The sequence below is a fragment of the Enterobacter sp. ECC-175 genome, from assembly GCF_043968675.1.
Classification (GTDB): domain Bacteria; phylum Pseudomonadota; class Gammaproteobacteria; order Enterobacterales; family Enterobacteriaceae; genus Enterobacter.
Window position 1 is genome coordinate 568,346 of the sequence record NZ_CP143776.1, and the last position, 230,686, is coordinate 799,031.

The 230,686-nt window shown below is 56.6% G+C and carries 195 protein-coding genes, 5 tRNA genes, 2 other RNA genes and 2 pseudogenes (2 of these 204 cut by a window edge); 91 read left to right on the forward strand and 113 right to left on the reverse strand.

Features of this window, described 5'->3' with window-relative positions:
- Positions 1-1,226 carry the 5' portion of a glutamate--ammonia ligase gene (gene glnA, locus V1599_RS02820; RefSeq protein WP_112012689.1) on the reverse strand. Its footprint begins 184 nt before the window's first position, so only the first 1,226 of its 1,410 coding nucleotides appear in the window; it begins with the start codon at positions 1,224-1,226; its stop codon lies beyond the left edge, outside the window.
- A 376-nt stretch (positions 1,227-1,602) separates the two neighbouring features.
- Here glnA and typA point away from each other — a divergent pair, with 376 nt between their 5' ends.
- Positions 1,603-3,426, forward strand: a complete 1,824-nt coding sequence (gene typA, locus V1599_RS02825) for a ribosome-dependent GTPase TypA (RefSeq protein WP_395300994.1) — start codon at positions 1,603-1,605, stop codon at positions 3,424-3,426.
- A gap of 79 nt (positions 3,427-3,505) precedes the next feature.
- On the opposite strand, the gene ompL is transcribed toward typA, so the two are convergent.
- The 7 genes from ompL to yihU form a co-directional block, all read right to left on the reverse strand.
- Positions 3,506-4,192: a porin OmpL gene (gene ompL / locus V1599_RS02830; RefSeq protein ID WP_395300995.1), complete on the reverse strand. Its 687-nt coding sequence runs from the start codon at positions 4,190-4,192 to the stop codon at positions 3,506-3,508.
- A 74-nt stretch (positions 4,193-4,266) separates the two neighbouring features.
- Positions 4,267-5,691 (reverse strand): MFS transporter, encoded by a 1,425-nt coding sequence (locus V1599_RS02835; RefSeq protein WP_395300996.1) that lies wholly within the window; start codon positions 5,689-5,691, stop codon positions 4,267-4,269.
- A 43-nt stretch (positions 5,692-5,734) separates the two neighbouring features.
- On the reverse strand, positions 5,735-7,117 hold the full coding sequence (locus tag V1599_RS02840) for an MFS transporter (protein WP_112012697.1): 1,383 nt from the start codon (positions 7,115-7,117) through the stop codon (positions 5,735-5,737).
- A 45-nt stretch (positions 7,118-7,162) separates the two neighbouring features.
- A complete protein-coding gene (locus V1599_RS02845) occupies positions 7,163-9,187 on the reverse strand; it encodes an alpha-glucosidase (RefSeq protein ID WP_395300997.1) in 2,025 nt (674 codons plus the stop codon).
- A 16-nt stretch (positions 9,188-9,203) separates the two neighbouring features.
- Positions 9,204-10,445: a sulfoquinovose isomerase gene (gene yihS, locus V1599_RS02850; protein ID WP_395300998.1), complete on the reverse strand. Its 1,242-nt coding sequence runs from the start codon at positions 10,443-10,445 to the stop codon at positions 9,204-9,206.
- A gap of 14 nt (positions 10,446-10,459) precedes the next feature.
- A complete protein-coding gene (gene yihT, locus V1599_RS02855; protein ID WP_395300999.1) occupies positions 10,460-11,335 on the reverse strand; it encodes a sulfofructosephosphate aldolase in 876 nt (291 codons plus the stop codon).
- An 18-nt stretch (positions 11,336-11,353) separates the two neighbouring features.
- Positions 11,354-12,244 carry a sulfolactaldehyde 3-reductase gene (gene yihU / locus V1599_RS02860; protein ID WP_395301000.1) on the reverse strand — a complete coding sequence of 297 codons (891 nt, stop codon included), beginning with the start codon at positions 12,242-12,244 and terminating at the stop codon, positions 11,354-11,356.
- 155 nt (positions 12,245-12,399) lie between these two features.
- On the opposite strand from yihU, the gene V1599_RS02865 reads away from it, so the two are divergent.
- From V1599_RS02865 to fabY, 6 genes are all read left to right on the forward strand, one after another.
- Positions 12,400-13,296 carry a sugar kinase gene (locus tag V1599_RS02865; RefSeq protein ID WP_297119848.1) on the forward strand — a complete coding sequence of 299 codons (897 nt, stop codon included), beginning with the start codon at positions 12,400-12,402 and terminating at the stop codon, positions 13,294-13,296.
- A gap of 34 nt (positions 13,297-13,330) precedes the next feature.
- The gene (locus tag V1599_RS02870) at positions 13,331-14,131 is read left to right on the forward strand and encodes a DeoR/GlpR family DNA-binding transcription regulator (protein WP_112012706.1); all 801 of its coding nucleotides are present in this window, start codon (positions 13,331-13,333) and stop codon (positions 14,129-14,131) included.
- 118 nt (positions 14,132-14,249) lie between these two features.
- A complete protein-coding gene (yihX, locus tag V1599_RS02875) occupies positions 14,250-14,849 on the forward strand; it encodes a glucose-1-phosphatase (RefSeq protein WP_112012708.1) in 600 nt (199 codons plus the stop codon).
- Positions 14,843-15,724 (forward strand): virulence factor BrkB family protein, encoded by an 882-nt coding sequence (locus V1599_RS02880; protein ID WP_395301001.1) that lies wholly within the window; start codon positions 14,843-14,845, stop codon positions 15,722-15,724. Before yihX ends, V1599_RS02880 begins: the two co-directional genes overlap by 7 nt.
- Positions 15,721-16,158, forward strand: coding sequence for a D-aminoacyl-tRNA deacylase (gene dtd, locus V1599_RS02885; RefSeq protein ID WP_297119858.1), 438 nt, complete (start codon positions 15,721-15,723; stop codon positions 16,156-16,158). The genes V1599_RS02880 and dtd overlap by 4 nt, the downstream gene beginning before the upstream one ends.
- Positions 16,159-16,202: 44 nt before the next feature.
- A complete protein-coding gene (fabY, locus tag V1599_RS02890; protein WP_395301002.1) occupies positions 16,203-17,144 on the forward strand; it encodes a fatty acid biosynthesis protein FabY in 942 nt (313 codons plus the stop codon).
- An 11-nt stretch (positions 17,145-17,155) separates the two neighbouring features.
- Here the strand turns inward: fabY and V1599_RS02895 are convergent, their stop codons facing one another.
- Positions 17,156-18,073, reverse strand: coding sequence for an alpha/beta hydrolase (locus V1599_RS02895; RefSeq protein WP_297119863.1), 918 nt, complete (start codon positions 18,071-18,073; stop codon positions 17,156-17,158).
- Positions 18,074-18,448: 375 nt separating this feature from the next.
- Here V1599_RS02895 and V1599_RS02900 point away from each other — a divergent pair, with 375 nt between their 5' ends.
- A complete protein-coding gene (locus V1599_RS02900) occupies positions 18,449-18,904 on the forward strand; it encodes a SymE family type I addiction module toxin (protein ID WP_297119866.1) in 456 nt (151 codons plus the stop codon).
- A 44-nt stretch (positions 18,905-18,948) separates the two neighbouring features.
- Here V1599_RS02900 and V1599_RS02905 read toward each other — a convergent pair whose 3' ends face one another.
- From V1599_RS02905 to fdnG, 11 genes and pseudogenes are all read right to left on the reverse strand, one after another.
- Positions 18,949-19,458 carry a hypothetical protein gene (locus V1599_RS02905; RefSeq protein WP_181573265.1) on the reverse strand — a complete coding sequence of 170 codons (510 nt, stop codon included), beginning with the start codon at positions 19,456-19,458 and terminating at the stop codon, positions 18,949-18,951.
- 225 nt (positions 19,459-19,683) lie between these two features.
- On the reverse strand, positions 19,684-20,190 hold the full coding sequence (locus V1599_RS02910; RefSeq protein WP_258458749.1) for a DUF2569 domain-containing protein: 507 nt from the start codon (positions 20,188-20,190) through the stop codon (positions 19,684-19,686).
- A gap of 74 nt (positions 20,191-20,264) precedes the next feature.
- The gene (locus V1599_RS02915) at positions 20,265-20,537 is read right to left on the reverse strand and encodes a hypothetical protein (RefSeq protein ID WP_112012717.1); all 273 of its coding nucleotides are present in this window, start codon (positions 20,535-20,537) and stop codon (positions 20,265-20,267) included.
- Positions 20,534-21,190 (reverse strand): annotated as a pseudogene (locus V1599_RS02920) (VENN motif pre-toxin domain-containing protein); the annotation flags it as partial. The pseudogene V1599_RS02920 and the gene V1599_RS02915, both read right to left, overlap by 4 nt.
- A 417-nt stretch (positions 21,191-21,607) precedes the next feature.
- Entirely contained in the window at positions 21,608-22,924 is a 1,317-nt protein-coding gene (locus tag V1599_RS02925) for a VENN motif pre-toxin domain-containing protein (protein WP_181573266.1), read from the reverse strand.
- A gap of 441 nt (positions 22,925-23,365) precedes the next feature.
- Positions 23,366-31,540: pseudogene (locus V1599_RS02930) on the reverse strand (hemagglutinin repeat-containing protein).
- Positions 31,541-31,610: 70 nt separating this feature from the next.
- Positions 31,611-33,296 (reverse strand): ShlB/FhaC/HecB family hemolysin secretion/activation protein, encoded by a 1,686-nt coding sequence (locus V1599_RS02935; protein WP_395301003.1) that lies wholly within the window; start codon positions 33,294-33,296, stop codon positions 31,611-31,613.
- Positions 33,297-33,470: 174 nt separating this feature from the next.
- Complete coding sequence (fdhE, locus tag V1599_RS02940; RefSeq protein WP_112012726.1) at positions 33,471-34,400, reverse strand: formate dehydrogenase accessory protein FdhE; 930 nt, start codon at positions 34,398-34,400, stop codon at positions 33,471-33,473.
- The gene (gene fdoI, locus V1599_RS02945; RefSeq protein WP_003861958.1) at positions 34,397-35,032 is read right to left on the reverse strand and encodes a formate dehydrogenase cytochrome b556 subunit; all 636 of its coding nucleotides are present in this window, start codon (positions 35,030-35,032) and stop codon (positions 34,397-34,399) included. Before fdoI ends, fdhE begins: the two co-directional genes overlap by 4 nt.
- Positions 35,029-35,931, reverse strand: coding sequence for a formate dehydrogenase subunit beta (gene fdxH / locus V1599_RS02950; RefSeq protein WP_008501831.1), 903 nt, complete (start codon positions 35,929-35,931; stop codon positions 35,029-35,031). The genes fdoI and fdxH overlap by 4 nt, the downstream gene beginning before the upstream one ends.
- A gap of 12 nt (positions 35,932-35,943) precedes the next feature.
- On the reverse strand, positions 35,944-38,994 hold the full coding sequence (gene fdnG, locus V1599_RS02955) for a formate dehydrogenase-N subunit alpha (protein WP_297119885.1): 3,051 nt from the start codon (positions 38,992-38,994) through the stop codon (positions 35,944-35,946).
- Positions 38,995-39,375: 381 nt separating this feature from the next.
- Here fdnG and fdhD point away from each other — a divergent pair, with 381 nt between their 5' ends.
- Complete coding sequence (gene fdhD, locus V1599_RS02960; RefSeq protein ID WP_395301004.1) at positions 39,376-40,212, forward strand: formate dehydrogenase accessory sulfurtransferase FdhD; 837 nt, start codon at positions 39,376-39,378, stop codon at positions 40,210-40,212.
- A gap of 114 nt (positions 40,213-40,326) precedes the next feature.
- Positions 40,327-40,539, forward strand: coding sequence for a DUF1471 domain-containing protein (locus tag V1599_RS02965; protein ID WP_015569916.1), 213 nt, complete (start codon positions 40,327-40,329; stop codon positions 40,537-40,539).
- Positions 40,540-40,579: 40 nt separating this feature from the next.
- On the opposite strand, the gene V1599_RS02970 is transcribed toward V1599_RS02965, so the two are convergent.
- Complete coding sequence (locus V1599_RS02970; RefSeq protein ID WP_112012732.1) at positions 40,580-40,903, reverse strand: AzlD domain-containing protein; 324 nt, start codon at positions 40,901-40,903, stop codon at positions 40,580-40,582.
- A complete protein-coding gene (locus V1599_RS02975) occupies positions 40,903-41,562 on the reverse strand; it encodes an AzlC family ABC transporter permease (RefSeq protein ID WP_112012734.1) in 660 nt (219 codons plus the stop codon). The genes V1599_RS02970 and V1599_RS02975 overlap by 1 nt, the downstream gene beginning before the upstream one ends.
- Positions 41,563-41,664: 102 nt before the next feature.
- On the opposite strand from V1599_RS02975, the gene V1599_RS02980 reads away from it, so the two are divergent.
- Positions 41,665-42,213, forward strand: coding sequence for a helix-turn-helix domain-containing protein (locus V1599_RS02980; protein ID WP_112012736.1), 549 nt, complete (start codon positions 41,665-41,667; stop codon positions 42,211-42,213).
- Positions 42,214-42,295: 82 nt separating this feature from the next.
- On the opposite strand, the gene V1599_RS02985 is transcribed toward V1599_RS02980, so the two are convergent.
- The 8 genes from V1599_RS02985 to rhaB all read right to left on the reverse strand — a co-directional run bounded on the left by V1599_RS02985 (position 42,296) and on the right by rhaB (position 49,090).
- Positions 42,296-42,787, reverse strand: coding sequence for a type VI secretion system tube protein TssD (locus tag V1599_RS02985; RefSeq protein ID WP_112012737.1), 492 nt, complete (start codon positions 42,785-42,787; stop codon positions 42,296-42,298).
- A gap of 1 nt (position 42,788) precedes the next feature.
- Complete coding sequence (locus V1599_RS02990) at positions 42,789-43,061, reverse strand: hypothetical protein (protein WP_395301005.1); 273 nt, start codon at positions 43,059-43,061, stop codon at positions 42,789-42,791.
- Entirely contained in the window at positions 43,036-43,557 is a 522-nt protein-coding gene (locus V1599_RS02995) for a DUF2778 domain-containing protein (protein ID WP_395301006.1), read from the reverse strand. The genes V1599_RS02990 and V1599_RS02995 overlap by 26 nt, the downstream gene beginning before the upstream one ends.
- 349 nt (positions 43,558-43,906) lie before the next feature.
- A complete protein-coding gene (rhaM, locus tag V1599_RS03000) occupies positions 43,907-44,221 on the reverse strand; it encodes an L-rhamnose mutarotase (protein ID WP_395301007.1) in 315 nt (104 codons plus the stop codon).
- Positions 44,218-45,366 carry a lactaldehyde reductase gene (fucO, locus tag V1599_RS03005; protein ID WP_297119903.1) on the reverse strand — a complete coding sequence of 383 codons (1,149 nt, stop codon included), beginning with the start codon at positions 45,364-45,366 and terminating at the stop codon, positions 44,218-44,220. The genes rhaM and fucO overlap by 4 nt, the downstream gene beginning before the upstream one ends.
- A 47-nt stretch (positions 45,367-45,413) precedes the next feature.
- Positions 45,414-46,244 (reverse strand): rhamnulose-1-phosphate aldolase, encoded by an 831-nt coding sequence (gene rhaD, locus V1599_RS03010; protein WP_297120217.1) that lies wholly within the window; start codon positions 46,242-46,244, stop codon positions 45,414-45,416.
- A gap of 120 nt (positions 46,245-46,364) precedes the next feature.
- Positions 46,365-47,624, reverse strand: coding sequence for an L-rhamnose isomerase (rhaA, locus tag V1599_RS03015; protein ID WP_112012747.1), 1,260 nt, complete (start codon positions 47,622-47,624; stop codon positions 46,365-46,367).
- Positions 47,621-49,090, reverse strand: coding sequence for a rhamnulokinase (gene rhaB / locus V1599_RS03020; RefSeq protein WP_395301008.1), 1,470 nt, complete (start codon positions 49,088-49,090; stop codon positions 47,621-47,623). Before rhaB ends, rhaA begins: the two co-directional genes overlap by 4 nt.
- Positions 49,091-49,391: 301 nt before the next feature.
- On the opposite strand from rhaB, the gene rhaS reads away from it, so the two are divergent.
- Together rhaS and rhaR are read left to right on the forward strand one after the other, a co-directional pair.
- Positions 49,392-50,228: an HTH-type transcriptional activator RhaS gene (gene rhaS / locus V1599_RS03025; protein ID WP_297119909.1), complete on the forward strand. Its 837-nt coding sequence runs from the start codon at positions 49,392-49,394 to the stop codon at positions 50,226-50,228.
- Between the two features lie 73 nt (positions 50,229-50,301).
- Complete coding sequence (gene rhaR, locus V1599_RS03030) at positions 50,302-51,150, forward strand: HTH-type transcriptional activator RhaR (RefSeq protein ID WP_297119912.1); 849 nt, start codon at positions 50,302-50,304, stop codon at positions 51,148-51,150.
- Here rhaR and rhaT read toward each other — a convergent pair whose 3' ends face one another.
- Positions 51,151-52,185 carry an L-rhamnose/proton symporter RhaT gene (rhaT, locus tag V1599_RS03035; protein ID WP_112012752.1) on the reverse strand — a complete coding sequence of 345 codons (1,035 nt, stop codon included), beginning with the start codon at positions 52,183-52,185 and terminating at the stop codon, positions 51,151-51,153.
- A 289-nt stretch (positions 52,186-52,474) separates the two neighbouring features.
- On the opposite strand from rhaT, the gene sodA reads away from it, so the two are divergent.
- Both sodA and yiiM read left to right on the forward strand, forming a co-directional pair.
- Positions 52,475-53,095 carry a superoxide dismutase [Mn] gene (gene sodA, locus V1599_RS03040; protein ID WP_003861999.1) on the forward strand — a complete coding sequence of 207 codons (621 nt, stop codon included), beginning with the start codon at positions 52,475-52,477 and terminating at the stop codon, positions 53,093-53,095.
- A gap of 66 nt (positions 53,096-53,161) precedes the next feature.
- The gene (gene yiiM / locus V1599_RS03045) at positions 53,162-53,836 is read left to right on the forward strand and encodes a 6-hydroxyaminopurine reductase (RefSeq protein WP_395301009.1); all 675 of its coding nucleotides are present in this window, start codon (positions 53,162-53,164) and stop codon (positions 53,834-53,836) included.
- Between the two features lie 57 nt (positions 53,837-53,893).
- Here the strand turns inward: yiiM and cpxA are convergent, their stop codons facing one another.
- Positions 53,894-55,267, reverse strand: coding sequence for an envelope stress sensor histidine kinase CpxA (cpxA, locus tag V1599_RS03050; RefSeq protein WP_112012757.1), 1,374 nt, complete (start codon positions 55,265-55,267; stop codon positions 53,894-53,896).
- Positions 55,264-55,962, reverse strand: coding sequence for an envelope stress response regulator transcription factor CpxR (gene cpxR, locus V1599_RS03055; protein WP_112012759.1), 699 nt, complete (start codon positions 55,960-55,962; stop codon positions 55,264-55,266). The genes cpxA and cpxR overlap by 4 nt, the downstream gene beginning before the upstream one ends.
- A gap of 150 nt (positions 55,963-56,112) precedes the next feature.
- On the opposite strand from cpxR, the gene cpxP reads away from it, so the two are divergent.
- From cpxP to V1599_RS03085, 6 genes are all read left to right on the forward strand, one after another.
- A complete protein-coding gene (gene cpxP, locus V1599_RS03060) occupies positions 56,113-56,619 on the forward strand; it encodes a cell-envelope stress modulator CpxP (protein ID WP_112012761.1) in 507 nt (168 codons plus the stop codon).
- A 153-nt stretch (positions 56,620-56,772) separates the two neighbouring features.
- Positions 56,773-57,666, forward strand: coding sequence for a CDF family cation-efflux transporter FieF (gene fieF, locus V1599_RS03065; protein ID WP_112012763.1), 894 nt, complete (start codon positions 56,773-56,775; stop codon positions 57,664-57,666).
- Positions 57,667-57,840: 174 nt separating this feature from the next.
- Positions 57,841-58,803 (forward strand): 6-phosphofructokinase, encoded by a 963-nt coding sequence (gene pfkA, locus V1599_RS03070; RefSeq protein ID WP_112012764.1) that lies wholly within the window; start codon positions 57,841-57,843, stop codon positions 58,801-58,803.
- A gap of 230 nt (positions 58,804-59,033) precedes the next feature.
- A complete protein-coding gene (locus V1599_RS03075; RefSeq protein ID WP_395301010.1) occupies positions 59,034-60,023 on the forward strand; it encodes a sulfate ABC transporter substrate-binding protein in 990 nt (329 codons plus the stop codon).
- A gap of 110 nt (positions 60,024-60,133) precedes the next feature.
- Complete coding sequence (locus V1599_RS03080; protein WP_395301011.1) at positions 60,134-60,880, forward strand: CDP-diacylglycerol diphosphatase; 747 nt, start codon at positions 60,134-60,136, stop codon at positions 60,878-60,880.
- Between the two features lie 73 nt (positions 60,881-60,953).
- Positions 60,954-62,258 carry an SLC13 family permease gene (locus V1599_RS03085; RefSeq protein ID WP_395301012.1) on the forward strand — a complete coding sequence of 435 codons (1,305 nt, stop codon included), beginning with the start codon at positions 60,954-60,956 and terminating at the stop codon, positions 62,256-62,258.
- Between the two features lie 101 nt (positions 62,259-62,359).
- Here the strand turns inward: V1599_RS03085 and tpiA are convergent, their stop codons facing one another.
- Complete coding sequence (gene tpiA, locus V1599_RS03090) at positions 62,360-63,127, reverse strand: triose-phosphate isomerase (protein ID WP_006808674.1); 768 nt, start codon at positions 63,125-63,127, stop codon at positions 62,360-62,362.
- A gap of 111 nt (positions 63,128-63,238) precedes the next feature.
- Complete coding sequence (locus V1599_RS03095; protein ID WP_112012770.1) at positions 63,239-63,835, reverse strand: DUF1454 family protein; 597 nt, start codon at positions 63,833-63,835, stop codon at positions 63,239-63,241.
- Positions 63,836-63,947: 112 nt separating this feature from the next.
- Here V1599_RS03095 and V1599_RS03100 point away from each other — a divergent pair, with 112 nt between their 5' ends.
- On the forward strand, positions 63,948-64,367 hold the full coding sequence (locus tag V1599_RS03100; RefSeq protein WP_395301013.1) for a DUF805 domain-containing protein: 420 nt from the start codon (positions 63,948-63,950) through the stop codon (positions 64,365-64,367).
- Here V1599_RS03100 and fpr read toward each other — a convergent pair whose 3' ends face one another.
- The 4 genes from fpr to V1599_RS03120 form a co-directional block, all read right to left on the reverse strand.
- Positions 64,368-65,114 carry a ferredoxin--NADP(+) reductase gene (gene fpr, locus V1599_RS03105; protein WP_112012773.1) on the reverse strand — a complete coding sequence of 249 codons (747 nt, stop codon included), beginning with the start codon at positions 65,112-65,114 and terminating at the stop codon, positions 64,368-64,370. It lies immediately after the preceding gene.
- Between the two features lie 96 nt (positions 65,115-65,210).
- Positions 65,211-66,221, reverse strand: a complete 1,011-nt coding sequence (gene glpX / locus V1599_RS03110) for a class II fructose-bisphosphatase (protein WP_112012775.1) — start codon at positions 66,219-66,221, stop codon at positions 65,211-65,213.
- A 169-nt stretch (positions 66,222-66,390) separates the two neighbouring features.
- Complete coding sequence (gene glpK, locus V1599_RS03115) at positions 66,391-67,899, reverse strand: glycerol kinase GlpK (protein ID WP_395301014.1); 1,509 nt, start codon at positions 67,897-67,899, stop codon at positions 66,391-66,393.
- 21 nt (positions 67,900-67,920) lie between these two features.
- A complete protein-coding gene (locus V1599_RS03120) occupies positions 67,921-68,766 on the reverse strand; it encodes an MIP/aquaporin family protein (RefSeq protein ID WP_112011858.1) in 846 nt (281 codons plus the stop codon).
- A 400-nt stretch (positions 68,767-69,166) separates the two neighbouring features.
- On the opposite strand from V1599_RS03120, the gene zapB reads away from it, so the two are divergent.
- On the forward strand, positions 69,167-69,406 hold the full coding sequence (zapB, locus tag V1599_RS03125) for a septal ring assembly protein ZapB (protein WP_010436935.1): 240 nt from the start codon (positions 69,167-69,169) through the stop codon (positions 69,404-69,406).
- Between the two features lie 92 nt (positions 69,407-69,498).
- Here the strand turns inward: zapB and rraA are convergent, their stop codons facing one another.
- The 7 genes from rraA to priA form a co-directional block, all read right to left on the reverse strand.
- The gene (gene rraA / locus V1599_RS03130; RefSeq protein WP_042718157.1) at positions 69,499-69,984 is read right to left on the reverse strand and encodes a ribonuclease E activity regulator RraA; all 486 of its coding nucleotides are present in this window, start codon (positions 69,982-69,984) and stop codon (positions 69,499-69,501) included.
- Between the two features lie 92 nt (positions 69,985-70,076).
- A complete protein-coding gene (menA, locus tag V1599_RS03135) occupies positions 70,077-70,997 on the reverse strand; it encodes a 1,4-dihydroxy-2-naphthoate polyprenyltransferase (protein ID WP_112011859.1) in 921 nt (306 codons plus the stop codon).
- 69 nt (positions 70,998-71,066) lie between these two features.
- Entirely contained in the window at positions 71,067-72,401 is a 1,335-nt protein-coding gene (gene hslU / locus V1599_RS03140) for an HslU--HslV peptidase ATPase subunit (RefSeq protein ID WP_112011860.1), read from the reverse strand.
- Positions 72,402-72,410: 9 nt separating this feature from the next.
- Entirely contained in the window at positions 72,411-72,941 is a 531-nt protein-coding gene (hslV, locus tag V1599_RS03145) for an ATP-dependent protease subunit HslV (protein WP_003862036.1), read from the reverse strand.
- Positions 72,942-73,035: 94 nt separating this feature from the next.
- Positions 73,036-74,034 carry a cell division protein FtsN gene (gene ftsN, locus V1599_RS03150; RefSeq protein ID WP_297119950.1) on the reverse strand — a complete coding sequence of 333 codons (999 nt, stop codon included), beginning with the start codon at positions 74,032-74,034 and terminating at the stop codon, positions 73,036-73,038.
- 92 nt (positions 74,035-74,126) lie between these two features.
- Entirely contained in the window at positions 74,127-75,152 is a 1,026-nt protein-coding gene (cytR, locus tag V1599_RS03155; protein ID WP_395301015.1) for a DNA-binding transcriptional regulator CytR, read from the reverse strand.
- Between the two features lie 119 nt (positions 75,153-75,271).
- Positions 75,272-77,467: a primosomal protein N' gene (priA, locus tag V1599_RS03160; protein ID WP_112011863.1), complete on the reverse strand. Its 2,196-nt coding sequence runs from the start codon at positions 77,465-77,467 to the stop codon at positions 75,272-75,274.
- Positions 77,468-77,667: 200 nt separating this feature from the next.
- Here priA and rpmE point away from each other — a divergent pair, with 200 nt between their 5' ends.
- Positions 77,668-77,880: a 50S ribosomal protein L31 gene (gene rpmE / locus V1599_RS03165; protein ID WP_003862040.1), complete on the forward strand. Its 213-nt coding sequence runs from the start codon at positions 77,668-77,670 to the stop codon at positions 77,878-77,880.
- 339 nt (positions 77,881-78,219) lie between these two features.
- Positions 78,220-78,900, forward strand: a complete 681-nt coding sequence (locus V1599_RS03170) for an oligogalacturonate-specific porin KdgM family protein (RefSeq protein WP_112011864.1) — start codon at positions 78,220-78,222, stop codon at positions 78,898-78,900.
- A 44-nt stretch (positions 78,901-78,944) separates the two neighbouring features.
- Here V1599_RS03170 and metJ read toward each other — a convergent pair whose 3' ends face one another.
- The gene (gene metJ / locus V1599_RS03175) at positions 78,945-79,262 is read right to left on the reverse strand and encodes a met regulon transcriptional regulator MetJ (protein ID WP_007369220.1); all 318 of its coding nucleotides are present in this window, start codon (positions 79,260-79,262) and stop codon (positions 78,945-78,947) included.
- 275 nt (positions 79,263-79,537) lie between these two features.
- On the opposite strand from metJ, the gene metB reads away from it, so the two are divergent.
- From metB to katG, 4 genes are all read left to right on the forward strand, one after another.
- Positions 79,538-80,698: a cystathionine gamma-synthase gene (gene metB / locus V1599_RS03180; protein WP_395301016.1), complete on the forward strand. Its 1,161-nt coding sequence runs from the start codon at positions 79,538-79,540 to the stop codon at positions 80,696-80,698.
- Between the two features lie 2 nt (positions 80,699-80,700).
- A complete protein-coding gene (locus V1599_RS03185; protein ID WP_112011866.1) occupies positions 80,701-83,133 on the forward strand; it encodes a bifunctional aspartate kinase/homoserine dehydrogenase II in 2,433 nt (810 codons plus the stop codon).
- A 271-nt stretch (positions 83,134-83,404) separates the two neighbouring features.
- Positions 83,405-84,295: a methylenetetrahydrofolate reductase gene (metF, locus tag V1599_RS03190; protein ID WP_112011867.1), complete on the forward strand. Its 891-nt coding sequence runs from the start codon at positions 83,405-83,407 to the stop codon at positions 84,293-84,295.
- A 208-nt stretch (positions 84,296-84,503) separates the two neighbouring features.
- Complete coding sequence (gene katG, locus V1599_RS03195; RefSeq protein WP_112011868.1) at positions 84,504-86,684, forward strand: catalase/peroxidase HPI; 2,181 nt, start codon at positions 84,504-84,506, stop codon at positions 86,682-86,684.
- A 92-nt stretch (positions 86,685-86,776) separates the two neighbouring features.
- On the opposite strand, the gene V1599_RS03200 is transcribed toward katG, so the two are convergent.
- From V1599_RS03200 to ptsP, 3 genes are read right to left on the reverse strand one after another with little or no spacing between them, the layout of a single operon-like run.
- Positions 86,777-87,880, reverse strand: a complete 1,104-nt coding sequence (locus V1599_RS03200; protein WP_395301017.1) for a glycerol dehydrogenase — start codon at positions 87,878-87,880, stop codon at positions 86,777-86,779.
- Positions 87,881-87,892: 12 nt separating this feature from the next.
- The gene (gene fsa, locus V1599_RS03205; protein ID WP_112011870.1) at positions 87,893-88,555 is read right to left on the reverse strand and encodes a fructose-6-phosphate aldolase; all 663 of its coding nucleotides are present in this window, start codon (positions 88,553-88,555) and stop codon (positions 87,893-87,895) included.
- Positions 88,556-88,568: 13 nt separating this feature from the next.
- Complete coding sequence (ptsP, locus tag V1599_RS03210) at positions 88,569-91,070, reverse strand: phosphoenolpyruvate--protein phosphotransferase (protein WP_395301018.1); 2,502 nt, start codon at positions 91,068-91,070, stop codon at positions 88,569-88,571.
- 301 nt (positions 91,071-91,371) lie between these two features.
- Here ptsP and V1599_RS03215 point away from each other — a divergent pair, with 301 nt between their 5' ends.
- From V1599_RS03215 to V1599_RS03235, 5 genes are read left to right on the forward strand one after another with little or no spacing between them, the layout of a single operon-like run.
- On the forward strand, positions 91,372-92,451 hold the full coding sequence (locus V1599_RS03215; protein WP_395301019.1) for a PTS fructose transporter subunit EIIC: 1,080 nt from the start codon (positions 91,372-91,374) through the stop codon (positions 92,449-92,451).
- A gap of 14 nt (positions 92,452-92,465) precedes the next feature.
- A complete protein-coding gene (locus V1599_RS03220) occupies positions 92,466-92,786 on the forward strand; it encodes a PTS fructose-like transporter subunit IIB (protein WP_112011873.1) in 321 nt (106 codons plus the stop codon).
- A gap of 52 nt (positions 92,787-92,838) precedes the next feature.
- Positions 92,839-95,133 carry a formate C-acetyltransferase gene (locus V1599_RS03225; protein WP_395301020.1) on the forward strand — a complete coding sequence of 765 codons (2,295 nt, stop codon included), beginning with the start codon at positions 92,839-92,841 and terminating at the stop codon, positions 95,131-95,133.
- Entirely contained in the window at positions 95,099-95,974 is an 876-nt protein-coding gene (locus tag V1599_RS03230) for a [formate-C-acetyltransferase]-activating enzyme (RefSeq protein ID WP_297119987.1), read from the forward strand. The genes V1599_RS03225 and V1599_RS03230 overlap by 35 nt, the downstream gene beginning before the upstream one ends.
- A gap of 14 nt (positions 95,975-95,988) precedes the next feature.
- The gene (locus tag V1599_RS03235) at positions 95,989-96,333 is read left to right on the forward strand and encodes a PTS fructose-like transporter subunit IIB (protein ID WP_112011965.1); all 345 of its coding nucleotides are present in this window, start codon (positions 95,989-95,991) and stop codon (positions 96,331-96,333) included.
- On the opposite strand, the gene V1599_RS03240 is transcribed toward V1599_RS03235, so the two are convergent.
- The 4 genes from V1599_RS03240 to V1599_RS03255 form a co-directional block, all read right to left on the reverse strand.
- Positions 96,320-97,168, reverse strand: a complete 849-nt coding sequence (locus V1599_RS03240; protein WP_112011876.1) for an AraC family transcriptional regulator — start codon at positions 97,166-97,168, stop codon at positions 96,320-96,322. The two genes, V1599_RS03235 and V1599_RS03240, sit on opposite strands and share 14 nt — an antisense overlap.
- 94 nt (positions 97,169-97,262) lie before the next feature.
- Positions 97,263-99,914, reverse strand: coding sequence for a phosphoenolpyruvate carboxylase (gene ppc / locus V1599_RS03245; protein WP_112011877.1), 2,652 nt, complete (start codon positions 99,912-99,914; stop codon positions 97,263-97,265).
- 264 nt (positions 99,915-100,178) lie between these two features.
- Positions 100,179-101,879, reverse strand: a complete 1,701-nt coding sequence (locus tag V1599_RS03250) for an AsmA family protein (protein ID WP_112011878.1) — start codon at positions 101,877-101,879, stop codon at positions 100,179-100,181.
- A 119-nt stretch (positions 101,880-101,998) separates the two neighbouring features.
- The gene (locus V1599_RS03255; RefSeq protein ID WP_112011879.1) at positions 101,999-103,390 is read right to left on the reverse strand and encodes an NCS2 family protein; all 1,392 of its coding nucleotides are present in this window, start codon (positions 103,388-103,390) and stop codon (positions 101,999-102,001) included.
- A 224-nt stretch (positions 103,391-103,614) separates the two neighbouring features.
- On the opposite strand from V1599_RS03255, the gene gltS reads away from it, so the two are divergent.
- On the forward strand, positions 103,615-104,817 hold the full coding sequence (gene gltS / locus V1599_RS03260) for a sodium/glutamate symporter (RefSeq protein ID WP_112011880.1): 1,203 nt from the start codon (positions 103,615-103,617) through the stop codon (positions 104,815-104,817).
- 3 nt (positions 104,818-104,820) lie between these two features.
- Here the strand turns inward: gltS and recG are convergent, their stop codons facing one another.
- Genes recG through gmk form a run of 5 tightly spaced genes read right to left on the reverse strand, consistent with a single transcriptional unit; the run spans position 104,821 to position 110,687 of the window.
- Positions 104,821-106,902, reverse strand: a complete 2,082-nt coding sequence (gene recG / locus V1599_RS03265; RefSeq protein ID WP_112011881.1) for an ATP-dependent DNA helicase RecG — start codon at positions 106,900-106,902, stop codon at positions 104,821-104,823.
- 3 nt (positions 106,903-106,905) lie between these two features.
- Positions 106,906-107,595 carry a tRNA (guanosine(18)-2'-O)-methyltransferase TrmH gene (trmH, locus tag V1599_RS03270; protein ID WP_112011882.1) on the reverse strand — a complete coding sequence of 230 codons (690 nt, stop codon included), beginning with the start codon at positions 107,593-107,595 and terminating at the stop codon, positions 106,906-106,908.
- Positions 107,596-107,599: 4 nt separating this feature from the next.
- Positions 107,600-109,714, reverse strand: coding sequence for a bifunctional GTP diphosphokinase/guanosine-3',5'-bis pyrophosphate 3'-pyrophosphohydrolase (gene spoT, locus V1599_RS03275; RefSeq protein ID WP_112011883.1), 2,115 nt, complete (start codon positions 109,712-109,714; stop codon positions 107,600-107,602).
- A 19-nt stretch (positions 109,715-109,733) separates the two neighbouring features.
- Positions 109,734-110,009, reverse strand: a complete 276-nt coding sequence (rpoZ, locus tag V1599_RS03280; RefSeq protein WP_000135058.1) for a DNA-directed RNA polymerase subunit omega — start codon at positions 110,007-110,009, stop codon at positions 109,734-109,736.
- 54 nt (positions 110,010-110,063) lie between these two features.
- Positions 110,064-110,687, reverse strand: coding sequence for a guanylate kinase (gene gmk, locus V1599_RS03285; protein WP_028017843.1), 624 nt, complete (start codon positions 110,685-110,687; stop codon positions 110,064-110,066).
- A gap of 251 nt (positions 110,688-110,938) precedes the next feature.
- Here gmk and ligB point away from each other — a divergent pair, with 251 nt between their 5' ends.
- Entirely contained in the window at positions 110,939-112,609 is a 1,671-nt protein-coding gene (gene ligB / locus V1599_RS03290; protein WP_395301021.1) for an NAD-dependent DNA ligase LigB, read from the forward strand.
- A 2-nt stretch (positions 112,610-112,611) separates the two neighbouring features.
- Here ligB and V1599_RS03295 read toward each other — a convergent pair whose 3' ends face one another.
- Together V1599_RS03295 and V1599_RS03300 are read right to left on the reverse strand one after the other, a co-directional pair.
- A complete protein-coding gene (locus V1599_RS03295) occupies positions 112,612-113,229 on the reverse strand; it encodes a trimeric intracellular cation channel family protein (protein WP_112011885.1) in 618 nt (205 codons plus the stop codon).
- 204 nt (positions 113,230-113,433) lie between these two features.
- A complete protein-coding gene (locus V1599_RS03300; RefSeq protein WP_112011886.1) occupies positions 113,434-114,297 on the reverse strand; it encodes a YicC/YloC family endoribonuclease in 864 nt (287 codons plus the stop codon).
- 124 nt (positions 114,298-114,421) lie between these two features.
- Between V1599_RS03300 and rph the strand changes: the two genes are divergently transcribed.
- Positions 114,422-115,138, forward strand: a complete 717-nt coding sequence (gene rph / locus V1599_RS03305; protein ID WP_112011887.1) for a ribonuclease PH — start codon at positions 114,422-114,424, stop codon at positions 115,136-115,138.
- 67 nt (positions 115,139-115,205) lie between these two features.
- On the forward strand, positions 115,206-115,847 hold the full coding sequence (gene pyrE, locus V1599_RS03310) for an orotate phosphoribosyltransferase (RefSeq protein WP_112011888.1): 642 nt from the start codon (positions 115,206-115,208) through the stop codon (positions 115,845-115,847).
- A gap of 83 nt (positions 115,848-115,930) precedes the next feature.
- On the opposite strand, the gene slmA is transcribed toward pyrE, so the two are convergent.
- The 3 genes from slmA to coaBC form a co-directional block, all read right to left on the reverse strand.
- Positions 115,931-116,527 (reverse strand): nucleoid occlusion factor SlmA, encoded by a 597-nt coding sequence (gene slmA, locus V1599_RS03315; protein ID WP_112011889.1) that lies wholly within the window; start codon positions 116,525-116,527, stop codon positions 115,931-115,933.
- A gap of 119 nt (positions 116,528-116,646) precedes the next feature.
- Positions 116,647-117,105, reverse strand: coding sequence for a dUTP diphosphatase (gene dut / locus V1599_RS03320; protein ID WP_146745779.1), 459 nt, complete (start codon positions 117,103-117,105; stop codon positions 116,647-116,649).
- Entirely contained in the window at positions 117,083-118,294 is a 1,212-nt protein-coding gene (gene coaBC, locus V1599_RS03325) for a bifunctional phosphopantothenoylcysteine decarboxylase/phosphopantothenate--cysteine ligase CoaBC (protein ID WP_181573243.1), read from the reverse strand. Before coaBC ends, dut begins: the two co-directional genes overlap by 23 nt.
- 175 nt (positions 118,295-118,469) lie before the next feature.
- Between coaBC and radC the strand changes: the two genes are divergently transcribed.
- The 4 genes from radC to mutM all read left to right on the forward strand — a co-directional run bounded on the left by radC (position 118,470) and on the right by mutM (position 120,661).
- Positions 118,470-119,135 (forward strand): DNA repair protein RadC, encoded by a 666-nt coding sequence (gene radC, locus V1599_RS03330; RefSeq protein WP_112011892.1) that lies wholly within the window; start codon positions 118,470-118,472, stop codon positions 119,133-119,135.
- A gap of 217 nt (positions 119,136-119,352) precedes the next feature.
- Positions 119,353-119,589: a 50S ribosomal protein L28 gene (gene rpmB, locus V1599_RS03335; protein WP_013511031.1), complete on the forward strand. Its 237-nt coding sequence runs from the start codon at positions 119,353-119,355 to the stop codon at positions 119,587-119,589.
- Positions 119,590-119,611: 22 nt separating this feature from the next.
- Complete coding sequence (rpmG, locus tag V1599_RS03340; RefSeq protein WP_003024094.1) at positions 119,612-119,779, forward strand: 50S ribosomal protein L33; 168 nt, start codon at positions 119,612-119,614, stop codon at positions 119,777-119,779.
- Between the two features lie 72 nt (positions 119,780-119,851).
- Positions 119,852-120,661 (forward strand): bifunctional DNA-formamidopyrimidine glycosylase/DNA-(apurinic or apyrimidinic site) lyase, encoded by an 810-nt coding sequence (gene mutM / locus V1599_RS03345; RefSeq protein WP_112011893.1) that lies wholly within the window; start codon positions 119,852-119,854, stop codon positions 120,659-120,661.
- A gap of 42 nt (positions 120,662-120,703) precedes the next feature.
- On the opposite strand, the gene coaD is transcribed toward mutM, so the two are convergent.
- The 8 genes from coaD to rfaQ form a co-directional block, all read right to left on the reverse strand.
- On the reverse strand, positions 120,704-121,183 hold the full coding sequence (gene coaD, locus V1599_RS03350) for a pantetheine-phosphate adenylyltransferase (RefSeq protein ID WP_112011894.1): 480 nt from the start codon (positions 121,181-121,183) through the stop codon (positions 120,704-120,706).
- A 3-nt stretch (positions 121,184-121,186) separates the two neighbouring features.
- A complete protein-coding gene (locus V1599_RS03355) occupies positions 121,187-121,957 on the reverse strand; it encodes a glycosyltransferase family 2 protein (protein WP_112011895.1) in 771 nt (256 codons plus the stop codon).
- Positions 121,957-123,231: a lipid IV(A) 3-deoxy-D-manno-octulosonic acid transferase gene (gene waaA / locus V1599_RS03360; protein WP_112011896.1), complete on the reverse strand. Its 1,275-nt coding sequence runs from the start codon at positions 123,229-123,231 to the stop codon at positions 121,957-121,959. The genes V1599_RS03355 and waaA overlap by 1 nt, the downstream gene beginning before the upstream one ends.
- Positions 123,232-123,325: 94 nt before the next feature.
- Complete coding sequence (locus V1599_RS03365) at positions 123,326-124,417, reverse strand: glycosyltransferase family 9 protein (protein ID WP_112011897.1); 1,092 nt, start codon at positions 124,415-124,417, stop codon at positions 123,326-123,328.
- 39 nt (positions 124,418-124,456) lie between these two features.
- Positions 124,457-125,443 (reverse strand): glycosyltransferase, encoded by a 987-nt coding sequence (locus tag V1599_RS03370; RefSeq protein ID WP_112011898.1) that lies wholly within the window; start codon positions 125,441-125,443, stop codon positions 124,457-124,459.
- A 34-nt stretch (positions 125,444-125,477) separates the two neighbouring features.
- Positions 125,478-126,569, reverse strand: a complete 1,092-nt coding sequence (locus V1599_RS03375; RefSeq protein ID WP_112011899.1) for a glycosyltransferase — start codon at positions 126,567-126,569, stop codon at positions 125,478-125,480.
- Positions 126,566-127,699: a glycosyltransferase family 4 protein gene (locus tag V1599_RS03380; RefSeq protein ID WP_112011900.1), complete on the reverse strand. Its 1,134-nt coding sequence runs from the start codon at positions 127,697-127,699 to the stop codon at positions 126,566-126,568. Before V1599_RS03380 ends, V1599_RS03375 begins: the two co-directional genes overlap by 4 nt.
- Entirely contained in the window at positions 127,692-128,768 is a 1,077-nt protein-coding gene (rfaQ, locus tag V1599_RS03385) for a putative lipopolysaccharide heptosyltransferase III (RefSeq protein WP_395301022.1), read from the reverse strand. The genes V1599_RS03380 and rfaQ overlap by 8 nt, the downstream gene beginning before the upstream one ends.
- 111 nt (positions 128,769-128,879) lie before the next feature.
- Between rfaQ and V1599_RS03390 the strand changes: the two genes are divergently transcribed.
- Positions 128,880-129,839 carry a polysaccharide deacetylase family protein gene (locus V1599_RS03390; RefSeq protein WP_112011902.1) on the forward strand — a complete coding sequence of 320 codons (960 nt, stop codon included), beginning with the start codon at positions 128,880-128,882 and terminating at the stop codon, positions 129,837-129,839.
- Between the two features lie 3 nt (positions 129,840-129,842).
- On the opposite strand, the gene V1599_RS03395 is transcribed toward V1599_RS03390, so the two are convergent.
- From V1599_RS03395 to rfaD, 6 genes are read right to left on the reverse strand one after another with little or no spacing between them, the layout of a single operon-like run.
- Positions 129,843-130,937: a glycosyltransferase gene (locus tag V1599_RS03395; protein WP_112011903.1), complete on the reverse strand. Its 1,095-nt coding sequence runs from the start codon at positions 130,935-130,937 to the stop codon at positions 129,843-129,845.
- Positions 130,938-130,995: 58 nt separating this feature from the next.
- A complete protein-coding gene (locus tag V1599_RS03400) occupies positions 130,996-132,261 on the reverse strand; it encodes an O-antigen ligase (RefSeq protein WP_112011904.1) in 1,266 nt (421 codons plus the stop codon).
- Complete coding sequence (locus V1599_RS03405) at positions 132,242-133,417, reverse strand: glycosyltransferase (protein WP_112011905.1); 1,176 nt, start codon at positions 133,415-133,417, stop codon at positions 132,242-132,244. Before V1599_RS03405 ends, V1599_RS03400 begins: the two co-directional genes overlap by 20 nt.
- Positions 133,417-134,385, reverse strand: coding sequence for a lipopolysaccharide heptosyltransferase RfaC (rfaC, locus tag V1599_RS03410; RefSeq protein ID WP_112011906.1), 969 nt, complete (start codon positions 134,383-134,385; stop codon positions 133,417-133,419). Before rfaC ends, V1599_RS03405 begins: the two co-directional genes overlap by 1 nt.
- Before the next feature lie 3 nt (positions 134,386-134,388).
- The gene (gene rfaF / locus V1599_RS03415) at positions 134,389-135,435 is read right to left on the reverse strand and encodes an ADP-heptose--LPS heptosyltransferase RfaF (protein WP_112011907.1); all 1,047 of its coding nucleotides are present in this window, start codon (positions 135,433-135,435) and stop codon (positions 134,389-134,391) included.
- Positions 135,436-135,437: 2 nt separating this feature from the next.
- Positions 135,438-136,370: an ADP-glyceromanno-heptose 6-epimerase gene (rfaD, locus tag V1599_RS03420; protein WP_395301023.1), complete on the reverse strand. Its 933-nt coding sequence runs from the start codon at positions 136,368-136,370 to the stop codon at positions 135,438-135,440.
- Positions 136,371-136,578: 208 nt separating this feature from the next.
- Here rfaD and kbl point away from each other — a divergent pair, with 208 nt between their 5' ends.
- Entirely contained in the window at positions 136,579-137,775 is a 1,197-nt protein-coding gene (gene kbl / locus V1599_RS03425) for a glycine C-acetyltransferase (protein WP_112011908.1), read from the forward strand.
- A 9-nt stretch (positions 137,776-137,784) separates the two neighbouring features.
- On the forward strand, positions 137,785-138,810 hold the full coding sequence (tdh, locus tag V1599_RS03430; protein ID WP_395301024.1) for an L-threonine 3-dehydrogenase: 1,026 nt from the start codon (positions 137,785-137,787) through the stop codon (positions 138,808-138,810).
- A 41-nt stretch (positions 138,811-138,851) separates the two neighbouring features.
- Here tdh and V1599_RS03435 read toward each other — a convergent pair whose 3' ends face one another.
- The 3 genes from V1599_RS03435 to gpmM are packed head-to-tail and all read right to left on the reverse strand — an operon-like array spanning position 138,852 to position 142,637.
- The gene (locus tag V1599_RS03435; RefSeq protein ID WP_112011910.1) at positions 138,852-139,796 is read right to left on the reverse strand and encodes a divergent polysaccharide deacetylase family protein; all 945 of its coding nucleotides are present in this window, start codon (positions 139,794-139,796) and stop codon (positions 138,852-138,854) included.
- 3 nt (positions 139,797-139,799) lie between these two features.
- Positions 139,800-141,059 (reverse strand): murein hydrolase activator EnvC, encoded by a 1,260-nt coding sequence (gene envC / locus V1599_RS03440; RefSeq protein ID WP_258458741.1) that lies wholly within the window; start codon positions 141,057-141,059, stop codon positions 139,800-139,802.
- Between the two features lie 33 nt (positions 141,060-141,092).
- Positions 141,093-142,637 carry a 2,3-bisphosphoglycerate-independent phosphoglycerate mutase gene (gpmM, locus tag V1599_RS03445; RefSeq protein ID WP_112011912.1) on the reverse strand — a complete coding sequence of 515 codons (1,545 nt, stop codon included), beginning with the start codon at positions 142,635-142,637 and terminating at the stop codon, positions 141,093-141,095.
- Positions 142,638-142,887: 250 nt separating this feature from the next.
- Here gpmM and V1599_RS03450 point away from each other — a divergent pair, with 250 nt between their 5' ends.
- From V1599_RS03450 to cysE, 5 genes are all read left to right on the forward strand, one after another.
- Entirely contained in the window at positions 142,888-143,319 is a 432-nt protein-coding gene (locus V1599_RS03450; RefSeq protein ID WP_112011913.1) for a rhodanese-like domain-containing protein, read from the forward strand.
- An 11-nt stretch (positions 143,320-143,330) separates the two neighbouring features.
- Positions 143,331-143,582, forward strand: coding sequence for a glutaredoxin 3 (gene grxC, locus V1599_RS03455; RefSeq protein ID WP_080329847.1), 252 nt, complete (start codon positions 143,331-143,333; stop codon positions 143,580-143,582).
- A gap of 32 nt (positions 143,583-143,614) precedes the next feature.
- Positions 143,615-144,082: a protein-export chaperone SecB gene (gene secB / locus V1599_RS03460; RefSeq protein WP_112011914.1), complete on the forward strand. Its 468-nt coding sequence runs from the start codon at positions 143,615-143,617 to the stop codon at positions 144,080-144,082.
- Positions 144,082-145,101 (forward strand): NAD(P)H-dependent glycerol-3-phosphate dehydrogenase, encoded by a 1,020-nt coding sequence (gene gpsA, locus V1599_RS03465; RefSeq protein ID WP_112011915.1) that lies wholly within the window; start codon positions 144,082-144,084, stop codon positions 145,099-145,101. Before secB ends, gpsA begins: the two co-directional genes overlap by 1 nt.
- A gap of 78 nt (positions 145,102-145,179) precedes the next feature.
- Positions 145,180-146,001 carry a serine O-acetyltransferase gene (gene cysE / locus V1599_RS03470; RefSeq protein ID WP_008502718.1) on the forward strand — a complete coding sequence of 274 codons (822 nt, stop codon included), beginning with the start codon at positions 145,180-145,182 and terminating at the stop codon, positions 145,999-146,001.
- A gap of 33 nt (positions 146,002-146,034) precedes the next feature.
- Here the strand turns inward: cysE and trmL are convergent, their stop codons facing one another.
- The 10 genes from trmL to V1599_RS03520 form a co-directional block, all read right to left on the reverse strand.
- Positions 146,035-146,505: a tRNA (uridine(34)/cytosine(34)/5-carboxymethylaminomethyluridine(34)-2'-O)-methyltransferase TrmL gene (gene trmL / locus V1599_RS03475; protein WP_112011916.1), complete on the reverse strand. Its 471-nt coding sequence runs from the start codon at positions 146,503-146,505 to the stop codon at positions 146,035-146,037.
- A gap of 45 nt (positions 146,506-146,550) precedes the next feature.
- Positions 146,551-147,891 (reverse strand): MFS transporter, encoded by a 1,341-nt coding sequence (locus V1599_RS03480; protein WP_395301025.1) that lies wholly within the window; start codon positions 147,889-147,891, stop codon positions 146,551-146,553.
- A 175-nt stretch (positions 147,892-148,066) separates the two neighbouring features.
- Positions 148,067-149,254 (reverse strand): FMN-dependent L-lactate dehydrogenase LldD, encoded by a 1,188-nt coding sequence (lldD, locus tag V1599_RS03485; RefSeq protein WP_395301026.1) that lies wholly within the window; start codon positions 149,252-149,254, stop codon positions 148,067-148,069.
- Positions 149,251-150,024 (reverse strand): transcriptional regulator LldR, encoded by a 774-nt coding sequence (gene lldR / locus V1599_RS03490; protein WP_112011919.1) that lies wholly within the window; start codon positions 150,022-150,024, stop codon positions 149,251-149,253. The genes lldD and lldR overlap by 4 nt, the downstream gene beginning before the upstream one ends.
- Positions 150,021-151,676, reverse strand: coding sequence for an L-lactate permease (gene lldP / locus V1599_RS03495; protein WP_112011920.1), 1,656 nt, complete (start codon positions 151,674-151,676; stop codon positions 150,021-150,023). The genes lldR and lldP overlap by 4 nt, the downstream gene beginning before the upstream one ends.
- A gap of 277 nt (positions 151,677-151,953) precedes the next feature.
- Positions 151,954-157,521: a DUF3320 domain-containing protein gene (locus tag V1599_RS03500; RefSeq protein WP_395301027.1), complete on the reverse strand. Its 5,568-nt coding sequence runs from the start codon at positions 157,519-157,521 to the stop codon at positions 151,954-151,956.
- Between the two features lie 246 nt (positions 157,522-157,767).
- On the reverse strand, positions 157,768-158,130 hold the full coding sequence (locus V1599_RS03505; RefSeq protein WP_112011922.1) for a YibL family ribosome-associated protein: 363 nt from the start codon (positions 158,128-158,130) through the stop codon (positions 157,768-157,770).
- 57 nt (positions 158,131-158,187) lie between these two features.
- A complete protein-coding gene (mtlR, locus tag V1599_RS03510) occupies positions 158,188-158,778 on the reverse strand; it encodes a mannitol operon repressor MtlR (protein ID WP_112011923.1) in 591 nt (196 codons plus the stop codon).
- A complete protein-coding gene (gene mtlD / locus V1599_RS03515) occupies positions 158,775-159,923 on the reverse strand; it encodes a mannitol-1-phosphate 5-dehydrogenase (protein WP_395301028.1) in 1,149 nt (382 codons plus the stop codon). The genes mtlR and mtlD overlap by 4 nt, the downstream gene beginning before the upstream one ends.
- A 102-nt stretch (positions 159,924-160,025) precedes the next feature.
- Positions 160,026-161,933, reverse strand: a complete 1,908-nt coding sequence (locus tag V1599_RS03520; RefSeq protein WP_395301029.1) for a PTS mannitol transporter subunit IICBA — start codon at positions 161,931-161,933, stop codon at positions 160,026-160,028.
- Between the two features lie 456 nt (positions 161,934-162,389).
- Between V1599_RS03520 and V1599_RS03525 the strand changes: the two genes are divergently transcribed.
- The 4 genes from V1599_RS03525 (at position 162,390) to V1599_RS03540 (ending at position 168,015) form a co-directional block, all read left to right on the forward strand.
- Positions 162,390-162,998 (forward strand): glutathione S-transferase, encoded by a 609-nt coding sequence (locus V1599_RS03525; protein ID WP_395301030.1) that lies wholly within the window; start codon positions 162,390-162,392, stop codon positions 162,996-162,998.
- A gap of 102 nt (positions 162,999-163,100) precedes the next feature.
- Complete coding sequence (selA, locus tag V1599_RS03530; protein WP_395301031.1) at positions 163,101-164,486, forward strand: L-seryl-tRNA(Sec) selenium transferase; 1,386 nt, start codon at positions 163,101-163,103, stop codon at positions 164,484-164,486.
- A complete protein-coding gene (selB, locus tag V1599_RS03535) occupies positions 164,483-166,321 on the forward strand; it encodes a selenocysteine-specific translation elongation factor (RefSeq protein WP_395301032.1) in 1,839 nt (612 codons plus the stop codon). Before selA ends, selB begins: the two co-directional genes overlap by 4 nt.
- Before the next feature lie 155 nt (positions 166,322-166,476).
- The gene (locus V1599_RS03540; protein WP_112011928.1) at positions 166,477-168,015 is read left to right on the forward strand and encodes an aldehyde dehydrogenase family protein; all 1,539 of its coding nucleotides are present in this window, start codon (positions 166,477-166,479) and stop codon (positions 168,013-168,015) included.
- On the opposite strand, the gene V1599_RS03545 is transcribed toward V1599_RS03540, so the two are convergent.
- Positions 168,012-168,977: a LysR family transcriptional regulator gene (locus tag V1599_RS03545; protein ID WP_395301033.1), complete on the reverse strand. Its 966-nt coding sequence runs from the start codon at positions 168,975-168,977 to the stop codon at positions 168,012-168,014. The two genes, V1599_RS03540 and V1599_RS03545, sit on opposite strands and share 4 nt — an antisense overlap.
- Before the next feature lie 117 nt (positions 168,978-169,094).
- Here V1599_RS03545 and V1599_RS03550 point away from each other — a divergent pair, with 117 nt between their 5' ends.
- The gene (locus V1599_RS03550; RefSeq protein ID WP_297120152.1) at positions 169,095-169,835 is read left to right on the forward strand and encodes a MipA/OmpV family protein; all 741 of its coding nucleotides are present in this window, start codon (positions 169,095-169,097) and stop codon (positions 169,833-169,835) included.
- Positions 169,836-169,943: 108 nt separating this feature from the next.
- Positions 169,944-170,414 (forward strand): 4Fe-4S dicluster domain-containing protein, encoded by a 471-nt coding sequence (locus V1599_RS03555; RefSeq protein ID WP_297120154.1) that lies wholly within the window; start codon positions 169,944-169,946, stop codon positions 170,412-170,414.
- A 3-nt stretch (positions 170,415-170,417) separates the two neighbouring features.
- Here V1599_RS03555 and avtA read toward each other — a convergent pair whose 3' ends face one another.
- Complete coding sequence (gene avtA, locus V1599_RS03560) at positions 170,418-171,674, reverse strand: valine--pyruvate transaminase (protein WP_297120156.1); 1,257 nt, start codon at positions 171,672-171,674, stop codon at positions 170,418-170,420.
- 243 nt (positions 171,675-171,917) lie between these two features.
- Positions 171,918-173,948 (reverse strand): alpha-amylase, encoded by a 2,031-nt coding sequence (locus V1599_RS03565; RefSeq protein WP_395301034.1) that lies wholly within the window; start codon positions 173,946-173,948, stop codon positions 171,918-171,920.
- A gap of 314 nt (positions 173,949-174,262) precedes the next feature.
- On the opposite strand from V1599_RS03565, the gene V1599_RS03570 reads away from it, so the two are divergent.
- On the forward strand, positions 174,263-175,090 hold the full coding sequence (locus V1599_RS03570) for a protein bax (RefSeq protein ID WP_112011934.1): 828 nt from the start codon (positions 174,263-174,265) through the stop codon (positions 175,088-175,090).
- 43 nt (positions 175,091-175,133) lie between these two features.
- On the opposite strand, the gene xylR is transcribed toward V1599_RS03570, so the two are convergent.
- The 4 genes from xylR to xylF all read right to left on the reverse strand — a co-directional run bounded on the left by xylR (position 175,134) and on the right by xylF (position 180,109).
- Positions 175,134-176,312 (reverse strand): D-xylose utilization transcriptional activator XylR, encoded by a 1,179-nt coding sequence (gene xylR, locus V1599_RS03575; protein WP_112011935.1) that lies wholly within the window; start codon positions 176,310-176,312, stop codon positions 175,134-175,136.
- A gap of 31 nt (positions 176,313-176,343) precedes the next feature.
- Positions 176,344-177,525 carry a xylose ABC transporter permease XylH gene (gene xylH / locus V1599_RS03580; protein ID WP_395301035.1) on the reverse strand — a complete coding sequence of 394 codons (1,182 nt, stop codon included), beginning with the start codon at positions 177,523-177,525 and terminating at the stop codon, positions 176,344-176,346.
- Positions 177,503-179,044 (reverse strand): xylose ABC transporter ATP-binding protein, encoded by a 1,542-nt coding sequence (locus tag V1599_RS03585; RefSeq protein WP_395301036.1) that lies wholly within the window; start codon positions 179,042-179,044, stop codon positions 177,503-177,505. The genes xylH and V1599_RS03585 overlap by 23 nt, the downstream gene beginning before the upstream one ends.
- A 72-nt stretch (positions 179,045-179,116) precedes the next feature.
- Positions 179,117-180,109, reverse strand: coding sequence for a D-xylose ABC transporter substrate-binding protein (gene xylF / locus V1599_RS03590; RefSeq protein ID WP_112011938.1), 993 nt, complete (start codon positions 180,107-180,109; stop codon positions 179,117-179,119).
- A gap of 371 nt (positions 180,110-180,480) precedes the next feature.
- Here xylF and xylA point away from each other — a divergent pair, with 371 nt between their 5' ends.
- Positions 180,481-181,803 (forward strand): xylose isomerase, encoded by a 1,323-nt coding sequence (gene xylA / locus V1599_RS03595; protein ID WP_112011967.1) that lies wholly within the window; start codon positions 180,481-180,483, stop codon positions 181,801-181,803.
- A gap of 60 nt (positions 181,804-181,863) precedes the next feature.
- On the forward strand, positions 181,864-183,318 hold the full coding sequence (gene xylB / locus V1599_RS03600) for a xylulokinase (protein ID WP_395301037.1): 1,455 nt from the start codon (positions 181,864-181,866) through the stop codon (positions 183,316-183,318).
- Between the two features lie 54 nt (positions 183,319-183,372).
- On the opposite strand, the gene V1599_RS03605 is transcribed toward xylB, so the two are convergent.
- Positions 183,373-184,368 (reverse strand): acyltransferase, encoded by a 996-nt coding sequence (locus V1599_RS03605; protein ID WP_395301038.1) that lies wholly within the window; start codon positions 184,366-184,368, stop codon positions 183,373-183,375.
- A gap of 202 nt (positions 184,369-184,570) precedes the next feature.
- On the opposite strand from V1599_RS03605, the gene V1599_RS03610 reads away from it, so the two are divergent.
- From V1599_RS03610 to V1599_RS03625, 4 genes are all read left to right on the forward strand, one after another.
- Positions 184,571-184,858 carry a YsaB family lipoprotein gene (locus V1599_RS03610; protein WP_395301555.1) on the forward strand — a complete coding sequence of 96 codons (288 nt, stop codon included), beginning with the start codon at positions 184,571-184,573 and terminating at the stop codon, positions 184,856-184,858.
- Between the two features lie 161 nt (positions 184,859-185,019).
- A complete protein-coding gene (gene glyQ / locus V1599_RS03615) occupies positions 185,020-185,931 on the forward strand; it encodes a glycine--tRNA ligase subunit alpha (RefSeq protein WP_003860141.1) in 912 nt (303 codons plus the stop codon).
- Between the two features lie 9 nt (positions 185,932-185,940).
- The gene (gene glyS / locus V1599_RS03620; protein ID WP_395301039.1) at positions 185,941-188,010 is read left to right on the forward strand and encodes a glycine--tRNA ligase subunit beta; all 2,070 of its coding nucleotides are present in this window, start codon (positions 185,941-185,943) and stop codon (positions 188,008-188,010) included.
- 252 nt (positions 188,011-188,262) lie between these two features.
- Positions 188,263-189,882, forward strand: coding sequence for an ABC-F family ATP-binding cassette domain-containing protein (locus V1599_RS03625; protein ID WP_395301040.1), 1,620 nt, complete (start codon positions 188,263-188,265; stop codon positions 189,880-189,882).
- A gap of 41 nt (positions 189,883-189,923) precedes the next feature.
- Here the strand turns inward: V1599_RS03625 and V1599_RS03630 are convergent, their stop codons facing one another.
- Entirely contained in the window at positions 189,924-190,211 is a 288-nt protein-coding gene (locus tag V1599_RS03630) for an HTH-type transcriptional regulator (protein ID WP_112011944.1), read from the reverse strand.
- A gap of 332 nt (positions 190,212-190,543) precedes the next feature.
- Between V1599_RS03630 and V1599_RS03635 the strand changes: the two genes are divergently transcribed.
- Positions 190,544-191,254: a DUF3053 domain-containing protein gene (locus tag V1599_RS03635; RefSeq protein WP_112011945.1), complete on the forward strand. Its 711-nt coding sequence runs from the start codon at positions 190,544-190,546 to the stop codon at positions 191,252-191,254.
- Between the two features lie 245 nt (positions 191,255-191,499).
- Positions 191,500-191,712 carry an RNA chaperone/antiterminator CspA gene (gene cspA / locus V1599_RS03640; RefSeq protein WP_003860775.1) on the forward strand — a complete coding sequence of 71 codons (213 nt, stop codon included), beginning with the start codon at positions 191,500-191,502 and terminating at the stop codon, positions 191,710-191,712.
- A gap of 58 nt (positions 191,713-191,770) precedes the next feature.
- Here cspA and ghrB read toward each other — a convergent pair whose 3' ends face one another.
- The 6 genes from ghrB to V1599_RS03670 form a co-directional block, all read right to left on the reverse strand.
- Positions 191,771-192,745 (reverse strand): glyoxylate/hydroxypyruvate reductase GhrB, encoded by a 975-nt coding sequence (gene ghrB, locus V1599_RS03645; protein ID WP_395301041.1) that lies wholly within the window; start codon positions 192,743-192,745, stop codon positions 191,771-191,773.
- A gap of 26 nt (positions 192,746-192,771) precedes the next feature.
- Entirely contained in the window at positions 192,772-194,052 is a 1,281-nt protein-coding gene (locus tag V1599_RS03650; RefSeq protein WP_112011947.1) for an MFS transporter, read from the reverse strand.
- Between the two features lie 170 nt (positions 194,053-194,222).
- Positions 194,223-195,161: a sugar kinase gene (locus tag V1599_RS03655; RefSeq protein WP_395301042.1), complete on the reverse strand. Its 939-nt coding sequence runs from the start codon at positions 195,159-195,161 to the stop codon at positions 194,223-194,225.
- A gap of 3 nt (positions 195,162-195,164) precedes the next feature.
- Positions 195,165-195,914 carry a sugar phosphate isomerase/epimerase gene (locus V1599_RS03660; RefSeq protein WP_112011949.1) on the reverse strand — a complete coding sequence of 250 codons (750 nt, stop codon included), beginning with the start codon at positions 195,912-195,914 and terminating at the stop codon, positions 195,165-195,167.
- Between the two features lie 103 nt (positions 195,915-196,017).
- Positions 196,018-197,034, reverse strand: coding sequence for a LacI family DNA-binding transcriptional regulator (locus V1599_RS03665; RefSeq protein ID WP_395301043.1), 1,017 nt, complete (start codon positions 197,032-197,034; stop codon positions 196,018-196,020).
- A gap of 186 nt (positions 197,035-197,220) precedes the next feature.
- Complete coding sequence (locus tag V1599_RS03670; RefSeq protein WP_112011951.1) at positions 197,221-197,883, reverse strand: OmpA family lipoprotein; 663 nt, start codon at positions 197,881-197,883, stop codon at positions 197,221-197,223.
- A gap of 212 nt (positions 197,884-198,095) precedes the next feature.
- Here V1599_RS03670 and V1599_RS03675 point away from each other — a divergent pair, with 212 nt between their 5' ends.
- Complete coding sequence (locus tag V1599_RS03675) at positions 198,096-200,375, forward strand: molybdopterin guanine dinucleotide-containing S/N-oxide reductase (RefSeq protein ID WP_395301556.1); 2,280 nt, start codon at positions 198,096-198,098, stop codon at positions 200,373-200,375.
- Here the strand turns inward: V1599_RS03675 and V1599_RS03680 are convergent.
- Positions 200,338-200,784, reverse strand: a complete 447-nt coding sequence (locus V1599_RS03680; RefSeq protein WP_112011953.1) for an N-acetyltransferase — start codon at positions 200,782-200,784, stop codon at positions 200,338-200,340. The genes V1599_RS03675 and V1599_RS03680 overlap by 38 nt on opposite strands.
- On the reverse strand, positions 200,762-201,343 hold the full coding sequence (tag, locus tag V1599_RS03685) for a DNA-3-methyladenine glycosylase I (RefSeq protein WP_297120199.1): 582 nt from the start codon (positions 201,341-201,343) through the stop codon (positions 200,762-200,764). The genes V1599_RS03680 and tag overlap by 23 nt, the downstream gene beginning before the upstream one ends.
- Before the next feature lie 160 nt (positions 201,344-201,503).
- On the opposite strand from tag, the gene V1599_RS03690 reads away from it, so the two are divergent.
- From V1599_RS03690 to dppF, 11 genes are all read left to right on the forward strand, one after another.
- Positions 201,504-202,208: an autotransporter domain-containing protein gene (locus tag V1599_RS03690; protein WP_297120201.1), complete on the forward strand. Its 705-nt coding sequence runs from the start codon at positions 201,504-201,506 to the stop codon at positions 202,206-202,208.
- Positions 202,209-202,447: 239 nt separating this feature from the next.
- On the forward strand, positions 202,448-203,650 hold the full coding sequence (locus V1599_RS03695) for an MFS transporter (RefSeq protein ID WP_395301044.1): 1,203 nt from the start codon (positions 202,448-202,450) through the stop codon (positions 203,648-203,650).
- Positions 203,651-203,911: 261 nt separating this feature from the next.
- Positions 203,912-205,603 carry a kdo(2)-lipid A phosphoethanolamine 7''-transferase gene (eptB, locus tag V1599_RS03700; protein WP_395301045.1) on the forward strand — a complete coding sequence of 564 codons (1,692 nt, stop codon included), beginning with the start codon at positions 203,912-203,914 and terminating at the stop codon, positions 205,601-205,603.
- Between the two features lie 89 nt (positions 205,604-205,692).
- A tRNA-Pro gene (locus tag V1599_RS03705) sits at positions 205,693-205,769 on the forward strand.
- A 32-nt stretch (positions 205,770-205,801) separates the two neighbouring features.
- Positions 205,802-205,934, forward strand: a non-coding RNA gene (locus V1599_RS03710) — RtT sRNA.
- A 32-nt stretch (positions 205,935-205,966) separates the two neighbouring features.
- A non-coding RNA gene (locus V1599_RS03715) (RtT sRNA) lies at positions 205,967-206,099 on the forward strand.
- Between the two features lie 620 nt (positions 206,100-206,719).
- Positions 206,720-208,327 carry a dipeptide ABC transporter periplasmic-binding protein DppA gene (gene dppA, locus V1599_RS03720; RefSeq protein ID WP_112011959.1) on the forward strand — a complete coding sequence of 536 codons (1,608 nt, stop codon included), beginning with the start codon at positions 206,720-206,722 and terminating at the stop codon, positions 208,325-208,327.
- Between the two features lie 159 nt (positions 208,328-208,486).
- Positions 208,487-209,506, forward strand: a complete 1,020-nt coding sequence (dppB, locus tag V1599_RS03725) for a dipeptide ABC transporter permease DppB (protein ID WP_112011960.1) — start codon at positions 208,487-208,489, stop codon at positions 209,504-209,506.
- Between the two features lie 9 nt (positions 209,507-209,515).
- The gene (gene dppC, locus V1599_RS03730) at positions 209,516-210,418 is read left to right on the forward strand and encodes a dipeptide ABC transporter permease DppC (protein ID WP_112011961.1); all 903 of its coding nucleotides are present in this window, start codon (positions 209,516-209,518) and stop codon (positions 210,416-210,418) included.
- A gap of 10 nt (positions 210,419-210,428) precedes the next feature.
- Positions 210,429-211,412 (forward strand): dipeptide ABC transporter ATP-binding protein, encoded by a 984-nt coding sequence (dppD, locus tag V1599_RS03735; RefSeq protein WP_112011962.1) that lies wholly within the window; start codon positions 210,429-210,431, stop codon positions 211,410-211,412.
- A complete protein-coding gene (dppF, locus tag V1599_RS03740) occupies positions 211,409-212,407 on the forward strand; it encodes a dipeptide ABC transporter ATP-binding subunit DppF (RefSeq protein ID WP_297120211.1) in 999 nt (332 codons plus the stop codon). The genes dppD and dppF overlap by 4 nt, the downstream gene beginning before the upstream one ends.
- A 43-nt stretch (positions 212,408-212,450) precedes the next feature.
- Here dppF and coaA read toward each other — a convergent pair whose 3' ends face one another.
- Positions 212,451-213,401 carry a type I pantothenate kinase gene (coaA, locus tag V1599_RS03745; protein ID WP_112011964.1) on the reverse strand — a complete coding sequence of 317 codons (951 nt, stop codon included), beginning with the start codon at positions 213,399-213,401 and terminating at the stop codon, positions 212,451-212,453.
- Positions 213,402-213,717: 316 nt separating this feature from the next.
- Between coaA and V1599_RS03750 the strand changes: the two genes are divergently transcribed.
- From V1599_RS03750 to rpoC, 13 genes are all read left to right on the forward strand, one after another.
- Positions 213,718-213,793: transfer RNA gene (locus V1599_RS03750), tRNA-Thr, on the forward strand.
- 8 nt (positions 213,794-213,801) lie between these two features.
- A tRNA-Tyr gene (locus V1599_RS03755) sits at positions 213,802-213,886 on the forward strand.
- A 117-nt stretch (positions 213,887-214,003) separates the two neighbouring features.
- Positions 214,004-214,078: transfer RNA gene (locus V1599_RS03760), tRNA-Gly, on the forward strand.
- 6 nt (positions 214,079-214,084) lie between these two features.
- A tRNA-Thr gene (locus V1599_RS03765) sits at positions 214,085-214,160 on the forward strand.
- 117 nt (positions 214,161-214,277) lie between these two features.
- On the forward strand, positions 214,278-215,462 hold the full coding sequence (gene tuf, locus V1599_RS03770; RefSeq protein ID WP_153689292.1) for an elongation factor Tu: 1,185 nt from the start codon (positions 214,278-214,280) through the stop codon (positions 215,460-215,462).
- 229 nt (positions 215,463-215,691) lie between these two features.
- The gene (gene secE, locus V1599_RS03775; RefSeq protein WP_003862342.1) at positions 215,692-216,075 is read left to right on the forward strand and encodes a preprotein translocase subunit SecE; all 384 of its coding nucleotides are present in this window, start codon (positions 215,692-215,694) and stop codon (positions 216,073-216,075) included.
- A gap of 1 nt (position 216,076) precedes the next feature.
- On the forward strand, positions 216,077-216,622 hold the full coding sequence (gene nusG, locus V1599_RS03780) for a transcription termination/antitermination protein NusG (RefSeq protein ID WP_106996043.1): 546 nt from the start codon (positions 216,077-216,079) through the stop codon (positions 216,620-216,622).
- A 156-nt stretch (positions 216,623-216,778) separates the two neighbouring features.
- The gene (rplK, locus tag V1599_RS03785; protein ID WP_008503452.1) at positions 216,779-217,207 is read left to right on the forward strand and encodes a 50S ribosomal protein L11; all 429 of its coding nucleotides are present in this window, start codon (positions 216,779-216,781) and stop codon (positions 217,205-217,207) included.
- Between the two features lie 3 nt (positions 217,208-217,210).
- Complete coding sequence (gene rplA, locus V1599_RS03790; RefSeq protein ID WP_006810530.1) at positions 217,211-217,915, forward strand: 50S ribosomal protein L1; 705 nt, start codon at positions 217,211-217,213, stop codon at positions 217,913-217,915.
- Between the two features lie 291 nt (positions 217,916-218,206).
- Positions 218,207-218,704 (forward strand): 50S ribosomal protein L10, encoded by a 498-nt coding sequence (gene rplJ, locus V1599_RS03795; RefSeq protein WP_112013161.1) that lies wholly within the window; start codon positions 218,207-218,209, stop codon positions 218,702-218,704.
- Positions 218,705-218,770: 66 nt separating this feature from the next.
- Positions 218,771-219,136 (forward strand): 50S ribosomal protein L7/L12, encoded by a 366-nt coding sequence (gene rplL, locus V1599_RS03800; protein WP_002445276.1) that lies wholly within the window; start codon positions 218,771-218,773, stop codon positions 219,134-219,136.
- Between the two features lie 319 nt (positions 219,137-219,455).
- Entirely contained in the window at positions 219,456-223,484 is a 4,029-nt protein-coding gene (gene rpoB / locus V1599_RS03805) for a DNA-directed RNA polymerase subunit beta (protein WP_112013162.1), read from the forward strand.
- Positions 223,485-223,560: 76 nt separating this feature from the next.
- Entirely contained in the window at positions 223,561-227,784 is a 4,224-nt protein-coding gene (rpoC, locus tag V1599_RS03810) for a DNA-directed RNA polymerase subunit beta' (protein WP_112013163.1), read from the forward strand.
- An 88-nt stretch (positions 227,785-227,872) separates the two neighbouring features.
- On the opposite strand, the gene V1599_RS03815 is transcribed toward rpoC, so the two are convergent.
- Both V1599_RS03815 and V1599_RS03820 read right to left on the reverse strand, forming a co-directional pair.
- Complete coding sequence (locus tag V1599_RS03815; RefSeq protein ID WP_112013164.1) at positions 227,873-228,190, reverse strand: PTS lactose/cellobiose transporter subunit IIA; 318 nt, start codon at positions 228,188-228,190, stop codon at positions 227,873-227,875.
- Complete coding sequence (locus tag V1599_RS03820; protein ID WP_010425948.1) at positions 228,190-228,498, reverse strand: PTS sugar transporter subunit IIB; 309 nt, start codon at positions 228,496-228,498, stop codon at positions 228,190-228,192. Before V1599_RS03820 ends, V1599_RS03815 begins: the two co-directional genes overlap by 1 nt.
- Here V1599_RS03820 and V1599_RS03825 point away from each other — a divergent pair.
- On the forward strand, positions 228,452-228,700 hold the full coding sequence (locus V1599_RS03825) for a hypothetical protein (protein WP_181573268.1): 249 nt from the start codon (positions 228,452-228,454) through the stop codon (positions 228,698-228,700). The genes V1599_RS03820 and V1599_RS03825 overlap by 47 nt on opposite strands.
- Here V1599_RS03825 and V1599_RS03830 read toward each other — a convergent pair.
- Together V1599_RS03830 and thiH are read right to left on the reverse strand one after the other, a co-directional pair.
- Positions 228,680-230,221: a diguanylate cyclase domain-containing protein gene (locus V1599_RS03830; RefSeq protein WP_395301046.1), complete on the reverse strand. Its 1,542-nt coding sequence runs from the start codon at positions 230,219-230,221 to the stop codon at positions 228,680-228,682. The genes V1599_RS03825 and V1599_RS03830 overlap by 21 nt on opposite strands.
- 333 nt (positions 230,222-230,554) lie before the next feature.
- On the reverse strand, positions 230,555-230,686 hold the final stretch of the coding sequence (gene thiH / locus V1599_RS03835; RefSeq protein WP_112013166.1) for a 2-iminoacetate synthase ThiH. It continues 1,002 nt past the right edge of the window; the window shows 132 of its 1,134 coding nt (coding positions 1,003-1,134); the start codon falls outside the window, past its right edge; it ends in the stop codon at positions 230,555-230,557.

Sequence of the window (230,686 nt, forward strand, 5' to 3'; positions counted from 1 at the left end):
GGGATCTCTTTCGCTTCTTCTGGCGGCAGGTCATACAGGTTTTTATCCATGGCTTCGCCTGGGTGGATCTTGTTCTTGATACCGTCCAGGCCGGCCATCAGCAGCGCGGCGAAGCACAGGTATGGGTTAGCAGCCGGGTCCGGGAAGCGCACTTCGATACGACGCGCTTTCGGAGAGGCAACCACCGGGATACGGATAGAAGCGGAACGGTTACGGGCAGAGTAGGCCAGCATGACCGGCGCTTCGTAGCCTGGGACCAGACGCTTATAGGAGTTGGTGGTTGGGTTCGCCAGGGCGTTGATCGCTTTCGCGTGCTTAATCACGCCGCCGATGTAGTGCAGCGCCTGCTCGGACAGACCGGCATACTTGTCGCCAGAGAACAGGTTGGTACCGTTCTTGGACAGGGACATGTGGCAGTGCATACCGGAACCGTTGTCGCCAAACATTGGTTTTGGCATGAAGGTCGCGGTTTTACCGAAACGGTGCGCCACGTTGTGCACAACGTATTTGTAGATCTGAATCTCATCCGCTTTCTTGGTCATGGTGTTGAAGCGGGTTGCGATTTCGTTCTGACCAGCGGTCGCCACTTCGTGGTGATGCGCTTCAACGACCAGGCCCATCTCTTCCATGATCAGACACATGGTGGAACGGATGTCCTGTGAAGAATCGACCGGAGGAACCGGGAAGTAACCGCCTTTCACGCCAGGACGGTGACCTTTGTTACCACCTTCGTATTTGGTGGAGGAGTTCCATGCGCCTTCGATGTCATCGATAGCCACGTGGGAACCGGAAATCGTCGCGCCGAAGCGGATGTCGTCAAACAGGAAGAATTCTGGCTCTGGCCCGAACAGCACGGTGTCCGCGATGCCGGTAGAACGCAGGTACTCTTCAGCGCGTTTCGCGATGGAGCGCGGGTCGCGGTCGTAGCCCTGCAGCGTGCCTGGCTCGAGGATATCGCAGCGGATGATCAGCGTAGACTCTTCGAAGAACGGGTCAATGAGCGCGGTAGAGGCATCTGGCATCAGAACCATGTCGGATTCGTTAATGCCTTTCCAGCCGCCGATGGAGGAGCCGTCAAACATTTTGCCTTCTTCAAAGAATTCGGCGTTCACCTGATGAGCAGGAATTGTGACGTGCTGTTCTTTACCTTTGGTATCGGTGAAGCGCAGATCAACAAACTTCACTTCATGTTCGTTCAGCATCGTCAAAACGTGTTCAGCGGACATACTTACTCTCCAGATTGGTCATTGTCGTCGTGGTAACGAGGTCTTCAAATCGGCCGTGCTGCCATTTTTTTACTGTATTTCTGTAAAGCGAAAACTGTGCCAACTTTTAAAACACCCCAAAAAGGCGTTATCATGCGCACCATAGTGCAAAAGTGCTGCACTACAATGGATTTGTTGCACCAGTATAGTGCTTCAATGTGAACATTGAGCACCATATTGGTGCAATTTACGTTAAAGTGCCCTTTTACCGCTCCGTGAAAGCGATCACAAAGCATCTCTGCAATACTTGTTTGCGGGGGATGTTTGTGATCCTGTTTTGTAGTGCGATTAATCCGTGTACAATAACGCGCTATTTCTAAATGCCTGAGGCAAAGTTGTGATCGAAAAATTGCGTAACATCGCCATCATCGCGCACGTCGACCATGGTAAAACTACCCTGGTTGATAAGCTGCTGCAGCAGTCCGGTACGTTTGATGCTCGTGCCGAAACTCAAGAACGCGTGATGGACTCCAACGATTTGGAGAAAGAGCGTGGGATTACCATCCTCGCCAAAAACACCGCCATCAAATGGAATGACTACCGTATCAACATCGTTGATACCCCAGGCCACGCCGACTTCGGTGGTGAAGTTGAACGTGTAATGTCCATGGTAGACTCCGTTCTGCTGGTCGTTGACGCAATGGATGGCCCAATGCCGCAGACGCGCTTTGTGACCAAAAAGGCGTTTGCCCATGGTCTGAAGCCAATTGTTGTTATCAACAAAGTTGACCGTCCTGGCGCGCGTCCTGACTGGGTTGTTGATCAGGTATTCGACCTGTTCGTTAACCTCGACGCGACCGACGAGCAGCTGGACTTCCCTATCGTTTACGCTTCTGCGCTGAACGGTATTGCCGGTCTGGACCACGAAGATATGGCGGAAGACATGACCCCGCTGTATCAGACGATTGTTGACCGTGTACCGGCTCCAAACGTCGATCTCGACGGCACCCTGCAGATGCAGATCTCTCAGCTGGACTACAACAACTACGTTGGCGTCATCGGCATTGGTCGTATCAAGCGCGGTAAAGTTAAGCCTAACCAGCAGGTTACTATCATCGATAGCGAAGGCAAAACCCGTAACGGTAAAGTCGGTAAAGTTCTGACTCACCTGGGTCTTGAGCGTATCGATAGCGACATCGCTGAAGCAGGCGACATCATTGCCATCACCGGTCTGGGTGAGCTGAACATCTCCGACACCATCTGCGACCCGCAGAACGTCGAAGCGCTGCCGGCCCTGTCCGTTGATGAACCAACCGTATCCATGTTCTTCAACGTCAACACCTCTCCGTTCTGCGGTAAAGAAGGTAAGTTCGTTACCTCTCGTCAGATCCTTGACCGCCTGAACAAAGAGCTGGTGCACAACGTTGCGCTGCGCGTTGAAGAAACCCCAGATGCGGACGCCTTCCGCGTTTCCGGTCGTGGTGAGCTGCACCTGTCAGTTCTGATCGAAAACATGCGTCGTGAAGGTTTCGAGATGGCGGTTTCCCGTCCGAAAGTTATCTTCCGCGAAATCGACGGCCGTAAACAAGAGCCGTTCGAAAACGTGACGCTGGACGTTGAAGAGCAGCATCAGGGTTCTGTGATGCAGGCTCTGGGCGAGCGTAAAGGCGACCTGAAAAACATGAATCCAGACGGCAAAGGCCGCGTACGTCTCGACTACGTGATCCCAAGCCGCGGTCTGATCGGCTTCCGTTCAGAGTTCATGACCATGACCTCTGGTACCGGTCTGCTGTACTCCACCTTCAGCCACTACGACGACGTTCGTCCTGGCGACGTGGGCCAGCGTAACAACGGCGTTCTGATCTCCAACGGTCAGGGTAAAGCGGTTGCGTTTGCACTGTTCAGCCTGCAGGACCGCGGTAAGCTGTTCCTGGGTCACGGTGCAGAAGTGTACGAAGGCCAGATCATCGGTATTCACAGCCGTTCTAACGACCTGACCGTAAACTGCCTGACCGGTAAGAAACTGACCAACATGCGTGCGTCCGGTACGGACGAAGCAACGGTTCTGGTTCCACCGATCAAGATGACCCTGGAGCAAGCTCTGGAATTCATCGATGACGACGAACTGGTAGAAGTGACTCCACAGTCAATTCGTATCCGTAAACGTCACCTGACCGAAAACGATCGTAAACGCGCCATGCGCGGTGCGAAAGAAGAGTAAGACGGTCAATCCGTAGGCCGGGTAAGCGCTTGCGCCACCCGGCAGGTAAAAAGCCGCTGATCGCTCAGCGGCTTTTTTATTAGAACGAATACCGTAACCCCAAGCGAATACGGTACTGCTCGCGGTTGTAGTCATTCCATCTGTCCAGCCACTGCAGTTCGAGGTACGGCAGCCAATTTTTGTCGAACTTATAGCTGAACTTATTGGTGATTTCCCAGTGGTGGTCTTTGCCATTTTTACTGTGGTAATCATTCGCGCGCTGGAAAAAGTGTGGTTCAAACGTGTAGAAAAACGCATCCGTCACTTTGAAGTTCCAGTAGTTGGCAAATTCGTGCGTGTCGTTCTTATCCATCTGCCCGTTATAGTCCGGCGTATCGTAATTGTTATGGTTATAGCGATAGCGAAACGTCAGGTTAAACCAGTCGATAAATTTATAGTTAGTATCCAGGTAAACGGCCCCGCCGGAGCCCGCGCTGCTGTCGTTAATTAACCCACCGGGCTGGAACGTCAGTTTGTCAGTGGGCTTAAAGAGCGGATACCACCCCTCAATTTCGTTATAGCTGTGCTTTAGCTCATCCCATTTCCCAACGTTATAGGCGTTGGTGAACATCAGCCCCGCGCCCATATCGAAGTTATAGCCCGCGCGAAGGATCACTTCGTGCAGCTCAGAGGCCGTGTTGTAGGCTTCACGGGTTTCCACGTACGCACCGGCAAATGCGGTGCAGGACACAGACGACACGATAAGTGTAGTAATGATTCTTTTCATAATTTGTCCATGTATCAGGTACAGAAGGGCCGCCCTTCCTGTAGACAGGAAGGGAGAAGTGGCCAGATTTATAGTTATAAAGTGACTGCTGACGCTTTATTGTGGGTCGTTATCTCAGGGGTATTTGCGGATTCTCTTTTCCGTTGTCCAATCTCCTCGATAATAAAGGCGAAGCGCGCTTCGTTGAGTTTATAAAAGAGTCCCATCGTGATGGCGGCAATAATGGCCAGGCCGCACGGCCAGAGGAAAATAAGCTGGCGCAAGCCCAGCAGCGTGCTGGCGCTCTGTACCGCGTGGGGAATATAGCCTATCTGGGTCAGCATAATTCCCGGCAGGAATCCGGCGAGCGCGGCGGAGATTTTGCGCGAGAAGGTATAGCCGGTATACACCGATCCTTCGGCGCGGATGCCCGTTTTCCACTCGCCGTAGTCGACGGTATCCGGCACCAGCGCCCAGTTGAGGCTATTCACAAACGCCGTGCCAAAGAAGGCCATGCAGGAAAAGAGCACGAACAGCAGGGAGCTGGTTCCCCAAAAGAAGTTCAGCACGTCGCCTACCGCCCACAGCGCCAGCCCGCCCAGATAAACTGGCTTCTTGCCAAAGCGCTTCACCGCGCCCGGCACCAGAAACACGCCTACCAGAATGCAGCCCATGCTGAAAAAGCCCATCCACGACAGCAGGTGCAGGTCGTTGAGCACGTACTGGGTGTAATAGACCTGAATCGCCAGCTTGATGTTAAACGCGGCGAGGGTACAGAGGTTAGCGATGCACAGCACCAGCAGCGGCGGATTGCGGAAAATCGCGCAGAAGGATTTCAGGATGCCGGGCTTGTGGTGATCGGGCGTGACCTCAACGTAGCGCTCCTTCACGCCGCTGTAGCACCACCACATGCAGAACAGTCCGCCCGTGACGAAAATCAGCGCGGCCACCAGATAGCCGAGAGAAGGCTGGTGGACGAACAGCGCCTGAATGGGCATAAAGCCAACGGTGCAGAGCAACAGCCCCACCGTTGCACCGCCCTGACGCCACGCCGCCAGCTGCGCGCGCTCGTTGGGGTTTTTGGTGATAGCGGGCACCATCGCGCCATACGCGCAGTTCATCAGGCTATAGCACAGCCCGAACAGCATAAAGAGCGCGGTGGCAAGCGCGGTTTTTACCGTCAGGCTAAAGTCGTTGGCCATAAACTGCGCCGTCGCGACCAGCGCGACCGGAACGGAGGCGTAAAGAATAAACGGCCTGAATTTTCCCCTCGCACCGATGTTGCGCCGGGAGTCCAGCAGCACGCCGGTCAGCATGTCGGTAAACGCGGTAAAGAATTTCGCGACCAGGAAAATAATGCCGCCATAGAACGCGGGCATGCCCAGCTCGTCCGTGTAAAACTTCAGCAGATACAGCGTGCCAATACACAGCATCAGGTTCGAGCCAAAATCGCCCATCCCGTAGGCGCACTTCTCGCGCAGGCTCAACTTCAGGGTTAACGGATCAGTATTGTGTGTCATGGTCGATCCCCGGAGCGCCCCGAAGAGCGCTCGCTCAAATCATTCAGGCCGTACGTTTGCGCAGCTCAATCTCTTCGACGATGCGCACATACATCTTCTCGTTGAGGTTGTAGAAGCAGCCCATCGCCACGATGGTGATGACCGCCAGCAGGCTCGGATAGATAAATATCAGCTGCCGCAGCCCCTCAACCGTGCCGGCGGATTGCACCACGTTGGGCACATAGCCGATCTGCGTCAGCATAATGCCGGGGAAGAAGCCCGCCAGCGCCTGCGACACCTTGCGAAAGAAGGTGAATCCGGTATAGACCGTTCCCTCGGAGCGCACGCCGGTGCGCCACTCGCCATACTCCACGGTATCGGAGACCAGCGCCCAGTTCAGGCTGTTTACAAACGCGGAACCGAAGAACGCCAGGCAGGAGAACGCCACGAAGCTCACCGAGCCGCCGCCGAAGAAATAGTTAAGCAAATCGCCCGCCACCCAAATGGCCAGGCCGCTGATGTAGACTTTCTTCTTGCCGAAGCGCCGCACCGCCCCCGGCATCATAAAGACGCCGATAAAAATGCAGCCCATGCTGAAGAAGCCCATATACGACAGCAGGATCGGATCGTTCAGCACGTACTGCGTGTAGTAAACCTGAATGGCGAGCTTGACGTTAAACGCGCCCAGCGTGCACAGGTTAGCGATGCAGAGGATAAACAGCGGGCGGTTCCCGGCGATGGCGCGAAACGACTGCAGCAGCCCCGGCTTTTGCGCCGGATTAGCGGGCTGCGCCTCAACGTAACGCTCGGTCACCCCTTTGTAGCACCACCACATAAAGAACAGCCCGAACAGCGAAAACAGAGTCGCGGCAAAGATATAGCCAAGCTGGTCGTTGCCCTCAATCAGGTTCATCACCGGCACAAAGCCGACGGTGCACAGCAGCAGGCCGAGCGTGGCCCCGCCCTGGCGCCAGGCGGCCAGCGAGGCGCGCTCGTCCGGGTTTTTAGTAATCGCGGGCACCATCGCGCCGTAAGAGCAATTCATCATGCTGAAGAACAGGCCGTACAGCATAAACAGCACGGTTGCCATCACCGTTTTGCCGGTCACTTCGAACGGCGTGCCGACGAAGTTGGCAATCGCCAGCAGGGTCACCGGGAACGCCGCGTACAGCACGAACGGCCGGAACTTCCCTTTCGGGCCAATCTTGCGCCGGGAGTCGAGCATGATCCCGGTGCCCATATCGGTGAAGGCGGTAAAGAACTTGGCAATCAGGAAGATGATCCCGCCGTAGGTGCCCGGCAGCCCCAGCACGTCGGTATAAAATTTCAGCAGGTACAGGGTGCCGATATCCAGCAGGATATTAGAGCCGAGGTCGCCCATCCCGTAGGCGAGTTTTTCTTTAAACGGCAGGCGCAGGGTTGCCGGATCGGAAGTATGTTGACTCATTATTGTTCTCCGTCTGCCCGCAGGTTTCCCCGCGGGCGAGCCTTATCAGATATGACGTAAGGTGCTAAACAGATCTGCCCATTCGCTGTGCTGGCGGTAAAACACCGGCGGCTTGCCGAGCGGAGCATCAACGGTCACGTCGCCGCCCTGGCAGCACTCCCCGGTCCACGCATTCACCCAGCTGTCCTGCGGCAGATAGAGCGTCCAGTCCGTGCGGCCCTCTTCGTGAACGGGTGCCACCAGCAGATCGCGGCCAAACAGGTACTGATATTTCAGCGTGTAGGCGCGCGCGTCGTCCTCGTAGTGCAGGAACAGCGGGCGCATCACCGGCAGGCCGCTTTTGGCGTTCTGCGCGACGGCGGCTTTGATATACGGCTTCAGCGTGGTGAACACGGTGGTCATGCGCGCGAAGTGGGCGATGGTTTCCGCGTCGCCGTCGAACTGCCAGTTATCGCCAGGGCGATTGCCTTCGTGCGTGCGCATCATTGGCGTGAAGGCGCTGAAATCGCACCAGCGCAGCAGCAGCTCTTTGCTGCGCTTCATTTCGAACAGGGTGGTATAACCGCCGATGTCGCTGTGGTGTAGGCCGTGGCCGGTCATCGCCAGAGACAGCGCCGCGGGTATGACCGAGGCCGGGCCGTCGTCCAGGCTCCAGTCGACGTTCTGATCCCCCGCCCACATCATCACGGAATGCTTCTGGCTGCCGGTGTAGCCCGCGCGCATAAAGAACAGGATCTCGCCGAGCTTGCCGGTCTCCTCCAGCGCCTCGTAGTTACACTTCGCCCACAGGGCTGGCCACGCGTTGTGCATGATCTCCGCGCTGACGCCGTTGTGCAGGAAGGTATCGGTCGGCAGATATTCACCGAAGTCGGCCATCCATCCGCCGCAGCCCAGTTCGATCAGGTTCTTTTTGATGACCTCTTTGTACCAGTCGTAGGCTTCAGGGTTGGTCAGGTCTATAACGCCCGCGTAAAACTCGCCGAACTCGACGTGGTAGTCCTTGCCGTCGGCGTTTTTGGTCAGATAGCCGCGCTTCGCCGCCTCTTCGCAGAGATCTTTATCGCTGGCGACGTACGGGTTGATGTAGGAGAGGAACTGCACGCCCTCCTGCTTCCACTGCTGAATACGCTCATCAAGCTGCGGATACAGCTCGCTGTTCCACTTCCAGTTCCACATCACGCGCTTGCCGAAGGAGGTCATGCGGATGCCGGACCAGTCCTGCGCCCAGATGCCGTTCACCTTCACGCCGCCTTTGCGCATAACGTCGAGCTTCTGCTGACAGACCTCGGTGCCGCCCTGAATACCCAGCGTCACGCCGTCGTAAACCCAGTCAGGCAGCTCAGGCTGGCGCCCCAGCAGTCCGGTGAGTTTTTCCAACAGATCGATGTACGTTTCCGCACATTCGAAGCGCAGCGTGGCGTTATCTTCCCAGAACGCCAGCTCGTGGAAGTCCGGCGCGCTGAAATCGAAGTTCATGTAGCAGCTGTTGTCCACGTGGCAGTAGTACTTCTGCGTGCTCACGAAGGTGGGCTGTGGGAAGAAAGTCCAGTAGTAATCGCCGCCCGCGTTCTCCTTGCAGTCGGCTTGCCAGGTGACGTAGGTTTGCTTGTTGCGGCCCACGCCCTGCTCGCTGGTCCACAGCGGGAATGGCTTGCCGCGCAGATCGAAATAAGAGAACTGCTCGCCGCAGCCGTAAATGTGATCTTCAGGCTGGGCCGCCAGCCGCAGCCAGATGCGGTTATGGCGGGTGGCATCGTTTTTAAGCTTCAGCTCCAGGCGGCCTTCCGCATCCACGCCCACCAGCAGCGTGGCGCTGACCGCATCGCCGCGGGTAAAGCGGATCGCCCAGCCCGCGCTTTGCTGCGTGACGGTCGCGTCCGTCAGCGCGATCTTTTCGTTCAGTTTGTCCTTGATGCTGAAATTGCCGCGAAACATCTCAATATCCGCCTCACCTGCGCCGATCCACAGGCAGGGCGCATCCGCGGTGTGGGACAAAATCAGGCGGTTCTCCCAGCTGAGGGTGAAACCATTTTCATTATTTTCCAGATTTATATTGTGTAGGGTACGCATAAAAACTCCGTCTTTATTATTTGGCCAGGCTATCCAGTAATCCGGCGGCGACGGCAGGGGCTAAGCCCGGTGCCAGCGGCAGGCGGGGGATCACCAGGCAGTGCAGCAGATGGTAAATATCCTGCTTGCCGTCCCAGACTTTGGTGGTCACTTCGTTATTGGTATCCAGCTCCTGCCACCAGGAACCGTTCTCGTAGTCCATCAGGTACTTGATGCAGTAATCCCACCACGTCTGATACCAGGCTTCGTACTGCGCCTCGCCGGTGACGGTGTAGAGCGCGTAAGCCGTGCCCATCGCCTCAACGATCGGCCAGCGCACGCGTTCGCGGACGATAGGCTTGCCGTCCCAGCCCACGGAGTAGACGAAACCATCGGCCCCGTCCGGTGCCCAGGCGTCGCGGATGGTGGCGTGGAACAGCCCTTTGGCATCTTCCAGCAGCCACTCCGGCGGCGTTTCAAAGCGGGCTTCCAGCGCGGCGCGCAGGTGCAGCATCAGGCGGCCCCACTCGATCCAGTGGCCCGGCGTGCCGCCGTAGGCGCGGAAGCGGTGGGCAGGATTGTCGATGTTGTAATCGCGGATCGGGTTCCAGTCAGTGTCGAAATGCTCGTTAACGCGGTACTCCCCCTTGCGCGCCACGTCGTGAATAATCACCGAGGCGATGCGCAGGGCGCGGTCGAGCCACTTGCGGTCGTGCGTGACGTCATAGACGATCAGGAAGGCTTCCACGGCATGCATGTTGGCGTTGCCGCCGCGGTAATCCTCGGTTTTGCTGAAGGCCTCGTCCCAGGATTCGAGGCACATTTGTTCCTCTTCGCTCCAGAAATAGCGCTCGATCACCGCAATCGCCTCGTCCAGCAGCTGGCGCGCCTGCGGGTGGCCGGTGGTCACGGCGCTCGCCGCGCCCAGCAGCACGAAGAAGTGCTGATAGCCCTGCTTGGAGGCGTCAATCACCCCTTCATCGTTCACGCAGGCGTACCAGCCGCCGTGCCGCTTGTCGCGCAGCGGGCCGTTGAGGGCGTTAATGCCGTGCTCAACCAGGGCGTACGCGCCGGGACGGCCCATGTTTGCCGCCACCGCGTACACGTGCAGCATGCGGGCGGTGATCCACAGGTGCGTGCCCATGTCGCTGCGCACCTGCCCGTTATTGCCCAGCCAGCCAAAGCCGGTCGGTACGGCGGCGTTTTTGCCGAAGTCGAAAATGCGGTCAGTCTCGTGTTCGAGCCAGCGGTTGTGGCTCAGCGTGTTAAACCATTTCATGTTCAGATCCTTTCTTAACGGCGAGCCATCATTTCGTCGACGATCTCACCCAAACGCTGCAGTTTCGGCACGGAGACGTCGCGCAGCATCATGTCGGTATCCGGCAGGCCCACCACGGACGACCATACGGCGCGACCGGCTAAAAAGCCTGACGCGCCCGCCTGCATCGCAACCTGCACCGCGCGCGGGAAGAGCTTGTCGTCCACGCCGGAGGAGAGGATCACCCACGGCATGTTAATTTCCGCGTTCAGCTTCTGCGAGGCGGCCAGCAGCGCCTGCTGCGTACCTTTGCCATAGAGCGGCATCTCCACTTTGTAGAGGTCCGCGCCGCTGTCGCCTAGCTCTTTTGCCGCGTCGATAATCGCCTGCTCGCGGTCAAAGGCGGCACCGCGACGCGGCGGGCGTACCACCGGCTCAATGATGCTAAGCAGCCCGTTGCTGTGGCACAGCGTATTGAACGCCTTCACCATCTCCAGGCGCTGCTGCGGATCTTCGTCGCTGCGCCACAGCACCAGCAGCTTCAGCGCCTTGCCGCCGTCGCGTTTGACCGCCTGCGCGTCGATGTTCTTGTCAATCACCACGCTGTCGACTGGAATGCCGTTCCCCGGGATAAACTCGTCGGCCGCGACAATCATCGCGCAGCTGTTGGCAACGGCCTGCTGTTCCACAATCTGGCGGTAGCAGAACTGCTGGTCAACGAGGATCGCAGAGGCGTACGGAGACAAAATTTTCGCCGCGCTGACCTTAAAATCCGTCAGGTGCTGGTCGGTTACCGGCACCGGCGCGCCCGCAGCGGCAAACATCAGGCGCATTGCTTCGCGCTGGTCCACGGCCAGCATCGCAAAACCGCCGGAAGGTCGGGTGATATCTTTCAGGGTGTACATCGTCATTCCTCAGTCCTTTTCGTATCAGTGTGATTTTTTCAGCCCGGCGGATGCGCGAACCTGTTCAAGAATGGCCGTCCAGTCTTCGCGACCGCGCCCGGCGGCGCGCGCCTGGTTGTAAACTTCGCGGGAAGCTGCGCCCAGCGGCATCGGAACGTGGAGCTGGTTAGCCACGTCGAGCGCAATGCCCAGATCCTTATGCGCAAGGTCGATCATGAAGGCGGGTGAGAGATCCCCTTTCAGCACCTTGTTCGGCCACGAGGTCGTGAAGTGGCCTTTGCCCGCGGGCGTGCCGCTCATCACCTTCAGCGCCACGTCGAAGGAGAGGCCGAGCGCTTCGCACAGCACGGCGGCTTCGGCGGAAAGCGCATTCAGGGCAATGCTCATATAGTTATTGATAAGCTTCACGCGGATGCCCATGCCCGGCCCGCCGGCGTTAATCAGCTCGTTGCCCATCGCCATGAGCACCGGCGTGGCGCGCTCAACCTGCTGGGCCGTGCCGCCCGCCAGCAGAAGCAGGGTTCCGGCGATGGCGTGATCGGACGTACGCCCGACAGGCACGTCCATCAGGCTGAAGCCTTGCTCTGCCATGTCGCGGATCAGCGCGTCGGTTTGCAGCGGATGAATGGTGGACATATCTATCACCAGCGCGTCGCGGGATAGCCCTTCGCACACGCCGTGCTCGCCGAACAGCACGCTGCGCACCAGGTCACCGTTTGGCAGCATGGTGATGACAAATTCGGCCTTCGCTGCGGCCTGCGCGGGCGTTGTCGCCGCCTGCGCGCCGCACTCCACGAGCGCCTGAACGGCCTGCGGGTTCACGTCAAAAACCTGAAGCCGGTGGCCGTGCTTCAACAGATTCTTCGCCATTGGCGCGCCCATCTGCCCTAAACCGATAAATGCGATTACTGACATGCTTCTCTCCTGTCACATCGTGTCAATTTCTGCGCGTTTTTGTTGTCTGTTTTTGATCGTATTTGTAATTTATAGTCAAAAAATAGACATGGGTCACTTTTTAAACATTTGGTGAAATTAAAATGAGCACATCAGAAAACGCAGAAGGAATCACCATGACTCGCATCGTTTGTGTCGGCATTACCGTGCTGGATCGCATCTGGTATCTCGATGATTTACCAAAGGAAGGTGGAAAATATGTCGCAAAAGAGTATACGGAGGTGGGCGGCGGCCCGGCGGCAACTGCGGCGGTGGCGGCGGCTAAACTGGGCGCAAGCGTGGATTTTATTGGCCGCGTGGGGGACGATGACACCGGCAGAAGGCTGCTCGCGGAGCTGGAATCCCTGGGGGTGAACACCCGCTATACGCGCGTAGTTAAGGGTGCCCGCTCGTCGCAATCGGCAGTGCTGGTGGACGCAGGCGGAGAACGAGTGATTGCCAACTACCCCAGTCCCGATCTGCCCGCCGGGGCAGACTGGCTGCATGAAATCGACTTCTCCCAGTGGGATATTGTTCTGGCAGACGTGCGCTGGCATGACGGGGCAAAACAGGCATTTACCCTGGCCCGCCAGCAGGGCGTACCGACGTTGCTTGATGCGGATGTCACCCCGCAGGATATCGCTGAACTGATCGCCTTAAGCGACCACGCGGCCTTCTCCGCGCCGGGGCTACGGCGCCTTACGCAGCTGGATGAAACAGAAGAGGCGCTGAAAAGAGCACAAACGCTCACAAATGGACATGTGTATGTCACGCAGGGACGAGACGGGTGCTTCTGGCTTGAAAACGGCGCGGTGTGTCATCAGCCCGGTTTTGAGGTCGACGTCGTTGATACTACCGGTGCGGGCGATGTTTTCCACGGCGCGCTGGCGGTCAGTCTGGGGCAGCAAACGCCCGCCGCCGACGCCGTGCGCTTTGCCAGCGCCGTTGCCGCCCTGAAATGCACAAGGCCCGGCGGACGCGCGGGGATACCTGACTGTGATCAAACCCGCTCTTTTTTGTCACTTTTTGTATAAAATGCGGGGCGTGATGGTTTTCAGAGGACAGCCCATGAGCCTTACCGAACTGACCGGTAACCCGCGTCACGATCAGCTGCTGACGCTGATTGCCGATCGTGGCTATATGAATATTGATGAACTGGCGCAGCTGCTGGACGTGTCGACGCAGACGGTGCGCCGGGATATTCGCAAGCTGAGCGAGCAGGGGCTGATCACGCGTCATCACGGCGGCGCGGGCAGGGCATCCAGCGTGGTGAACACGGCATTTGAGCAGCGTGAGGTTTCACTGACCGAAGAGAAGCGGGCGATTGCCGAAGCGATTGCGGATTATATTCCCGATGGCTCAACCATTTTTATCACTATCGGGACGACCGTGGAGCACGTGGCCCGGGCGCTGCTGAACCACAACCATCTGCGCATCATCACCAACAGCCTGCGGGTGGCGCATATTCTTTATAAAAATCCGCGTTTCGAAGTGATGGTGCCCGGCGGCACGCTGCGCGCGCATAACGGCGGGATTATCGGCCCGGCGGCGACGGCCTTTGTGTCCGGCTTCCGGGCGGACTACCTCGTGACCAGCGTCGGGGCGATTGAACACGACGGCGCGATGATGGAATTTGACGTTAACGAAGCCAGCGTGGTGAAAACCATGATCGCCCACTCGCGCCACATTTTACTGGCGGCCGATCATACGAAATACCATGCCTCCGCGGCGGTTGAAATTGGTAACGTGGCGCAGGCCACCGCGCTCTTCACCGATGAACTGCCGGGCTCGGCGCTGCAAAATCACCTCAAATCCAGCAAGGTCGAAGTGGTTGAAGTCCATTCCGGAGAAGAACAGCAGGCGGGTTGACCTACCTTTGGCCCGTTTTTTTCAGTCGGGCCTTTCCTTTCTTTAAGCTGAATCTGGCGCATAGCCAAACCTTCTCTTTCCCGCTACAGTTAATTTTCCACGGCGAAAGGAGATAAACATGCTTTATATCTTTGACTTAGGAAATGTCATCGTCGACATCGATTTTAACCGGGTACTGGGCGCATGGAGCGATTTTAGCCGTGTTCCGCTGGCGACGTTAAAACAGAATTTCGCAATGAGTGACACCTTCCATCAGCACGAACGCGGTGAAATTAGCGATGAAGCGTTTGCAGAACGCTTCTGCCAGGAAATGGGGCTCTCGTTAAGCTACGAGCAGTTTTCCCACGGCTGGCAGGCGGTATTTGTCGCGATCCGCCCGGAAGTCATCGACATTATGCAGAAACTGCGCGAACAGGGGCATCGGGTTGTGGTGCTGTCGAATACCAACCGCCTGCATACGACGTTTTGGCCTGACGAGTATCCCGAAGTCCGGGCGGCGGCGGATAAGATCTACCTCTCTCAGGAGATGGGGATGCGTAAACCCGAAGCGCGGATTTATCAGGCCGTACTCCAGGCTGAAGGATTTAGCGCGGCCGATGCGGTCTTTTTCGACGATAACGCCGATAATATAGAGGGAGCTAACCAGTTGGGTATCACGTCAATTCTGGTGACCGGGAAAGAGACGATACCGAACTACTTTGCGAAGCAGCTATGCTAAAAACCGTTCATCAAAAAGCCACGCACCACACTCGACCGCTGCGTGCGTGGCTGAAACTCCTCTGGCACCGCATTGACGAAGACAACATGACCACGCTGGCGGGGAACCTCGCCTACGTGTCGCTGCTTTCGCTGGTGCCGCTGGTGGCCGTTATCTTTGCGCTGTTTTCCGCCTTCCCGATGTTTGCGGACGTGAGCGTGCAGCTTCGCCACTTTGTTTTCGCGAATTTCATCCCCGCGACCGGCGACATCATCCAGAACTACATTGAGCAGTTTGTGGCTAACTCCAGCAAGATGACGGCGGTAGGTGCGTGCGGGCTTATCGTCACGGCGCTGCTGCTGATGTACGCCATTGATAGCGCGCTCAACGCCATCTGGCGAAGTAAAAAAGCGCGGCCCAAGGTTTATTCGTTCGCCGTCTACTGGATGATTTTAACGCTCGGCCCGCTGCTGGCCGGGGCAAGCCTCGCCATCAGCTCGTACCTTCTTTCGCTGCGCTGGGCGAGCGATCTGAATACCGTGATCGACAACGTTCTGCGCATCTTCCCGCTGATTTTGTCGTGGCTCTCTTTCTGGCTGCTGTACAGCGTGGTGCCAACCACGCGCGTGCCCAACCGCGATGCTGTGGTAGGGGCGCTGGTCGCGGCGCTTCTCTTTGAGCTGGGTAAAAAAGGTTTTGCCCTCTACATCACTATGTTCCCGTCCTACCAGCTGATTTACGGCGTGCTGGCGGTGATCCCCATTTTGTTTGTCTGGGTTTACTGGACGTGGTGTATCGTCTTGCTTGGTGCAGAGATTACTGTCACTCTCGGCGTATACCGTGAACTCAAAAAAGCAGCAGAAGCTGAAAAACGACAAGAAGCAGACCAACCATGATTGCATTGATTCAGCGCGTAACCCGTGCCAGCGTCACCGTGGAGGGCGAGGTGACGGGTGAAATTGGCCCAGGACTTTTGGTGTTGTTAGGTGTCGAAAAGGATGATGACGAACAAAAGGCGAACCGCCTGTGCGAGCGCGTGCTGGGCTACCGCATCTTTAGCGATGCGGAAGGCAAGATGAACCTCAACGTGCAGCAGGCGGGCGGCAGCGTGCTGGTGGTGTCCCAGTTTACGCTGGCGGCGGATACCGAGCGCGGCATGCGCCCGAGTTTCTCCAAAGGCGCCGCGCCGGATCGCGCAGAAGTGCTTTACGAATACTTTGTTGAGCGCTGCCGCCAACAGGACATGAACACGCAAACCGGACGATTCGCTGCGGATATGCAGGTATCGCTGGTGAACGATGGCCCCGTGACGTTCTGGCTCCAGGTATGAGCCAGCTGGCGGCGTGGCCGCGGGTAACAAGAGAGAGTACAGCTATGTATCACCTTCGAGTACCGCAAACGGAAGAAGAGTTAGAAGCGTATTACCAGTTCCGCTGGGAAATGCTGCGTAAGCCGCTCCACCAGCCGAAAGGATCGGAACGCGACGCCTGGGACGCCATGGCGCACCACCAGATGGTGGTGGATGAAGAGGGCAACCTCGTCGCCGTCGGGCGTCTGTATATCAACGGCGATAATGAAGCCTCGATTCGCTTCATGGCGGTGGATCCGTCCGTTCAGGATAAAGGGCTGGGGACGCTGATCGCCATGACGCTCGAGTCCGTCGCCCGGCAGGAGGGCGTTAAGCGCGTCACCTGTAGCGCCCGCGAAGACGCGATGGATTTTTTTGCCAAGCTGGGCTTCGTGAACCAGGGCGAAATCACCACGCCGCAAACCACGCCGATTCGTCACTTTTTGATGATCAAACCGATCGCCACCCTGGACGACATTCTTCACCGCGCCGACTGGTGCGGGCAGCTGCAGCAGGCCTGGTACCAGCACATTCCGCTGAGCGAAAAAATGGGCGTGCGCATCCAGCAGTACACCGGGCAAAAGTTCATTACCACCATGCCGGAAGTCGGCAATCAGAACCCGCACCACACGCTGTTTGCCGGTAGCCTGTTCTCGCTGGCGACCCTCACCGGCTGGGGTCTGATCTGGCTGATGCTGCGCGAACGCCACCTTGGCGGCACCATCATCCTGGCGGATGCCCACATTCGCTACAGTGCGCCTATCAGCGGCAAGCCCAGCGCGGTGGCCGATCTCGGCGCGCTCGGCGGCGACCTTGACCGTCTGGCCCGCGGCCGCAAGGCACGCGTGCAGATGCAGGTTGAGCTGTTCGGCGATGAAACGCCGGGCGCGGTGTTTGAAGGCACCTACATCGTCCTTCCCGCGAAGCCGTTTGGCGCGTTTGAGGAAGGGGGGAATGAGGAGGAGTAATCTCCTCACTGTTATCGCCGGGCGAGGTTAATCCGCCAGGCGATATCGTGCATAAGGTCACGTGCTGAGGGGCTAATTCCCCCAAGCTGGAAGAAGCCGTGGATGACTCCCAGCCATCGCTGGGCGGTACATGTTACGCATTGCTCCGTCAGGTGCTGATGGAGCGCTTCGCCTTCATCGCAAAGCGGATCATACTCAGCGGTAATAATATGCACAGGCGGTAGGCCGTGAAAATCATCGCGCCACAGGGGGCTGGCTTCCGGATGACGATGGTCTATCTTCGCAAGATACATCTCATAACCACTGAGCAGCGTATCACGGGTAATTACGTAATCTTTTCCATTCAGGGAATAACTTTCAAAACTCGCAGTGGCGTCGAGCATAGGATAGATAAGAATAAGTTGCGCAGGTTGCCAGAGCGCTTTTGCTTTGAGCCGCAGCGACGTTACCAGCGCCAGATGTCCCCCCGCACTGTCTCCGCAGAGCGTAATTTGATTTTTATCCACGCCTAGCTGGTCTGCATATTGCCAGACAAGATCTGCACCTTTCTCTGCATCATCGTGAGCGGCGGGGAAAGTATGTTCGGGCGCAAGCCTGTACTGAATTGCTATAACACGGCAATTGCCGAAGCGCGCCAGCTGACGAAGTTGATTATCGTGCGTTTCAAAACCGCCGCTGACAAAGCAGCCGCCATGATAGTAGATGACAGCCGGTAGTGCCGTCGGGGCATTCAGAGGTGAAAAAACCTTAACGGTAAGATCTTCCAGTTTTAGCGTTTCCACTTTTACCCGCTGCTCGGTTTCTCCGGCAAGCACCGTACTGGCAACATATCCCTCCCGGCGAGCATCAATGCTCATGAAGCGTGAAGAGGGCCGACCAGCAGCGATGAAATCCTCAACAAGGTTATAAATCCCTTTTTCCAGTGTCATAGTTTTGTTCTCATGCCTGTATAGATACACAGGTTTATAACGCTCTTTGTGGCAGATGAAAAGTGAGGGTGAGGATAAGGATTCAAAACTGGAAAGCGGCTCGCAAAATTTCATTCCCTGAAAATATTTACCGAGATTATTTAAAATGAGCTGATACAGCCTCTTGTATTATTTCTACGAGCCGCCTCGCATTTATTAAACGTTTCCCGTAATGCAGTGCTGTATCTTTATCCATAGAGGTATAATGGGCGCAGGAAAAATCAGCAATACAGACTGTGAATAATATGTAGTGACAGTGAAATGGTATGAACGCGGTATAAAGGTGCGCTAACACCGATATACCGCTAACCACAAACAACTAATGAGGAGTTGATTATGGCTGCGAAGGATTCTATGCCAGAGCGGGCTATTGCCCAAACAGAAATTGCAGTATTTGAGTGTGATAACGATATTCGCGAGCCGGTGCACAAAAAAGATGCCCGTCGCCTCCATGGTAAGCGGACTGATGCCGCCTCTTTACATCCCAGAGCTGAAACGCCGCAGGACAGTTCGGCCTGTTGTGAACTCTATTCCCGGATGGACAGAAACTACCTTCCCCTTAGCGGGCAGTGGTTGTCGAACGCAGGATTCATTGATGGCATGCCGGTGAAAATCCGTGTAATGAAGGATTGTATCGTGATCACACCACAACATACACGCGAGCTATGGGGTTGCCTGGAAGGTATGAGTATGGTGTATATAAATAAACAAAAAGTGGCGGACTGGTTGAAGGCATTTCCCGGGGCGTTGAATGATTTGGGGGATGTGCCGGTGATCAAGCGCGGTAATTGACACTTAAAAGAGAGATCCCGGCTCAGTGGCCGGGATTTGATGTGCTATCTTTTTTTTCTATGACTGTACCGTCGATAATGAATCCATCCACAACTAGACCCTGCAAGAAGTCCACAAAAGATACCTGATTTTATTGCTTTCATAAAATTAATATTTGAGAAGCTAAATTTTCCTGAATAAAATAACTCAGACCTAATTTGGACGAGTATAAACCATAATGAGAAAACGAGCATTAGAGTGAAAATGAGATACAAGAAAGTAAGTAGAACCTTAAAAATATTATTCCTCATTCCCCCCCCCTCCGCGTACTTTTTAACCCACTTACCTGCCTGATCATTCGAAAATTCATATGTGCCAGAGCCAAATATAATTCCAGTTGTGCCCGGTAAGGGATCTATTGGTAAAGGTTTTGATACTCCCATCCCAACATCAGTCCAGATCCAGTCTTTCCACGGTTTCATTGGATTAAAGACTTTATCAAATCGTCCCTGAATTAACTTTCCGACACCATAGCCTAACCCTGATGCCGCTCCGCTGATTACCCCACCTTTCATCGGGTCATCTCCTGCTTCAGGTCATAACGGCCATACCATAGCGCTTCCCATTACAGCAACGGCTGTTTCACACGAAACTGGGGTACTGCCGCTACAGGCTTCCTTAATCGCAGCCTGTTGTTCTTCCTGCCATTTCTCTACTGTTCCCGGTTTGTTCGCTTCAGCTGCTGCCAGCACATGCACCAGCGAGTTATTCTCAACAACAAAGTCATTAATCAGACATAGCTACCGACAAAAAACAATATTAATTCTTTTGGAATAAATAAAATAAGGTATCCATATAACAACACCAAATATTCCACTCACTAGTAATCTGATATTTCCTGAATCCAGCTGTACATCAAAAAGAATAGCCGGTAATACAGTAAGATAGAGAGCAACAATCAGTCCTGTTGCATAATAAGTGATCATGGCTTTTCGAGTTCCAATCTTGCGTCTAAAAAACAACCACGTTGCATAAAGGGAAACAATGAATCCACATATCAGAAACGCAAATGCCCCCATAGCGTAATAAGATAAAAAGCCAGTTCTATGGAAATAATTGAATGCGGTCATGGTGAAGCTGTAAAAATCAATAGCACTACCAATAACACCCAGGAGGAGCCCCAGAGCAGGAAGATATAATAGTCCATTAATTTTACTTAACTCCTCGTTTTCACAAACATCACACAATCCAGACTCTTTGTTTGCTTCTAAACCTTTACATTTTATACATTCCATTTTTTGTTCCATCTTTCATTCATGGTGTGACGATCATGTTTGGTTTTCTAAACACCCCACCACATAGATGGGGATTATTACTAATTTCAATCAGGATCTGAAGGTGGGGGAGATTTTCGGGCTTTGCGTTCGTCCAGCCAGGCAAAAAACCATGTTCTTGAACCCGCAGCAAGCCCAACGATTCCGCTAATCACAAGTAAATCAGTAACATTTTTTTTAGTAAAAACAAAACCGCTTTCATACCAAATTCTAATCGCACAATCAGCAATAAAAGCAAACACTAAAAATGCCACGAAATAATACGCAGTACTTCCCAGAAACATCCATAAAGACGGTTTTGTCATTTTCTTAATCTTCATTCCTTCTTCCCTGCATCTTTCACTTTGTTGCTGATAAATTCACCGCCAAAAGCACCAAAAATATCGTTAACTTCGCTTGAGAATGGACCAAATTTTCCAAATGTACCACCTGACCATGCACTGAGTCCGGCTCCCGCGATAGCTGCGCCATTTGGTCCATCTGTAAATACTGCCCCGCCCATTGCAATACCCGTATTTGCCCATATACCGCGGCCCGGAGCAAGTGTCCCCATAGTGAATGAGGTGGCACTTCCCAGGTAATCCCACGATTTACCTTCATTTCCCGGCTTGCTCAGATCATAGTATTGATAGCCACCGTTAGCTGTCAGACCAAGAACTCCACCACCAATAACCTTACCCGCCGTTGCTGCCGGACCCAGATACCAAGCCCCGGCAATCATCACACCATCCTGATAACCTTCCACAATAGCCTTCGTGATATTCGCCCCTTCCGGTAAATCACCTTTGGCTATTTTATCCAGCCCGGCCTGTTTCTCTTCAGCCGACAGCCCGTTAGTTTCTGCGTAATGATTCCACGAGGCTGCTGCCTGTCCGTAACTCATCATTCGTGACGGCAGACTCAGCGCATTATTCTCAACCACCGTCTTCCCGGCCTGCGCCCCCGCAATGGCGCTTGCCGTGCCGTCTTCTGCATCCCCGCCCGCACAGCATTGGCCACCATGTGGGTGGCAGCTTTTTTCTACCTCATTACCTCTTTCTTCAGTTCCATCCGGTGCTTGATATTCTCCTCAACATACGGTGCGGTGACCATGTGACCATGTGACCATGTGACCATGTGACCATGTGACCATGTGACCATGTGACCATGTGACCATGTGACCATGTGACCATGTGACCAACTGATCGACTATCTCCTTCGGATTATTAAAGAGCTAATACCTCCTAGACTCCCTCCGAATAGTCCAATTTTTAAACTTAATAAGAGTGTTTCCTCTAAAGGAAATGCAAGGTGATTAATCCAGCAAATCAGAAAACGCCCTAAAAAAACAAATAAAAAAGGAGTATGCTTCCTACAAAAACCATGTATGCAATTATAAGTAATTCTTTTTTCATTTTGATTCTCCATTATTTTTTAACTCAATGAGCTTTGGTCCACCTTGTGCAACTCCTTCGGTGGCAGAAGAACTAAAAATACCACCCCATACTGCAGGGCGCACATCAAATAGCATTGGCTTACTTATACCCATATCCATGCTGACCCACTCATAACTTTTCCATGAAGGGTTTAATATTTTATTTAATGGGGTTTGAATAAGGTATTTCCCGCCTAAATAACCAGCACTTGCACCTAAAGCTCCCCAGGCTGCACCTGTAAACGGATCATCTCCTTTAAAATAATTTGATGTTGCACCACCTGCCGCGTTCCAGCCTACAGTTCCCCAGCCTCCTGTATTTGCAGTAAATGCACCTACATAACTTGCTATCAGGACATCCGTTGGATTTATTTCACCATTAACAAGGTATTGCACTCCGGCATTAGCGACTCCACCAATACCTGAAGTCACCTGCATTCCTCCTGGCAAATAAATAAGCCCTGCTGATGCCATTGCAAATGCTACCGCATTGGCTTCGTTCTGTGCTTTCTGGCATTCAGTCCCGGAAGGATTATCGGAACATGTCGTCATATTCGTTCCGTGCTGTTGTAGCCACGCAACCTGTGCATCTTCACTCCCGGCCATCAGGTTATTCTCAACCACCGTCTTTCCGGCCTGCGCCCCTGCAATGGCGCTTGCCGTGCCGTCGCCTGCAACGCCGCCCGCTATTCCTGCTGCAAGTGTCGCCAGCGCGCTGATGGTCTGCTTCTCCGTCTCATCAAGCTTGTCCAAATCCTTGTCATACAGCTGCAGAGCAATACTGCCCGCCAGCTCCCCGGCCAGCGCACCCGCCGCGCCCGCGAGCGCGTCCTTGCCCTGCATCGCCGCCAGCACGGCGTTCGCCACCGCATGGGCGGCGGCCTTTTCGGCCTCCCTGCCTTTTTCGTCCAGCCCCATCCCGTGGCCGATGATTTTCGCCACGTACGGCGCGGCGGCTCCGGCCAGCGCGGCGGTCATGTCGCCGCCCGCCAGTCCCTGGGCTGCCGCGGTGGCGGCCTGGATGGCGCGCTGCATGTCGCTGCCCGTGCCGTACTGCTCCATCGCCGTGCGTCCGGCCTGTTCGGCTATCTCCTGCGGGGTCGGGTTGCTCTTGCCCCCGGCCCTCAGCTTCTCCTCCGCGGCGCTGAGCGCGGCAGGGTCCTTCATGGCCTCCTGCTTCGCGATTCCACCCTGCGTTTTAGCGATATCCGCCATCGCCTGATTCTTACCGGACAGGTCGCTCAGCGCCTTGCTACAGTAGCTATCGCCCGCCGCACAGGCAGCCAGCGCCATGGCCGCATCAGCTGCATAATCTGCTGAACCTAGTGCCGCATCACCCGTATCAGCAAGGCCATTGATAATGGCGTTTGCGATAGCAGATGTTGTACCTTCACCCAGCTTTCCCTGATCTGATTTTTTAGAGATTCAGCAGCCTGTTTTGCTGCTTCGCGAGCCTTATCACCGGATAGCTAGTTATTCTCAACTAAAATCCTTTCATCTTAAAAAGATATAATACAACCCAACCCAAACCCAATATAAGGCCACCTACTCCCCCTAGCTGCGCTGCATAAAAAATATCGCTCCACAATATTTCAAAAAAACCGCTTTGAAACCATGATAACGAGATAAACGCTAGCTTCGTTGTTATGCCAACTAGGATCATGCCAATACAGCTGAAAAAGAGAATTGATCCGCATATAATAAACTTACCAATTAATACACGAGAAGAAGATTTCATTTCTTAAGTTCCTCTGATACTTTTTCTGTTGCTTTTCCTCCTAGCTCGGATCCTACAGAACCACCTATATCTCCAGCCATTCCCGGAATATTGCTCGTTTTCATGCCTTCTCGAATGATATCGTTACGATTTACTTCAGCATATTTTATCCACGTAGGATCGTACTTAGGATTCCAGCCATTTGTTACCCATTTCCCTACTGCATTTGTAATCTTATCTACACCCCAAGTCATCCCCTTGCCGATACCATACCCAGTAGCAGAACCAATACCATTTGAAATTGCACCAGAAAGCGGATCTTTATTGTCAATCCAGTTACCCAACGCACCACCCGCCGCATTCCAGCCAACAGTACCGACAATTCCGTTCCCCACACTGAATACGTTTACCCAACCAGCAATGGCGGCATTCGCTGGATCAATTGCGCCATCTGCCCAGTAACTGACCCCGGCATTAGCACCAGCACCAAGCCCCCACATTACCTGAGCACCACCGGGCAATAACGCCACGCCACCGCTTGCCAGTGCCAGTCCGACGGCATCCCGTTCATTCATTGCTTTCTGGCAGCTTGCTGAAGAGGGGGCGTCTGCACAGCTCGCCATATCAGTTCCGTGCTGTTGTAGCCACGCAACCTGTGCATCTTCACTCCCGGCCATCAGGTTATTCTCAACCACCGTCTTCCCGGCCTGCGCCCCCGCAATAGCGCTTGCCGTGCCGTCTCCCGCTACGCCGCCCGCTATCCCTGCGGCAAGGGTTGCCAGTGCGCTGATGGTCTGCTTCTCCGTCTCATCAAGCTTGTCCAAATCCTTGTCATACAGCTGCAGAGCAATACTGCCCGCCAGCTCTCCGGCCAGCGCGCCCGCCGCGCCCGCGAGCGCGTCCTTGCCCTGCATCGCCGCCAGCACGGCGTTCGCCACCGCGTGGGCGGCGGCTTTTTCGGCCTCTTTGCCTTACTTCTCCAGCCCCATCCCGTGGCCGATGATTTTCGCCACGTACGGCGCGGCGGCTCCGGCCAGCGCGGCGGTCATGTCGCCGCCCGCCAGGCCCTGCGCGGCCGCGGTGGCGGCCTGAATGGCGCGCTGCATGTCGCTGCCCGTGCCGTACTGCTCCATCGCCGTGCGTCCGGCCTGTTCGGCTATCTCCTGCGGGGTCGGGTTGCTCTTGCCCCCGGCCCTCAGCTTCTCCTCCGCGGCGCTGAGCGCGGCCGGGTCCTTCATGGCCTCCTGCTTCGCGATTTCCCCCTGCGTTTTAGCGATATCCGCCACCTGCATGCCGATTTCCGCGATAAGCTGCGCCTCCTCCATCCTGCGCTGCTCCTTCTCCCTGTCGAAGATGGCGTCGATGCTGCCGTTGGCATTCGCCGTGTCGCGAGAGAGGGTGGCGATATCCTGCGTCTGGTTTGCGCCATCACGGACGGTAACGGTTCCTTCCCCGATGGCCGCACGCGTCGTGCCCTCCGCGCTGCCGCTGCTGTCCGCCCCGACCAGCAGGTTGCTCGCCATGTTCCCGGCAAACTGCCCGGCGATGCTGCCGCCGGTGCTGATGCCCGCGCTCTGGTGCTGCACGTCGTATTCGGCGGCGTTATGGATATCGCTCCAGCCGAGCGTCCCGGTGTCGAGACGGTTCCTGTCCGCGGCGGCGGTGGAGGCGATAACCGCGCCGTCGAGCTGGGTGTGGTCGCCGACGGTGATATCAAAGCCGCCGGAGCCCGCGAAGATGCCGGTCTGCTCCTTCACGGAGGCATAGTCGCTGGTCATTTTATCGCGGCTGTAGCTGACGCTGGCGGAGCCGCTCATGGAGCCAATGGAGAAGCTGCCGCCCGCGCTGGCGTTCTGCTGTTTGCTGTCGTAGCTGTCGGTGTCCTGCCCGCTGGCGAGGGTCAGGTTACGGCCGATATCCGCCACCACGGTTTTGCCGCTGGCCTGCGCCCCGGCGAGGGTGGCGTCGCGGCCGCTGACGATGCTGAGCGTCTCTCCGGCGTTCAGCATGGATTCGGTGTGGGTGGTGCCGTTGCCGCGCTCCGTGCCTTTGCCGCCGTTGACGCTGGCGGAGACGCTGAAGCCAACGCCGCCGGAGCCGTAGCCGATACCGACGCCCGCGCTGCCGCCGTGGCTTTCGTTTTTGCCGTCGAGCGTGGAGGTGTTGAGGGCGGAAATCAGGTTCACGTCGCGGCTGGCCTGTAGCCAGAGGTCGTTCTGCGCATCAAGCTGGCTGCCGTGTACCAGCAGGTCGCCGTCGGTAGCCACCACGGTGAGGTTGTTCCCGGCGGTGAGGCTGCTGCCTCTGGCGGTGGTCTGGGTGCTGGTCTGGGTGGAGGTTGACGACTGGCTGCCGTAGGAGAGGCTGACGCCGACGGTGTTGTCATTGCCCTTCTGGTTGCCGGTGGCCTGGTCGAGCAGGACGGACTGGGCGCCCTGTCCGATGGTCAGCGCGCCTTTCACCGCCTGCAGGGCGGCGAGGCGGTCGTTGCCGGTTTCACCGGCCTGCTTCAGGGTGCGGACGCTGCTGTCGAGCGCGCCGCCCGCAGCGCCGGAGAGCGCGAGGGTCAGGCCGGAGGTTTTCTGCTCGACGGTGTGGGTCTGGGTGCCGCTGTCGGTGGCGGCGGTGATGCTGACGTTTTTCCCGGCGAGCGTCATGTCCTGCCCGGCAATCAGCTCGGAGCCGTGGACGCTCAGGGCGTTGCCCGCGCTCAGGGTAACGCTGCCGTTAACGGAGCCGAGGGTGCTGCCGAGATGGGTGGCGTCCTGCGCGGTGTCGGTAATTTTCAGGCTCTGCTTGCCATAGCTGGCACCGATGCCGCCCGTGCCGGACAGGCCGGTTTTTTTCTCCTGGCGCCAGTGGAGTTCCTGCGAGGACTCTTCGGCGGTGGTCACCGAGAGGTTATTCCCGTCGGCAAGCGCCACGTCCTGCGTGCCGATGACCTGGCTGCCGCTGACGGTGAGGTCCCGGCCGCTGACGATGGTCACGCTGTCGCCGCCCAGGCGGGAGGCGGTGGCGCGGTTAACCAGGGTCTCGTCGTGGGTCTCCAGCGAGCTGCCCGAGAGCAGGCCGCTGCTCTGCTGCTTGCTGTGTTCGGTGAGGTGATAGCCGCTCCGTCCGGCATTGATGGTGACGTCGTTGTCAGCCTGCACCATCAGCGCCTTCCCGGCGTCGAGCGCGGCGGCGGTGGCGATCAGGTTATTGCCCGCCGCGAGCGTGAGGTTGCCGCTGGCCGTGATGCTGCTGCCCGCATCCTCGTGCTGGGTCAGGGTGCGCCAGGTGTCCTTGCCGAAGCGGCTGTCCTCGCTGTGGGTCAGCGTCTGCACGCCGAGGGTAATGTCGTTCCCGGCCTGCAGCAGGGCGTCCCCCTGGCTGTTGACCTGGGTGGCGTCCAGGCGGATGTCGTTGCGCGCGGCGAGCTGCAGCGTGCCGTTCTCGTTCTGAACGAACACCGTGGCCAGACGGTCAATGTACTGGCCGTCGGCGTTGGTGGTGATCGTGCTGCGGCTGATGATGTCTCGCCCGGCGGCGAGCGTCACGCCGTCGCGCCCGGAGAGCTGGCCGCCGGTGTTGATGATGTCCTGGCGGGCGGCGAGGCTGAGCGCCCCGGCGTCCATGCGCCCGGTGTTGCTGATGTTCTGCGCGGAAACCTGCGCGCGATCGCGCCCGGCGAGGGTGCCGCTGTTGGTCAGGTCGCCCGCTACGTCCAGCGCCATCTGGCGTCCGGCGAGCAGCGCGCCGCTGCCGTCAACGTCGCCGGGCTGCACGCGAGCATACACCTGCGGCACCAGCACCTCTTCGCGGCTGCCGTCCGGCAGGGTGACGGTCTGCGTCACCATCCACACCATGTCGGTGGTGAGCAGGGCCATCTGCTCCGGCGTCAGGGCGACGCCCGGCACCAGGTTGTACTGGCGGGCAAAGGTGACGCCGTTGTCCATCAGCGCCTGATACTGGGCCTCGTCGCTGCTGTAATTTCCAAGGAAACGCTGCCCCGTCAGGGCCATAACCTGATCGCGGATCAGCTTCTGCTCGTAGTAGCCGTCGCCGAGGCGACGCAGGATCCGGTCCGGGTCGCGGGTCAGCTGGCTCATCATATAATCCGAGCCGAGCCATTCGCGGTTGTTCGCGAAGCGCGGATCGGTCTCCACCAGGTAACCCGCGCTGCTTTCCGGGTGCACCACGTACAGGCTGCTGTCCGGCAGGCGGACGTCGGGCGTCAGTACCCGGATTTCACGCGGGGTTTCGCCGCTGGCGGTGACCGGAACGATAACGACCGGGGAGACGCTGCTGTCGCCGCGCGCGCTGTCCGGCCCGTTGATCTGAACGTCGTCCCGGGCGGTAATCACGGTGCCCGAGCCGGTCACGCTGGCGTTGCCCTGCCAGGCGAGAATGCCGAGGTCAATCGTCTCCGTCAGCGGGGCCGGTGCGTAGCTGCTCCGGTCCTTGCCCTGGGTCGTTTTGGTGCCGCCTATCTTTTTCTTCTTCTTTTTGGCGTACCAGCGGGTCTGGGTGCCGGTATCGGTGGTGATACGCACGCCGGTGGTGGCTTCGTTATCAATCCGGTCTGCAAGCGCGCTGAGCGTGCCGCCTGCCACAATCTGGCTGTCGCGGTTGGTTATCTGTCCGGCGGTGATGGCCATGTTGCCGCCCGCGATAATCTGGCCCGGATCGCTGCGGGTAACCTGCGTCTCCTGCACCTTGCGGGTGTAGTCGTACTCGTAAAACTCCTTGCCGCCTTTCCCGCCCGGCGTCTGCGCGTCGTGGACGCCGTACTTATCCTTTTTGCTGAGATCGACCTCGCTCCAGTCGTAGCGCACGATGTCGCCCTTGTACGTCATCTCGTGACGCTTGCTGGTTTCGGTGGTGACGATTTTCGTGGTCAGGTGGTCGTTAATGTTGTTCAGCGTGGCGACGTCAAGCCGCAGGCTGCCGCCGGCCTCGATGCGCGCGCTGTGGTTGTCGATCAGCTGCGCCTGCCCGCTGGCCGTGTGGTTCTTATCAAGCGTACCGCCGATCGCCATGTCGCCGTCGCTGTAAATCAGGCCGTGCTCCACGTTGGTCACGGTCTGCGCCCCGATGTCCAGCCGCGACCGCGCGGCGATGACCGGTGCCTTTTTGCCGTTGCCGGAATTATTCAGCGTGCCGGTGGCGATGGCGACGTGGTCGCCGTAGATGCGCCCGGAAGGGGCGTTGGTGAGCGAGCCGCTCTCAATCCAGGTGAGGCCGCCGTCGAGCAGGCCTTTGTTGGTCAGGGCGTTCTTGATCGCAAGATGGTTTTCACCGGCGCTGATCTCGCCGTCAGCGTTGTTGGTCAGCTTGTTCGCCGCGAGCGTCAGCGTGCCGCCCGCTTGAATCTGCGCGTTATTGGTCACCGCCTTGGCAACGCTGATGTCGGCGTTGCCGACCGCGATGATCCGCCCGCTGTTGGTGAACGCCTGAGCAAGAGTCAGAGCGAGATCGCCCAGAGAGAGAATTTCGCCGTCGCCGCTGAGGTCGCGAGCGGTGAGGCTCACGCCTTCATCGGCGATCAGCGTGCCGCCGGTATTGGTAACGCTGAGCGTTTTTCCGCCGCTGACGTCCAGCTGCCGTTCGGCGGAGAGCAGGCCGAGGGCGTTATTGAGCGCGGTGGTCACGTTGAGGGCAAGCTGTCGGCCAGCCCGCATGGCTCCGTCCGCGTTGCTGACGGTCTGGCTGACGATGCTAACGGTGTCGCCCTCAATGCCCCGATCTTCACCGGAGGTGGCGTCGTTCAGCAGCGACTGCGCGGTGACGGACAGCGTGCCGCCGCTGCGCATCAGGCCCGCGGTGTTGTCCGTCAGTCCGGCGGCAATCAGGATATCGCCCGGAGAGAGCAGCTCGCCGTCCTGGTTGAGCAGGGCGGTGGCCTGAACGTCGATCGCGCCGCCCGCTATGCTGCCGCGGTGGTTGTCCAGCTCGCTGACGCGTAGCGCGGCCTGCCCGGCAGCCTGAATCGCGCCGTTCTGGTTGTTGAGCGCCTGGCCCTGCGTGTCGATGCTGACGTCGCCGCCGCCCGCGATGAGGCCCTGCGCGTTATTCAGCTCGCCGCTGTTGAGCGTCAGGCTGCCGCCGCTGAAAATCCCTCCGCGCTCGCTGCCCTGCTGGTTGATGAGCGTTTGCCCCTGCGTGTCGAGCGTCAGGGCGGCGTTTGTCTGGATCAGGCCGTCGGTGTTGTCAAAGGCGGTGCTTTTCCCGGTCAGCGCGCCGGCGGCGGCGAGGGTGCCCTGCCGGTTGTTGACCTGCGCGGCGCGGAAGGTCAGGCCGCCGTTCTGCGCAATAATCTGCCCGTCCTGGTTATCCAGCCCGCCCCGCAGGGTGAGCGACATTGCGTCGTCGCCGAGCTGCAGCATTGTCCCACTGCGGTGCGACAGGCTGTCGGCATTGATAGTCAGCCGCTGTGCCTGGGTAACGCTGTCGTCCATCTGCAGCTGGCCCGCGCGTAACGTCAGGCTGCCGCTGCTGAACAGGTCGCCGCCGTTGCCCTGTACGCTGCTGGCGGAAACGGTGAACTGCTCGCCGCCGTGCAGCAGCTGGCCGCGCGTGTTGTTCAGGGTTGCCGTGTCGATGGTGAACCGCTTTGCGTTGCTGCTGATGGCGCCGTCCTGGTTATCCAGCCCGTCCCGCAGGGCGAGCGTCAGGTCGCTCGTGCCGATCTGCACCAGTTGGCCCCCGGCGTTGAGCAGGCGGCGGGCATCCAGGGTAAGCGTCTCTCCGCCGAGCGCGCCCCCGCGGTTGTCCACCGTGGCGGCCTGCTGCACCGCCAGCGTCTGCCGCGCGCTGACGGTAGCCTGCGCGGTGGTGACGTCCTTGCCCTTTGCGTTCAGGGTCACGTTACGTCCGGCGGTCCGGCTGCCGTGCAGATCGACGCCGCTGCCGGTCAGTCGCGCGTCGCCCGCCGCCTGGTGCTGCCCCTGCAGGCTCAGCAGGCCGCGGCTGGTGACGGTCAGGTCCCCGCTGTCAGCAACGCTGCCGTCAGCGTTGAGTCCGGCCGCCAGCACGCTTTGCGAGGTGCCGTTAACGCGGTCTGCTTCAACCTTCACGCTGCCCGCCCCGGCCAGAAAACCGTCGTGGTGCAGCGCGCCCGCAGCCGTTACCGTGGCGTTGCCGCCTGCGTAAACTGTGCCGCTGCTGGTGAGGCTCTCGTTCGTGGTGAGGCGGATATCCTGCCGGGCGGTGATGTTGCCGCTGTTTTCAATGCGTCCGTCGGCGGAGAGGGTGACCGTCCCGGCTTCCGCGCCGATATTGCCCGCGTTGCGTACCCCGACGCCTTTTTCCGTGCCGAGCAGGCGGATTTTTCCGGCGTACATGCCGCCAACCTGCGCGACGTCCAGCGCCAGTACGGGTTTTGCCGAACCGCCACCCGCGAGGGCCGTGACCTTTTCATGGTCCGCATCCACCGCGTTGCGCCCGGTGGTGACGCGCAGATCCTGCGCGTGGATGGCGGCGTTCACCTGTACCGCCCGGGCGATGATGTCGGTGTGCTCCTGCCGGGAGGAATCCAGCCCGCTGCCGTTAACGATAATGTCACCGCGCTCCGCCTGATACCCGGTTATCCGGCCGTCCTGCATCTGCGCGGTGCCTGTGGTCAGCGTGGCGCGCCCGGCGTTGATAAAGCCGCAGCCGTCGCAGGTGATGCCGGACGGGCTGGCGATGACCACGTCGGCCTTCTGTCCGGCCACCTCAATGTAGCCGTTGAGCTGGCTCGGGTTGCGCGCGTTCACTTCGTTGAGGATGACCTTCGCCTCGCCTTTTGCCAGCCACGGGTTGGCCGTGACCATGCCGCCGATCTGGGTTGAAGTGTTTTTATGCGAGTTGTTGAGGATCACCCCATCCCGGCCCACGTCGAACTGGCTGTAGGTGTTGCGGGAGACGCCGCCTGCCGACGGCGTCTGGATATTCACCTGCGTCGTACCGTTGGCGGTGCTGATGACGGTGGGCTGCTGCTTGCCGGGCGCGGAGGCGTCCGCCACGATGCCCGCGGCCTGTACCGCTATCGCACCGGAGGCCAGCCACAGGGCGAGGCTGAGCGCCCCGACGCGGCAGACAAGGCGCTGAAGGCTGCGTCCGATCCCGGAGGAGGCCGAGCTTCCCGTACAGCCGCGGGCAAGCTCGGAGACGACCATCAGCATGCCGCGGGCTTTGTTAAAGACGATACGGTACAGGCGTTTGTTCATGGTAAATCCTTTTATTTTTTGTCCGTGCGGTGGGCAATGGGCTGAGCCGTCAATTCCCCCTCGCGCACGATCAGAAATCCATATTCAGGTTGAAGCCGAAGGTCGCCGGGCTGGTTTTAAAGCCGTCGGGGCGGGAGAAGGGCACGCCCGCGAAGGCGTCATAACCCACTTTCCAGAGCGCGCCGCGCAGGCCCGCGGCGCCGCCGGCCAGGTGGGCGCCCGTGAGGTATTCCGTCCCTTTGCCTGCGACCTCGCCGTAGTCTGCCGCCAGGTAGAGCTCGGTTCCGGCAAGCGGGGTCTGCCAGGAGAGATCGTTGCGCACCAGCCAGCCGCGATCGGCGTTAAGCGTGCGTTCGCCGTCAAAGCCGCGCACCGTCCACCGCCCGCCGATGGAGAACTGATCCTGCGAGGTGAGCGGCGTGTTGCTGGTCTGACGCTGCCATGCCACGTCGTAGCGCAAGCGCTGCGTACTCAGCTCAAACGGCAGGCTCAGGCGCGCGTTGGTGCGAAGAATGCGGCCTAGCGCGGTGGCTTCTTCGAACGTCTCCTCCGGGGCAGGCTGTGCGCCAAACCACCGCGTGCCGCGCTGGTAGCTGATGCCCGCATCGAGCGTGGCGGAGCCGATATAGTGGCGATGCTGAAGCCCGGCCTTCCAGGAGGAGACGTGGCGGCGCTGCACCTCCACCTCGGTGTCGTCGATGTAGTTTTTCGTTATCCGGCTCTCTACGTCCCAGGTGAAGGTGGTTTTCTGCGCGCTGCTGCGGTGCAGCACCCGGCTGGCCTGCGCCACCAGGCTCTGGCTTTTACCGCTGTAGCGAATGTCGCCGTTAAGGCCCGCCACGGTCTGGTGGTAGTGGTAATCGCTGCCGGTGAAGGAAAATGCCCACCAGCCCACGGGAACAGACCAGTGGGCGCTCAGGTTCTGGTTGCCTTTTTCCGGCCCGGTTTGAAGGTCATGGTTAATGGAGAACCAGAAGAGATCGCTCAGCGCCAGCGGGTTATCCAGCGAAAGCGTCATTCCGCCCTGATAGCGGCCCGTGGACGAGGTGCCGGAATCATCAAGCGACAGGCCAAGCCGCCAGAACTTGCTTTGCTGGCGGGTAATCACGATATCGCTCTCGCCCGGACGTTCAGCCGGAACGATATCCATCTCGACCTTCACGGTGGGCAGGCGCTGAAGGTTCTCCAGGCCCTGCTCGATATCCCGCAGGTCCAATAGGTTGCCGTCGTGCGCCGGGAAGGCGCTGTACAGCCACAGCCAGCGGCTGCTGTCGTCGGTTAACCTGACGTGGCGGATCTTCCCCGGAATAACGGCCAGCGCCAAATGCCCGCTTTTTAAATCCTGCGCGGGAGCCAGCACGCGCGCCGTCGTCCAGCCGTGGGAGATCAGCCGGTTTTGCAGCAGGCTCATGACGCGGTTGATACCTTTCGCGCCAAGGCATTTCCCCACGGCCTGATTGGCCATGCGCTGTAGCGGCACCCAGTGCGGAAGCGCGTCCTGTCCCGTCAGCGTGACGTCACGGATCGTGAAGCAGGGCGTTTCGGCCGCAAACTCCCCGCTATCGTCAGTTTTTGCCGGAGAGGGCAGCCGAACGTCGGGCGCTGGAGGCGTCAGCTGGGCCTCCAGCGCCTGCTGGCGCTGCTGTTGCAGGATAAATTGCTCGTCGCCCGGCGCGGCGGCGGCGGCCGAAGAGAGGCAGAGAAAAACGCAGCTAAACGAAAAGCGCGTGAGGGGCGCTAAGAATCGAAATTCCATTTCGACATATTCCCTTGCAGTTTGTCATGTTTTGTTAAGGCGGGAATAGTGGCGAAGAAAGGTCGATTTATCTACGTGAGGAGGGGTAAACGAAATCCGAAAATGGAGCGAAACGGCTGGGAATTAGTGCGGAAACGGAACGTGGCTCGCAAAAGTACGAGCCACTACAGGAGATTACTCCCCTTCACCCGGGAACAGGAACGGGTTGATCGAGCTGCGGGCAAAGCCCTCTTGCTCCATCTTTGCGTCCAGGATCAGCGAGGCGAGATCGTCGGCCACGGCTTCGACTTTCGGGTCTTTTTCCTGATAGAGGATCTTCAGGTAGGTCCCGCAGTCGCCACAGCTTTCGGCTTTCACCGCCGCGTCTTCGTTTTCCAGCGACCAGTAGTTGAGGTCGCGGGTCTGCTCGCAGTTGCTGCACTTGATGCGCACCACGTGCCACTCGGTTTCGCACAGGTTGCAGTGCAGGTAGCGCAGCCCCTGGGTGGTGCCAATCTGCACCATGCTGGAGACAGGCATGGAGCCGCAGACCGGGCAGAACTGGCGGGCTTCGCCGTACTCGGCGCGCGCTTTGCCGGGGATCAGGCTCGCCATTTGCGCCCAGTAGAGCGACAGCGCGGCCCAGATAAACGGCGCTTTATCGCTGCTGACCAGCGAGAAGTCGGACGCAAACAGCGCGCTCGCCATCTCTTCCAGCTCCATGTCCGACGCTTTTTCCAGATTCTCGATCACCGCCAGCGCGGTGCCGCTCATCTCCGGCTTCAGCTCGGCAATCAGCGAATGCAGCAGCTTTTGCCAGTGCTTGTCGCGCGGCAGAACGTGAATATCCAGCGGCGGTTTGCCCTGCTCGCTGGCTTCCTTAATGCGCGCGGTGAGGTCCATGTTCAGCGGGTGGTCATAGAGCACCACTTCCTGCGCATGGGCAACCAGCGCCGCAAAGCGCAGAAAATCGCCCAGCGGGTTGCTCTCGGCCAGCTCGCGCAGACGCTCCGCGCGGCGGTTGTAGAGGTTCTTGAGTCTGGGGAATAACAGCGGCGGAATGTAATCCGCCGTGCGTTTCTCGCTCGAACCCAGCTCATCTTGCGGGATTATGCGAATACTCATTCAGATGACTTTTCCTGTTTCTGGCGGACTTCTCGGTACCAGCGCGGGTGATGTTTCTTCGCCCACGTTTTGGTAACCCAGCCTTCCACCATCGCGGTAATGGTGCCTTTCACCCAGAGGGCGGCGTAAATATGCACCATGATAACCACAATTAACGCCACTGCGGCAAATGAATGCAGCATCAGCGCGAATCGGATCACCGGGATTGAGAAAGCAGGCGCAAAGTACGGACGCCAGATGATCACGCCGCTCACCAGCAACAGGACCAGGAAGATAATCGCCGCCCAGAATACGCATTTCTGGCCGAAGTTATAGCGCCCGGTGTCACCCACTTCCTCGTTGACGACGATCTTACGAATATTCTTCGCCCAAAAGATATCATCCCGATTGATTAGGTTATGGTGCCAGTAGCGGAAAAACATGATGATGAACGACGCGAACATGATGACGCCAACAAACGGGTGCAGTATACGCGCCAGCTGCGGTGTCCCCATGATCTGCATCAGCCAGTTGAAGGACGGGAAGAAGAACCCCAGCCCGCTTATCGCCGCCAGCATGAAGCAGAAGGCGGTGACCCAGTGGTTGATGCGTTCCGGCGCGGTGTAGCGCACGATGGTGTCACGTTTTCTCATTTGCGCACCTCGTCTTTCTCTTCATGCAGGTTGTCGTCTTCCTCTTCCGCGCGGTTCGGACCCACGCCGACGTAGTGGAAGATGCTCGCTGCGAAGGTGGCAGCAAAGCCTACCGCTGCCAGCGGTTTCCAAATGCCTTTCCAGAACTTCACGGTAGCGCTGATTTCCGGGTTCTCCGGCAGGCCGTGGTACAGGTTCGGCTTGTCGGCGTGGTGCAGCACGTACATCACGTGCGTACCGCCAACCCCGGCCGGATCGTACAGGCCCGCGTTGTCGTAACCGCGGGTTTTCAGCTCGCCCACGCGCTCGGCCGCCAGCGTTTTCATATCCTCTTTGGAGCCAAAGTGGATAGCGCCCGTTGGGCAGGTCTTCACGCACGCCGGCTCCTGGCCGACGGTAACGCGGTCTACGCACAGCGTGCATTTGTAGACGCGGTTGTCTTCCGGGTTCAGGCGCGGCACGTCGAACGGACAGCCCGCGATGCAGTAGCCGCAGCCAATGCACTGCTCGGACTGGAAGTCGACGATGCCGTTAGCGTACTGAATGATGGCCCCTTCCGACGGGCACGCCTTCAGACAGCCCGGGTCCGCGCAGTGCATACAGCCGTCTTTGCGGATCAGCCATTCCAGCTTGTCGTTTTGCTCCACTTCCGAGAAGCGCATCACCGTCCAGGACTTGGCGGTCAGGTCCGCGGGGTTATCGTACACCCCGACGTTATGACCCACTTCGTCACGCAGGTCGTTCCACTCCGAACAGGCCACCTGACAGGCTTTACAGCCGATGCAGGTGGTCACGTCGATAAGCTTCGCCACTTCCTGCTGGTGGTCCCGCGCCTGAGGCGCGGGGGTGAAACCGTTAGTCGCGGAACGACGGATAATGTCTTGAGATTGATAAGCCATAGGTCGTCTCCGTTACACCTTTTCCACGTTCACGAGGAAGGCCTTAAACTCCGGCGTCTGCGTGTTCGCATCGCCGACGAACGGCGTCAGGGTGTTCGCAATGAACCCTTTCTTCGCCACGCCCTCGTAACCCCAGTGAATCGGAATACCGATGGTATCCACCTGCTGGCCGTGAACGTTCAGCGTGCGAATACGCTTGGTCACCACCGCCTTGGCCTTGATGTAGCCGCGGTTGGAGGAGACCTTCACGGTATCGCCATGGGCGATGCCGAGCTTGTTCGCCAGCTTCTCGCCGATCTCCACGAACTGTTCCGGCTGCGCGATGGCGTTAAGCAGCGCGTGCTTGGTCCAGTAGTGGAAGTGCTCGGTCAGACGGTAGGTGGTGCCCACGTACGGGAACTTGTCCTTTTTACCCAGCGCCTCAAAGTCGCCCTTGAAGATACGCGCGGCCGGGTTAGAGACCACGTTCGGGTGCAGCGGGTTGGTGCCCAGCGGCGTCTCAAACGGCTCGTAGTGTTCCGGGAACGGCCCTTCCGCCATCTTGTCGATAGCAAACAGGCGGCCCATCCCTTCAGGCTGCATGATGAACGGCCCGACGTCGCTGCCCGGTGCGGCAGTGCTGTAGTCCGGAATGTCCACGCCGCCCCACTTCGCGCCGTCCCACTTCAGAAGCTGACGCTTCGGATCCCACGGGTTGCCCTGCGGGTCAGCGGAGGCGCGGTTATAAAGGATGCGGCGGTTCAGCGGCCATGCCCAGGCCCAGCCCAGCGTATTGCCGAGGCCCGACGGGTCGGCGTTGTCGCGGTTAGCCATCTGGTTGCCCTTCGGCGTCCAGCTGCCGGCAAAGATCCAGCAGCCGCTGGAGGTGGTGCCGTCATCGCGCAGGTGCGCAAAGGTACTGAGCTGATCGCCTTTTTTCGCCAGCACGGTGCCGGTGGCCGGGTCGATAACGTCCGCCAGCGCCTTACCGTTGCTCTCCATCGCCACTTCTTCCGGCGCTGGGTTTTCCGGCGTCGAATAGTTCCAGGTCATGTTCAGCACCGGTTCCGGGTTCGCGCCGCCTTCGGAGGCGTACATCTTACGCAGGCGTAAGAAGATACCGGCCAGGATCTCGCCGTCGTTCATGGCGATGCCCGGGGCGTCCGCACCTTTCCAGTGCCACTGCAGCCAGCGGCCGGAGTTAACGATAGACCCGTTCTCTTCCGCGAAGCAGGTGGACGGCAGGCGGAACACTTCGGTCTGAATCTTCGACGGATCGACGTCGTTCGACTCGCCGTGGTTCTGCCAGAAGGTCGAGGTTTCGGTATTGAGCGGGTCAATCGTCACCAGGAACTTCAGCTTAGAGAGCGACTCAACAACCTTGTTCTTGTTCGGGAACGAGGCCACGGGGTTAAAGCCCTGGCAGATATAGCCGTTGACCTGGCCCTGGTGCATCATTTCGAAGTACTGAAGCACGTCGTAGCCTTTGTCCCACTTCGGCAGCCAGTCAAAGCCCCAGCTGTTTTCCGCCGTCGCCTTGTCGCCGTAGAAGGCTTTCATCAGCGAGACGAAGAACTTCGGATAGTTGCCCCAGTAGTTCACCTGGCCTTCGAGCAGCGGTTTTGGCGTGCTGGCCGTCAGGTAGGTTTGCAGGTCGGTTTGCTTCTCGCTCGGCAGGTTCATGTAGCCCGTCAGGCTCTGCGACAGCAGGCCGAGGTCGGTCAGACCCTGAATGTTGGAGTGGCCGCGCAGGGCGTTCACGCCGCCGCCCGCCATGCCCATATTGCCGAGCAGGAGCTGAACCATCGCCATGGTGCGGATGTTCTGCGCGCCGATGGAGTGCTGCGTCCAGCCGAGCGCGTACAGGAACGACGCGGTCTTATCTTTGGCGCTGGTTTCCGCGATCAGCTCGCAGACCTTCAGGAAGTCCGCTTTCGGCGTGCCGCAGATGTTTTCGACAACCTCCGGCGTGTAGCGGGAAACGTGCTCTTTCAGCAGGTTCCACACGCAGCGCGGGTGTTGCAGGGTGGTGTCGCGCTTCGCAAAGCCGTTTTCGTCCAGCTCGTAGTTCCAGCTGGTCTTGTCGTATTTGCGTTTTTCCGCGTCGTAACCGCTGAACAGGCCATCTTCGAAGCTGTAGTCCTCACGCACGATCAGGCTGGCGTTGGTATAGGCTTCGGTGTATTCGCGGTTGTATTTTTCGTTGGTCATCAGGTACAGCAGTACGCCTGACAGGAAAGTGATGTCAGTACCTGAACGAATAGGGGTATAGAAATCCGCCACTGACGCCGTGCGCGTAAAGCGGGGATCGATCACAATCAGCTTCGCGCCGTTGTGGATTTTGGCCTCCATCGCCCAGCGGAACCCGACGGGGTGCGCTTCAGCGGCGTTACCGCCCATCACCACGATAAGGTTGGCGTTCTTGATGTCGACCCAGTGGTTGGTCATCGCACCGCGACCAAATGTTGGAGCAAGACTTGCTACCGTTGGTCCGTGTCAGACGCGCGCCTGGTTGTCGACCGCGAGCATACCGAGTGCACGCGTGAATTTCTGGGTTAAATAGCCGGTTTCGTTGCTGGAAGCAGAGGCGCAGAGCATGCCGGTGGAGAGCCAGCGGTTAACGGTGACGCCGTCAGCGTTCTTATTGATAAAGTTGGCATCGCGGTCTTCTTTAATGAGTTTTGCGATGCGGTCAAACGCCTCTTCCCAGCTGATTTGCTGCCACTTATCGGAGCCTGGCGCGCGATACTCCGGGAACTTCAGGCGGCTTTCGGAGTGGATAAAGTCCACCAGACCGGCCCCTTTCGGGCACAGCGCGCCGCGGTTAACCGGGTGATCCGGGTCGCCTTCGATGTGGAAAATAGACGCTTTGGCGTTTTTTGCACCGTCGCCGAGGCTGTACATTAACAGCCCACAGCCAACGGAGCAGTACGTGCAGGTGTTACGGGTTTCGCGGGTGCGCAGCAGCTTATACTGCCGCGTTTCCGCCAGCGCTACGCCTGGGGCAAAGCCCAGCGCCGCCGCCGTTGTGCCTGCCATACCGCCAGCGCAGATCTTAAAGAACTGCCTTCTGCTGACCTGCATGGGTCACTCCTTGGTTCATTTCGACATTGCTTTTCGTTTTTACGCTGCGGTTAAAAGGGAACCACAACGCTTAAAATTTGCGTTAAACCCTCAATTCCGCGAGGGATATATCCAGAATACCACAATGTCGGTAAGACTGTTCTTATCTGGTTAAAACAAAGTGAACGTATTATCACGGCATTGATTATAAAATGTGATAACGATCACTTTAATGCCCTTACATGTTAAAGGGGTGTAGCGGCGTCCGCGTTGCACCTCTCCTTAGTGAGTAGGTAAACTTGGCGGCGATGGGTGACGAAAAGTTGATCCATACTATGCGCAGGGCCTGCGGTTTATGGTGCAATAGCAGGCTCACCTCCGTGGTTGTTCAGGAATACCGCTGTGTCTAAACAAAACCGTGTTAACCGTCCATCGCCGCTGCCCGCGGGCATTGTCGAGCTGCCGGTTCACAGGCCGCCCCGCGTTAGCGATGCCATCCCCGATTTTCTGGCGCAGGAAGTTCCCGTTGCGCTGGTCTACAACGGCATTTCGCACGTGGTGATGATGGCTTCGCCTAAAGATCTTGAGCTGTTTGCCGTCGGGTTTTCCCTTTCAGAAGGCATCATTGAACATCCGAAGGAGATCTACGGCATGGAGGTGGTGCAGGCCTGCAACGGGCTTGAGGTGCAGATTGAGCTTTCAAGCCGACGCTTCATGGGGCTGAAAGCGCGCCGCCGCGCGCTGGCCGGACGCACCGGCTGCGGCGTATGCGGCGTGGAGCAGCTTAACGATATCGGCAAGCCCGTGTCGCCGCTCTCGTTTACCCAGACTTTCAACCTCGCCCATCTCGACCACGCGCTCGAGCACCTGAACGACGTCCAGCCCATTGGCCAGCTGAGCGGCTGTACGCACGCGGCGGCGTGGGTGCTGGCGTCGGGAGAGATTATCGGCGGACACGAAGACGTGGGTCGCCACGTGGCGCTGGACAAGCTGCTGGGGCGCAGGGCGCGTGAGAGCGAGGTTTGGCAGCAGGGTGCCGCGCTGGTCTCCAGCCGCGCCAGCTACGAGATGGTGCAAAAGGCGGCGATGTGTGGCGTTGAAATCCTGTTTGCCGTCTCGGCGGCCACCACGCTGGCCGTTGAGGTGGCCGAGCGCTGCAACCTGACGCTGGTCGGTTTCTGCAAGCCGGGAAGGGCGACTGTCTATACGCATCCGCAGCGGCTAATTGTTAATCAATAAATTTGAAAGATATCTGCAAATCCTTCCGCTTTTAGTTGTGGATGATGAGGTCTACTATTTATCTCAACAAGGCGAGACGCCTTATCCAAACAACTTACTGAAAGGGTTTATCTCATGAAAAGCATCAAAACTTTTGTCGCTGTAATCGCTCTGGCTGCTTCATTCGGTTCTTTCGCTGCGCAAACCGTAACCGCATCCGCCTCTACGCTGGACGGTGCTGAAGCGAAAATCGCCGCACAGGCTCAGGAAGCGGGCGCGTCTTCATACAAAATTACCCAGGCATTTACCGGTAACCGCGTGCACATGACCGCTGAACTGAACAAATAAGCCGTCACACCGTCGAAAGAGCGCCCCAGGGGCGCTTTTTTTATTGCAGCCCCGCCAGGCGCAGCAGCGCGGTAACGACCGCCGCCGCTACGATCACCACAATTAACGGCATTTTGCGCCAGGCCAGAAACACCGCAAACGCCACGCCCAGCACCCGCGCCATGCCGGCGAAATGCTCACCTTCATAAAACGTTGTCGCCAGCGCCACCGAGAACAGCAGCACCGTTGCTGCATCCGACAGCAGCGCCTGCGAGCGCTCCGAGAGCGCCAGCCGGTTGCCAAGCTTCGCCCCGCCGAGGCGCATCAGATAGGTTCCCGCCGACAGAATGGCGATGCCCAGAATAAAGACCGTCATGTTTTCCATTATTTCTTCCTCGCGGCCAGGCCAAGTAAAGAGAGCAGAACCGGCAGGCCCACCGGCGCGAACGGCACGGCGGCCAGGGACAGTACCGCGCCGCTGCAGGCGCGGATCAGCGTGGTGCGGTTTTTAAACGCCGGCACCACCAGCGCCAGCAGGATGGCCGGGAATACCGCGTCCAGCCCGATGGTTTCCGGATCCGGCAGCAGCTTTCCGACCATCGCCCCCAGCAGCGCGCCCAGCGGCCAGATAATCGCCACGCCCAGCCCGCACAGCCAGTAGGCGGCCTTGCGCTGCTCCGGCGTTTTTTGCGACAGGCCAAACACCACGCTTTCATCGTTCATGATGTGGCAGCCTAAAAAGCTCAGGCCGCGCTTGCCCACCAGCTCGCGCACCGTGACGCCAAACGGTACGTGGCGCGCGTTAACCAGCAGCCCGGCCGCCGCCGCCGCGAGCGGATTCCCGCCGCTGGCCACGATGCCAATGAACATAAACTCAGAAGCCCCGGCCAGCACGGTGATGGATAGCACAAAGGGAACCCAGACCGGAAAACCGTAGGCCATCGCCAGAGATCCGTAGGACATCCCGACGACGCCCACCGCCAGGCAGACCAGGATGATTGCTTTTATGGTGTCGCCTTTCAGGCAGGAGAGATGATGCGTCATACATTTTTAGCCATATCGAACGAGTTTCCATTATAATGAACGCAACGAAATGGTTTTACAAGACGAACGATTCGTTCGATTTAACAAAATTAAGGGGCGTTTATGACGCAGCCAATTAGCGTGATCGCCAAAAGCCTGGTGCGTGAGCGCCTAAGAACCGGCCTTTCGCTGGCGGAAATCGCCCGCCGCGCCGGGGTCGCCAAATCGACGCTTTCGCAGCTGGAGTCCGGCAACGGTAACCCTAGCCTGGAAACGCTGTGGTCGCTGTGCGTGGCGCTGGATATTCCTTTTGCACGGCTGTTCGAGCCGCAGCAGCCGACCACGCAGGTGATTCGGCGGGGAGAAGGGACGAAGGTGGTGGCCGGGCAGGCAAACTACGAGGCGATTTTACTGGCGGCGTGCCCGCCGGGCGCGCGGCGCGACGTTTATCTGCTGCTGACCCAGCCGGGCGCGGACAGGATCTCCCAGCCGCATCCGCCGGGATCGGTGGAGCATATTATCGTGACGCAGGGGCGGGCGATGGTTGGCTTACTCGACGCGCCGGTAGAGCTCGGGGAAGGGGACTACATCTGCTATCCCGCCGACCAGCCGCATATCTTTAAGGCGCTGGAGCCGGATACGCACGCGCTGCTGGTGGCGGAACAGAACTAGCGAAGGTACAGAAGCTAAAAGGCATTGCAAAATAATCTGGGCTGTCTGTCACTCCTGCCAGCAGCTCCGTTTTCACCTTTTTTTATGCTGTGGCGCGTTCATTCCACGCGTCACTATGCTGGATGTTGCCGTCAACAATGCGCCAGGTAATTTTCTCATACTGCAAGCTGACGCTTTCGACGTGATTGATTTTGTCGTTGGCCGCGATTTTCACGTTCGGGACGCTACAGTTAACGCCGGTAACCTTCACGTTCTCCATCAACACGGTGTAGTAACACGCTTCCTGGCCTGCATCGTTGATGTGATAGAACTTAATTTCTGCGCTTTTCAGCGCCTGACCGGTGGCGGCGGCTTTATAAAGATAGGGGGTAGAACTATCCACTTCCTTTTCGATCCTCATTGAGGAGTGCTGACGCGTACCGGTGATCGCTCCGTTAGCACTGTCCACCGGCAAATTAATGCCATGACTCAGCCCGATGATCTCAATGCTTCCTTCGCGGTCTTTGACATCTACCGAGCCTTTAATATCCGCGCCGCCATCGTCTTTGAGCCACATATAGGGAGGAATCGGCATGTCATTTGTTCCTTATTTTTTTTAATAACGTCATTGTTAAAAGATAAAGGAGCGTTGTAATGAGAAGGATGGTTATCAACCCAATATAGGTATAAACCTCATAAAGACGGTCCTGACCTATCTCACCGCGGCCAGAAAACACTTCGCCGATCCGATGTGCAAATTCATAGTCAAACCAGCCTTCAGCAGGACCCAGGGTGCGTCCTACCGGAAAGGATAACGCGATAAAGTAAATCGTCTTTGCAACCCTACGAGCAAATTTTGGTAAAGCCACCGTCAATTACCTCTATCCATCCTCTAGCCATAAGAAAACGCATACAGGGTACCTGTATTGACGTTGTGTTCATCAGTGCGTCTCTTATCATCCCGTAGTCGGAATTATGTGCAATAGTGATACAACCCTCAGATATCGTACCTGGATGAAGCCTGAATAAGCCTCTGTGAACGTGATCAATCCATGTTCCATCGTCTATCCCAAAGTCATCCCGGTATAAAGCAAACCATTCATCCCGGTTGAACTCGGCACCATAAAAATACCGATTAACGAGATCTTGCGATTTCGCTTTTAACGTGGAGACGAAGCCGCCGTTTCCACGCTCAATGATCCAGTATTTACCTGGAGGCAATGGGCCTCGCGTGGGGATAGCAGCACAGTTGGCATTATTTCGAAAGGTACCTTGCCCTGAGTGGGCCATAAAAACGCCGACCCCATAAAGATTGAAGGGTGCATAGTCTGCGCCATTCAGTATCAACGTTCCGTGTAAGGCCATATTTATCTGTCTCTTATCACTTCAAGTAACGACACTGCTATTACAGCGTTTGAGAATTTCATTCCTGTTCCATCCTTGCCGCAAGCTTGTTCGTTCCAGCATATGCCCGCTGCCGTTTCGGAATTTCAGGCGCGATCGTATTTACGCGCTATCAATGTATTTTGAGACATTGACCAGGCATTTTTTAACCAAATTAGGGGGAAGTAAAATTCCGGAAAAGTGCCGTATTTCAACGGGATCTTTCAGCATGATAGTGCGGGATGGGAATAACGGTTTATCCAGCATTCCACGTGAGAACGAGGCAAACACCGTATTATGGCGCTGCCGCGAAGGCGGCAGCGTTAGCGCGTTACGCTAAATAAAACACCTCTTTTAACGCCGCGCTCACCGGGCTGTTGTCCGGGTTCGACGGCATGACCTCGCGCATGTGCTTCCACCAGCGTTGGCACACGGCGGTGTTGGCCACCGCGTTCCAGCGCTCCTCCGATTCGATCTCAACGGTCGCAAACAGCAGGCTGCGTTCCTCGTCGAGCCAGATGGCGTAATGGTGCACGCCGTGGTCTTTCAGCACCGCTTCCAGCTCGGGCCAGATGGGGTTATGGCGGCGTTCGTACTCGTCGTGCGCGTCCGGATTAACCTGCATCACAAAGGCTTTGCGGATCATAACGCCTCCAGGTACAGCTCGCGGACCTCTTCGCGGCTCGCAGCGCGCGGGTTGCACGGCGCGCACGGATCGGCGAGGGCGTTGTCCAGCCAGCCGTCGATGTCGGATTTCGTCACGCCGAGCGCGCTAAAGCCGGACGGAATGCCCACGCGAACGCTCAGGTCGCGGATGGCCTGGATCGCCGCCGTGCTGGCGGCTTCGTCGCTCATGCCGCGGGTGTCGACGCCCATCGCCTGCGCCACGCGGGCAAAGCGCGCGACGGCGTTCGGGCGGTTAAAGTTTTCAACGATCGGCAGCAGGATGGCGTTGCAGACGCCGTGCGGCAGGTTGTGCGTCGCGCCCGGCTGGTGCGCCAGCGCGTGAACCAGCCCCAGGCCGGCGCTGTTAAACGCCATGCCTGCAAGATACTGACCAAACGCCATCTGCTCGCGGGCCTCCAGATGGTGACCGTCGTCGACCGCTTTCGGCAGCCAGAGGGCGATCAGGCGGATTGCTTCCAGCGCGTTGGCGTCGGTCAGCGGGTGCGCGCCCACGGAGACGTACGCTTCGATGGCGTGGGTCAGGGCGTCCATGCCGGTGGCGGCGGTCACGGAGGCCGGGATATCAAGCATCACGCTGGCGTCATCCACCGCGATGTCCGGGATGATGTTGGAATCAATAATCACCTCTTTTACGTGGCGCTCGGCGTCGATGATCACCGCGTTGCTGGTCATCTCCGCCGCGGTGCCTGCGGTGGTATTAATAGCGACCAGCGGCACGCCCGCGTTTTTCACCTTGCCGACGCCGGAATAGGCGGTAGATGGCCCCGGATTCGCGGTGAGGATTTTAATCGCCTTGGCGGTGTCGATCGGGCTGCCGCCGCCGAAGGCGATGACGAAATCACACTCCGCGTCCCGATAGGCCGCGTAGCCTTTCTGCACCAGCGCTTCCGTTGGGTTTGGAAACACCTCGTCGAAGAGGTGATAGGACATCTGGTGAGCGTCCAGCGCGGTGAACAGGCCGTCGAGCAGCCCCAGCTTCACCAGCTGGCCGTCGGTGACGATCAGCGCTTTGCCCCACTGCTTGTTCGCCACCAGATTGACCATGTCGCTGATTGCGCCCGCACCGTGAAGGCTGATTTTCGGCAGCGCCAACATAAAACTCATGATAATTCTCCTTAACTCTCGCCGAACGTCTCCGATCAGCGGGGCGGTTACGCGTACAAATCCAGCGCTGACTGCATCGGGCTAACGCCAAAGCGTTTGCCCAGCGCGATCAGCTCTTCCCGGGTGATGGTTTGCTTCATGCCGCCCATGGAGTAGACCTTCACCAGCACCTCGGCCGACTTCTCGGCGGTGTCGATCAGGCCAAAGGTTTCATCCAGCGTCGGGCCGCTGCCGAAGACGCCGTGGAACGGCCACAGAACGAGAGAGTGCTTTTGCATATCCCTGGCGGTCGCCTGGCCGATCTCGTCGGTGCCCGGCACCATCCACGGCAGAATGCCCACGCCGTCCGGGAAGACCACCAGGCATTCGGTGCTCCCTTCCCACAGCTTGCGGGTGAACAAATCCGGGCTGTTTTCCAGCACGTAGGTCAGGGCGATCAGGTTGGTGGCGTGGCAATGCATGATCACGCGGTCTTTGCCGCCGGTTGCCGTCATGCGCTCGCAGTGCGAGAGGAAGTGCGCGGGCAGTTCGGAGGTGGGAACGGCGTCGTCCGTCAGGCCCCAGAGGATGAAGTACCCCGCGCCGTCGCTGTCTACCTTAACGACGCCGAGGTTGGCCTGCGGGTCGAGCTGCACGTTGCGGAAAAATTTGCCGGAGCCGGTGACGATAAACGGCGTATTCGCGAGCTGCGGCATCGGCTGGCTCAGCGCAATATAGCGCGGCTTGTGGTGGAAATCGGCGGCGTACGGCTCGATGTCCGCCTCATCCAGGCGCAGCGTGAGGTTGCCGCCGTTGCGTTCGTCCCAGCCCTTCAGCCAGGCGTCGGAGGTCGCTTTGATCATGCCCTGGACGAACCAGGAGTGGGTGATGGTTTGCATAGTTTTCTTTTCCATTTATCGCGGTGAGAGTTTCCCCTCACCCTAACCCTCTCCCCAAAGGGGCGAGGGGATGGTTTGCTCCCTCTCCCCTTTGGGGAGAGGGCAGGGGTGAGGGGGCAATTACCCGCGCTGGCTCAACACGTCTTTCTCATACGCCCGCACGTTCTCCAGCCACTGGCTGCCCGCAGGCACATCGTGGCGCTGGCAGTACATTTCCCACACCGCCTGCCACGGCAGGGATTTTTGCTCCTCCAGCAGCGCCAGGCGGGCGGTGTAGTCGCCGTTTTCCTCAAGCTGTTTCAGCGCGGCGGTAGGCTCCAGCAGCGCGCGCAGCAGGGCTTTCTTCATGTTGCGGGTGCCGATCACCCACGCCGCGATGCGGTTGATGGAGGCGTCGAAGAAGTCGAGGCCGATGTGCACGCGGTCGAACAGATCGTGGCGGATGATTTCGCTGGCAATCGCCTGGGTTTCGTCATCCAGCAGCACCACGTGGTCGCTGTCCCAGCGCACCGGGCGGCTGACGTGCAGCAGCAGGCGCGGCACGTAGAGCATGGCGGCGGAGATTTTGTCCGAGATGACCTCGGTCGGGTGGAAGTGGCCCGCGTCCAGGCACAGCGCGGTCTGGCGGCTGGTGGCGTAGCCCATGTAGAACTCGTTCGAACCGACGGTGTAGCTCTCCGCGCCGATGCCGAACAGCTTGCTCTCAACGGCGTCGATGTGGTGCGCCGGGTTCAGCTTTTCGCTGATGGCCTCGTCCAGCGCGGCCAGCAGGCGCTGGCGCGGGGCCAGGCGGTCAACGGTGATGTCCTTCATGCCGTCCGGGATCCAGATGTTCATCACCGACGGCGTGCCGAGCTGCTCGCCGAAATACGCCGAGACGCGGCGGCTGGCTTTGACGTGGTCGATCCAGAACTGGCGGATCTCATCGTCCGCGTGGGCGAGGGTAAAACCGTCCGCGCTCAGCGGATGCGAGAAGCAGGACGGGTTAAAGTCCAGCCCCAGACGGTTGGCTTTCGCCCATTCCACCCAGTTTTTAAAGTGCTCGGGCCTGATCTCGTTGCGCTCAACCGGCTCGTCGGACTCCAGATAGATCGCGTGCAGGTTTAGCCGCTTTGGCCCCGGGATGAGGCTCAGCGCCAGTTCGAGATCCGCGCGCAACTCGGCTGCGCTGCGCGCTTTCCCCGGATAGTTGCCGGTCGCCTGAATGCCACCCGTCAGCGAACCGCCCGGGTTTTCAAAACCGGCGACGTCATCGCCCTGCCAGCAGTGCATGGAGACCGGCAGACGGTCAAGCTGGCGCAGCGCCGCGTCGACGTCCACGCCGACGGCGGCGAAACGCTGTTTTGCCAGTTCCCAGGCTTGTTCTAGTTGAGTGGTCATGCGCAAAGCTCCTTTATCAGTCGTTTTTGCTGAAACTGCGCCCGATAGCGGGCTATCTCATGGCGGGGATGGGGGGTAAAGGTCATCAGGCTGTGGTTCGCCGCGACGACCGCACGGAAATCGTCAACGCTGGAGAGTTCATCCAGGGTCATTAGCTGAACGCCGATATTGCCGAGCGTGGAGGCCTCTACCGGGCCCGCCACGACGGTGATGCCGCAGGCGTCCGCGCAGAGCTGGTTCAGCAGCCGGTTCTGGCAGCCGCCGCCAACGATATGCAGCTGGCTGAACGGCCTGCCGCGCAGGCTCGCCAGCTCGCTCAGGACGTCGGCATACAGCAGCGCGAGGCTGTCAAAGATGCAGCGCGCCAGCTCGGCGGGGCGGGACGGGACCGGCTGTCCGGCCTCGACGCAGGCGGCCTGGATCTCGGCGCTCATGTGCGCCGGATTGATAAAGCGATCGTCGTTGGGGTTGATCAGATACGAGCAGGCGGCGAGCGTTTCCGTCTCGGCGATAAGCGCAGGCAGGTCGGTCACGTTCTGCTCCTTCAGCACCCGCTGCAGCAGCCATAGCCCCATAATGTTTTTCAGCACCCGGTAGCGGCCTTCCGCGCCGCCCTCGTTGGTGATGTTTGCCGCCATCGCCGCGTCGCTGGTGTAGGGCGTTTTGCTCTCAAATCCCATCAGCGACCAGGTGCCGGAGGAGAGATAGGCCGCGTCCGCGTCGGCGAGCGGCGAGGCAATGACCGCGCTGGCGGTGTCGTGGCTCGCCACGGCCACTACCGGGATCTTATTGCCCTGCGGGCAAATCCACTGGCCGATCACGTTGCCGGGGTGGGTCGGCGTGCCGAACCACGAGGCCGGTGCGCCCGTCCAGTCGAGAAGGGTTTCATCCCAGGCATCGGAGTTAATGTTCACCAGCTGGGTGGTGGTGGCGTTGGTGTATTCCCAGTTGAGGTTGCCGGTCAGGCGATAGCTCAGGTAGTCCGGGATCAGCAGCGCGTGCGCCGCGCGATCCACCGCTTCCGGCTGCTGCTGTACCAGCGCGCGCAGCTGGTACAGCGTGTTGAACGGTAAAAACTGAATGCCGCTGCGCCCGTAGATCGCTTCTTTACCGAGCCGGGCAACGGCCTGTGCCATCACGCCGTCGGTGCGGCTGTCGCGATAGGACACCGGCAGCCCGACGCGTTCGCCGCGCTCGTCCAGCAGCACAAAGTCCACGCCCCAGGTATCAATGCCGATGCTGTCGATCGGAATCCCGGCGTCGCAGACCTTTTTCAGCCCGGTGCGGATTTCAGCTTCCAGGCCGTCAATATCCCAGGTCTCAAAACCGTCCTGCTTTTGCAGGCAGTTCGTAAAGCGGTGCATTTCACGCAGCGACAGCGCGCGCTGGCTACCGTCCCAGGTGGCCAGCATGACGCGCCCGCTGGATGCGCCTAAATCAACAGCCACACAATGGCGAAAAGTCATGTTCGGGTCCTTCTTTAGGTCATTAGCGATGAGTGTAAAAAGGGCCGATAAATGACGCCTTCTTGCCAGTGACAGCGAAAAACGGCGGCTGGCAAGAAAGCAAAGGTGAACGTGAGGCGGTTCACAGTTTCCTGTTATGGCGGGCTTTTCAGGCAGTGTGACGCTTCCCGCATTTCCCGATCTTTCCGCCGGTTTCTTGAAAAATCGGCGGGTTTTGCGCGCTTTGCTGCCGAAAATTCAAGGTGCGGGTGAAGGGGCTTAATTACTATTTTGAGAAGATTTCTCATTAGTGGTGGCCGATATGACCGTACTACACAGCGTGGATTTTTTTCCTTCGGAAGGTTCGCCCGTTGCGATTGAGCCGCGGCTTCCTCAGGCGGCATTTCCTGAACACCATCATGATTTTCATGAAATTGTGATTGTTGAGCATGGGACGGGCATTCATGTATTCAACGGGCAGCCGTACACCATCTGCGGGGGAACGGTCTGCTTCGTGCGCGATCACGACAGGCACCTGTATGAACATACCGACAATCTTTGTTTGACCAACGTGCTTTATCGATCCCCGGACGCGTTCCAGTTTCTTGCGGGGCTGAACCAGCTGCTGCCGCAGGAAAAGGACGGACATTACCCGTCGCACTGGCGGATCAACCAGGCCACGCTGTCGCAGGTGCGCCTGCTGGTGAGCCAGCTTGAGCAGAGCGAAGAGGGGCCGGAGACGCACGCCCTTGCCGCGCGCGAGCTGCTGTTTATGCAGCTGCTGGTGCTGCTGCGCCGGGGGAGCCTGGTGGAGGGAATGGGAAACAACGATGCGCGGCTGAATCAGCTGATGGCCTGGCTGGAGGAGCACTTTGCCGAGGACGTCTGCTGGGAGACGCTGGCGGATGATTTTTCGCTGTCGCTGCGCACCCTGCATCGCCAGCTTAAGCAGAACACCGGGCTTACGCCCCAGCGTTACCTCAACCGGCTGCGCTTAATCAAGGCGCGCCACCTGCTGCGCCACACGGATGAAAGCGTTACGGACATCGCCTATCGCTGCGGTTTTGGCGACAGTAACCACTTTTCGACGCTTTTTCGCCGCGAGTTCAGCTGGTCCCCGCGCGATATTCGCCAGGGCAAGGACGTGACGCTTCAGTAACGCGAGGATAATCACCGTATTCCCGGCGTAAAAACGCTAATAATGTCGGGTTATTCATCGTTGAGGTTAGGGTGTGGCCGCTCAGTTAACGCTTCGCAAAGAAGATTTTTTTTCCTCTGCCGGACAAGCCGTCGCGGTGGCCGACCGCTATCCGCAAAACGTCTTTGCCGAGCACACCCATGAGTTTTGCGAGCTGGTGCTGGTGTGGCGGGGTAACGGCCTGCACGTGCTCAACGACAGGCCCTACCGCATTACGCGTGGCGATCTGTTTTACATCCGCGCGGAAGACAAACACTCTTACGCCTCGGTTAACGATCTCGTTTTACAGAACGTGATTTACTGCCCTGACCGCCTGCGGCTCAACGTCGACTGGGCCGCGAACATTCCCGGTTTTAGCGATGCGAAAGGCACGCCGCACTGGCGTCTGAGCAGCAGCGGCATGGCCCAGGTTAGGCAGGTGATTTCCCTGCTTGAGCAGGAGAGCCAGAAAACCGACCCGGTAGCTTTTTCGATGGCGGAACTGCTTTTTGCCCAGCTGGTGATGACCCTTAAGCGCCACCGTTTTGCCACCGATAGCCCTTCTGCCACGGCGCAGGAAACCCTGCTGGACAAGCTCATTACCACGCTTGCCGGCAGCCTGAACCGCAGCTTTGCGCTGGAGAAATTCTGCGAGCAGGCGCAGTGCAGCGAGCGCGCGCTGCGCCAGCAGTTTCGCGCCCAGACGGGAATGACGGTCAACCACTACCTGCGCCAGCTGCGGATTTGTCACGCGCAGTATCTGCTGCAGCATACGGAGCAGATGGTGAGCGAAGTGGCGATGCGCTGCGGGTTTGAGGACAGCAATTACTTCTCCGTGGTCTTTAACCGCGAGGTTGGGATGACGCCGGTTCAGTGGCGCCATCGCAGTCGTAAAGCCGCGTAGTCAGTTTGCCATGCCGAGGCCGACAATGTTGGCCGCGATAATGATCACTACGCAGCCCAGGCTCAGCACGCCAACCGGACGTCGGCCCGCGTTGTTCCACTCTTTCAGCACCAGGCCCACCAGCCCGCCGCACAGCACGTAGAAGCTCATGTGCAGCATCCAGCTCATGTAGTCGTACTGCGGCGGTATGCTGGCGTGTCCCCAGGCGTAGAAGAAGAACTGCAGGTACCACATCAGGCCGCCGAGCGCGGAAAGCAGCACGTTGGTGATGATGAGCGATTTTGCCAGCGAGAAGTCCGCTTTTATCGACAGATCCTTCACTTTTGCCAGACGAATAAAGCAGAAGCCGAGGTTAACCAGCGCGCCGCCGCCCATGATCACCACGTAGCTTGGCAGCGCCACGTACAGCGGGTCAACGCCCAGCGCCGCGGCGGCGTCATGCATGGGCTTGGCGGCGTTCATGGCGAACGACATCCCGGCGGAGAAGATGCCGCACATCACCGCCAGCACCAACCCTTTCTTCAGGTTAAATTCCTCCGCCTTGATGCCCATTTTGCGCTCTTTCAGCTGGCCCGCGCGCGTCACGATGCCCACGCCGATGACCGCCACCAGCACGCCCAGCAGCGTCATTCGTCCGCCCCGGGTGTTAATCAGCACGTCGAAATTGCCGTTGATGATTGGCGTCATCAGGGTGCCGACAATCAGGGTGATGCCAATCGCGATGCCGATGCCCATCGACATGCCCAGATAGCGCATGGTCAGGCCGTAGTTGATGTTGCCAATGCCCCACATCGCTCCGAACAGAAACACCGGCAGCAGGGTAGAGGCGCTAAAGGAGGAGAAATAACCCCAGAAGTCCGGGAGCAGCATGGCGCTGATGGTCCAGGGCAGAATCAGCCACGACACCGTGCCGCCAACGGACCACATCGTTTCCCATGACCAGTGTCTGACCTTTTTGAACGGAGCATAAAAACAGGCTGCGCTGGCCGCGCCTATCAAGTGCCAGAAAATCCCCATCGTAATCGCATGACTCATGTTCACATCCTCATCGTTTTTATCGGCTGGTGGTGTCCCACTCTCACGATGAGTGTAAAAATTAGGCGATTTAATGACCTTTAAGCGGTTGCCGCCTCCGGGGCACGGGTGGCAATCAGCCCGTTAACCGCGTGAGCAGACTCACAATTTCGCTATTGATCAAAAATTCAATAACCTTATAAAAACTACGGCATTGATAATCATTTTCAATATCATTTAATTAACTATAATGAACCAACTGCTTACGCGGCATTAACAGCTGTGCCGCCCGACAATAATGGAGAGGATTATGAGTTATACACTGCCATCCCTGCCGTATGCCTACGACGCACTGGAACCGCATTTCGACAAGCAGACGATGGAAATCCATCACACTAAACACCACCAGACCTACGTGAACAACGCGAACGCCGCGCTGGAAAGCCTGCCAGAGTTCGCTAATCTGCCGGTTGAAGAGCTGATCACCAAGCTGGACCAGCTGCCAGCGGACAAAAAAACCGTTCTGCGTAACAACGCGGGCGGCCACGCTAACCACAGCCTGTTCTGGAAAGGGCTGAAAACCGGTACTACCCTGCAGGGCGACCTGAAAGCGGCTATCGAGCGCGACTTCGGTTCCGTTGACAACTTCAAAGCGGAATTCGAAAAAGCCGCTGCGACCCGTTTCGGCTCCGGCTGGGCGTGGCTGGTACTGAAAGGTGACAAGCTGGCGGTCGTTTCAACCGCTAACCAGGACTCCCCGCTGATGGGTGAAGCTATCTCTGGCGCTTCCGGTTTCCCTATCCTGGGCCTGGACGTGTGGGAACACGCTTACTACCTGAAGTTCCAGAACCGCCGCCCGGACTACATCAAAGCCTTCTGGGACGTGGTGAACTGGGACGAAGCCGCAGCGCGTTTCGCCGCTAAAAAATAAGGTTGCATTGACGCCTGTGAGAAGCGAGTCTGATGACTCGCTTTTTTTGTATCTGAAGGAGTAGATATGCACTACCCGGTCAACGTGTTTACAGGCAAGGTCAGGGACTACGACGGCAGCCGCCCGAGCGCCATTGCTAAAATTCAGGTCGACGGCGAGCTGACGTTGACCGATCTCGGGCTGGCGGGCGACGAGCAGGCCGAGAAGAAAATCCACGGCGGGCCCGATCGCGCGCTGTGCCATTATCCACGCGAGCACTATCAGCACTGGATAGGCGAGTTTCCCGAGCAGGCGGACCTGTTTGTCGCGCCCGCGTTTGGTGAGAACCTCTCTACCGACGGGCTGACCGAAAAGAACGTCTTTATCGGCGATATCTTCCGCTGGGGCGACGCCCTGATTCAGGTGACGCAGCCGCGCTCGCCGTGCTTTAAGCTCAACTACCATTTTGGCATTCCGGATATGTCCGCCCAGCTGCAAAGCGCGGGCAAAACCGGCTGGCTTTATCGCGTGGTGCAGGCGGGGCCGGTTTCGGCGGACGCGCCTCTTGAGCTGGCGTCACGCCTGAGCGACGTGTCGGTGTACGATGCCTGCGCGATTGCCTGGCATATGCCGTTCGACGATGAACAGTACCATCGCCTGCTGTCGGCGGCGGGGCTTTCGACAAGCTGGACCAGAACGATGCAGAAGCGGCGGATTAGCGGCAAGATCGAGGATAATTCGCGGAGATTGTGGGGGAGATAACTGCCCCTCACCCTAACCCTCTCCCCTATAGGGAGAGGGTTAGGGTGAGGGGGAAAACTACGAACGCTTATACAGCGGCAGCCACAGCGTTAACCGCAGGCCGCCCAGCGGACTGTCATCGGCTTTCACCCAGCCGCGGTGCTGCTGCATAGCGGTTTCGACAATCGCCAGCCCCAGCCCCGTGCCGCCGGATTCGCGGTCACGCGCCTCGTCGGTACGGTAGAACGGGCGGAAAATCTGCTCGCGATCTTCCGGACTCACGCCAGGACCGTCGTCGTCCACGATGATGGTGATCCCGTCTTTATCCACCGAGAACGCCACCTCAATCTTCGTGTGCGAGTAGCGCAGGGCGTTACGCACGATGTTTTCCAGCGCGCTTTCCAGCGCGTTAGGGTTACCGTACAGCGGCCATGGCCCCGGCGGGAAGTTGACGGTGAACGATTTGCCCATCTGCTCGGCTTCGAACGCGGCGTTGTCCAGCACCTCGTGCCACAGATGATTCGCTTTCACCGTTTCGCTCACCAGCGCGTTTTTCTGCTGATTGCGCGACATGACCAGCAGGTCGTTGATCATGCTGTCCAGGCGATGGGCTTCCGTTTCAATGCGCTCCAGCTCTTTGCTCTCGCCGCTGCGGCGACGCAGCAGGGCGGTGCCGAGCTGGAGCCGCGTCAGCGGGGTGCGCAGCTCGTGGGAGATATCCGACAGCAGTCGCTGCTGCGCCGTCATCATGCGGTCTAGGGCGCTTACCATCTGGTTAAAACTGGTGCCTGCGGCGAGAAACTCCTGCGGTCCAGCTTCCAGCTCGGGATGCTGCCTCAGGTTCCCCTGGGCCACTTCGTCTGCGGCATTTTTCAGCTTGCGCGCCGGTTTCGCCAGGCTCCACGCCAGCCATAGCAGCAGCGGCGAACTGACCAGCATCGTGACGATCAGCAGCAGAAGCGGGCGGTCAAACAGGAGATTGATAAAGTCCGACTGGGAATTGCTGGCAGGGCGAATCAGGTAGAGCTGGTAGTTATCTTCCCCGTCCCGGACCGAGAAGGGGCCAACCATTTCTACCCGACCGTATTTCTTCTTCTGCGGGTGATCGGCGTTATCCGCCTGGCCGATAAAGTTGCGGATAATCTGCATTTCATTGCGATCGGCGCCGATGACGCGGCCTTCGCTGGTCACCAGCAGCAGGCGTTGTCCGGGCGGTGCCCACTTGTCGATAGCGCGAAACAGCCTGCGCCACCACATCAAATCGTTTGGCGGGTCGTTTGCCAGCTCGGCTTCCACGTGCTGCTCGATCATCACGCCCTGGCGTTGCTCGCTGTCGAGCAGCTCCGTCATCTGGCGTGAGTCGAGTTTTGGCAGCATTAAAACGAGCATCAAAACCAGTGCCAGCGTCAGCCAGAAAATGGCGAAGATGCGGGCGGTTAAGCTTCCTATCATGAAGCGGAAACCATCAGATAGCCGCGACCGCGCAGCGTTTTAAACCACGGATGACCGTCTTTGCGCTCCGGCAGCTTGCGGCGAAGGTTAGAGATATGCATGTCGATGGCGCGGTCAAACGGCGTCAGGCGTTTGCCCAGCACTTCCTGGCTTAAATGTTCACGCGATACCACCTGGCCAAGGTGCTGCGCCAGCAGATACAGCAGGGTAAACTCGGTGCCCGTCAGTTCCAGCGTTTCGCCATCAAAGCTCGCTTCCTGGCGGCCCGGGTTCAGGCTCAGGGAGTCCACTTCCAGCGTCGGTGAGCTGTTGTCCGTGCTCTGCTGCTGTTCGCTCCAGTGAGAACGACGCAGGATTGCGCGAATACGGGCAACCAGCTCACGGTCGTTGAACGGTTTCGGTAAATAGTCATCCGCGCCCAGCTCGAGGCCAAGTACGCGATCAAGCTCGCTGCCGCGCGCGGTCAGCATGATAACGGGGGTCTGGTGTGTCTGGCGAAGCTCTTTCAGCGTATCAATGCCGTTCTTCTTCGGCATCATGACGTCGAGCAAGAGCAGATCGATGCTGTCGTCAAGGAGACTCAGCGCCTGTTCGCCATCATGGGCGACCAGAACGTTGAAACCTTCCATGTCGAGCAACTCCTTTAAAAGGGATGTGAGCTCTCGGTCATCATCAACTAACAGGATTTTATTCATTGTTTAAATACCTCCGAGGCAGAAATTACGACATCAAGGCTATCTAATCCATGACTTTACGTTGTTTTACACCCCCTGACGCATGTTTGCAGCCTGAATCGTAGACTGTCTCTCGTTGAATCGCGACACGAAAGATTTTGGGAGCAAGTGATGCGCAAAGTTACCGCTGCCGTCATGGCCTCAACGCTGGCATTCAGTGCGTTTAGCCAGGCTGCTGTAACGATAGTCGGCGATAACGGTCCCTCAGCGGAGGGTGCCTCGCAGAGCAGCAGCCAAATCCATATGTTTGACGGCATAAGTTTAACCGAACAACAGCGTCAACAGATGCGAGATCTGATGCAGAGGGCAAGACACGATAAGCCCCCTGTTAATGTTAGCGAAATGGAGACAATGCATCGCCTTGTCACCGCAGAAAATTTTGATGAAAGCGCCGTACGCGCTCAGGCAGAAAAAATGGCGCAGGAACAAGTGGCACGTCAGGTCGAAATGGCCAGAGTGCGCAACCAAATGTTTCAGCTGCTAACGCCCGAGCAGCAGGCGGTTTTAAATGAAAAACATCAGCAGCGAATGGACCAGCTGCGTGAGGTTGCACGGATGCAGCGAAGCTCAGATATGACGCTTTTCAGTAGCAATAGCAACACCCGTAGTAACCAGTAAACCCTGTTTTCCTTGCCATAGACACCATCCCTGTCTTCCCCCACATGATGTGGGGGTTTTTTTTGCCCTTCGTTAAGCCTTGTTAACGGTTTATTCATCCTTTGATCCCCTACGCATCCGTTATACTACCGCCATAGCATGACAGGAGCGTTTATGAATCAATCCTATGGACGGCTGGTAAGCCGGGCGGCAATGGCGGCGACCGTGATGGCGTCGTGCCTGCTAGTCATTAAAATTTTTGCGTGGTGGTATACCGGTTCGGTCAGTATTCTGGCGGCGCTGGTGGATTCGCTTGTCGATATTGCCGCCTCGCTCACCAACCTGCTGGTGGTGCGCTATTCGCTACAGCCTGCGGATGAAGAACATACGTTCGGCCACGGAAAGGCGGAATCATTGGCCGCGCTGGCGCAGAGCATGTTTGTTTCCGGCTCCGCATTGTTCCTGTTTTTAACCGGCATTCAGCACCTGGTATCCCCCACGCCAATGAACGACCCTGGCGTGGGCGTGGCGGTGACCGTCGTTGCACTTATTAGCACACTCGTTCTGGTAACGTTCCAGCGCTGGGTGGTAAGAAAAACACAAAGCCAGGCGGTACGGGCGGATATGCTTCATTATCAGTCTGATGTTATGATGAACGGCGCTATTCTTATCGCGCTCGGTTTAGCCTGGTATGGCTGGCATCGGGCCGATGCGCTATTTGCGTTAGGGATTGGGATCTATATTTTGTATAGCGCCTTACGGATGGGGTACGAGGCGGTGCAATCGCTTCTTGACCGCGCGCTTCCCGATGCAGAACGGAATGAAATTTTTACCCTCGTGACCTCCTGGCCCGGCGTCAGCGGTGCTCACGATCTTCGAACGCGGCAGTCAGGGCCGACCCGCTTTATTCAGATTCACATAGAAATGGAAGACAACCTGCCGCTGGTTCAGGCTCACGTTATTGCTGAGCAGGTCGAGCAGGCGATTTTGCAGCGTTTTCCTGGTTCAGACGTCATTATTCACCAGGACCCCTGCTCGGTTGTACCCGCACATGTTGAGCTTTTGTAATACGTGGTAAAAAAGTGAGCCAGGCCAGCATTTTGTGTATAAATTACCGCCATTTGGTCTGACCTGAATCAATTCAGCTGGAAGTGATTGATATACTATTTGCAGTATTCGTTGGTCGAACGGTTTCTTCCGGCAACAGATTTCAATTTTGCATTCCTAAGTTCAGAGGTAGTCATGATTAAGAAAATCGGTGTGTTGACAAGCGGCGGTGATGCGCCGGGCATGAATGCGGCAATTCGTGGGGTTGTCCGTGCAGCGCTAACGGAAGGCCTGGAAGTATTTGGTATCTATGATGGTTATCTGGGCCTGTACGAAGATCGTATGGTTCAACTCGACCGCTACAGCGTTTCTGACATGATTAACCGCGGCGGCACCTTCCTCGGCTCTGCGCGCTTCCCGGAATTCCGTGACGAACGCGTTCGCGAAGTGGCTATCGAAAACATGAAAAAACGTGGCCTCGATGCGCTGGTCGTTATCGGCGGTGACGGTTCTTACATGGGTGCAAAACGTCTGACTGAAATGGGCTTCCCGTGCATCGGTCTGCCGGGCACCATCGACAACGACATCAAAGGCACCGACTACACCATCGGTTTCTTCACCGCGCTGGGCACTGTTGTTGAAGCGATTGACCGCCTGCGCGACACCTCTTCTTCTCACCAGCGTATCTCCATCGTTGAAGTGATGGGCCGCTACTGTGGTGACCTGACGCTTGCCGCGGCCATTGCCGGCGGCTGCGAGTTCATCGTGGTGCCGGAAGTTGAATTTAGCCGTGAAGACCTGGTGGCTGAAATCAAAGCGGGCATCGCAAAAGGTAAGAAACACGCCATCGTAGCGATTACCGAGCACATCTGTGACGTAGACGAGCTGGCGAAGTACATCGAAGCTGAAACCAAGCGCGAAACCCGCGCGACCGTTCTGGGCCACATTCAGCGCGGCGGTTCCCCGGGTCCATACGACCGCATCCTGGCGTCTCGCATGGGCGCGTACGCTATCGAACTGCTGCTGGAAGGCCACGGCGGCCGCTGCGTCGGTATTCAGAACGAAAAACTGGTTCACCATGACATCATCGACGCCATTGAAAACATGAAGCGTCCGTTCAAAGGTGACTGGCTGGACTGCGCGAAAAAACTGTACTGATTGCCTCCGTTGCCCGGTGGCGGCAAGGTAAATGCAAAACGGTAACCCTTGAGTTACCGTTTTTTTATGTTTGCTCCCACCCACGTGAGTGAGGGTTGGGGTTAGGGCTACTGGCCGCTCACGCCGTTTTTATTCCACCACGTTATAGCCAATCTTTTTTTATTCTTTAATCATCGATTCCGTTTCTGGCACGCTGCATTCATCAAAACACTGCACAAGAGAGCTGGGCGATGAATAAATGGGGCGTGGGTTTAACATTATTGCTGGCATCGACCAGCGTGCTGGCAAAAGATATCCAGTTACTAAACGTGTCGTACGACCCGACGCGTGAGCTGTACGACCAATACAACAAAGCCTTTGCGGCGCACTACAAACAGGAAACCGGCGATAACGTGGTGATTCGCCAGTCTCACGGCGGCTCTGGCAAGCAGGCAACCTCTGTTATCAACGGCATTGAAGCGGACGTGGTAACGCTGGCGCTAGCCTATGACGTGGACGCCATTGCGGAGCGCGGTCGTATCGATAAAAACTGGATCAAACGCCTCCCGGACAACTCCGCGCCTTACACGTCAACCATCGTTTTCCTGGTGCGTAAAGGCAACCCGAAGCAGATTAAGGACTGGAACGATCTGATCAAGCCGGGCGTGTCGGTGATTACGCCGAACCCGAAAAGCTCCGGCGGCGCGCGCTGGAACTATCTGGCGGCCTGGGGCTACGCGCTGCACCACAATAATGGCGATCAGGCAAAAGCGCAGGCGTTCGTGAAGGCGCTGTTCAAAAACGTTGAAGTGCTGGACTCCGGCGCGCGCGGCGCAACCAATACCTTCGTCGAGCGCGGCATCGGCGACGTGCTGATCGCCTGGGAAAACGAAGCCCTGCTGGCAACCAACGAGCTGGGTAAAGACAAGTTCGAGATCGTGACGCCAAGCGAGTCTATCCTCGCGGAACCTACCGTTTCCATCGTCGATAAAGTGGTTGAGAAGAAAGACACCAAAGCGGTGGCGGAAGCCTACCTGAAGTATCTCTACTCGCCGGAAGGCCAGGAAATTGCGGCGAAGAACTTCTACCGCCCGCGCGACCCGGCCGTGGCGAAGAAGTTCGAAGGCGAGTTCCCGAAACTGAAGCTTTTCACCATTGACGAAGAGTTCGGCGGCTGGACCAAAGCGCAGAAAGAGCACTTCTCAAACGGCGGGACGTTCGACCAGATCAGCAAGCGTTAGGTCAATAATCGAGCATGGCGCAATGGCCCGGCGTGAGAAATCCGCCGGGTTTTTATTTGGTCATCATTTTGCGTTACTCTTTCGCTTCGGACGAAAACAGGGAACGCGTTGTGAAAAAGATAATCTTGCTGATTTTGATTGTTATGGTGGTTGCTGCAGGCGGCGGCTGGTACTGGCTGAAAGGCGGTAATTCGGATGCGCTGCGCCATATCGTTCTCGATCAATGCCTGCCTAACCAGCGGCAAAACCAAAACCCGGCGCCGTGTGCGCAGGTGAAGCCGGATGCGGGATACGTTGTCTTCAAAGACCGCAACGGGCCGCTGCAATATCTGCTGATGCCGACATACCGCATCAACGGCACCGAAAGCCCGCTGCTGACCGAGCCTCAAACGCCAAACTTCTTCTGGCTGGCGTGGCAGGCGCGCAGCTTTATGAGCCTCAAGCGCGGGGCGGCGGTGCCCGACAGCGCGGTATCGCTGGCGATCAACTCGCCAACCGGACGCTCGCAAAACCACTTCCATATTCACATCTCCTGCCTGCGCCCGGACGTGCGTGAAAAGCTGGATGCCGGCCAGGGGCAAATCAGCACCCGCTGGCTGCCGTTCCCCGGCGGCCTGGAAGGGCATGAATACCTGGCGCGCCGCGTGACCGAAGCCGAGCTGGTGCAGCGCAGCCCGTTCATGATGCTGGCGGAAGAGCTGCCGGAAGCGCGCGACCACATGGGGCGCTTCGCCCTGGCAATGGCGCAGCAGTCGGACGGCTCGTTTGTCCTGCTGGCGACCGAGCGTAATTTACTGGCGCTTAACCGTGCGTCAGCCGGGGAATTACAGGATCATCAATGCGATATCCTGAAGTAACCCCACCATAAATAGCGTTTACTCGCCCTGCCTGTCGCCGTAGACTTGCTGAAAAAATCTACAGGAGACAGGCATGTCGCTCTGGCTTACTCACCCTCTGTTCCTGCCCTCACTGATCGTCGGCGTCACTATCGTGCTGTGGGCGACGTCGCTGCTCCCGGAATTTATTACCGCGCTGTTGTTCTTTACGGCCGCGATGACCGCCAAAATTGCCCCGCCGGAGGTGATTTTCGGCGGCTTTGCCTCGTCGGCGTTCTGGCTGGTGTTCAGCGGCTTTGTGCTGGGCGTGGCGATCCGCAAAACGGGCCTGGCGGACAGGGCGGCGCGGGCGCTGTCGTCAAAACTGACCGATTCCTGGCTCATGATGGTGGCGAGCGTGGTGCTGCTGAGCTACGCGCTGGCGTTTGTCATGCCGTCGAACATGGGGCGCATTGCGCTACTCATGCCCATCGTCGCGGCGATGGCAAAAAGAGCGGGCATTGCCGACGGTTCGCGCGCCTGGTTTGGCCTGGCGCTGGCCGTCGGGTTCGGCACCTTCCAGCTCTCCGCCACCATCCTGCCAGCCAACGTGCCTAACCTTGTCATGAGCGGCGCGGCGGAAGGGTCGTACGGCATTCATCTCAACTACGTGCCTTATCTGCTGCTGCACACGCCCGTGCTCGGCATTCTTAAAGGATTAATTCTGATCGGCCTGATCTGCTGGCTGTTCCCCGGCAGCCCAAAACCGCCGAAAGAGGTCGCACCGTCTGAACCCATGGGGCGCGATGAAAAACGTCTGGCCTGGCTGCTGGCGGTGGTGCTGATGATGTGGGTGACGGAGAGCTGGCACGGCGTTGGGCCCGCCTGGACGGGGCTGGCGGCGTCGATCGTCGTGATGCTGCCGCGAATTGGCTTTATCTCCGGGGAAGAGTTCTCGGCGGGCGTGAATATGCGCACCTGTATTTACGTGGCGGGTATTCTCGGGCTGGCGATTACGGTGACGCAAACCGGCATTGGCGCGGCGGTAGGCGAAGCGCTGCTTCAGATTATGCCGCTGGACGCCGACAGGCCGTTTACCAGCTTCCTCGCCCTGACGGGGATCACCACGGCGCTTAACTTCATCATGACGGCCAACGGCGTGCCGGCGCTGTACACCACGCTGGCGCAGAGCTTCTCGGACGCGACCGGCTTCCCGCTGCTTTCAACGATCATGATTCAGGTGCTGGGGTATTCCACGCCGCTGCTGCCGTATCAGGCGTCGCCGATTGTGGTGGCGATGGGGCTAGGGAAAGTGCCTGCAAAGGCGGGGATGGTGCTCTGTCTGGCGCTGGCGGTCGTGACCTGGCTGGTGCTGCTGCCGCTGAATTATCTGTGGTTTAGCGTGTTGGGAAAAGTGTAGTTCGGTGAGAGGTGTTTCCCCTCCTCCCAACCCTCTCCCGAGGGAGAGGGGGGAGAAGAGCGTAGGGCAGGTAAGCGCAAGCGCCACCCGCCACAACAGCATTACGCCTGTTTAGCCGCTTCTGCCGCTTTAACGATCACCGCGAAAGCGTCCGCTTTCAGGGATGCGCCGCCTACCAGCGCGCCGTCGATGTCCGGCTGGGTGAACAGCTCCGCAGCGTTGGACGCGTTAACAGAACCGCCGTACTGAATGATTACCTGCTCAGCCACTTTCGCGTCTGCTTTAGCAATGTGGTCACGGATGAATTTGTGAACCGCCTGCGCCTGCGCTGGGGTGGCTGATTTGCCGGTACCGATAGCCCACACTGGCTCGTAAGCGATAACCGCGCCTTCGAACGCTGCCGCGCCCTGAGTTTTCAGCACCGCGTCGATCTGACGTGCGCACACTTCTTCGGTTTTGCCCGCTTCGTTTTCCGCTTCGGTTTCACCGATGCACAGCACTGGGATCAGGCCCTGCTCTTTCAGAACGGCGAATTTCTTCGCGATGAATTCGTCAGATTCTTTGTGGTAGGTGCGACGCTCGGAGTGGCCGATGATGATGTATTTCGCGCCGATATCTTTCAGCATTTCAGCGGAGGTTTCACCGGTGAATGCGCCAGACAGGTTAACGTCAACGTTCTGCGCGCCCAGCACGATGTGGCTGCCGTCAGCGGCACGTTTAGCCAGGTCCAGGTACATATCCGGTGGCGCGATAGCAACCGCACAGCCCGTTACGCCAGCCAGCTCTTTACGCAGGTTAGCAACCAGCTCGTTTACCATGTGGCGGCTGCCGTTCAGTTTCCAGTTACCCATCACTAAAGGATGTCGCATTTCAATTCTCCACGCTAAATTAGCGAATTAAGGAATATGGCCGCCCTGTCGGGCAGCATGGTCTGTGAATCAGTATAGAGATTTTCCCCTGAAAGGCTTTGCTTTTTGTCATTAATTCGCCCCGCCAAGGGACTCTGATAACGCCAGCTTAATCGGTTCAACCGCGAAGGTCAGTCCCTTTTCGCCGTTATCTGCCACAACATAGCGAATGGCACCTTCCGTTTCGGCGTAGTAGCGTTTGCCTTTCCCGGCGGCCAGCAGTTTTTGCAGCTTTTTCTGGCTTTGCACTTTGGTGAGCGCGGGGGTAAAGGCCCGCAGCATCGCGCTCATGTACTCGAGCGCTTTGGCTTTCGCCGCTTTCTGTTCCGGCCCCTGGATGGGCAGCCAGGTTATCTGCATGCTTTTAATTTTTAAGGTGCCACGCTCAAGCGCGGTGGAGGCGTATAAATTCTCGTTAATCTTGCTGGCCGCGCGCGTCAGCGTTGGCGTATCCCGTGCGGTATCAATAGCGCGAAATTCGTCCAGCGGCAGCGCTGGGTTGGCCGCGTTGAAGGCTTCGCGGAACTGGCTAATGGATTGATCGAACGAAGGCGCGCCCGCCAGAAGGTAAGGGGCGGTGGCCGGCGCGGTCGTTTCGGCGGCATGCAGAGAAACGCTGGCGCTTAGCATGGCTAAACACAGGAAAAAAAGGTGTGCCGAACTTTTCATCAATAATGCCCCTGACCGTAACTGCTCATGATTAAAACGATATATGCTCGGCTTGTCAAAAGGTCACAACTCCAGGGTAAAATACGCGCACTACGATAATAAGGAACCTTACATGACCATACAGCAGTGGCTGTTTTCATTCAAAGGGCGTATTGGGCGCCGTGACTTCTGGATTTGGATGGTGACGTGGATCGTCGCCATGCTGGCGCTGTTTGTTGTTGCCTATAATGCCTGGCTGAGCACGCAGACGGCGGCGTTTGCGCTGGTTTGCCTGCTGTGGCCAACGGCGGCGGTGATGGTTAAACGCCTGCACGATCGCGGCCGCTCCGGCGCGTGGGCGTTTCTGATCGTTCTGGCGTGGATGCTGGTGGGCGGGAACTGGTCGATGCTGCCGTCCATCCTGCCGTGGGTGGTAGGGCTGCTGGCCCCAACGATCATCTTCGTGATGATAATTATCGATCTGGGCGCGTTTGTCGGCACCCAGAGCGAAAACAAGTACGGTAAAGATACCCTTGAGGTGAAATTCCGCTGATTACCAGTAGTGTTCAGCGGTCATATGGCCCGGACGGCGGCGAAGGTGCTTCGTCATCTGCCGGGTATCCTTCAGGAGCTGCTGCGTGTCTCGCACCATCTGCGGGTTACCGCACAGCATCACGTGGCTGGTTTCGGTATTCATCGGCAGGCCGACCGCCGCTTCCAGCGCGCCGCTCTCAATCAGCGCCGGTACGCGCCCCGTCAGCGAACCCGCCGCGGTTTCGCGGCTGACCACGGTCTGAATCTTCAGCTTCCCGCCATACTGCCGTTCCAGCTCCTGCATCTGCGGCAGATAGCTTAAGTCCGCGGCATAGCGCGCGGCGTGAACCAGCACGATATTTTTAAAGCGCTCGAGATCCTTGCCGTATTGCAGGATGGACAGGTATGGCCCGATGGCTGTGCCGGTGGCCAGCATCCAGAGCGTGTCGCAGTCTGGAATTTCATCCAGCACGAAGAAACCTGCCGCTTCGCTCACAATCTGCACGTCGTCGCCCGGTTTCAGCGCGGCAAGGCGCGGGCTGAGCTTACCTTCCGGTACGGTGACAAGATAGAACTCGAGGTCCGGGTTATCCGGCGCGTTAACGTAAGAGTACGCGCGCTGCACGCGTTCGCCGTCGACGTCCAGCCCCAGCTTCGCGAATTGCCCGGCCGTGAACGGATGGACGGGAGCATGCAGGGTGAGGCTAAACAGCGCGTCGGTCCAGAACTGTACCTTTGTGACTTTACCTGTTACCCAGTCCGCCATGATCTTCTCCTGTGCTGTTTCTCTGTTCTATCTTCCGCACTTGTGGTGATAATTTCCAGCCCGTTCGGGCCGGAAAGCTCTATCGATCAAACGGTTTTACAGAATGTGCGTCTGCACGTCCGGGTCTTTGCGGTCGAGATAGTGGATAGACTGGATGCGGCGGATGGTGCGTGATTTACCGCGGATCAGCAGCGTTTCGGTGGTCGCCATGTTGCCTTTGCGGGTGATGCCGTCCAGCAGGTCGCCTTTGGTGATGCCGGTCGCGGAGAAGACAACGTTGTCGCTGCGGGCCATCTCGTTAAGCGCGAGGACCTTATTGGCCTCAATGCCCATTTCTGCACAGCGCGCCAGCTCCTGCTCGCCGATACGGCGGTTCTCTTCGCTGTCGCCTTTGACGTCGTGTCGCGCCAGCAGCCTGGCCTGCATGTCGCCATCCAGCGCGCGGATCACCGCGGCAGAGACGACGCCCTCCGGCGCGCCGCCGATGCCGTAAAGGACGTCTACTTCGCTGTCCGGCATGCAGGTCAGAATCGAGGCGGCGACGTCGCCGTCAGGGATCGCAAACACGCGCACGCCAAGCTGCTGCATCTGCGCGATGGTGGCGTCGTGGCGCGGCTTGGCCAGAATGGTGACGGTGAGTTCGCTAAGGGGCTTACCCAGCGCCGCGGCAACGTTGCGCAGGTTCTCGTCCAGCGGCAGGCTGAGGTCGATAGCACCTTTCGCGCCGGGGCCGACGATCAGCTTTTCCATGTACATATCCGGCGCGTTGAGGAAGCAGCCTTTATCGCCCACGGCCAGCACCGCCAGCGCGTTGGCCTGACCCATCGCCGTCATGCGCGTGCCTTCAATCGGGTCGACCGCGATATCCACGGCGTCGCCTTTGCCCGTGCCGACTTTTTCGCCGATGTAGAGCATCGGCGCTTCGTCGATCTCGCCTTCGCCAATCACGATGGTACCGTCGATGTTGACCTGGTTAAGCACAATGCGCATGGCGTGGACGGCCGCGCCGTCTGCGGTATTTTTGTCGCCACGGCCTAACCATTTATAGCCGGCCAGCGCGGCGGCTTCGGTCACGCGGGAAAATTCGATAGCAAGTTCACGTTTCATGGGGTACTCGTGCAGTCAAAAGGAATTGCACGAAGTTTATCACAGAGTGGAGAGGGGGAAGGGGGGGCGGTCTGGCCCCTCACCCTAACCCTCTCCCCAAAGGGGCGAGGGGACTAAAAAACACCCTCTCCCAAAAGGGGAGAGGGCCGGGGTGAGGGGGGAGGTTTTCTTACTCGTCGTGCTCTTCCCACGCCAGGGCGCGTTTCACCGCTTTCTTCCAGCCGCTGTAGCGGTAGTTGCGCTCGGTGGTTTCGATGCCCGGGCGGAACTCGCGTTCGATGACCGCTTTTTCCTGCAGCTCGTCCAGGTTCTGCCAGAAGCCTACCGCCAGACCGGCAAGGTACGCCGCGCCCAGCGCCGTCACTTCGCGCACTTCAGGGCGCTCAACGCGGGTGCCCAGAATGTCGGACTGGAACTGCATCAGGAAATTGTTGGCGACCGCGCCGCCGTCCACGCGCAGGGCGTGCAGACGAATGCCGGAGTCGGCCTGCATCGCTTCCAGCACGTCGCGCGTCTGGTAGGCGATGGATTCCAGAGTGGCGCGAATGATGTGGTTCGAGTTCACGCCGCGCGTCAGGCCAAAAATGGCGCCGCGGGCGTACGGGTCCCAGTACGGTGCGCCCAGGCCGGTGAACGCCGGTACCACGTACACGCCGTTGGTGTCCTTGACTTTGGTAGCGAAGTACTCGGAGTCAAACGCGTCGCTGATCAGCTTCATCTCGTCGCGCAGCCACTGAATAGATGCGCCTGCCATGAATACCGCGCCCTCCAGGGCATAGTTCACTTCGCCGCGCGGGCCGCAGGCGATGGTGGTCAGCAGGCCGTTTTCTGATTTCACCGCTTTCTCGCCGGTGTTCATCAGCATAAAGCAGCCGGTGCCGTAGGTGTTTTTCGCCATCCCTTCCTTGACGCACAGCTGGCCGAACAGCGCCGCCTGCTGGTCACCGGCGATACCGGCGATAGGAATACGCGTGCCGCCTTTACCGCCGATGTTGGTCTGGCCGTACACTTCAGAAGATTTACGCACGTCGGGCAGCATGGCGCGCGGGATGTCCAGCGCGTCCAGCATCTTGTCGTCCCACTCCAGGGTGTTGATGTTGAACAGCATGGTGCGCGAGGCGTTGGTGTAGTCGGTGACGTGAACGCGGCCCTGGGTCATCTTCCAGATAAGCCAGCTATCCACCGTACCGAACAGCAGCTCACCGCGTTTTGCGCGTTCGCGCGAGCCTTCCACGTGATCGAGGATCCACTTCACCTTAGTGCCGGAGAAATACGGGTCGATGACCAGGCCGGTTGCGCTGCGGATATACTCTTCCATCCCGTCACGCTTCAGCTTTTCGCAGATTTCTGCGGTACGGCGGCACTGCCAGACGATGGCGTTATAAATCGGCTTGCCGGTTTCACGTTCCCAGACAACGGTGGTTTCACGCTGGTTGGTGATGCCGATGGCGGCAATCTCGTCGGAGCTGATATCGGCTTTCGCCAGCACTTCCACCAGGGTGGAGCTTTGCGACGCCCAGATCTCCATCGGGTCGTGTTCTACCCAGCCTGGACGCGGGTAAATTTGCTCAAATTCACGCTGTGACACGCTGACGATGTTCGCGTCATGATCCATTACGACGGCGCGGGAGCTGGTAGTGCCCTGGTCGAGCGCAACAATGTATTTTTTTTCGGTCATGGTATGTGTCCCGTAGTCAGATTACAGCGAAGCTTTTTGTTGTGCGGTAGAGGTTGTTTCCTTCTCTTCTTCCACACAGGTGTCGCACGGTAAGTGGCGACCAATTAATTTGCGATAGCCGAATGCGCCCAGCGCTGCCCCTACGATTGGTCCGAACAGCGGGACCAGGAAGTAAGGAATGTCTTTGCCGCCGGTGAAGGCGACGTCGCCCCATCCTGCAAAGAAGGCGAAGGTTTTTGGACCCAGATCGCGCGCCGGGTTCATCGCAAAGCCGGTCAGTGGCCCCATGGAGGCACCGATCACCGCGATCAGCAGGCCAATCAGCAGCGGCGCCAGCGGGCCGCGCGGAATGCCGTTGCCATCATCGCCCAGAGCCATAATGACGCCCATCAGAATAGCGGTAATGACCATTTCAACTGCGAACGCCTGCACAAAATTGATATGCGGGTTTGGATATGTTGAGAATATACCTGCCAGATCAAGACTTTCGACACTGCCGCGCACCATATGATGCGTCTGTTCGTAGTCGATGAAAAGATTGTAATAAAGCCCGTAAACTAACGCCGCTGCGCAAAACGCGCCGGCAAACTGAGAGATGATGAATGGCGCAACTTTGCGTCCGTCAAAGCATGCGAACAGCCACAACGCGATGGTGACCGCCGGGTTAAGATGTGCGCCGGAAACCCCTGCGGTCAGGTAGATGGCCATCGCCACTCCCAGACCCCAGATGATACTGATTTCCCATTGACCAAAAGACGCGCCCGCGACTTTCAGTGCTGCGACACAGCCCACTCCGAAGAAAATCAACAACCCGGTACCAAGGAACTCGGCAATGCACTGGCCTTTTAAGGTTGATGTCTGACTCATAATCGGAATCCTGAAGAAAGATGAAGGTTTATTGTTAGCGTGGTAGCCCGTGACAGCCACGATGTCCTGTAGACATAGTGTTAATTTATCGTTAACGAGCAAAAACGAGAAATATCGAAATCAAAATGTGTGGTCTGCGTCAATAAAATGAGCGTTTTCGCGCCATAAAGCGCGTTTTTGCACCAGTACCGAAATGTGAGCTGAATCATTTCATTAACCGAAGAGTTAACAATTTAGGGGTATATGTCGCGAACGCACCAGGACGAGGCTGAAAAGTGTTGCAAACCGCGATCTGCGCGGCGTGCCGCTGGACAGAGAGCGCCGCGCTCCATACAATCGTCGTATATGTCGTGCGCGTTTACGTTAAAGCGTCGCCTTGCAATTCAGGAGAGGTAGCATCATGTCTTTAGAAGTGTTTGAGAAACTGGAATCGAAAGTACAGCAGGCGATCGACACCATCACCCTGCTGCAGATGGAAATTGAAGAGCTGAAAGAGAAGAACAACAGCCTCGCGCAGGAAGTTCAGAACGCACAGCACGGCCGTGAAGAGCTGGAGCGCGAAAACAACCAGCTGCGCGAACAGCAGAATGGCTGGCAGGATCGCCTGCAGGCGCTGCTGGGACGTATGGAAGAAGTGTAATTCCCTTGGGGATTAACTGAATTGGCCGGGTAAGGCGAAGCCGCCACCCGGCTTTTTTTATGCTTCACGTTTAATGGCGGGGAAGCGGCGTATTACTCAATATCCAGCGCATCCTCGGAAAGGATAATCCCGGTATTGTCGGCATAGAGATGGTCGCCGGAGAAGAAGGTCACGCCGCCGAAATTCACGCGGACGTCGCTTTCGCCGATGCCGTCACCCGCGGCGCCGACCGGAATGGCCGCAATCGCCTGAATGCCGATATCCAGGTCTTCAAGATCGTCCACCTGGCGCACCGAGCCGTAAACCACAATGCCTTCCCACTCGTTCTGAACGGCAATGCCGGCGAGTTCAGCATCAATTAATGCCCGGCGCACAGAACCCCCGCCGTCGACCACCAGAACGCGGCCACGGCCGTTCTGTTCAAGGAGATCGTACAGCAAGCCGTTATCCTCGAAACATTTTACCGTGATGATTTGTCCGCCAAACGACGACCGCCCACCAAAGTTGGAGAACAGCGGTTCAACGACGTTGACATCTTCCTGGTAGATGTCACAAAGCTCGGAGGTATCGTATTTCATAGGTTTAACGCTCTATTGCTGCGAATGTGTTCAGTATATCGTGCGAAATGCATTGTTGGCAAAATCATCAATTGTTAATTGATATTTGTCAGCTAACTTAGCGTTTGGCTTAACACAATCCCAATGACGAACAACAGGTTAGTCAGCAGCGCGCCTTTCACCGTTCTTTCCAGCATCGGGGGCATTGCCGCCGGGCTGAGTTCACGCATTACAAAACGCGCCTGTTTTACCAGCAGCGGCGCGGCAAGCACAAACAGCCAGCCCCACAGGCTGTGCAGGGAAATCAGGTTAAACAGCGCCAGGCAGACCAGCGCCCCTATCAGCAGGCAGGCGTGGTAGCGGCGGGCGTTGACAGGCCCCAGGCGTACCGCCAGCGTGTTTTTGCCGTTCTCACGGTCGCTGTCGATGTCGCGCAGGTTATTGATGTTAAGCACCGCCGTCGCCAGCAGGCCGCACGCCGTCGCGGGCAGGAAGAGGGCCGGGATCACCGTATGCGCCTGCAGGTACCAGCTTCCCATCACGCTGAGCCAGCCGAAGAAGACCAGCACCGAAATATCGCCCAGGCCGATGTAGCCGTAAGGCCGCGTGCCGACGGTATAGGTGATCGCCGCGATGATGGCGAGCAGCCCCAGCACCAGGAAGCCAATGAAATCGCTTGTGGTTTTAGACGCCACCGTCACCAGCGCCAGCCCGGACAGGCAGATCAGCACCACGGTGATAATCAGGGCGCGCTTCATCTGCGCCTGGGTAATAACGCCTTTTTGCATCCCGCGCAGCGGCCCGATGCGGTCAGGCTTGTCGCTGCCTTTCACCGCATCGCCGTAATCGTTCGCGAGGTTCGACAGAATTTGCAGCAGACCGGCGGTCACCAGCGCCAGCCCGGCGACCAGCGGATCGAAATGCCCCTGCCACCAGGCAAGCGCGGTGCCAACAACAATGGCAGCAAAGGCCAGAGGAAGCGTTTTAGGGCGCAGGCTTTCAAGCCACGCCTGAGTACGGCTGATATCAGTCATCTTATATTTAGCCAATAAAAATGGGGGCATTAGCCCCCATCAACAGTGATGAAAATGCAGTAACCGCGATTATAGGATAAAACGGCTCAGATCTTCATCTGCCACTAACGCATCAAGATGTTTGCTCACATATTCAGCGTCAATGGTAATGGTTTGACCGTTAAGGTCGCTCGCATCATAAGAGATATCCTCCACCAGGCGTTCCAGCACGGTGTGCAGACGACGCGCACCGATGTTTTCGGTCGTTTCGTTGACCTGCCATGCGGCCTGAGCGATACGTTTGATACCGTCTTCGGTGAACTCCAGGTTCACGCCTTCGGTCGCCATCAGCGCTTTGTACTGTACGGTAGCAGAAGCGTTTGGCTCGGTCAGGATGCGTTCGAAATCTTCGGTGGTCAGTGCCTGCAGCTCAACGCGGATCGGCAGACGACCCTGCAGTTCCGGGATCAGGTCAGACGGGCTGGCAACCTGGAACGCACCCGAAGCGATAAACAGAATGTGGTCCGTTTTCACCATACCGTGCTTCGTGGAGACGGTGCAGCCTTCAACCAGCGGCAGCAGGTCGCGCTGAACGCCTTCACGGGACACGTCCGGGCCGGAGCTGTTGCCGCCGCGCTTACAAATTTTGTCGATTTCGTCGATGAACACGATGCCGTGCTGCTCAACCGCGTCGATAGCATCCTGCTTCAGCTCTTCCGGGTTCACCAGCTTCGCCGCTTCTTCTTCAATCAGCAGCTTCATCGCGTCTTTGATTTTCAGCTTACGCGCTTTTTGCTTCTGGCCGCCCAGGTTCTGGAACATGGACTGCAGCTGGCTGGTCATTTCTTCCATGCCGGGAGGCGCCATGATCTCTACGCCCATCGGCGCGGCGGCGAGATCGATCTCAATCTCTTTGTCGTCCAGCTCGCCTTCGCGCAGCTTTTTGCGGAACGCCTGGCGCGCCGCAGACGGCTCGGCCTGCTGTTCAGCCTGGCCCCAGTTATTTTTTGCCGGTGGGATCAGGGCGTCGAGAATGCGCTCTTCCGCCATCTCTTCCGCACGGTAGCGGTTTTTCTCAATGGCCTGAACGCGCACCATTTTGATCGCCGAATCGGTGAGATCGCGGATGATGGAATCCACTTCTTTACCCACATAGCCCACTTCGGTGAACTTGGTGGCTTCAACTTTGATGAACGGCGCGTTCGCCAGCTTCGCCAGACGGCGGGCAATTTCGGTTTTACCGACGCCGGTCGGGCCGATCATCAGAATATTTTTCGGCGTGACTTCGTGGCGCAGCTCTTCATCCAGCTGCATGCGGCGCCAGCGATTACGCAACGCGATGGCCACGGAACGCTTGGCGTTATCCTGGCCGATAATGTGTTTATTCAGTTCGCTGACAATTTCGCGTGGGGTCATTTCAGACATGGGAGATCCTTACGCTTTAGACGGTAATTCTTCGATGGTGTGGTTGTGGTTGGTATAGATGCAGATATCACCTGCAATATCCAACGCTTTCACCGCGATATCGCGCGCGTTCATGTCGGTATTTTCCAACAGCGCGCGGGCAGCAGCCTGGGCATACGGGCCACCGGAGCCGATAGCAATCAGATCGTTTTCTGGCTGCACGACGTCACCATTACCGGTGATAATCAGCGAGGCGTTCTCATCCGCCACCGCCAGCAGCGCTTCGAGCTTGCGCAGCATGCGATCGGTACGCCAGTCTTTCGCCAGCTCAACGGCGGCTTTCACCAGATGACCCTGGTGCATTTCAAGCTTGCGTTCAAACAGTTCAAACAGCGTAAAGGCGTCCGCTGTACCGCCCGCGAAGCCGGCGATTACTTTGTCATTATAAAGACGACGGACTTTCTTCACGTTACCTTTCATGACGGTATTACCCAGCGTGGCCTGGCCGTCCCCGGCAATTACCACCTGGCCGTTACGGCGTACACTTACTATTGTTGTCACGAGCAGACCCCCTGGTTACAGAATCGGGAAACAGACGCCCTGAGCCTGTGCTCAGGGCTGAATAGAATGATAGATGGGGGGGATTTTGGGGGTTTCAACCCCCGGAGGCGAGTCGAATGCAGTTTGTGTGGCCGGCGACCTTCAGACGGGAAATCGTTCCGTCCGCATTTTCTTTGCCTTTGACCGGGCCAATCACCACGCGATTCCAGCCGTTATTGGTGGTGATGCGTGAATCAAACCCTTCAAACGCCAGCTGAGCACGCACCGTTTCGGCCTGCTCCGCGCCCTTAAATGAACCGCACTGAACCATCCAGCGGCGTTCGTCTTTTTTCTCAGCCGTCTGCTTCGGCGCTTCGGTCTCTTTCGTGACCGGAGCGGCCGGCTGCGTCTTAGGCTGCTGGGCGGTCGTGTGCGCAGGCGTCTGCAGCAGATCCTGATACGGCTGCGACGTCTGTTTCTGCGGCTGCGTTTTCGGCTGCTGCTGAACGGGCTGAGAGGCAGCGGTCCGTGTCTGCTGCTGCGGCTGCTGATAAGGCTGCTCGACGGCGCGCGGTTGGGTACGCGGCTGCTGCACAGGCTGAGTCTGCGTCCACTGCTGCTGTTGAACCTGCTGCTGCACCTGACGCTGGCGCTGAAGCGTTTGCTGACGCTGGGCCGGGGTTTGTTCGTTCCACGGCACTTCGTTCAGCTGCGTAGGCTGCTGGCGCATATCGGCCTGCATCTGGGCCAGCAGCTGGCGCTGCTCGTCGGTCAGCTGATTGGCGTTCTTCACCTCGCCACCGGCAGACGGCTCGGTAGGCGCACGCACGCCAGGCTGGCGGCTTTCCAGCTCTTTGATGTAGCGCCAGCGTTCCTCCGGCTTTGGCGGCAGCCCGTTTCCGACCACTTTATTACCCTGCAGCGCTTCGGACTCTTCTTTCTTATGGTGCGTAATAAAGTAAAGACCACCGATAAAGGCCACCAGGACAGCCGCAGCGATGGCGACCATTGCCGGAGAGACAGAAGGCAGGCTGCTCTGCTTTTTCCTTGGGCTACTCTTTTTGCGTCGCGAAGGTGCCGGCTGGCCGCGACGTACATAATCTCGTTGTGCCACTATCGTTTCGCTGTATTTATTCGTTGTCAGCCCGCCATGTTACTTAAGCGGCGGGCCTTTGACCAGATACGGGAGTCTGAAAGGTATTTACTTTAAGGCAATGCCCGGGTGGAGCCGCGCACTATTAGCTCGCAGTCCAGCAAACGCGAACCGCTGCTAACTGTTTGACCCTGAAGCTGATCCAGCAGAAGCAGCATGGCTTCGCGGCCAATTTTGTAGCGCGGTTGCGCAACGGTTGAGAGCGGCGGATCGCAAAATTCAGAAAGCGAAATATTGTCGAAACCAATGATGGACAGGTCTTCCGGCACGCGCAGGCCGCGGCGCTTGGCATACGATAAGGCGCCCAGCGCCATGATATCGCTGTGGCAGAACACCGCCGTTGGCGGCTGCGGCAGCGCCAGCAGTTTTTCCAGCGCCATGCCGCCGGCTTCGTAGGTGAAATCGCCGCGGGCGATGTAGTGCGGGTCAACGGTGGCGCCCGCACGGCGCAGCGCCTGCACGTAGCCTTGTAAGCGATAGTGACACAGCGGCATCTCTTCCGGCCCGGCGATGCAGCCAATGCGCCTGTGCCCCAGCTCCTGAAGGTAATTGACGGCGTCAAACGCGGCGGTCAGGTTATCGATATGGACGGTAGGCAATTCCAGCTCTGGCGCAAACTCGTTGGCCATTACCATCGGCGGTAAGTTGCGCTGCTCTTCGATGCTCGCATCGAACGGCAGGCGCGAACCGAGCAGCAGCATGCCGTCAATTTGCTTGGTGATGATCAGGTCGATGAAGGTTTTTTCCTGCTGGTTCTGGTGGGCGCAATCGCCAATCAGCACCAGATAGCCTTGTTCGGCGGCGGTAACTTCGATGCCGCGAATAATTTCGCTAAAGAAGGGATCGCAGATGTCCGGGACAATCACCAGAATGGTCCGCGACTCGTTGCGCTTGACGTTACGCCCCATCGCCTGCGGGAAATAGCCCACCTCCAGCGCCGCCTGCTCTACCCGATTACGGGTCGCCTGGGAGACTTTGTCCGGGTTCATCAATGCGCGGGACACGGTTGCCGTAGATACGTTTGCTTTCTGGGCAACGTCTTTCATGGTCGCCGAGGCAACCTCTTTCCTGGACTTCAACGCCTTCTCCTCGCCTGAACACTGAACTTCTGCCGTCTCCATTTTTACAGATAGTGAATGGAAGCGGTTACAGAATTTTCATAAAAAGTGTGAGGAGTGTTAAATTTTTCGATCCAGCTTCAGCCTTCGATCGGGTCTACATCGAGAACCCACTTCACTTTGCGCGCTTCCGGCAGCGTATTGATCAGCGCCAGCGTGCCGCTGACGATCTGCTGTAAGCGCATGCGGGAAGGGTGCTGCAAAAGGATTTGCCAGCGAAAACGTCCGCCGCGCTTGGGAGCCAGCGCCGGCACCGGGCCTAAAATCCACAGCTGATTATCGACCAGCGGGCTGGCCTGAAGAAGATTCCGCAGCTGCTGCAGGAAAAGCGGCGCCTGCTGATTGTTATGATCCTCGGCGCGGATAATGACGTGGCTGGTCCACGGCGGAAGCTGCATCGTCTGGCGCTCGGCAAGAGCCTGCTCGGCAAAGGCATCATAGCCCTTGTGCAACAAGGTTTGCAGCAGAGGATGTTCTGGGTGATGCGTTTGCAGCACCACTTCGCCCTGCTTCCCGGCGCGCCCGGCGCGGCCTGCCACCTGCGTATAAAGCTGGGCAAAACGCTCGGCGGAGCGGAAATCCGCAGAGAACAGCGCGCCGTCCACGTCCAGCAGGGCGACCAGCGTGACGTCTGGGAAGTGGTGCCCTTTTGCCAGCATCTGCGTGCCGATTAAAATGCGCGCGCCGCCGCGATGGACCTCGGCCAGCTGCTGTTCCAGCGCGCCCTTGCGGCTGGTGGTGTCACGGTCAATACGCGAAATCGGTACGCCGGGGAAGAAGGGGGCCAGCGTCTGCTCCAGCTGTTCCGTTCCCAGGCCAACCGGCACGATGTGCGTTGAACCGCACGACGGGCACTGGCGCGGCACCGGGCGCTGGCTGTCGCAGTGGTGGCAGCGCAAATGGCGCTGGGCCTGATGGAAGGTGTAGTAATGGTCGCAGCGCGGGCACTCGGCAATCCAGCCGCAGTCGTGGCACAGCAGCGCAGGCGCGAACCCGCGGCGGTTGAGGAATAAAATGACCTGGTTATTCGCCTGCAAATGCTGGCGCATGCGGGCGATGAGCGCAGGCGCGAGCCCCGCCTGCACCTGCTGGCCTTTCAGATCCAGCACGTGCTGGATGGCTGGACGCGCATTCCCCGCGCGGCGCGTCAGGCGCAGCATATGGTATTTGCGCTGGCGGACGTTGTGCAGCGTTTCGAGCGCGGGGGTAGCGGAACCCAGGATTATCGGGATCTGCTCGCTGTGGGCGCGATAGACTGCCAAATCGCGCGCGTGGTAGCGCCAGCCTTCCTGCTGCTTATAGGAGCTGTCGTGTTCTTCATCGATCACGATGACGCCGAGATTTTTGAACGGCGTAAACAGGGACGAGCGGGTGCCGATCACAATCGCCGCCTCGCCGTTTTTCGCTTTCAGCCAGGCGCTGAGGCGTTCGCTGTCGTTCAGACCGGAGTGCAGCACCTCAACCGGCGCGTTAAAGCGCTCGCGAAAGCGGGCGATGGTTTGCGGCGTGAGGCCGATTTCCGGCACCATCACCAGCGCCTGCTTGCCCTGAGCGAGCACGTTTTCCAGCACGCTTAGATACACTTCGGTCTTACCTGAGCCGGTGACGCCCGCCAGCAGCCAGGCGGAGAAACGATCCGAGGCGCTGTGAATCGCGCCCACGGCGGTGGCCTGCTCGGTATTGAGGCGCAGACGATCGCCCGTCACGGAGAAGCTGTCGCGCCAGTCGTATAACGCAGGCGCTTCGCTGGCCAGCTCGCTCAGCCCCTTCTTTCTCAACGCCTGCAGCGCGGTTTCGTTGACCTCAAGCTCGCTCACCTGATGACGCCAGATTTTCCCCTGGCGCAGCGCGGCCAGCGCCTGCTGCTGCTTTTGCGAGCGCTTAAGGCTGTTGATATCCACCGCCTGGCCCTGCTCGGTGGCGAACCAGTACCACATCGGCGCGTGGCTGGCGCTTTTACCCTGACGCAGCAGAATAGGCAGGGCGTGAAACAGCACGTCGCCAATCGGGTGATGGTAGTAATCCGCCGCCCACAGCAGCAACCGCAAGGTGCTGGTTGAGAACACGGGCTCGCTGTCCAGCACCTCAACGACCGACTTCAGCTCGTTAAGCGGCAGCTCGCTTTTTTCGCTGACGGAGACGACAATTCCAACCCGCTGCTGTTTACCAAACGGCACGGTCACGCGGCAGCCCGCTTTGGCGCTCATGCTGTCGGGCAGCAGGTAGTCAAAGGTGCGGGGAAGCGGAACGGGCAGGGCAACGTGAGCAACGGGCATCGAATCTTCCTGACTTGAAAAGTGGCGCGTTAGTATACACATTAGAGAAAGCGGCGTGCGGATCAGTTTGCATACGTTGGTTAAATTCTGTATGATTCGCCGCCTTTGGTGTATTTTACGCCAAAGAACTTACATTCAACATCGCGTGGTGTCTGGCGTTAGGGCTGGAAGAGCGACGCGGCCTTAACTGAGGTTCTCCCATGAAAAAAGATATTCACCCGAAATACGAAATGATTACTGCAAACTGCTCTTGCGGTAACTCTATCCAGATCCGCTCTACCGTGGGCCACGATCTGAACCTGGACGTGTGCGGCAAATGCCACCCGTTCTACACTGGTAAGCAGCGTGATGTTGCAACCGGTGGCCGTGTTGACCGCTTCAACAAGCGTTTCAGCATCCCGGGCGCGAAATAAGCATCCAGAAGAAGCCGCCTTCGGGCGGTTTTTTTGTGCCTGAAATATCCCCTCTGAATAAATCCTTTCATTGTATATTTTACCTCAATCCTTATTTCATTTAATATAAAATAAAAGCGCATTGTCTTTTATTTTTTAATCTATTTACCCGATGTATTCTTTAACGGATAGTGAGCTCTGTCTCGCGTATCTTGATTTTTCTGCCACTGTTTATCCTGCGGTGTCAAAAAATAAAAGGTTTCCCTCTCCGCGTGAAATTACACTGCGCCCGTTATGCATTCTTATTTGCCATGTCAATTCCGCTGGCTTTCAGGACGTATTTTCTTTGAGGGATATATTATGCAGATTAAGCAACTCTTATTCGTGCTTCCATTACTTTCCTGCGCGGCGCAGGCGGGCTATGTTGATTACCGTCACGAGTACTACGACGACGGTCGCAACTACGACCGCGTATACATGTCGCACCGTTTCGGCACGGGCTTTGGCGTCGCGGTAGAGGCCGTGTCGCGCTCGAATGACAAACAGTCAAACGACGCGCTGAATAATATGGAAAGTAACAGCAACGAATATACCGCAAGCTATCAGTTCAACTGGCAGGGATTTATCTGGCAGCCAGGCGTTGCGGTTGAAACCGGCGACGATATGGCGATTTATAAGCCATATCTTCGCGTGCAGTATAATATTGACGATAGCTGGTGGACGGCGTTTCGCTATCGCACGGAATATACGCGGCGCAATGCGGATGGCAAAGACGATCGTATAGTTTATCGTCCGGAAATGTGGCTGGGCTATAATATTCAGAACTGGATGTTTGAGCTGAACGGCATTTATAAGTTTGCCGACAGCGAAGATCTGTATAACAACAAAAAAGAAGATTACGAATATAACGTCCGCGTGGCGTATAACATCGACTCGTGGATCCCCTTTGTTGAGGTGGGTAACGTCTCCTCTGGCTATAACACCGCCACCAGCGACGATCGCCAGATGCGCTTGCGCGTGGGCTTAGGCTACAACTTCTAAGAAACTATCCCGCTGAGCCAGCTCAGCGGGATGACACCGTCGCGTTAGTATTCCCACGTGTCCGGGTCGATACCCAGCTCACGCATGATCACCTTCGCCTCTTCCGGGATTTCATCACTGCGCTCTTTACGCAGATCTTCATCGTTCGGTAACGGTTGGCCGGTAAACGCATGCAGGAACGCTTCGCACAGCAGCTCGCTGTTGGTCGCGTGGCGCAGGTTGTTCACCTGACGACGCGTACGTTCATCGGTGAGGATCTTCAACACCTTCAGAGGAATGGAAACCGTAATTTTCTTTACTTGCTCACTCTTCTTACCGTGCTCAGCGTATGGGCTGATATATTCGCCGCTCCATTCAGCCATGAGATACCTTTAATCCTCTCAGTCATTAATCTAAAGGTGCAAAACCCCAACGAGCGGTTCCGAACCGTAATCTTGCCTAGTTTACCGTAGAGACGATACCGTGGCACGGATATTGCCGCTGCAGCGTGGCCTAAAGCATATAATTTTAACGGCTATTTGCGCATTGCTCAATCTATACGCAAAGAAGTTTAGATGTCCAGATGTATTGACGTCCATAAATTCAGTGTTTACTCTGGTGGCTGACTTTTCACCTAATTAGCCAGGAAGCCTTCACCATGACGCGTAAACAGGCCACCATCGCAGTGCGTAGCGGATTGAATGATGACGAGCAGTACGGCTGTGTTGTCCCGCCAATTCACCTTTCCAGTACCTATAATTTCACCGGATTTAATGAGCCCCGCGCGCATGACTACTCGCGCCGTGGCAACCCTACGCGTGACGTGACCCAGCGTACCCTGGCGGAGCTTGAGGGCGGTGCGGGCTCGGTGTTAACCAACACCGGGATGTCGGCCATTCACCTTGTGACTACGGTTTTCCTGAAGCCCGGCGATCTGCTGGTTGCGCCGCACGACTGCTACGGCGGAAGCTATCGCCTGTTTGACAGCCTGGCGAAGCGCGGCTGTTATCGGGTGCTGTTTGTCGATCAGAATGACGAACAGGCGCTAAAACAGGCGCTTGCAGAGAAGCCGAAGCTGGTTCTGGTGGAAAGTCCAAGCAATCCATTGTTGCGCGTTGTCGATATTGCGAAAATTTGTCAGCTCGCAAGGGATGCGGGAGCGATAAGTGTCGTGGATAATACGTTCCTCAGTCCGGCCCTTCAGAACCCATTGGCACTGGGTGCAGATCTGGTGGTGCATTCATGTACTAAATATCTGAACGGCCATTCTGACGTCGTGGCGGGCGTGGTGATTGCCAAAGATCCTGAGGTTGTCACCGAACTGGCATGGTGGGCGAATAATATCGGCGTCACCGCAGGGGCTTTCGACAGCTACCTGCTGCTGCGCGGCATTCGCACGCTGTCTCCGCGCATGGAAGCTGCGCAGCGCAATGCCCAGGCGATCGTGGATTTCCTGCAAACGCAGCCGCTGGTGAAAAAGCTGTACCACCCGTCGCTGCCGGACAATCAGGGCCACGAGATTGCCGCGCGCCAGCAGAAAGGGTTTGGCGCGATGTTAAGTTTTGAACTGGACGGCGACGAGCAAACGCTGCGTCGCTTCCTTAGCGGGCTGTCACTGTTTACGCTGGCGGAATCATTAGGTGGGGTTGAAAGCTTGATCTCCCACGCCGCGACCATGACGCACGCAGGTATGGCACCGGAAGCGCGTGCCGCCGCCGGAATTTCTGAGACGCTGCTGCGGATCTCAACCGGTATTGAAGATTCTGAAGATTTAATTGCCGATCTGGAAAATGGCTTCCGGATCGCAGCCAAGGGGTAATCATGAGTGTGATAGCGCAGGCAGGGGCGAAGGGTCGTCAGCTGCACAAGTTTGGTGGTAGTAGTCTTGCTGATGTGAAATGTTACCTGCGCGTCGCGGGGATCATGACCGAGTATTCACAGCCGGGTGACATGATGGTTGTCTCCGCGGCGGGCAGCACCACCAACCAGCTGATCAGCTGGCTGAAACTGAGCCAGACCGATCGCCTTTCTGCGCATCAGGTGCAACAGTCGTTACGTCGCTATCAGAGCGAGCTGATTGCTGGCCTGCTGCCAGCGGACGTGGCGGACGGGCTGATTAGCGCCTTTACGCACGATCTTGAGCGCCTGGCTGCCCTGCTGGACAGCGGTATTACCGATGCGGTGTATGCCGAAGTGGTTGGCCACGGCGAAGTGTGGTCCGCGCGCCTGATGGCGGCCGTGCTGCAACACCTCGGCGTGGAGGCCGCCTGGCTCGACGCGCGCGATTTCCTGCGCGCCGAACGCGCCGCGCAGCCGCAGGTTGATGAAGGCTTGTCTTATCCGCTGCTGCAACAGCTGCTGGTGCAGCATCCGGGTAAACGCATTGTTGTCACCGGCTTTATCAGCCGCAGCAATGCGGGCGAAACCGTGCTGCTGGGACGTAACGGGTCGGACTACTCGGCGACGCAAATCGGCGCGCTGGCGGGCGTGTCCCGCGTCACCATCTGGAGCGACGTGGCCGGCGTGTACAGCGCGGACCCGCGCAAGGTAAAAGATGCGTGCCTGCTTCCGCTGCTGCGCCTGGACGAGGCGAGCGAGCTGGCGCGTCTGGCGGCGCCGGTGCTGCACGCGCGCACGCTTCAGCCCGTCTCCGGCAGCGATATCGACCTGCAGCTGCGCTGCAGCTATACGCCGGATCAGGGTTCCACGCGCATTGAGCGCGTGCTGGCTTCCGGTACCGGCGCACGCATTGTCACCAGCCATGACGACATCTGCCTGATTGAGTTCCAGGTGCCTGCGGGCCAGGACTTCAAGCTTGCGCACAAAGACATCGACCTGATCCTGAAGCGCGCCCAGGTGCGCCCGCTGGCCGTGGGCGTGCATAACGACCGCCAGCTGCTGCAGTTCTGCTACACGGCAGAAGTGGCGGACAGCGCGCTGAAAATTCTGGATGAAGCGGGCCTGCCGGGCGAGCTTCGCCTGCGTCAGGGGCTGGCGCTGGTGGCGATGGTGGGCGCGGGCGTCACCCGTAACCCGCTGCACTGCCACCGTTTCTGGCAGCAGCTGAAGGGCCAACCGGTGGAATTTACCTGGCAGTCGGAAGAGGGCATCAGCCTGGTGGCCGTGCTGCGTAAAGGCCCGACCGAAAGCCTGATTCAGGGGCTGCACACCTCGCTGTTCCGCGCGGAAAAACGTATTGGCCTGGTGCTGTTCGGGAAAGGCAATATCGGTTCCCGCTGGCTGGAGCTGTTCGCGCGCGAGCAGGTCACGCTTTCGGCGCGTACCGGGTTTGAATTTATTCTCGCAGGCGTGGTGGATAGCCGCCGCAGCCTGCTGAACTACGAAGGGCTGGACGCCAGCCGCGCGCTGGCCTTCTTTAACGATGAAGCGGTCGAGCAGGACGAAGAGTCGTTGTTCCTGTGGATGCGCGCGCACCCGTATGATGACCTGGTGGTGCTGGACGTGACGGCGAGCGAGCAGCTTGCCGATCAGTATCTGGATTTCGCCAGCCACGGTTTCCACGTCATCAGCGCCAACAAGCTGGCAGGGGCGAGCAGCACCGATAAGTATCGTCAGATCCACGATGCGTTTGAGAAAACGGGCCGCCACTGGCTGTATAACGCCACGGTTGGCGCGGGCCTGCCGGTTAACCATACCGTGCGCGATCTGATTGAAAGCGGTGACAGCATTCTGGCGCTGAGCGGCATCTTCTCCGGCACGCTCTCCTGGCTGTTCCTGCAGTTCGACGGCACCGTGCCGTTCACCGACCTGGTGGATCAGGCGTGGCAGCAGGGCCTAACCGAGCCGGACCCGCGTGTCGATCTCGCCGGTAAAGACGTAATGCGCAAGCTGGTGATCCTGGCGCGCGAAGCGGGTTACGACATCGAGCCTGACGCGGTCCGCGTTGAGTCGCTGGTGCCTTCAGGCTGTGAGGAGGGTTCCGTCGATCACTTCTTCGAGAACGGCGACGAGCTGAACGAGCAGATGGTGCAACGCCTGGAAGCGGCAAACGAGATGGGGCTGGTGCTGCGCTACGTGGCGCGCTTCGAGGCCAACGGCAAGGCGCGGGTCGGCGTTGAGGCCGTCCGCCCTGAACATCCGCTGGCCGCGCTGCTGCCGTGCGATAACGTCTTCGCCATCGAAAGCCGCTGGTATCGCGATAACCCGCTGGTCATCCGCGGCCCGGGCGCGGGGCGCGATGTTACCGCCGGAGCAATTCAGTCAGATATCAATCGTTTGGCTAAGCTGCTGTAATTCCCCTCACCCTAACCCTCTCCCCATAGGGGAGAGGGGACTGCTCGGTGCGGTCTTTTCCCCCTCGCCCCTTTGGGGAGAGGGCCGGGGTGAGGGGCCTGCTCACCCCCATCATGAATCCCCCTCATCTTCCCTGAACAAACCTCACCGTTATTGTTGATTATTTATGTTGACGTCTCTCCGCTTTTCCGTCATTTTTACATCTGGACGTCTAAACGTATAGAAGTTCACAACACAACAAATAACGACACGCGAAAGATAGAGGTAAGGTATGAGCTTTTTTCACGCCAACCAGCGGGAAGCCCTGAATCAGAGCCTGGCCGAAGTAAACGGCCAGATTAACGTCTCTTTTGAATTTTTTCCGCCGCGCACCAGTGAAATGGAGCAAACCCTCTGGAGCTCTATCGATCGCCTGAGCAGCCTGAAGCCGAAGTTTGTCTCCGTGACCTACGGCGCGAACTCCGGCGAGCGCGACCGCACGCACAGCATCATTAAAGGCATTAAGGACCGCACCGGCCTCGAAGCGGCCCCGCATCTGACCTGCATCGATGCGACGCCTGAAGAGCTGCGCGCCATCGCCCAGGATTACTGGAATAACGGCATTCGCCACATCGTTGCCCTGCGCGGTGACCTGCCGCCGGGCAGCGGCAGGCCGGACATGTACGCCGCCGATCTGGTCGCGCTGCTGAAAGACGTGGCGGATTTTGATATCTCCGTCGCGGCCTACCCTGAAGTTCACCCGGAAGCGAAAAGCGCGCAGGCGGATCTGCTTAACCTGAGGCGCAAAGTCGACGCGGGCGCCAACCGCGCGATCACCCAATTTTTCTTCGATGTCGAAAGCTACCTCCGCTTCCGCGACCGCTGCGTCTCGGCGGGGATCGACGTCGAAATCATCCCGGGCATTCTGCCTGTATCAAACTTCAAACAGGCGAAGAAATTCGCCGATATGACCAACGTGCGCATCCCGCTTTGGATGTCTAAAATGTACGAAGGGTTGGACGATGACCCAGAGACACGCAAGCTGGTGGGCGCAAATATCGCGATGGACATGGTGAAAATCCTGAGCCGCGAAGGCGTGAAAGATTTCCACTTTTACACGCTGAACCGGGCCGAAATGAGTTACGCCATTTGCCACACGCTCGGCGTCAGACCTGGTGCGTAATGAATAAAAACCCTCTTCGGAGGGTTTTTTGATTTCTAAGGGTTTTATTTTCTGGTCGATTGGGCGATGCTGATTTTGACGCTCTAAAGACACATATTTTTTGCGTGAAATTAAACGGAATTAACTATCGAATCTGTGGGTTATCCCAACTATACCTTATCAATAAGGGCGTATATCGTAACGGTAATACAGTAAAGGGAGCATAGCGATGAGCACGTCAGACGAAACCAATAAAGCGGCATCAGTTGGCAAATGCCCGTTCCATCAGGGCGGCGTCGATCATAGCGCGGGGGCAGGTACAAGCAGCCGTGACTGGTGGCCAAAACAACTCCGGATAGACCTTCTTAACCAACATTCCAATCGTTCTAACCCGCTGGGTGAAGACTTCGACTACCGCAAAGAATTTAGCAAGCTTGATTACTCCGCGCTGAAAGGCGATCTCAAAGCACTCTTAACCGACTCTCAACCGTGGTGGCCTGCCGACTGGGGCAGCTATGCGGGCCTGTTTATCCGCATGGCCTGGCACGGTGCGGGCACGTATCGCTCCGTAGACGGTCGCGGCGGTGCAGGACGCGGTCAACAGCGCTTTGCTCCGCTGAACTCCTGGCCTGATAACGTCAGCCTGGATAAGGCGCGCCGCCTGCTGTGGCCTATCAAGCAAAAATATGGACAAAAAATCTCCTGGGCCGATCTGTTTATCCTCGCGGGCAACGTGGCGTTGGAGAACTCCGGCTTCCGCACCTTTGGTTTCGGTGCCGGTCGTGAAGACGTCTGGGAACCGGATATGGACGTCAACTGGGGCGATGAAACCACCTGGCTTAAGCACCGTGATCCGGAAGAGCTGGCAAAGCGTCCGTTAGCTGCCACCGAAATGGGGCTAATCTATGTTAACCCTGAGGGGCCAAACGCCAGCGGCGAACCGCTGTCTGCCGCTGCCGCCATCCGCGCGACGTTTGGTAACATGGGCATGAACGACGAAGAGACCGTCGCGCTGATTGCCGGTGGTCACACCCTGGGCAAAACACACGGTGCGGGCGAAGCCACGCACGTCGGTGCCGATCCGGAAGCGGCTCCGATTGAAGCGCAGGGCCTTGGCTGGGCGAGCACGCACGGTACGGGCGTAGGCGCAGATGCAATCACCTCCGGCCTGGAAGTGATCTGGTCCCAGACGCCGACCCAGTGGAGCAACTACTTCTTCGAGAACCTGTTCAAATACGAGTGGGTACAGACCCGCAGCCCGGCAGGCGCTATTCAGTTTGAAGCCGTAGACGCACCGGAGATCATGCCCGATCCGTTCGACCCGTCGAAAAAACGCAGGCCGACAATGCTGGTCACCGACCTGACGCTGCGTTTTGATCCGGAGTTTGAAAAAATTTCGCGCCGTTTCCTCAACGATCCGCAGGCCTTTAACGAAGCCTTCGCCCGCGCCTGGTTCAAGCTGACCCACCGCGACATGGGGCCGAAATCGCGCTACATGGGTCCGGAAGTGCCAAAAGAAGACCTGATCTGGCAAGATCCGCTGCCGCAGCCGGTGTTCAATCCGTCGCAAGAAGACATTGAAAGCCTGAAAGCGGAAATCGCGGCGTCCGGCCTCTCCGTAAGCGAGCTGGTTTCCGTGGCCTGGGCCTCTGCGTCCACCTTCCGCGGAGGCGATAAGCGCGGCGGTGCCAACGGCGCGCGCCTGGCGCTGGCGCCCCAGCGCGACTGGGATGTGAACGCCGCGGCCGTTCGCGCGCTACCAGCTCTGGAAGCTATTCAGCGCACCACCAACAAAGCGTCGCTGGCCGATATCATCGTGCTGGCAGGCGTCGTGGGCGTTGAGCAGGCGGCAAAAGCTGCGGGCGTTTACGTTAACGTACCGTTCACGCCTGGCCGTGTGGATGCGCGTCAGGATCAGACCGATATCGAGATGTTCAACCTGATGGAGCCAATTGCTGACGGCTTCCGCAATTACCGTGCGCAGGTGAATGCTTCGACGACCGAATCGCTGCTGATTGATAAAGCGCAGCAGCTGACGCTGACCGCGCCAGAGCTCACCGTACTGGTCGGCGGACTGCGCGTGTTGGGCGCTAACTTCGACGGCAGCAAAAACGGCGTGTTTACCAACCGCGAGGGCGTGCTGAGCAACGATTTCTTCGTCAACCTGCTGGACATGAATACCCAGTGGAAAGCGACCGACGACTCTAACGAGCTGTTTGCCGGAAGCGATCGCGCCAGCGGTGATGTGAAATACACCGCGACCCGCGCTGACCTGGTCTTCGGATCCAACGCCGTTCTCCGCGCGCTGGCCGAGGTTTACGCCAGCAGCGATGCGCACGAGAAGTTCGTTCGCGACTTCGTTGCCGCATGGGCGAAGGTGATGGATCTGGACCGCTTTGACGTGAAGTAACTCGTATGCCGGGTGGCTGTAACGCCTGACCCGGCCTGCGGATTAAGATGTTTTGTAGGCCGGGTAAGCGCAGCGCCACCCGGCTTTTTTCGTTATTCCCACTCCTGCAGGAACCGCTGCCCGTACTGGTCGGCAACCAGCAGCGCAGCGTAAACCTGATCCGGCGATACGCCGCCCGGCATATTGTGAATGGTTTCTCCTTCCGCGCACGAGGCTTCTGCCACCAGGCGCATCTTCGCCGGAATATCCTCTTTAATATCCAGCTGAGCCAGCGTAATGGGCAGGCCAACGCTGTGGCACAGCGCGGCAACGGTTTCAATCTCCTCCACCGGTGCATTTTCCAGTACCAGCTGCGTGAGCGTACCAAACGCCACCTTTTCACCGTGATAGAAGTGGTGCGCATCCGAAATGGCAGTAAGACCGTTATGGATGGCGTGCGCTGCCGCAAGGCCGCCGCTTTCAAAGCCGACGCCGCTCAGATAGGTATTCGCTTCGATAATGCGCTCAAGGGCAGGGGTGACCACGTGCTGCTCGGCGGCCAGCATCGCCTTTTCACCCTCTTCGACCAGCGTGTTGTAGCACAATTCCGCCAGCGCAAGCGCCGCCTGCGTGCACTTGCCGCCCGCCATCGTCGTGGCACCGCTGCGGGAGCAGGCGCGCGCTTCAAACCAGGTAGCCAGCGCATCGCCAATGCCCGCAGCCAACAGACGAGCAGGCGCGCCCGCGACCACTTTGGTATCCACAATTACCATGTTCGGGTTGTGCGGCAGCATCAGGTAGCGCTCGAACTCGCCGCTGTCGGTATAAATAACGGAAAGCGCGCTGCACGGTGCGTCGGTAGAGGCAATAGTCGGTGCAATGGCAACCGGCACGTCCATAACGTGGGCCAGCGCTTTGGCGGTATCCAGCGTTTTACCGCCACCGATGCCCAGCACGGCCAGACAGTCGGCGCTGTCGGCCATTTTTTTTAGACGATCGATTTCATTTTGTGAACATTCGCCACCAAACGGCGCGATTTCTGCGTGCAGTTCTGCGTTTTTAAAGCTCTGACGCAGGGTTTCTTCAGCAAAACCCAGCACAAATTTATCACCGACCACCAGCCAGCGGTTTGCCAGCGGCTTCAGATAGTCCCCGAGACGGGTAAGCACATCGGCGCCCTGGATATATTTCCCAGGCGATTGAATGATACGGTCCATAACTGTTCTCCCTTAGAGGTTGAGGTTACCAAACGCGTTTTTCCAGTCCTGCTCGAACTTCTCTATCGCTGACTCTACCGCCGGGGTGCCGAGCATTTGTTGCGCTACGTCTAAAGGAAGCGTGATCGCTTCACATCCGGCCAGCAGGCACTCCAGCGCCTGACGTGGCGTTTTGAAGCTGGCTGCCAATACTTTGCTTTCTGGTGCATGCATTTCCAGCAGAGACTGCAGCTCCTGAACCATGCGGATTCCATCACCGCCCTGAGCATCGATGCGATTCACATACGGCGCGACATACTTCGCGCCCGCCAGCGCGGCCAATAAACCCTGAGAGGCACTGTATACGGCGGTTCCTAAGGTAGTGATGCCCTCTTTTTTCAATTGCTTAATCGCAGCAAGGCCTTCAGCAGTGACCGGGATTTTCACCACGATATCCGGCAGGGCATTACTGAGACGTTTGGCTTCCGCCACCATGCCTTCGGCGTCGCGGCTCATGGTTTGGGCAAAAAGGATGCCCTCCGGACCCATGATTTTTTGCAGGCGCGGCAGCACGTCCCAGATGGACTCGCGGCTGGCAGCAATAATGCTGGGATTGGTGGTCACACCCGCAATCGGAAAAATGCGCGCCAGGCGTTCAACTTCCGCAACGTTAGCGGTATCCAGATACAATTCCATGACTCTTCCTCTTTTACAGTTCTAATTCACGTTGCAGCAGGGTGGCGATGGCATCGTCAGAGCTGGCATTGACCAGTGCGCTGCGGAAATCTTCATGCATAATGCGGCGCGCCAGGCGCGAGAAAATACGCATGTGCTGGTCGCCCGCGGCATGCTTATTGAGCGTAAGCATGATGATAAATTGCGCCTTTTCCTCTCCCCACATTACCGGCGCGTTCAGGCGTGCAACGCTAATGGTGGATTGTTCAATGTGCTCCGATTTGCTGTGCGGGATGGCAAAACTAAAGCCAAGGCCGGTGGAGAAGACGGCTTCTCGTGCCCACAGATCGGCCTCCAGCTTGCGGGGGTAGCGGCAACGTCCTGCGAGCAGCAGGTTATCGGTCATTCCTTTCATGACCTCTTCTTTACTGTTCCAGTCGTTATCCAGTGAAATGCAGCGTGGCGTTATCAGCGGCGTATCCTGCTGATTCATGCGGAACTGCGCGAGAAGGTGCTCCACTTCAAGCGAGGTACGGCACGCCATTGCCTGATTAAGCAATTGGCGGCAGGCGCGGCTATCAAGCTGTGCCAGGCGCGCTTTTGTTGCCGGGATGGCAGGCGAGCCCATGCTGAGCTCGTCCAGCCCCAGTCCCACCAGCAGCGGCAGTACAGAGCCTTTTGCTCCGAGTTCGCCGCAGAGTCCAATCCATTTTCCCTGACGATGAACGGCCTGAACGGCGTAATCCAGCGCGCGCAGGAAGGCCGGGTTCAGGCTGTTGTAATGACGCGTGACTTTGGCATTGTCGCGGTCCACAGCCAACAGGTACTGCGTCAGGTCGTTACTGCCGATGCTAAAGAAATCAATCTCTTCGCAGCACTGGTCGATGATAAACATGATCGAGGGAACTTCGAGCATGATGCCCAGCGGGATTTTTTCATCAAAGGGAATATGCTCTGCGCGAAGCTGCTGTTTCACTTCGGCGAGTTTCTCTTTCACCCACAGGATCTCCTCCATGGAAGAGATCATCGGGATCATGATCTTCAGGCTGCCGTGGGCAGAGGCGCGCAGGATCGCCCGCAGCTGGGTGGCGAAAAGCGCTGAATATTCTTCATAAATACGCACGGCGCGGTAGCCGAGGAACGGGTTGTTCTCAGGCGGTATATTAAGGTATTCCACTGGCTTATCGCCGCCGATATCCATGGTCCGCACGATGATGCTGCGCCCGTTTGCACTTTCAAGCGCCTGGCAGAATAGGTTGTACAGCTCGTCTGCGTCCGGTGCGCTGGCACGATCCATATAAAGCATTTCGGTACGGAATAGCCCAACGCCTTCGGCGCCGTTACCGAACGCTGCCTGCGCTTCTACGGCGTGGGCAATGTTGGCGGCAACTTCGATTCGCATCCCGTCGGCGGTTCGTGCTTCACGGTCAAGCCAAACGTGTTGCTGTTCACGAATGGCCTCCTGCACGCGCGCTTCCTGTTGGTAATAGCGTGCTACCGCATCGCTGGCGTTCACCACAACTGCACCGGCATTGCCATCCACAAAGATGGGCTGGTTGCGCCATGGCAACACGCTTTCGCTGTCAACGCCAACCAGGGTGGGAATATTAAAGGAACGAGCAAGAATAACGGTGTGTGAGGTCGTGCCGCCGCTTTTTAATAATAAGCCCTTAAGCAAGGTTTTATCGAGTTCCAAAAACTGGCCGGGCGTGAGGTCTTCGGCAAGGCCAATTGTCGGCTGCGTCAGCTTGCCCGGCGCCGGGAAGCGCTCGTCACCGTAGATGTGCTGAAGAAGCTGGTAGCAGACATCCCGCACGTCCAGCGCGCGTTCCTGCAAATAGCTGCTGCTGGAGCGGGAAAATTCTTCACAAAAATGGTTCGCCGTGGCGACCGTCGCCTGCGCACAGCTCAGGCCCTGGTTAACGCCAGCGAGAAGGTGCTGGCGCAGCGAGGTGTCCGTCGCCAGCGAGCGGTGTGCTTCAAGGATCGCGCTGGCGGTGCTGTCGCTGTCCAGCGCGCGCAGCTCAATGTTTTTCACCAGCAGGACGAGGCCATTGTCCAGCGCCGACTGCTCCTCTTCCACGCTTTTTGCGTCAGGTAAATCCGTCAGCGCATTGAGATCCAACGAGGTGAGTAGCGTAAGAATGCCCTGGGCGCTGCCGCTGCAAACGGGCAGGCCGCGAAACAGCGTGGGATGCAGGCGCGTGAGGGATTCTGGCAGCGGATCAAGCTCGGTATTCATGGTTTCTGCAAGCGGTGCGTCGCAATGTGGAAACTCCTCGCTCAGCCATTGCTTTAGCCGTTGATGGGCATGCTGCTCATCGTCCCCGCTGATGATCATGCGGCAGGCATCGCCTGACAGCGTATCGGTACCAATAAGGGCAAGCGCGCTTTTTGCATCACCTTTCCGGTCCGTCCGCAGATTGTGCCATTCAATTTGTGACGTAAACGTATTGCACAGCGTCTCTACGTGACTTGCCGGACGCGCGTGAACACCGTTGGGCAATTCACAGGTAAATTCCACTACCAGAGCCATACACACTCCTGAAACCAAGGATCGTTAATTGGACACAGCATACGAGTGCGTCGCTCACGCGCGCCATGTGACAAATCTGCCAAAAGCTGGACAAATGTAATATCACGCAAAAAGTGGGATTTGACTCACAGGTTAAGACATTTCGCGCTTTATATCGCCAGCACGAATTTTCGAGGCGGATCGCATTTTTATTTCTATATTACAATAATCCAGTAAATGGCCTTTTTGTCTCCTGTCCGCCCTCTTCGCGATTGCCTATTGTTTGCCACAACATCTTTATGGGTTTGGCCAGGAGCGACATATGAAAGAGTTGATGCATATTCTTAAGAACACCCGACAGCATCTGATGACGGGGGTGTCGCACATGATCCCGTTCGTTGTGGCGGGAGGCATTTTGCTGGCGGTTTCGGTCATGCTGTATGGCAAAGGTGCGGTACCGGATGCAGCAACAGACCCCAATCTGAAAAAACTGTTCGATATCGGCGTGGCGGGGTTAACGCTGATGGTGCCTTTCCTGGCTGCCTATATCGGCTATTCCATTGCAGAACGCGCCGCACTGGCGCCTTGCGCGATTGCCGCCTGGGTCGGCAACAGTTTCGGAGCCGGTTTCTTTGGCGCCATTATTGCCGGGATCCTCGGCGGGATTGTGGTCTGGTACCTGAAAAAATTGCCGGTTCCAAAAGTCCTGCGCTCCGTTATGCCCATTTTCATCATTCCTATCATCGGCACCTTCGTTACCGCAGGCATCATGATGTGGGGGCTGGGCGAGCCTGTTGGGGCATTAACCACCGGTTTAACGCAGTGGCTGCAGGGGATGCAGCAGGGCAGCATTGTGGTTCTTGCCGTCATTATTGGACTCATGCTGGCGTTTGATATGGGCGGCCCGATTAATAAAGTGGCCTATGCTTTCATGCTGATTTGCGTTGCTCAGGGCGTTTACACCGTGGTCGCGATTGCGGCGGTAGGGATTTGCGTTCCGCCGCTGGGCCTGGGGCTGGCAACGCTGATTAATCGTAAAAACTTTTCCGGTGAAGAGCGCGAGGCGGGCAAAGCGGCGCTGGTCATGGGCTGCGTCGGCGTTACGGAAGGGGCGATTCCATTTGCCGCAGCCGATCCCCTGCGCGTAATCCCGTCCATCATGCTGGGCTCTGCCTGTGGCGCGGTTACCGCGGCGTTAATGGGAGCGCAGTGTTATGCCGGTTGGGGTGGGCTGATTGTGCTCCCCGTTGTGGAAGGCAAACTGGGCTACATTGCAGCAGTGGCTGTGGGGGCTGTAGTGACGGCGATTAGCGTCAACGTGCTGAAGAGCATTGCGCGTAAGAATACCAAACAGGTCGAGGAAAAAGAGGATGACCTCGATCTGGATTTCGAAATTAACTGAATGAGGAAGAGAACATGGCCCGAATTATTGCAGTAACCGCATGCCCGTCAGGCGTTGCTCATACCTATATGGCAGCCGAAGCGCTGGAGAGCGCGGCGAAAGCGAAAGGCTGGGAAGTGAAAGTTGAAACGCAAGGCTCCATTGGTCTTGAAAACGAATTGACCGCAGAGGACATTGCGGCAGCGGATGTGGTGATCCTGACCAAAGATATTGGCATCAAGTTTGAGGAGCGTTTTGCCGGTAAGACTATTGTACGCGTCAACATCAGTGACGCTGTAAAGCGTGCCGACGCCATCATGAACAAAATTGACACTCACTTGGCTCAAACCGCCTGATGCTCTCCCGCCCCGTTGGGGCGGGCTCGTTTTCCGTTACAGGAGTTCCCTCATGACGAATCGTACCCAGCGTTTAAAAGACGCGCTCTTTGCAAACCCGCGTGAAATCTCGCTTGAGCGCGCATTGCTCTACACCGCCAGCTATCAGCAGACGGAAGGCGAGCCGGTCATTATCCGGCGTGCGAAAGCCACGGCGTACATTCTCGACCATGTGAATATCGCGATTCGTGACGAGGAATTGATTGCCGGAAACCGTACCGTTAAGCCGCGCGCGGGCATCATGTCCCCGGAAATGGATCCCTATTGGCTGCTTAAGGAACTGGATCAGTTTGCGACGCGCCCGCAGGATCGCTTCGAAATCAGTGATGCGGATAAGCAGACCTATCGTGAGGTGCTTTATCCCTACTGGGAAAAGCGGTCGATGAAGGACTTCATCAACAGCCAGATGACCGAAGACGTAAAGGCTGCCGTGGGTACGCAGATCTTTAGCATCAACCAGACGGATAAAGGGCAGGGGCATATCATTATCGATTATCCGCGCCTGCTGAATAACGGGCTGGGCGCGCTGGTGGCGGAAATGCGTGCGCACTGCGCCCGCGATGAGCAGAACTCTTTCTATGCGGCAGCGCTGATTCTGCTTGAAGCGTCCCAGCGGCATATACTGCGCTATGCAGCACTGGCTGAGGAACTTGCCCAGCACGCTGCCGCGCCGCGCCGCGAAGAACTGCTCAAGATTGCAGAAATTTCACGCCATAATGCAGCGTTCAGGCCGCAAACCTTCTGGCAGGCGTGCCAGCTGTTTTGGTACATGAACGTCATTTTACAGTATGAATCCAACGCCAGTTCGCTTTCAATTGGCCGCTTTGACCAGTATATGCTGCCGTTTTACCAGGCCTCTCTCTCACAGGGAGAAGAACCAGGCTTCCTCAAAGAACTGCTGGAATGCCTCTGGGTGAAGTGCAACGACGTCGTGCTGCTGCGTTCGACCAGCAGCGCCCGTTATTTTGCGGGGTTCCCGACGGGTTATACCGCTCTGTTGGGCGGGCTGACGGAAAACGGCCGCAGCGCGGTGAACGTACTTTCCTTCCTGTGCCTTGATGCCTATCAGAACGTTCAGCTTCCTCAGCCGAACCTCGGCGTGCGGGTGAATGAGCTCATAGACCGGCCTTTCCTGCTCAAAACCGCGGAGACGATCCGCCTGGGAACCGGCATCCCACAGATTTTCAACGATGAGGTTGTCGTGCCTGCGTTCCTGAACCGCGGCGTGTCGCTGGAAGATGCGCGTGATTATGCGGTGGTTGGCTGCGTCGAGCTGTCGATTCCGGGAAGAACCTACGGCCTGCACGATATCGCGATGTTTAATCTCCTGAAGGTGATGGAAATCGCTATCCAGGAAAACGAGGGTAATAGTGACCTGAGCTATGAAGGCCTGCTTGAGCATATCCGTGCCAAAATTAACCATTACATTGCGCTGATGGTCGAAGGGAGCAATATCTGTGATATCGGCCATCGGGACTGGGCGCCCGTACCGCTGCTGTCGTCTTTCATCAGCGATTGCCTGGAAACGGGCAAAGACGTAACCGACGGCGGCGCCCGCTACAACTTTTCCGGCGTACAGGGTATTGGCATTGCAAATCTAAGCGACTCCCTCCACGCCCTGAAGGGGCTGGTCTTTGAACAGCAGCGCTTAAGTTTTGATGAGTTGCTCGCCGTGCTTAAAGCTAACTTTGCCACCCCAGAAGGGGAAAAAGTGCGCGCACGGCTGATTAACCGCTTCGAAAAATACGGCAATGATATCGATGAGGTCGACAACATCAGCGCTGATCTACTGCGCCACTACTGTAAAGAGGTTGAAAAATACCGGAATCCGCGCGGCGGGCAGTTCACGCCGGGTTCGTATACCGTTTCTGCGCATGTGCCGCTTGGTGCGGTTGTGGGTGCGACGCCGGATGGTCGCTTAGCGGGCGAACAGCTGGCGGACGGCGGCCTCTCTCCGATGCTTGGTCAGGATATTCAGGGCCCGACGGCGGTACTGAAATCGGTGAGCAAACTGGATAATTATCTGTTGTCCAACGGTACGCTGCTGAACGTAAAATTTACTCCCGCGACGCTGGAAGGGGAGGCAGGTCTGCAAAAGCTGGCCGATTTTCTTCGGGCGTTTACCCAGCTTAAACTACAGCACATTCAGTTCAACGTGGTAAATGCGGACACGCTGCGTGAAGCGCAACAGCGCCCTCAGGATTTTGCCGGGCTGGTGGTGCGCGTTGCCGGGTACAGCGCCTTCTTTGTTGAGCTGTCGAAGGAGATCCAGGATGACATTATCCGTCGAACAGCGCATCAGCTGTGACGTCATCGAAACGCGCGCCAGCGTGGCGCGTGTTTTCAACATCCAGCGCTACTCCTTGAATGACGGGAGCGGCATCCGGACGGTGGTTTTTTTTAAAGGCTGCCCTCACAAATGCCCGTGGTGCGCTAACCCTGAGTCGATCTCGCCTAAAATCGAGACGGTACGCAGGGAAAGTAAATGTTTACACTGCGCCCCCTGCTTGCGTGATGCTGACGAATGCCCGTCAGGCGCGTTTGAGCGTATCGGTAGGGAGGTAACCCTGGATGACCTTGAACGCGAGGTAATGAAAGACGACATTTTCTTCCGCTCATCGGGCGGTGGCGTCACGCTTTCCGGTGGGGAGGTGTTGATGCAGGCCCCTTTCGCAACAGAGTTTTTACGAAGGCTGCGTCGCAACGGGGTCAATACGGCGATAGAAACGGCGGGGGATGCTCCTCTTTCGCGTTTGCTGCCTCTGGCATATCAATGTGACGAAGTGCTTTTTGATCTAAAAATTATGGACGCCGAACGGGCGCGTTCGGTGATTGCAATGAATTTGCCCAGAGTGTTGGATAACTTTATGCAGCTGGTCGCTGAGGGCGTAAACGTGATCCCACGCGTGCCGCTTATTCCTGGCTATACGCTCAGCGAAGAGAACATGGCTCGCGTATTGTCATTCTTGCAACCTTCCGGGATCAGGCAGCTGCATTTACTGCCATTCCACCCGTACGGAGAGCCAAAGTACCGTCTCCTTGGGCAGCGGTGGGGAATGGAGCATATCGTTCCGCCGACGCCGCTGGAGATTGAAGCCATCCGGCAAATGGCGGAGCGAAAGGGTTTTTGCGTCACGGTAGGAGGTTGATTATGACAGCGAACATGAGCAGGCGTCTGGTGGCGGTCACCGCATGCGTCAGCGGGGTTGCGCATACCTACATGGCTGCCGAGAAGTTAGAGAAACTCTGCCAGCAGGAAAAATGGAGCGTGATGATTGAAACGCAGGGCGCGCTGGGCGTTGAATGCGAGCTTACGGATGATGATATTCGCCGCGCCGCTGTCGCCTTACTCATTACCGATATTGAACTGGCAGGCAGCGAGCGCTTTGACCATGTCCGCTATGTGAAGTGCGGCATAAACGCTTTCCTGCGCGATCCGCAAAAGGTCATGGCGGCGGTGCGTAAAATGCTATCCGCGCCGCAGCATACGCACATCATTGTGGAGTAGCCACTTTTTCGATGAGCTGACTGTGATACTGGCGTCGGTACTCGGATGGAGAGCGCTCCGTATTCTTGCGGAATAACCGACAAAAATAGTTACTGTCGACAAATCCGCAGGCATGCGCCACTTCTTTCACTTTCAAGTCATATCCCTTCAGCAGTCGGCGCGCGTGCTCCAGCCGGGTGTGGGTCAGATATTCATTAAAACCGACCGCGCCCGTTTTCTGGAACAGGTGTGAAAGGTAGTTGGGGGAGATGTAAAACGCCTGTGCAACTGATTCTCGGGTGAGCGGTGCGGCATAGTGTTCATCAATATACACGCGGATCGCTTCAAACAGCGCCTGGCTGCGGGAGGCTGTCTGGATCTGGCTTCCGAGCAGATCTACGCAGTGGCTAAGCAGGCTGGCAACAATAAGCCGTGCGGTTTGTTGTTCATGAGGCTGCATCTGCATTTCATGCAGCGTTTGCAGCAGGAATGAGCCAATGCGGGGGCCGCGGCGGGCGACGTTCTGTTTCGCGAAATTACGTACTTCAATACCATCCCAGTGCACAAGGCTAAACCCAAGCTGCTGTTTGCCGAACAGGATGCTCAGCGTGGTTGCAGGTTCCTGCCACTGTGGATAATTCCAGCCGCCGGCTGGGACGTAGAGAACATCACGTTGCTGTAGGGCGGGAACAGCGCGATCTGCAATTGACCCCTCGATCGCAATTTCCAGGCGTGGAAAATCGACTTTTAAGGCAAGTTCGGGGGCGGGAGCGTTGGAGTTTGCAAAGTGTACCTGGCGAAGCGGCAACGTACCGTTTATCAGGTCACTCAGGATTTGGGTAATGTCGTATTGCATGATGTGGATACCAAGGTACTGCCGGGTGGCGCTGACGATTGCCCGGCCTACTTTCGTAGGCTCGTGCAAGCGTAGCGCTACCCGGCATAAAGCATTAGCCCGTGTTACGCATACCCGCCGCAACGCCAGCGATCGTCACCATCAGCGCCTGCTCAACGCGAGGGTCGGGCTCTTTGCCTTCCTCTTCCGCCTGGCGTGAACGGTGCAGAAGCTCTGCCTGCAGCACGTTCAGTGGATCGGTGTAGATGTTGCGCAGCTGAATGGACTCGGCAATCCACGGCAGGTCTTCCATCAGGTGTGAATCGTTGGCAATATCCAGCACTACCTTAATATCGCCTTCCAGCAGCTCGCGCAGCTCTTTGCCCAGCGCCCACAGCTCCGGTTTTACCAGGCGCTGATCGTAGTATTCCGCCAGCCACAGGTCCGCTTTTGAGAAGACCATCTCAAGCATGCCAAGACGCGTCGAGAAGAACGGCCAGTCGCGGCACATGCTTTCCAGCTCGTGCTGCTTGCCGTCTTCCACCACCTTCTGCAGCGCGGCACCCGCGCCCAGCCAGGCGGGCAGCATCAGGCGGTTTTGCGTCCAGGCGAAAATCCACGGGATGGCGCGCAGGGATTCGACGCCGCCGGTCGGCCGACGCTTGGCCGGACGTGAGCCTAGCGGCAGTTTACCCAGCTCCTGTTCAGGCGTGGCTGAACGGAAGTAAGGGACGAAATCTTTGTTTTCGCGCACGTAGCCGCGGTACAGATCGCAGGAGATATCCGACAGCTCGTCCATGATGCGGCACCAGGACTCCTTCGGCTCCGGCGGCGGCAGCAGGTTCGCTTCCAGAATGGCGCTGGTATAGAGCGACAGGCTGCTGATGGTGACTTCCGGCAGGCCGTACTTGAAGCGGATCATTTCGCCCTGTTCGGTCACGCGCAGGCCACCTTTCAGGCTTCCCGGTGGTTGAGAGAGCAACGCCGCGTGCGCTGGGGCACCGCCGCGGCCAATCGAGCCGCCGCGACCGTGGAACAGCGTCAGCTCAATGCCGGCTTTCTCGCAGGTCTTGATCAGTGCGTCCTGCGCCTGATACTGCGCCCAGGATGCCGCCATTACGCCCGCATCTTTTGCGGAGTCGGAATAGCCGATCATTACCATCTGTTTGCCCTGAATAAAGCCGCGATACCAGTCGATATTCAGGAGCTGGGTCATCACGTCATTGGCATTGTTCAGGTCATCAAGCGTTTCAAACAGCGGAGCCACCGGCAGGGCATAGTCGATACCGGCTTCTTTCAGCAGGAGATGTACGGCCAGCACGTCGGACGGCGTCTTCGCCATGGAGATCACATAGGCGGCCACCGATCCTTTTGGCGCATCAACGATCGCTTTACAGGTGTTAAGCACCTCGCGGGTATCGTTGCTCGGTTCCCAGCTGCGCGGCAGGAGAGGACGCTTGGAGTTCAGTTCGCGGATCAGGAACGCCTGCTTGTCGGCTTCAGACCAGCTTTCATAGTCGCCGATGCCCAGATAGCGGGTCAGCTCGCCCAGCGCTTCGGTGTGGCGAGTGCTCTCCTGACGCACGTCGATCCGCACCAGCGGCACGCCAAAACACTTCACGCGGCGCAGGGTGTCAAGCAGCTCGCCGTTAGCGATGATGCCCATCCCGCAGGCCTGGAGCGATTTATAGCAGGCGTAGAGCGGTTCCCAGAGCTGTTCGTTCTGGCTCAGGAGGCCTTCCGGCTTCGGCAGACGCTGGCCTTTCAGGCGGGCTTCCAGCCAGGCCTGCGTCGCCATCAGCTGACCGCGCAGTTTTTTCATCAGGAAACGGTACGGCTCGCTGGCACCTTCTTCACCGGCCAGCTCGCGCAGTTCCGGCGTGGCTTCCACCATCGACAGTTCGGAGATCAGCACCTGGATATCTTTCAGGAACAGGTCAGTGGCTTTCCAGCGGCTCAGCAGCAGCACGTGGCGGGTAATTTCCGCGGTGACGTTCGGGTTGCCGTCGCGGTCGCCGCCCATCCAGGAGGTGAAGCGTACCGGCACAAAATCAACCGGCAGGCGATAGCCCAGGTTCTCTTCCAGCTGCTCGTTTAGCTCGCGAAGATAGTTCGGCACGCCTTCCCACAGGCTATTTTCGACCACCGCAAAGCCCCATTTTGCTTCATCGACGGGGCTTGGGCGATGCTTACGAATTTCATCGGTGTGCCAGGACTGGGCAATCAGCTGGCGCAGGCGGCGCATCAGCTGATTGCGTTCGTAGTCGGCAATGTCTTTGTTATCCAGCTGCTTCAGGCAGTTGTTCACTTCCACCATTTTGTGGATGAGCGTGCGGCGGGTGATTTCGGTGGGGTGAGCGGTCAGCACCAGTTCAAGCGAAAGGGATTCCACCGCCTGCTTGATGGTCGCTTCGTTCAGATCGGGCTGTTCTTTGAGTTTTCTAAGCGTGCGGGCAATCACTTCCGGGTTGCTGGCAGCCTCGCCGTTCGGCGAAATGCTGTGATATTGCTCAGCGGTGTTTGCGAGATTCAGGAACTGACTGAACGCGCGGGCGACGGGTAACAGCTCATCGTTAGACAGGTTCTGCAGGGTGGTGAGCAGCTCCTGACGATTCGCCTCGTTACCGGCACGGGAGGATTTGGACAGCTTGCGGATGGTTTCAACGCGGTCGAGGATGTTCTCCCCCAGGGCGTCTTTGATGGTATCCCCAAGCACTTTGCCGAGCATGCTGACATTACTACGCAACGCGGAATATTGTTCGTTCATAAAAACCCAGTCACCCCATCATTTTTGTTTATGCCCAGTCGAAAATCTTTTGGACATTAATTTGTCATCTCCCCTTATAAAGCCACGTAAAACCCCCGTCGTCAATTGCTGCGAAAACGGTTCAGCAATCGAATAAATGCGGGTAATTTACGAAATTTAATTCACTTCGCGCCAGATAAGAGATGCTTATGAGAATGTGATGAAGATCGCGGGACAGATTGCACGTCCCAGGCCCCTCTCTTTCAGAAAGGGGCCGGGTTTGCGCTATGGGGAGGAGGGAGATGAAGGGGATAAAATTACGCCTCCCGTCATCACCTGCTGCACCTGCTGTTTTTCCATATTTACCGCATCTAGCTTGCCGTTAACCGTCGGCTTTAGCGGCGCGTTGGCCTGCACGCTGCCGCTGGCCGTTAGCTGAATATTGCCATCGCCGCCGATGGGAAGCGCTGGCCAGCCCCACTGTTGCAGGATGTTGAGCGGTACGCCGCGCCCGTTCAGGCTGACGGTGGTCTGGCGTTGCGCAAGCTGCGAAACCGTCGCCGTGGCTTCCAGAATGCCCTTCTCGGTAAAGGCGCTCAGCTCGGTGATATTCACCGTCGCGGCGTTGGCGTTGAGCGCCAGCGACGGCCGGCGCACGTCGACGCGGTTAAACGTTGCCGCCGCGCCGTTCAGCGTTGCGTTGCCGCTCCACACGCCCCACTGGCGGTCTTTCGCCAGCTGCAGGTTGGCGCCGTATCCATCCAGAGAGGTGATCTGCCACGGGAATGACGGATCGATGTCGATCACCAGGTTGCGGCTCAGGCCAAATTTTTTCAGCGTGACGCTGTTCAGCCATTGCGGAAGCGTGTCCATCCACAGCGTTTTCCAGTTCTCCGGCAGCGTGTATTCCAGCCCGGCGACGGCCACGTCGTCCAACACCAGCGCCTTGCCGTCGCGTAGCCAGCTGCCGGAGGTACGCACCATGCCACCTTCCCAGCGGGAAGTGAACTGGCGTAGCGCAATGCCCTGCGGGGAGAACTCCGCGTTCAGGATCGGATCGAAGAGATGCAGCGAGCCATAAATAAACTCGCTGGCGTTCATCGACAGTCGCCCTTCGTTGCTCTGCCAGTCACCTTTGCTGAGCGTAATATTGCGCAGGCTTAAATCGAGATCGGTGACCGCCCAGTCAGGCCCCTGCAGGCGAGCGTCGGTCACTTCAAGACGACCAATTTTCAGGGAAGGAACGGTGTTCAGCGGCGCGAAGAAATCCAGCAGCGGCTTATCGCTTTGCAGGCGGATATCGTTCAGGCGCAGGGTGTCGATCGCCCAGCTTCCGTCAGCGTTGCGCTGGGCCGAACCCGTCAGCGAACCGCGCGCCATGTCGGCGCCCAGGGTTTTCAGCACCACCTCGTTGCCGTTGAGCTGGCCTTCAATCAGCACGTTGGTAGCGGGTAGGCCGTTCAGCGTCAGTGAACCCGCGCTCATCTGAATTTGCGCATTTTTCCCCAGCACGTTGCCCGCTTCTGGCTGCCACGGGCTAACGCCGCCCGTCACTTTTTGCGCGCTGAGATCCCACTCCGTATTGGGGCTATTGAACGCCATGTTGTTGAGCTGGAGACGGTCGGCCTGGAAGGGCAGCGGTGCGGTCTGCGGTGAAAGATTCAGCGTGCCGTCATCAAGAGTAATGGTATCCATATGCAGCGGGTCGGTGAGCTGGCGGCTGCTTAGGCCAATATCCACTTTTTTAGCGACAAGCGTGGCGGGTTTGCCGTCGCGGCCAAAGGTGACATTTTCCAGAATGAGGTGTGATGGAGATGAAAAACGGTGGTCCATCAGGTCAAAATTGAGTTCGTAATCGGTATTTACCGTTATCCAGCTGCTGACCTGCGCTGCTCCCCAGCGGGTCTGAATAAGAAAATAGAACGCCAGCACCACGACGAGCAGGGCGATCAGAAGATAGACAATAAGCTTTCCAATAAATTTCATGGTCTTCCATCCCGCGAAACGTACATAGGTGAGTTATGCACGATTTATGCGCAATCCTCAAGGCGGGAATGGTGTAAAGAGATGTCGCGACAGGTATTGACGGCCTGCCGCGATGGCGATCAGTTTTTCTCTGGCGGGAAGACGAGGTTCAGCACGATGGCCGTGATGCCGCCGGCGGCGATACCGGAAGAGAGCAGATTCTTCACCCAGTCAGGAGCGAACTGCAGGATCAGCGGCTGCTGCGAAACGCCCAGGCCCACGGCCAGCGACAGCGCGATAATCATGATTGCGCGGCGGTTCAGCGGCTCGCGGGAGACAATACGCACGCCGGACGCGGCGATAGTGCCGAACATCACCAGCGTAGCGCCGCCCAGCACCGGCTCGGGGATGTGCTGCACAAACCCGCTGACCGCCGGGAACAGGCCCAGCAAAATCAGCATCAGCGCCACCACAAATCCGACGTAGCGGCTGGCAACGCCGGTCAGTTGGATCACGCCGTTATTCTGGCCGAAGCAGGAGTTCGGGAAGGTATTGAACACCGCCGACACAAAGGAGTTCAGGCCGTTTGCCAGCACGCCGCCTTTCAGGCGTTTCATGTAAAGCGGGCCAGAAACCGGCTGCTCGGAGACGTCAGACGTCGCGGTGATGTCGCCGATGGTTTCCAGCGAGGTGATCATAAAGACCAGCATCAGCGGCAGCAGCAGGCTCCAGTCGATGCCCAGGCCGTAATAGAGCGGCGTGGGAACGGTAATCAGCGCGCCGTTGGCTGGCGCGGTATTTTCCGGCAGCATGCCCAGCGCCCATGCCAGCAGATAGCCTGCCGCCATGGCGATAACCAGCGACGCCACGCGCAGGTATGGATTGCGCTGGCGGTTGAGCAGGATAATGATCCCCAGCACCACGCCCGCCAGCAGCAGGTTTTTAGGCGCGCCGAAGGTGTGGTCGCTCATCGCCGCATAGCCGCCGCCGATGGACGTTAAGCCGACCTGAATCAGCGACAGGCCGATAATCATCACCACCACGCCAGACACCAGCGGCGTAATCACGCGGCGAGCCAGGTGCAGCACGCGGGAGATGACCATCTCCGTGCAGCTTGCCAGCATCAGCGTACCAAAGAGCGCAGCCATCATGGTCGGGACGTCCGCACCGCCGGTTTTTAACGCCGTGCCGCCCATAATTAAAGGCGCGACAAAGTTAAAGCTGGTGCCCTGAATCGACAGCAGGCCGGAGCCTACCGGCCCCCAGGCTTTAATTTGAATAATGGAGGCAACGCCTGAAGCAAACAGGGACATGCTAATGATGTGCTGCGTATCTTCAGCCGGTAAGCCGAGCGCCTGACAGATCAGCAGCGCAGGGGTAATCACGGCGACAAACATGGCCAGCAGGTGCTGACAGGCGGCGAAAATTGTTTGAGGGAGCGGTGGGCGGTCTTCAAGGCGGTAAATTAATTCGCTGTTATGCTTCTGCGCAATCGGTTGCGCATCAGAAGACTCGACGGTGTTAACGGACATTGGCTGCAATCCCACGGTGGAAAAGCGGGCATTTTAGCTGAGCACCTGGCAAAAGCAAACGATTGCCAGCAAAAAAAGACGAGAAAATCTGCCGACGCGAGCAGGTTTTTTCCAACACATCGGCAAAAAAAATTACACTTTTCACGCCGGTCGCTCATTTTGAGCGCAAATCGGCGCAGGATAACGCCGCGTGTTGATGAAACGCGCGCATAAAGGAGCTTTCTATGATTCATCTTGATACGTTGTCGACCCTTGTTGCCGCAACGCTAGTCCTTCTGCTAGGCCGTAAGCTGGTGCACAGCGTTTCCTTTCTGAAGAAGTACACTATTCCTGAACCCGTCGCCGGCGGATTGCTGGTGGCGCTGGCCCTGCTGGTGCTGAAAAAAAGCATGGGCTGGGAAATTGATTTTGATATGTCCCTGAAAGATCCTCTGATGCTGGCCTTCTTTGCCACCATCGGGCTAAACGCCAATCTCGCTAGCCTGCGTTCGGGTGGTAAGGTGCTGGGCGTATTCTTGATTGTGGTGGTAGGGCTGCTGTTGATGCAAAACGCCATCGGTATCGGCATGGCCACGCTGCTGGGGCTGGACCCGCTGGTGGGGCTGCTTGCTGGGTCTATTACCCTGTCAGGTGGACACGGAACCGGAGCCGCGTGGAGCAAGCTGTTTGTGGAGCGCTACGGCTTTGAAAACGCAACGGAAGTTGCTATGGCCTGCGCAACCTTCGGCCTGGTGCTTGGCGGACTGATCGGTGGCCCGGTTGCACGATATCTGGTGAAACACTCCGCAACGCCGGACGGCAGGCCGGATGATGAGCTGGTGCCAACCGCGTTCGAAAAACCTGACGTCGGGCGCACGATTACGTCGCTTGTGCTGATCGAAACCATTGCGATGATTGCTATCTGTCTTACCGTGGGAAAAGTCGTTGCGCAATGGCTCTCGGGAACCGCCTTTGAGTTACCGACCTTCGTCTGCGTGCTGTTTATCGGCGTGGTGCTGAGCAACGGTCTGGCGCTGATGGGTTTCTACCGCGTGTTTGAACGCGCGGTGTCCGTGCTGGGTAACGTCTGTCTCTCACTGTTTCTGGCGATGGCGCTGATGAGCCTCAAGCTGTGGGAGCTCGCCTCACTGGCCTTGCCGATGGTGGCGATCCTCGCAGTACAGGCCGTGTTTATGGCCTTGTACGCGATGTTCGTGACCTGGCGCATGATGGGCAAAAATTACGATGCGGCGGTACTGGCTGCAGGCCATTGTGGATTTGGTTTAGGGGCAACCCCGACGGCAATCGCCAATATGCAGGCAATCACGGAGCGTTTCGGCCCGTCGCATATGGCATTTCTGGTGGTTCCGATGGTCGGGGCGTTCTTCATTGATATTGCGAATGCGCTGGTGATTAAGCTGTATCTGATGCTGCCGATCTTTGCCTAAGGGTCAGGCATTAGAATAGCGCTCGGTTTCCGGCATCCAGCGCTCGATTAGCGCGTTAGCCTGTTCCGGGTAACGTTCATGAATATGGCGGGCAAGGCGCTGAACTTCGGGGATCAGCGCCTGATCGCGCAGCAGATCGGCCACTTTGAACTCGGCGTTGCCCGTCTGACGCGTGCCCAGCAGTTCGCCAGGGCCGCGTATCTCCAGATCTTTTTGCGCAATCACGAAGCCATCGTTGCTGTCGCGCAGCACCTGAAGGCGCATCTGCGCGGTCTTTGACAGCGGCGCTTTGTACAGCAGCACGCAGTGTGAGGCGACCGCGCCGCGCCCCACGCGCCCGCGCAGCTGGTGGAGTTGCGCAAGGCCGAGTCGCTCCGGGTTTTCGATGATCATCAGGCTGGCGTTCGGCACGTCCACGCCCACTTCGATGACCGTTGTCGCAATCAGCAGGTGTAACTCACCCTGCTTGAATGACTGCATGACCGCCTGCTTTTCTGCGGGCTTCATGCGCCCGTGCACCAGGCCAACGTTCAGCTCCGGCAGGGCGATCTTAAGTTCTTCCCACGTCGCTTCCGCGGCCTGGGCTTCCAGCAGCTCAGACTCTTCAATCAGCGTGCAGACCCAGTACGCCTGACGTCCTTCCTGGGTACAGGCGTTGCGCACGCGATCGATGATATCGCTGCGGCGCGTGTCAGGAATTGCTACGGTAGTGACCGGCGTGCGTCCCGGCGGCAGTTCGTCAATGGTGGAGGTATCCAGATCGGCGTAGGCCGTCATTGCCAGCGTGCGCGGAATGGGCGTCGCGGTCATGATCAGCTGATGCGGATGGAAGCCTTGCTGCAGCCCTTTCTCCCACAGCGCCAGGCGCTGGTGGACGCCAAACCGGTGCTGTTCATCAATGATGACCAGCGCCAGGCCATTAAACTGTACCTGTTCCTGGAAAATGGCGTGCGTACCGACAATCATCTGTACCTGTCCGCTGGCAATTGCTTCCTGCTGTGCGATGCGCGCCTTGCCTTTTTGCTTGCCTGCCAGCCAGCCGACATCCACGCCGAGCGGGGCAAACCAGCTGCGGAAGTTATTCGCGTGCTGCTCTGCCAGCAGTTCGGTGGGAGCCATCAGCGCCACCTGCTTGCCGTGGGCAATTGCCCTCAGCGCGGCCAGCGCGGCAACCAGCGTCTTACCGGAGCCAACGTCGCCCTGAACCAGGCGCATCATCGGTACATCAAGCGCCATATCGCGTTCTATTTCTGCGGTCACGCGCGCCTGCGCGCCGGTTGGCTTAAACGGCAGCGAGGCCAGCAGCTTATCCTTGAGATCGTCTCGTGGGCTTAACGGCTGAGCGTGGAAACGCTGCGCGCCCGCGCGAAGCGCGAGCATGCTCAGGTTATGTGCCAGTAACTCTTCAAGGATAAGCCGCCGCTGGGCTGGATGTTTGCCGCTTTCTAAATCACTGAGCTGAAGGGACGGCGGCGGACGGTGCAAGGTACGCAGCGCTTCCGGCAGGCTCATCATGCCCTGCGCCAGCTCCGGTGGCAGCAGTTCGTTGATGGCGCAGGTATCGAGTAGCTCCAGCGCCTGGTCGGTAAGCTTGCGCAGCGTCGCCTGCTTAATGCCTTCAGTCGTCGGATAAACCGGCGTTAGCGTTTCCTGCAGTTCCGGCATGCTGAGATCGCCCTGCACGCGATACTCCGGGTGGATCATCTCCGCGCCGTATTTACCGCGTTTAGCTTCACCATACGCCAGCACGCGGCGCCCAGTGGCAAGGCTGTTTTTCATCGCCGCGTTGAAGTTGAAAAAGCGCATCGTGAGAATGCCGGTGCCATCGCTTATCTGGCAGGTCATCATCCGGCGTCCGCCGAAGGTGATGTTGCTGTTCAGAACTTCGCCTTCAACGGTGGCATAAATACCGGGAAGCAGGTCGCCAATTTTATACAGCTGGGTGCGGTCTTCGTATCGGAGGGGGAGGTGGAGCAGGAGATCCTGCACGGTATGCAGTCCAATTTTAGCGAGCTTGCTGCTTTGCGCCGCGCCCACGCCGGTCAGCGTATTGAGCGGAATGGCATCCAGCAGGCGGCCTTTCATCGCTTATCCCGCATACTGCATAGTGGCCCACCACGCGGCATCGGCTTCAATCTCGCCCTGCGCGTTAACGTGGGGATACGGCAGTTTTTTCTGCTTCGCAACGCGAGCCAGCACCGGGTAGCCGCCTTCGAACAGCAGGCGCTGCTGCTCATCTTCCGGCAGCATGCTGTTGCTGCGCTCGTACATGCCTGCGTTCTGACGCTGGCGCTGCGCTTCATACAAAATCAGCGCCGAAGCGACCGAAACGTTCAGAGACTGCACCATGCCGATCATGGGAATAATGATATCCCGATCCGCCAGATCCAGCGCTTCCTGCGTGATCCCGGTTTTCTCCTGGCCCATCAATATGCAGGTTGGCCGGGTGTAGTCGATCTCGCGGAAATCCACGGCTTTATCAGACAGGTTGGTCGCCAGCACCTGCATACCGCGGCCTTTCAGGTGCGATACGGCTTCACCGATGGTGTGATGCGTTTTAACGGAAACCCAGCTGTTACTGCCTGCGGCGGTAGATGCCATGGTGCGCATGCGCGTACCCGGCCAGACGGCGTGCACTTCATGCACGCCGACAGCGTCTGCGGTGCGGACAATGGCAGAGACGTTATGAGGTTTGTGGACCTGCTCCATGCAGACCGTCAGGTCAGGCTGACGCCTGGCGAGCATTTCGCAGATACGTGCATAACGTTGTGCATTCATAAAGCTAGTTTCTGTTTCGGGTGACTTTAATGACGTCCGGCATGACGCGGATCTTGCGCATGATATTTGCCAGATGCACGCGGTCGCGGGCCGTCAGGCGAATAAAGGCGCTGTACACGCGGCCATCTTTTTCTTCCGTATTCAGGCTTTGAATGTTGGACGTGGCCGTGTTGATTGCCGCAGTCAGGTTTGCCAGTGCACCCTGGTGGTTAAACATATCCACCTTGATTTCAGTGATAAATTCCTGCGCCGTCTCTTTATCCCACTCGACCGCCATGAACTTTTCAGGCTCTTTCTGGTAGCCGCGAATGTTGCGGCAGGACTCGTGGTGGATGACCAGGCCTTTGCCTGGACTCACGTGCGCAATAATCGGATCGCCCGGAATCGGTCGGCAGCATTTAGCGAAGGTGATGAGCACGCCGTCTGCGCCTTTGATAGGCAGGTGTCCGTGGCCTTGCGCTGCGGCTGGAACGGCGGTTGCGTCTCCCTGCTGCAGGTTCTTGGCGACCACGACGCTCATAGCGTTACCAAGGCCAATTTCGGCCAGCAAATCATCCAGCGAGGCGAGCTTCATGCGCTCCAGCTCATGCTGAATATTTTCCGGCGGGATCTCTGCCAGCTTACGGCTGCCGCCCAACGCGTGGTTGAGCAGTCGACGCCCGAGGCTAACGGAATCATCGCGCTTGAGGTTTTTCAGCAGCTGGCGAATCTTGGCGCGCGCTTTTGAGCTGACGACAAAGTTCAGCCAGGCCGCGTTCGGACGTGCGCCCGGCGCAGTAATAATTTCCACCGTCTGGCCGCTGGAAAGCGGTTGAGACAGCGGATAAGGCTGCCTGTCGACGCGCGCACCCACGCAGGCGTGACCGATATCGGTATGCACGGCGTAAGCGAAGTCAACCGGCGTTGCGCCCGCAGGCAGTTCGACAATGCGCCCTTCAGGTGTGAAAACGTAAATCTCATCCGGGAAGAGATCGGATTTGACGCTCTCGATAAATTCAAACGAGCTACCCGCACTCTGCTGGAGTTCCAGCAGGCTTTGCATCCAGCGCTGGGCGCGGATTTGTGCAGTGGTGCTGCTTTCGCCGCCGTGCTCTTTGTAAGCCCAATGCGCAGCCACACCCATCTCTGCCATCTGGTCCATGTCTTCGGTGCGGATTTGCACCTCAACAGGCACGCCGTGCGGGCCGATCATCGAGGTGTGTAAAGATTGATAGCCGTTCGCTTTGGGAATGGCGATGTAATCTTTCACGCGACCCGGACGCGGCTTGTACAGGCTGTGCATCTGGCCCAGTACGCGATAACAGGTGTCGGAGTCATGAACAATCACGCGGAATGCGTAAATATCCATGATCGAGTGAAAACGCTGCTCTTTAAGCACCATTTTGCAGTAGATCGAGTACAGGTGCTTTTCGCGACCGCTAACGCGGCACGGTATTCCCGCTTCCTGCAAGCGCCCTTCGATTTCAGAGAGGATTTTTTGAATCATCTCTTTACGGTTGCCGCGTGCGGCTTTAACCACCTCTTTGATCACGCGATAGCGGTTTGGGTACAACGCTTCAAAACCCAGCTCTTCCAGCTCGGTTTTAATGTGATGAATACCTAAACGGTGCGCCAGCGGGCTATAAATTTCGAGGGTTTCACGGGCGATGCGGCGACGCTTGTCCGGGCGGAGTGAGCCCAGCGTGCGCATGTTGTGGGTGCGGTCAGCGAGCTTGATGAGGATGACGCGGATATCCTGCACCATCGCCATAATCATCTTGCGGAAGTTTTCGGCTTGCGCCTCTTTCTTATCGCGGAATTTAAGCTTATCAAGCTTAGAGACCCCTTCCACCAGTTCGGCAACGCTTTTACCAAACAGCTGTTCCATATCCTGGTAGGTGGCAGGGGTATCTTCAATCACGTCATGCAGCAGGGCAGCCATCAGCGTTTCATAGTCGAGTTTCATCTCGGCCAGAATGCAGGCTACCGCTACCGGGTGCGTGATATAGGGTTCACCGCTTGAACGTGTCTGACCCTCGTGAGCGTCACGTGCAACGAGATACGCCTGCTGAAGACGTTTGATCTGGTCTTCAGGCAGGTAGGTTTGAATCAGTTGATTCAGGCTTTCAAACAGATACAAGGGCGACCCGCAGGTTTAATTAACGACGACCTTCAGCAATGGCGGTTACGGCCTGCAGTTCTGCGGCTTCCTGCTCTTGCTGCTCCTGGCGCTCACGCACGTCGAGGATCTGGTTGTTAATCAGACCTTCTTCGATTTCGCGAAGTGCAATAACGGTGGTTTTATCGTTTTCTTCCGGTACCAGCGGATCTTTGCCGCCTACCTGCATCTGACGAGCGCGACGCGCGGCGACCAGCACCAGGTCAAAACGGTTACCAATTTTCTCTACAGCGTCCTGAACAGTTACGCGTGCCATACTTAAAATGCTCCACAGGTGAAGAAATGACTGGGCATGATACTGAAAGTGGGTTCAGTCTGCCAACAGTTTGGTGATTAAAGCGTCATGTCGCTGCTTCTGGCGGCTCATGCGCAGACGTTCTGCACGAAGAATGGTTTTGAGATCGCTCAGCGCGGCATCAAAATCATCATTCACAATAAGGTAATCATATTCCGCGTAATGGCTCATTTCTGCAACTGCCTGCTCCATACGCTTTGCGATCACTTCTTCGCTGTCCTGGCCGCGGCCGCGCAGGCGGCGATCCAGCTCATCTTTCGACGGCGGCAAAATAAAGATGCTGCGTGAATCCGGCATTTTCTTGCGAATCTGCTGGGCACCCTGCCAGTCAATATCCAGAAACACATTCACGCCGGTTGCCAGAACCTGCTCAATCGTTTCACGCGAGGTTCCGTAGTAGTTACCGAAAACTTCCGCGTGTTCAAGAAACGCGTCTCTGCCAATCATTGCTCTAAATTCGTCATGATTTACAAAGAAATAGTGTTCACCGTGCACTTCACCCGGACGCGGCGCTCGCGTGGTGTGAGAAACAGAAACCTGCGTGTCGTACAACGGTTGGGTTTTTAACAGTGCCTGAATAAGGCTGGATTTACCCGCGCCACTAGGGGCAGAAACAATATAAAGCGTGCCTTGAGCCATGAGAGTCTTTTGTATGTGTTAGCGAAGAAGTCCTACATACGGGCTTATTATACACGTCGCCGCTGTGTGACGTAGCCTTTGTCACACTTTTTCCCGTGGATTATTGAATTTTGCGTGCCGTTTTCAGGTTTTACGTGTGGTTTACAGCAATAAAAATAAATCTTTGAAAGCGTCTCGCAGGACGAAAGGTTGCTGTTAGCGCTGTTTTACGCCTCGGGGTATATCTCCTTTAACGTAAAGGAGGAGTAACAATGTGGCGATGGATAAGCGGATTGATGCTGTTGTGGTGTGGGTACGGCGCGGCGGTGTGCCCCGTCTGGTCGCAGGCTAAAGCAGATAAAGAGATTACGGCGTTAAGCAAACAGATCAAGGGATGGGACGATAGCTACTGGAAGCAAGGCGTAAGCGAAGTGAGCGACGAGGTTTATGACCAGCTCAATGCCCGGTTAGCGCAGTGGCAGCGCTGTTTTGGCCAGGAATCTGCAGGGAGTGGCCTTCCAGCTCTGGTAGGAAACGTACCTCATCCGGTTGCCCATACGGGCGTACGTAAAATCGCCAGCAAGGAAGCGCTGCGGGAATGGATGCAGGCGCGTCACAACCTGTGGGTGCAGCCCAAAGTGGACGGCGTTGCGGTCACGCTGATCTACCGTAACGGCACACTCTCCCAGGCCATCAGCCGTGGCGATGGGATAAAGGGCGAAGACTGGACGGCGCAGGTACGTTCGATCCCGGCGGTTCCTGCTCGTATAAAAGGCGCGCTCGGCAATAGCGTGTTGCAGGGAGAGCTTTTTCTCCTGCGCGATAACCATATACAGCAGCAGATGGGGGGAATGAACGCGCGCGCAAAGGTGGCGGGGGCCATGATGAGGCAAACAGATCGCGCTTTGCTAAGCCAAATAGGCATATTTATCTGGGCCTGGCCGGATGGCCCGCACTCCATGCAGCAACGGCTTGTCGAGCTGTCTGCTGCGGGCTTTGATTTAACGGCACGTTTCACCCTTGCGGTTCACTCTGTGGATGATGTCGCCAGGCAGCGCGCGCAATGGCTAACGGCGCCGCTACCTTTTGTGACGGACGGCATTGTCGTGCGTTCAGAAAATGAACCTGCCGGTGAACGCTGGCTGCCAGGAGACGGAAGCTGGGTTGCGGCATGGAAATATACGCCTGTTGCACAGGTTGCTGAAGTACGGGACATTCAGTTTGCGGTAGGTCGTACCGGAAAGATTTCCGTTATGGCGGCGCTTGAGCCGATACGGCTGGACGATAAACGCGTGCAGCGAGTCAGCCTGGGAGCGGTTGGGCGCTGGCAGCGGCTGGACATTGCGCCGGGCGATCATGTCATGGTGAGTCTTGCCGGGCAGGGAATTCCCCGTTTCGATAAGGTCGTCTGGCGAGGGGCCGATCGGCAAAAACCGCAGCCTCCGGTATCGCATTTTCATTCGCTGACCTGTTTTTACGCCTCACCCGAGTGTCTGGAGCAGTTTATTGCGCGCCTTTCGTGGTTAAGCTCGAAGCAGGGGCTGAATATTAAGGGGCTTGGCGAGTCTGGCTGGAGAGCGCTGCACCAGGCGCACCGTTTCGAGCATATTTTTTCATGGCTACAGCTCTCACGGGAGCAGCTGTCGGCCACGCCGGGCTTTTCTGCGGCGCGCGGGCTGGCGCTTTGGCACAGTTTTAATCTGGTGCGCGAGCAGCCGTTTATTCGCTGGATTACGGCGATGGGAATACCGATGACGAAAGCCGCGTTAAGCGCGTCTGGCGCGGATTCCTGGCATGCGATGCGTAAGCGTAACAGCGCTGACTGGCAGACCTTGCCCGGAACGGGGGCGGAGAAGGCAAGGCAAATTATTCATTGGCTGCAAGACTCTCAAGTTAATGCGCTGGCAGCGTGGCTGGCTGAGCAGCACATCAACGGTTTTTAAACTCAGTGGGCGTTGTGCTTATAGTCAAACACCGGGAGCCCCAGCTTCAGGCGCAGCGCCAGCATTCGGGCCGTAAAACCAAACAGCAGCGTGGAGATGACCACGACGTCGTGGTTGGAAACATAATGCTGCAGGGCAACGTAGAGCACGGCCGCTGCGAAGGAGATCCCCGCATACAGCTCTTTCTGGAACACCAGCGGAATGCGTTTGCAAAACATATCCCGCAGCACGCCGCCGAATACACCGGTAATGACGGCAGCAATAGTGGCGATGACGGGGCCTTCACCCATATCGAGCGCTATTTGTGCACCGATGATCGAAAATACGATGAGGCCAAGCGCATCAAGCACCAGGAACAGTCGCCGCAGGTGAGGCATAACGGGGGCGACGATGGTGGTTAAAACGGCGGCTGTCGCAACGATAATCACGTACTCAGGGTTCTTCACCCATCCCAATGGATAATGCCCAAGCAGGATGTCGCGTACGGAGCCGCCGCCCAGCGCGGTCGCGGTAGCAATGATGATCACGCCGAAGGTGTCCATACGACGACGTCCGGCAGCCAGCGCGCCCGTCATGGCTTCGGCGGTGATGCCAATGAGATACAGAATATGAAGCAACATATAACCTCCGGTCAGAACGCGGGCAGGTTAGCGATTTGTGCGCAATATCACGATTGAGATTTTCTAAGGCGAGTCGGTTTGCCCTATAAATTTTTATCACGTTATGCTGGTTAGGCTTTATGAGAGGCGGTGAGAGGGAACAATGAGTGTCTGAATGGATTAGAAATAGTAATGGGTGGCGCAGCCTACACCACCCAAAAGATATTACTCGATATTCTGGATCTGCTCGCGCATCTGCTCGATCAGAACCTTCAGCTCAATTGCAGAATTGGTCACTTCGGCATTGATGGACTTAGACGCCAGGGTGTTCGACTCGCGGTTGAACTCCTGCATCATAAAGTCGAGGCGGCGACCCACGGCTTCTTTTTTCTTCAAGATGTTGTAGGTCTCTTTGACGTGTGCCTCCAGACGATCCAGCTCTTCGGCCACGTCCACGCGCTGTGCCATCAGCACCAGCTCTTGCTCCAGACGGGTGTTTTCCAGCTGAACTTCCGCTTCTTCCAGTTTGGCGACAAGGCGCTCGCGCTGCCACTGCAACACTTCTGGCATATGAGTACGCACCTTCGCCACTTCATTGCTCACGCCCTCAAGGCGCTGCTCAATCATCCCTTTCAGCGCCTGGCCTTCGGTCTCGCGGGCAATGATAAAATCGTCCAGCGTGCCGTCGAGGGCGGCAAGGATTTCCGCTGTGATTGCGTCCAGGTCCTGCTCGCCGGCCGCCATAACGCCAGGCCAGCGCAGAATATCAACAGGGTTAATTTCGCCTTCATCGCTCTGCATTTTGACCCAGTTCGCTGCATTCACGAGCTGTTTCGCCAGTTTTTCGTTGAGGATCAGCTCGCCCTGCGCGCTGGCGTCCGGCTCGAAGCGCAGGTTACATTCTACTTTTCCGCGCGTCAGGCGAGTACGGATGCGCTCACGCACAACGGGCTCAAGGCTGCGGAACTGCTCCGGCATACGGAAATAGGTTTCCAGATAGCGCTGGTTTACCGAACGCATTTCCCAGGTGGCGCTACCCCAGCTACCTTTGATTTCACGGCGGGCGTAGGCGGTCATACTGCGGATCATAGATGTTCCCGTTTTTAAAGGAGAGATGGGGGGATTATAGCTTTCGGGGGCTTCTCAGGATAGGAATAAGCGTCCTTTATCCGTATAATGCGCAGCCACATTCGTTTCAAGCCGGAGAATCATCATGCGTCCAGCAGGTCGTAGCGCCAATCAGGTGCGTCCCGTCACTCTGACCCGTAACTATACAAAACACGCAGAAGGCTCCGTGCTGGTTGAGTTTGGTGACACCAAAGTGCTGTGCACTGCCTCTATCGATGAAGGCGTTCCGCGTTTTCTGAAAGGGCAGGGACAGGGTTGGATCACCGCCGAATACGGCATGCTGCCGCGCGCAACCCACACCCGCAATGCTCGTGAAGCGGCAAAGGGCAAGCAGGGCGGCCGTACTATGGAAATTCAGCGATTGATCGCCCGCGCGCTCCGCGCTGCGGTTGACCTGAAGACGCTCGGCGAATTTACCATCACTCTGGACTGCGACGTGATTCAGGCTGACGGCGGTACGCGTACCGCATCTATCACCGGTGCATGCGTTGCGCTGGCGGATGCCCTGAACAAGCTGGTGGCGGCCGGTAAGCTTAAAACCAACCCGATGAAAGGGATGGTTGCAGCCGTTTCCGTTGGGATCGTTAACGGTGAAGCCCTGTGCGATCTGGAATACGTTGAAGATTCCGCTGCCGAAACGGACATGAACGTCGTGATGACCGAGGACGGGCGCATCATTGAGGTGCAGGGGACGGCAGAAGGCGAGCCGTTCACCCACGAAGAACTACTCACCCTGCTGGCGCTGGCCCGAGGGGGAATCGAATCCATTGTAACGACGCAGAAGGCGGCGTTAGAAAATTGATTTTAAAGGCGACCAATGAGTCGCCTTTTTTTTGCCTGTAAGACAGAAAAAACAGAGGAGCGAATCCATGAAATCGTATCAGCGCCAGTTTATTGAGTTTGCGCTTAACAAGCAGGTACTTAAGTTTGGCGAATTTACGCTGAAATCCGGGCGCAAAAGTCCTTATTTCTTCAATGCCGGGCTGTTTAATACCGGGCGCGATCTGGCTCTGTTAGGCCGCTTCTACGCCGAAGCGCTGGTGGATTCAGGAATTGATTTTGACCTGCTTTTTGGCCCTGCCTACAAAGGCATTCCGATTGCGACGACAACGGCGGTTGCGCTGGCAGAACATCACGATCGCGATGTGCCGTACTGCTTTAACCGCAAAGAGGCCAAAACGCACGGCGAAGGCGGCAACCTGGTGGGAAGCGCGCTGCAGGGCCGCGTAATGCTGGTGGACGATGTCATCACCGCCGGGACTGCCATTCGGGAATCCATGGAGATTATCCAGGCCAACGGCGCGACGCTGGCGGGCGTGCTGATTTCTTTAGATCGCCAGGAGCGCGGACGCGGCGAAATCTCCGCTATTCAGGAAGTTGAGCGCGATTACGGCTGTAAAGTGACGTCGATTATCACCCTGAAAGATCTGATTGCGTATCTGGAAGAGAAGCCTGAGATGGCGGACCATCTGGCTGCGGTGCAGGCATATCGGGAAGCGTTTGGCGTGTGATTTTTTGCCCGGTGGCGCTAGCGCTTACCGGGCCTGCGGAATTAGCAGGCCGGATAAGGCGAAGCCGTCATCCGGCAAAAATATTACTGCAGCTGTGCTGCGACCAGCGGCCAGCGGGCGTCAAAATCTTCCGTTGGACAGTATTTAAATTCGCTGCGCACAAAGCGGGAGAGCATCCCCTCACAAAACGCCAGAATCTGGCTTGCCAGCAGCGTTTCATCAGTAGTGTAGCCCTCGCCTTCACGCATTTTCTTCTCACGCAGTACCTGGCGCAGCTGCGCTTCGATGCGTTCGAAAAGCTGGTTAATGCGTCCCTGAAGACGGTCTTGCTCGAACATGAGCGCGTGGCCGGTCAGGATACGGGTTAATCCGGGGTTGCGTTCGCCAAAGCCCAGAATCAACAGCACAATCAAACGCAGACGTGCGGTAGTGTCTTTCTCATCTTTCAGGATCAGGTTGATGCGCGTGATCAGGCTGTCTTCAATAAATTCGATCAGGCTGTCGAACATCCGGGTTTTACTCGGAAAATGACGGTACAGCGCCGCCTCTGACACGCCTACGGACGCGGCCAGTTTAGCGGTGGTGATGCGTTGACTGCCATCGCTGGATTCAAGCATCAGAGCCAGAGATTGAAGTATTTCTTCGCGACGGTTCCTTTTCGCGGTTTGTTTTTCTGCCATGTTACAAAATACCCCTGAAAATAAGCACTGCCAGGCTGGCATCCACACAACGACCGCAAACAAGCGTTTGCGGTTTGTTATTGCATTATGGCGCGGTGAGATGCGTGTCTATCGGACGATTATTTGCGTCCGGAATGGCCGAAGCCGCCTTCGCCACGGTCGGTAGCGTCGAAATCTTCTACCAGGTTAAATTCGGCCTGTACCACCGGTACAAAGACCATTTGCGCAATACGCTCGCCGGGCTCAATAGTGAAGCTGTCCTGGCCGCGGTTCCAGACGGATACCATCAGCTGCCCCTGATAGTCAGAGTCAATCAGGCCGACCAAATTACCCAGCACGATGCCGTGCTTATGGCCCAAACCAGAGCGCGGCAGGATCACTGCCGCCAGCGACGGGTCAGCGATGTGAATAGCCAGGCCCGTTGGGAGCAGGGTCGTTGCGCCTGGAGCCAGCTCTACGGCGTCATCGAGACAGGCGCGCAGGTCAAGACCGGCAGAGCCGGAGGTGGCATAGGTTGGCAGCGCAAATTGCTTGCCAACGCGCGGGTCCAGAATCTTAACGTCGATTTTTTTCATCATAACGGGTAACGATCTCGTCCAGTAATTGTTGGCCCAGGAGTTCCTTGCGCTCAAGCGGTAAGATTTTATCTCCATCCTGCCAGAAAAGGTGCAGTGCGTTGCTATCGCTGTTAAATCCTTGCGTGGACAGCGATACATCGTTCGCGCAAATCAAATCGAGGTTTTTGCGGGTACGTTTTTGCCGGGCATATTCTTCCACATTATTTGTTTCGGCGGCAAACCCAACAACGTAAGGCCGACGGTCTTTCAGTGCGGCAACCCCGGCAACGATATCCGGATTTTTGACCATTTTTATTGTCAATTCATCGCCTTGCTTTTTGATTTTTGCATCGGCAATGGTTTCGGCACGGTAGTCGGCAACGGCCGCACAACCAATAAAAATGTGCTGTTTTTGTGCATGCGTCTGCACAGCGGCTTCCATCTCCAGCGCGGTGGTGACGTCAATGCGCTGGACGAACGGCGGCGTTGATAGCGAAACCGGACCGCTCACCAGCGTGACGTTCGCGCCGCGTTTGGCCGCTGCGGCAGCAATGGCGAAGCCCATCTTACCGGAGCTGTGGTTGGTGATATAGCGTACCGGGTCCAGCGGCTCGCGCGTTGGGCCTGCGGTAATCATGATGTTGAGATGTTGCAGATCGTTGACAGGCGAGAAATGCGAAGCCGCCATATCAACGATAGCCAGCGGGTCGAGCATACGCCCCGGGCCTACATCACCACACGCCTGGCTGCCGCTGTCTGGTCCCCAAATCAGCAGGCCGCGCGAGGCCAGCGTCTCAAGATTATGCTGGGTGGCGGCGTTGCGGTACATCTGCTGGTTCATGGCCGGAACAACGGCGACGGGCGCTGGCGTGGCAAGACAAATGGTAGAGACCAGATCGTTCGCCATACCCGCGGCAACGCGGGCAATCAAATCAGCCGTGGCGGGTGCCAGAATAACCAGATCCGCCCATTTTCCCAGCTCGATATGGCCCATCGCGGCTTCAGCTGCGGGATCGAGCAGGCTGTCGGAGACGGGGTAGCCCGAAACGGCCTGCAGGCTCAGAGGGGTAATAAAGGCTTTACCGCCTTCGGTTATAGCCACCCGCACATCGGCCCCGCGCTCGCGCAAACGGCGCACCAGGTCAGGCGTTTTATAGGCAGCAATGCCGCCGCTTACGCCAAGAACGATTTTTTTACCGGCCAGGCTCATCATGATTCTTTCCTGTTGGGTTTCACCAGAGAGCGGGCATTTTATCACAATCCTAAAAGTGGGGTGATGCTGTCCGCTGTTGCACTTTGCGAGGCGTTACGCAAGAACACAAATTGCGGGTCGAACAGCCTGATAGCGCTGTGGCAGCATGGTGACAGCCATAAGGAGACCGAGCATGGAAGAGATATCACCGCTGCTGCCGCGCGAAAAAATGCTGCGCTATGGAATTACATCCCTGACCGATGCCGAACTGCTGGCGTTGTTTTTGCGTACCGGAACGTCGGGCAAGAGCGTGTTCGTACTGGCGCGCGACTTAATTGCGCATTTTGGTTCGCTGCATGGCCTGCTGACTGCTGAAATGGAGGCGTTCAACGACGTTGGTGGCATTGGCGTGGCGAAATTTGCCCAGATCAAAGGCATCGCCGAGCTTGCGAGGCGCTTTTACACCGTCCGAATGCAGGAGGAAGACCCGATACTGACGCCGGAAATGACCCGCGATTTTCTGCAAAGCCAGCTGGCAGACGCGGAGCGCGAGATCTTTATGGCGATCTTTCTCGACAACAAAAATCGGGTGCTGAAGCATTGCCATCTGTTTTCAGGTACATTAAGCCACGTTGAGGTTCATCCACGAGTCATTGTGCGGGAAGCGATAAAAGTGAATGCAGCCGGGGTGATCCTCGCGCATAATCACCCCTCTGGCTGTGCAGAACCAAGTAGAGCCGACAAAGAAATTACCAGGCGCATTATTAAATGCTGCCAAATCATGGATATTCGCGTGCTGGATCATCTGATTATTGGCCGCGGAGAGTACATTTCCTTCGCCGAACAGGGTTGGATTTAGACTATTTCTCGCGATCCATCGGGATCTTTGTCTGTTCGGGACTTGAGCACACCGCCGAGTCAGCGTATACTACGCCACCTTTGAGAATCTCGGGTTTGGCATTTGGGCCTGGCAATCGAGAGTTCAATAGAACTATGCGATGACCGGGCTGTAAAGCCTGACGAGGCGCCGATACCCCATACGAAGCTCGAGCTAATTTGATTTTTGGAGAATAGACATGTCCCGAGTCTGCCAAGTTACTGGCAAGCGTCCGGTGACCGGTAACAACCGTTCCCACGCACTGAACGCGACTAAACGCCGTTTCCTGCCGAACCTGCACTCTCACCGTTTCTGGGTTGAGAGCGAGAAGCGTTTTGTCACCCTGCGTGTATCTGCTAAAGGTATGCGTGTAATTGATAAGAAAGGCATCGATACAGTTCTGGCTGAAATCCGTGCCCGTGGCGAAAAGTACTAAGTACTTAAAGAGGAAATAAATCATGGCTAAAGGTATTCGTGAGAAAATCAAGCTGGTTTCTTCTGCTGGTACTGGTCACTTCTACACCACCACGAAGAACAAGCGTACTAAGCCGGAAAAACTGGAACTGAAAAAGTTCGATCCAGTTGTCCGTCAGCACGTACTGTACAAAGAAGCTAAAATTAAATAATTTTAACCTTCCTGTACTGAAAAACCCCGCAACTGCGGGGTTTTTTGCATTCTGCATCTCAACGGAGGAACCATGCCTGAATTACCCGAGGTAGAGACCAGCCGCCGTGGCATCGAACCGCATCTGGCTGGTGCTACAATTCTTCATGCCGTCGTTCGCAACGGTCGGCTTCGCTGGCCGGTCTCCGATGAGATCCATGCCCTGAGCGATAAGCCTGTTCTCAGCGTTCAGCGGCGCGCTAAATACCTGCTGCTGGAGCTTCCTGACGGCTGGATTATCATCCATCTTGGGATGTCCGGCAGCCTGCGTATCCTTACCGAAGAGCTGCCTGCGGAAAAGCACGACCACGTTGACCTGGTGATGAGCAACGGCAAGGTGCTGCGCTACACCGATCCGCGTCGTTTCGGCGCTTGGCTGTGGACAAAAGAGCTCGAAGGGCATAGCGCACTGGCGCACCTAGGGCCCGAGCCGCTCTCTGACGCGTTTAACGCAGAATACCTGCAGCAGAAGTGTGCAAAGAAGAAAACCCCAATTAAGCCCTGGCTGATGGATAACAAGCTGGTGGTTGGCGTGGGGAACATCTATGCCAGCGAATCGCTGTTTGCGGCCGGGATCCATCCCGATCGGCTTGCCTCTTCGCTCTCGCCGCAGGAGTGCGAGCTGTTGGTCAGAGTGATTAAGGCCGTGCTGCTGCGCTCGATTGAGCAGGGGGGAACGACGCTGAAGGATTTCCTGCAAAGCGACGGCAAGCCGGGCTATTTTGCGCAGGAGCTGCAGGTCTATGGTCGAAAAGGGGAGCCGTGCAGAGCGTGCGGAGCGCCGATTATTGCGACAAAGCACGCGCAGCGCGCGACGTTTTACTGCCGCCAGTGTCAGAAGTAGGGCCGTTGCAGGCCGGGCAGGCACAGCCCGGCAGTCAGACGGCTACTTCAGCTTTTCCATTAACGCCCGGTGAACGTTATCCGGCAGGAAATGGGTCACGTCGCCCTGGTGCCGCGCAACCTCCTTCACCAGCGAGGAGGAGATGAACGACCACTCTTTCGACGGCATCAGGAACACGCTTTCCAGTTCCGGCATCAGGTGGCGGTTCATGTGCGCCAGCTGCATCTCATACTCAAAGTCCGCCACCGCGCGTAAGCCGCGGATCAAAATGTTGGCCTGCTGGGCGCGAGCGAAGTTGGCCATCAAATCGCTAAACCCGACCACCTCAACGTTTGGCAGATGCGCAGTGGCGTCCGTCGCGAGCTGAACGCGCTCGTTCAGGTCAAACATGGGTTTCTTGGAGGGGCTGGATGCAATCGCCAGTATCACCTTGTCGAACATGCTCGCCGCGCGGGTGATGATATCAAGATGACCGTTGGTGATCGGATCGAAGGTACCCGGATAAATCGCTTTTGTGCTCATGGCTCACGTTTTCTCTGAGTAGCCGCGGCACAGCGCCCACAGCTCGGTGTATTTGTTGAAAGTATACTGGGCATTTACCACTGCCAGTAACCATCCCTGCTTGCCGTCCAGCACGCCGCCGCGCAGCAGCAGCGTTTTCAGAAACGCGCCCAGCGTATGGGTGAAAATCCCGGACAACGAGACCTTCTTGCCGCGCTGATGACGCTCCTGCGCCCACGCGGTGGCGTAGTTAAGCTGTTTGCGCTGGAAGCTGGCAAAGTCGCGGCAGGTCAGGTGAAGCAGGTCGCCCGCGAGCGGGATCACCGCCGCGCCGTCGCAGGCCAGTGATTCATGCACCAGATTATCGTTATAGCGATAGCGCTCGCGCTCATAAAGGCGCGTGACGCGATCGGGATACCAGCCGCTATGGCGCATAAAGCGGCCAAGGAAGTAGTTGCGACGCGCGATGCTGTAGACCGCACTGGGCTGAGGGGCGGCAAGGACCGCTTGAATCGACTGCCTCAGCTCCGGCGTGATGCGCTCATCGGTGTCGATCATTAAGACGTAATCGCCGGAGGCATAAGACTGCGCGCGCTGGCGCTGGATGCCGTAGCCTTGCCAGTCGGTATCGACATAAACCTTTACGCCCGCGGCTCGGGCAACGTCTACGGTAGCATCATCGCTGCCGGAGTCGAGCAGGACGATCTCGTCGGCCCAGCTGACGGAGGCCAGGCAGTCCGGCAACAGGTCAGCGGCGTTTTTGGCGATCATCACGACCGACAGGCGCGTAGGCATCAGTGGCTCCGCTGAGGCAAATAGGGCTGCAGAAGCTGTAGCAGGCGGGTCAGCGCGCCCTGGTTCTGATGCAGTACTTCGACAGCATGACGGCCATACCACAGGCGGTAATCTTCGTCGGTGAGAAGGGTCGAAACCTCTTTCACCACCGAATCCGCATCGGTCACGGTAATCAGGCCGTCGGCCTGCTGCAGCTTGGCGCAGATATCTTTGAAGTTAAACGTGTGCGGCCCCATCAGCACCGGGATGGCGTGCGCGGCAGGCTCAAGCGGGTTATGGCCGCCGCGCTCAACCAGGCTGCCGCCCACAAACGCCAGATCGGCAATGCCGTAAAGCAGCATCAGCTCGCCCATCGTATCGCCAATCACCACCTGCGTGCTGCCGGAAGGCACTTCACCGCTGCTTCGCAGGGTAAAGCTGAAGCCGCCTTTCTGCACCATTTCACGGGCATCTTTAAAGCGCTCCGGGTGGCGTGGAACCAGAATCAGCAGCAGGTCCGGGAACTGCTCAAGCAGCTTGCGGTGCGCCTGCAGGATAATTTCCTCTTCGCCGTCGTGGGTGCTGGTGGCAATCCACACCTGACGGCGCGGGGCCCACTGGCGGCGCAGCGTCACCGCGCGGGCAGCCAGCTCGGGGGTTACGGAAATATCAAACTTGAGGCTGCCAGTGACTGCCAGCTGGTTGCGTTTGAGGCCAAGAGCGATAAAACGCTCAGCGTCTTCTTCATTCTGGGCGGCAATGAGCGTGATTTTGCCGAGCAAGCGACGCATGGCTTTCCCGAGCTTGCCGTACCCTTTTGCCGAGCGCTCCGAGAGGCGGGCGTTGGCAATCACCAGCGGGATTTTGCGGGCGTTCAACGCTGAAATCATATTGGGCCACAGCTCGGTCTCCATCACGATCACCAGCTTAGGGCGAACGGTATTGAGGAAACGGTTCATGGCGCAGGGCAGGTCGTACGGCAAGTAGACGTGATGGACGTCTTTACCGAATGCGGACATCACGCGTTCGGAGCCGGTAGGCGTCATGGTGGTGACGGTGATCGGCAGTGACGGATAGCGGTGGCGCAGCGCGCGCACCAGCGGGATCGCCGCCAGCGTCTCACCGACAGAAACGGAATGCAGCAGTATTCCCTCGGGCGCAACCTTGTTTTTACAATATCCATAACGCTCGGCCCAGCGTTTTCTGTAAGCGGGAGCCTTCCTGCTACGGAGGAGCAAGCGCAGCCAGACCAGCGGTTGTATAAGGTAAAGCAAAGTGGTGTAAAGCAATTCCAAGGGTTCTATCCGTTTTTTTGTTTTGGCGGGCAAATTCTAAGCATTTAGCGGTACTAAAGCTATCTCTTTGGCTCTGTTGCCTGCGCTGAGGCGTTCAGACGGGGTTTGCCGCCAGACATTGGTTAATGGCGCTATATACATCCGCGACGTCGATTCGACTGATGCCGACATTGTCATCGTCTGATACCAGCACGTGATGCAGGGCGCTGTCCTGCATGGGGGCTGCGCCGTCAACGTACATTTGACCGCCGTATAGCCCAACGGTCGGCGTTTTCAGCGCAACGGCGATATGGAGCGGGCCGGTATCCCCTACCACGAGGCAGGTAAAGCCAGCGATTTTTGCCGCCAGCTGTATAAGGTTAGTCGTTCCCGCCAGATTGTGAACGCGCGCTTGTTGGCCCGTCAGGGCATCAATAATGCGCTGGTTAAGCGCCTTTTCCGCGTTTGCACCAATCAGCACGATCTCAAGATCGGGATGCTGCGCTAAGAGCATTTCAATAACCTGAGCGAACTTTTCCACCGGCCAGCAGCGCTCCAGGCTTGATGCACCGGCGTGTATGCCGACCACCGTTTTTTCTGGCCGCTCCGGCGTGAAGGGCGCGGGAATAAACATCTCTTTCGAGGGCATATCGATGCCAATCGATTTCAAGAGCTGCGCTTTTTGATCGATGAGATGAATATTGCCCTGTTTTCGGTTATCAAAATGGGCGGACAAAAACCGCGCCAGCGCAAAGTTTTCCTGACCCTGATAGTCGTTGTAATAGACGTCCTTGAAGATATACGTCGAACGGCCTAGCGAGGCGGCAATGATGTCGTAAGGCGTGCGGGAATGGAGGATAAACGTAGCATCGACCCTGTGCTTACGCAGGAATCCGGCCAGCTTCAGCACGTCGTTCGCCTTTCCGTTCCAGTAAAAGATATCCGTGAACAGGTTGCTTCCCGCCGCGAGCGCTTCGTTGCGCTGGTTCATTACCAGCAGTAGCTTTGCGTCAGGCCAGCGCGCTTTTAACGCAGCGATTGCCGGCGTATTGAGGATAAAATCCCCCAGGGCCGTTGTTGAGAAGATCGCAATGGTTTTCAGCTTATCTTCGGGTGAGAAACGCGTGATTTTTTTCACGCTGTAGCCGGTGGCTTTCCAGATCGTCAGAAATACGCCTGCGGCTACCTGTTTTGCAACTTTGCTCATAACTCTCCGTAGCCGTTATTCAACGGCCCGCGTACCTGTTTAATTATTCAGCATCTTCTTTAAGCGCAAGTAACGGCGGCCAAGGCGCCAGCGCAGGCGTAAATCGTGAGCGTTAGTCCAGATGAGTTGCCAAATCCCGCGCTCGAAAAATTCACGAATCAGGGATTTTTGTTTTTCTTTGTCTTTCATCTCATCGATGGTGTGGATGATGCCCAGACCTTCTTTTGCAATCTGCCAGCGACAGGCTTTGATATCGCGCGTTTTATCGGCGTAGCGCCTGTTGATGGCATCCAGCATTTCGAGAATTTTCATATAGTGGTGCGCAGAGCGAATCAACGTGTCGTCGGTATCCGGCTTATGCGAGACGGACTCAGAATGGATGTAGTAATCGTAAAACGTCTTTTCTGTATATTGCACCCGCTCGGCGGCAAGTAAAACTTCTGTGGTCCACGGGATATCCTGATGCCGCAGGCCGGGCTCAAAGGAAAAATTCATCTGGCGGATAAAGGCGAGCCGGTAGATGTTTAGCCAGGTGACGTGCAGGAACTTACGCGAATCCAGCGCGCGCTTTAGCCAGACGTGGCCCGGCAGCACCGGCGTTGAAGAGAGCCTGTCGGTAGGGAAAATGGACTGTGGCTCGCGGCGATCCTCGTAGACATAGCGCCCGTTGCACGTTGCCACGTCAAGGTCGTTCTCTTCAGCCATGTTCAGCAGCGTGGTGTACATGCCGGGATAAAGCTTGTCGTCGATGTCCGGGAACGTGACGTATTTACCCGTTGCAACTGCCAGGCCCGTATTACGCGCAACCGATACGCCCTGATTGGGCTGGCTGATGACCTTCATATTGCTGAACTTCGTCTGCCACGCTTCCAGGATTGCCAGGCTGGAATCGGTGGAGCCGTCGTTCACCATGATCATTTCGACATCGCTAAGCTGCTGCTGCTCAATACACCTGAAGAAGGCATCGAGAAACTTTTCACCGTTATACACAGCGGCCACGATGCTTAGTAAAGGTGCGTTAGTCATATGAAACCTATTAATAGACAATGGGATCGTCAAATTAGCGATGAAGGTTGCGATATTCTTCGCAAATCGTGTTGACGTCGAATCGCGCAAGCTGGGTGGTATCGATTGCCGGCGGATTATGATAAATGCTTTGCATGGTCCGGGCCAGATCGTGGCTGTTCAGCTCGCTTAAGCCTCGCTGCAAATCACCCGTCAAAATCTCGACCGGGCCTCCCGGGCAGCGGGTACTGACCACCGCGGTTCCTAAGATGAGCGCTTCTACCAGCACGTTGCCGAAACCTTCGCTATCCGAGCTGACAACCAGCAGGCGCGCCTGTTTAATCCACGGTAGCGGGTTGGTCTGGAAGCCTTTGAAAAGCACCCTGTCACCGACGCCGGAACGCGCAGCCAGTTCCCGCAGTCGGGCTTCCTGTTCGGCATTTCCCTTGCCCAGAAGCACCAGCGGCGCGCGAATACCGCTTTCTGCGTAAGCTTCAATCAGACGGTCATGACGCTTTGCCGTGTGGAAGCGGCCAACGTGAATCAGGTAATCTTCACCCGCCATTTCGCAGGGTGCCTGCGCATTTTCCCGGATAGCATCGAGATCGAACGGGTTATAAATGGTACATAGCTTCGTTGGCGTTATGCCAAACGCGTCAATCAGATCCTGCCCTACGGCGCGGGATACGCCAACAATCCGCCGCTGCTGATAAACGCGTTTAACTTTTTGCTTTTTAAGCCATCGGGAAAGCCCGGTTTTATTGCCGAGGTAGGAGGCAGAGAACACGCCGTGCAGGCAGAACCAGAGGTTGTGATGTCTCAGGCGCTTGCTGCGCGCCACGATGCGGTCGGTTTTGTGCAGGTTGGATAACACCAGGTCGAATTTACCCTCCTGCTCAGCTTCTGCGATGGCGCTGTCAAGCTGCGCGGCCCGACGAGATATCTCGGTGAGCTTGCGCCACGGCGTCCGGCAGCGGTCGGCGATAACGCGGTAATCCAGCCCTTCCGGCAGCGGGTAGGCGCAAACGTCCCTGAGTGAGAAAAGCGAAACGCGGTCGCCTTTACGAATAAAGTTTTCCGCCAGCGTAAGCACTACTTTTTCCGCGCCACCGCCGGGCAGGCCATCAATGACGAGCAAAATTCTCATTTTTTCTCCAGAAGTGCCTGATAAAAAGCAACCAGCTCTGTCGACAGGCGTTCAGATGTGCAACCCATAATGCGCTCTCTGGCGCGAAGCGCGGGATCGGAGCCCAACGCGCGGGAAGGTAACGCCATCACCGCCTGCGACAGCGCGCTAACGTCCAGCGCGTCGCAGACGTAGCCGTTAATGCCCTGCTCAATAAACTCGGCGCCGCCGCAGCCCGTGCTGGTGATGACAGGCAGACCGCAGGCCATCGCTTCGAGAATGACGTTAGGGAACGGGTCGTAAAGCGTGGGCAACAGCAGTCCGTCCGCCATCTGGTAAAACGGCAGCGTTTCCTGCTGAACGCCAAAAAAGTGCACCCGCGCTTCACAGCCCAGCGCTTTCGCAAGCTGCTGGTAGCGCGGCTGGTCTTTATCTTTGCCAACGACCAGGAGATGACGATCGGTAGGGGCAATCGCCTGAATCGCGGCGCTGAGGCCTTTACGCTCAAAGCCGGAACCGACAAAGATTAGGCAGCTCGCCTTTTCAGGAATCTGCCACTGCTGACGTAGCGGCAGCAGCGCCTCTTCAGAAGGCGGCAGGAAGCGTTGGCTATCAATGGCGTTATAAATGACGCGGATTTTGTTCTCAGAAATGCCAAAATCTTCGACGATCTCGCGTTTAACCATTTCTGAGTTACAAATGACGCCCCGCAGCTCGCTGGCGAGATACATCTCTTTTTCCGCGCCGATCACGTAGCGGTGATAGCGATCGTTAAGCAGGCGCTTTTGCTGCCAGGCGGGCAAAATACGGCAGCGCTGCTCAAGCCATCGGGAGTGAACCCCGTCGCCTGCGCGATACAGATCGCAGCCGGGAATACGCTCGTGGCTTTGAACGAGGTCAAACTGCTCGGCCTGCCATAATTTTCGGGCCGCATGGGCGAAACCACGCTCGCGGCTGATTCTGCCCCACTTCATCGGGTTACAGATGTGGATGTGCCACTCGGGTTTGACCGGTCCGTCCCACTCGCGGGTAATCACGTTAAGCTCAAGGTCCTGAGCGTCCAGCGCTTCAAGCGCGCGGGAAACGAAACGTTCAGCCCCGCCGTCCGGGCGGTACTTTTGTCTGACGATCGCCAGGCGATATTTATTCATGTAATAACCTTTTCGCCGCGTCGATCACGACGGAAGCGGGGATCAAATCCAGATAACGTTCGCTGGTGCGGGTATCAATGTCGTCGGGATCGGGAAGCTGCCCGTAGTCCCCCGCCCAGATAACCTCGCCTTTTGCCTGCCAGGGGCGCCAGAACGTCAGCTTAGACGGGCCGAACAGGGCGATGAGCGGCGTTCGCAGCGCGGCCGCCATATGCATCGGGACCGAGTCGACGCCAATAAAGAGTGAAGCATGGTCGATGAGCGCCGCCAGCTGGCGCAGCGTAAGCCGTCCGGCGAGCGTATGCGTTTTATCGCTTTGACAGCTGGAAAGAATAGCATCGACCATCTGGCGCTCTTTCTCGTCCGGACCGGATGTGATGACCACATGGTGACCGGCATCGGTGAGCGCCCGAATAACCTCGGCCATTCTCTCTTCCCGCCAGCATTTGAAGAACCAGCGCGACGTCGGCTGAACGACAACATAGCTGCCCGCATTTTCAGCTAGTAAAGACTGACAAAACTGCCAGTCATCTGGCGTATAGGCCATGGTGGCGGGCGCGGTGCGGGTGTCGATGCCCAGCGGAGCAAGAATGGACAGGTTTTGCTCTACGGTATGCAGGCCAGCGTGATTATCGGTCGAGACGAGCTCGCTATGGCAGGCTCTCCACAGCGGATGGTGACGTTTCGGGAAGGCAAAGCCAATGCGCTGCGGCGCGCCGGTAAACCGCGTGATAATGGCGCTGCGCCACTGATCGGCCAGGTTGAGCACAAGGTCATAGCGTTTCTGGCGAAGCTGAGAGAGAAGCTGCCATTCCTGGCTAATCTGGAAGCGGACCCCCTGCTTTTTCCAGCGGCGGTCGATGGCATAAATGTGGTGGATTTCGCCGTAGGCTGACAACATACTCCGGGTTTCTTCATAGAGAAGAACGTCAATCTCAGCATCGGGATAGCGTTCTTTTAAGGCATGAACGACCGGTGTGACCAGCAGCATATCCCCATGGTGACGTAGTTTGATAATCAGAATACGAGAGGGGATTGTCGGTTTTCCGGAGGATGTTTTTAAGGTCATGCTTAACTCTTCGCCTGAGGCCCAATGGTCGATTTTAGGTGATTAGTCTGACTGAGAAAAGCTTTGTGTTACCCTAGCGAGGGGTAGCGTAACACTGTAAGGATGGTCCCAATGACTAAACCGGCGTTTCTGATAACGATTGATACTGAAGGGGATAACCTCTGGCAGAAGCACAGCAGTATCACCACCGAAAACGCGCGCTTTTTACCGCGTTTTCAGTCGCTCTGCGAAAAATACCGTTTTAAACCGGTTTATCTGACCAACTACGAGATGGCGGTCGATCCGTTTTACGTGGAGTTCGCGCGCGACGTCATCGCTCGCGGAACCGGCGAAGTGGGTATGCATCTGCATGCCTGGAACAGCCCGCCGGAGGTGCCGTTAACGGACGACGACTGGCGCTACAAGCCCTATCTTATCGAATATCCCGATGCGCAGATGCGCGAGAAAGTCGAGTTTATGACGCACCTGCTGGAAGACACCTTCCAGACCAAAATGGTTAGCCACCGGGCGGGGCGCTGGGCATTCGATGAGCGCTATGCGCGTTTGCTGGTGGAGCTAGGCTATCAGGTTGATTGCTCGGTCACCCCGAAAGTGGACTGGCGCACGGCAAAAGGCGCTCCGCAGGGGACGGGCGGTACGGACTATCGTCATTTCCCACATCATGCCTACTTTATGGACGAGAACGACATCAGTAAGCCAGGGACCTCTTCGCTGCTTGAAGTGCCGATGAGTATTCAGTACAAGCATTCTGCGCTAATCAATACCCTCAAGCAGGGCTATGACCGCCTGAGAGGTAAGGTTCGCTCACCTTCCGTGAACTGGCTACGCCCTGCGGGGGGAAACGTCGACACGATGAAACGCGTCGTGCAGCAAACCCTTGAGCAGGGCAGCGATTACGTTGAATACATGCTGCACTCATCGGAATACATGCCCGGTGGCAGCCCGACGTTTAAAACCGAAGCAGAGATTGAAGGACTGTATGACGATCTTGAAGCGCTGTTCAGTTCGCTGCAAAACCAGTGCGAGGGAATGACGCTGGCAGAGTACTACCAGCGTAAAACAGGCGTGTAGGGATTATTCGGTAAAGGTGAGGCCCGCACGGGCGAACGCACGGAGCACTTCAAGAGTGTAGTTATCTTCGTAGAACGGTTCGATAGCCTGTTTGATAATATTACTGTCCGGCAGCGTTTTACCGTTCACGATCTCCTGAAGGTGCTTAACGAAAACGTCCGGGCGATCGGTCGGATACAGATTCCCGTTAACGCCTTCTTGAATAATATCCGCAGGTCCTGTTTTGCAGTTCGAACTTATGGCGTACACACCATGCGCGCTGGCTTCGGCCAGGACCATGCAAAACCCTTCAAAGTGAGAGCTGCTGAGTAGGCAAGTGGTTGTCTGCAACGTTTCACGGATATAGCTCCAGGGGTTTTTTTGCCATCCATGCCAGCATAGCCTGTCCTCGATGCCCACGGCTTTCGCGTATTCCTGCAACATTTCTGTGTCAGCGCCTGCACCAATGATGTCCAGCGTCCATGCACCTTTTGTTTGCGCCAGCGCGTCGAACAATCCACGCATATTTTTTTGCCCATCGGCAATAATTCTGCCAACGTAAATAAAGCGCGTACCTTCCGGCGGGCGAGGGATGCAAACGGGGCTGCGGGCGATAGGGTTGTAGATGGTGGAGATACGGCCGTCTTCAATACCCATCGCAGTCAGCTGCTCGGCGATTTCAGAGCAAATAGCCAGGTGATAATCGGCCCGCTTTACATATTTTGCTTTATAAAGATTATGCGTTGAGAAATGCAGCCAGGAAAAAATGACCGGCTTCTGCAAGGTATATTGTCTGGCGACGTTGCTGATAAAACAGGACAGTGTATCGAGCGCAATAATAAGCTCGGGTTTTTCCCGGCTTATCAGCTTACGAAAAGAGTTTGCGAAAGATAATCGACGGATTTTCGTATTTCTTATGCCTGAGGTGATGCGGCTGTAGTTGCTGTGGGCCAGCCAGTCGTCGCAAACGGTAGCGTTGCCTTCTTTAAAAAAGACAAAAGAAATATCAATGCCGGGATGACGGGCGCGGAGTAATCGCACTAGCGTGCTGCATACCGTTTCCATCCCTCCCAGGCCGCTTAATTCATACCCGGCAATGATAATTTTATTTATCTTCATCTCATTAACTCTATGTTATTGGCCCCCCGAGCATATTGCTCAGAGGTATAGTAGTGCGTTATTTCGCAGCGTGTAAAGTCTCAGCCTGTACGGATAATTCTCCTCTTTTCCCGAGAAAAATCATCGCCGTGAGAAGACCAATAACGTAAACAATCGAGCCTTCCCTGCTGAAGAATATGACATCACTTAAGCCATAAACGATCAGGCTAAGCGTCATCACCATCAGCGTCGGGTTGCGGTTTTGCCAGGCGCACAACAGAAGGGAGAGGTAAAAGAGAATTAGCGCCCCTGCGCCTGCTATCCCACGCAGCGAGTAGTTATCAATCAGCTCGTTGTGCAAATGGACGTTCATATAAGTGACGGAGCCACCAAGGGAAGTGTCTTTGGTCGCAAGCTGCTTTATCCGAGCGTTACGTTGCTCTGCGGATTGGCCAAGGGGGGCCGCAGAGCCTGTATTCACGCCAACCTCGAACATTGCAACGCGTGCTCCGACGGAGGTGCGGCTGTTATTGCTGTTCTGCAGCGTTTTTATATCATGTTGCAGGGCATCTAGCCGCTTTTCTAACGGCTGTTGAAAAATATAAACCGCCGCTGCCAGCAGGCAGGCAAAGAATACAATCATCTTAATAAGGTGCTGTTTGTTGACGTTGCTGTGGGTAAATGCAAGAAGCAGACACAGAATCGGATAGCTTAAAATTGCAGCCCTCGTGCCCGTAAAAATAATCGCACTGAAGGTTAAGCCAATGGTAAACGCGAAGAGCACATATCTCACCCAGCCATGTCTATTTAACACCGCATGAAGCAGCAGAATATCGATAACGGTAATGATGTAGGCCGCCATCGTTGCCCGATCAAAACCAAGCTCAATACGCTGTTCTGAATGGAAGTTGTACTGGTGGATAGCATACACGTTGGCTAATATTCCGCCGATAATGAATATCGAATCCAAGAGTACAGTATTGTGCTTGATGTTAAAATTTGAAAAAATAAAAATCAATACGGAAAATAGTAATATTATTTTTCCGGACGTTTCATAACTATTGTAGATATCCCAATAGGCGCCGTTGTTTTTAAACAGTGCGACCCAAATCAAAATCGTGCCTGCTAGCAACAGGGACGCAAGCATCGGCACAAGATTTTTAAGAGGCTTGTTGATTCTTTTATAGCATATAAACATGGCTAAAATAGCCACATAACCCGCCGTGTAGAAAATTTTTCGTGGACGAGCTGAATCAAAAATAAGCAGATACTGGGATGCTAACATCATTAAAAAAGCAATAAAAAGCACTACGTCGAGCGAAAGCTTATTTTTTATTGTTTTCATCAACAACTTCCAAAATTGTAGCGTTAAATTCGCTAATGAAATTTTTATAATCAAAATGTTGGGCGACATGCGCAAATGCGTTTGCACGCCAGGTCGCATAATCATCGCCAGCGATTTTTATCACAGCATTAGCCACGGCATGGTGATCCATCAGCATCGGGCTCACGAGACGATCCTGCTCGGGAGAATAGACGTCATAGGGGAAATTCACGTTTATGCCGGTTAACGCCTGGTGTGCTTCCGGTGCTACGTCGGGAACAATGCCCACGCCGCATACGCCGTCTTCAACCACTTCCGGCTGTCCGTCAATCATCGGGAAAACCACCGGTACGCCGTAGAACAGGGCTTCCATACATGAGAGTCCAAAGGGTTCCGTCACGGGGGTGCTTAGATAAATGTCGATCGCGTTAAAAAAGCCGCTCAAATCGTCTTTGAAGCCTAAAAAGTTGACGTGCTTAGTGATGCCGAGTTTTTCAGCCAGCTGGCGAAAAGCGTCTTCGTCTGGGCCCTTACCGGCAATGTCCAGCGTCACGTCCATACCGCGATCCTGAAGCGATTTGAGCGCCAGCAGCGCCACGCTAATGCCTTTTAATCCTACGAGACGGGCAGCGACGCCTAAACTCAGCGGCGCGCTCAGCGTTTTTTCACCCTTGTTTATGCCCGGCGGCGGCTGGATGCGGTTGATCACCGTTTTAACCGGACAGTCAGGATCGAAGCGCAGTTCCATAACGCGCTTTGAGGCTTTTGCTGCGGAGATACATCCATCAAGCAACGCAAAAAAAGCCAAATTCTTCCTGCTGTGCGCATACCGCCATGAGCAGCCATGATCGTAATAGATAACTTTCCCTCGCGAAGGTTTGCCTGCAAAACCGGGGATCAGATCCCAGATGATTACCGCATCAGGTTTTGCAAACCAGAGCTTTGTCTGTAGGGCAAATTTTCGCATAAAGACGGGATATTTCAGCGTGACAGAATTTATGATTCTGTTAACAAAGGTTATTTTCTTACCCGGTAAATGCTGCTCGATTTCAGGACCGATATGGTTGCTGATGCAAAAAATAATATCGTCTGCGGAAGTCGCGTCGTTGATATATTGCAGGAACAGGCGTTCAACACCGCCCATCTTTGCGAGGTTAATAATATGAAGCTTCCGCATCAAAACGCTCCTGTTCCTTTAATAAAATCATAAATTTCCTGAGGGGAAATATCGGACATTAATCCGCTTTTTGAAAGGAGATAATGCTGATTTTGGCCGTAGCCGCCGATCAAACCCGGGTCCGTCGGCCCGTACAGCGTGACGTTAGGGCGGCTTAACGCCGCGCTAAGATGGCTCAGACCGGTATCCACCGAAACAATCTGTTTAGCATTTGCCAGCTGCCGCGCAACGTTCTCAAGGCTCATGCGCGGTAAAACCGTTACATTCGCCGAGCCTTCCGCCAGCCGCTTCGCACGTGCTTCCTCATGGGGCGCGCCCCACGGCAGCCGAATCTCAATATCATGCTCCGCCAGCAGCTGGATTAACGCTTTCCAGTGGGATTCCGGCCAGTGCTTATCATCGCGCGTGGTGGCATGAAGAAAGATGAAATACGGTTTATGACCGTCATCGCCTGCCTGCTGGAAACGCTGGGCGATCGCGTAATCCCCCTGCGCGTCCGGTTTTGCATAGCCGAGGCTTTTAGCAAACAGCTCGCGAATACGTTCTACGGCATGCTGATCTTTTGCGATGTGATGGCGGCGATTGTAAAACAGGCTCGCCAGCGGTTCGCGGGCGGTTTGCCAGTCCATGCCGTGCTTTACGCCATGCGCCAGACGCGTGACCAGCGCGGCGCTTTTGACCAGCCCCTGCGCGTCGATAATGGCATCGTAGCGCTGAGCCTGCACCGCCTCGCGAAACGCCTTACGTTCGGCTTTGATCGGCGCGGAGAACCACGCTTTGCGCCAGCGGCGGATTGCCACAGGAATGACGCGGTCCACGGCCTCATGCCATGTAGGGATCTGCGCAAAGCCTTCTTCGACCACCCAGTCAAAGCGAATGCCGGGAATGGCGCGCATGGCGTCCGTCAGCGACGGCAGGGTGTGGAGCACATCCCCCATGGAGGACGTTTTAACGATCAATACCCGCATGCGTTATCCTTCTTCGCTCAACAGCAGTTCGTTAAGCTCTTCGAGGACGCGCTGCGGCGTAATGTCGATCAGGCTCTGGTGATAGCCTTCAGCGGCATCGCCTTTACGGACTTTGTGGTAGCCGGTAATCAGGCGAATGACGCGCGCTTTATGGGACAGCGGCGGCGTGAAGTCCGGGCTGCTTGGGCCGTACAGCGCCACCAGCGGGCGGTTCAGCGCGGCGGCGACGTGCATCAGGCCGGAGTCGTTCGTCACCACGGCCTTGCAGGCGGCAAGCAGAATAACGGCCTGCTCCAGCTGGGTTTCCCCGGCCAGATTACGGCACCAGGCCTGCTGTTCGGTACTTAATGCGGCGAGAATTTCGTTGCCCGCGTCGTGATCCTTCGCGGAGCCAAACAGCACGATCTGATGGCCTTCGTCGATAAGCTCTTTAGCCAGTTCCGCATAGTGATAGTGCGGCCAGCGTTTTGCCGGGCCGAACTCCGCGCCGGGACAAAAGCCGATCATCGGGCGCTCAGACGAAAGTCCAAACGCGTTGCAGGTGTGGGATTTCTCCCCGTCGTTGACCTGCAGCTGTGGCCAAAGAAGCGGCTGCGGCAGGTCTTTCGCGCTGCGCATCACGCCCTTGTCGTAGGCCAGCGCCACATAGCGCTCGACCATCAGCGGCCAGGCTTCTTTATCCAGCACGCGCGCGTCGTTCAGCAGGCCGTAGCGCATTTCACCGCGCCAGCCGGTGCGGTGCGGGATGCCCGCAAAGAAAGGCACGAGAGCGGATTTGAATGAGTTAGGCAGCACGTAGGCGCGATCGTAGCGCTTGTCGCGCAGGCTGTGCCCAAGCTTGCGGCGTTCACCAATTTCCAGTGCCCCGTGGCCGAGCGGCATCGGAATCGCTTCGTTGACTTCCGGCATACGCGACAGCAGCGGACGGCACCACGCGGGTGCCATCACGTCGATGATTGCCTGGGGATAGCGCGCCTTGAGCGTGCGATAAAGACTTTGCGACATCATCATGTCGCCCACCCATGACGGGCCGATCACCAGAATTCTCATACTTACGCGTCGCGGTTCAGCCAGGCCATATATTCCGTTACGCCTTCGGCAACGGTCTTGAACGGCTTGTCGTAGCCCGCTTTACGCAGGTTAGTCAGGTCTGCCTGAGTGAATGCCTGGTAGCGGCCTTTCAGCTTATCCGGGAACGGAATGTACTCGATGCTGCCTTTTTTGTGGTACGCCAGCGTCGCGTCTGCCACCGCCTGGAAGGATTCCGCGCGGCCCGTGCCCAGGTTAAAGATGCCGGATACGCCGTTTTCCCAGAACCACAAGTTGACTACCGCCACGTCGCCCACGTAGACGAAGTCGCGCTTGAAGCCGTCGCTGCCTTCGAACAGTTTCGGGCTTTCACCGTTGTTCAACTGTGTGTTCAGGTGGAACGCCACGCTCGCCATGCTGCCTTTGTGGCCTTCGCGCGGCCCATAGACGTTGAAGTAGCGGAAGCCAACGATCTGCGAGTTCGCTTCCGGCAGGATCTGGCGCACATATTCGTCGAACAGGAACTTGGAGTAACCGTAGACGTTCAGCGGCTGCTCGTATTCGCGGGATTCGATAAAGTCAGACGTGCGGCCGCCGTAGGTTGCCGCAGAAGAGGCGTACAGGAACGGAATTTCACGCTCCAGGCAGTAGTGCAGGATCTCTTTGGAGTACTGATAGTTGTTGTCCATCATGTACTTGCCGTCCCACTCGGTGGTGGAAGAGCACGCGCCTTCGTGGAAGATGGCTTCGATCTCGCCGAACTCTTCACCTGCCATAATCTGGATAAGGAAGTCTTCTTTATCCATATAGTCAGCGATGTTCAGATCCACCAGGTTCACAAACTTGGTGCCGTCTTTCAGGTTATCCACCACCAGGATGTCGGTGATGCCTTTGTCATTGAGGGCCTTAACGATGTTGCTGCCGATAAAGCCCGCGCCGCCGGTAACGATGATCATAACTGTAACCTTTGAAGTATGAGTCGGGGACAATCCCGAACGCTAATCTCTTTATCATATCATCTCAATGCTCAGGCTTCATTCACCTTCACAGCGCAGGGGTACGCGTGATTTATGCTGCAAAAACGACAAGAGATACTGCGTCATCTCGTCATAAACTATAGGTTTGGGTAATATGTCCCGAAATTTGCCGAGTCTGGAGAATGCAATGCGTGGTGATTTTTACAAACAGTTAAACAGCGACCTCGACACCGCCCGTGCGGAAGGGTTGTTCAAAGAAGAGCGTATTATCACGTCTGCACAGCAGGCGGACATCACCGTTGCCGACGGCAGCCACGTGATCAACTTTTGTGCGAACAACTACTTAGGCCTGGCGAATCACCCAGAGCTGATTGCCGCGGCGAAAAGCGGCATGGACTCCCACGGCTTCGGCATGGCCTCCGTGCGCTTTATCTGCGGCACCCAGGACAGCCACAAGCAGCTCGAGCAGAAGCTGGCCAACTTCCTCGGAATGGAAGATGCGATCCTGTACTCCTCCTGCTTCGATGCCAACGGCGGCCTGTTTGAAACCCTGCTCGGCGCTGAAGACGCAATTATCTCCGACGCCCTGAACCACGCCTCCATCATCGACGGCGTGCGCCTGTGCAAAGCGAAGCGCTTCCGCTACGCCAACAACGATATGGTCGAGCTGGAAGAACGCCTGAAGGAGGCGCGCGCGGCTGGCGCTCGCCACGTGCTGATCGCCACCGACGGCGTGTTCTCCATGGACGGCGTGATCGCCAACCTGAAGGGCGTGTGCGACCTGGCCGATAAATACGACGCGCTGGTGATGGTCGATGACTCCCACGCCGTTGGTTTTGTCGGCGAAAACGGCCGCGGCTCGCACGAATACTGCGACGTGATGGGCCGCGTGGACATCATCACCGGCACGCTGGGCAAAGCGCTCGGCGGCGCGTCCGGCGGCTATACCGCCGCGCGTAAAGAAGTGGTTGAGTGGCTGCGCCAGCGCTCCCGCCCGTATCTGTTCTCCAACTCCCTGGCTCCGGCGATCGTTGCCGCGTCCATCAAAGTGCTGGAGATGGTGGAGTCCGGCGCTGAGCTGCGCGACCGCCTGTGGGCTAACGCGCGCCTGTTCCGTGAGAAAATGAGTGCGGCAGGCTTCACCCTGGCCGGTGCCGACCATGCGATCATTCCGGTGATGCTGGGCGACGCGGTGGTGGCGCAGAAATTTGCCCGCGAGCTGCAAAAAGAGGGGATTTACGTCACCGGGTTCTTCTTCCCGGTGGTGCCAAAAGGTCAGGCGCGTATCCGCACCCAGATGTCTGCGGCGCATTCGCCTGAACAAATTGAGCGTGCGGTGGAAGCCTTTACCCGCATCGGCAAACAGCTGGGCGTAATTGCCTGAGGACGTGTGATGAAAGCGTTATCCAAACTGAAAGCGGAAGAAGGGATTTGGATGACCGACGTGCCGGAGCCGGACGTCGGTCATAACGATCTGCTGATCAAGATTCGTAAAACCGCCATCTGCGGTACTGACGTTCACATCTACAACTGGGACCAGTGGTCGCAGAAAACCATTCCCGTTCCGATGGTTGTCGGTCACGAATACGTGGGGGAAGTGGTTGGCATCGGCCAGGAAGTGAAAGGCTTCAAGATTGGCGACCGCGTTTCCGGCGAAGGCCATATCACCTGCGGCCACTGCCGTAACTGCCGCGGCGGACGCACGCACCTGTGCCGCAACACCGTCGGCGTGGGCGTGAACCGGCCGGGCTGCTTCGCGGAATACCTGGTGATCCCGGCGTTCAACGCGTTCAAAATCCCGGACAATATCTCTGACGATCTGGCCTCCATCTTTGACCCGTTCGGCAACGCGGTACACACCGCGCTGTCGTTCGATCTGGTCGGTGAAGACGTGCTGGTATCCGGCGCAGGCCCAATCGGCATCATGGCGGCCGCGGTGGCGAAGCACGTCGGCGCGCGTAACGTGGTGATCACCGACGTGAACGAGTACCGTCTCTCTCTGGCGCGCAAAATGGGCGTGACCCGCGCGGTAGATGTGTCTAAAGAGAGCCTGACCGACGTGATGGCCGAGCTGGGCATGACCGAAGGGTTCGACGTGGGTCTGGAGATGTCCGGCGCGCCGCCGGCGTTCCGCACCATGCTGGATACCATGAACCACGGCGGCCGTATCGCGATGCTGGGTATTCCGCCGTCGGATATGTCCATCGACTGGAACAAAGTCATCTTCAAGGGGCTGTTCATCAAGGGCATCTATGGCCGCGAGATGTTTGAAACCTGGTACAAGATGGCGGCGCTGATCCAGTCCGGCCTCGATCTCTCTCCAATCATCACTCACCGCTTCTCCATCGATGAGTTCCAGCAGGGCTTTGACGCGATGCGCTCAGGGCAGTCTGGAAAAGTGATCCTCTGCTGGGATTAAGTAAAAAAAGCGCCCTCAGGCGCTTTTTTTATGGGCGTGAATCAACGCGACGATGAGTCGCTATTTCCCCAGCCCTGCCACTGATGCTGGAAATATTTCACCAGCGTACTTTCACCGATGCTTTCCCCAATCACCGTGAAGAAGCGCGTTGCATGGACCGGCTCAAGTGGCTGCTTTGGCGCGCAGTTTTTCACGCCGCGGAACGGATTGCGCGGCTGCGTTACCGGCGGCCGGGCATTGCCAGGACGCGACGTATCTACCTGCGGTTCGTTCAGCAGGTCGCTTGGGCGAACCAGCGTAATGTCGGAAGGCAGCGTCGGGAGCATTTGCTGAAGCACGCGGACGGTAGACGGATGCGGGTGGCCGATGGCAATCGCCGAGCCGTTCCGGCGCGCCAGCTGCACCGCGCGGTTAAACTGCACGCGGATATCCGCTTCGTTTTGGGTATCGTCCAGAAACACCTTACGCTTAATCACCTTCACGCCCGTTCCCTGCGCGGCGCGCATCGCCTGACTGTTGCCGATGGTCATGCTGTCGAGGAAATAGAGGTTGTAGCGCTCAAGCGACTGCATCACCTTGAGCATACCGTACAGGCTGGAGGTCATTGCGCTGCCCATGTGGTTATTCAGCCCGACGGCGTAGGGCACTTTACCGTACGCCTCGCGGATGATGCGATCGATCTCGTCGCTGCTCATCTCCGGGCGCAGCGTGTCTTTTTCAAGCGGCTGTTTGCTGAGCGGTGCCATAGGCAAATGGATCAGGACTTCATGCCCGCTGTTGTGGGCTTTGGTTGCCATCTCGCGGGCGTGCGGGGCATTTGGCAACACGGCGACGGAGATGGCCTGCGGCATCGCCAGCACCTGATTTTCGTTATGCGGACGATAACCGAAGTCATCAATCACGATGGCAAGTTTGCCTGCGTAAACCGGTCCAGCCAGCGCCAGAGCGCTGACGACGGAGAGAACAATTCGGCGAAAGTGAAGCAAAACTTATCTTCCCAACCACGGCTGTGGATTGACCGCCTGACCCTGGCGACGAATTTCGAAATAGAGTGACGGGCGGCCCTGACCGCCACTGCTGCCCACAAGGGCGATGGGTTGGCCAGCGCGCACCTGAGTGCCGACGCTGACCAGCGCGCTCTGGTTGTAGCCGTAAAGGCTCATATCGCCTTTACCGTGCTCAACCACCACCACGAGCCCGTAGCCCTGCAGCCAGTCGGCCAGGATCACGCGGCCATCGGCGATGGCTTTCACTTCGCTACCCTCAGACGCACCGATAACGATCCCCTTCCAACGTAGCTCACCCTGCAGCTGTTCGCCATAGCGATGCAGAAGGGTGCCGCGAACGGGCCAGTAGGCCTGACCGCGCGGAGAGCCAAGGCCACCTGTGCGCGACATCAGGGAGCGTTCGCTTTCGGTTGGCTTATAGGTGGTGCCTTTGCGCGAGGCTTCCTGCTGCTTGTTACGTACGGCCTGCGCTTCGCGCGCCTCTTTTTCGGCGCGGGCTTTTGCGGCGGCTTCCGCACGGGCAATGCTGTTACGCAGCTTAGATTCGTTAGCGCGCAGCTCGCTCAGCTGGCTTTGACCCTGCTGGATGGAGGACTCAAGTCCGGAAAGGGTTTTCTTACGCTCGTTGCGCGCCTGTTCAAGCTTCGCCTGCTGGGCCTGCTGCTCGTAAAGGAGCGTCTGCTGCTGGCTTTGCTTCTCTTCCAGCTCGGCTTTTTGAGTGGTGACTTCTTCGCGCGTCTGCTTCAGCTGCGCAATGGTCTCCTGGCGGGCCTGGTTGAGGTAGCCAAAGTAGGCCTGCAGGCGCTGGCCGCGCTGGCTCTCTTCTCCGCTCAGGATCAGCTGAAGGCCGGTGTGTTCGCCCTGACGAAACGCGGCGTCAAGCTGGGCCGCAAGCGTGCGCTCCTGCGCGTCCCGCTGGCGCTCCAGTTTGGCAATCGACGCGTTCATGTCGTCGATCTGCTTATTCAGCTGGGCGAGGGTATTCTGGGTTTCGCGGAGCTTGCGCGCGGCGGCGGAAATCGCTTCTTCCTGCTGCTTAAGCTGGGCAAGCAGTACCGAACGCTGCTGTTGCTGCTGGCGTACCGCGCGCTCTTTAGCGGCGATATCGGCCTGAATAGATTTAAGCTGGTCGCGGTCGTCCGCGTGGGCGGATTGGGCGCACAGCAATACGCCAGCGCTGAGCGCGCTGGCGTAAAGCAGAGGTCTGACTGATAACCGTAACGGCTTCACGACCCATGTGATTGAAAAAATCGCCTTTCCCCTCATGGGGAGCGATTATTCCACGATGAACAGCGGCTTGCCAGTCATCTCTTTCGGGATTTCCATACCCATCAGCGTCAACATGGTCGGCGCGATGTCGGAAAGCTTGCCGCCTTCTACCGCTTTCAGTGATTTATCACCAACATAAATCAGCGGAACCGGCAGGTTGGTGTGGGCAGTGTGCGCCTGTCCGGTAGACGGATCGCGCATCTGCTCCGCGTTGCCGTGGTCGGCGGTAATCAGCAGCTGGCCGCCAACGGACTCAACCGCTTTCGCTACCTGCTCAACGCAATGATCCAGCGCTTCAACCGCTTTCACAGCCGCGTCCATCACGCCGGTATGGCCGACCATGTCGCCGTTCGGGTAGTTACAGATGATGGCGTCGTATTTGCCGCTTTCGATCGCCGCGACCAGTTTTTCGGTCAGCTCGGCGGAGCTCATCTCCGGCTGCAGATCGTAGGTCGCCACTTTCGGCGAGTTGATCAGAATGCGCTCTTCTCCCTTGAACGGCTCTTCAACGCCGCCGTTAAAGAAGAAGGTCACGTGCGCGTATTTCTCGGTTTCGGAGATGCGCAGCTGCGTTTTGTCGTGCTTCGCCATCCACTCGCCGAAGGTATTTGCCAGGGAAGCCGGTGGATAGGCGCAAGGCGCTTTAATGTCTGCCGCGTATTCGGTCAGCTGGATAAAGTCGAGCTTAACCACTTTTTTGCGGGCGAAGCCGTCGAAGTCGCTGTTTACAAAGGCGCGCGTGATTTCGCGCGCGCGGTCAGCGCGGAAGTTCATGAAGATCAGCGCGTCGCCGTCTTCCATTGCCGCATCGGCCTGGCCTTCTGCACGAATAACGGTGGCTTTCACGAACTCGTCGTTTTCATCACGCGCGTAAGCGGCTTCCAGGCCTTCAACGGCGGTTGCGAACTGGAATTCACCTTTCGCCAGCGTCATCAGGTCATAGGCCTGCTCAACGCGATCCCAGCGGTTATCGCGGTCCATGGCGTAGTAGCGACCAATGATAGACGCCACGCGCCCTTTGCCCAGTGCAGCAAATTTTTCTTCGAACGCGACCAGCGAGCCCTTCGCACTGCGCGGAGGCGTATCGCGGCCGTCGAGGAACGCGTGCAGGTAGATTTTTTCCGCACCTCGCTCGGCTGCCAGCTCAACCATCGCCATGATGTGATCTTCATGGCTGTGAACGCCGCCCGCAGAGAGCAGGCCCATGATGTGAACGGCTTTGCCTGCCGCAACGGCTTTATCAACGGCACCGGTCAGCGTTGGGTTGGCGAAGAAGGTGCGTTCTTTGATTTCTACGTCGAGACGGGTCAAATCCTGATACACGATACGGCCCGCGCCCAGGTTGACGTGTCCAACTTCGGAGTTGCCCATCTGGCGATCCGGCAGACCCACTTCCAGACCAGATGCATCAATCAGGGTGTGAGGACGTTTTGCCCACAGCGCATCCATAACCGGGGTTTTGGCGTTAAGAATGGCGTTATCCTGACTTTCTTCGCGATAGCCATAACCATCAAGAATGACCAGTACCATAGGTTTTTTAGAAACCGACATTGCGACAACCTCATGCTCAAGAGACAAAAAATTTGCGTAATTTTACTACAGCTGAATCGATAAAATAGCCTCGGAAGATCAAAGAAAGCGCGGTCACAAACCACCCTGGAGGGTATTTTCAGCCATTTTTTTTCGTGGCAGGCCGCAGAAAATGGATTAGCTTTATGTCACTGGCTGTATTTGCCACAACGCGCAGGTATACTCCTCTCCTGGTTTTTTTTAATCACTTAGTCGGGAGTTAGTACCCCCCATGCAAGAAATTATGCAATTTGTCAGCCGCCACCCGGTTCTGAGCATCGCGTGGATTGGCCTGCTGGCCGCCGTGCTTTTCACCACGTTTAAGGGCCTGACGTCTAAAATTAAGGTGATCACGCGGGGTGAAGCGACCCGTCTGATTAACAAAGAAGATGCGGTCGTGGTCGATCTGCGCCAGCGTGATGACTTCCGCAAAGGGCATATTGCAGGTTCTATTAACCTGCTGCCAGCGGAAATCAAAGCGAACAACCTCGGTGAGCTGGATAAGCATAAAGCTCAGCCGATTATTGTGGTTGACGGCACCGGCATGCAGGCGCAGGAATCTGCTAACGCGCTGCATAAAGCAGGCTTCGAAAACGTAACGGTTCTGAAAGAAGGCATTTCCGGCTGGAGCGGAGAGAATCTTCCTTTGGTTCGCGGTAAATAAGGAGTTCAGTGATGGCCAATATTGAGATCTACACCAAAGCAACCTGCCCGTTCTGCCACCGTGCAAAAGCGTTGCTGAACAGCAAAGGCGTAACGTTCCAGGAACTGCCTATTGACGGTGACGCGATTAAACGCGAAGAGATGATTCAACGTAGTGGCCGCACGACGGTTCCGCAGATTTTTATTGATGCGCAGCACATTGGCGGCTGTGATGACTTGTATGCGCTCGACGCGCGTGGTGGACTCGATCCGCTGTTGCGCTAAGACGTTTTAGGACAATTAAAAAGGGTTTTTCCATGTCAGAACAAAACAACACCGAAATGACTTTCCAGATCCAGCGTATCTACACCAAAGATGTCTCTTTCGAAGCGCCAAATGCGCCGCACGTTTTCCAGAAAGATTGGCAGCCAGAGGTTAAACTTGATCTGGATACCGCATCCACCCAGCTGGCGGATGACGTGTATGAAGTCGTACTGCGTGTGACCGTTACCGCGTCTCTGGGCGAAGAAACTGCATTCCTGTGCGAAGTACAGCAGGGCGGCATCTTCTCCGTTGGCGGTATCGAAGGCAACCAGCTGGCGCACTGCCTGGGTGCATACTGCCCGAACATCCTGTTCCCGTATGCGCGTGAATGCATCACCAGCCTGGTATCTCGCGGTACATTCCCGCAACTGAACCTTGCGCCAGTTAACTTCGATGCGCTGTTCATGAACTATCTGCAGCAGCAGGCTGGCGAAGGTGCCGAACAACATCAGGATGCCTGATGAGCACTGTTAATGCGTCAATGACTGTGATCGGTGCCGGCTCTTACGGCACCGCTCTTGCTATCACGCTGGCAAGAAATGGTCACGACGTGGTCCTGTGGGGCCACGATCCTAAACATATCGCGATGTTGCAACACGACCGCTGCAACGTGGCGTTTCTCCCGGACGTTCCGTTCCCTGACTCTCTGCATCTGGAAAGTGACCTTGCCACCGCCCTGGCGGCCAGCCGCAATATACTGGTTGTGGTACCGAGCCACGTGTTCGGCGAAGTCCTGCGCCAGATCAAGCCGCTGATGCGCGCCGATGCACGCATCGTGTGGGCGACGAAGGGGCTGGAAGCCGAAACGGGCCGCCTGCTGCAGGACGTTGCCCGCGAAGCGCTGGGCGATGACATTCCGCTGGCCGTGATTTCCGGACCGACGTTTGCCAAAGAGCTGGCCGCTGGCCTCCCGACGGCGATCTCGCTCGCTTCAACCGACCAGACATTCTCTGATGATCTTCAGCATCTGCTGCACTGCGGCAAGAGCTTCCGCGTTTACAGCAACCCGGATTTCATCGGCGTACAGCTGGGCGGCGCGGTGAAAAACGTGATTGCCATTGGTGCCGGTATGTCCGACGGTATCGGCTTTGGCGCGAACGCGCGCACGGCGCTGATTACCCGCGGGCTCACCGAAATGTCTCGCCTGGGCGAAGCGCTTGGCGCCGATCCGGCCACCTTTATGGGGATGGCAGGGCTGGGCGATCTGGTGCTGACCTGTACCGACAACCAGTCGCGTAACCGCCGCTTTGGCATGATGCTCGGGCAGGGCAGCGATGTGAAAAGCGCGCAGGAGAAGATTGGCCAGGTGGTTGAAGGCTACCGCAATACCAAAGAAGTTCGCGAATTGGCGCACCGTTTTGGTGTCGAAATGCCAATAACCGAGGAAATTTATCAGGTATTGTATTGCGGAAAAAATGCGCGCGAGGCAGCATTGACCTTATTAGGTCGTGCGCGCAAGGACGAGCGCAGCAGCAACTAATCGCAGGGACCCCTGTTAGCGACTTGACCCGGCCAGCAAAGAACTGGCCGGTCATTAACGTATCGTCTGGAGTAAGCAATGCCGTGTGAAGAACTGGATATCGTCTGGAACAATATTAAAGCCGAAGCCCGGGCTTTGGCCGACTGTGAGCCCATGCTGGCCAGCTTCTACCACGCGACGCTACTCAAGCATGAAAACCTCGGCAGCGCCCTGAGCTATATGCTCGCTAACAAGCTTGCCTCATCGATTATGCCCGCCATCGCCATTCGTGAAGTGGTAGAAGAAGCCTACGCCGCCGACCCGGAAATGATCGCCTCTGCCGCCTGTGATATTCAGGCCGTGCGCACGCGCGACCCGGCGGTAGACAAATATTCCACGCCGCTGCTGTACCTGAAGGGCTTTCACGCTCTGCAGGCTTACCGCATCGGCCACTGGCTGTGGAACGAGGGCCGCCGCGCGCTGGCCATCTTCCTGCAAAACCAGGTTTCCGTCACCTTTCAGGTGGATATTCACCCGGCAGCGAAAATTGGCCGCGGGATCATGCTCGACCACGCCACCGGCATCGTTGTCGGGGAAACGGCGGTGATTGAAGATGATGTGTCGATCCTGCAGTCGGTTACCCTGGGCGGTACCGGCAAAACCAGCGGCGATCGCCATCCGAAAATCCGTGAAGGGGTGATGATTGGCGCGGGTGCGAAAATTCTCGGCAATATTGAGGTCGGGCGCGGCGCGAAGATTGGCGCGGGTTCAGTCGTGCTTCAGCCTGTGCCACCGCATACCACTGCCGCCGGCGTCCCGGCGCGCATCGTCGGCAAGCCGGACAGCGATAAGCCGTCCATGGACATGGATCAGCACTTCAACGGCATTCACCATACCTTCGAGTATGGCGACGGCATCTGAGATTTTTGCCCGGTGGCGCTGCGTCCACCGGGCCTACCGTAAGAGTGCGCCGGGATAACCAAGCTGGCGCCACGCTTCATACACCACCACCGACACCGCGTTTGACAGGTTCATGCTGCGGCTGTCCGGCATCATCGGAATGCGAATTTTTTGCTCGGCGGGCAGGGCGTCCAGAATCGTCGCCGGCAGGCCGCGCGTTTCCGGCCCAAACATCAGATAATCACCTTCCTGATAGCTTACGGCGCTGTGCGCGGGGGTGCCTTTGGTCGTCAGGGCGAACATGCGCTGAGGCTTTTCGGCTTCCATAAATGCGGCGTAGTCGTGATGGCGCAGCACCGCCGTAAATTCATGGTAATCCAGCCCCGCGCGGCGCAGGCGCTTGTCGTCCCACGCAAAGCCCATCGGCTCAATGATATGCAGACGAAAGCCGGTGTTGGCGCACAGGCGGATAATGTTGCCGGTGTTCGGCGGAATTTCTGGTTCGAATAAAACGATGTTAAGCATGCTGCCCCCTTAATTGCGGGGGCAGAATAGCAGAAACGGGTGGGCCTACGCGATGCTCGCGACCTGCGAACGGTAGCGGAACATTTTGTAGAGCGTGGCGGCGGTGGCCAGCAGCGCGGGAACGCTCAGGAACATCAGGATGCTGTCCGCCTGCCACTGCAGCGAAAGCAGGTGCGCGCTGGTCAGGGTGCCCGCGACGCCGCCAAAGCGCCCGATGCCCTGCATCCAGGCGATGCCCGTCGCGCGGCAGTGGGTAGGATAAAACGTGGCGGCGAGGGTCTGCATGCCGGACTGCGCGCCGTTCATGGTAATCCCCATCACGAAGATCAGACCGCCGAACAGCACGATGTGGTTATGCTCCATGCCCAGCGCGAGGATTAGCAGCATGGTGATGAAAAAACCCCCGGTCACCACCCTGTGCGCTTCCCAGCGATCCATCATCCAGCCCGCGAGCAAGATCCCGGCGGTGCCGCCAAAGGTGAAGAGGGAGGTCAGCCACGCCGATTCCGCCAGCGGGTAGCCCATGCCGAGCATCAGCGTCGGCATCCAGCTTAGCAGCACGTAGTAAATCACCAGCCCCATGAAGTAGGTGGTCCAGAGCATCAGCGTGCCGGGCAGCCAGGGAAGGGCAAAGAGCTGCGCCACGCTGCCTTTCTTTTGCCCCGCGCCTGTCTCGGTAAGAAAGAACCCGCTCACTTTTTCGACTGACTGCCCGGCAAACTGGCTGGCGATGCGCCGGATGCGCGCCGTCTCTTTTCCGCGCTGCACCAGATACTTCACCGACTCCGGCAGCAGCAGCGCCAGCAGCACCGTCAGCACGAGCGGCGCGACGGCGCCGAGCAGCAGCACGCTTTTCCAGCCGTGATGCGGAATCAGCCATGAGGAGATTGCCCCTCCGCCCGCCGCGCCGAGGGGAAAGCCGCAGTACATGGTATTAATCGCCATCGCGCGGCAGCGCTGCGGCGCAAATTCCGAGATCAGCGTAATGGCGTTAGGCATTGCCGCGCCCAGCCCGAGGCCGGTTAAAAAGCGCCAGAGGGTGAGGGTGTTCAGGCTTTGCGCCCAGGCGGTTCCCAGGCTGGAAAGGCCAAAAAACAGGCAGGAGAAAACGAGCACGCGCTTGCGCCCGACGCGGTCCGACACCGGCCCGGCAACCAGCGCACCAAGTGACAGGCCCAGCAGAGCAGCGCTGAGCACGGGGCCGAGGTCCTGTCTGGCGATCCCCCATTCGGCCGAGAGCGTTGGGGCGATATAGCCCATCGCGGCGGTGTCGAATCCGTCGATCGCCAAAACCAAAAATCCCAGCACGATCAGCATCCAGTGGAATCGTGAGAAGGGGCTATCGTCGATCACCTGCTGGATATCCACCTTGCCTGAATACGCCATACGCTACCCTCTGTTGTGGTGTTTTAAATGTTCTTGTATTTGCCTGTATATACATTTGCGATCGCCACCAGGATGTCAAATTTAGTTATCTGAAATGTTATGTGGGTGTTATTTTGCGCAAAAAAAAGCGTTCAGCCGAAGGTGGGCTGAACGCGTGAAGCAAAAATGGAATGGATTAGGCAGCGCTGCCCTGAGACAGCTGGGCAAGACCGGCAGGCAGCTTGCTCAGCTCCTGCACCAGCGAATCACGGCTGATCTCGCTGATGTTCTTCGCACCGGTCAGCGTCATCGCCACCTTCATCTCCTTCTCAACCAGGTCCAGCAGGTTTGCGACGCCCGCCTGCCCGGCGGTCGCTAAGGCATACAGATACGCGCGCCCCAGCAGCACGCTGTCTGCACCCAGCGCGATCATGCGCACCACGTCAAGGCCGTTGCGAATGCCGCTGTCGGCCAGAATCGTAATATCACCTTTAACCGCGTCTGCAATCGCCGGTAATGCGCGGGCGGAGGAGAGCACGCCGTCAAGCTGGCGGCCGCCGTGGTTAGAGACCACAATGCCGTCCGCGCCGAAGCGCACCGCGTCGCGGGCGTCTTCCGGATCGAGAATGCCTTTGATCACCATCGGGCCGTCCCAAAACTCGCGGATCCACTCGAGATCTTTCCAGGAAATCGACGGATCGAAGTTATTCGCCAGCCAGCCGATGTAGTCTTCCAGCCCGGTTGGCTTGCCGAGATAGGCGGAGATATTGCCCAGATCGTGCGGGCGACCGTTAAGGCCGACGTCCCACGCCCACTGCGGATGCGTCACCGCCTGCCAGTAGCGGCGCATGGCGGCGTTCGGGCCGCTCATGCCGGAGTGCGCATCGCGGTAGCGCGCGCCCGGCGTCGGCATGTCGACGGTGAACACCAGCGTCGAGCAGCCCGCCGCTTTAGCGCGCTCGAGGGCGTTACGCATAAAGCCGCGGTCGCGCAGCACGTACAGCTGGAACCACATCGGACGCTTAATGGTGGGTGTAACCTCTTCAATCGGGCACACGGAAACGGTGGAGAGCGTGAACGGTATCCCTTTGGCATCCGCTGCGGCGGCGGCCTGCACCTCACCCCGGCGGGCGTACATGCCGCACAGGCCGACGGGGCCGAGCGCAACGGGCATCGAGAGCGTTTCGTTGAACAGCTTCGTCTCAAGGCTCAGGTCGGACATATTCTTCAGCACGCGCTGGCGCAGGGCCACGTCCGACAGGTCTTCCACGTTGCGGCGCAGGGTATGCTCCGCATAGGCCCCGCCGTCGATATAGTGGAACAGGAACGGCGGTAAGATGCGCTGCGCCGCGGCGCGATAGTCACTGGCTGCTGAAATAATCATGCGTTGTTCTCCCTGGAAATATCACTTTCACCGGGCAGACGGGTAATACGCGCCTGTCGTGCCTGGTCTTCATCAAATCGTTTAATGGTGGTGTGCACGAAGCTCAGGTGAGCCATCATCGCTTTGCGCGCGGCGTCGGCGTCACCGTCCAGAATGGCGTTAAGAATCGCCTCGTGCTGTTCGGTCAGCCGCGCGAACACGGGCGGGACCAGATACATGCGCTGGCGGCTCTGCTTCACGGAGGATTGCAGCAGGTCGAAGAAGCCGCGCATGGTCTGCAGCAGAACGATGTTGTGCGACGCCTCGGCAATCGCCAGGTGGAAGCGTACGTCCGCCTGGGACGCAATGTCCGGATCGCTGCTTTGCGTGGCCTCGAAGCAGGCTCTGAGCTTCTCTTTATCGGCGTCGGTGGCGCGTATCGCCGCGTGCCAGGCGGTGCTGGCCTCAATGGCGTGGCGGGCTTCAAGAATATCGAAGCTGTAGTCCGGGTCGTTCTCCAGCAGCGTTTTCAGCGGCTGAACGATATTTTGCTCGGACCAGTCGTCGTGCTGCCAGCGCACAAAGGTGCCGCCGCCGCGGCGGCTCACCAGCAGCCCTTCGTTGACCAGCGTGGCGAGCGCCTCGCGCAGGGAATTACGCGATACGCCCAGCTGGGCGGCAAGCTGGCGCTCGGCGGGCAGCTTCATGCCCGCCTCCAGCTGTTGTTCTTCAATCAGCGCCCGCACGCGAGAGGCAATCTCGTCGGACAGGCGCCTGGGCATCACTATCATGGAATCATCCAGGTTAAGACATAGGCCTGCAGCGTGGTGATGACGCCCACCATGCAGGTAAATATCAGGCTGTGTTTAACGGTAAAGCGGAACAGGTCCGACTCTTTGCCGACCAGGCCAACCGCCGCGCAGGCGATAGCGATGGACTGCGGAGAGATCATCTTGCCGGTTACGCCGCCGGTGGTGTTAGCCGCAACCAGCAGGACGTCCGAGACGCCAATTTGCTGCGCGGCGGTGGCCTGCAGCGCGGCGAACAGCGCGTTAGACGAGGTATCTGAGCCCGTCAGGAACACCCCCAGCCAGCCGAGGAACGGCGAGAAGAAGGTGAACGCGTGTCCGGTATGGGCCAGGGCCAGCGCCAGCGTGGACGACAGGCCGGAGTAGTTCGAGATAAACGCGAACGCCAGCACCATCCCGATGGAGTAGATCGGCAGCGCGAGCTCTTTCAGCGTGCTGGCAAAGGTCTGCACCGCGGCGGCAGGCTTCATGCGCAGCCACACCACGGAAAGGAGTGCCGCAAACAGGATGGCCGTGCCGGTGGCGGAGAACCAGTCGAACTTGAACACCGCAGCATACGGCGTGGCGTCGTGAACCACCGGCGGCATGCGCGCGACCATCTTGTCGAGGAACGGCACGGAGACGTTAATCACCATGTCGTACAGCGCGCCGCCCGGAGCGAACAGCGCTTTAAACGGCGGGATGCTCCACAGCGTAACGGTCGCGGTCAGGAACAGGAAAGGCGACCAGGCGCGAATAATCTGCCCCGGCGTATAGCCCGTGCGGGCAAGGGTCTGATCCACGTGGGACGCGCCCATATCGGCAAAGCGGAAGATGCGCACAGGCTGCCAGCGCTTCAGGAACAGCGTCAGGCATACCAGCGAGACCAGCGATGAGATAATGTCCGGCAGCTCGGGGCCGAGGAAGTTGGAGCTGAGGTACTGGGCGATGGCGAACGAACCGCCGGCGACCATCACCGCGGGCCAGGTCTCCTTCACGCCGCGCCAGCCGTCCATAATCGCCATGATCCAGAACAGCACGATAATGGTCAGGAACGGCAGCTGGCGGCCCACCATCTGGCCAATCTCGAAGCTGTCCAGCCCGGTTACCTGTCCGGCCACCAGGATCGGAATACCCATCGCGCCAAACGCCACCGGCGCGGTGTTCACAATCAGGCACAGCCCGGCGGCATACAGCGGATTAAAGCCCAGCCCGACCAGCAGCGCGGCGGTGATCGCCACCGGTGCGCCAAAGCCTGCCGCACCTTCCAGAAACGCCCCGAAGGAGAAGCCGACAATCAGCATCTGCAGGCGCTGGTCCGGCGTGATGGAGAGAATCGACGAGCGGATGATGTCAAACTGCCCGGTTTTCACCGAGATTTTGTAGACAAACACCGCCGCGATGATGATCCACGCAATCGGCCACAGGCCGTAGAAAAAGCCATACACGACCGATGCCAGCGCGCGGTCGACGGGCATTTTGTAGAAGAACAGCGCCACCAGCAGCGCGATGGCGACGGTATAGGTTGCGGCAAGATAGCCCTTCAGCTTGAGCTTAATCAGCGCAAAGAAGAAGAACAGGATCGGTAGCGATGCGATCAGGCTCGACAGCCAGATATTTCCGGCCGGGTCGTAGTTTTGTTGCCAGAGGCTCATGCAGGTCTCCTGAGGACCCCACATCGCGATCGGCGGTGAGTCTATGCCCATCTCTGCGTCACGCGATGTGTAAAAGTGGTCCTGCCAATATTGTATTGTAGGGTGAATGACAATGAATGGTTAATCAGATGTTATGGATGAGCAATGGTTTTGTGAGTGGAATTAATGGAAGTGTGAACCAGGGAAGGAGGTAAGGGCGGATTGGTTGGGCCAATTTGCGGTGGGGCATTCTTATCGAATGCCCCTGCTTTAAGATTTTTTTACTTGCAACTGCTTATTAGCTCACGCTCCGCATATCTTGACCTTCTTCAGCAACAAGAAGATGGTCACTTTTCCTGAGTTGATGACCCTCAATTTGATTTTCAATAACGTCTGTTATGACTCTCTTCAGAACGCTGCTTGTTGATTTAAAACCGAGCATCCGTGAGACAGACGTGACAATTTCATCTTCAGTTGCGCCTAGGCTCGTTTTGACGATCTCAAGCACGCCGTGGGCAATTTCTTTCGGTGCAATCATCTCTGGCTTACGTAAACCTGCAGAAATGACATTTTGCCTGTTACGCAGTTGTACAATTGAATCCTTATAGAAAAAGAAGCCATCCTCTTGATAGATTTTGCCTTTTTGACACGCCTTTTGTGCGGCTACACTTACGGCACTTTCAATGCGTGCGCCTGCCCGCCCTAATCCCCAGGCTGTGCGAAGTCGCGTAACAATTTCACTTAAATGGACTGGTGCTTCTATCGAAACAATATGTTCGATCATATCTGCCAATAGGTTCGTGGGCATTTCATGGAGTACATAGCCTGGATTAGCTTTAGGCTGTGATTCCTCATAATTAACGAACAGCTCATTTGCTGGTTCTGTTCTACCTAACCCAACCTCAACGACGTTTTCTCGTTCCACCGTAACTATCTCAATGTTAACCGCACGCGTCTCCTTTGACTTATGTTCGGCGCGGTTAATAAGCTCTGCTTTGGCATTATCGATGGCATTAATTACCCGCTGCAGTTGTTCCTCTGGGCGTTGGAACCAATCCGTGCTCCAGATGCGATGGATATTCCATCCATGGTCTTCGAGAACGGCCTGACGCAGACGATCGCGCTCCCGCGCTGAGCGAGAAGAGTGATAGGCGCTACCATCGCATTCGATACCCAGAATATAACGTCCCGGTAATTCGGAATCGGCGATGGCTAAATCAATAAAGAATCCTGCAATTCCAACCTGTGGATGTACCTGATAGCCACGAGCCTGAAGCGCTGACGCCACCTGTTCCTCAAATACGCTATCCATTGGTCGTCCGGAATGTGTTGCCAAAGATAAACGTCCAGTACGGGCATATTGAAGAAACAGTTTGAAGGCCATTACGCCAATCCCTTTTGCACGTTCCAGATCGATGTCTTCATCGGTAATGGATGCAAATACCTCACAGCGACGTTTGGCACGACTTATGAGTACATTGAGACGCCTTTCGCCACCTTTTGAACCCAATGGCCCAAATCGCATCGCAAGATAGCCTTGCGCATTTCGCGCGTAACCAACGGAAATCATAATTACATCGCGCTCATCGCCCTGAATGTTCTCAAGGTTTTTTATGAAGAAGGGCTCGCCAGGGTGAGCCTGGAAGAAATCCTCGTACTGCGGGTTAAGTCGACGAAGCAATTCGAGTTCGTCCTGAATGGCTTTACGCTGTGAAACGGAAAACGTGGCGACTCCAAGCGACAATTCAGGATGTTGTTGAACATGTTCAAGTATTGCATGGGCAATTCGTTTTGCCTCAGTAGGGTTTGCGTTGGTTGTTCCCGATTCAAACACACCATTTTCAACGTGATGGAAACGTAATCCCATCCCTGCCTCTTCCGTATAAGGGCTAGGAACGATGAAAAGTTTATTTTCATAAAACTGGCTATTCGAAACCGCAATCAATGATTGATGACGGCTACGATAGTGCCAGCGTAGCATGCGCTGCGGTAGGCCTCTGGCAACAAATAAACCCAATATGCTCTCTATATCAGACACCTGTGTTGATTCATCGTCGTCGTCGTTGCTTGCTTCGGTCATACGAGAGAAGAAACTGGTTGGTGGTAATTGCCTTTCATCACCCACAACAACAACTTGCTCGCAGCGTGCAATGGCGCCAATAGCGTCAACAGGCTGGATCTGGCTGGCTTCATCCATAACAAGTAAATCAAATGTTTGCTTTCCTGGAACCAGGAATTGCGCAACGGAGAGTGGACTCATCATCATGACAGGTTTTAATGCCTGGATAGCCGGCCCCGCTTTTAACATCAGTTGACGGATCGGCATATGGCCACGCTTTCTTGCCATTTCTGATCGTAAAATTCCAACCGGGCCTGCTGCCCCTGTTTTCGATGGAATACGGCGATGATGCGCGCGAACAACTTCCAGGCATGAGGATTTGATTCGCCGTAAGTCCATTTCAGCAAAGTGGCTTACTTTACGGCTATGAAGATCGCCATCAAAACGTGATAAGGATGGCGTTTTATCGGCCATCAGTTTGAAAAGTGATTCATAGTAGGTGTATTCAACTGACGCGTAGCATTCGGTAAGTTTTAAGCGACCATCCTCCAATCTTGCTACAACGTCGGAAAGTCCTTTTTGTTTAGCCTTGGTACTTCGTTGTCTCCACGAAACCCATTTTGATAATTGCTCAGAATGTTCAATCCATGAAGCCAGTTTGCTTTTTGCAATTGCAAGGGGTAACGCTTCTTGTGCGTCGCATTTAAAGAGATCTTCGACGGTTGTGCTGAGTTCTTTTGCAAGTTCTGCGAATGTTGCAGTAATTGATGCATTGGTATTAGCAAGATCCGTGGCGGTGTTCATTAGCTCATCGCGATCTTTGATAGTGGCACTGATAAAACGTAAGTCACCTTGGTTTGCAATCCATTCAAAATCGCGTAAGAGTTTTGGCCAAATGGATTGGTAACCTGCCCATGACGAACCAAACGCTGCACAACCTAACTCAGCTTGCGATTCAATAGCTTTCTTTTGATATTGAAGCTCGATAATTTTCTTAATTAAAACAAGCCGTTCATCAAGATGGTCAACAGGCTCTACCAAAACCTGATGCGAAGTTGTATCAATATGAATGAGTTTTTGTACCATCGCTTCAATGAAGCTTACAGGCACGCGCTTTACAGAGTAGTGATTATCAAACCAGGCTTCGGGTAATGCACCAAAGGCTTTCCACAGCTGATTAAGTTCAACACTGGTCTTCTCCAGCAATTGAGACAACTGGTTGCTAAGGTGCTTAAGCATTTCACGATCGGAAAGCTGGCTAGCGAGCTGACGCGCTTCTGCACCCACGTCTTTAAGCGTGCCCATCCATTCTACTAAGGCTTTGAGTGCGTCACTGTCACTGTTCTCGCCGCGCCAATGCGGTCCAAATGCGCTTGTGCCAAATTCATCATTCTCCGCAATATTTTTCCGAAGCGATTGTGCCTGCATAATGCTATCAAGTAGTTCAATCTGCTGAGAAAGTGGTTGATTTGTGTCGCGTATTAGCGTCTTTACAAGTGCCTTTGAACGACGCCACTCGGCGTTAAGAAATTTAAACATGCCGGAATGAATAGCAAGATTATGCCGAGTTTGCGTGAGCTCCGCTTCCCATACCGCCTCGAAAATATGAGGCTCAATTTTTTGCCGCAATTCTCTTAATCGGGCAATGGATGCGACCAGTTCCATTGCTTGATCGACACCGTGCTCCCAAACGGAAGCGATAAATGCTTGCGGACTTGCATCCGGTGCATCTGCAACGCGTAAACTAAGCGCAATAAGGTTCTTAATATCCTTAACAGATGCGTAAGTAGATTCCGTGCCCAGTTCTCGGGCCAAATTCGTAACAGCGGTCTGTAGCTGTGGGAGCATTAGCTGCAGCGAGCGAGCCGCAGCAAAGCCACTCGGCGAGAAGTTATCTGGAACAGTTTGCAATTCATCTCTAAGCTCAATGAGGTGAGTGTCAAATTGAGCAGGGTGAATATGTGCTTCAATATCGTCGTAACCGTTCTGGAAAACTTCTCCTTGCTTCAATAATTTTTTTATATCGTTGAGCGAGACCGACCAGCAAGCATTAATCAATGCGGCCTCTTCAAATTCTGGAGCTTGATTTAGAATTTGAGCGCGTTCGAATACTTTAGCTGAATCCGCGACGAGATGTTTCTCAAGCTTCAAACCGACCTTAGCAGCAGTTAATGTAAGCAGGCTGTCGAAGTTTTCAATCTGAATAAGAAGGTCCTGGATTTTCGAAACCAGACGGTTGAGTTCACCTGGGGTGATTGAAACTCGTTTAACCCCATTCCAGGGGTGGTTTTGAGGCAGCCCAATGTCCTCAATGCGCTCAATTAACTCACTCACGAGATCAAGTCGCTTTTTCAGACCATCATTGCTCCATTCCTCGAACCTGGGCAAAGTGAAATCAGTAGGGGTTTGCCCTTGTTGATGAAGCCGTACCAATTGACCAATAACCTGATAGGGACTCAAACCCGAAGGCTGGTATATTTTGTGTAATTGGGCAGGATGATCATTTAAAGAGTCTCGGGCTTTAGTTAAGTTTTCAATGAGTTCATCGGGAAATTCCCCGCGCGGAGACCCTAACTCCCAGACCCGCTTTAATTCGTCAAGCAGAATACGTTTATTGGCTTTGTTGCTATGTAATTCTAAACACGCATCGCCTACACCAGTTTGATCTAAGCGTCTTTTAACAACTTCAAGAGCTGCCATTTTCTCTGCAACAAATAGCACGGTCTTGCCATCAGCAATAGCGGAGGCAATTATATTGGCTATTGTCTGGGACTTTCCTGTGCCGGGAGGCCCCTGGATAACAAGGTTCTTTCCTTTTCTCACTTCATGAATTGCGAGTGTTTGTGAACTATCGCTATCCATTATATGGAGCATATCTTTCGGCAAGATAATAGGATCTATCGGGCTATCATCGGAATAACTATCATCACTCTCATCGAAGCCTTCCTCCATTAACGCGCGAATAAGATACTTCGAGGTGATCGCCTCATCTTCGGGCCAGTTAGCAGGGTCAAGATCACGATACATCAAAAATTTTGAGAAGGAAAAAAGGCCAAGAATCATATCATTGCTCTTAACCTCCCAGTCAGTTTTCAACGCTATCGCGTTTTGCACGGCTTCGAAGTAACCAGCGACGTTAATCTCATCCGTTTCATCGGGTTGCAAGTCAGGCAGTTTAATGTGATGTACACGGTCAAGAAACGCTTCTAGCGATAAGTTAGGAATGATGTCTTCATGACGAGCTTTAAGCTTAAATCTCTCTCCAGCATTACCTCGCTCGAGGCCCACAGGGACGAGTATCAAGGGGGCATAGCGTACATTTTCTTTATTCGCTGGGTCGATCCATTTCAATGTGCCTAGCGCGAGATAAAGAATGTTAGCACCTTGCTCTTCTTCAAGTGTCTTGGTGTCATGGTAGAGATCAAGTAAACGTGTTTGAAGGCCCTTGGGCGTTAGCCGAGTCTGTAATTTTGTATCCAGATGTTGAGATTTTGTCTCAGTGCTGGTTTCATCAAACTGATAAATAAATTTTTTCTCGTCTGTTTCATCATCGACAAGCTCACTGTCGTCTTCTTTTCCAGACTTCCCATGGAGAAAGGTAAACGCTTTTTTATCACTAACTAAAAGTTTATAGACATGCTCGGAACGTTCATCAATGATCTCAAGAAAACGCGTGTTTTTAGAACGTGGGATATTAAGCAAGCGGTTTCTGGCACCAAGATCGAGCAGTTCTGCACGCGCTTTTTCAAGTTTTTGTTCTAACGAAAGCGCGGCGTTTTGGAAGGTTGAATTATCAGTAGGATTCATAAATTAATAACCTAACGCAATGACAGGCTACGATGCCCATGAAAGCGATTCATAGGCAGACCGTGTGTTATTTATATTCGTGAAAGATGAATCTCTACTTTACTCTGATGCGTAATGAATGTGAATCGGTCTACTAATAATGCCCAATTAAATATAATATATCTTTAATTGATGATTAAAATAAAAGGCTCATATATTTATGTTGTGAATATATGAGCCTCAGGAATATTACTCTAAATTAAATTATCAGAACGTCGTCTTACAAAAGCCCGTCATCTCTTTCAGGCCCATTTCGCGGCCAAGCTCGGTCATCGGGTGAACCACCACCAGACCACGCACGCTTTTTTTCAGCTTGCCCATGTCGGCCTGCTCTTTTTTGGTGATCGCGCGGCGGTGCGGCATACTCATCAGCTTTTGCGCTTCTTTGCTGAGCTTCTGGCCTTTCACTTCGCGCAGGCGCTCGATTTCCGCTTCAAGCTTCTCGCTCTCTTTCTCCAGCTCGGCGTACTTCTCGGCGGAATCGACCAGTGACAGACCCGCCATCTGGTGACGGATCAGATCCAGACGGTCGCTCAGGCGTTTAATTTCGTTCTTTTCGACTTCTTTCATGACAAATGACTCTAAATCGGGGGAATTTACAGGAAGGATACACCAATGCGCGCAGGCTTACTTCTGAAACGCTTTTTTTAAGCTGATTCGTGAAATCAGCTCAGTCAGGGAAAGGACCATCGTTGAACGGACAACCTGTTGATAACGCAGCCTCTGCATCGCATACAGCTCAGGATCGCTGTTATCAAAATGGGGCGCGGGCGGCAGCGCGGAAACGCAGTGCAGCTCGCCGAACGGACCGAGAATTTCATCGTCGGTAAACGCGTATTCATTACCGTCGTGATTTAACTCTTCGCGCAGCGCCATCAGCAGCTCGGCGTCTTCATACTCCGGCCTGCTCAGCACGCCAAGACCGTAGATCAGCTTCAGGCGGACGGATAAATCGCCCAGCGGTCCGTCTCCGTCCAACAGCGGCTCAACGGCATATTTCACGGCGTAGTCGTCTTTGCGAAATACCTGAAGCACCAGGATGTTCACCGCCTCGGTCAGTAGCTCGACGGCGGCAATCAGGAAGCTTCGTACGGTTTTGCCAGCATTCAGACGCTCAAGCACACGATTTTCAAAGGCCTGGGTTTGTTCCATTATTGCCTGCATATCTGACAATCTGTAATTAGGGCGCAGGATCTCCTGCGCCGCATTCTGCATCATTTGGTGGCGTTGTATGCTTTAACCGCCTCCACAACCACGTTACTGTTTGGGTCAAGACCGGAAACCTGCGCCAGCGCAGCCTGTGGACCGTCATCGCCAATCATCTGGGCCAGCTCTTGCGCCTGCGGGTCCTGCTCGCTGCGGTAGTGCATCGCAGCGGCAATGCCTTTCACCAGGTTGGCATGCGGCAGGCCATATTCCAGCGTGCCCAGCAGCGGTTTAATCAGGCGATCGCCCGCGCTCAGCTTACGCAGCGGCTGGCGGCCAACGCGCTCAACGTCATCTTTCAGGTACGGATTTTCAAAACGACCGAGGATTTTCTGAATGTATGCCGCATGTTTGTCAGCATCAAAACCGTAGCGTTTGATCAGCACCGCGCCGCTCTCTTCCATCGCCCCTTTTACCACAGCGCGGATTTTCTCATCGAGAATCGCGTCACGGATGGTCTGATGACCGGCTAATTTTCCGAGGTACGCGGTTATAGCATGCCCGGTGTTCAGGGTGAAGAGTTTGCGTTCGACAAATGCCATCAGGTTATCGGTCAGTTCCATTCCCGGAATGGTCGGCAGCGCGCCTTTAAACTGGGTTTTGTCGACAATCCATTCGCTGAAGGTTTCCACGGTCACTTCCAACGGGTCGTTGGTCGCCGATTCGGACGGCGGCACGATGCGGTCCACGGCGGAATCCACAAACCCAACGTGTTCTTCAACCCAGGCTTTATCTTCGTCCGCGACGGCGGCCATCACGTGGCCTTTCAGCTGCGTGGTACCGCGTACCATGTTTTCGCAGGCGATAATGTTCAGCGGGGCGTCATTGCCCTGCGCTTTACGCTTTGCCAGGCCTTTTGCCACGGCAGGGGCGATGCGCTCAAGCACTACTGGACCGACGGCGGTCGTGACCAGATCGACGGTTGCGATCAGGTCGACCACGTCATCGCCGATGCTGCTGACGGCGTTTACGCCGGATACGGTTTCAACCTGCTCGTTTTCACCCACCACGTGAACCTGATAGCTATGACGGGCATTCAGGGCGTCGAGCACCACCTGGTTCACGTCGGCGAACGTCAGCGTAATGCCCGCGTCTGCCAGCAGTTTGCCGATAAAGCCACGACCGATATTACCTGCGCCAAAATGTAATGCTTTCATAGTATTAACCTTCATCAATGTTTTTACCCGAGAGGGCTGGGGTGAGGAGCTTTCTCCCCCTCACCCTAGCCCTCTCCCCGGGGGGAGAGGGAAGAGGCGCTGTTATTTGTTAAGCAGTGCCAGAACTTCTTCCACGCTGGTGGTGTTGGCCAGACGCTCAATAACGGACTCGTCGTCCAGGGCGTTGGTCAGGCTGGTAATCACCTGGATATGCTCGTTGTTGCGAGCGGCGATACCAATCACCAGGCGGGCAATATCGTCTTCTTCTTCACCGAAGCGAACGCCCTGCGGATACTGGCAGAACACGACGCCGGTTTTCAACACGCGGTCTTTCGCTTCAACCGTACCGTGCGGAACCGCAATGGATTCGCCGAGGTAGGTTGGCGTCAGTTTTTCACGTTCCAGCATTGCTTCAACGTATTCCGGCTGAACGTAGCCGCCTGCAACCAGCTGCTCACCCGCGAAGCGAATGGCTTCCTCTTTCGTGGCGGCGGTACGGCCAAGGAAGATATTTTCCGCGCCGAGTCTGAACAGGTGCGCATTGCTCTCGTCAAAGCTGTCCTGCAGGCTGGTACGCACTTTTACTTCATTGTCTTCGTGACGCTGCGCGGCAACCAGGCGCTCGGTCAGGCTGGAGTACAGGCCGCTGTCGAGGAAGTTGGTCAGCGAGATGTGCTGCGCCTGAGGTACCTGACGCATGGCGCGCTCGGTCAGATCGCGGTGGGTAATCACCAGGTCAACGTCCGGCGGCAGGCTGTTTATCGCGCTGTTGGTGACGGAGATGTTGGTCAGGCCCGCGTCCTGCACTTTCTTACGCAGCACGCCTGCACCCATTGCGCTGGAGCCCATACCGGCGTCGCAGGCAACGATGATTTTACGTACGTGGCTCAGGTCGTTGGATACTTCGCCAGCCGCCAGCGGAGTCGCGCCTTTGGACTCTGCTTTCATGTCGTGCATACGGCGGGTTGCCGCTTCAATGTCGTCGTCTTCTTTCACCTTGCTGGTTTTCAGCAGGATGGCCGAAACAACGAAGGAGACCGCCATTGCCGCACAGATAGCCGCGATGTTCGCGAAGTACGCGCCTTTCGGCGTCATCGCCAGCACCGCCAGGATGGAGCCCGGAGACGCAGGAGAAACCAGGCCGCCGCCCAGCACGCTCAGGGTGAACACGCCGGTCATACCGCCGAGGATAACGGCCAGGATCAGACGCGGGTTCATCAGCACGTAAGGGAAGTAAATTTCGTGGATACCGCCCAGGAAGTGGATGATCGCCGCGCCGCCCGCAGACTGCTTCGCGCTGCCGCGACCGAAGAACATGTACGCCAGCAGTACGCCCATACCCGGACCCGGGTTCGCTTCAATCAGGAAGAAGATGGACTTGCCGAGATCGTGTGACTGCTGAATACCCAGCGGCGAGAAGATGCCGTGGTTGATAGCGTTATTGAGGAACAGGATTTTCGCCGGTTCAACAAAGATAGACGCCAGCGGCAGCATGTCGTGTGCCACCATGAAGTTAACGCCCGCCGCCAGAATTTTGGACAGGACTTCAACCGCAGGGCCAATGCCGAGGAACGCCAGAATCGCGAGGATCATCCCGATGATGCCCGCAGAGAAGTTGTTCACCAGCATTTCGAAGCCGGACTTGATCTTACCGTCAACCCAAACGTCGAACTTCTTAATTGCCCAGCCGCCCAGAGGGCCGGCAATCATCGCACCGAGGAACATCGGCATGTCCGCACCGACGATCACGCCCATGGTGGTGATTGCACCGACCACGCCGCCGCGGTCGCCGCCGACCAGACGACCACCGGTATAACCGATGAGCAGCGGCAGCAGATAGGTAATCATTGGGCCAACCAGTTTCGCCAGCGTTTCGTTAGGCAACCACCCTGTTGGAATGAACAACGCGGTGATGATACCCCACGCGATAAACGCGCCGATATTTGGCATCACCATATTGCTGAGGAAGCGACCAAAGCTTTGCACTTTGATCTTGAAATCGGATGACATAAAACACCCCTTCTTTTGTTTACGCTTAGGCCTGCGGCCCGAGGTTTATTGTTAACGTGCGGCGGCAGAGGTAGCCGAGCCCTGTTCTGATGCTGTGAAATCTGGCACTGAATCGTTCAACTGTCCAGACAGCGAAAAATTGTGTGATCTCAATCACGTAAATATAGGGTGACTGGACGTTAATGAAGTGATCGCCATCACAAATATGGCGTATGAAAAATCATCTTTGCGCAAAAAACAGGCGTGATGGAGGGTATTTTGTGATTTCAATCACACTATATTGTGTGGTGTTTGTTTCTGTATTGTGACTATCTTCACAAAATATTTTTATACGGATCTTTCCGGGAGCGATCGCGGGCAAACGCATTACCGCAATCAGGGAATGCGATACGGCTACCTGCCATTTTTCTGTGCATGATCCATACTGACCTCTTTGTTGGCATCCTGGAGCAGGCAATGAAACTCATCGGCAGCTATACCAGCCCTTTCGTGCGTAAAATTTCGATTCTTCTGCTGGAGAAGGGGATCGAATTTGAGTTTGTGAATGAACAGCCCTACAGCGCGGAGAGCGGCGTTGCGCGGTATAACCCGCTGGGAAAAGTCCCTGCGCTGGTCACCGACGATGGCGAGTGTTGGTTTGATTCCCCGATTATTGCGGAGTACATCGAGCTGCTGGGCATCGCCCCGGCGATGGTGCCCGCTGAGCCCAAAGCGGCGCTGGCCGTGAAGCAGATCGAAGCCTTGGCCGACGGCATTATGGACGCCGCGCTTGCGTCCGTGCGCGAACAGGCAAGGCCCGCCGCGCAGCAGTCGGAAACCGAGCTGCTGCGCCAGCGCGAAAAAATCAGCCGCAGTCTGGACATGTGCGAGCAGCTGATACAGCAGGGGAAAATTCGCAGCGATGAGCTAAATCTGGCGACGATTGCGATTGCCTGCGCCATCGACTACCTCAATTTTCGCCGCGTTTCTCCGGGCTGGTGCGTGGAGCGCCCGCTGCTGGTGAAGCTTGCCGAAACGCTCTTCCAGCGCGAGAGCTTTGCGCGCACCGAACCGCCAAAGGCTTGATTCGGGTTATAACACTTCGCGGCGAGAGGTTGTACAATCCCTCCCAATACTAACTCCCTCTCCCGTCGGGAGGGGGGTGAAATTTACTCGCCGGGCGTTTCCATGACTACTCATCATTCCCTCTACAGCCAAATTCCTGCTACTGACCGTCTGCTTCGTCAGCCCGATATTCTCCGCGCGCTGGGGCGTTTCGGCCATACCGCGACGGTGGAGATGCTGCGCCTGCTTCAGGACGAAGCCCGGCGGCATATTCAGGCGGAGAATGCGCTGCCCGACTGGTGCAGCGCGTGGGGGCAGGAAGTGGAGAACAGGCTGGTTGAGAATGCGCAAAGCGCGCTGCGCCCGGTCATCAACCTGACCGGTACGGTGCTGCACACCAACCTGGGCCGCGCGCAGCAGGCTGAGGAAGCCGTTGAGGCGGTTGAGCAGGCCATGCGTTCACCGGTTACGCTGGAGTACGATCTTGACGGTGCGGGCCGCGGCCACCGCGATCGCGCGCTGGCGGATCTCCTGTGCCAGCTTACCGGCGCGGAAGATGCCTGCATTGTGAACAACAATGCCGCCGCCGTGCTGCTGATGCTGGCCGCCACGGCGAGCGGTAAAGAGGTCGTTGTTTCTCGCGGGGAGCTGGTGGAGATCGGCGGAGCGTTTCGCATTCCGGACGTGATGCGCCAGGCGGGATGTACCCTGCACGAGGTGGGCACCACGAACCGCACCCACGCTAAAGATTATCGCGCGGCGGTGAATGAAAACACCGCGCTGCTGATGAAGGTACATACCAGCAATTACCATATTGAAGGCTTCACCAAAGTGGTTGAAGAGGCCGAGCTTGCCGCGATCGGACGCGAGCTGGACGTGCCGGTGATAGCCGATCTCGGCAGCGGTTCGCTGGTGGATTTAGGCCAGTACGGGCTGCCAAAAGAGCCGATGCCGCAGGAGATGATCGCCGCTGGCGTGAGCCTGGTGAGTTTTTCCGGCGACAAGCTCCTCGGCGGGCCGCAGGCGGGGATTATCGTCGGCAAGCGCGCGCTGATTGCGCAGCTGCAGCAGCATCCGCTCAAGCGCGCGCTGCGCGCCGATAAAATGACGCTCGCCGCGCTGGAAGCCACGCTGCGGCTTTATCTGCACCCGGAAAAGCTGGCTGAACGCCTTCCAACGCTGCGTATGCTGTCGCGCGACGCGGCGTCGATTCGCGCTCAGGGCGAGCTATTGCTGCCGCAGGTTGCGCCCCTCTACCCTGATTTTGACGTGCGCCTAGAGCCGTGCCAGTCGCAGATCGGCAGTGGCTCACTCCCCGTCGATCGGCTGCCCAGCGCGGCGCTCACGTTTACGCCGCGCGACGGGCGCGGGAGCCAGCTTGAGGCGCTATCGGCCCGCTGGCGCGCGCTGACGGTGCCGGTCATTGGCCGTATTTACGATGGCCGCCTGTGGCTGGACTTACGTTGTCTTGAAGATGAAAAGCGGTTTCTGGAGATGCTGTTGAAATGATCATTGCCACCGCCGGTCACGTCGACCACGGAAAAACGACGCTATTGCAGGCGCTCACGGGCGTGAATGCCGACCGCCTGCCGGAAGAGAAGAAACGCGGCATGACCATCGATTTGGGCTATGCCTACTGGCCGCAGCCCGATGGCCGCGTTCTGGGCTTTATCGACGTGCCGGGTCACGAAAAGTTTCTCGCGAATATGCTGGCAGGCGTGGGCGGCATTGACCATGCGCTGCTGGTGGTGGCGTGCGATGACGGCGTGATGGCACAAACGCGCGAACACCTTGCCATACTCCAGCTGACCGGAAATCCGCAGCTGACGGTGGCGCTGACCAAAGCCGATCGCGTGGATGATTCCCGTATTGAAGAGGTGCGCAGCGCGGTGCAGATGACCCTGCATGAATTTGGCTTTGCCGATGCGCCGCTTTTCGTCACCGTGGCGACGCAGGACCGCGGCATCGACGCGCTTCGCCAGCACCTGCTGCAGCTACCCGCCCGCGAGCCGGCCGGGCAGCACCGCTTCCGCCTGGCTATCGATCGGGCCTTCACCGTTAAGGGTGCGGGCCTTGTGGTCACCGGGACGGCCCTCAGCGGTGAGGTAAAGGTGGGGGATACGCTGTGGCTGACGGGCGTCAACAGGCCGATGCGCGTGCGCGGCCTGCATGCGCAAAACCAGCCCGCGGAACACGCCCACGCGGGGCAGCGCATCGCCCTGAACATCGCCGGTGATGCGGAGAAAGAGCAGCTAAGCCGCGGCGACTGGCTGCTGGCCGACGAGCCGCCCGAGCCGTCCGAGCGGGTGATTGTCTCCCTGCAAACGCATACCCCGCTGACGCAATGGCAGCCGCTGCATATCCACCACGCGGCCAGCCGCATTACCGGGCGCGTCTCCCTGCTGGAAAACGATCTTGCCGAGCTGGTGTTGGATAGCCCGCTCTGGCTTGCGGATAACGACCGTCTGGTGCTGCGCGACATTTCCGCGCGGGAAACGCTGGCTGGCGCCCGCGTGGTGGCGCTCAACCCGCCGAGACGCGGCAAGCGCAAGCCGGAGTATCTCCAGTGGCTGGCGTCGCTCGCGCAGGCCGCGGACGATAAAGCCGCGCTGAATGTTCACCTCGAGCGGGGCGCGGTCAACCTTGGCGACTTCGCGTGGGCGCGCCAGCTGAGCGGCGAAGGCCTGCGCGCGCTGACGCAGGAGCCGGGCTTTATCCAGGCCGGGTATAACCTGCTGAGTGCGCCCGTCGCGGCGCGCTGGCAGCGCAAAATCCTCAGCACGCTCGCCACCTATCACGAACAGCACCAGGATGAGCCAGGCCCGGGGCGCGAGCGCCTGCGGCGCATGGCGCTACCTATGGAAGACGAGGCGCTGGTGCTGCTGCTGATTGAAAACATGCGCGAGAGCGGCGTGATTAGCAGCCACCACGGCTGGCTGCACCTGCCGGAGCACAAAGCCGGCTTCACGGCCGAACAGGAGGCTATCTGGCAACAGGCGGCGCCGCTGTTTGGCGACGAGCCGTGGTGGGTTCGCGACCTGGCGCGCGAAATCCACGCCGACGAGCAGATAATGCGGCAGGTGCTGCGGCACGCGGCGCAGCAGGGGCTGATTGTGGCGATCGTGAAGGATCGTTATTACCGCAACGATCGCATCGTGGCGTTTGCAAACCTGATCCGCGAGCTGGATCGGGAGCGTGGTTCAACCTGCGCGGCGGACTTCCGCGACCGGCTCAACGTGGGGCGAAAGCTGGCGATTCAGATCCTGGAATATTTTAACCGCATCGGCTTTACGCGCCGTCGCGGCAATGACCATATCCTTCGCGACGCGCGGCTGTTTCCCTAAGGCAGGCAGTGAAGAGGCGGGGCGTGATGCCCCGCTCGCTTCATGAGGGTTAAACAACGGCAATCCGTGATATAGCTCGTAAACCTGTTTTTAGCTGGCGAGAAAACAGCCAGCCGTGACTACCCTTGTTATATCCCCACAGCATGGAGACGGTCATGACCAACAATCCTCCCTCATCGCGCATTCAGCCAGGTGAATATGGCTTTCCGCTTAAGCTGAAACCCCGTTATGACAACTTTATCGGCGGCAGCTGGGTAGCTCCCGTTGACGGTGAATACTATTCAAACCTGACGCCCGTTACCGGCCAGCCGCTGTGCGAGATAGCCAGCTCGGGCAGGCGTGATATCGATTTGGCGCTGGATGCGGCGCACGGCGTTAAAGAGAAGTGGGCGCACACCTCCGTTCAGGACAGAGCCGCTATCCTGCTTAAAATTGCCGATCGGATGGAGCAAAACCTGGAGCTTCTTGCGACCGCGGAAACGTGGGACAACGGCAAGCCTATTCGGGAAACGATGGCCGCGGATGTCCCGCTGGCGATTGATCACTTCCGCTATTTTGCCTCCTGCATTCGCGCGCAGGAGGGCGGGATCAGCGAGGTGGATAGCGAAACGGTGGCCTATCACTTTCACGAGCCGCTCGGGGTTGTGGCGCAAATTATCCCGTGGAATTTCCCGCTTCTGATGGCGAGCTGGAAAATGGCGCCCGCACTGGCGGCCGGGAACTGCGTTGTCCTGAAGCCCGCCCGGCTGACGCCGCTGTCGGTGCTGCTGCTGATGGAGGTCATTGGCGACTTGCTCCCGCCGGGGGTGATTAATGTGGTCAACGGCGCGGGAGGCGAGATCGGAGAATATCTGGCGACGTCAAAGCGCATCGCCAAGATCGCGTTTACCGGCTCGACGGAAGTGGGCCAGCAGATCATGCAGTATGCGACGCAGAATATTATTCCCGTCACGCTGGAGCTGGGCGGGAAGTCGCCGAATATCTTCTTTGCCGACGTGATGGATGAGGAAGATGCCTTCTTTGATAAAGCGCTGGAAGGGTTTGCGCTGTTTGCCTTTAACCAGGGCGAAGTCTGCACCTGCCCTAGCCGCGCGCTGGTTCAGGAATCCATTTATGAGCGCTTTATGGAGCGGGCAATTCGGCGGGTTGAGTCGATACGCAGCGGCAACCCGCTCGACGGCGTGACGCAGATGGGTGCGCAGGTTTCGCACGGACAGCTAGAAACCATCCTCAACTACATTGATATCGGCAAAAAGGAAGGCGCAGACGTGCTGACCGGCGGGCGGCGGAAGGTGCTGGGCGGCGATCTTCAGGAGGGATACTACCTGGAGCCAACGATTTTGTACGGGCAAAACTCAATGCGCGTCTTCCAGGAGGAAATTTTCGGCCCGGTTTTGGCCGTCACAACCTTCAAAACCATGGACGAGGCGCTGGAGATTGCCAACGATACGCAGTATGGCCTGGGGGCGGGCGTTTGGAGCCGCAACGGGAACCAGGCCTATAAGATGGGGCGGGGCATCCAGGCCGGGCGCGTATGGACCAACTGCTATCACGCTTATCCGGCGCACGCGGCGTTTGGTGGTTATAAGCAGTCAGGCATTGGTCGAGAGACGCACAAGATGATGCTGGAACACTACCAGCAAACGAAATGTCTGCTGGTTAGCTATTCCGATAAACCGCTGGGGCTGTTTTAATTCTCCTGCTCGGGCCGTCCGAGTGCGGCCTGAGCTATCTGCTGGCGCAGGCAGTTTAGTATGCCGTCAAGGACGTACTGCACGCGCCAGGGCTGGTATTCGCGTTTACGAAAAATGGCCGTGAGATCCAGCCACCACTCATCCTGATGCGGGAAGCAGGGTATAAGCATGCCGCTTATAATCTCATTTTTCAGGCTTTCTTTTGGCGCAAAAACGATACCGAGATGATTTCTCGCCAGTTCAAGCGCGGATTGGGTGTTGTCGCAAATATAGTTACCGGTCACTCTGTAATCATGTATTTCTCCGCTTTCACGATCGTGAAAACGCCAGATATTGGCATCATCCACCAGCATTGAGTCAATTAAGATACACGAATGGTTAATTAACTCTTCAGGGCCGTTGATAGGATGCTTTTCTAAATATTCTGCTGTCGCAAATGCCGTGATGGAATATTTTGCTAAAACGCTGGCAACTAAACTTTCGTCTTTAGGCTGGGCGTAGGTAATTAATATATCGCAGTCATCGGGAAATGGGACGCCTTCAGAAAACTCATTACGCCCCAGATTGGACGTTTTTAACGAAATGCGAATATCACCGATTTCTTCAATCTGGTGAATCACCTGGCGTGCAAGATAGTTCACGATCCCCGTAGGGGCGTAAATCGTCACTTTACCGCGTTTTTCATGTTTATAATCTGCGATGAAATTAATGAGCAGGCTATTTTTATCAAGTGCGGCATTAACGTAAGGGAGTAATGCTTCGCCAAACTGGGTTAGCGCCAGATGCCGGGTAGTGCGCTCAAAAACCTTTAGACCGATACGCGTTTCAAAATCAGACAGGTATTTACTGACGTTAGCCTGCGCCATTCCCAGAAATGCGGCGGCATCACCGATGCTGTGCGTGGCGGCGATCACGGAAATGATTTTTAGCTCACGGGGTTTTAACTGTAGCTTATTCATCATCAGAACCCATCTATATGATTTTATATATAATATTATATAAATAGCGGCATTGCATTGATAATTTTGTAACCATTATTATTCGCCTCGCTCGCTTGGCGTTTAAATGGATCGCATGGAATGATTATCAAAAAGAATTTGCTTATTGCTGCCGCGTTATTTGCATCATCATCCGCAATGGCCGGTGAATTTTCACTGGGTGCGGGGGCGGTATTTAATGAGTCTCCTTACAAAGGCTATAACAAAAATACCACGGCGGTGCCATTAATAAGCTATGAAGGCGATAGCTTCTATATCCGTCAGGCAACGGGCGGCTGGATCTTGTGGAAAGACAATAAGAACGAAATCAGCCTTACCGCCTCCTGGATGCCGCTGCACTTTGATCCGGATGATAACGATGACGCCCGGATGAAACGGCTGGATGAGCGCAAGGCCTCCGCATTTTTGGGCGGCGCTTACTCCCGCCATGAGCGCTGGGGAAGCCTGAAGGTGGCCGTTTCCGGCGATGTGATGGACGAGAGCGGCGGCCTGGTTGGTGAGGTGTCTTATTTCCATCCCGTCCGCATGGAGCGCCTGACGCTGATCCCCTCCGCCGGGGTTTTCTACAGTGACGCCAGCTATAACGATTACTACTACGGCGTGTCGGGCAGTGAATCTCGCCGCAGCGGTCTGAATCAATACTCTGCCGGCGACGGCTGGAGCCCGTACGTTGGCCTTACCGCAAGGTACCAGCTTACGCAGAGCCTTTTCCTGACGGCCAGCGCGGTCTACAGCGTGCTGCCTGCTGACGTGAAGAACAGCCCGATGATTGACCGTGACGACAGCTTTGCGCTGCTGACGGGAGTGAGCTGGCGTTTTTAAAAAAAGCGCCACGCTTAAGGTTTATTTCTTCTTCTGCCGTTTCGATCATGGCAGCGACGCGCGCTCATCTGGCAAGCTTACCTAACGGTCTGAATGAGGAGGGAAGGGATGAACCGATTTATCATGGCAGATGCGGCGAAATGCATCGGCTGTCGTACCTGCGAAGTCGCCTGCTCGGTGGCACATCAGGATATGCAGGAGGGCGCTCCCGCCTTTACAGGGGCGCTTTCTTCCCGCATTCGGGTCGTTAAAGGCGATACGTATACCACGGCGGTGGGCTGTCATCAGTGTGAAGACGCACCGTGCGCGAACGTTTGCCCGACGCGGGCTATTCACCGCCATGCCGGGGCCTGGCTGGTGGAACAGGCGCGCTGTATCGGATGCAAAAGCTGCGTGGTGGCGTGCCCGTTTGGCGCGATGCAGGTTCGCCGGGTAGACAACCGCGCTCGGGCGCTGAAGTGCGATTTGTGCGCCCATCGCGAGGGCGGACCCGCCTGCGTAGAGGCGTGTCCGACACGCGCGCTAAGCTGTATTGATCCTGCCAGACTTCGCACGGAACGGCTGCGAAACCTGGCTTAACCGTTATTGCCCGCCTTCACGCCACGCTTTTTCAATCTCTTCGGCCAGGATCTTCACGCCCGCGTCGATTTTATCCGGATCGGGCACGTAGTTCATGCGCATGCACTGGTGCGTATGCGGCCACGGTTTATCCAGGCCAGGGAAGAAGTAATCGCCTGGCACCATCAGCACGCCGCGTTTTTTCAGGCGCTGGTAAAGCAGCTCGGTGGTGATCGGCAGATCCTTAAACCACAGCCAGAGGAAAATCGCTCCTTCCGGTTTGTGGATCAGGCAGCGTTCTTCAGGCAAATAGCGGCGAAGGGTAGCAATCGTTTCCTGCACGCGCTGGTAGTAGAACGGCTTAATCACCTCGTTAGACAGGCGCAGCAGGTCGTTGCGCTTAATCATCTCGCACATCATCGCCGGGCCAATCCCGCCGGGGGAAAGGCTGATGATGCCGTTCATGTTGGTAATAGCGGTGATGATTTTTTCATTGGCAATGATGATCCCGCAGCGGCTGCCCGGTAGGCCAAGCTTGGAGAGGCTCATGCACAGCACGATGTTTGGGTTCCACAGGGGGCGCGCTTCGCTGAAGATAATTCCCGGGAACGGCACGCCATAGGCGTTATCGATGACCAGCGGGATGCCGTGCTGGTTTGCCAGCGCGTCCAGCTTCATCAGCTCGTCGTCGGTAATCACGTTACCGGTTGGGTTGGTGGGGCGCGAAACGCAGATCATGCCCGTCTCTTCGCCGATATGTAGATGCTCAAAATCCACGTGATACTTGAACTGGCCTTCCGGCAGCAGCTCAATGTTTGGTCGAGCTGAAACAAACAGATCCTCTTCGAGGCCGGAATCCGCATAGCCGATGTATTCCGGCGCCAGCGGGAACAGGACTTTTCGCGTGGTGCCGTCTGCGCGGCGTCCTGCAAAGAGGTTGAATAAGTAGAAAAAGGCGCTCTGGCTGCCGTTCGTCAGTGCAATATTCTGTGGTCCGATATCCCATCCCTGCTCTTCGCGCAGCATGTCGGCGAGCAGTTTCAGCAGCTCGGTCTTACCCTGAGGGCCATCGTAATTGCAAAGCGCATCGGTGGCTTTGCCGCTTTCCAGCATTTGTGCCAGCAGCGTCTGGAAATAGGTATTCATCTCCGGGATTTGAGCCGGATTTCCGCCGCCGAGCATGATGGCGCCCGGTGTACGCAGCCCGTCGTTAAGATCTTCCATCAGGCGGGTAATGCCTGAATGGCGGGTGAATTTGTCGCCGAAAAGTGAAAACGTCATAGCAGGTGATCTAATGTGCTTATTTTGAGAGTGGGTAACCATAACGCTAGCACCGTGAGGGTGCAAATCGGCGGGTGTGGTCGGATTTGTATTTTTATGTGGTCGATTTTGATTTATTCAGTGAATCGTTCTGGTGAAGTTTGCCCCTCACCCTAACCCTCTCCCCGGAGGGGAGAGGGGATCGCCAGGAGCCGTCTTTTCGCCCTCGCCCCTTTGGGGAGAGGGCGGGGTGAGGGGACAGAATTAGAAATTCCCCGCCCACACCACCATGGCTTTATCGCCGTTGTGCTCGCGCACAAAGCCGTATCCTTGCTTCAGCGCCAGCGTTTTTTGCGAGCCTTCGCCTATCGCCGGATGGCGGGCGCGGAACTGGCCTAAAATCTGCCAGTGCGCGACGGTCGCGGCCTGATTACCCGCGATCTCCTCCCAGTTCATGTCTGAACGGGTTCCCTGAAGCGGGTCAGAGCCGGTTGGGCCAAACGGACGCGCTGATTCATCACCGTAATAGATCTGCACGCTGCCCGGCGTCAGCAGGAGTAGCTCAGCGGCGCGCTGGCCGCCCTCGCGGAACAGGCGCGTGTCGTGCGAGGAGAGGTAGCTCAGCACGTTAAAGCTCTGCAACTTTTCCGCCATTTGCTGCCACGTCGGGTCGATATCGGCCAGGCAATCCACCGCTTTTGCCGCCTGCTCCTGATAATCAAAGTTGATCATCGCGTCAAAGCCGTGGCGATAATAATCGCTCTGCATGACGCCGTGGCCCCAGGACTCGCCGGTCATCCAGAACGGCGCGTTGTCGAGCTTTTTATCCGGGTTAGACGCTTTCCACGCCGCCAGCGCCTGGCTTGCCTGATCCTTCAGCTGCTGCCACGCGTCAAGCTCCACGTGTTTGGCGGTGTCGACGCGGAAACCGTCGATACCGTAATCCCGCACCCACTGGCTAAGCCAGTGGGTCAGATAGTCGCGCGGCGTATATCCCGGTATCGCTTTCGCCTGCGTGTCGGGCTTATGCTGATAAAAGTTCGGCAGGCCGGAAGGCATCGTCGATTCCGTTTTCAGGTCAGGGAGGAACGCCAGCGACATGGTCAAATCATCAAAGCCCGGGGTGTCGTAATCGCCGATATCGGTGCGTATCCACTTTTTCCCCCACCATTTTTCCCACGCCGCTTTATCGCTAAAGTTGATGTAGTCATTAAAGCTGTGCCAGCTTTGCCCCGCGCCCGGCTTCCAGTCCGTCCAGCGTTCACCCAGCGTTTTTTTCAGCTCATCGCCCTGCAGGTAGAGGGCGCCAAACTGGTATTCCTGCATATCGGCCAGCGTGGCGTAGCCCGCGTGGTTCATCACGATGTCGAATAATACGCGGATGCCGCGCCTGTGCGCTTCGTCGACAAGCTGGCGTAAATCGTCTTCGGTGCCCATGTTGGCATCCAGTTTCGTCCAGTCCTGCGTGTAGTAGCCGTGGTAGGCGTAGTGGGGGAAATCGCCTTTCGTTCCGCCGCCGACCCAGCCGTGGATCTGCTCCAGCGGAGAGCTTATCCAGAGCGCGTTAACGCCCAATTTTTCCAGATAATCGAGCCTGCTGGTGAGCCCCTTGAGATCGCCGCCGTGGAAGGTGCCAATCTCCTGCATCCCGTCTTTGTGGCGGCCATAGCTGTTGTCATTCGTCGGATCGCCGTTAACGAAGCGGTCGGTAAGCACGAAGTAGACGGTGGCGTTTTGCCAGCTAAAGGGGGCGGGTTTGTCAGTTTCGGCGCGCTCGAGCAGCAGCAGGCCGTTGCTGTTGGCCGCGGGCTGGAGGGTAATTTTGCCCTTTTGTACCATGGCGATCTGTTTACTGTAGAAATCCCGCACCGCGGAGCCTTCCGGGAACGTATTGCTCACATCAATGGTCAGCGGCTTGCCGTCCCATTTAGGGCACTGGCGCACCGCGCCCGCAACGGGTTTTTCAGCCGCGCTTTGCACCGTAAGCATGAGCGTTGGCGTGCCGGAGCGCGTATCGATGCGCATCTGATAATCTCCGTCGCGGAACAGACGCCACTGCGGCGGCGTACCTTCACAGGGTTTGAGCGACAGCATCTCGTTGAGTTTTATCGCATCGGCCGGCTGCCAGCACGCGTTGTCAAAACGCAGGGTCAGAGGGCGGGTACCCTTCGTCAGCGCTGCCGTACTGGTGAAAATGCCAGCACTGTCTTTTTTGAAAGCAGTAAAGTCCGCCGACGACCAGCCGGCATGCGCCATTGCGGGTAAGAGCATAAGTGCCAAAGTGGAGCGTTTCATTCCATTTTCCTGTCGCGGGATTTTTAACCAGTGTGGCACCCGCTGCAAATGAAAAAATCCTCCTCTGACGCGTTCGGGCGGGAGGACATCAAAGGATGAGTGATCCCGCGCAAATCCAGAGCGTTATCTGCGATATCGCACACAATTTTTTAGATTTGGCGTTTTAATGAGCACGTTTGAGATGACATGGTTTCGGATTTGGACTATTTCTAAACGTGCTCTTGCAGTCTATTTTTGGTATGATTTGAGATTCCGCTCTCAATTTCGAGAAAAAAATAAGGTGTTGGAATGAATAAATCCAGCCAGGAGACCTAATGATATCGACTCCCATTCGACGATATGGGGCTTCGATACTCATGTTACTCACCCTTGCATTTTCGGGTGGGGTGCTTGCGAAGACGCACACGGATACAACGAGTAAGAAAGCCCACGTCATAAAGACGACGAGTAAAAGTAAGGTTAGCAGTAAACAAGAGTATTCTCGCAATAGTGCAAAGAGTAGTTCACTTCCTGATTTGCGAAAATACCCTTCCGGGACACCACGAAAAAAAGCGTTTCTCCGGACGGTAATGCCTTATATAACAAGTCAAAATGCTGCGATTACGGCAGATCGTAACTGGCTAATTTCCAAGCAGTACGATAGCCGCTGGTCGCCGTCCGAACGTAAGCGTCTGCAGAATATCGCCAAACGCTATAAGGTGAGCTGGAACGGTAACACCCGCCGTGTGCCGTGGAACTCGCTGCTTGAACGCGTGGATATTATTCCCGGCAGCATGGTCGCCACGATGGCAGCCGCAGAAAGCGGCTGGGGAACCTCTAAGCTTGCGCGAAACAACAACAACCTTTTCGGCATGAAGTGCATGAAAGGCCGTTGTACCAATGCGCCAGGTAAAGTGAAAGGCTATTCCCAGTTTGAATCGGTGAAGGATTCAGTTAACGCCTATGTGGTTAATCTGAATACGCACCCAGCCTACTCTTCTTTCCGCAAGTCGCGCGCGCAGCTGCGTAAAGCGGATCAGGAAGTTACTGCAAGCACCATGATTCACAAGCTGAAAGGGTATTCCACGCAGGGACAACGCTATAACAACTATTTGTTTGCGATGTACCAGGATAACCAGCGCTTAATTGCCGCGCACATGTAGTTCAAATAAAAAAACGCCTTCCTCATGGAAGGCGTTTTCTTTTCTAAATCAATACTTCACTGTGACGTTCCCGATACTCTTTTGGCGTAGTGTCGTACTCTTTCCTGAATACCGAGTAAAAGTATTGCAGCGAGGGGTAGCCGCACATCTGTGAAATTTCATTAATTGAGAGCGACGTAGAAATTAACAGGCTCCGCGCTTTCTCCAGCTTTTCAGCGTGAATGACCGCGTGAATAGTTTCGCCCACCTCTTCCTTAAAGCGCTTCTCAAGATTGGAGCGTGAAATGCCTACCGAATCCAGCACCTGATCGACCTTAATGCCCTTGCAGGCATTGTTGCGAATGTAGTGCATAGCCTGAATTACCGCCGGGTCGCTTAACGAGCGGTAGTCCGTAGAGCGTCGCTCCACCACGCGAACGGGCGGAACCAGCAGGCGCTGAAGCGGTAATGCCTCGTTATCTAACAGTCTGTGAAGCAGCTTGGCGGCCTGGTAGCCCATCTGGCGCGTGCCCTGCGCCACGGAAGAGAGCGCGACGCGCGACAGATAGCGCGTGAGCTCTTCGTTATCAATGCCGATCACGCAGAGTTTTTCCGGAACCGGGATATGCAGATGTTCGCAGACCTGCAGCACGTGGCGCGCCCTGGCGTCGGTGACGGCGATAATCCCGGTTTGCGGCGGCAGCGTTTGCAGCCAGTCCGCCAGCCGGTTTTGCGCGTGCTGCCAGTTTTCGGGCGCCGTCTCCAGCCCCTGATACACCACGCCGCGGTACTTCTCCTGCGCGACGATCTGGCAAAACGCATGTTCGCGCTCTACCGCCCAGCGCTTGCCGCTCGACGCCGGCAGGCCGTAAAACGCAAAGCGATGCACGCCTTTCTCTTTTAAGTGCAAAAAGGCGCTCTCGACCAGCGCATGATTGTCGGTGGCGATGTAGTGAACGGGCGGGTAGTTCTCGGGAGCGTGGTAAGAGCCGCCAACGCCCACGATAGGGACGTCGACATCCTTCAGCAGTTGCTCAATAACGGGGTCGTCATAGTCCGCAATGACCCCGTCGCCCAGCCAGTCTTTTATGTTCTCAAGACGCATGCGGAAATCTTCTTCAATAAAGATATCCCACTCGGATTGCGACGCCTGCAAATATTCCCCAACGCCCTCCACAACCTGACGGTCATAGGCTTTGTTGGCATTGAATAACAACGTTATGCGGTGACGCTTTTCAAACATGGCCTGTTTCCCAAATAAGAGGAGGTTGTGTTCACGCCCGTCGCTTGGTCGCAGAATCCATCCACACGGCGAGCAGCAGAATGGCTCCCTTGACGATATACTGCCAAAACGTCGGGACGTCCATCATACTCATTCCGTTATCCAGCGACGCCATAATAAATGCGCCCATCACCGCACCAGCCACGCTGCCCACGCCGCCTGCGAGGCTGGTTCCACCGATCACACACGCCGCGATAGCATCCAGTTCCGCAATGTTACCCGCAGACGGTGAACCCGCCCCCAGGCGCGAGCTGAGGATCAGCCCCGCGATGGCAACCATCAGGCCGTTGATGGCAAAGACCGCCAGCTTGGTGCGTTCCACGTTGATGCCTGACAGCCGAGCGGCTTCGATATTGCCGCCGATGGCGTAAATACGGCGCCCAAAGGCCGTGCGCGTGGCCATAAACATGCCGCCCAGCAGCAGGAGCGCGAGCAGCAGCACCGGCGTCGGCACGCCGCGATAGTCGTTCAGCAGCCAGATGGCGCCCAGCACGATAACGGCGGTGAGCGCCTGGCGGCCAACGGCGGAGGTTGATGCCGAAGACGCTAAGCCCAGCGCCTGTCGGCGCATGCGCCCGCGCCACTGCCACGCAACGAAGGCCATCAGCCCGATAACCCCGAGCGTAAAGCCAACGCCGTCAGAGAGATAGCTCTGCCCAATCTGCGACATGGCGGCGCTGGTGGGGGAAACCGTGGTGCCGTTGGTAATCCCGATTAATATGCCGCGAAACGCCAGCATTCCCGCCAGGGTGACGATGAACGACGGCACCTTGCGATAGGCTACCCACCAGCCGTTCCACGCGCCGAGCAGCAATCCAAGGACCAGCGTAACGGCAATGGTCAGAGGCAGCGGCCAGCCAAGCCATACGTCGAATATCGCGGCCACGCCGCCGAGCAGGCCCATCATCGACCCCACCGAGAGGTCAATCTCCGCAGAGATAATGACGAAAACCATCCCCACGGCCAGAATGCCGGTGATCGCGGTCTGGCGCAGCAGGTTAGAGACGTTGCGGGCGCTCAGATACGAGCCGTCCGTCATCCAGGTGAAAAACAGCATGATGACGATGATGGCGGCAATCATCACGAAAACCTGCAGGTTTAGCGCTTTAAGTCCCGAAAACGCGCCGGGCGTCGGGACAGCGGCTTTGATATCAGACGGGTTGCTTTTCGACATGGCGTTCGCTCCTTAATGCGGCTTCCATGACCTTTTCCTGGGTCAGGCCCTGGTTGGTCAGGTTGGCTTTTAGCTTGCCTTCGTGCATGACCAAAATACGGTCGCTCAGGCCCAGCACTTCGGGTAATTCAGACGAGATAACAATGACGGCAATCCCCTGCTGCACAAGCTGGTTAATCAGCTTGTAGATTTCGTATTTCGCGCCGATATCAATTCCGCGCGTCGGCTCATCCAGAATCAGAATACGTGGATTTAAAAGCAGGCAGCGCGCCAGAATGGCCTTCTGCTGATTGCCGCCGCTCAGACGTCCGATGGCCAGCTCCGGAGAAGAGGTTTTCACCTTCAGTCGTGCGAGTGAATCCAGGATGCACCGCTGCTCGGCCGCATCGTCCAGGCTGCTCAGCCTGCCGGTGAACTGATTAAGCGCGGCCAGCGTAACGTTCTTGCCCACCGCCATGACGGGCACGATGCCGTCTTTTTTTCTGTCCTCCGGTACCATGGCAAGACCGTGCGCAATGGCCTGCTGGCAGTTGCTGATTTTTACCGGCTGACCGTCGATATAAACGGTGCCTTCCCAGCGTCCCGGCCAGACGCCGAACAGGCACTGTACGGCTTCGGTACGTCCGGCACCGACCAGGCCTGCGATGCCAAGGATCTCGCCGCGATGAAGTGAGAAAGAGACGTTATTGACGCGTTTAATATGGCGATTAACCGGATGCCACGCGGTCAGGTTTTCTACGCGCAGCACCTCTTCGCCCACTGCGTGTGGTTCGTTCGGATAAAGCGCGGTCAGCTCGCGTCCGACCATCATGGTGATGATGTCATCTTCGCTCATGCCCGCGGCTTCGCGCGTGCCGATGTGCTGCCCGTCGCGGATCACGCAGATGGTGTCAGATATGGCCTTCACTTCGTTAAGCTTGTGCGAAATATAGATGCAGGCGATACCGTGGTTTTGCAGATCGCGGATGATGTTAAGCAGAACGGCGGTTTCCTGCTCGGTGAGCGAGGCGGTCGGCTCATCGAGGATCAGCAGACGCACCTGTTTATTTAGCGCTTTAGCGATTTCAACCAGCTGCTGCTGGCCGAGGCCGAGATCGCCCACGCGGGTGTCGGGGGAAATAGCAAGGCTGACCTGCGCCAGCAGCTTTTCGCAGCGCAGCGTCATGGTGTCGTAATCGAGCACGCCGTGGCGTGAAATTTCAGCACCGAGGAAAATATTCTCCAGAACGGTGAGGTGTTTCACCAGCGCCAGCTCCTGGTGAATAATGGCGATACCTTTGCGTTCGGTATCGCGGATGTGCGAAGCCTGAATCACTTCGCCAGCAAAAACGATTTCACCGTCATAGCTGCCGTAAGGGTAAATGCCGCACAGCACCTTCATCAGCGTCGATTTACCGGAACCATTTTCACCGCATAACGATACCACTTCGCCGGGGTTCAGGCGCAGGCTCACGTTATCGACGGCTTTCACCGCGCCAAAGGCTTTGGTGATACTTTTCATTTCAAGTAAATAAGGCATAACTGCTCCACGTGACCGAAGGAAAATACCGGGCTGGTCGATGCGCCCCCGCTCTGCAGGGGCGGCGCTGGATTACAGTTCACTCTTTTTATGGAAACCGTCTTTAATCACGGTGGCGTCAATGTTCTCTTTATTGACTTCAATCGGGGTAAGCAGGCGAGCCGGAACGTCCTTCAGGCCGTTATTAAGGGTGGAATCCGCTTTAGGCTGCTGGCCATTTCCCAGCTCGACGGCGATTTCCGCAGCCGTATTGGCAAGCTCGGTAATCGGCTTATACACCGTCATGGTCTGCGTGCCTGCGATAATGCGCTTCACGCCCGCGAGGTCGGCATCCTGACCTGATATCGCCACTTTCCCCGCAAGGCCTTGTGCGCTGAGCGCCTGAATGGCACCGCCAGCTGTCGCATCGTTAGAGGCCACGACGGCATCGATTTTGTTATTGTTGGCGGTCAGCGCGTTTTCCATAATTTTCAGCGCATTTTCCGGCAGCCAGCCGTCTGCCCACTGATCGCCGACCACCTTAATTTTTCCGTCGTCGATATACGGCTTAAGCACTTTCATCTGGCCTTCACGGAACAATTTAGCGTTGTTATCCACCGGGGAGCCGCCCATCAGGAAATAATTTCCCTGAGGAACCTTGTCGATCAGGCTTTTAGCCTGAAGCTCACCGACTTTTTCATTATCAAAGGAAATATAAAAATCGATATCGGCATTATTAATCATGCGATCGTAAGCCAGAACTTTTATTCCTTCCTGTTTGGCTTCTTTTACAACGTTACTGAGCACCTGGCCGTTGTAAGGGATAATGACCAGCACGTCGACGCCGCGGTTGATCATATTTTCAATTTGCGACATTTGCGTTTCTTCGTTGCCGTTCGCTGACTGTACAAAGACCTGGGCGCCAAGGGATTCCGCTTTTTTAACAAAAATATCGCGATCTTTTTGCCAGCGTTCCAGGCGAAGGTCGTCAATCGCCATGCCGATTTTGACCTCTTTAGCGTGACCGGCAAAGCTTGCAAGCAGGAGAGTCGTGCAGAGCGTAAGGGTTAAGTTCTTTATCTTCATAATTATTGTGCCTTTTTGTAGGGGGATGTGTTGCTGAGATAAAAGAAACATTTACTGCTGAGACGCAGCAAATTTTTAACGTGGAAAGGCCCGCTGGCAATTACAGATTTTTATCTTCTCGTTACGATATTTGGTTTATTTCTCAATTTATGACCGCGATCGGATTTTAAAATGCGTAATGTACTAATTACATTTGATTCTGGAATAAGCCCCGAGAAAAAGTTTTCTCGCACATTATTTTGCGAGCCAGCGCACAGTTGTGCATTCTCTCAATAGCAGTGTGAAATAACGTAATTGAGCAAGCTGGAATGTCTATTCACTATTACTCCAGTATCGACTACCCGCCGCATCTCTTGATTATGGAGCTCAATATGCAAGCTTATTTCGACCAACTCGATCGCGTTCGTTATGAAGGCCCGAAAACGACCAATCCCTTAGCCTTCCGTCATTACAACCCGGATGAGCGGGTGCTGGGTAAACGCATGGAAGACCATCTGCGCTTCGCCGCCTGTTACTGGCATACCTTCTGCTGGAACGGTGCGGATATGTTCGGTGTTGGCGCTTTCGATCGTCCGTGGCAGCAGCCGGGTGAGGCCATTGAGCTGGCGAAGCGGAAAGCGGATGTGGCGTTTGAATTTTTCCACAAGCTGAACGTGCCGTACTACTGCTTCCACGATGTGGATGTCTCACCGGAAGGCGCATCGCTGAAAGAGTACCTGAATAACTTTGCCCAGATGGTGGACGTGCTGGCGGCAAAACAGCAGGAAAGCGGCGTGAAGCTGCTGTGGGGGACTGCAAACTGTTTTACCAACCCGCGCTATGGCGCAGGGGCGGCAACCAATCCGGACCCGGAAGTGTTCAGCTGGGCGGCCACGCAGGTGGTGACGGCGATGAACGCAACGCACCAGCTGGGCGGCGAAAACTATGTCCTGTGGGGCGGCCGTGAAGGGTATGAAACCCTGCTGAACACCGACCTGCGCCAGGAGCGCGAGCAGATTGGCCGCTTTATGCAGATGGTGGTCGACCATAAGCACAAAATCGGCTTCCGCGGCACATTGCTGATTGAACCGAAGCCGCAGGAGCCAACCAAACATCAATATGACTATGACGTGGCGACCGTTTACGGCTTCCTGAAGCAGTTTGGCCTGGAAAAAGAGATCAAGGTGAACATTGAGGCTAACCATGCGACGCTGGCGGGCCACTCGTTCCACCATGAAATCGCCTCTGCTATCGCGTTAGGGATCTTCGGTTCGGTTGACGCAAACCGCGGTGACCCGCAGCTGGGCTGGGATACCGACCAGTTCCCGAACAGCGTGGAAGAGAACGCGCTGGTGATGTACGAAATCATCAAAGCGGGCGGCTTTACCACCGGCGGGCTTAACTTTGATGCCAAAGTGCGTCGCCAGAGCACCGATAAATACGATCTGTTCTACGGCCACATTGGCGCAATGGATACCATGGCGCTGGCGCTGAAGGTGGCTGCCCGTATGATTGAAGACGGCGAGCTGGATAAGCGCGTTGCGAAGCGCTACGGCGGCTGGAACAGTGAGCTGGGCCAGCAAATTTTGAAAGGCCAGTTATCCCTTGCCGAGATCGCGAAGTACGCTGAACAGCATCAGCTTGCGCCGCAGCACCAGAGCGGGCATCAGGAACTGCTGGAGAACCTGGTCAACCACTACCTGTTCGATAAATAACAGCATGTAGGCCCGGTTAGCGCAGCGCCACCGGGCATTTTCAGTTAAGGAATCCACGCTATGTACATCGGGATCGATCTTGGCACATCTGGCGTTAAGGTCATTTTGTTAAGCGAGCAGGGTGAGGTGTTAGCCACGCAGGCAGAAAAGCTGCAGGTTTCGCGCCCGCATCCGCTTTGGTCAGAACAAGACCCTGAGCAATGGTGGCAGGCGACGGACCGCGCAATGAAAGCGTTAGGCGAGCAGCACGGCCTGCGGGACGTAAAGGCGCTGGGCATCGCTGGGCAAATGCACGGCGCAACGCTGCTGGACGACCAGCATCGCGTGCTGCGCCCGGCTATCCTGTGGAACGACGGCCGCTGCGCGCAAGAGTGCGCCATCCTTGAGGCGAGCGTACCGAACTCGCGTGATATTACCGGCAACCTGATGATGCCCGGCTTCACGGCGCCTAAACTTCTGTGGGTGCAGCGCCACGAACCGGAGGTTTTCCGGCAGGTTGCAAAGGTGCTGCTGCCAAAAGATTATCTGCGTTTTCGCATGACGGGCGATTTCGCCAGCGATATGTCTGACGCGGCGGGCACGATGTGGCTCGACGTAGCGAAGCGCGACTGGAGCGAGGCGATGCTGGAAGCATGCCAGCTGACCCGCGACCATATGACTACGCTTTTCGAAGGCAGCGAGATAACGGGGACGCTACAGCCATCCATTGCTGAACGCTGGAATATGCCCGCCGTGCCGGTGGTGGCGGGTGGTGGCGATAACGCTGCGGGGGCGGTTGGCGTAGGCATGGTTGAGTCCGGTCAGGCGATGCTTTCGCTCGGGACCTCCGGGGTTTACTTCGCGGTGAGCGATGGTTATCGCAGCAATCCTGAAAGCGCAGTACACAGTTTCTGCCATGCGCTGCCGGGCAAATGGCACCTGATGTCGGTGATGCTGAGTGCGGCATCGTGCCTTGACTGGGCGGCGAAGCTTACCGGCATGGACGATGTTCCGGCGCTTATCGCCGCGGCACAGCATGCGGATGAAGGTGCGGGTGCCGTCTGGTTTTTACCTTACCTTTCCGGCGAGCGCACGCCGCATAACAACCCGGAGGCAAAAGGCGTGTTCTTTGGCTTAACGCACCAGCACGGTCCGGCGGAGCTGGCGCGTGCGGTGCTTGAAGGTGTGGGATATGCGCTGGCAGACGGTATGGACGTGGTGCATGACTGCGGCCTGAAGCCGTCCAGCATCACGCTGATTGGCGGCGGCGCGCGAAGCCCGTACTGGCGGCAGATGCTGGCGGATATTAGCGGCCTGCAGCTTGATTACCGCACCGGCGGCGACGTGGGGCCAGCGCTTGGCGCGGCGCGGCTGGCGCAGATCGCAATGAACCCTGATAAACCGTTGCGCTCGCTTTTGCCGCAGTTACCGCTTGAACAGCAGCACACTCCTGACGCGAAAAATCATGCTCGCTACGCAGAAAGACGTGTTGTTTTCCGCAACGTTTATCAGCAGCTTTTGCCGCTGATGTCATAAATATCCGCCGGGTGGCGCTGCGCTTACCCGGCCTACAACGCCCCGTTCCACTGGCTAGCTTACAAACCTGCGCGTATCGATTTTTTGCAGCAGCATCGACAGCAGCAGGCTGACGGCCAGCGTAGCGGTGAAAATCCAGACGATATCCAGCGCGGGCCAGCTTTTCAGCTCCACCCCTCGCGTGCGTAGCGCGTGGATCACCAGCGCATGAAAACCATAAATGCCCAGAGAGTGGCGTGAGACGAACGCCAGTACCGGAAGAGGGCGCTCGTTCAGCGTATTTTTTACCAGCGTCAGCAGCGACACGGCGCAGATAAAGACCATCGGGCCGCAATAGAGATACCAGGTATCGGCAAAGTTGCCGCGCCACTGCAGCTCGTGCAGCGTCCCACGCGATATGACCACCACGGCGAGGACACATAGCGCTCCGCACAGCCAGTTCATCCCGCGCCTGCGGGTGTCCATCATGCCGATCGCACGCCCCAGCATGCCGTAGAGGATGTAGTAAAAGGTATCGCCATTGATGTAGAGATTTACCGGCAGCCACTCAAAGCCGTCTATTTTCTGCGAAACGGTATTGGGGTTAGCCACGATGCCAATCACCACCATCAGCGCCAGCAGCATCTTGCCGCTAACGTTTTTTACCTGGATCAGAGGCGAAACCAGATAAATAACGAGTATGGCGAAGAAGAACCACAGGTGGTAGAACACCGGCTTTTGCAGAAGATTTTTAAGGCTTAACTCGGCGTTGATTGAGGTGAACAGGATGATGTAAAGCAGCGCGACGGCGCTGTAGAACGCCAGGCATGACGCAATGCGAATGAAGTGTTTTGGCCGGGCGCTACGTTCGCCAAAAAAAAGAAAGCCTGAAATCATAAAGAACAGCGGCACGCTCACGCGGGAGGCAGAGTTAAGAATATTCGCGATGTCCCAGTTAACAGGGCTGATGCTGTGGGCGTTAGTGACATACCAGGTCGTGGTATGGATCATCACCACCATCAGGCACGCGATGCCCCGCAGGTTATCAATCCAGCTAATTTTTGACTGCATCAGTTCCTCTGTATTCCTTGTAAAAACAGTGTGACCACCAGAGTGCGTAAGCTTTCCGTTAGAAAAATCTGACTTTTGTTGCGTAAACTTGCACGGAAGCAATGAGATTCGCAGAATGCCAAACCGTAATCTATAAAAGCAGTGATATTAAAAATAACAGCCACAGGCCAGGGCGGTAATAAAAATGATGATCAAGCGCGTGATGACGCTCGCTCTGCTGCTTACGCTTGCAGGATGCAGTGGTTCGCCAGAAGCACTTGTGCAAAAAGCGCAGCAGGGCAAAATTAGCCCGGAACGTTCACTGAATATGGAATCACTCTGCAAGGACCAGGCCGCACGCCGCTATAACTCGGACGTGCAGAAGATTACCGTCACCGGCCTGGAGCGCTATCAGGGAAGCTATGAGATGCGGGGCAATACTGCGCGTAAAGAGGGCTTTGTCTGCTCTTTTGACGCGGACGGCCAGTTTTTGCATCTCTCCATGCGCTAGCGTGCGCGCATAATCAGCGGCCAGAGCGCCTGAAGGCGCAGGCCTGCAGGCCTAATTTCCCAATTTTCCCGAAACAACCCCGTTTCGTACTGTATATCTTGCAGCCAGCGGGTATACTGGTCCCTTCCATTTAAAACCACACGTATCCAGCACGAAATACTATGCAAAAGTTTGATACCAAGACCTTTCAGGGCCTGATCCTGACCTTGCAGGATTACTGGGCTCGCCAGGGCTGCACCATTGTTCAACCATTGGACATGGAAGTTGGCGCAGGCACTTCACACCCGATGACCAGCCTGCGCGCGCTGGGGCCAGAGCCGATGGCAACGGCCTATGTGCAGCCATCCCGCCGTCCTACCGATGGCCGTTACGGCGAAAACCCGAACCGACTGCAGCACTACTATCAGTTCCAGGTGGTCATTAAGCCCTCTCCGGACAACATTCAGGAGCTGTACCTTGGGTCGCTGAAAGAGCTGGGCATGGACCCAACCATCCACGACATCCGTTTCGTGGAAGATAACTGGGAAAACCCTACGCTGGGTGCCTGGGGCCTGGGCTGGGAAGTGTGGCTGAACGGCATGGAAGTGACGCAGTTTACCTACTTCCAGCAGGTTGGCGGCCTGGAATGTAAACCGATCACCGGTGAAATCACCTACGGTCTGGAACGTCTGGCGATGTACATTCAGGGCGTAGACAGCGTTTACGACCTGGTCTGGAGCGACGGCCCGCTGGGTAAAACCACCTACGGCGACGTGTTCCATCAGAACGAAGTGGAGCAATCCACCTATAACTTCGAGTACGCGGACGTGGACTTCCTGTTCACCTGCTTCGAACAGTACGAGAAAGAAGCCCAGCAGCTGCTGGCGCTGGAGACTCCGCTGCCGCTGCCAGCCTACGAGCGTATTCTGAAGGCCGCCCACAGCTTCAACCTGCTGGACGCCCGCAAAGCCATCTCCGTGACTGAACGTCAGCGCTACATTCTGCGTATTCGTACCCTGACCAAAGCCGTTGCAGAAGCTTACTACGCGTCCCGTGAAGCCCTTGGCTTCCCGATGTGCAACCGAAACAAATAAGAGGCGGCCATGTCTGAGAAAACTTTCCTGGTGGAAATCGGCACCGAAGAGCTGCCACCAAAAGCCCTGCGCAGCCTGGCTGAATCTTTTGCTGCGAACGTGACCGCCGAGCTGGATAACGCTGGCCTGGCGCACGGTAAAATTGAATGGTTTGCTGCACCTCGCCGTCTGGCGCTGAAGGTAGCAAATCTGGCGGCATCCCAGCCGGATCGTGAAGTTGAAAAACGTGGCCCGGCGATTGCCCAGGCGTTTGACGCGGAAGGCAAGCCGAGCAAAGCGGCTGAAGGCTGGGCGCGCGGCTGCGGTATTACCGTCGATCAGGCCGAGCGTCTGACCACCGATAAAGGCGAATGGCTGCTGTATCGCGCCCATGTTAAAGGCGAAAGCGCGGAAGCGCTGCTGCCCAACATGGTTGCCACCTCGCTGGCCAAGCTGCCAATTCCTAAGCTGATGCGCTGGGGCGCGTCCGACGTGCACTTCGTGCGTCCGGTACACACCGTGACCCTGCTGCTGGGCGATACCGTCATCCCTGCCACCATCCTGGGCGTCGCGTCCGATCGCGTGATCCGCGGCCACCGCTTTATGGGCGAGCCGGAGTTCACCATCGACAACGCCGATCAGTACCCGCAGATCCTGCTGGAGCGCGGTAAGGTCATTGCCGACTACGAGCAGCGTAAAGCGAAAATCAAAGCGGACGCGGAAGAGGCGGCGCGCAAGATTGGCGGTAACGCCGACCTGAGCGAAAGCCTGCTGGAAGAAGTGACCTCTTTGGTTGAATGGCCGGTGGTGCTCACCGCGAAGTTCGAAGAGAAGTTCCTGGCCGTTCCGGCGGAAGCGCTGGTGTACACCATGAAGGGTGACCAGAAGTACTTCCCCGTCTACGCCAACGACGGCAAGCTGCTGCCGAACTTTATCTTCGTGGCAAACATCGAATCCAAAGATCCGATCCAGATTATCTCCGGTAACGAGAAGGTGGTTCGTCCACGCCTGGCGGATGCGGAATTCTTCTTCAACACCGACCGTAAAAAGCGTCTTGAAGATAACCTGCCGCGCCTGCAAACCGTACTGTTCCAGCAGCAGCTGGGCACGCTGCGCGACAAGACCGACCGTATCGCGGAGTTGTCCGGGTGGGTTGCTCGTGAAATCGGTGCGGACGTGAACCACGCAACCCGCGCGGGCCTGCTGTCCAAGTGCGACCTGATGACCAACATGGTGTTCGAATTTACCGACACCCAGGGCGTTATGGGCATGCACTACGCGCGTCACGATGGTGAAGCGGAAGACGTTGCTGTCGCTCTGAACGAACAATATCAGCCGCGCTTTGCGGGTGACGATCTGCCGTCTAACCCGGTGGCCTGCGCCGTGGCGATTGCCGACAAAATGGACACCCTGGCGGGTATTTTCGGCATCGGCCAGCATCCAAAAGGCGATAAAGACCCGTTTGCGCTGCGTCGTGCCGCGCTGGGCGTGCTGCGTATCATCGTTGAGAAGAACCTCAACCTCGATCTGCAAACCCTGACCGAAGAAGCGGTGCGTCTGTACGGCGACAAGCTGACCAACGCGAAAGTAGTGGATGACGTTATCGACTTCATGCTCGGTCGTTTCCGCGCCTGGTATCAGGACGAAGGCTACACCGTCGATACCATTCAGGCGGTGCTGGCGCGCCGTCCGACGCGCCCGGCAGATTTCGACGCGCGTATGAAGGCGGTGTCCCACTTCCGCACGCTGGAAGCGTCATCTGCGCTGGCGGCGGCCAACAAGCGCGTATCCAACATTCTGGCGAAATCCGACGAGACGCTCAACGAGCGCGTGAACGCCGCGACGCTGAAAGAGCCGGAAGAGATCGCCCTCGCCATGCAGGTTGTGGTGCTGCGCGACAAGCTGGAACCGCTTTTTGCTGAAGGTCGCTATCAGGAAGCGCTGGTGGAGCTGGCCGAGCTGCGCGAGCCGGTGGATGCCTTCTTCGAGAAGGTTATGGTCAACGTAGAAGACAAAGAGCTGCGCGTTAACCGCCTGACGATGCTTGAAAAACTGCGCGAGCTGTTCCTGCGCGTAGCGGATATTTCGCTGCTGCAGTAATGCGCCTGCTGCCCGGCGGCGCTGCGCTTGCACGGGCCAATTCATGCTCAAAACCCGCTTCGGCGGGTTTTTTTATGGCGCGCTGCTGAAAAATTAACCTTGTAACGGTCAGCAATATACCGCTATCCTTACTCCGTTAACTTTCTCCTCAGGAGCGCCCCCCAAAATGAACAAACACGACTGATGAATTTCGATCCTTGCTAAACGCGACCGCGTCGGCAGGGGATGTTTTGATTTCATTCAGGAGTGCTTATGGCTCATTTTGCGCAGTCCCCTTCTTTTATCTTGCATCAGGTCACCTGTCAGTTTGCGACGGGCGATACCCTTTTTGGCCCGCTGAATCTCGCGCTGGAGTCCTCCCTTTGCGGGCTGGTGGGGCGTAACGGCAGCGGAAAAACGCGGCTTTTGCGCCTGCTCGCGGGGATAGACGCGCCCGCCAGCGGCCATATTGAGCGTTTTGGCTCGGTTGCCTACGTGGCGCAACAGCACGATATTTCCCCGCACGCCACGCTGGCGGAACTCCTCGGCTTTTCCGATATTTTCGCCGCAAGAGAGCGCATCGATAGCGGCAATTACCAGCCTGAAGATCTGGATAGCCTCGACGGACGCTGGGATGTAGCCGAGCGACTGTGCGAGGCCTTTGTCGATGCAAAGCTTCCGCCTTTTGAACCGAACAGGCCTGCCGCAGAGCTCAGCGGCGGCGAGCGCATCCGCGCGCTGCTTTGCGGGGCGTTTACCGCAGGTGCAGATTATCTGCTGCTGGATGAACCGACCAACCACCTCGATCGGCAGGGCCGGGCATGGTTTTACGACCAGCTTGGCCGTTATCAGGGCGGCGCGCTGGTGGCCTCCCACGATCGTGAGCTGCTCTCCCGGGTGCCGCGCATTCTTGAGCTCAGCGCCGCAGGCCTGCGCAGCTACGGAGGCGATTACGCGGCCTACCAGCGCCAGCGTGATGCCGAGCAGCAGGCCGCCCGCTCGGCCCTGGAGCACGCGGCGACGGAGCGGAAACGCACCCGCGCGCGTATGCAAAAAGAGCATGACGACAGCCAGAGGCGCTCGGCAAAAACGCTGCGCACCGTCGATACGCTCAATATCGCCTCGTTCGAGCGGGTCAAATACAAAGGCGCGGCAAAGGAGCGCATCGGTGCCTGGAAAAAGCAGCATAGCGATCAAAACGAGGCGCTGAATGCCGCGGTAAACAAGGCGCGCGAGCGGGTGGAGGAGGATAGCCCGGTCATGTTTACCCTCCCAGGCAGCCGCATTGCCGAAGGAAAACAGGTGCTGGTGCTTGAGGATCTGGTACTGCCGCATGTGACTATCCCGCCTCTTAGCTGGCGAATGGATGGCCCCATGCGCGTGGCGCTGCGCGGACCGAACGGCTGCGGGAAATCCACCCTGTTGAGAGCGATCCTGGGAACAGAGCCTGCTGTCTCGGGTGCCTGCCAGCGGTCGGTGGCGTGCGCGTATCTCGATCAGCATCTGTCGCAGCTGGATCTTTCCCTGTCGGTGATGGCGCACCTCAACCTGAACAATACGCCGCTGGAAGCGGGCGCGCTGCGCACCCGTCTGGCGCAGCTTCAGCTGGGGGCGGATAAAGTGACGCTCCCGCTGGCCGAGCTGAGCGGCGGTGAACGCCTGAAGGCCGCGCTTGCCTGTGCGCTGTGGCGAGAAGAGGCGGCACGGCTTTTATTGCTGGATGAACCCACGAACCATCTTGATTTGGCATCCGTTCAGGCGATCGAGGCGGCGCTCGCCGAGTTTCCCGGCGCGCTGCTGGTCGTATCACATGATGAGGCTTTCCTGAAAGGGCTCGGGCTGACGCATGAGCTGGTATGGGGAGAAAACGGCTGGCGTTGTGAAAGCCTTTAACACACAAACCCCCGCAACGGCGGGGGCGGAAACAAACTTTTTTACGCTATCTGCTTGCTGAGGGCAGGGTTCGCCTGAATCAGACTCATCAGCTTTAACTCGGTTGGTGTGGGCTTTTCGCGTTTCGATTCCCACTCCAGCACCATCGCCACGCTGACGCCCATGGCTCTGGCGAATTCATCCGTTTTGAGTCCAGACCCTTTGCGTAATCGCTCAAATTCGGTAAAGGGATTGGACTTCTGTTGCAGAGTAATCGTCTGCGGGACATCTTTAAAAATAATCTGTTCCAGGCTGCTCAGCAGCTCAAACTCAGGATCTTTTAATTCCATTGAGAACTCCTCTTAAATCACACTGCGGGATCGTGAACAATAGAGAGCCTGTTAAGAATAGTCTCTGGAACAAACATCGGATCGTCACGGGTGTGATTAATCGTGCGGTAATGAATGCCTTAAGCGTTTCAGCTCTCGGAAGGGGAAGGCTAATGCTCTGATTACGCATAAAACACTTAGCCAGCGTATTTTTTTGTAAATAGTCAGAAATAAAACGGCAATAGCCGTTTTGCGTGAAAAGGGTATCTTGCAGCGCTGACCTGGACTATTCTTGTAAGCCGTCAGGCACGCGTGTGCCGGTGTGCGCTTTTTTGGGTGAAAGGAGTAATAAAATGGCGACAGGAAAGTCCTGCTCTCGCTGGTTTGCGCCTATTGCGGCGTTGTTGATGGTAGTTAGCCTGAGTGGGTGTTTCGATAAAGAAGGCGATCAGCGCAAAGCGTTTATCGATTTTCTGCAGAATACCGTGATGCGCAGCGGCGAGCGTTTGCCAACGCTGACTGCGGATCAGAAAAAACAGTTTGGACCCTTCGTCTCTGATTACGCGATCCTTTACGGCTATTCGCAGCAGGTGAGCCAGGCGATGGATTCCGGCATTCGTCCGGTAGTGGATAGCGTTAACGCGATTCGTATGCCGCAGGATTACATGACCCAGCGCGAGCCGCTGCGTCAGTCTAACGGCGCGCTCGGCGTGTTGAGCCAGCAGCTGCAAAACGCAAAAATGCAGGCTGATGCGTCCCGCTCCGCGCTGAAGCAGGGCGACGATCTCAAGCCGGTCTTCGATAAAGTGTATGAGAAAGTGGTAATCAAACCGTCTGACGCCCTGCAGCCGCTGATCCCGGCCGCGCAGATTTTCACTCAGCAGCTGGTGCAGGTGGGTGATTTTATTTCTCAGCAGGGTACGCAGGTAAGCTTTGTCTCTAACGGCATCCAGTTCCCGACTTCCCAGCAGGCAAGCGAATACAACAGCCTGATTGGGCCGCTGGCCTCCCAGCACCAGGCCTTCAGCCAGGCGTGGAGTGCGGCGGTCGCCGCGACGGAATAAGTGCAAAACCCCGCTTCAGGCGGGGTTTTTTTATCATTGATCAAAATAACGCTTGTCATTCATCTACCACATCGGTATAACTATCCCCGTCGGTTTGTTACACAGACCTAAAGCAGTTTAGTTAAGCAGTCCAGATTGTTATCCATAGATACCCTTCGTAGTGACCCTTCCTTCATCGCTTAAAAATCTGTAACGCAATCCATCAAGCCGGAAGGCACAATATATTTGTTAATAAGGTAATTTCTATGTCTGCTAAAATGACTGGTCTGGTAAAATGGTTCAACGCTGATAAAGGTTTCGGCTTCATCACTCCTGACGATGGCTCTAAAGATGTGTTCGTACACTTCTCTGCTATCCAGAACGATGGCTACAAATCTCTGGACGAAGGTCAGAAAGTGTCCTTCACCATCGAAAGCGGCGCTAAAGGCCCAGCAGCTGGTAACGTTGTAAGCCTGTAAGCTTCCAACCCAGTAGCACAAAATTCAAAAACCCGCCTTCTGGCGGGTTTTTTCGTTTCTAGCCCTGAACCTGCGGGTTCACACAGTTTTTCTCCACCCTTCCGCCCAGCGCGGCGATCAGGTTATCCACGGCGGTGGCCGCCATGTTGTAGCGCGTCTCATGGGTTGCCGAACCGATGTGCGGCAGCGCGACCACGTTGGGCAGGCTGAGCAGCGGCGAATCGACGGGCAGCGGCTCCTGCTCAAATACGTCCAGACCGGCCGCGTGGATGTCACCCTTCTGCAGCGCCTCAATCAGTGCCTTTTCATCTACCACCGGGCCGCGGCCTGCGTTAATGAAAATGGCCGATTTTTTCATCTTCTCGAATGCCGGCTTGCCAATCAGATGATGCGTTTCGTCCGTGAGCGGCAGGATAAGGCAAACGTAGTCCGATTCCTGTAACAGGGTGTCCAGCTCGCAGTAGCGGGCGTTGAAACGCTCTTCCGCTTCGCCGTGGTGGCGACGTGCGTTGTACAGAATCGGCATGTTGAAGCCGAAATGGGCGCGCTGCGCTAACGCCAGGCCTATGCGGCCCATGCCGACAATCCCCAGCGTTTTGCCGTGAACGTCTACGCCGAACCAGTCCGGTCCAATGCTTTTGGTCCATTCACCGGCCTTAACGCGCTCTGCCACTTCAACCACGCGGCGGGCCGTTGCGAGGACGAGCGCCATCAGCGTGTCGGCCACGGTTTCCGTCAGGGCGTGCGGCGTATGCATCAGCAGGATCTTACGCGCGTTGAGCGCATCCACGTCGAAGTTGTCATATCCCACGGAGACCGTAGAGGTTGCACGAAGCTTCGGCATTTTCTCCAGCAGCGCGGCATCCACCTTCTCGCTTGAGCCCAGCAGCCCTTCGGCGATGGCGAACGCGTCCACATGCTGTGCCACCGTCTCCGGGCTGAGGTTTTTCACCTGCGTCACGGTGAAATGGTCTTCCAGGCGTTTATGCAGATCGTCTGGCAGTGCTTTATACAAAATGACGGACGGCTTCATGCTAATCTCCGTGAATGTTGAAAATGTCAGGCGTGGCGTGCGCCGACGGGCAATTGCTGATTATTAGCAGGCTTCACAATCAGAGTTAGCCATACTGAGGCGAAAAGCGCCACCCCCATGAAAATGTACGAGGCCGACGGGCTGCCGGTGGCGCCGTTCAGATAGCCGACAAACCAGGAGCCGAAGAACGAGCCGAGCGCGCCCATGCTGTTGATCAGCGCCATTGCGCCGCCCGCTACATTGCGCGGCAGCATCTCCGGAATGATGGCGAAGAAGGGACCGTAGGGGGCGTACATTGCCGCGCCGGCGATCACCAGCAGGGTATAAGAGGCCCAGAAGTGATTCGCGCCGACGGCCCAGGAGCCGATAAAGGCAAAGGCGGCAATCAGCAGCAGCGGCCAGACGAACAGCTTGCGGTTTTGCAGCGTGTCCGATGCCCAGGAGGCGATAATCATAGCAACGGTAGCGGCCAGATAGGGTACGGAAGAGAGCCAGCCCACTTCCACCATGCCGAGGTTTTCCCCGCCGCTGCGGATAATGGACGGCAGCCACAGCACGAAGCCATACACGCCGATGCTCCAGGTAAAATACTGCGCGCAGAGTAAAATCACGTTGCGGGAGCGGAAGGCCTCGCCATAGTTACGCACCGCCTTCAGCCCCTGCTGTTCTTTATCCAGCTGCGCCTGAAGCGCGGCTTTTTCATCTTCCGAGAGCCATTTCGCCTGTGCAGGCTTATCTTTCACCAGCACCCACCAGCAGAAGGCCCAAATCACCGCCGGCACGCCCTCAATAATGAACATTTCGCGCCAGCCGAAGGACTGGATAAGGTAGCCGGAAACGACCGACATCCACAGCACGGTGACCGGGTTCCCGAGGATCAGGAAGGTGTTGGCGCGTGAACGTTCGGACTTCGTGAACCAGTTGCTGATGTAGATCAGCATGGCGGGCATGACCGCCGCCTCCACCACGCCGAGAATGAAGCGAATGGCGGCCAGCGCAGGAATGTTGTTGACCACGCCGGTCAACGACGCGCAGCCGCCCCATAAAATCAGGCAGATAAAGATCAGCTTGCGTACGCTTCGGCGTTCCGCATAGATCGCGCCGGGGATCTGGAAGAAGAAGTAGCCCAGGAAGAAGAGGGCGCCCAGCAGCGAAGAGACGCCTTTGGTGATCCCCAGATCCTCGGTGATCCCCGCGGCGGATGCAAAGCTGAAGTTGGCACGATCGAGATACGCCAGGCTGTACGTGATAAACACGATAGGCATGATGTACCACCAGCGTTTTACTGCATTGGTCGAACTGTTCATAGGCTTGCCTCTGTTGTTGAGGTTGTTACCGCCGTTGTCTGTAGGGTACACGGTGGTTTGTTTTGTTGAGTGCGATTTATGCCCCCCTCACCCCGGCCCTCTCCCCAAAGGGGAGAGGATGTCGCAAGTTCCCTCTCCCCTTTGGGGAGAGGGTTAGGGTGAGGGGAAATTTAGATGCCGAGCTCTGCTCGTGTCGGCAACCCTTCGCTGTCGCCCTGAACCTGAATGGCCAGCGATCCGATTTTGTTGCCTCGCGCGACGGCGTCCCGCAATGATTTTCCTTCCAGCAGGGCGCTCACCACGCCGACGGCGAATCCGTCGCCTGCGCCCACGGTGTCGACCACGTTCTCCACTTTTACGGCGGCGACGGCGCCTTGCTCGCCGTCTGCGGTTTTGAACCACGCGCCGTCTGCTCCGGTTTTCAGCACCACGGCCTTCACGCCTTTGTTCAGGTAGAAATCAGCAATGCCTTCCGGCGCCTTTTGTCCGGTCAGAATCATCCCTTCCTTCACGCCGGGCATTACCCAGTCGGCCTGGAACGCGAGGCGGTTAAGCTTTTCGATCATCTCCGCTTCGCTTTTCCACAGCACCGGGCGCAGGTTGGGGTCGAACGAGATAGTCTTGCCGTGCGCCCTCATCGTTGCGGCAGCGTGATCCAGAAGTTCATATGAGCTGGCAGAGAGAGCAGCCGCTACGCCGCTGAGGTGCAGGTGGCGCGCCGAAGCAAAATAGCCGGCGTGATAGTCGCTCACCGAGAGGTGGCTCGCCGCCGAGCCTTTACGGAAATACTCCACAATGGGATCGGTTCCATTTTCGACTTTAGATTTTAGCTGAAAGCCGGTGGGGAAGCGGGTATCAAGGGTCACGCCAGCGGCGTCGATGCCCTCTTTTTTCAGCGAGTCCAGAACGAAATGGCCAAAGCTGTCGTCGCCCACGCGGCTGACCCAGCCGACGCTCAGCCCGAGGCGCGCCAGGCCGGTGGCGACGTTAAGTTCGGCGCCCGCCACGCGCTTGATGAAGTGCTCAACCGCGCTCAGCTCGCCCGTTTCGGTAGCGACAAACATGCCCATGGCTTCGCCAATAGTGATGACATCCAGCGTCTTGTGCATGGTTTACTCCTCACGCAGCAGGTTAACGTAGCGGCGGGTGACGGCGGTTAAATCCGGCCCCTCCAGCGGAAACTCAATGCCGCGCGGCGCATCGGCAGGCAGTTGATCCAGCAGCGCCAGCCAGCGCGCGTCGGTGGCGTCCGGCGCAACGGCGCGGAAGTTATCTTTGTGCGGTACGGCGGCCTTAACGTGGATGTAGCTCACGGCGGGAGCCAGATGGCGCGCGGCCTCTTCAGGCGAATCCCCCACCCAAAGCCAGTTGCCCATGTCGAACGTCAGCGTGACGGGCAGCGCAAGGACCCGGCAGGCCGCCTGGAAGCGCTGCATCGGCGCGAGCTGGCCGCAGTCGGTCTGGTCATTTTCAACCACCAGCGCCATGCCGCTTTCGTTCAGCAGCGCGCGCAGGGCTTCAAGCGGGTGTTTATCGCGGAAATGGCCGAGTGAAACCTTCAGCCACAGGGCGTTGATCGCGCTGGCTTCTGCCAGATAGCCGGGAAGGTCCGGATTGAGCGTACCGTCGGGCATAAACAGGGCGGCAGGGGCGGAGTAACATGCCAGCAAGCCCATCAGCTCTATCGATTCACCGAGCGCGGGCAGGGCCAGCAGCTCGTCATGGCGAAACAGCTCGCGGCGGATCTCCACGCCGTCGGCACCAGCGCCAGCAATCACGGGAAGCATAGCCCGCTGGCCGCCTGCCTGTCGTACCTGGTCCGCGCCGTACGCGGCGGTGACCACCATTATTTTCCTGCTCATTGCCCGGCTCCATCACGTCATCGATAGTATTACGCTAGATGGAACCGGTTCCAAAGAAAAGGTCAGGATGTTGAATTTATGATCGGTATCACGAAGGGAAAAATTAACGCGCGGTGGAGCCGCGAACGATCAGCTCGCCGGAGAAGACCCGCTCGCGCACGGCGTCGCTGGAGCCTTCAATACGGCGAACCACCTGTTCTACAGCAGCATAGCCAATCTGCCAGGTGGGTTGTTTGAGGGTCGTAATGCCGACGCCCGCCAGCTCGGCCCATTCAAGCTCGTCAAAGCCGAGCAGGCCAATATCGCTGCCCCAGTGCAGGCCGATGCGCTTCAGGGCGCGGGCCACCTGCAGCGTCAGCGCGCCGTTGGCGGAAATCACCGCTTTGCGCATGCCGCGATGGCGGGTATGGAACTGGCGCAGGAGATTGTCGAGCTGGTCGGCTTCGTGCAGCGGGGTTTCTGCATTTTCGGCGATCACGCCGGGAAAGCGCGCCAGCGTGGCGCGAAACGCGCCCAGACGTTCGCGACGGGTATTCACCATGCCCAGCGGCTCGCTCAGAAACAGGATCGCTTCAAACCCTTGCTCGATCAGATGTTCCGTGGCGGTGGTAGCCGCCTGAACGTTATCCAGACCGACCACGTCGCAGGCAAATTCAGGGATTTTGCGGTCAATCAGCACCATCGGCAGGGAGGACTGCTGCAGGCGGTTTAGCCCCTCCTCGCGCATGCCGACCGCGTTGACCACGATGCCTTCCACCTGGTAGCTGCGCAGCAGATCGAGATAGTGCTGCTCCTGGTCGAGTTCGTTGTTGGTATTACAGACCAGCGGCGTAAAGCCTTTTTCGCGGCAGGCGGCCTCGATGCCGCTCAGGACGTTTACCGAATAGGGATTGGTGATATCGGCGATGATCAGCCCGATGAGGCGGGTGCGGCCGCGCTTGAGCCCGCGCGCCATAATGCTGGGGCGGTAGTCGAGATCGGCAATGGCTTGCTCAATGCGTGCCAGCAGCGCGTCGGACAGCAGGTGCTTCTCGCCGTTAAGATAGCGTGAAATGCTGGTTTTTCCGGTTTTCGCGGCTTTCGCCACGTCGCTGATGGTGGCCCGTGCTGATTTGCGCATCGCTGATGTCCCTGAAGTAAGTGAGAACACCTTAGCGGGAAAATCTGGCGAATCAAGCATTTTGCCGGGTGGCGCTGCGCTGACGGGAGGTTGCGGTCTGATGCCCTCACCCCGGCCCTCTCCCATAGGGAGAGGGGGAAAACCAACCATTCCCTCTCCATTGTCACGGGGAGAGGGGAAATACGGTTACTGGATAGGGCTTAACGTAATCTCTACGCGACGGTTCTGCGCCTTGCCTTCCGTCGTGCTGTTGCTGGCGATTGGATTTGCCGGACCCATACCGCGGGTGCGGATGCGGCTTGCGTCAACGCCCTGCGTAATCAGCGAGCTGGCAACGGAATCCGCGCGCTGCTGCGACAGACGCATGTTCAGATCCTGGCTGCCGGTGCTGTCGGTATAGCCCATCACGTTGACGGCGGTCTTGCTGTACTCTTTCAGTACCATCGCCACGCCGGTCAGGGTGTTTGCTCCGGCAGGCTTCAGGGTTGCGCTGCTGCTGTCGAAGGTCACGTTGTTTGGCATGTTAAGGATGATGTTGTCCCCGCTGCGCGTCACGCTCACGCCGGTGCCTTTCATCTTGTCACGCAGTTTTGCTTCCTGCACGTCCATGTAATAGCCGACGCCGCCGCCCAGGGCCGCACCTGCCGCCGCGCCAATCAGCGCGCCTTTGCCGCGATCTTTCTTAGAAGAGGAGAGGGCGCCAACGCCTGCACCGACCAGTGAACCAAGACCTGCGCCGATGCCGGATTTCCCCGCTTCGCGCTCGCCGGTGTAAGGGTTTGTTGTGCAGCCTGAAACAGCCAGGGCACCGCTCACCAGAGCGGCAATGACGAGTACACGTTTTTTCATCTTATTTCCTTAATCCTTTTTATTCTTTGCCACGACGCACGTGGCAGTTGATTATGACGTCCGGATACGGAGAAAATTCCGGGTATAACTCTGAAATTTGTGACAAACCTTTAACAGCCTCAGCAAGAAGGCCGTAAAACCTGCAGACAACCAGGAGCGCACGCTTGAGCACCTCAATAAAAACGATTTTGACCGCCGCCCACTGGGGGCCGATGCTGGTCGAAACGGACGGCGAAAATGTGCTGTCATCCCGCGGGGCGCTGCCCACGCAGCACCCCAATTCTCTGCAAACCGCGGTGCGCGACCAGGTACACAGCAAAACCCGCGTGCGCTGGCCGATGGTACGTAAAGGTTTTTTAGCCTCCCCGGACAAGCCGCAGGGCGTTCGCGGGCAGGATGAATTTGTGCGCGTGAGCTGGGACGACGCGCTTACGCTTATTCACGCGCAGCATAAGCGCATCCGCGACGGCTACGGCCCGTCCTCCATCTTTGCTGGCTCTTACGGCTGGCGCTCTAACGGCGTGCTGCATAAGGCATCGACCCTGCTGCAGCGCTACATGAGCCTGGCGGGCGGCTATACCGGCCATCTGGGGGATTACTCAACCGGCGCGGCGCAGGCGATCATGCCGTACGTCGTCGGCGGGAATGAGGTTTACCAGCAGCAAACCAGCTGGCCGCTGGTGCTGGAACATACTGACGTGGTGGTGCTGTGGAGCGCCAACCCGCTCAACACGCTGAAGATTGCGTGGAACGCGAGCGACGAGCAGGGCATTGGTTACTTTGACGCGCTGCGTAATAGCGGCAAGTGCATTCTTTGCATTGACCCGATGCGCTCAGAAACGATGGATTTCCTCGGCGACAGCGCAGAGTGGATAGCGCCGCACATGGGCACCGACGTGGCGATGATGCTGGGCATCGCGCATACGCTGGTTGAAAACGACTGGCACGATGCGGATTTCCTTTCGCGCTGCACCACGGGCTTCGACAGGTTTGCGGATTACCTGACGGGTCAATCCGACGGCACGGCCAAAACCGCCGAGTGGGCGGCGGAGGTTTGCGGCGTTAGCGCTGATAAAATTCGCGAACTGGCAGCCTTATTCCACAACAATACAACGATGCTGATGGCCGGCTGGGGAATGCAGCGCCAGCAGTTTGGCGAACAAAAACACTGGATGCTGGTGACGCTCGCGGCGATGCTCGGCCAGATCGGCACGCCGGGCGGCGGCTTTGGCCTCTCTTACCATTTTGCCAACGGCGGAAACCCAACGCGCAAGGCGGCGGTGCTGGCTTCGCTTCAGGGCTCGGTGGCGGGCGGCGTGGACGCGGTCGATAAAATTCCGGTCGCGCGCATCGTTGAGGCGCTGGAAAACCCCGGCGGGTTCTACCAGCACAACGGGCTGGATCGCCACTTCCCGGATATTAAGTTTGTCTGGTGGGCGGGCGGCGCAAACTTTACCCATCATCAGGATACCAACCGCCTGATCCGCGCCTGGCAGAAGCCGGAGCTGATTGTGATCTCCGAGTGCTTCTGGACCGCGTCAGCCAGGCATGCGGACATCGTCCTGCCGGCAACGACGTCGTTCGAGCGTAACGATCTCACCATGACCGGGGATTACAGCAACCAGCATATGGTGCCGATGAAGCGCGTGGTGGCGCCGCGCGACGACGCGCGCGATGACTTTGAGGTGTTTGCCGAACTGAGCGAGCGCTGGGAACGCGGCGGGCGCGAGCGCTTTACCGAGGGCAAAACGGAGATGCAATGGCTGGAAACGTTCTATCAGATTGCCGGCCAGCGCGGTGCCGCGCAGGGCGTCACGCTGCCGCCGTTTGCCGAGTTCTGGGAAAAGAATGCCCTCTTCGAAATGCCTGAAAGCGAGCAGAACGCGCGGTTCATTCGCTTCGCCGATTTCCGCCGCGACCCCGAGGCGCATCCGCTGAAAACCGAAAGCGGGAAGATTGTGATTTATAGCGACCGCATCGCCAGCTTTGGCTATGCCGACTGCCCGCCTTACCCCGCGTGGCTGGAGCCGGACGAGTGGCACGGCAACGCCCAGCCGGACCAGCTTCAGGTGCTCTCCGCCCATCCGGCGCATCGCCTGCACAGCCAGCTTAACTACTCGTCGCTGCGCGAGCAGTACGCGGTCGCCGGGCGCGAGCCTGTCACCCTGAATGCAGAAGATGCGAAAGCGCGCGGGATTGAAAGCGGGGACGTGGTCCGCGTCTGGAACGCGCGCGGCCAGGTGCTGGCGGGCGCGGTGGTGAGCGAGGGGATTAGGCCCGGCGTGCTCTGCATTCATCAGGGGGCCTGGCCGGACCTGGAGCCGAGCGAAGGCGGCATTTGTAAAAATGGCGCGGTTAACGTGCTGACCAAAGATCTCCCCAGCTCGAAGCTGGGGAACGGCTGCGCGGGGAATACGGCGCTGGCGTGGGTTGAGATGTATACCGGGCCTGAGCTTACGCTAACGGCGTTTGATCCGCCTCCCACCTCATGATCCAGGTGGGGTGCTGAGTGTCATCCTGCCAGGCGCTGTCTTCAATGCGAAACCCCTGGGAGTGGTAAAAATTCACCGCCCGCACGTTCTTCTGGTATACCTCAAGGCTTAAATTTGGGTAGCGCTGCTGAACATGATTCAGCAGCGCGCGCCCGATGCCTTTGCCGATGAATGCCGGCGCGACGAACAGCGCGCCGACGAAATGCAACTCCATCACGCTGACAAAACCGCGCGGTTTTCCGTCCTCTTCCCATACCCAGGTTTCAGCGGAGGGAAGGTAGATGTCCCGCACCATGGCTTTATTCTCTTTCCAGTAGCCAGCGTCGATAAACGGATGCGCTTCGGTGGTGCTTTCCAGCCACAGGCTTAGAAGCGGCGCGGTGTTTTCATTTTGCCATTTGCGGATCATGCTGGTCTCCGGGGTAACACATGCAGCCGGTGATGTGGTCGTTCACCAGGCCGCACGCCTGCATGAAGGAGTAACAGATCGTGGACCCCACAAATTTGAATCCTCTCTTTTTCAGCGCCTTAGAGAGCGCGTCTGACGCAGGCGTGGAGGTGGGGATTTCAGCCAGCGTGGCGGCACGCGTGACCTGCGGCGCGTTGTCGACGAAGGACCAGACAAACGGTGAGAATGGTTCTCCGTTTTGCTCCATGACAAGGTACGCGCGAGCATTTCCGATAATGGCCTGGATTTTGCCGCGGTGGCGGATGATGCCGGTATCCTGAAGCAGCCTCTCCACGTCCTCTTCGGTCATCGCCGCAACCGCGGCAGGATCAAACTGGTGGAAGGCGTTGCGATAGTTCTCTCTTTTTTTCAGCACCGTGATCCAGGAGAGGCCCGCCTGCTGGCCTTCCAGGCAAATCATCTCGAAGAGTTTTTGGCCGTTAGTTTCCGGCACGCCCCATTCCCTGTCGTGATAGTCGATATATAGCTGATCCTGGCTTACCCAACCGCAACGCTGCATAGGTTATCTCCGTTATTAATCTCGAAACCGCAAAAAAATCAATCGACCCGGCTTGACGTGTTTGCTAAAGAGACAATAGTTAATACAGGGCTATCTGTCCTCATACCTCTTTCTACAACGACAAATATCGCCGAACTCGGCTCTCTCTGGAGTCGCTTTGATGATGATAAAAAAAATCAGTGGTCACCGAGCTGTTTTAAGCCTGGTGGGATCCTTAGCATGTGCTTTTTTTTCTAACGCAGCGTCTGCCTGGCAACAGGAATATATCGTTTCGGACCCCCAAAGTAATACGTCAGAACGCTATACATGGGACGCCGATCACCAACCGCGCTATGACGATATTCTTGCGGAGCGTATTCGCTCGTCGCAAAGCGGTGCGGGATTTGCCTTCAGCATGCCTTCTGGAAGCGCGGCGGAAGATACGTCAGCCATGAGCCTGGGATGGAATTTCCCGGTTTCCCAAAACGTGACGACCGGACCGGTAGCCGCCTGGCGCTACGACGGGACGCCGCCAACCATGATGAACGAATTTGGCGATAGCGTGACGACGCAATCGCTCACCGATCCGCTCTGGCATGCCAGCGTCAGCTCGCTGGGCTGGCGGGTGGATTCGCATTACGGCGACCTGCGCCCCTGGGCCCAAATTAGCTATAACCAGCAGTTTGGCGAGAACCAGTGGAAATCGCAGTTCGGCATGTCGCAGTCGCCCGCTGCCCAGCAGTACGGCAGCTGGACGGATGTGAGCGTGGGGGCGGACATGCTGCTCAATACGCATATGGCAGCGTATGCCTCTTTGTCCCAGGGGGATAACACCGCGACGGGGGAAAATGTGCTTTACAGCCTGGGCGTGAGTGCCAAATTCTAAAAATGTTAATTTACTAATTGCCATGATAACATTTGATCTACAATAGTGGCCGGGGTTTCAGCGATAGCGCTTACTAACATTTTGACGTTTCGCTCCCCCGGCAAGGTCATTCATTCCCGATTCCAAGCATTTCATTCCGTCTCTCCTGCACTTCACGCCGTTTTACCCCACCGGATTTAGGGTTTTGTATATCGTTGTCCTCAGCGAATTTCCTTAATTTCTCTTGCAGGACAACTGCCATGAACACATCAACATATAACCGCACCCGCTGGCTGACGCTATTTGGCACCATTGTTACCCAGTTTGCGCTGGGGTCGGTTTACACCTGGAGCCTGTTTAACAGCGCCCTTTCAGACAAACTCGGTGCTCCCGTAAGCCAGGTGGCGTTCTCCTTTGGTCTGTTAAGCCTCGGTCTGGCGATCTCTTCCTCCGTAGCCGGGAAACTTCAGGAACGATTTGGCGTTAAGCGCGTGACGATGGCCTCCGGGATTTTGCTCGGCTTGGGCTTCTTCCTGACCGCGCACTCCAGCAACCTGATGATGCTGTGGCTGAGCGCCGGGGTGCTGGTAGGTCTGGCAGACGGCGCGGGGTATCTGCTGACGCTCTCCAACTGCGTGAAATGGTTCCCGGAGCGTAAAGGGTTAATCTCGGCATTTGCGATTGGTTCGTATGGCCTGGGCAGCCTCGGGTTTAAATTTATCGACTCCCAGCTGCTGGCCTCCGTTGGCCTCGAAAAAACCTTCATGATCTGGGGCGCGATTGTGCTGGTGATGATTCTGTTTGGCGCCACGCTGATGAAAGATGCGCCCCAGCAGGAAGTGAAAACCGTGAACGGCGTGGTAGAGAATGACTTCACGCTGGCACAATCCATGCGTAAACCGCAGTACTGGATGCTGGCGGTGATGTTCCTGACGGCCTGCATGAGCGGCCTGTACGTGATCGGCGTAGCGAAAGATATTGCTCAGGGCATGGTCAAACTTGATGCGGCAACGGCTGCTAATGCGGTAACGGTAATCTCTATCGCCAACCTGTCTGGCCGCCTGGTGCTGGGCATTCTGTCAGACAAAATGTCGCGTATCCGGGTGATTACGCTGGGGCAGGTGGTTTCTTTGGTAGGGATGGCCGCGCTGCTGTTCGCTCCGCTTAACGAAGCCACGTTTTTCGCCGCGATAGCCTGCGTGGCCTTTAACTTCGGCGGAACGATTACCGTCTTCCCGTCGCTGGTGAGCGAGTTCTTTGGCCTGAACAATCTGGCGAAAAACTACGGTGTGATTTACCTCGGCTTCGGCATCGGCAGCATTTGTGGATCGCTCATTGCCTCGCTGTTCGGCGGCTTCTACGTGACCTTCTGCGTGATATTCGCCTTGCTTATTCTTTCGCTGGCGCTATCGACGACGATTCGCCAGCCGCAGCGCGAGGTGTATAACGAAGCGCATGCGTAATGCGTCATTTAAAAAGGCCGGGTTTCCGGCCTTTTTATTGTCTGGAAAAATAAATCTGGTCAATATTCCCTCCCCCAGACATCCCTTTTTTGTAAAAAACTGTACCGATCACACTCTGCGCTGCCACTTTTCACGTTTGCTGTGGTCTACTTACCACGCTTGCTGACGTTTCTGATAACGATTCCCTGAGCGCATATTTACGCTGTCCACTTTTAATACAAAAGTTGGCGGTGGTTCTGTCCCTTTTTCCGGGTTGCTTGCATGAAATACATTAAATCGATGGCGCAACAAAAGCTCTGCTTTTTGCTGGCGTTGTACATCGGCCTGTTTATGAATGGCGCCGTTTTTTTCCGTCGGTTTGACGGTTACGCGCAAGATTTTACCGTCTGGAAAGGAATTGCAGCGGTTGTCGAACTGGTCGCAGCGGTGTTAGTCACCTTCTTTTTATTCCGCATTCTCTCTTTGTTTGGTCGCCGCGTGTGGCGAGTGCTGGCGACGCTTGTCGTGCTGTGCTCGGCGGGTGCCAGCTATTACATGACCTTTATGAACGTGGTGATTGGCTACGGCATTATTGCCTCGGTGATGACCACGGATATTGACCTCTCGAAAGAGGTTGTTGGCCTGCACTTCATCCTCTGGCTGGTGGCAGTGAGCGCCTTACCGCTGCTGCTCATCTGGAGTAACCGCTGCCGCTACACGCTGGTGCACCAGATCCGCACGCCGGGCAAGCGTTTTCGAAGCGTTGCGCTGGTGCTGCTGGCCGGGCTGATGGTCTGGGGGCCGATTCGCCTGCTGGACGTGAAGCAGAAGAATGACGAGCGTACTTCCGGCGTTGATATGCCGAGCTACGGCGGCGTGGTGGCGAATTCGTATCTGCCTTCTAACTGGATTTCCGCGCTGGGGCTGTATGCCTGGGCGCAGGTGGATGAGTCTTCTGACAATAAATCGCTAATGAATCCGGCGAAAAAGTTTACCTACGTTGCGCCCAAGGATATCGACGATACCTATGTCGTCTTTATTATCGGTGAGACCACGCGCTGGGATCACATGGGCATTCTGGGCTATGACCGCGACACGACGCCGAAGCTGGCGCAGGAGAAAAACCTGGTCGCCTTCCGTGGCTACTCGTGTGATACCGCAACGAAGCTCTCCTTACGCTGCATGTTCGTACGTGAAGGCGGAGCGAGCGATAATCCTCAGCGCACGCTGAAGGAACAGAACGTCTTCTCGGTGCTGCACCAGCTTGGGTTTACCTCCGATCTTTACGCAATGCAGAGCGAGATGTGGTTCTACAGCAACACCATGGCGCAGAACATTGCCTACCGCGAGCAGATTGGCGCGGAGCCGCGCAACCGCGGCAAGAGCGTGGACGACATGCTGCTGATCGACGAGATGAAAAACTCGCTGAACGGCAATCCGGACGGCAAGCACCTGATTATCCTGCACACCAAAGGGTCGCACTTTAACTACACCCAGCGGTATCCGCGCAGCTTTGCGAAATGGACGCCGGAGTGTGTTGGCGTTGATAAAGACTGCAGCAAGGAGCAGCTGATCAATTCCTTCGATAACTCGGTCACGTATGTCGATCACTTTATCGATACGGTTATTGACCAGGTGCGCGACAAGAAAGCGATAGTGTTCTACGCCTCCGATCACGGTGAGTCGATTAACGAGTACGAACATCTGCACGGTACGCCGCGTAAAATGGCACCGCCGGAGCAGTTCCGCGTTCCGATGATGGTGTGGATGTCCGACAAGTATCTGGAAGATCCGGAGAAAGCGCAGATGTTTGCTCACCTGAAGAAAGAGGCCGATATGAAGGTGCCGCGCCGCCACGTTGAGCTGTACGACACTATCCTGGGCTGCCTGGGCTACACCTCCCCTGACGGTGGGATTAACGAAAATAACAACTGGTGTAAACTCCCTGATAACACCAAAAAAGCGGTGAAGTAGCAGGTGGCGAGTTTATCGCCAAACGAACGGCTTTTTTAATTTAAGGGATTGACGGGGGCGCACCCCAGCAGTAAGATGCGCTCCGCATTCGGCGAGTAGCGCAGCTTGGTAGCGCAACTGGTTTGGGACCAGTGGGTCGGAGGTTCGAATCCTCTCTCGCCGACCACATTCAAAACCCTGCTCTTAGAGCAGGGTTTTTTGCATCTGAAGTTCAAGAGGATGAGAATCTCCGGGGAAGGAGGTTCGACTCGAGCGAAGCGAGAGAACGTTGCGTTAGCAACGGCCCGAAGGGCGAGCCGCGAAGCGGTGAGTCATCCTCTCTCGCCGACCACATTCAAAACCCTGCTCTTAGAGCAGGGTTTTTTGCATCTGAAGTTCAAGAGGATGAGAATCTCCGGGGAAGGAGGTTCGACTCGAGCGAAGCGAGAGAACGTTGCGTTAGCAACGGCCCGAAGGGCGAGCCGCGAAGCGGTGAGTCATCCTCTCTCGCCGACCACATTCTGAAAAGGGCTAACCGCAAGGTTAGCCCTTTTTGCATTAGCGCGTTAATCTTCTTGATTAAGCAAAATGTCCTTTAGCCCCGTTTCTTCCTGCCTGATACCTGTTTTGTGACATAATCCATTGTAATTTTTTATATATAGATTGATCTTTTTTCGCGTTGCTTATGGATAACCTCAGCATTTTTCGCTGTGCGTTTTAACGTTCATGGCATTTAGTGCTCAGATAATCACCATTCTGCAAGAAAGTTTACCCAATCTGAATAAAAGTTAATCACTGGATGTTGCGAAATATGAAGAGAGTTATGCTGTAGGTTACGGAGTAGCATAAATTTCCCTGCTGAAAACCGGCGTATAGAGTTTTTTTAATCTTTGTTTGCGGTTTCTCACACTCAGCGTAAATCCCCGCCACCTGTATTGACGTTTTCACATTCTGTTGACAGATTGTAGGGCACGAGGGGCATTTCAGGGACGATCTGCGCTGCAACTCCGTCGCACTTCTGAAAGGATTCTCCATCCCTTTACTGCCTTCGGGCACCACCGACCGGACCGGGTAAAAAATAAATAAAGGTCAGGCGGCGTAACACAACAAAGCAAAACATCACATTGGAGCAGAATAATGAGTATTTCCTTGAAGAAGTCAGGGATGCTGAAGCTTGGTCTGAGCCTGGTGGCCATGACCGTTGCCGCAAGCGTACAGGCAAAAACCCTGGTTTACTGTTCTGAAGGCTCGCCGGAAGGCTTTAACCCACAGCTGTTCACCTCTGGTACGACGTACGACGCAAGCTCCGTACCTATTTATAACCGTCTGGTTGAATTTAAAACCGGCACCACGGAAGTGATTCCGGGTCTGGCTGAAAAGTGGGATATCAGCGAAGACGGTAAAACCTATACCTTCCACCTGCGCCAGGGCGTGAAGTGGCAGGACAGCAAGGAATTTAAACCCACGCGCGACATGAACGCCGATGACGTGGTGTTCTCCTTCGATCGTCAGAAAAACGCGCAGAACCCGTACCACAAAGTGTCCGGCGGCAGCTATGAATACTTCGAAGGGATGGGTTTACCAGACCTGATTTCCGAAGTGAAGAAAGTGGACGATAACACCGTTCAGTTTGTGCTGACCCGTCCGGAAGCCCCGTTCCTGGCCGACCTGGCCATGGACTTCGCCTCTATTCTGTCTAAAGAATATGCGGACAACATGCTGAAAGCCGGCACGCCGGAAAAAGTGGACCTGAACCCAATCGGTACCGGCCCGTTCCAGCTGCTGCAGTACCAGAAAGACTCCCGCATTTTGTACAAAGCCTTTGAAGGCTACTGGGGCACCAAGCCGAAGATCGACCGTCTGGTCTTCTCCATTACGCCTGATGCCTCCGTGCGCTACGCAAAACTGCAGAAAAACGAGTGCCAGGTGATGCCATACCCGAACCCGGCTGACATTGCGCGCATGAAGCAGGATAAGAATATCAACCTGCTTGAGCAGGCTGGCCTGAACGTGGGCTATCTCTCCTTTAACACCGAGAAGAAACCGTTTGATGACGTGAAAGTCCGTCAGGCGCTGACCTACGCGGTAAACAAAGAAGCGATCATCAAAGCCGTTTATCAGGGCGCTGGCGTTGCCGCGAAGAACCTGATCCCACCAACCATGTGGGGCTATAACGACGACATCAAGGACTACACCTACGATCCTGAGAAAGCGAAAGCGCTGCTGAAAGAAGCGGGCCAGGAGAAAGGCTTTACCGTTGAGCTGTGGGCGATGCCTGTTCAGCGTCCATACAACCCGAACGCGCGCCGCATGGCGGAAATGGTTCAGGCCGACTGGGCGAAGATCGGCGTTCAGGCCAAGATTGTGACCTACGAGTGGGGCGAGTACCTGAAGCGCGCCAAAGCGGGTGAGCACCAGGCGGTGATGATGGGCTGGACCGGCGACAACGGGGACCCGGACAACTTCTTCGCGACCCTGTTCAGCTGTGCGGCGGCGAAAGACGGCTCCAACTACTCCCGCTGGTGCTACAAGCCGTTTGAAGACCTGATCCAGCCGGCGCGTGCGACCGACGATCACAACAAACGTATTGAACTGTACAAGCAGGCTCAGGTTGTTATGCACGATCAGGCCCCGGCGCTGATTGTTGCTCACTCCACCGTGTACGAGCCAGTGCGTAAAGAAGTGAAGGGCTACGTGGTTGACCCACTCGGCAAACACCACTTCGAAAACGTATCGGTTGAATAATCAGTAGGGTGTTCTCCCTCTCCCTTTGGGCGAGGGCAGGGGTGAGGGGCGTGCATGCATCCCTCACCCTAACCCTCTCCCGCAGGAGAGGGAATTTACATTTGTGAGCAATACAGACGTCACGCCAATGGTCGTGCGTCATCAGAGAGAATCCGGGTTATGTTGCAGTTCATCCTCCGACGTCTGGGACTTGTCATCCCCACGTTTATCGGTATTACCCTTCTCACGTTTGCCTTCGTCCATATGATCCCCGGTGACCCGGTGATGATCATGGCGGGCGAGCGCGGGATCTCCCCTGAACGTCATGCACAGCTGCTGGCTGAACTCGGACTTGATAAGCCGATGTGGCAGCAGTATCTCCATTACATATGGGGCGTTATGCACGGTGATTTAGGGATTTCGCTGAAAAGCCGTCTTCCGGTGTGGGATGAGTTCGTGCCGCGCTTTAAAGCTACGCTGGAACTCGGCGTCTGCGCCATGATTTTTGCCACCGCGGTGGGTATCCCCGTGGGCGTTCTGGCCGCGGTGAAGCGCGGTTCCATTTTCGACCATACGGCCGTTGGCCTGGCGTTGACCGGCTACTCCATGCCTATCTTCTGGTGGGGCATGATGCTGATCATGCTGGTTTCGGTGCAGTGGAACCTGACGCCGGTCTCCGGGCGCGTTAGCGACATGGTCTTCCTTGATGATACCAATCCGTTGACCGGCTTTATGCTGATCGACACGGCGATTTGGGGCGAAGAGGGTAACTTCATCGACGCGGTTGCACACATGATCCTGCCTGCGATGGTGCTGGGGACGATTCCTCTGGCCGTTATCGTGCGTATGACCCGCTCCTCCATGCTGGAAGTGCTGGGCGAAGATTATATTCGTACCGCGCGCGCAAAGGGCCTGACCCGCATGCGCGTCATCATCATTCATGCGCTGCGTAACGCGATGCTGCCGGTGGTTACCGTTATTGGCCTGCAGGTGGGCACGCTGCTGGCAGGGGCGATTCTGACCGAAACGATCTTCTCCTGGCCCGGCCTCGGACGCTGGCTGATTGACGCACTGCAGCGCCGCGACTATCCGGTGGTGCAGGGCGGCGTACTGCTGGTGGCGACGATGATTATCCTCGTCAACCTGCTGGTCGATTTGCTCTACGGCGTGGTGAACCCGCGTATTCGTCATAAGAAGTAAGGGGCCATCATGTCACACGTTTCTGAAAATAAAGTGGTTGCGGCGCCGGTCCCAATGACCCCGCTGCAGGAGTTCTGGCACTACTTCAAGCGCAACAAAGGCGCGGTGGTAGGCCTGGCCTATGTCACCATCATGATTCTGATCGCGGTGTTTGCGAACGTGCTTGCACCGTATAACCCTGCGGACCAGTTCCGCGATGCGCTGCTTGCGCCGCCTGCCTGGCAGGAGGGCGGTAGCCTGACGCATCTCCTGGGCACTGACGACGTAGGTCGCGACGTGCTGTCGCGCCTGATGTACGGCGCGCGGCTTTCGCTGCTGGTCGGCTGTCTGGTGGTTGTGCTGTCGCTGGTCATGGGGATTGTGCTTGGCCTGATTGCTGGCTATTTCGGCGGCATCGTCGATAACATCATCATGCGCGTCGTCGACATCATGCTGGCGCTGCCAAGCCTGCTGCTGGCGCTGGTGCTGGTGGCGATCTTCGGCCCCTCGATAGGTAACGCCGCGCTGGCGCTTACCTTTGTGGCCCTTCCACACTACGTGCGATTAACCCGCGCGGCGGTGCTGGTGGAAGTGAACCGCGATTACGTGACCGCTTCACGCGTGGCGGGTGCCGGCGCGATGCGCCAGATGTTCGTTAACATTTTCCCGAACTGCCTTGCGCCGCTGATCGTACAGGCGTCGCTCGGCTTCTCTAACGCCATTCTCGATATGGCCGCTCTTGGCTTCCTTGGCATGGGTGCGCAGCCGCCAACGCCGGAGTGGGGCACCATGCTCTCCGACGTGTTGCAGTTCGCACAAAGCGCCTGGTGGGTCGTCACCTTCCCGGGTCTGGCGATTCTGCTGACGGTGCTGGCATTTAACCTGATGGGTGATGGCCTGCGTGATGCGCTTGATCCCAAACTGAAGCAGTAAGAGGCACGAGATGGCGTTATTAAATGTAGATAAATTATCGGTGCACTTCGGTGACGAAGGCACGCCGTTTCGCGCCGTGGACCGCATCAGCTATAGCGTAAATCAGGGCGAAGTGGTCGGCATTGTTGGCGAATCTGGGTCCGGCAAGTCGGTAAGCTCGCTGGCGATTATGGGGCTGATTGACTACCCCGGCCGCGTGATGGCGGAAAACCTTGAGTTTAACGGCCAGGATCTGAAGCGGATTTCTGAAAAGCAGCGCCGCCAGCTGGTGGGGGCGGAAGTGGCGATGATCTTCCAGGACCCGATGACCAGCCTGAACCCGTGCTATACCGTCGGTTTCCAGATTATGGAAGCGATTAAGGTGCATCAGGGCGGTAATAAAAAAACCCGGCGTCAGCGCGCCATCGATCTGCTGAACCTGGTCGGCATCCCCGATCCGTCATCGCGTCTGGACGTTTATCCGCACCAGCTCTCCGGCGGGATGAGCCAGCGCGTGATGATCGCCATGGCGATTGCCTGTCGACCAAAGCTGCTGATTGCCGATGAACCCACAACGGCGCTGGATGTAACGATTCAGGCGCAAATCATCGAACTTCTGCTTGAGCTCCAGCAGAAAGAGAACATGGCGCTGGTGCTGATTACGCACGATCTGGCGCTGGTGGCGGAAGCCGCGCACAAAATCATCGTGATGTATGCAGGCCAGGTGGTGGAAACCGGAAGCTCGCACGATATCTTCCGCGCACCGCGCCATCCGTATACGCAGGCGCTTTTGCGTGCGCTGCCGGAGTTTGCTCAGGACAAAGCGCGTCTGGCCTCGCTGCCGGGCGTGGTTCCGGGCAAATATGACCGCCCGCAGGGCTGTCTGCTGAATCCGCGCTGCCCGTATGCCACCGATAAATGCCGTGCGGAAGAGCCGGAGCTGAACCTGCTGGCTGACGGTCGTCAGTCGAAATGCCATTACCCACTCGATGATGCCGGGAGGCCAACGCTATGAGTACGCAGCACATGCTGTTGCAGGCCATTGACCTGAAAAAACATTACCCGGTTAAGAAAGGCCTGTTTGCGCCCGAGCGCCTGGTTAAAGCGCTGGACGGCGTCTCCTTTACCCTTGAGCGCGGTAAAACGCTGGCGGTGGTGGGGGAGTCCGGCTGCGGAAAGTCCACGCTGGGCCGTCTTCTGACGATGATCGAAACGCCAACCGGCGGCGAGCTTTACTATCAAGGACAGGATCTGCTCAAGCACGACCCGCAGGCGCAAAAACTGCGTCGTCAGAAGATCCAGATTGTGTTTCAGAACCCGTACGGCTCGCTGAATCCGCGTAAAAAGGTGGGGCAGATTCTGGAAGAGCCCCTGCTGATCAACAGCACCCTGAGCAAAGAGCAGCGCCGTGAAAAAGCGCTGGCGATGATGGCGAAGGTCGGCCTCAAAACCGAACATTACGATCGCTATCCGCACATGTTCTCCGGCGGTCAGCGTCAGCGTATTGCCATCGCCCGCGGCCTGATGCTCGACCCGGACGTGGTGATTGCCGATGAACCGGTTTCGGCGCTCGACGTGTCCGTGCGCGCACAGGTGCTGAACCTGATGATGGATCTTCAGCAGGAGCTGGGGCTGTCTTACGTATTCATCTCCCACGATCTGTCAGTCGTAGAGCACATTGCCGATGAGGTGATGGTGATGTACCTGGGGCGCTGCGTGGAGAAGGGGACCAAGGACCAGATCTTTAATAATCCTCGTCACCCGTATACGCAGGCGCTGCTGTCTGCGACGCCGCGCCTGAACCCGGACGATCGCCGTGAGCGCATTAAGCTGACCGGCGAGCTGCCGAGCCCGCTCAATCCGCCTCCCGGATGCGCGTTTAACGCCCGCTGCCGTCGTCGCTTTGGCCCTTGTACGCAGCTGCAGCCGCAGTTGAAGGACTACGGCGGTCAGCTGGTGGCCTGCTTCGCGGTCGATCAGGATGAAAACGGCGAGAAGCCGCAGGCGTAAAGAAAAAAACCGGCGATAAGCCGGTTTTTTTATGACTGCAAGATTATTTTCGCAAACGAATCTGGTCGACGGCGTGTTTTTCACTCTTGGTGAGGATCAGGCTCGCACGTTCGCGCGTCGGCAGAATGTTCTCTTTCAGGTTCACGTAGTTAATCTCGTTCCACAGCCCCGTTGCCACATTGATCGCCTCTTCTTCCGAGAGCTGGGCATAGTTGTGGAAGTAAGAATCAGGGTCGGTGAAGGCGCCTTCGCGGAACTTAAGGAAGCGGTTGATATACCAGCTTTGCAGCAGCTCTTCCGGCGCATCGACATAGATAGAGAAATCCACGAAGTCAGAAACAAACACGTGATGCGGATCGTGGGGATAGTCCATGCCGCTTTGCAGAACGTTAAGCCCTTCAAGAATCAGGATGTCCGGCTGTACAACCGTTTTGTCCCCGTCCGGGATGCGATCGTAGATCAGGTGTGAATAGACGGGCGCCGTTACGTGAGGCACGCCGGATTTCAGATCGGAGACAAATTTCACCAGACGGTGCATATCATAGGAGAGCGGGAAGCCCTTCTTCTTCATCAGGCCGCGTTCTTTGAGCACTTCATTCGGGTGCAGGAAGCCGTCGGTGGTGATCAGCTCAACGCTGCGGTGCTCCGGCCAGCGGCTCAATAATGCCTGCAGCACGCGCGCGGTGGTGCTTTTCCCTACCGCAACGCTGCCCGCAATGCTGATGATATAAGGAATGCGCTGCCCGTTTGTTCCGAGGAACTGCTCGAGCACCGCCTGGCGGCGCAGGTTGGAGCTAATATAGAAGTTTAGCAAGCGAGAGAGTGGGAGATAGATTTCCGCCACTTCCTCCAGGGAGAGATCTTCGTTTATCCCCTTTAACCGCGCGATTTCACCTTCCGTCAGAGTCATCGGAACGGAATCACGCAGGGCGGCCCACTGGCTGCGGTTAAACTGAAGATAGGGTGTCATTAACGTTTGCTCTTTTTTGCTCATAAGCATGCTTCAGTGAGCCATCACAACACAGCCGGGTCATGACTCATTACAGAGTTAATTTGGACAATGGGCAGGAGGTTAACACCAGATGACAGGAATAATAAGAAAAAATATGGGAAGCGGTGCGTTACGCGTGAGCCGTCACGGTAAGGTTTATGCAGGTTAATACAGGCTTCCATGCTGAATATTTGACCTCTGATGGCTGAATTTCCAGCGCCTAACCCTCCTTTCGAATAAAATGTGAGCGAAAGAACGTTTTGTGCAATTTTTTAGTTGCATGACAGCGCATGTCTCCATAGAATGCGCGCTACTTGATGCCGACTTAGCTCAGTAGGTAGAGCAACTGACTTGTAATCAGTAGGTCACCAGTTCGATTCCGGTAGTCGGCACCATCAAGTCCGGTGGGGTTCCCGAGCGGCCAAAGGGAGCAGACTGTAAATCTGCCGTCACAGACTTCGAAGGTTCGAATCCTTCCCCCACCACCACTTTCTGGCAGCGAATTTGCCGCCGGAGCTGGTTGGAAAAATTGACCAGCTCGAACTTAAAAAGAGAGAAATCTCTTTTTTTGTTACAGAAAGAACTGGGTAGCCGAGTTTCAGGATGCGGGCATCGTATAATGGCTATTACCTCAGCCTTCCAAGCTGATGATGCGGGTTCGATTCCCGCTGCCCGCTCCAATACGTGCTGATATGGCTCAGTTGGTAGAGCGCACCCTTGGTAAGGGTGAGGTCCCCAGTTCGACTCTGGGTATCAGCACCACTTCACTTCTCCTCCCTTTTCTCTCTGTTTCAATGTAAATGTATTCAACAGTTCAGGCATTTCGCCTGGTTGATGTGGTGATATCACCGATTTATCCGTGTCTTAGAGGGACAATCGATGTCTAAAGAAAAGTTTGAACGTACAAAACCGCACGTTAACGTCGGTACTATCGGCCACGTTGACCATGGTAAAACAACGCTGACCGCTGCAATCACTACCGTACTGGCTAAAACCTACGGCGGTGCTGCTCGCGCATTCGACCAGATCGATAACGCACCAGAAGAAAAAGCTCGTGGTATCACCATCAACACCTCTCACGTTGAATATGACACCCCGACTCGCCACTACGCACACGTAGACTGCCCGGGCCACGCCGACTATGTTAAAAACATGATCACCGGTGCTGCGCAGATGGACGGCGCGATCCTGGTTGTTGCTGCGACTGACGGCCCAATGCCTCAGACCCGTGAGCACATCCTGCTGGGTCGTCAGGTAGGCGTTCCTTTCATCATCGTGTTCCTGAACAAGTGCGACATGGTTGATGACGAAGAGCTGCTGGAACTGGTAGAGATGGAAGTTCGTGAACTGCTGTCTCAGTACGATTTCCCAGGCGACGACACCCCAATCGTTCGTGGTTCCGCGCTGAAAGCGCTGGAAGGCGAAGCAGAGTGGGAAGCGAAAATCATCGAACTGGCTGGCTTCCTGGATTCTTACATCCCAGAACCAGAGCGTGCGATTGACAAGCCGTTCCTGCTGCCAATCGAAGACGTATTCTCCATCTCCGGTCGTGGTACCGTTGTTACCGGTCGTGTAGAGCGCGGTATCATCAAAGTTGGCGAAGAAGTTGAAATCGTTGGTATCAAAGAGACTGCGAAGTCTACCTGTACTGGCGTTGAAATGTTCCGCAAACTGCTGGACGAAGGCCGTGCTGGTGAGAACGTTGGTGTTCTGCTGCGTGGTATCAAACGTGAAGAAATCGAACGTGGTCAGGTACTGGCGAAGCCAGGCTCAATCAAGCCACACACCAAGTTCGAATCTGAAGTGTACATCCTGTCCAAAGACGAAGGCGGCCGTCATACTCCGTTCTTCAAAGGCTACCGTCCACAGTTCTACTTCCGTACAACTGACGTGACCGGTACCATCGAACTGCCAGAAGGCGTAGAGATGGTAATGCCAGGCGACAACATCAAGATGGTTGTGACGCTGATCCACCCAATCGCGATGGACGACGGTCTGCGTTTCGCAATCCGTGAAGGCGGCCGTACCGTTGGCGCGGGCGTTGTTGCTAAAGTTCTCGGCTAATCGCTGATAATATTTGACGCAATGCGCAATAAAAGGGCATCATTTGATGCCCTTTTTGCACGCTTTCACATCAGAACCTGGCTCATCAGTGATTATTTTTGTCATAATCATTGCTGAGACAGGCTCTGCAGAGAGCGTATAATCCGAAAAGCGAATACGCATTTCGATTTGGTTTGCCTCGCGATCGCGGGGTGAAAATGTTTGTAGAATACTTCTGACAGGTTGGTTTATGAGTGCGAATACCGAAGCTCAAGGAAGCGGGCGCGGCCTGGAAGCGATGAAATGGGTAGTTGTAGCCGTGCTGCTTATCGTGGCGATCGTGGGCAACTATCTTTATCGTGACATGATGCTGCCGCTACGTGCGCTTGCAGTGGTAATTCTGATTGCTGCAGCGGGTGGTGTCGCGCTGTTGACGACAAAAGGTAAAGCGACAGTCGCTTTTGCCCGCGAAGCGCGTACCGAAGTCCGTAAGGTAATTTGGCCGACTCGCCAGGAAACATTGCACACCACGCTGATTGTAGCGGCGGTTACCGCTGTAATGTCACTGATCCTGTGGGGACTGGATGGTATTCTGGTTCGCCTGGTATCCTTTATCACTGGCCTGAGGTTCTGAGATGTCTGAAGCCCCTAAAAAGCGCTGGTACGTCGTTCAGGCGTTTTCCGGTTTTGAAGGCCGCGTAGCAACGTCGCTGCGTGAGCATATCAAATTACACAACATGGAAGAGTTGTTTGGCGATGTCATGGTCCCGACCGAAGAAGTGGTTGAGATCCGTGGCGGCCAGCGTCGCAAAAGCGAGCGCAAATTCTTCCCGGGTTACGTGCTGGTTCAAATGGTTATGAACGACGCGAGCTGGCACCTGGTGCGCAGCGTACCGCGCGTGATGGGCTTTATCGGCGGCACGTCTGACCGTCCGGCGCCAATCAGCGACAAAGAAGTTGATGCGATTATGAACCGCCTGCAGCAGGTTGGTGATAAGCCGCGTCCGAAAACGCTGTTTGAACCGGGTGAAATGGTGCGTGTTAACGACGGTCCGTTTGCTGACTTTAATGGTGTGGTTGAAGAAGTGGACTACGAGAAGTCCCGCCTGAAAGTTTCCGTCTCTATCTTCGGTCGTGCGACCCCGGTAGAACTGGACTTTGCCCAGGTAGAGAAAGCCTAAGCAGCGATCAAAAAAGCGACGATTTAATCGTTGCACAAGGCGCGAGATTGGAATACAATTTCGCGCCTTTTGTTTTTATGGGCATATGCCCGTAAGACGATTTTTATTCACGGGGAGCCTCTCTGAGGCGCTATTACCCAATCAGAGGATTTTAGAATGGCTAAGAAAGTACAAGCCTACGTCAAGCTGCAGGTTGCAGCTGGTATGGCGAACCCAAGTCCACCAGTTGGTCCAGCTCTGGGTCAGCAGGGTGTGAACATCATGGAATTCTGTAAAGCGTTCAACGCCAAAACCGAATCCCTGGAAAAAGGTCTGCCAATCCCAGTCGTAATCACTGTTTACGCTGACCGTTCTTTCACTTTCGTTACCAAAACCCCTCCAGCAGCAGTACTGCTGAAGAAAGCGGCTGGTATCAAGTCTGGTTCCGGTAAGCCGAACAAAGACAAAGTGGGTAAAATTTCCCGCGCTCAGCTGCAGGAAATCGCGCAGACCAAAGCTGCCGACATGACTGGTGCCGACATTGAAGCGATGACTCGCTCAATCGAAGGTACTGCACGTTCCATGGGCCTGGTAGTGGAGGACTAAGAAATGGCTAAACTGACCAAGCGCATGTCCGTGATCCGTGACAAAGTTGATGCGACCAAACAGTACGACATCAACGAAGCTATCGCTCTGCTGAAAGAACTGGCAACTGCTAAGTTCGTTGAAAGCGTTGACGTTGCCGTTAACCTGGGCATCGACGCTCGTAAATCCGATCAGAACGTTCGTGGCGCAACTGTACTGCCACACGGTACTGGCCGTTCCGTTCGCGTAGCTGTATTTGCTCAGGGTGCAAACGCTGAAGCGGCTAAAGCTGCCGGCGCTGAACTGGTAGGTATGGAAGATCTGGCTGATCAGATCAAGAAAGGCGAAATGAACTTTGACGTTGTTATTGCTTCTCCAGATGCAATGCGCGTTGTTGGCCAGCTGGGCCAGGTTCTGGGTCCACGCGGCCTGATGCCAAACCCGAAAGTGGGTACTGTAACGCCTAACGTTGCTGAAGCGGTTAAGAACGCTAAAGCAGGTCAGGTTCGTTATCGTAACGACAAAAACGGCATCATCCACACCACCATCGGTAAAGTGGACTTTGACGCTGACAAACTGAAAGAAAACCTGGAAGCTCTGCTGGTTGCGCTGAAAAAAGCAAAACCAACTCAGGCGAAAGGCGTGTACATCAAGAAAGTTAGCATCTCCACCACCATGGGTGCAGGTGTTGCAGTTGACCAGGCTGGCCTGAGCGCTGCTGCAAACTAATGCCTTTACGTGGGCGGTGATTTTGTCTACAATCTTACCCCCACGTTTGCTAACAAACGTTAGCGGCTAAAAGATTTGTTCGTTGGAGCCTGGCCTATCCAGGCCTCCGTCGAAGACCGCAGGTGTTTCGCAAGAGACTTAATCCCCTGCGTAGACGGTGACAGAACGCTAAGATTATTTTTTGAATACTCTGGCTTGTTTCTGCTCACCGTATTAAGACGCTCTCTCCGTTTGGAAGAGTGAAGTGAGTTCCGGAACATGAGTTCCGGCAAACATCCAGGAGCAAAGCTAATGGCTTTAAATCTTCAAGACAAACAAGCGATTGTTGCTGAAGTCAGCGAAGTAGCCAAAGGCGCGCTGTCTGCAGTAGTTGCGGATTCCCGTGGCGTAACTGTAGACAAAATGACTGAACTGCGTAAAGCAGGTCGTGAAGCTGGCGTATACATGCGTGTTGTTCGTAACACCCTGCTGCGCCGCGTAGTTGAAGGTACTCCATTCGAGTGCCTGAAAGACACGTTTGTTGGTCCGACCCTGATTGCATACTCTATGGAACACCCGGGCGCTGCTGCTCGTCTGTTCAAAGAGTTCGCGAAAGCGAATGCAAAATTTGAGGTCAAAGCTGCAGCCTTTGAAGGTGAGTTGATCCCGGCATCGCAAATCGATCGCCTGGCAACCCTGCCGACCTACGAAGAAGCAATTGCACGCCTGATGGCAACCATGAAAGAAGCTGCGGCTGGCAAACTGGTTCGCACTCTGGCTGCTGTACGCGATGCAAAAGAAGCTGCTTAATCGCAGTTATCTTTATAAAGCATTTGCTTACGTATAAACTTATTCTGATTTTCAGGAACAATTTAAATGTCTATCACTAAAGATCAAATCATTGAAGCAGTAGCAGCTATGTCCGTAATGGACGTTGTAGAGCTGGTTTCTGCAATGGAAGAAAAATTCGGTGTTTCCGCTGCTGCTGCTGTAGCTGTAGCTGCTGGCCCGGCTGAAGCTGCTGAAGAAAAAACTGAATTCGACGTAATTCTGAAAGCTGCTGGCGCTAACAAAGTTGCTGTTATCAAAGCAGTACGTGGCGCAACCGGTCTGGGTCTGAAAGAAGCTAAAGACCTGGTAGAATCTGCTCCAGCTGCGCTGAAAGAAGGCGTGAGCAAAGACGACGCAGAAGCACTGAAAAAATCTCTGGAAGAAGCTGGCGCTGAAGTTGAAGTTAAATAAGCCAACTTTTCTGGTTGCAGCCTAAGAAATTAGGCTGATGGCTGGTGACTTTTTAGTCACCAGCCTTTTTGCGCTGTAAGGCATCAGCAGCATTTCACACTGTTTGACTGCTGGTTGTCCTGACAATGCATGTTTCTATCGACGACTTAATATATTGCGACAGGGTGCTCGCTCTGTGTAAATCGCGACGAAATGATTTAAGCGTGATAGCAACAGGTATTGCGGAAAGTATTCAATTTTCCGGTCCACAAAATGGTGTTGCACAAACTGTCCCTTCGTCGGACAGATGGGTCGACTTGTCAGCGAGCTGAGGAACCCTATGGTTTACTCCTATACCGAGAAAAAACGTATTCGTAAGGATTTTGGTAAACGTCCACAAGTTTTGGACATTCCATATCTCCTTTCTATCCAGCTTGACTCGTTCCAGAAGTTTATCGAGCAAGATCCTGAAGGGCAGTACGGTCTGGAAGCAGCCTTCCGCTCCGTGTTCCCGATTCAGAGCTACAGCGGTAACTCCGAGCTGCAGTACGTCAGCTACCGCCTTGGCGAACCGGTGTTTGACGTTCAGGAATGTCAGATCCGTGGCGTGACCTATTCCGCACCGCTGCGCGTAAAACTGCGTCTGGTGATCTACGAGCGCGAAGCGCCGGAAGGCACCGTTAAAGACATTAAAGAACAAGAAGTCTACATGGGTGAAATTCCACTCATGACGGACAACGGTACTTTCGTTATCAACGGTACTGAGCGTGTTATCGTTTCCCAGCTGCATCGTAGCCCGGGCGTCTTCTTCGACAGCGATAAAGGTAAAACGCACTCATCCGGTAAAGTACTTTATAACGCACGCATTATTCCTTACCGTGGTTCATGGCTGGACTTCGAGTTCGATCCAAAAGACAACCTGTTTGTCCGTATCGACCGTCGTCGTAAGCTGCCTGCAACCATCATTCTGCGTGCGCTGCAATACACCACTGAGCAGATCCTGGACCTGTTCTTTGAGAAAGTGATCTTTGAAATCCGCGACAACAAGCTGCAGATGGAGCTGGTGCCGGAACGTCTGCGTGGTGAGACCGCGTCGTTCGACATCGAAGCCGACGGCAAAGTGTATGTGGAAAAAGGTCGCCGTATCACCGCGCGCCACATCCGCCAGCTGGAAAAAGATGATATCAAACACATCGAAGTACCGGTTGAATACATTGCAGGAAAAGTAGCCGCGAAAGATTACGTTGATGAATCAACTGGCGAGCTGATCTGCCCAGCGAACATGGAGCTGAGCCTGGATCTGCTGGCTAAGCTGAGCCAGTCTGGCCACAAACGTATCGAAACGCTGTTCACCAACGATCTGGACCACGGTCCTTATATCTCTGAGACTATTCGCGTCGACCCAACGACCGATCGTCTGAGCGCGCTGGTTGAAATCTACCGCATGATGCGTCCTGGTGAGCCACCAACTCGCGAAGCGGCTGAAAGCCTGTTCGAGAACCTTTTCTTCTCCGAAGACCGCTACGATCTGTCCGCGGTTGGTCGTATGAAGTTCAACCGTTCTCTGCTGCGTGACGAAATCGAAGGTTCCGGTATCCTGAGCAAAGACGACATCATCGAAGTGATGAAGAAGCTCATCGATATCCGTAACGGTAAAGGCGAAGTGGACGATATCGACCACCTCGGCAACCGTCGTATCCGTTCCGTTGGCGAAATGGCGGAAAACCAGTTCCGCGTTGGCCTGGTACGTGTAGAGCGTGCGGTGAAAGAGCGTCTGTCTCTGGGCGATCTGGATACCCTGATGCCTCAGGATATGATCAACGCCAAGCCGATTTCTGCAGCAGTGAAAGAGTTCTTCGGTTCCAGCCAGCTGTCTCAGTTTATGGACCAGAACAACCCGCTGTCTGAGATCACGCACAAACGTCGTATCTCTGCACTCGGCCCAGGCGGTCTGACCCGTGAACGTGCGGGCTTCGAAGTTCGAGACGTACACCCGACTCACTACGGTCGAGTATGTCCAATCGAAACGCCTGAAGGTCCAAACATCGGTCTGATCAACTCCCTGTCCGTGTACGCACAGACAAACGAATACGGTTTCCTCGAGACCCCGTACCGTAAAGTGACTGACGGTGTTGTAACCGACGAAATTCACTACCTGTCTGCTATCGAAGAAGGCAACTACGTTATCGCTCAGGCGAACTCCAACCTGGATGACGAAGGCCACTTTGTAGAAGACCTGGTAACCTGCCGTAGCAAAGGCGAATCCAGCTTGTTCAGCCGCGACCAGGTTGACTACATGGACGTATCCACCCAGCAGGTTGTATCCGTCGGTGCGTCCCTGATCCCGTTCCTGGAACACGATGACGCCAACCGTGCATTGATGGGTGCGAACATGCAACGTCAGGCCGTTCCAACTCTGCGTGCTGATAAGCCGCTGGTTGGTACTGGTATGGAACGTGCTGTTGCCGTTGACTCCGGTGTTACTGCGGTTGCTAAGCGTGGCGGTACCGTTCAGTACGTGGATGCTTCCCGTATCGTTATCAAAGTTAACGAAGACGAGATGTACCCGGGCGAAGCAGGTATCGACATCTATAACCTGACCAAATACACCCGTTCTAACCAGAACACCTGTATCAACCAGATGCCTTGCGTATCTCTGGGTGAGCCAGTTGAGCGCGGCGACGTGCTGGCAGACGGTCCGTCCACCGACCTCGGTGAACTGGCGCTCGGTCAGAACATGCGCGTAGCGTTCATGCCGTGGAACGGTTACAACTTCGAAGACTCCATCCTCGTCTCCGAGCGCGTTGTTCAGGAAGATCGTTTCACCACCATCCACATTCAGGAACTGGCATGTGTGTCCCGTGACACCAAGCTGGGGCCAGAAGAGATCACCGCCGACATCCCTAACGTGGGTGAAGCTGCGCTCTCCAAGCTGGATGAATCCGGTATTGTTTACATCGGTGCGGAAGTGACCGGCGGCGACATTCTGGTTGGTAAGGTGACGCCGAAAGGTGAAACCCAGCTGACGCCAGAAGAGAAACTGCTGCGTGCCATCTTCGGTGAGAAAGCGTCTGACGTTAAAGACTCTTCTCTGCGCGTACCAAACGGTGTTTCCGGTACGGTTATCGACGTTCAGGTCTTCACCCGTGACGGCGTAGAAAAAGATAAACGTGCGCTGGAAATCGAAGAGATGCAGCTCAAACAGGCTAAGAAAGACCTGTCTGAAGAACTGCAGATCCTCGAAGCGGGTCTGTTCAGCCGTATCTACGCGGTGCTGGTTGCCGGTGGCGTTGAAGCTGAGAAGCTCGACAAACTGCCACGCGATCGCTGGCTGGAACTGGGCCTGACCGACGAAGAGAAACAAAATCAGCTGGAACAGCTGGCTGAGCAGTATGACGAACTGAAACACGAGTTCGAGAAAAAACTCGAAGCGAAACGCCGCAAAATCACTCAGGGCGACGATCTGGCACCGGGCGTGCTGAAGATTGTTAAGGTGTATCTGGCTGTTAAACGTCAGATTCAGCCTGGTGATAAGATGGCAGGTCGTCACGGTAACAAGGGTGTTATCTCTAAGATCAACCCGATCGAAGATATGCCGCACGATGCTAACGGTACGCCGGTAGATATCGTACTGAACCCGCTGGGCGTACCGTCTCGTATGAACATCGGTCAGATTCTGGAAACCCACCTGGGTATGGCAGCGAAAGGTATCGGCGACAAGATCAACGCCATGCTGAAACAGCAGGAAGAAGTCGCGAAACTGCGCGAATTCATCCAGCGTGCCTACGATCTGGGTACCGACGTTCGTCAGAAAGTCGACCTGAACACCTTCAGCGATGAAGAAGTGCTGCGTCTGGCAGAGAACCTGCGCAAAGGTATGCCAATTGCAACGCCGGTATTCGACGGTGCAAAAGAAGCTGAAATTAAAGAGCTGCTGCAACTGGGTGGTCTGCCAACGTCAGGTCAGATTACGCTGTTTGACGGCCGTACTGGTGAACAGTTTGAGCGTCCAGTAACCGTAGGTTACATGTACATGCTGAAACTGAACCACCTGGTCGATGACAAGATGCACGCTCGTTCTACCGGTTCTTACAGCCTGGTTACTCAGCAGCCGCTGGGTGGTAAGGCACAGTTCGGTGGTCAGCGCTTCGGGGAGATGGAAGTGTGGGCGCTGGAAGCATACGGCGCAGCATACACCCTGCAGGAAATGCTTACCGTTAAGTCTGATGACGTGAACGGTCGTACTAAGATGTATAAAAACATCGTAGACGGCAACCATCAGATGGAACCAGGCATGCCAGAATCCTTCAACGTACTGTTGAAAGAGATTCGTTCGCTGGGTATCAACATCGAACTGGAAGACGAGTAATTCTCGCTCAAACAGGTCACTGGTGTCGGGTTAACCCCCGACACCAGATTGTGCTAACTCCGACGGGAGCAAATCCGTGAAAGATTTATTAAAGTTTCTGAAAGCGCAGACTAAAACCGAAGAGTTTGATGCGATCAAAATTGCTCTGGCTTCGCCAGACATGATCCGTTCATGGTCTTTCGGTGAAGTTAAAAAGCCGGAAACCATCAACTACCGTACGTTCAAACCTGAGCGTGACGGCCTTTTCTGTGCGCGTATTTTCGGGCCAGTAAAAGACTACGAGTGCCTGTGCGGTAAGTACAAGCGCCTGAAACACCGTGGTGTGATCTGCGAGAAGTGCGGCGTTGAAGTGACCCAGACCAAAGTGCGTCGTGAGCGCATGGGCCACATCGAACTGGCGTCTCCAACTGCGCACATCTGGTTCCTGAAATCTCTGCCGTCCCGTATCGGCCTGCTGCTGGATATGCCGCTGCGCGATATCGAACGTGTTCTGTACTTCGAATCTTATGTGGTTATCGAAGGCGGGATGACGAACCTGGAACGCCACCAGATTCTGACCGAAGAACAGTATCTGGACGCGCTGGAAGAGTTCGGTGACGAATTCGACGCGAAAATGGGTGCGGAAGCTATCCAGGCCCTGCTGAAGAGCATGGATCTGGAGCAAGAGTGCGAGCAACTGCGTGAAGAGCTGAACGAAACCAACTCCGAAACCAAGCGTAAAAAGCTGACCAAGCGTATCAAGCTGCTAGAAGCGTTCGTTCAGTCTGGTAACAAGCCAGAGTGGATGATCCTGACCGTTCTGCCGGTTCTGCCGCCAGATCTGCGTCCGCTGGTTCCGCTGGACGGCGGTCGTTTCGCAACGTCGGATCTGAACGATCTGTACCGTCGCGTGATCAACCGTAACAATCGTCTGAAACGTCTGCTGGATCTGGCTGCGCCGGACATTATCGTACGCAACGAAAAACGTATGCTGCAGGAAGCGGTAGATGCCCTGCTGGATAACGGTCGTCGCGGTCGTGCGATCACCGGTTCTAACAAACGTCCTCTGAAATCTTTGGCCGACATGATCAAAGGTAAGCAGGGTCGTTTCCGTCAGAACCTGCTCGGTAAGCGCGTTGACTACTCCGGTCGTTCTGTAATCACTGTAGGTCCATACCTGCGTCTGCATCAGTGCGGTCTGCCGAAGAAAATGGCGCTGGAGCTGTTCAAACCGTTCATCTACGGCAAGCTGGAACTGCGTGGCCTGGCCACCACCATCAAAGCCGCTAAGAAAATGGTTGAGCGTGAAGAAGCTGTCGTTTGGGATATCCTGGACGAAGTTATCCGCGAACACCCGGTACTGCTGAACCGTGCACCAACACTGCACCGTCTGGGTATCCAGGCATTTGAGCCAGTCCTGATCGAAGGTAAAGCTATCCAGCTGCACCCGCTGGTTTGTGCGGCGTATAACGCCGACTTCGATGGTGACCAGATGGCTGTTCACGTACCGCTGACGCTGGAAGCCCAGCTCGAAGCGCGTGCGCTGATGATGTCTACCAACAACATCCTGTCTCCAGCGAACGGTGAGCCAATCATCGTTCCTTCTCAGGACGTTGTATTGGGTCTGTACTACATGACCCGTGACTGTGTTAACGCCAAAGGCGAAGGCATGGTGCTGACTGGCCCTAAAGAAGCTGAGCGTATTTACCGCGCTGGCCTGGCCTCTCTGCATGCGCGCGTTAAAGTGCGTATCACCGAATACGAAAAAGATGAAAACGGCGAATTCGTTGCGAAAACCAGCCTGAAAGACACGACCGTTGGCCGTGCAATTCTGTGGATGATCGTCCCGAAAGGTCTGCCTTTCTCCATCGTCAACCAGGCGCTGGGCAAGAAAGCGATCTCCAAAATGCTGAACACCTGTTACCGCATTCTGGGCCTGAAGCCGACCGTTATCTTCGCTGACCAGACCATGTATACCGGCTTTGCTTACGCTGCGCGCTCAGGTGCGTCCGTAGGTATCGACGACATGGTTATCCCAGAGAAGAAACACGAGATCATCTCTGAAGCAGAAGCCGAAGTTGCTGAGATCCAGGAGCAATTCCAGTCTGGTCTGGTGACTGCGGGCGAACGCTACAACAAAGTTATCGATATCTGGGCAGCGGCGAACGATCGTGTATCCAAAGCGATGATGGATAACCTGCAAACCGAAACCGTGATTAACCGTGACGGCGTCGAAGAGCAGCAGGTTTCTTTCAACAGCATCTACATGATGGCCGACTCCGGTGCGCGTGGTTCTGCAGCACAGATTCGTCAGCTGGCAGGTATGCGTGGTCTGATGGCGAAGCCAGATGGCTCCATCATCGAAACGCCAATCACCGCGAACTTCCGTGAAGGTCTGAACGTACTCCAGTACTTCATCTCCACGCACGGTGCGCGTAAAGGTCTGGCGGATACCGCACTGAAAACAGCGAACTCCGGTTACCTGACGCGTCGTCTGGTTGACGTTGCACAGGATCTGGTTGTTACCGAAGACGACTGTGGCACGCTGGAAGGCCTGGTGATGACTCCGGTTATCGAAGGCGGCGATGTTAAAGAGCCACTGCGCGATCGCGTACTGGGTCGTGTGACTGCGGAAGATATTCTGAAGCCGGGTACGGCGGACATTCTCGTTCCTCGTAACACCCTGCTGCACGAACATTGGTGTGACCTGCTCGAAGCCAACTCTGTTGACTCCGTAAAAGTGCGTTCCGTTGTATCCTGTGACACCGACTTTGGTGTATGTGCGCACTGCTATGGTCGTGACCTGGCGCGTGGCCACATCATCAACAAAGGTGAAGCCATCGGCGTTATCGCGGCACAGTCCATCGGTGAGCCGGGTACACAGCTGACGATGCGTACGTTCCACATCGGTGGTGCGGCATCTCGTGCGGCTGCTGAATCCAGCATTCAGGTGAAAAACAAAGGTAGCATCAAGCTCAGCAACGCGAAGTCTGTTGTTAACTCTTCAGGCAAGCTGGTTGTGACCTCTCGTAACACCGAGCTGAAGCTGATCGACGAATTCGGTCGTACTAAAGAGAGCTATAAAGTGCCTTACGGTGCTGTTATGGCGAAAGGTGATGGCGAGCAGGTTGCCGGCGGTGAAACCGTTGCAAACTGGGACCCACACACCATGCCGGTTATCACCGAAGTAAGTGGTTTCATCCGCTTCACTGACATGATCGACGGCCAGACCATTACTCGTCAGACCGACGAGCTGACCGGCCTGTCTTCTCTGGTGGTTCTGGATTCTGCTGAACGTACTACCGGCGGTAAAGATCTGCGTCCTGCACTGAAAATCGTTGATGCTCAGGGTAACGACGTTCTGATCCCGGGTACCGACATGCCTGCGCAGTACTTCCTGCCGGGTAAAGCGATTGTACAGCTGGAAGATGGCGTACAGATCAGTTCTGGTGACACCCTGGCGCGTATTCCTCAGGAATCCGGCGGTACCAAGGACATCACCGGTGGTCTGCCACGCGTTGCGGATCTGTTCGAAGCTCGTCGTCCGAAAGAGCCGGCAATCCTGGCGGAAATCAGCGGTATCATTTCCTTCGGTAAAGAGACCAAAGGTAAACGCCGTCTGGTTATCACCCCAGTAGATGGTAGTGAACCGTACGAAGAGATGATTCCTAAGTGGCGTCAGCTTAACGTGTTCGAAGGTGAACGTGTAGAACGTGGTGATGTTGTTTCCGATGGTCCAGAAGCACCGCACGACATTCTGCGTCTTCGTGGCGTACACGCGGTAACGCGTTACATCACCAACGAAGTACAGGACGTTTACCGTCTGCAAGGCGTTAAGATTAACGATAAGCACATCGAAGTTATCGTTCGTCAGATGCTGCGTAAAGCAACCATCGAAAATGCAGGCAGCTCCGACTTCCTGGAAGGCGAGCAGGTTGAATACTCACGCGTTAAGATTGCGAACCGCGATCTGGAAGCGAATGGCAAAATCGGTGCGACCTTCTCACGCGATCTGCTGGGTATCACCAAAGCCTCTCTGGCAACCGAGTCCTTCATCTCTGCAGCATCGTTCCAGGAAACGACTCGTGTCCTGACCGAAGCGGCTGTTGCGGGTAAACGTGATGAACTGCGCGGTCTGAAAGAGAACGTTATCGTGGGTCGTCTGATCCCGGCCGGTACCGGTTATGCGTACCACCAGGATCGTATGCGTCGTCGTGCGGCGGGCGAACTGCCAGCAGCACCGCAGGTTACTGCAGAAGATGCATCCGCGAGCCTGGCAGAGCTGCTGAACGCAGGTCTGGGCGGTTCTGACAACGATTAATCGTTGATATCGCTAATAAAAAAACCCGCTTCGGCGGGTTTTTTTTGTCTTTGTAGACCCGACAGGCGTATCGCCTCCGGGCTTTTTATCAGTTGATTAGCGGCAGTCGACGATAAAGCTCAATCATATCGCCCGCCAGATCCTGAATGACCATCGCGTTCATCAGGTGATCCTGCGAGTGCACGGTGATCAAATTAACCGGTAGCTTGCCGGTGCCTTCGTCCAGCCCAATTAGCTGCGTCTGGATAGTGTGCGCATGCTTCACGAATTCGCGCGACTCTTCCATCGCTTTTTCTGCTTCGTCAAAATTACCCTTGCGCGCCAATTGCAGCGCCGTCAGGGCCGCGCTGCGCGCTGCGCCTGCGTTGACCAGCAGTTCCATGATCGTTGTTTCTAAATCTTCCATTATGACTCCAGCAGCTTGAGCGCTTTCTCAAGTACAGCATCACCTTTCATCATGCCGTAATCCATCATATCAATCACCGCAACCTTTTTACCCAGCGGGTCAGCCTGCGCCTGTAGTTTAGCCTGCTCGTATTTAACCTGTGGCCCCAGCAATACGATGTCGGCCGTCGCGATATTGTCTTTAAACTCTGCGACAGGAACGGCTTTAATGGTTACTTCAACCCCTTTTTTCTGCGCGGCGTCTTTCATGCGTTGAACCAGCATGCTGGTTGACATTCCCGCTGCACAGCATAAAACGATGTTCTTCATAGTCAGCCTCGATCTACATGTGTTTATTGATAATTATCCCGTGCAGACCGCTTCAACAACCGCTTTGCCGCGAATGTGTGTGAGGCATCACAAAGAAATCGGCAATTTCCTGAAACCGGTTACAATTTTTACCGTCAGGGGAAAGATGCCCGCCGTAGCGGGCATAGAAGAGGAGGAGAGGTTAAACTTCAGACGTGCGTAAAATGCGGTTTTTACCCTGCTGCTTGGCGGTGTACAAGGCGTTGTCGACGCTGCCAACAAACTGCTCCAGCGGCTCGTAGCGCCATTCTCCCAATCCGGCGCTGAAGGTGACGTTGAGGTTTTCTTCACGCCACACGCGGTTTTCAACGGCGAGGCGCCATGTTTCCAGCAGCGAGAAGGACGAATCAAATAGCTCTGCCGTGAAGATCACCGCAAACTCTTCGCCGCCGTAGCGATAAACGGAAACATGATGCGGCTGCATCACCTGCAGCCCCTCGCGCGCGACGTTGCGCAGGACGATGTCACCGCTGAGGTGGCCCCACGTATCGTTGATCGATTTGAAATTATCAATATCGACAAGGGCGAGAGCAAAGGGCTGGTGGCTGTCGAGCAGCACAGCGATGTCCTCATCGAACGCACGGCGGTTCTTACAGCCCGTCAGCGCATCGTGCGTTGCCTGTCGGGCATACGCCATTTCCCGCGCCTTATTGGACTGAATGGTATGGCTGAGCGTTGCCTCAAGGCGCGGCGTCTGGCTGACGTCTCCGGTTTTTATCGCATTGATGATGTTCATCAACACGGTGCGGGAAGCATGGCGCAGGTACAAACCGAACAGGATAATAATGATGCTGGCCAGCGTGAAGCCCCAGCCAACGATGGTAGTTTCGTGACGCGTGATGTCGGAGAGCGTTTGACCTGACACGCGATAGATAACAAACCAGTCAGGATTCGTGAAGGAGTAGTAGTAATACCAGCTTTTGGTTTTTTTATCATATAAGTGCCCTTCGCCGCTGGTCATTTTATCCATGAGGGCTTCACTCACGTACTGCTTTGAGATTGCGCCGACATCCGGATGAAGCACGACCTCGCCGCCGCGTTCAACGACGTAAAACTCGCCCTGAACGGGTGCCACCATCTGTCGTAGGGTGTAACCCATTGAGGCCAAATCCAGATGGAATGCGAGCGTCCCTTTCAGTCGCCCTTCCGGTGAAATCACCGGCTTGTAGAGCGTTACCGTCGGCTTCCCGGTGAAGTAGTCTTTATATAAGTGGGTATAGTGGCTAAAGGTGCTGGCCTCCGCCTGCCCAACAAACCATGGGCGTAACCTGGGGTCAAAGGTCTTGCTGTTTTCCGTTGGTAGCACTTCTGGCGCGCGCAGATGATGGCCCAGAGCATCCGCCAGCGAAATGGATGACACGGTAGGCATGAGGTTCTGAAGGTGCATGAGCACCTGTAAACCTTCAGCAGGGTTAACGTTCACCGTCTGGTTTAACCGATCGTTACGCGCAAAGTAGGTCGCCGAGCGGCCAAGAATATAGTCATTTTCGCGCAGAATGGATTCGGTATAGTTCACCGCAAGGTTATGGGTGAAATTACCATTAATGTTATGATAATCCTCAAGAAAATCCCTTCTCTGTGAAAGCGTAATAATCACGGCAATCAGTGTAAAACTGAACAAGATACCCGCGAAACTGACCATTATCGGTCTGGTGAAAGAGAGTTTTCTGCTGTGAAGTGCCATGAGTTGTACGTCAGTCCAGATGGTATCGCATTGTGTGAATCGTTATCCTCTCAGCATAGTCGCTGCCCGGATGTTGTTTGCGAATTATACGGATCGCGTTTGATGGGATGATGATTTGCCTTAAGAATAGGTAAGATATTACGTATTTATTTGATGAATTAAACTAATGTTATGTCGGTGAGAGGGCAGGGCGAAACGAGGAAGAAGCTTTTCGCCCTGGACGGCATCCGCTGCTGTCCCGCTAAGCATATATAAACCGGGCGTGGGGCAACAATCGCCCGGTTATCGTCTTTCGAGCCGCCTCGTAGCCTTTTTATCCGATTTCAGTGCGTTTCAGCGTATTTGCGAGTTTCTTCCCAGCCAGCCGTCCCAGTCTTTCCAGACGGGCTGTAGGCCTTGTGCTACGAGAGCCTGCGCCACCTCTTCCGGGCGTCTTCCGTCGTGCGGGGCAAACTGCTCCAGCTC

Coding starts and splice junctions, on each gene's coding strand:
- V1599_RS03235 (WP_112011965.1), top strand. CDS start 95,989: ATGAGCAGGCGTCTGGTGGCGGTCACCGCATGCGTCAGCGGGGTTGCG.
- V1599_RS02980 (WP_112012736.1), top strand. CDS start 41,665: ATGACGCAGCCAATTAGCGTGATCGCCAAAAGCCTGGTGCGTGAGCGC.
- V1599_RS02865 (WP_297119848.1), top strand. CDS start 12,400: ATGACTCGCATCGTTTGTGTCGGCATTACCGTGCTGGATCGCATCTGG.
- eptB (WP_395301045.1), top strand. CDS start 203,912: ATGAAATACATTAAATCGATGGCGCAACAAAAGCTCTGCTTTTTGCTG.
- cpxA (WP_112012757.1), bottom strand. CDS start 55,267: ATGATAGGAAGCTTAACCGCCCGCATCTTCGCCATTTTCTGGCTGACG.
- rplK (WP_008503452.1), top strand. CDS start 216,779: ATGGCTAAGAAAGTACAAGCCTACGTCAAGCTGCAGGTTGCAGCTGGT.
- V1599_RS03380 (WP_112011900.1), bottom strand. CDS start 127,699: ATGAATAAATATCGCCTGGCGATCGTCAGACAAAAGTACCGCCCGGAC.
- V1599_RS02915 (WP_112012717.1), bottom strand. CDS start 20,537: ATGAAGATTAAGAAAATGACAAAACCGTCTTTATGGATGTTTCTGGGA.
- dut (WP_146745779.1), bottom strand. CDS start 117,105: ATGATGAAAAAAATCGACGTTAAGATTCTGGACCCGCGCGTTGGCAAG.
- rpmE (WP_003862040.1), top strand. CDS start 77,668: ATGAAAAAAGATATTCACCCGAAATACGAAATGATTACTGCAAACTGC.
- V1599_RS03655 (WP_395301042.1), bottom strand. CDS start 195,161: ATGCACAAGACGCTGGATGTCATCACTATTGGCGAAGCCATGGGCATG.
- gmk (WP_028017843.1), bottom strand. CDS start 110,687: ATGGCTCAAGGCACGCTTTATATTGTTTCTGCCCCTAGTGGCGCGGGT.
- V1599_RS03450 (WP_112011913.1), top strand. CDS start 142,888: ATGCAAGAAATTATGCAATTTGTCAGCCGCCACCCGGTTCTGAGCATC.
- rplJ (WP_112013161.1), top strand. CDS start 218,207: ATGGCTTTAAATCTTCAAGACAAACAAGCGATTGTTGCTGAAGTCAGC.
- V1599_RS03585 (WP_395301036.1), bottom strand. CDS start 179,044: ATGCCTTATTTACTTGAAATGAAAAGTATCACCAAAGCCTTTGGCGCG.
- dppA (WP_112011959.1), top strand. CDS start 206,720: ATGAGTATTTCCTTGAAGAAGTCAGGGATGCTGAAGCTTGGTCTGAGC.
- dtd (WP_297119858.1), top strand. CDS start 15,721: ATGATTGCATTGATTCAGCGCGTAACCCGTGCCAGCGTCACCGTGGAG.
- rhaD (WP_297120217.1), bottom strand. CDS start 46,244: ATGCAAACCATCACCCACTCCTGGTTCGTCCAGGGCATGATCAAAGCG.
- coaA (WP_112011964.1), bottom strand. CDS start 213,401: ATGAGCAAAAAAGAGCAAACGTTAATGACACCCTATCTTCAGTTTAAC.
- fieF (WP_112012763.1), top strand. CDS start 56,773: ATGAATCAATCCTATGGACGGCTGGTAAGCCGGGCGGCAATGGCGGCG.
- kbl (WP_112011908.1), top strand. CDS start 136,579: ATGCGTGGTGATTTTTACAAACAGTTAAACAGCGACCTCGACACCGCC.
- rplL (WP_002445276.1), top strand. CDS start 218,771: ATGTCTATCACTAAAGATCAAATCATTGAAGCAGTAGCAGCTATGTCC.
- rhaB (WP_395301008.1), bottom strand. CDS start 49,090: ATGACTTTTCGCCATTGTGTGGCTGTTGATTTAGGCGCATCCAGCGGG.
- metB (WP_395301016.1), top strand. CDS start 79,538: ATGACGCGTAAACAGGCCACCATCGCAGTGCGTAGCGGATTGAATGAT.
- secE (WP_003862342.1), top strand. CDS start 215,692: ATGAGTGCGAATACCGAAGCTCAAGGAAGCGGGCGCGGCCTGGAAGCG.
- glpK (WP_395301014.1), bottom strand. CDS start 67,899: ATGACCGAAAAAAAATACATTGTTGCGCTCGACCAGGGCACTACCAGC.
- V1599_RS03630 (WP_112011944.1), bottom strand. CDS start 190,211: ATGGAATTAAAAGATCCTGAGTTTGAGCTGCTGAGCAGCCTGGAACAG.
- lldP (WP_112011920.1), bottom strand. CDS start 151,676: ATGAGCCTCTGGCAACAAAACTACGACCCGGCCGGAAATATCTGGCTG.
- V1599_RS03570 (WP_112011934.1), top strand. CDS start 174,263: ATGATATCGACTCCCATTCGACGATATGGGGCTTCGATACTCATGTTA.
- cpxP (WP_112012761.1), top strand. CDS start 56,113: ATGCGCAAAGTTACCGCTGCCGTCATGGCCTCAACGCTGGCATTCAGT.
- V1599_RS03230 (WP_297119987.1), top strand. CDS start 95,099: ATGACATTATCCGTCGAACAGCGCATCAGCTGTGACGTCATCGAAACG.
- V1599_RS03690 (WP_297120201.1), top strand. CDS start 201,504: ATGATGATAAAAAAAATCAGTGGTCACCGAGCTGTTTTAAGCCTGGTG.
- secB (WP_112011914.1), top strand. CDS start 143,615: ATGTCAGAACAAAACAACACCGAAATGACTTTCCAGATCCAGCGTATC.
- V1599_RS03815 (WP_112013164.1), bottom strand. CDS start 228,190: ATGGAAGATTTAGAAACAACGATCATGGAACTGCTGGTCAACGCAGGC.
- pfkA (WP_112012764.1), top strand. CDS start 57,841: ATGATTAAGAAAATCGGTGTGTTGACAAGCGGCGGTGATGCGCCGGGC.
- V1599_RS03480 (WP_395301025.1), bottom strand. CDS start 147,891: ATGGCGTATTCAGGCAAGGTGGATATCCAGCAGGTGATCGACGATAGC.
- V1599_RS03540 (WP_112011928.1), top strand. CDS start 166,477: ATGACCAACAATCCTCCCTCATCGCGCATTCAGCCAGGTGAATATGGC.
- V1599_RS03075 (WP_395301010.1), top strand. CDS start 59,034: ATGAATAAATGGGGCGTGGGTTTAACATTATTGCTGGCATCGACCAGC.
- glyS (WP_395301039.1), top strand. CDS start 185,941: ATGTCTGAGAAAACTTTCCTGGTGGAAATCGGCACCGAAGAGCTGCCA.
- V1599_RS03390 (WP_112011902.1), top strand. CDS start 128,880: ATGACTAAACCGGCGTTTCTGATAACGATTGATACTGAAGGGGATAAC.
- yihS (WP_395300998.1), bottom strand. CDS start 10,445: ATGAAATGGTTTAACACGCTGAGCCACAACCGCTGGCTCGAACACGAG.
- V1599_RS03220 (WP_112011873.1), top strand. CDS start 92,466: ATGGCCCGAATTATTGCAGTAACCGCATGCCCGTCAGGCGTTGCTCAT.
- fsa (WP_112011870.1), bottom strand. CDS start 88,555: ATGGAATTGTATCTGGATACCGCTAACGTTGCGGAAGTTGAACGCCTG.
- ghrB (WP_395301041.1), bottom strand. CDS start 192,745: ATGAAGCCGTCCGTCATTTTGTATAAAGCACTGCCAGACGATCTGCAT.
- V1599_RS03650 (WP_112011947.1), bottom strand. CDS start 194,052: ATGAACAGTTCGACCAATGCAGTAAAACGCTGGTGGTACATCATGCCT.
- nusG (WP_106996043.1), top strand. CDS start 216,077: ATGTCTGAAGCCCCTAAAAAGCGCTGGTACGTCGTTCAGGCGTTTTCC.
- trmH (WP_112011882.1), bottom strand. CDS start 107,595: ATGAATGCACAACGTTATGCACGTATCTGCGAAATGCTCGCCAGGCGT.
- V1599_RS02840 (WP_112012697.1), bottom strand. CDS start 7,117: ATGAGTCAACATACTTCCGATCCGGCAACCCTGCGCCTGCCGTTTAAA.
- priA (WP_112011863.1), bottom strand. CDS start 77,467: ATGCCCGTTGCTCACGTTGCCCTGCCCGTTCCGCTTCCCCGCACCTTT.
- selB (WP_395301032.1), top strand. CDS start 164,483: ATGATCATTGCCACCGCCGGTCACGTCGACCACGGAAAAACGACGCTA.
- tdh (WP_395301024.1), top strand. CDS start 137,785: ATGAAAGCGTTATCCAAACTGAAAGCGGAAGAAGGGATTTGGATGACC.
- rpoB (WP_112013162.1), top strand. CDS start 219,456: ATGGTTTACTCCTATACCGAGAAAAAACGTATTCGTAAGGATTTTGGT.
- V1599_RS02835 (WP_395300996.1), bottom strand. CDS start 5,691: ATGACACACAATACTGATCCGTTAACCCTGAAGTTGAGCCTGCGCGAG.
- tuf (WP_153689292.1), top strand. CDS start 214,278: ATGTCTAAAGAAAAGTTTGAACGTACAAAACCGCACGTTAACGTCGGT.
- lldD (WP_395301026.1), bottom strand. CDS start 149,254: ATGATTATTTCAGCAGCCAGTGACTATCGCGCCGCGGCGCAGCGCATC.
- V1599_RS02995 (WP_395301006.1), bottom strand. CDS start 43,557: ATGGCCTTACACGGAACGTTGATACTGAATGGCGCAGACTATGCACCC.
- V1599_RS03525 (WP_395301030.1), top strand. CDS start 162,390: ATGAAACTCATCGGCAGCTATACCAGCCCTTTCGTGCGTAAAATTTCG.
- rhaT (WP_112012752.1), bottom strand. CDS start 52,185: ATGAGTCATGCGATTACGATGGGGATTTTCTGGCACTTGATAGGCGCG.
- mtlR (WP_112011923.1), bottom strand. CDS start 158,778: ATGATGCAGAATGCGGCGCAGGAGATCCTGCGCCCTAATTACAGATTG.
- V1599_RS03500 (WP_395301027.1), bottom strand. CDS start 157,521: ATGAATCCTACTGATAATTCAACCTTCCAAAACGCCGCGCTTTCGTTA.
- dppC (WP_112011961.1), top strand. CDS start 209,516: ATGTCACACGTTTCTGAAAATAAAGTGGTTGCGGCGCCGGTCCCAATG.
- rpmG (WP_003024094.1), top strand. CDS start 119,612: ATGGCTAAAGGTATTCGTGAGAAAATCAAGCTGGTTTCTTCTGCTGGT.
- mtlD (WP_395301028.1), bottom strand. CDS start 159,923: ATGAAAGCATTACATTTTGGCGCAGGTAATATCGGTCGTGGCTTTATC.
- cpxR (WP_112012759.1), bottom strand. CDS start 55,962: ATGAATAAAATCCTGTTAGTTGATGATGACCGAGAGCTCACATCCCTT.
- fdhE (WP_112012726.1), bottom strand. CDS start 34,400: ATGAGTATTCGCATAATCCCGCAAGATGAGCTGGGTTCGAGCGAGAAA.
- rfaF (WP_112011907.1), bottom strand. CDS start 135,435: ATGAGAATTCTGGTGATCGGCCCGTCATGGGTGGGCGACATGATGATG.
- V1599_RS03300 (WP_112011886.1), bottom strand. CDS start 114,297: ATGATCCGCAGTATGACCGCCTACGCCCGCCGTGAAATCAAAGGTAGC.
- V1599_RS02985 (WP_112012737.1), bottom strand. CDS start 42,787: ATGCCGATTCCTCCCTATATGTGGCTCAAAGACGATGGCGGCGCGGAT.
- V1599_RS02905 (WP_181573265.1), bottom strand. CDS start 19,458: ATGAAAGGTGGGGTAATCAGCGGAGCGGCATCAGGGTTAGGCTATGGT.
- xylH (WP_395301035.1), bottom strand. CDS start 177,525: ATGTCGAAAAGCAACCCGTCTGATATCAAAGCCGCTGTCCCGACGCCC.
- V1599_RS03240 (WP_112011876.1), bottom strand. CDS start 97,168: ATGCAATACGACATTACCCAAATCCTGAGTGACCTGATAAACGGTACG.
- V1599_RS03625 (WP_395301040.1), top strand. CDS start 188,263: ATGGCTCATTTTGCGCAGTCCCCTTCTTTTATCTTGCATCAGGTCACC.
- tag (WP_297120199.1), bottom strand. CDS start 201,343: ATGCAGCGTTGCGGTTGGGTAAGCCAGGATCAGCTATATATCGACTAT.
- V1599_RS03355 (WP_112011895.1), bottom strand. CDS start 121,957: ATGCCTACGCGCCTGTCGGTCGTGATGATCGCCAAAAACGCCGCTGAC.
- V1599_RS03825 (WP_181573268.1), top strand. CDS start 228,452: ATGCTGGTTGACATTCCCGCTGCACAGCATAAAACGATGTTCTTCATA.
- V1599_RS02845 (WP_395300997.1), bottom strand. CDS start 9,187: ATGCGTACCCTACACAATATAAATCTGGAAAATAATGAAAATGGTTTC.
- V1599_RS03225 (WP_395301020.1), top strand. CDS start 92,839: ATGACGAATCGTACCCAGCGTTTAAAAGACGCGCTCTTTGCAAACCCG.
- V1599_RS02880 (WP_395301001.1), top strand. CDS start 14,843: ATGCTAAAAACCGTTCATCAAAAAGCCACGCACCACACTCGACCGCTG.
- rfaD (WP_395301023.1), bottom strand. CDS start 136,370: ATGATCATCGTTACCGGCGGCGCGGGCTTTATCGGCAGCAACATCGTT.
- V1599_RS03400 (WP_112011904.1), bottom strand. CDS start 132,261: ATGAAAACAATAAAAAATAAGCTTTCGCTCGACGTAGTGCTTTTTATT.
- V1599_RS03695 (WP_395301044.1), top strand. CDS start 202,448: ATGAACACATCAACATATAACCGCACCCGCTGGCTGACGCTATTTGGC.
- hslU (WP_112011860.1), bottom strand. CDS start 72,401: ATGTCTGAAATGACCCCACGCGAAATTGTCAGCGAACTGAATAAACAC.
- recG (WP_112011881.1), bottom strand. CDS start 106,902: ATGAAAGGCCGCCTGCTGGATGCCATTCCGCTCAATACGCTGACCGGC.
- zapB (WP_010436935.1), top strand. CDS start 69,167: ATGTCTTTAGAAGTGTTTGAGAAACTGGAATCGAAAGTACAGCAGGCG.
- V1599_RS03095 (WP_112012770.1), bottom strand. CDS start 63,835: ATGAAAAGTTCGGCACACCTTTTTTTCCTGTGTTTAGCCATGCTAAGC.
- V1599_RS03365 (WP_112011897.1), bottom strand. CDS start 124,417: ATGAGCAAAGTTGCAAAACAGGTAGCCGCAGGCGTATTTCTGACGATC.
- V1599_RS03820 (WP_010425948.1), bottom strand. CDS start 228,498: ATGAAGAACATCGTTTTATGCTGTGCAGCGGGAATGTCAACCAGCATG.
- mutM (WP_112011893.1), top strand. CDS start 119,852: ATGCCTGAATTACCCGAGGTAGAGACCAGCCGCCGTGGCATCGAACCG.
- coaD (WP_112011894.1), bottom strand. CDS start 121,183: ATGAGCACAAAAGCGATTTATCCGGGTACCTTCGATCCGATCACCAAC.
- selA (WP_395301031.1), top strand. CDS start 163,101: ATGACTACTCATCATTCCCTCTACAGCCAAATTCCTGCTACTGACCGT.
- slmA (WP_112011889.1), bottom strand. CDS start 116,527: ATGGCAGAAAAACAAACCGCGAAAAGGAACCGTCGCGAAGAAATACTT.
- rplA (WP_006810530.1), top strand. CDS start 217,211: ATGGCTAAACTGACCAAGCGCATGTCCGTGATCCGTGACAAAGTTGAT.
- V1599_RS03250 (WP_112011878.1), bottom strand. CDS start 101,879: ATGAAATTTATTGGAAAGCTTATTGTCTATCTTCTGATCGCCCTGCTC.
- tpiA (WP_006808674.1), bottom strand. CDS start 63,127: ATGCGACATCCTTTAGTGATGGGTAACTGGAAACTGAACGGCAGCCGC.
- rpoZ (WP_000135058.1), bottom strand. CDS start 110,009: ATGGCACGCGTAACTGTTCAGGACGCTGTAGAGAAAATTGGTAACCGT.
- V1599_RS02935 (WP_395301003.1), bottom strand. CDS start 33,296: ATGGAATTTCGATTCTTAGCGCCCCTCACGCGCTTTTCGTTTAGCTGC.
- rpmB (WP_013511031.1), top strand. CDS start 119,353: ATGTCCCGAGTCTGCCAAGTTACTGGCAAGCGTCCGGTGACCGGTAAC.
- radC (WP_112011892.1), top strand. CDS start 118,470: ATGGAAGAGATATCACCGCTGCTGCCGCGCGAAAAAATGCTGCGCTAT.
- glpX (WP_112012775.1), bottom strand. CDS start 66,221: ATGAAACGTGAACTTGCTATCGAATTTTCCCGCGTGACCGAAGCCGCC.
- metJ (WP_007369220.1), bottom strand. CDS start 79,262: ATGGCTGAATGGAGCGGCGAATATATCAGCCCATACGCTGAGCACGGT.
- V1599_RS03830 (WP_395301046.1), bottom strand. CDS start 230,221: ATGGCACTTCACAGCAGAAAACTCTCTTTCACCAGACCGATAATGGTC.
- V1599_RS03550 (WP_297120152.1), top strand. CDS start 169,095: ATGATTATCAAAAAGAATTTGCTTATTGCTGCCGCGTTATTTGCATCA.
- xylR (WP_112011935.1), bottom strand. CDS start 176,312: ATGTTTGAAAAGCGTCACCGCATAACGTTGTTATTCAATGCCAACAAA.
- dppB (WP_112011960.1), top strand. CDS start 208,487: ATGTTGCAGTTCATCCTCCGACGTCTGGGACTTGTCATCCCCACGTTT.
- rfaC (WP_112011906.1), bottom strand. CDS start 134,385: ATGCGGGTATTGATCGTTAAAACGTCCTCCATGGGGGATGTGCTCCAC.
- V1599_RS02910 (WP_258458749.1), bottom strand. CDS start 20,190: ATGGAACAAAAAATGGAATGTATAAAATGTAAAGGTTTAGAAGCAAAC.
- cysE (WP_008502718.1), top strand. CDS start 145,180: ATGCCGTGTGAAGAACTGGATATCGTCTGGAACAATATTAAAGCCGAA.
- rhaA (WP_112012747.1), bottom strand. CDS start 47,624: ATGACCACTCAACTAGAACAAGCCTGGGAACTGGCAAAACAGCGTTTC.
- V1599_RS03545 (WP_395301033.1), bottom strand. CDS start 168,977: ATGATGAATAAGCTACAGTTAAAACCCCGTGAGCTAAAAATCATTTCC.
- V1599_RS03395 (WP_112011903.1), bottom strand. CDS start 130,937: ATGAAGATAAATAAAATTATCATTGCCGGGTATGAATTAAGCGGCCTG.
- gltS (WP_112011880.1), top strand. CDS start 103,615: ATGATTCATCTTGATACGTTGTCGACCCTTGTTGCCGCAACGCTAGTC.
- V1599_RS03505 (WP_112011922.1), bottom strand. CDS start 158,130: ATGAAAGAAGTCGAAAAGAACGAAATTAAACGCCTGAGCGACCGTCTG.
- V1599_RS02965 (WP_015569916.1), top strand. CDS start 40,327: ATGAAAAGCATCAAAACTTTTGTCGCTGTAATCGCTCTGGCTGCTTCA.
- V1599_RS03520 (WP_395301029.1), bottom strand. CDS start 161,933: ATGTCATCCGATTTCAAGATCAAAGTGCAAAGCTTTGGTCGCTTCCTC.
- xylA (WP_112011967.1), top strand. CDS start 180,481: ATGCAAGCTTATTTCGACCAACTCGATCGCGTTCGTTATGAAGGCCCG.
- rhaM (WP_395301007.1), bottom strand. CDS start 44,221: ATGATCCGCAAAGCCTTTGTGATGCAGGTTAATCCGGACGCGCACGAC.
- xylF (WP_112011938.1), bottom strand. CDS start 180,109: ATGAAGATAAAGAACTTAACCCTTACGCTCTGCACGACTCTCCTGCTT.
- rhaS (WP_297119909.1), top strand. CDS start 49,392: ATGACCGTACTACACAGCGTGGATTTTTTTCCTTCGGAAGGTTCGCCC.
- gpsA (WP_112011915.1), top strand. CDS start 144,082: ATGAGCACTGTTAATGCGTCAATGACTGTGATCGGTGCCGGCTCTTAC.
- V1599_RS03665 (WP_395301043.1), bottom strand. CDS start 197,034: ATGCGCAAATCAGCACGGGCCACCATCAGCGACGTGGCGAAAGCCGCG.
- V1599_RS03635 (WP_112011945.1), top strand. CDS start 190,544: ATGGCGACAGGAAAGTCCTGCTCTCGCTGGTTTGCGCCTATTGCGGCG.
- ppc (WP_112011877.1), bottom strand. CDS start 99,914: ATGAACGAACAATATTCCGCGTTGCGTAGTAATGTCAGCATGCTCGGC.
- yihX (WP_112012708.1), top strand. CDS start 14,250: ATGCTTTATATCTTTGACTTAGGAAATGTCATCGTCGACATCGATTTT.
- trmL (WP_112011916.1), bottom strand. CDS start 146,505: ATGCTTAACATCGTTTTATTCGAACCAGAAATTCCGCCGAACACCGGC.
- V1599_RS03200 (WP_395301017.1), bottom strand. CDS start 87,880: ATGGACCGTATCATTCAATCGCCTGGGAAATATATCCAGGGCGCCGAT.
- V1599_RS03215 (WP_395301019.1), top strand. CDS start 91,372: ATGAAAGAGTTGATGCATATTCTTAAGAACACCCGACAGCATCTGATG.
- V1599_RS03295 (WP_112011885.1), bottom strand. CDS start 113,229: ATGTTGCTTCATATTCTGTATCTCATTGGCATCACCGCCGAAGCCATG.
- V1599_RS03680 (WP_112011953.1), bottom strand. CDS start 200,784: ATGATCCGCAAATGGCAAAATGAAAACACCGCGCCGCTTCTAAGCCTG.
- ptsP (WP_395301018.1), bottom strand. CDS start 91,070: ATGGCTCTGGTAGTGGAATTTACCTGTGAATTGCCCAACGGTGTTCAC.
- coaBC (WP_181573243.1), bottom strand. CDS start 118,294: ATGAGCCTGGCCGGTAAAAAAATCGTTCTTGGCGTAAGCGGCGGCATT.
- fdxH (WP_008501831.1), bottom strand. CDS start 35,931: ATGGCTTATCAATCTCAAGACATTATCCGTCGTTCCGCGACTAACGGT.
- glyQ (WP_003860141.1), top strand. CDS start 185,020: ATGCAAAAGTTTGATACCAAGACCTTTCAGGGCCTGATCCTGACCTTG.
- V1599_RS03565 (WP_395301034.1), bottom strand. CDS start 173,948: ATGAAACGCTCCACTTTGGCACTTATGCTCTTACCCGCAATGGCGCAT.
- V1599_RS03255 (WP_112011879.1), bottom strand. CDS start 103,390: ATGTCCGTTAACACCGTCGAGTCTTCTGATGCGCAACCGATTGCGCAG.
- V1599_RS02870 (WP_112012706.1), top strand. CDS start 13,331: ATGAGCCTTACCGAACTGACCGGTAACCCGCGTCACGATCAGCTGCTG.
- V1599_RS02925 (WP_181573266.1), bottom strand. CDS start 22,924: ATGGCGCTGGCTGCCTGTGCGGCGGGCGATAGCTACTGTAGCAAGGCG.
- V1599_RS02895 (WP_297119863.1), bottom strand. CDS start 18,073: ATGACACTGGAAAAAGGGATTTATAACCTTGTTGAGGATTTCATCGCT.
- grxC (WP_080329847.1), top strand. CDS start 143,331: ATGGCCAATATTGAGATCTACACCAAAGCAACCTGCCCGTTCTGCCAC.
- fdoI (WP_003861958.1), bottom strand. CDS start 35,032: ATGAGAAAACGTGACACCATCGTGCGCTACACCGCGCCGGAACGCATC.
- V1599_RS03605 (WP_395301038.1), bottom strand. CDS start 184,368: ATGCAGTCAAAAATTAGCTGGATTGATAACCTGCGGGGCATCGCGTGC.
- V1599_RS03085 (WP_395301012.1), top strand. CDS start 60,954: ATGTCGCTCTGGCTTACTCACCCTCTGTTCCTGCCCTCACTGATCGTC.
- metF (WP_112011867.1), top strand. CDS start 83,405: ATGAGCTTTTTTCACGCCAACCAGCGGGAAGCCCTGAATCAGAGCCTG.
- dppF (WP_297120211.1), top strand. CDS start 211,409: ATGAGTACGCAGCACATGCTGTTGCAGGCCATTGACCTGAAAAAACAT.
- cspA (WP_003860775.1), top strand. CDS start 191,500: ATGTCTGCTAAAATGACTGGTCTGGTAAAATGGTTCAACGCTGATAAA.
- ligB (WP_395301021.1), top strand. CDS start 110,939: ATGTGGCGATGGATAAGCGGATTGATGCTGTTGTGGTGTGGGTACGGC.
- V1599_RS02975 (WP_112012734.1), bottom strand. CDS start 41,562: ATGACGCATCATCTCTCCTGCCTGAAAGGCGACACCATAAAAGCAATC.
- V1599_RS03375 (WP_112011899.1), bottom strand. CDS start 126,569: ATGAGAATTTTGCTCGTCATTGATGGCCTGCCCGGCGGTGGCGCGGAA.
- V1599_RS02900 (WP_297119866.1), top strand. CDS start 18,449: ATGGCTGCGAAGGATTCTATGCCAGAGCGGGCTATTGCCCAAACAGAA.
- V1599_RS03170 (WP_112011864.1), top strand. CDS start 78,220: ATGCAGATTAAGCAACTCTTATTCGTGCTTCCATTACTTTCCTGCGCG.
- V1599_RS03405 (WP_112011905.1), bottom strand. CDS start 133,417: ATGCGGAAGCTTCATATTATTAACCTCGCAAAGATGGGCGGTGTTGAA.
- V1599_RS03675 (WP_395301556.1), top strand. CDS start 198,096: ATGCTGGTCGAAACGGACGGCGAAAATGTGCTGTCATCCCGCGGGGCG.
- V1599_RS03370 (WP_112011898.1), bottom strand. CDS start 125,443: ATGACTAACGCACCTTTACTAAGCATCGTGGCCGCTGTGTATAACGGT.
- yihT (WP_395300999.1), bottom strand. CDS start 11,335: ATGACGATGTACACCCTGAAAGATATCACCCGACCTTCCGGCGGTTTT.
- V1599_RS03120 (WP_112011858.1), bottom strand. CDS start 68,766: ATGAGTCAGACATCAACCTTAAAAGGCCAGTGCATTGCCGAGTTCCTT.
- lldR (WP_112011919.1), bottom strand. CDS start 150,024: ATGATAGTGATGCCCAGGCGCCTGTCCGACGAGATTGCCTCTCGCGTG.
- V1599_RS03100 (WP_395301013.1), top strand. CDS start 63,948: ATGACCATACAGCAGTGGCTGTTTTCATTCAAAGGGCGTATTGGGCGC.
- fabY (WP_395301002.1), top strand. CDS start 16,203: ATGTATCACCTTCGAGTACCGCAAACGGAAGAAGAGTTAGAAGCGTAT.
- V1599_RS03670 (WP_112011951.1), bottom strand. CDS start 197,883: ATGAAAAAACGTGTACTCGTCATTGCCGCTCTGGTGAGCGGTGCCCTG.
- rph (WP_112011887.1), top strand. CDS start 114,422: ATGCGTCCAGCAGGTCGTAGCGCCAATCAGGTGCGTCCCGTCACTCTG.
- yiiM (WP_395301009.1), top strand. CDS start 53,162: ATGCACTACCCGGTCAACGTGTTTACAGGCAAGGTCAGGGACTACGAC.
- xylB (WP_395301037.1), top strand. CDS start 181,864: ATGTACATCGGGATCGATCTTGGCACATCTGGCGTTAAGGTCATTTTG.
- dppD (WP_112011962.1), top strand. CDS start 210,429: ATGGCGTTATTAAATGTAGATAAATTATCGGTGCACTTCGGTGACGAA.
- gpmM (WP_112011912.1), bottom strand. CDS start 142,637: ATGTCGGTTTCTAAAAAACCTATGGTACTGGTCATTCTTGATGGTTAT.
- yihU (WP_395301000.1), bottom strand. CDS start 12,244: ATGTCAGTAATCGCATTTATCGGTTTAGGGCAGATGGGCGCGCCAATG.
- rfaQ (WP_395301022.1), bottom strand. CDS start 128,768: ATGACCTTAAAAACATCCTCCGGAAAACCGACAATCCCCTCTCGTATT.
- V1599_RS03660 (WP_112011949.1), bottom strand. CDS start 195,914: ATGAGCAGGAAAATAATGGTGGTCACCGCCGCGTACGGCGCGGACCAG.
- katG (WP_112011868.1), top strand. CDS start 84,504: ATGAGCACGTCAGACGAAACCAATAAAGCGGCATCAGTTGGCAAATGC.
- ompL (WP_395300995.1), bottom strand. CDS start 4,192: ATGAAAAGAATCATTACTACACTTATCGTGTCGTCTGTGTCCTGCACC.
- V1599_RS03185 (WP_112011866.1), top strand. CDS start 80,701: ATGAGTGTGATAGCGCAGGCAGGGGCGAAGGGTCGTCAGCTGCACAAG.
- rraA (WP_042718157.1), bottom strand. CDS start 69,984: ATGAAATACGATACCTCCGAGCTTTGTGACATCTACCAGGAAGATGTC.
- fucO (WP_297119903.1), bottom strand. CDS start 45,366: ATGAGTTTTATGTTGGCGCTGCCGAAAATCAGCCTTCACGGTGCGGGC.
- avtA (WP_297120156.1), bottom strand. CDS start 171,674: ATGACGTTTTCACTTTTCGGCGACAAATTCACCCGCCATTCAGGCATT.
- fpr (WP_112012773.1), bottom strand. CDS start 65,114: ATGGCGGACTGGGTAACAGGTAAAGTCACAAAGGTACAGTTCTGGACC.
- V1599_RS02970 (WP_112012732.1), bottom strand. CDS start 40,903: ATGGAAAACATGACGGTCTTTATTCTGGGCATCGCCATTCTGTCGGCG.
- sodA (WP_003861999.1), top strand. CDS start 52,475: ATGAGTTATACACTGCCATCCCTGCCGTATGCCTACGACGCACTGGAA.
- V1599_RS03555 (WP_297120154.1), top strand. CDS start 169,944: ATGAACCGATTTATCATGGCAGATGCGGCGAAATGCATCGGCTGTCGT.
- pyrE (WP_112011888.1), top strand. CDS start 115,206: ATGAAATCGTATCAGCGCCAGTTTATTGAGTTTGCGCTTAACAAGCAG.
- V1599_RS03610 (WP_395301555.1), top strand. CDS start 184,571: ATGACGCTCGCTCTGCTGCTTACGCTTGCAGGATGCAGTGGTTCGCCA.
- menA (WP_112011859.1), bottom strand. CDS start 70,997: ATGACTGATATCAGCCGTACTCAGGCGTGGCTTGAAAGCCTGCGCCCT.